This is a genomic window from Nocardia coffeae (assembly GCF_019890715.1).
GTDB lineage: Bacteria > Actinomycetota > Actinomycetes > Mycobacteriales > Mycobacteriaceae > Nocardia > Nocardia jiangxiensis.
Genome location: NZ_JAINZY010000002.1, coordinates 1 through 230686, shown reverse-complemented (window position 1 = coordinate 230686; position 230686 = coordinate 1). Strand labels below are relative to the sequence as shown.

Genomic DNA, 230686 nt, shown 5'->3' with positions numbered 1-230686 from the left:
TCGCGAGCGGATTTCCCGTCGATGTCCGCGATCAGGACGGTGGCGCCACGAGCGGTCAGGTCGGCCGCGATCGCCGCGCCGATCCCGCTGGCGCCCCCGGTGATCAGTGCGCTCTTCCCGGACAGCTCATCCTCGGGAATTGTCATCGGTCCTCCTCGACCACACGGAAATTGGGAATCGGGCCGAACCCGTCGAGTTGTTCGAAACTCACCTCGACCGGCATGCCGATGTATGCCTGCGGGGTCCGCGGCCCCAGCACATTGCCGAAGACCCGGACATCCGGCACACCGTCGAGTGCCACCCATGCGATGACGTACGGCACCCGATCGTCGAAACCCGGTGCGGCAGTGCGATGTACGACGGAGAACGTCTCGATTCGGCCACGCCCGCGCACCCGCTCGAACCGCCGATCCACGCTGCCGCAATGCCTGCAGATGTCCAGCGGCGGATGAGTGAACCGGCGGCATTCGACACAGCGTTGCAGCGCAAGCTCACCACGCCGTGCAGCGGCCCAGTACGGATCCGTCACCGTCGTCGACTCCGGAACAGGTCGTTGTCCAGTCACTGCCACCTCCGACATCACACCCTATGTTAAACCTAGCGCTTGCTCAACTGATTAGGACGTCGAGGCGACGCCGTCATCGTCGACCACTGGCGAGCGCTTCCCACGGGGCGCCACCACGGCCGCCGCCAGGCCGACCACCGTCAACCCGATAGTCAGGACATACGCGGTCACGAAGCCCGAGTTCGCGTAGATGGGCGCGCCCGCAGCCGTGGTCAACGTATGTCCGGCGAGGATGGCGAAGACCACCTGTACCGCAATCGCACTGCCGAGCGATCCGACGACATTGACCGTGCTCGCCGTGACGGCCTGCAGCCGCACCGGCGTGGCGGCGATCACGAGGTTCGGGACGACGGCACTGATCAGTCCGCCACCGAATGCGTAGATCGAGTACCCCAGGAGTACCGAGAGGAAGCTCGCGTGCGAAACCGCAAGTGCCACAGAGCCGATGGCGATCAGCACGAATCCGATGAGGCTCGGCAACCGTGCACCGTAGCGGCGAGTCAGCAGTCCGACGAGCACTCCCATCAGCACCGAGATCACACCGGCCGGCGTGGTGATGCGCGCCATGAATCCCGCGTCGCCGCCGAGGCCGTATTCGATCCCCAGCGACCGCGGCGTCTGAACGATGTAGGCCAGAAGAACGAAGTGCACCGCGATAACGCCCTGCGCGACGAACTGCACCACCGCCGTGGTGAGCACCGCACGCCCACGGATGACCGACAGATCGATCAGCGGCTCGGCGGTTCGGCGAGTGTGCACACCCCACAGCGCGAGCAGGATCACCACACCGGCGACACACCCCGCGGTCGCCCCGGACGTCCAGCCCCACTGACCACCCCGGTCGAGTACGAACAACCCGACCGCGATAGCGGCACCCAGCAAGAGCGCACCGAGATAGTCGATCCGGCACCGCGCCCGAAGCGTGGACTCGGGGACGAACACGGCGATCAGCACACCGAGCACGGCCGGAAAGATCGCCAACGCCGTGAACACACCTCGGTACCCGAAATGGTCGATCAGCGCACCCGCCACGATAGGGCCTGTGATGGTGGTGACCCCGATCCCGGCAGTGGCGATGCTGACACCCATCGCAAGCAGGCGCTCGGGAAAAATATCGCGCATCAACGAATAGACCAGGGGCACGATGGCCAGCCCGACCCCCTCCAACGCCCGCCCGGCCAGCACGAATCCGAACGACGGCGCGACGGCGACGACGAGCGACCCCAGAGCCATGCTGCCCGTCACGATGAGCAGCCATTTCTTCTTACCGTCACGGTCCGCGAACTTGCCGATCAACGGCGCGGTGATCGCCCCGGTGACGGTGAACACCGTGGCAACCCAGGCGATATGCGGCGTCGAGAACGCCTTGGATATGTTCGGCAGCGCGGGCGTCACCAGATTGAAGGCATAGGCGACCTCTTCCGACAGCAGCGCCATCAATACGAGGATGCCGATCCAGGCAGTTCTGCTTCGTTCTCGCGTGGGATCCTCCGCCGACGGGGCGTGATTGTCAGTTGAAAATTTCGGGGCATCAGACGGCACTGTCATCGTGGCGCAACTCTCGCATTTGGAAACCGCGGGCAACATCGACCTCGCGTGTGAGGCAGGACACTAATGTGGATCACTTGATCCTGTCAAGTGATCCACATTAGTAGAGCCAAAAACCGAGATCGCCCACGCGATCGGGTCAGGACGCGGCAGAACCGCGGCCGGGCCGGCGCATCAGCGCATCGAGCCCCCCGGCGACGAAATCCACCAGCGCGTCGGAGATGCCGTCATCCACCGGGACTTCGCTGCTGATGTTGGCATCGGCCCAGCGTGCGGCCATCACGATCAAGGTATTGACCGCCAAGGACCACTTGGCGGAGATGTCGTCGCCGCCGACCTCCGGGTAGGCGCGCTCGAGCAGTTGGTACAGAAGTTTGGTGGTGTTGTCCTCCACCGGGAACAGACGCGGGTCATTCGACAGACTCAGCTGCCCGCAAATACTCAGCCAGCGAGACGCTTTCACCGGATCGCTCGACAGGAACTCGCGATACGGCACCGCCAGCAGATCGACCAATTCGCGCCCGTCGAGGGTCCGATCGGATTCGACCGCTTGCTCGGCCAAGTCGTGAATCCGCGCCAGGACCCCCGCCCCCGCATCCAGCAGCACCGCCTCGAGGATCGCGTCCTTGGACCCGAAGTGGTAGTGGGTCGACGCCGCTCCGAGCTTCGCCTCGGCATTGATCGCGCGCACCGACACCTTCGCGACGCCTTCGGTCGCGAACAACTTGCTCGCCGCATCCAGAAGTGCACGACGGGTAGCCGCACCATCGTGCGGACCAGATCGAGGCATGGACTCCGCCCTTTCGGTCAGCTCACCTAGCGCATCGCCCGGTGCCGACCACATGGCCATCGACCACACCGCGACGACTTCAATTATCCGCCTGATTTAATCATGCGATCCACACAACCCTCCATACAGTGCGAACGACGGTCATCGCGGACACCGCAGTCCGCACCGACATGCGGCCGCAGCGATCGCGCGATCATGCACTATGCCTCCGGCATGATTCCCGGCGGCACGCGGTCGGCGGTGCCACTCACACCGGTGATACGCGCAAAGGACGCCTGAAGGGTTCGGCGGGCGGGTTCGGATTCCAGGAATTCGGGAATGTTGTGGCGCGGTCCATCATGCGATGCGCGCAGTGAAAGGCCCCCGTCGACGACCAGGTTCTGTCCGGTCGTATAACTACCCAGGTCGGAAACGAGGAAGAGCACCATGCTCGCCACCTCCGCGACCTTTCCCCTGCGGCCCAGCGGGATCAGCTCGCGCTCCCGGTGGCCGTCCGAACCGGTTCCCGAATGCGCGCGGGGGCTGTCGATGAGGCCCCACGCAACGGAATTGGCGCAGATGCCGAGCGGACCGAGTTCGACTGCCATCGTGCGGGTCGCGGCTTCGAGTGCGCTTCGCGCGGCTCCGTAGGGCGAGAACCACGGCATGGCGCGGCGTGCATCGGAGACCGAGAGATTCACCAGAGACCCGCCACAACCGACCTCGGCCATGCGGAGAGCGGCGATCCGGGAGGTATGCACGGCGTATTCGAAGTTGAGCGCGATGGAGCTCTGCCATTGTGCCGCAGTCAATTCCAGGAAATGTCCGATCTCTGCGGGCGCGACCCCGCCGACGACGTTGACCAGTGAATGCACCGCGATATCGGAGACGGCTTGCTCGAACGCACGGATCCCGGCCTCGGTGGTGACATCGGCGGGTACTCCCGTCACCGCGTCCGCAAAGCGCCCGGCCAACTGTTCCAGGCGCTCGGCCGCATGGTCGACCACCAATACCTTCGCTCCCGACCAAACCAGCATCGCCACTGTCGCGGTACCGACGCCGCCACCAGCACCACCGACGACGACCGCCGTTTGCCCTGCGAGCCCGGGAAATACGGTGTCCGGCACCGGCGGAATCCGAAGCCGCGCAGTCATAGCGGCATCACGCTACCCCCGTTCACACGAATGACCTGTCCGGTCACGTACGACGCGCCATCCCCCGCCAAGAAGCGAACCACGGACGCCACCTCGCCGGGGTGGCCCGGACGTCCCAGCGGTATGGACGAGGACTGATCATCGATGATGCGCTGACGCTTTTCGTCATCTATGGCCCCGTGTTCATCCTGGAAATTGATGTCGGTCATTCCCGTCAGGATGTAGCCGGGCGAGACGGTGTTGACTCGGATTCCCGCCGGTCCCATCTCTCGTGCCAGGCTCCGAGTCAGCTGCAGCACACCGGCTTTCGGGATGCTGTAGGCGGCAAGCTCGCCGACGGCCGCATCCACGGTGCCCGAACCGACGTTGATGATCGAGCCGCCGGATGTCATCGCCGCGGCCGCTGCCTGACAACCGAATACGAGACTCTTGAGATTCAAAGCCAGCCCGCGGTCGAACTCCTCCTCGGTCACCGCGCTGACCGGACCTCGCGAGGTCACCGCCCCGGCGATATTCGCATAGATGTCGAGTCGGCCGTATCGCTCCAGAACCGAACCGACGAGCCGGTGTACCGCACGCGAATCGGTGACATCGACACACGCAGCACTCGCGCCCACACCTGCGGCCACGGCCGCCGCTTCCGCCGCCGCTGCGTCCAGGTCGGCACAGATCACCCTCGCTCCGGAGGCGGCGAGCGCCAACGCACTGGCTCTGCCGATTCCGCTTCCCGCCCCGGTGATCACCGCGACTCGATCGGTCAGTTCGCCATCGCTCGAATGCGTTGGCAGGTCAGGTATCTCAGCCATCTACCGCACCGAGTCACTCACTCCGGCTCCCGGTGCATTTCCTTCGCTATCGAAGACTGCTTCACCGTCGGCCAGAACCGTCGCTCCGGCCGAACCGACGTCGAACCCCACTGTCCTTCCAGCCGTGCCGGCACGCACCGAAAGCACATCGCCGGGGAACACCGGCGACGAGAACCGCGCCGACAGCGCTGACAGTTCCCACGGCTGCGCATCGACGGCCGCCGCGAGACCACGGGCCACGATTCCCAACGTGCACAGCCCGTGCAGTATCGGCCGTGGAAATCCTGCCGACTGCGCCGCAACGGGATCGACATGGATCAGATGCCGATCCCCGGTCAACCGGTACAGCGCTGCCTGATCGCGCCCCGTGGCAATATCGGCGGTCCACTTCTCCTCCCCTGCGGGCCGTTCAGTTCGCGCGGGCCCTCGCTGCCCGCCGAATCCCCCCTGGCCCGGCAGGAAGATCGAATAGGTTGCCGTGAAGTACTCGGACTCGGCGACGATATCGAGAACCGCCGATCGCCCCTTGTCCCACACCGCGTCCACTCTGCCGCGGACGTCGAACTGTCCTTCCGGCGGCAATCGCCGGTGGACGACCAGCCGTTGCGCCCCGTGCAAAGCACTCTCGGGCTCGAAGGCGCCCGCAGCCGAGGCCGCGTCCGCTGCCCAGAGCCCGAGGGTCATAGCGAAGGTCGGCAGCACATGGAGTCTGTCCTCGAAGATCAGATCCAGGTCGTCGGCGTCAGCCCCCACCGCGAGCGCGTACAGGATCACATCACGGTCGGTATAGCCGACGCGCCTGGTCCCGAGATCGACCCCGGCGAACCGCGTAAGCATCAGGCCCACCTCGTGCCGCGAGCGCGGACCGGCTGTCGAAACATGGCCTGCCCGGACGCTGGATCACGCCGGAGCCCCGCACGCGGGTGCCCCCGATCCATTCGAAAGTTGTTATAAATCAAGAACTTTCCGACCCTTTCCGATCCTTCTCACTTCGAGCTCGTCATCGCTTCCCGCGGTCCATGGCGGCGTGCGGTCACACTCGGCTCGCGGTCCGGCACGCCCGTCACCGACCGAGGTCGGTCATCCACTCGATGCCACGGCGGCGCAGACCGTACGTCGTCACACGCGCGAGCCAGCTCGCTACGACATCATCGGCTCCGATCCGGATCCGCAGCCTCGGTCGCGAACTCTCGAGCACGTCGCACATCCGTTGCGACGCTTTACGACTCGGTCGGCTGTACCGGGCCAAGCCACTCAGGCGTGGGATAGCCCGCCGAGCCAGGTCTGCGTAGGGACTCGCCTCGGGCAATACCGGCACGGCGTGCTCGCCGAACCCGGTGTCGTGGTTGCCGGGCTGGAACACGACCACATCCACTCCGAACGGTCCGAGTTCGATGGCCAGCGCCTCACACCAGCCTTCCAATGCCCACTTGGTCGCGGCGTACACGGAGAACATCGGGTGCGGGACGTTCACCGCATTGCTCGACACCACGGCGATCCGGCCCGAGGCCTCCCGCAGAGCGGGCAACAGCCGCTGGGTGAGGTCCATCGCGCCCAGCAGATTCGTCTCGACGATATGCCGGATCTGTTGGGGAGCAAGGTCTTCGAAGAACCCGGTCGTACTGTATCCGGCGTTGTGCACCACCGCGTCCAGTCTTCCCCCGGTGATCTCCAGCACATTCTTCACCGCGAGGGCACGCGAATCTTCGGAGGCGACGTCCAGCGGTACGACGTGGATCGCCGAGGTGGGAGCTCTCATACTCTCGGCGAGCCCGAGCACTCGATCGGCGTTGCCGGTGTCGCGCATGGAGGCGAAAACACGCCAGCCGCGACCGGCCAGGGTGGCCGCGACCTCACGGCCGAATCCGCTGGAGGTTCCGGTGATCAGTACGGATTTCATTGTGCGGTCTCACTTTCCGACGAGAGGGGTGAGCTCGTCGAGGGTGCGCAGGGTGGCTGTCGCGTCCTGCGTGGGCAGCCAGAAGACCACCCGCTCGATTCCCATGACTCGGTACCGTTCCAGCGCGGCTGGATGCGGACATGCGTTGAACAAAGTCACCGGCAGATGCGGCCGTCCGGCGGCGGAAGCCTTGTCCCGCAATGCGCGGATTCGTGCCGCCAGCCCTGCCTCGAAGTCCTCGATCTCGCCTGAAGGATGATCGGTGATCTGCTGGGTCCCCTCCCGGAACGGCATCCAGCCGTCCGCATAGGCGACGACGCGATCCAGCACGCGCGGTCCGCTCCCACCGAGCAAGATCGGTGGTCGTGGCCGCTGCACCGGTTTCGGCCAGGACCACAACGACCGGAATCGCACGAACTCACCGTGATACGCGGCTTCGGGCTGCGCCCAGATGGCGGTCATCGCTTCGATGCGCTCCCTGAGCACCGCGAAACGACGATCCGGGTCGGTCCCGTGATTGTGCAGTTCCTCCGGATTCGAGCCCGCGCCCACCCCCAGCACCATTCTCCCGTGGGACAACTGGTCCAGCGTCGCGATCTGCTTGGCGAGGATTATCGGATCTCTTTGCGGCACAAGACATACCGCGGAACCGACCCGAATCCGAGTTGTGACGGCCACCGCAGCCGCGAGAACGACGACGAGTTCCAGCAACGTTCGGTAGTACTCGGGAAGATCAGCCCCCGAAGACCATCCCGGCACGCCGCCGCCGACCGGGACATGAGTGTGATCGGGAAAGAAGACCGATTCGAAGCCACGGTCCTCGGCCGCGGCCGCGAACTCCGCCGGTCCGATCGAGTCGGCCGAGGGAAAAAATTGCACCCCCGCGCTGATCACAGACGCTCCCATCGCTGGGGTGCGATGTCGGTACCGGCCGCCATCGGCTCGATCAGATGGTGGCTCAGATTCCCGAACAGGTCGTTGCCGACCCTGCGCTCGATGAACCGCCAGGTGCCATCGCTCTTGGCGAAACGGTCCAGATAGTCACCCGCCGTGATCGGCTGCAGCGGAAATCCGGCGGCGTGTTGCACGACCAGGATGTAGGAATGGGCCCGCGCCCGTTCCGGCCCCTCCTCGTCGACGATGATGTTGGTGGCGATGTGGTGGGTTCGCGGGGTGCCGTTCGAGTGGATCCGCACGTAGCGCCGCCACAGTGCGGCAACGGCGGCCGGGTCCTTACTCGCGGCGAGTTCGCTCCCGATATAAACATCGGCATCGGCGAACAGCTTGCCCATGTCGTCGAACCGGCCGTCGTCCAGGTAGTACGGGTACATCAGGATCAACCGCTCGATCCGGCGGTAGTCGGCCTCGTCCATCATGCGGTGAATTTCGCGGACGCACCGGCATTCACGTCGATGACAGAGCCGGTGATGTGCTGTGAGCCCGGCCCGATCAAGAACAGCACTGCCGAACTGATCTCGACGGGATCGAGCAACGCAACCGGCTGCACGTGGAATTGCTGAAACAACGACTCCACGTCACCCCATGCGGGCGAGTCCAGATCCGGACGGAACAGCCGATACATGGCGTCGTTCTGCACCATCGGTGTCGCGATATTGCCGGGCGCGACCGCGTTGACCGTGATACCGAATGGCGCCAAATCCAGTGCGGCAGCCTTGACCAGGCCTACGACGCCCCACTTCGACGCAACGTAGGGAACCGCGTCGGAGATCGCACTTCGGCCCAGCATCGAAGCCGTGGCGACGATCCGGCCGTATCCACGCTCGACCATGTGCGGAGTCACCGCCCGCAGAGCCTGGAAGACGCCGCCGAGATTGACATCGATCACCTCGTCCCACACCGAGCGATCGACTTCGTGCATCGCGCCGCCACCGTATATCCCGGCGTTGGCCAGCAGGACGTCGATGCGACCGAACCGATCGAGAGCTGCGGCGACAGCCCGATCGACATCCTCCGGGTCGCGGACGTCCCCGACCAGTGTGAGAGCTTCCCGCCCTTGGGCCTGGACCAGCTTCGCGGTGTGTTCGAGATCTGATCTGCTCGCCAGCCCGTAGGAGGTTGCGGGGGAATCACTGCAGCGATCGAAGAGCACGACGTGAGCGCCCTGTTCCGCGACCGCCTCGGCATGTGCCCGCCCTTGTCCGCGGGCACCGCCGGTGATGAAGACGACCTGATCTACGAGTTGTCCAGCCATTTCGAACCCTTCTTAACCGAGCGCTTGTTCAATTTTTTGGATACTCGTCCGCCCGGAAGTGAACAAGCGCTTGCTACAGCATAGGCCGTCGGCGTCGCCCGGAGGAACGATTCGAGATCATCCGCAGCAGTCCACCGCATCCTGTCTCATCGGCAGACTCGCTCCTGTGGGTGGACCGCTCCACCCACAGGGAAGGCCACACGTCGCGACGATCTCGGTCTCCTGGTTGCCGTCGACGAAGGTGCGCTGCACAACCGAGGCCTGTGCCGGATAGCCGCACCGCGGGCACTTCCCGAAATAGTTGAGGATCTCCCGGACGGAGACCGTATGGGCGGCTGTCGATTTCGGCGGGACGGCCATCGTGGAACTCCCCTGTGCCTATCGGATTCGCTCGGCTCCCAGTGCGCGCAACCTCGGGAGGACATCGGCGGCGAACTGAGCGAGGAATCGTTCCTGATCGTGTCCGGGGCCGTGGAACACGAGATGGTTGAGCCCGGCATCGAGGTACGGCTCGAGGCCTGCGATGACCGCATCTGGGTCGGACGCGACGATCCAGCGCTTGGCGATCTGCTCGATGGGCAGCGCATCGGCGAGCCGCTCCATCTCCACCGCGGAGCCGACACTGTGCTTCTGCTCCGCGGTCAGCGACAGCGGCGCCCAGAATCGCGTATTGGCGAGCGCCCGGTCGGGATCACGGTCATAGGACAGCTTGATCTCGATCATCCGGTCGATTTCGGCCGGGTTCCGCTGTGCGGCTTCAGCTCCCGCGGCGACCCCGGGCATCAACTGGTCGTTGTACAGTTCCATACCCTTGCCGGAGGTGCAGATGAACCCGTCCCCCACCCGGCCCGCGTATTTGGCGACCGTCGGGCCGCCCGCAGCGATGTAGATCGGGATGGGTTGTGTCGGGCGATCGTAGATGTTGGCCTTGACCGTGGTGTAGTACTCGCCCTTGAACGACACGTCGCTCTCGGTCCACAATGCCCGGATCAATGTGACCGCCTCGCGCAAACGCGCGAAACGTTCCTTGAATCCGGGCCATTCGCGACCCGAGACCGCAATCTCGTTCAACGCCTCGCCCGTTCCGGCGCCCAGCATGATCCGGCCGTTCGACAGCAGCGACATGGTCGCGAACGCCTGGGCGACGACCGCGGGGTTGTAGCGGAACGTGGGTGTCAGAACGCTGGTTCCGATCTGGACCCGCCGGGTGCGTTCCGCCACGGCGGCCATCCACGCCATCGCGAACGGGGCATGCCCGCCCTGATCACGCCAGGGCAGGAAATGATCGGACACGACGACAGTGTCGAGTCCGTATTCCTCTGCGCGGACGGCGTATTCGACGAGGTCTCGCGGGCCGAACTGCTCCGCGGACGCCTTGTAACCGACTTTCAGTTGCATCAGTGCTCTACTTCCCGGCTCGCGCAGCGGCCTGCCGCGTTTGCCGATATCGACGAATGAGGTGGTTGGTCGAACTGTCGTGGGCGAGAACGTCTTCCGTTGCGAGCTCGGAGACGATCCGGGTGGCGAGGACCTTTCCGAGCTCGACACCCCACTGGTCGAACGAGTTGACACCCCAGATCCAGCCTTGAGTGAAGACCTTGTGCTCGTACAGGGCGATCAGCTGCCCGAGCGAATACGGCGTCAGGCGCGGTACCAGAATGGTGTTACTGGGCCGGTTTCCCGGGAACGTCCGCTGCGCCCGAAGCTCCGACGGTCCGGCGGCGGGCTCGGGCTTACCGAACGCGAGCGCCTCCGATTGCGCGAACAGGTTCGCCATCAGCAGGTCGTGATGTCCGGGCAGATCATGATCGGGTTCGAGTACGCCGATGAAGTCACACGGCACGAAAACCGTTCCCTGGTATAGCAATTGGAAGAAAGCGTGCTGGCCGTTGGTGCCCGGCTCGCCCCAGATCACCGCCGCGGTATCGACCGGGGTGGCGCGGCCGTCGCGCCCGACCGACTTGCCGTTGCTTTCCATATCCAGTTGCTGCAGGTAGGCGGGCAGCCGAGCGAGTCGTTGATCATAAGGCAGAACCGCATGCGTCTGGGCGTCCCAGAAGTTGCGGTACCAGATGCCGAGCAGGCCGAGCAGAACCGGGAGGTTCTGCCGCAACGGCGCCGTGCGGAAGTGCCGATCCATCGAGTGGGCACCGGACAGCATTTCGTGGAACTGGCCGGACCCGATGGCCAGCATGAGCGAGAGCCCGATCGCGGAGTGCAGGGAGTACCTTCCGCCGACCCAATCCCAGAACTCGAACATATTGGCGGGGTCGATACCGAAGTCGGCAACCTCGCCGGTATTCGCGGAGACCGCGACGAAATGCTTTGCGACGGCTGCATGGTCGTCGACCCCGGCCAGCAGCCACCCTCGGGCGGTGCGCGCGTTGGTCAGCGTCTCCACCGTGGTGAAGGTCTTGGAGCAGACCACGAACAAGGTCGTCGCCGGATCCAGATCGTGCAGCGTCCGGGCCAGGTCGTGGCCGTCGACATTGGCGACGAATCGCACGTCCGGACCGTCGGATGCGAACTGCCGCAATGCGAGCGTGGCCATCGCGGGCCCGAGATCCGAGCCGCCGATCCCGATATTGACCACCGTCCGGATCGATTCACCTGTCGCACCTCGCCACTGGCCGGAGCGGACGCGGGTACTGAAATCGGCCATTCGGCCGAGCACGTCGTGGACATCGGGAACGACATCGTGCCCATCGAGTTCGACGACCGTCCCGGCGGGTGCGCGCAGTGCGGTGTGTAATACCGCGCGGTCCTCGGTGACGTTGACGCGCTCACCGGAGAACATGGCCTCGATTCCCACACTCAGCTGCCGTTCCTCGGCCAACTGCGCGAGCAACTCGACCGTGTGGGACGTGAGCAGATTCTTCGAATAGTCCAGCACCACACCGTCGTGCTCGATCGTCAGCTCGGGTCCCCGGTTGGGCTCCGTCCCGAACAGGTCGCCGATCCGGGTGTAGGTCAGATCGTGGCGGTGGGTCTGCAGCCCCGCCCAAGCGGGAGACAGCGTCGAACTCATGCCGGGACCGCCTGTTCGAGGTGACCACCGAACGCACGGCCAGGACTGCGCGGGGCCGCCTCCACCCCGGGCGCCAGCGCACGAAAGATCGGATCCAGCCGCTCGACGACCTCGGCGTCACCGCCGATCATCAGGCTGAACCCACGCTCGATTCCGTACACGCCGCCGCTGGTGCCGACGTCCAAGTAGTGAATTCCGTTCGCCGCCAGTGCATCCGCGCGGGCAATGTCGTCGCGGTAGCAGGAGTTGCCGCCGTCGATGACGACGTCGCCGCGATCCAACAGCCGCCCCAGATCGTCGACGACCGCGCCGGTCGCGGCCGCGGGCACCATCACCCACACGGCCCGCGGCTTCGGCAGCGCCGCAACAAGTTCCGGGAGCGATCCGACCCCGGCGACTCCGTCGGCGGACAGGTGACCGACCGCGTCGGGGTCCGGGTCGTACACCACGCACGTATGCCCGGCCCGGGTCAGCCGCCGCGCGAGTCCGGCGCCCATTCGTCCCGCCCCGACCATTCCCAATTCCATGTGAATTCCTTTGCCGTGCTTCATTGTTCGCCGGTCAGGGCGGATCGGTGGCCGTCCAGGGCGGTCGTGATGTCGGCGAGCAACGCTCGCCAGGAGTCCTGGAACTTCGCCACCCCTTCACGTTCCAGCTTCGCGACGACCTCACCCATATCGATGCCCAGCTCGGTCAGCCGCTCGAATACCGTGCGCGCGGCGGCGTACCCGCCGGTGAGCCGATCGCCGCCGACACGGCCGTGGTCGGCCACTGCCGCAAGCGTTGCCTCCGGCACGGTATTGACCGTCCCGCGCGCCACCAGGTCGATCACGTAGCGGGTGTCCTCGTACGCCGGATCCTTCACTCCCGTCGAGGCCCACAGCGGACGTTGCGGCTGAGCACCCGCCTCGGCGAGTCGCACCCACCGGCTCCCCCGGAGCGTCCGCTCATAGGCTTCGTAGGCGAGCGTCGCGTTGGCGATCGCCGCCCGGCCGCGCAGCTGCTGCGCCGCCGGGGTGCCCAGCTCATCGAGCCGCCGGTCGACCTCGGTGTCCACTCGTGAGACGAAAAACGATGCCACCGAGCTGATTCGGGACAGGTCGTGACCGTTGGTCCGGGCCTGCTCCAGACCACTGAGGAACGCGTCCATCACCTCGTAGTAGCGCTCCACCGAAAAGATCAGCGTGACATTGACACTCAGCCCTCTCGCCAGGCACGCGGTGATGGCCGGCAGTCCGGCGGGCGTCGCCGGAATCTTGATCATCAGGTTGGGTCGATCGACGAGCCACCACAGCAAACCCGCCTCCGCCACGGTCCGGTTGGTGTGGTGCGCCGACGCGGGATCAACCTCGATCGACACGCGTCCGTCCTGCCCGCCGCTGGATTCGTACACCGGGCGCAGCACATCGCAGGCCGCCCGCACGTCACCGCAGGTGATGATTCGCACGGCGTCGGCGGTGGAGATACCCAGGCGCGCGAATGTGCGCATTTCCTCCTCGTAGAGCGAGGTATCCGCCAGGGCGTTGTGGAAGATGGTCGGATTCGTCGTCACCCCGACCACGCTCCCGTCCTGGACACGTCGCTCCAGGTCACCGGATACGAGCCGATGCCTGCTCAGGTCGTCCAGCCAGATCGAGACACCTTCGTCGGCCAGTTGCTTCAACGGATCACTCACGGAAGTTCCTTAGCATCACAACACGATATTGCGCGATTTCGTGCAACTAATGCACGAAATCATGCACATAGATCGGGTTGGCTGTCAATATTTCGCGCAGTCGGCGTACTATCCGATGATTCGTCCAACGACCGATAACACAGAGGTACGGGGGTAGCCGTTGCTCGCCAGCACCCGTCGGCGCGAGATCCTCAGCAGACTGGTCACCGGCGGTTATATCGAGGCCAAGGCGCTCGCCGACGATCTGGGAGTCGACGCCTCGACCATCCGGCGCGACCTCGACGCGCTCGAACGTGAGGGGCAGGTCCAGCGGACCCACGGCGGCGCCCGCTCGATCCCCGGGGTGACAGCGGATCTGCCCTACGCCCTCAAGCAAACCGCGCACCTGGACGAGAAAACGGCGATCGCCAACACCGCGGCATCCCGCGTCCGAGACGGGGACACGATCGTCCTCGACAGCGGATCGACGACCTACGAGGTCGCGGTGGCGCTGCAGAATCGCCGTGAGCTGACCGTCATCACCAATGACCTGCGGATCGGCCGGTACGTCGCCGATCTGCGAGGCTTCCGGCTGCTGGTCACCGGAGGCGAACTCCTGGGCTCGGTATACACGTTGACCGGCGATCGCGCCGTCGACTTCCTGCACGATTACACCGCCGACTGGGCATTCCTCGGCGCCGACGGCGTCGACTCCCGGGCGGGCATCACCAACACCAACACGCTCGAGATACCGGTCAAGCGCGCCATGATCGCCGTCGCGCGAACCTCGATCGTGGTCGCCGACAGCTCGAAGTTCGGCCGCCGCGCCCTGGCCAGGGTCGCCGGTCTCGACGAGGTGGATTCGATCGTCACCGACGCCGCTCTGGCCGAACAGACAGGAAAGCCGTTTGGCGAGAAGCTGATTCGCGCCCGACGCTCGATCGACTGACCACCCGGCCGCGGGAGCTGAGCAACGTAGCGTCTGCCCCGCACGCATCATCGCCTGCTGGTCCGTACATGTTCGCCGTCCGCGACCGATCAAATCTTCTTCAGCGCCATTCGCGCGATGGGTACCTCGACAACCCGCCGCGCGACCCGAGCACGGTGAGCGGGACCTGGCGGCATCCATCGGCGGCGCGTTGAAGGCGCGCAACTCACCATGCGGCGCCCTCTCGACACCCGGTTTTTTCCAGCTCGGGGAGAGATTCACCAAAACCACTTGAACGAGCGCTTGGTCAATTAGCATGGCCGTCATCTTATTGCACGACTCCATCTGGAGGTCCAACGATGGTCCCCAATCCCCCGCCGATCCGGCAGTCAACACACGATCCAGCGTCAGCCGGAGAAGCGGTCTGGACGGCACGTCGTGTGCTCGGCCTGCTGGCCGTGGTCCTCCTCGGCGAGCTGGCCGCGTTCTCCTACAACCTCGTGGCCACCGCACTGCCCAAGATCGCCGAGCACTACAGCACCACCCAGGTCAGCTGGACCATTACGGTCGCCAACCTGTCGGCCGCGGTGGTCACCGCCATCATCGGCAAACTGGCGGACCTCAGGGGCAAGCGACTGCTGCTCTTGCTCACCACGGGCCTGGCGGCCGCGGGTTCGGTGTTGTCGGCGATCGCGCCGAACTACGACATCTTCCTCGTCGGGCGAGCCCTGCAAGGGCTGCTGTACGTCACGCCCGCACTCGCGTATTCCCTGATCCGGGATGTGTTCCCGAAGCGGATCATCGCGTTTGCGGTATCGGTGACGCTGACCGGATCCGGTATCACCTTCATCCTGGCGCCGTTCCTGGCCGGCTGGCTGATCGACTCGTTCGGCGCCTTGTCGGTGTTCTGGTTCGTCGCGATCTACGAGGCCGTCTGTATCGTCACCGTCGCGATCGTCATGCCCGAATCGCCACTACGGATACGGGTGCGCCTGGACTGGCCCGCCGCGATCCTGCTCGGTATCGGCGGCGCCGCAGTGATTTTCGGACTGGGCCAGGGACCGGAATGGGGCTGGACTTCCGGACGCGTGATCGGCCTGCTGGTGGGCGGCGTCGTGTGCTTCGCGGCGTGGCTGATCTGGGACAGCCGGTTCCCGGATCCTCTGATCAGTCTGCCGCTGCTGCGCGGGCGGCCGATGTGGACAACGTTGCTGCTCGGAGCCTTCGTCTACGGGACGACCGCGATCGTGTCCTCGATCGTGCCGAGCATGCTGCAAACACCGCGTTCCATTGGTGGAGGTTACGGATTCGGCAGCAGCGCAACGGAAGTCGCCTACTTCCTGTCGCCCCTGGGCGCCGCGATGGTGATCGCCGGATTCGTCTGCGGTGCACGGGCGCACCGATGGGGTGTTCGTACGCCGATGATCTACGGGTCGGTTCTTCTCATCGTGTCCTCCGCCGGTCTGGCCCTCTGGCACACAGCGCCGTGGCAGGTGGCCGCACTCCTGGTCGTGTTCGGGCTCGGAATGGGCTCGACCTATGGCGGCCTGCCCAACCTCGTCGTCCAGGCATCCCCGCCGGAACAGCAGGGAATCGCCTCGACCATGGCCTTGTCCGGGCAGAACATCGGGAGCGTCATCCTCATCCAGATCGCGTTCGCCGCGCTGACTACCCACGTCACCCGCGCCCAGGGCGGCGTCTTCTACACCGACCACGGCTATCGCCTCGCGTTCGCCGTGGCGGCGATCTCCGCACTGATCTGCACCGTCTTGGCAGTGGTCCTGCCACACGGCCGTCGGCAGCACGTGTTGGACATTCGAACCGACACCGATGCGCCCGTCGGCGCACCGACCCAGTAATCGAGAAAAACCACAGCCCCGCCGACCAGCAGCAGGCAATCGACGCCATCGCTGCTGGTCGGCGGCATCCGTCGAGGAAGTCGGACATGATGAGCAGTCGCATGCAGGACAAGGTCGTTATCGTCACCGGCGGCTCGTCGGGCCTCGGGCGGGCAACTGCGGAGATCATGATTTCCGAGCGGGCCCGAGTCGTTCTGACTGATGTCGATCACGAAGCAGGGCATGCGATTTCAGATGCGATCGGCGCCGACTTCGTGCTCACCGACGTCTCCGATCCCGCAGCGGTGGACCTGCTGGTCTCCAGTACCGAACAGCGCTTCGGCCGCCTGGACGTAATGTGCAACAACGCAGGCGTTTTCACGGGCACGCCGTTTCTCGAGACCTCCGATGCCGACCTTGATCGGTTGATCTCGGTGAACTTCAAAGGCGTGTTCTACGGAACTCGCGCCGCGGGACGAGTCATGACGGCGCAAGGGTTCGGCGCGATCATCAACACGGCGTCCAAATCGGCATCACCTGGCCGCCGATAGCGGCTACATGCTGGTGAATCCACCATCGACGACGATCTCGGTGCCTGTGACGTACTTCGACTCGGCGGCGGCGAGGAACGCGACCGCGGCGGCGATGTCACCTGGCTCGCCGGGGTGAGCGAGGGGCTGGTGCATGGTTTGCGCCGCCGACTCCGTGCCGCTCGTCATCGGTGTGTCGATGATGCCGGGATGGACGGAGTTGACGCGAATTCCATACTCCCCCAGCTCTTGTGCGGCCGCCTTGGTCATCCCCCGAACGGCCCACTTCGACGCGACATAGCTGATCACTCCGGGAAAGGCGATGATGCCGCCGACCGACGAGATATTGATGATGGCGCCGCCGGAGGCTCGTCGCATGCTCGGCACGACCGTCTTCATCCCGAGGAACACGCCAACCTGGTTGACCTCGATCACCTTCCGGTACGACGCTTCGTCCAGCTCCTCGAGCCGCTGGTTGTGGACGATCCCGGCATTGTTGACCAGCACCGTTACCGGCCCGGAGACCGCCTCCGCGTGTGCGACCGCCGACACCCACTGATGTTCGTCGGTGACATCGAGGTGCGTATAGCTGGACGCCTCGCCCAATGACGCTGCCAGAGCCCGTCCTTCGGCGTCGAGCACGTCGGCGATCACGACGAACAGTCCCTCGCGATGGAGCCGCTCGCCGACACTCGCGCCGATTCCCCTGGCTCCGCCCGTGACGATCGCGACGCCCCGATCACCCCGTTTGCTCACCGATGGCCCTTCTACGCTCTGGTTCGAGGAGTGAGTGTTCACAGCACAGATCCCGCCGTGACGCCGCCGTCGACGACGAACTCCGCGCCGGTGGCGAAGGAGGACTCGTCACTGGCGAGATAGACGAGCAGGCCGGTGACTTCCTCGGGCCGTGCGAGGCGGTTCAGAGTACTGCCCTGGAAGTCGGACTCGTCGATGTCGCGAGTGCCTTCCAGCAGCGGGGTGGCGATACCGCCCGGGTGAACGGAATTCACCCGGATACCGCGTTCGGCCAGCTCGAGCGCGGCGGACCGGGTGAGCCCGCGCAGTCCCCACTTCGACGCGCTGTATCCGTGAAAGCCCGGATATCCCTCCAAGCCTGCCGTCGAGGAGATGTTGACCACCGACGCGGGCGCTGCCGCCGCCAGCCGACCCACCGCGGCTTTCAGCCCGAGGAAGGCGCTGGTCAGGTTGACCGCAATGGTCTTGTCCCAGGTTTGCACGGTGTACTCCTCGAGGGAGCCGGTCGTGAAGATCCCGGCGTTGTTGACCAGGACGTTCAGCTTGCCGAAGTGTTCGACACCGTCCGATACCGCAGTGTCCCACTGCGCCGCATCGGTGACATCTAGATGCACGAAATGCGCTGCGTCACCGAGCGATTCAGCAAGTTGCGCACCTTGCTGATCGGCGAGGTCGGCGACAATCACGCGCGCGCCTTCCGCGACGAACGCGCGCGCGTGCGCTGCGCCCATGCCCATCGCGCCCCCGGTGATCAGAGCGACCTTGCCTTCGAGACGGCCGGTCATGCCGACACCTCCTTCGTCGTGGCGCCGGTCGGCGCGCTTGCCCCGGGGCCATTCAGCGCGAACCCGCGGTAGCCCGCGGCGGCGATCTCGTCACATGTCATGCGGTAGTCGTTCAGTCCGTTGGCGTACACCAGGAACTGGGTGGCTTTGCCCTCGATGTTCGTGCCGCGATACCAGGACTTCGCGTGCAGATAAAGGGTCTGCTGCACAGCCGATTCGACCTGATCGGCCCACCACTGCTGCGCCTCCGGCCGCGGCTCGATCGTCACCAGGTCATGGCCGCGGAGGTAGTCGAGGCAGCCCACGATCCATTCGACGTGCTGCTCGATGGCGGCGAACATGTTCACCAGCACCGAAGGGCTCTGCGGCCCGGTGATGGTGAACAGGTTGGGGAACCCGGCCGTGGCCAAGCCGAGATAGGTCCGCGCGCCGTCGGCCCACGAATTCGCGAGGCTCACGCCGTCGCGCCCCCGGAAGTCGATGCGGGTCAGCGATCCGGTCAGGCTGTCGTACCCGGTCGCGTAGACGATGATGTCGACGGGATACGTTTTCGCGCTGGTCTGCACGCCCTCGGGCACGATCCGCTCGATCGGCTCATCGAGAACGCTGACCAGCTCGACGTGCGGCAGGTTGAACGTCGCGTAGAAGTTCGTGTCGGTGATGATGCGCTTGGCGCCGATGGGATAGTCGGTGGGCGTGAGCTTTTCGGCGACCTCAGGGTCGGCCACGATATCCCTGATCTTGCCTCGGACGAAGTCGGCCACGATGTCGTTGGCCTCCAGATTGGAGCCGACATCGGTGAACGCGGTGATGAACAGGTTCCCGCCGAGCTTCCAGTTCTTCTCCAGCATGACCGTGCGTTTGGGCTCGGGGGTGTCGAGGATCGTGTCACCGGTGATGGGGAGATTCACCCCGGCGTAGGACCTGCGCGCGCTCTCGGCCAGCTCGGCGTGATTGCGCCGGGCGCTGATGATCTCGTCCTCGTACAGCGGCCGATTGCGCGCGGGCAGCGTGTACGCGGGGGTGCGCTGGAACACGACGAGCTCGGCGGCCTGCTTGGCCATCTCCGGGATGAGCTGTGCGCCAGAGGAACCGACCCCGATGACCGCGACCCGCTTTCCGCGGAAATCGACGCCCTGCGCGGGCCACTGTCCCGGATGGTATGCCGCGCCGCTGAATTCGGCGACGCCCGGGAAAGGTGCGGCCGCTACCGCCGACAGCGAGCCGGCGGCCGCGACGACGAAACGAGCCGTTCTGCGCGACCCGTCGCTAGCCCGTACTTCCCAGAGGGAGCCGTCCTCGTCGTAGGTCGCGGAATCCACGCGGGTGTCGAAGAGGATGTCACGGCGCAGGTCCAGGCGGTCGGCCACCCAGTTGGCGTAGGCGAGGATCTCGGGCTGGGTGGCGTACCGCTCGGTCCAGGTCCACTCGTCGACGAGTTCCTGACTGAACGAGTACTGGTAGGCCAGGCTCTCCACGTCGCAGCGCGCGCCCGGATACCGGTTCCAGAACCACGTGCCGCCCACATCGGTACCGGCTTCGAAAGCCTGGACGCTGAAACCTTTTTCGCGCAGGGCGTGCAGGGCATAGAGCCCGCCGAAGCCCGCACCGATGACGACGACGTCCACATCGGTGGGAGTGCTCTCAGTCATGATCAGTTCCTCTTGCCGTTGACAGGCGTAGCTGTGGAAAGCGCGCGATAGAGGGCGGCGATGAGATCCGCGTTCTGGCGCTGTGAGACCTGCGCGGTCACGGCGATGCCCGAGGAGCCGTGGAAGGTGCCCGCATAAAGGTGCAGTTCGGTGGGCACATTGGCATGTGCGAGGCGGCGCGCGTATTCGATGCCCTCGTCGCGGAGCGGGTCGAACTGGTTCACCGTCACGAATGCCGGTGGTAGACCGGCCAGTTCCTCCGCGCGCGCCGGGGCGGCGTACGGGGAGATCGGATCGCCCCCGTCTCCCAGGTACGCCTTCCAACTCAGTTCGGCGTTGTTCCTGTGCCACACCAAAGTGTCGGTGTATTCGGCCGCCGACTGGGTCGCGATGCGGTCGTCGGTGACCGGGATGTCCAGCAACTGGAACACGATCCCGGGACCACCCTCGTCACGAACGCGCAAGGCCAGCCCCGCCGCGTACGCCGCACCGGCGCTCTGCCCGCCGACAGCGATCCGGTCGAGGTCGACGCCCAGTTGCTCGGCATGGTCGGTCAGCCAGTTCAGGGCGGCCAGACCCTCGTCGAGAGGAGCCGGGAACGTTGCCTCGGGCGCGAGCCGGTACTGCAGCGAGACACAGACCGCACCGGTCTGCCGCACCGCCGCGTCGAGGAAAGGCAGGGATTCGCGTGCGTCGCCGAGAACGAAGCCGCCGCCGTGAAACCACAGCAGAACGGGAAGCGGCCGTGCCGTACCGCCGGTGGGCCGGAGGATGTAGAGGTCGACCGGCGGGTCCCCTTCGGCGCCGGACCCGCGGAGATGTGTCAGCTCCACTCCCGCCTCGGGACGAAACGGAGGCAGGCCCGCGGCGGCTTCCACCAACAGGGCGCGAGCTGCCGCGATATCGGTCAGATCGAGGGGTGGCGCGTAGGGCACGGCCGCACGAACCTCGGAATCATACGGATAAGACATCAGTGTCCTTCTCTTGAATTTCCGCCGGTGAACCCGGCCGATACCGCGGTTTCGCCGGCTTGACCCCCGGATGTAGACAAGCTAGCGATTTTATAGACACTGTGTCAATAGGGCTGAGCTCGCGCCGCCGCGCAGGCTCGGCCGGTAACCTTCGAGACGGTCAGTAAGGTGGGCTGGTGGAGCAGAAGCAGACGGCACCCGGGCGACGCCGCCGCGTGCAAGCGACTCACCGGGAGATGACGCGGACACTGCTCACCGACGCGGCGATCACGGTCTTCGCCGAGAAGGGCTACGCACAGTCGACCATCGACCAGATCGCTGCCGAGGCAGGAACCAGCCGGGCGACGTTCTATCTGCACTTCCGCACCAAGGCAGATCTACTTCGCGACCTGCTCGAACGTGCGTCGGGCGCGTTCACCGAGCCCTATACGCGGTTGGCCGCATCTCTGCGGGCACGCGATCCCGACGCGGTGCGCGAGTGGATCCTGGAGGCGATGCGCGGCTGGATCGAGGTCGAGGACATCATGCGTCCGGTGTACGAGGCCGCCAACGCCAGCGCGGAGACGTACCGGGACATCTTCCCGGACGACCTTCCCGGCATAGCCGAGATGTCCGAGGCACTGCTCGAGGCGGACATCGTGGCCAATACAGAGCAGGCCGAGATCTACACGATCATCCTGTATTCGCCCCTGCTGCACCTGTTCCGCAAGCACCTGCGCGGCGAGCCGTTCGATCACGAGTTCGCCGCATCCGCGATCGCGAACGCCTGGACCGACACGATCGTCGGCGCACTGCACGCACGCTGAGGGACACGAGTGTCGCTGCCGCGCAATCGATATCGACGCGCAGTCAGCCGCTGACATCACGTCTTCCGGGCTGGCCTGCCGAAGATATTGACTACCAGTCTATTTAATAGATACTGTGTCCATAGTGGGCACGCGGGCCGTAGTCGGCCGCATTCGCCCAGTGCATGGCTCACTGCCGCCGGGACATCGCTTCCTCGCCCGACCGCCAAACGACGACACAAGGGAGCCGCATGGGCACCTCGGAAACCGCGCCATCTTCGACCGGCCGAATCGACCGTCTCCCCGCCTCGGCCCAACGCTTCGCCCCATCGGCCGACTTCGCCGCGAACGCGGTCGCCCATGCCGACCTCTACGCGAAGGCCGAAGCGAACCGCGAGGGGTTCTGGGCCGATCAGGCGCGTGAACTCCACTGGCACAAGCCGTTCACCGAGGTGCTCGACTGGTCCACACCACCATTCGCGCGATGGTTCGCCGACGGCGAGCTCAACGTCGCCTACAACTGCCTGGACCGGCACGTTCTCGCTGGCAATGGCGACCGCGCCGCGCTGCTGTGGGAGGGCGAGCCGGGCGATGAACGCCGCATCACCTACGCCGAACTCACCGACGAGGTCAAGCGGCTGTCGAACGTGCTCGAAGGACTCGGCATCGGGCACGGCGACCGGGTGGTGATCTACCTTCCGATGATTCCCGAGGCGATTTCGGCGATGCTCGCGGTGGCGCGCGTCGGCGCAATCCATTCGGTAGTCTTCGGCGGATTCGCCGCCGACAGTCTGCGGGCGCGCATCGACGACGCCGCCGCGAAGCTCGTCATCACCGCCGACGGCGGCTACCGCAGGGGCAAGGTCTCGCCCCTGAAGCCGGCCGTCGACCAGGCACTGTCCGATAGCGGCTCGGGCGCACAGACTTCGGTCGAACACGTCCTCGTCGTGCGCCGCGGCGGAAACGACGTCGGCTGGGTGGAGGGCCGCGACCTCTGGTGGCACGACACCATCACCCGGGCTTCCCCCGAGCACCGAGCGCAGCCCTTCCCCGCGGAGAACCCGCTGTTCATCCTCTACACGTCCGGCACGACGGGTAAACCGAAAGGGATCCTGCACACCTCCGGCGGCTACCTCACCCAGGTGGCGTTCACGAACCGGGCCGTGCACGATCTGCACCCCGACACCGATGTGTACTGGTGCACCGCCGACATCGGCTGGATCACCGGTCACTCCTACGTCGCCTACGGCCCGCTCGCCAACGGCGCGACGCAGGTCCTCTACGAGGGCGTACCCGACACGCCACATCCGGGCCGCTGGTGGGAGATCGTCGAAAAGTACCGCGTGTCAGTGCTTTACACGGCTCCGACCGCCATCCGCTCGTTCATGAAGCTGGGACGCGCGATCCCGAATCGGTTCGATCTGTCGAGCCTGCGTGTGCTCGGATCGGTGGGCGAGCCCATCAACCCGGAGGCGTGGATCTGGTACCACGAGGTCATCGGGGACACGAAAGCCCCGATCGTCGACACCTGGTGGCAGACCGAAACGGGCGCGATCATGATCTCGCCGCTACCCGGCGTGACCGGGACCAAACCCGGCAGCACCCAGGTATCGCTGCCGGGGATCTCCATCGACGTCGTCGACCAGGGCGGCGCCCCCGTCGGCAACGGCGACAGCGGCCTGCTCGTCATCACAGCGCCGTGGCCGAGCATGCTGCGCGGCATCTGGGGCGATCCGCAACGATTCGTCGAAACGTACTGGGAGAAGTTCCGTACGCAGGGCTACTACTTTGCCGGCGACGGCGCGCGGTTCGATGAGGACGGCGACCTCTGGCTGCTCGGCCGCGTCGACGACGTCATGAACGTATCGGGCCACCGCCTGTCGACGGCGGAGATCGAGTCCGCGCTTGTGGCACACGAGGCCACCGCGGAAGCGGCAGTGGTCGGAGCATCCGACGAGACGACCGGCCAGGCGGTCGCCGCCTTCGTGATCCTCAAACAGAGTTACCTCGCCGAGCACAGCGCCGAAGGGCTCGCCCAACAACTGCGACTGTGGGTCGGCGAGCAGATCGGCCCGATCGCCCGACCACGGGATGTCTATGTCGTCAGCGAGCTGCCCAAGACCCGCTCCGGCAAGATCATGCGCCGCCTGCTGCGTGACGTCGCCGAGGGCCGCGAAGTCGGCGATACCACGACCCTCGCCGACGCATCGGTCATGACCGTGATCGCGACGAACGTGCGCTAGTTGCGGAGGCGGAGCGGCTGCGTCGCGGGGGGCACCGCCACGCTGGCACGCGCGCGGGCCGCCGACTCCAGGTGTAACGCTCACACTGGGCGTCGATACCTACACATTCCCTGTGCTGCAATATAATTCACCCTCAGCTGCTGGATCTTCTCTGCTCGGCGACCCATGCCGCGATCTGGGTACGAGAAGTGAATCCGAGCTTCGCCAGGATGTGTTCGACATGTCCCTGAGCGGTGCGCAGAGAGATGACCAGACGACTCGCGACCGCCTTGTTGGTCAGCCCCTCGGCAACCAGGTCCGCCACCTCACGTTCCCTTTTCGTCAGTTCCCCCGATGACCTCGCGACGGGCGCTGGACTGAGCGGTTGCTCTTCCAACGCAAACGCGATCGCGGCATCGATATCCATGGATTCGCCCGCGTGAAACTCGGTCTGGAACCTTCGCGGACCGAGTGCACGCCGGGCCGAACGTTCAGTGGCGTCATGGTGGACCGCCAGCTGCGGAAGCAGCACGGGCGAGCTGCCCGGCGCGCGGGACAACGTCTGCGCCGCGCCCATCAATACGGCGGCTCGCTGCGCCCCGCCATCGGCGTCCACCAGCCAGGCCAACGCTTCCAGGATCGGAGCGACCATCAGCGGGTCCCGCTGCTGGCGGGACAGCCGCAGCGCCTCGCGCAGCAGGTCCAGCGCATGGTCGCGGTCACCGTGATGCCACCTGGCAACCGCCGTCGCCCACAGCGCGGATTCCCGGTTCACCGAGTCGTCGTGGGATTCGGTTATCGCGAGGGCCTTCTCGTCATACGGGAGAGCCGCCGCACTGTCCTCCTGCAATTCGTAGGCCCACCCCAGTGCGAGAAGCGTGGAGACCTGCCCGTATATGTCACCCTGCGCACTGAAGCCCGCGAGGGCGGCTTCCAATGGGGCGGGTGCACGTTGCGGCTCGGCGCTGAATATCGCGTGCAGGCCGCGGGCGAAATCGGTGAAAGCGTGCACGACAACGTCCTCGGTCCGATCGGCCAGGGTCTGCGCCTCGCTGATCCAGACAGCAGCCGCGGCCGAATCTCCCTGGATGTCTGCTGCCATGGCGGCTCCCTGTAACGCCTTCGCACGCGCCCCTGTAGCAACCGCAGCGCTGCCGACGAGGGCGAGGTCGAGCCAATATCGCGCCTCCGCCACCTGGCTCCGGGCAAACCAGAACAGTCGTAGCGCCGCCACCAATGACAACCCGGCGTCCGATCCAGCTTCGTCATCACTCAGACTGAACTCCAAAGCCTCACGCACATTGGGTTGTTCGCGGTTGAGACGGGCGATCCAGTCGAGCTGACGAGGGCTGCTCCAGTCTGCCTCGGCAGCCTCGGCCAACTCCAGGCACCAGTCCCGGTGCCGACGGCGCAGATCCACCAGCTCCCCGGCATCCTCGAGCTTGTCGCGGCCGTAGTCCCGGAGCGTGCCGAGCATCCGAAACCGCACGACCGATTCCGATTCCTCCCGAATCAGAATGGATTTGTCGACCAGCGCCGAAACGACGTCGAGCAACTCCTCGCCGTCCAGGTCTCGCCTGCAAACCTGTTGTGCGGCATCGAGTTCGAAGCTTCCGGCGAACACCGACAGTCGGGTCCACGCTGCTTGCTCGGCCGCCGTGCACAACGAATAACTCCAGTCGATACACCACCGGAGGGTCTGTTGACGGCTCGGCGCGTTGCGACTGCCACGCGTCAGCAGGGCAAACCGATCGGTCAGCCGCTCCAGGATCTGCTGGGGAGACAGCGCCCGCAATCGCGCCGCTGCCAATTCGATCGCCAACGGGAGCCCCTCGACTCGGCGGCAGATCTCGGTCACCGCGGCGACGTTGTCATCGGTGAGCACGAAGCCCGGAACGGCGACGGCCGCCCGCTCGACGAACAGCGTGACCGCGTCGTAGCGGGGTGCTCCCCGCAGCGAAGGATGCCTGTCCCGCTCGGGAACCGACAGCGGCAACACCCGCAGCACTGCTTCCCCATCGACACCCAAGGTCTCCCGGCTGGTCGCGAGAATTCGCAGCCGCGGGCCCGCCGTCAGCAACGCCGCTGCGACCTGCGCCGCAGCGTCGACGATCTGTTCGCAGTTGTCCAGGACGAGCAGCAGCTGTCGGGGCGCCAGATACTCGATCAGCGCTTCGAGAACCGGCTGCTCACGCAAACCCAACCGCACGGCGGCGGCGATCACCGCCGGCAGCAACGCACCGTCACGCAGTTCCCCGAGCGAGACCAGCCATACCCCGTCCGCGACATCGCGTTGGGCACCGGCCGCGACCCGCAGTGCCAGCCGCGTCTTACCCGCACCGCCGATCCCGGTCAACGTCACCAGCCGGAAGCTCGCCAGCAGATTCTTGACCTCGGTGACTTCGGTGCGACGGTCGACGAAGCTGGTCAGCTCGAGTGGAAGCGTCCCCGATCGCAAGGCCCCGGAGCCGAACGCCGATAGTCGTGGCGCATGATCGCTGTTCGGCGGTTTCAACGGGATGGGGGTTCCGGTTTGCCCGCCGGTATCCGATCCAGGCTGTATCGCCATCTCGTCGACGGGCCACCCGCGCCGGGCCTGCATCCGCTGCAGTTCCGCGCCGAAGGCCGCCATGGTGGGCCGCTCCCCCGGCACACGAGCCATGGCCGTTTCGATGACCCGCGACACGTCCTCGTCCACACCCGACTCACGCAGATTCGGAACCGGCTGCGAGGTGATCCGCAGAAACTGCGCCACGACCTGCTCGCCGCTACGTCGCTCGAATGCCGCATGGCCCGTCAACGCGGCGAACAAAGTCGCACCGAGGCCATACACATCGGCCGCCGGGCTGGGCTCCTCGCCCGACAGCACCTCGGGCGCGGTGAACGCCGGCGAACCCTCGATCACGCCGGTGACCGTACGAAAACCATCCGCGATCCGCGCAATCCCGAAATCGGTCAGCGCCGGCTCACCGTAATCGGTGATCAGGATGTTGCCGGGCTTCACATCCCGATGCAGGATGCCCAGCGAATGGGCCGTTTCCAGCGCCCCAGCCAGCTTCACCCCCACCCGCAGCGTCTCCCGCAACGACAACGGACCGTCGTTTCGAATCCGAGAGTCGAGAGAGCCCTGCGGATAGTAGGGCATGACCAAATACGGCAGGCCCGACGCCGTGGCGCCGACCTGCAGCACGCCGACGACGTTGGGATGCCCGGTCAACCTCCCCATCGCCCGCTGTTCCCGAACAAACCGCTCTTTGCCGTCCTGCTCCAGATCAGCGGTCAGCACCTTGACCGCCACCGTCCGGTCCAACTCGATCTGCGTGCACCGAAACACCACACCGAAACCGCCGGAACCGATTTCGTAGGCATCGGCGAACCCGGCATCTGCCAGCTCCGCCGATACCGCGGACATCGCATCACGTTGCGTTCTATGCGCGTCGATCTCGCCCATTGCCGAGCCCTACTCCGGGATGTTCCCCCAGCGTATCCCCGCCCACGAGGCCGATAGCCCGGCACTCGATACCCGACAATTGCTCCCTCAGCGAACTTTTGCTCGGCCGAGGAGATCAGGGCTGGAAGTGCCGGACCGAGGTGGAACCGCCGCGCACTCCGACACCGCTGCTCGACTCTCTTCAACGGTCGCCGGACTCGCTGCTACCGTGCCCGCGGATAAGGAAAACCCAACGGCAGCATCGAAATCTACACCCTCTGGCCTCGACAATGCTGCCCTCGCCTTGCAAGTCCTCACCGGCGACACACACCCACTGGTTCCCGAAGATCTCACCTAGCCAGGTTGGGCCGAACCCGGTCCGGTGACCGAAACACCGGACCGCAACACAGATACCCGCGGCGAGATCGAGGGCACCTTCCCCGTGGGCGGTACCCCGGTAGGGTACCGCCCACGAAGTAATTTCAGATCTGAGACGGGACAACGATGGGATTTCGGCCGCCTCCTGAGCCAACTTGCCGGTCCTGACCGAAGCAGAACAGCCGGCTTGTTCAGACACACGCAGTCTGTCCAGGCGTAAGCGCCTGGGTCAGAGAGCGCCCCAGCATCGATCAACTGGGTTGTGCCCGTGATGAACTTCGCGTCGTCAGAGACCAGATGCAGGACTGTGCCGGTGATGTCCTCCGGTCCAGAATCGTGACCGGAAGGCGGTTGAGCTTTCGCGCGACTTCTTCGAAGTCGGAACGGCCCGGGCTTGCCAGCTCCGGACGGAACAACCGGTAGGCGGCCTCGTTGAGCATCATGTCCGTGGCCACTGTTGTCGGATGTACCGAATTGACCCGGATATTCTGTGGGGCAAGCTCTTTCGCCATCACCTGCATCAGGCTGACCAGGCCCGCCTTGGCCGCCGCATAGTGCGCGGTGTTCTCGTGGGCGAGTACAGTCGCCAGCGAGCTGGTGATGACCGCCGAACCGCCACGGCCGCCAGCGATGACGTGCGGCACCGACGCCTTCAACGACTTCCACACACCCGTCAGATTGACGTCGATGGTGTCCCGCCACATCGCATCACGCATTTCGAGCGTCGGCGCCGCGCTGAAGATGCCGGCGTTGGCGACGGCGATGTCGAGATGGCCCAGGGTAGCCACTCCGCGTTCGACCACGGCGGCCACGCTCGAATAATCGCGCACACCCGCGTCCCCGGTGACGACGCCGGTCAACGCCTGCCCATGGTGTTCGAAGGCAGCCTGAACGCCCGCCTGTAGTCCCGTCATTAGCCGTTTGCTGTTCGCGTTGGCCCAGTCCAGTGATGCGATCCGATTCCGGTTCGCACCGGTGTAATGCGGGATCACCTGCTCAGCGGACAGTCTCACGGACCGCCGGGATGCCTCCGAGTCCGCCACGTTGAGCGCCAGAATTAAGGAAAGCACCGAAGCCACCGGACTGTTCGGCCAGCGTGTCGATGGTCCTGTTCGCGGTCGTCGTTTCGCGACAGCCGATCATCAGCAAAACACCTCCAGCCCGGGACTCCCCGGTCGCTCGGCTACCAGGTCCTGACTCGTGCGAACACTCCGGTTGTGCCACTGCCGGAATCGCCCCTTATATCGGGCCGGTATCGCCGCGCTCGCGCCAGCGGTGGCCGATCCCGCAGCGTGCACGAGCGCGCTGCGGGCGCGTCCCGTAATAGTTTCAGGCGATACCGTATCGAATGAAGTAGTCTGGTGTCATGGCCGCTGATGTTCCTCGCCACACCGCTGCCTCGCGTGCGACGGACCGTCCCGGGGATCCTTCGCCTTTCGCTCTTGGCCTGTTGTTGCGTCGGGCGCATTGGCGTGCGGCGTCGGTGATGGAGGAGGCACTGCGGCCTCTGGGTGTCGAGTTGCGGCATTTCGCGGTGTTGATCGAGTTGGTCAATCACGGGCCCACGGTCCAGCGTGATCTGTCTGCGGCGACGGGGTCGGACAAGGCTGGGATCATGCGCATCGTGGACGACTTGGAGCGCAAGGGTCTTGCGGTGCGCAAGGCTGTTCCGGGCGACCGCCGAGTCCGGGCGGTGGAGATCACGGATCGGGGGCTGGAGCTTTTCGATGCGGCTCATGTGGCGGCGGCGCCGCTGGCCGAGCGTCTTGTTGCCGAACTGGGTCTCGGGGAGCCCGAGCAGCTGGCCGATCTGCTGACCCGGCTTGCCCATCCCGCAGACCTCGAGGCGTAGGCGCGCGCCCACGCACTCGTTGTCAGCGGAGTCGGCGCTCTGATGCGGTTTGGAGCGGACCGCAATTCGGGTAGGGGGTCAGGCGGCAAGACGTTCTGCGAGTCCTTTGGCTTTGATGCTCGCCTCCTCGAGGGCGCGCCGGCGGGACGTCTCGTAGAGGGGGATCAGTTCGGACATGGCCGGGTTTCTGGGGGCGTGAGTGAGTTCCGGGACGATGAAGTCGAGCTCCAGGCCGAGGGTGCCTTCGAGGACGGCCTGCAGGTAGTTCTGCACGAACTCGTAGCCTTCGCGCGGGGTGCCCGGCGCGTAGGAGCCGCCGCGGCTGGCGACGACGACCACCGGGGTGCCGTGGGCCGACGGGGTATCCCCCGCGGTGCGGCCGAGCAGGAGCACATTGTCCAGCCATGCCTTGAGGGTCGAGGGGATCGAGAAGTTGTACATGGGGGCGCCGATCACGATGGTGTCGGCCCGCTCCAGTTCCTCGATGAGTTCCACGCGCGCGGCGAACGCGGCGAACTGCCCGGGGGTGCGCTCGGACGGGATGGCGTATCCGGCGGACCAGGCGTCGGCGGTGATATGGGGGACCGGGTTGGTGGACAGGTCGCGGTAGATCACCGTGCCCTGCGGGTGTTGCTCCTGCCATGTCGTGCGGAAGGCGGCCGTGACCGTTCGGGACGAGGACGCCGCGCCGGGGAATACGGATGAGTCGATGTGCAGCAGTGTGGCCATGAGCTTTCTCCAAGGTGTGTAGTGCCCGCGGGGAGCCGCGGGGCGATGATGAGGCATTTTCCCAGATAGTATCGCACGATACGATATCGAATGATACTATTGCCTATGACGAGAGTAGATCGGCTGAGCAGATGGAGGCGGATGATCGTGGACCTCTACGAGGCAGTGACCAGTCGGCGAGCGGTGCGTGGGTTCACCGACCGCCCGGTCCCGAGGCGGGTGCTCGAGCGCGTGTTGTCCGCCGCGGCCTGGGCGCCGTCGGGATCGAACATTCAGCCGTGGCACGTCTACGTGGTGACTGGTTCGTCATTGGCCGAGATCAAAAAGCGGACCGGCGAGCGTCTGGCCGAAGGTGACTCCTGGGACGAGCCGGAGTACGAGATGTACCCGCCCGCACTGAATTCCCCTTATTGTGAGCGCCGGTCCGCCTTCGGTGAGCAGCGTTACGGCGCACTCGGAATTGCGCGGGAGGACCTGGAAGCGCGCCAGCGGGCCGCCGCCGCGAACTGGGACTGTTTCGGCGCGCCCGCCGCACTGTTCTGCTACATCGACCGGGACATGGGTCTGCCGCAATGGTCCGACGTCGGGATGTATCTGCAGACCGTCATGCTGCTGCTGCGCGCCGAAGGGCTGCACAGTTGCCCGCAGATGGCCTGGGCGAAATTCCACAGGACCGTCGCGCAGGTCCTCTCACCACCGGACGAGCTCGTCCTGTTCTGCGGCATGTCGATCGGCTTCGAGGACCCCGCCGCAGTGGAGCCTCGCACAGGCCGGGCGCCGCTGAACGAGACGGTCACGTTCGTCGACGACCCGCGATGCGGCGGTTCCCCGGCTGATCGAGCCGCCGTTCATCGCCCCGCGCGGGTAACCATTCGTGTGCCATCTCCGCACACCACCTCTATGAAAGGCACGTCATGAAGGTTGCAGTCATGGGCGGTACCGGACTGATCGGGTCGCAGGTCGTCAAGGACCTGACCGCCGCGGGACATCAGGCGGTACCGTACTCGCTGTCCAGCGGCGTCGACGTCATCAGCGGCCAGGGACTCGGGGAGGCGGTGGCGGGAGCCGACGTCGTGGTCAACCTGACGAACTCCCCGACCTTCGACGAGGCTTCCCTGGCCTTCTTCCAGACCTCGATGGACAACCTTCTGGCCGCAGCCCGCAAGGCCGGTGTCGCCCACGTCGTCATCCTCTCGATCGTTGGCACGGACCAGGTCCCGGAGCTGGACTACTACCGCGCCAAAGCACTCCAGGAGAACCTCCTCGCGGCCGGGCCGATCCCGTACTCGATCGTCCGGGCGACGCAGTTCATGGAGTTCATGGACGCCGTGCTGTCCTGGACCGCCGACGCCGACACCGTCCGGCTCCCTGCCACGCCGATCCAGCCGATCGCCTCCAAAGACGTGGCAGCCGCGGTGGCCCGAGTCGCCGCCGGCGCCCCGCTGAACGGCATTCGCAACATCGCCGGTCCCGAGATCTTCACCCTGGACGAGCTGGGTCGGATCACCCTGTCCCACAAGGGCGACAACCGCACCGTCCTCACCGACCCCACCGCCGGCATGTTCGCCCTCGTCAAGGGAGATGTCCTCACCGACAAGCACGCCCACCTCGCCACCACCCGCTACACCGACTGGCTCGCCTGACATCACCGCCACCCGCGTGTCCTGTCCCAGCCCGGCAGTCTTTTCAGTGCACCAGCCGCGCTGAAACCTACTGAGAGACAACGCCGGAAACACCGTGAGAGAGATAGCCCCGCGGCCGCGGCATCCAGCGGATGAAAGCCTGTCACCGCCAAGCGCGGTGCGTAGCCGACGTCGTGCAAGATCGCCGCATCGGCCAAAAGCTCACCGTCACAGCCCAACCGGGCCGAGAGGCCAGCCGCAGTAGCAGCGACACCCTGCACGTGGGACAACCGTCGCGGCAAGGCTGCGGCTACTCCGACTCAGCAACCCGCCACGCCCACGAGGGCTCACGATCAACCATCGGATCACGCTACCGCGGTTACTTGTCACGGATCAGTCAGCTACAACGCATCGGCACTCTGGTGGAAAGCTGTGACAACGGCACGCCAGTATTCGATCCATTGGTCGCGTGGAGGGTATCGGCTCGGCACCTGTAGCCGGGTTCACCATGTGTCGTAGTCCGGATTCTGGACTACCGGGCAACACAGAGCTCGGCGTGGCCGAGGCGTCGTTGCGGGCGACCGGCCCGTGCTGATCGGGGTGGCGGCTACCGGCGCGTGGTCCGGGATCGGCCTCGCCTCCGGTGCAGGTTCGTGGTCTGCACCGGAGGGTTCGGAGTTTGCGAGAGTCAGTGCACGTACGACAGGACGCTCATCATGCCGGCCTCACCGTGGTAGGCGTTGTGGCAGTGCACCATCCACTGCCCGGGGTTGTCGGCCTGGAGATCGACCTCGACGGTCTGCATGGGCAGCACGATCGAGGTGTCTTTGCGGGGGCCGGTGCCTGCGGGGGTGACGAGCTGGAAAGTGTGCCCGTGCAGGTGCATCGGGTGGAACATCATCGTGTGGTTGACCAAGCGCAGCCGCACCCGTTGTCCCTCAGCGATGTCCAGCGGGGTGTGGTCGGGATAGGCCTCGCCGTTGATCGTCCAGACGTACTTCTTCGAATCCGACCCGAGGGCGAGGTCGAGCGTCTTGTCAGGAGACCGTCGCGGTAGCCGAACCGGTTCCGCGGCATCGAGTTTGTCCGCGGTCAGCGGGATAACCGTCAATTCGGCCGGGCGGACATCGGCCGCAGGCGGGGTGCCGCCGCCGGTACGGATCAGCGCGAACCCCTGCCCTGTCTTGCTTTCCGCGGCAGCGAGCAACGGGAAGACGCCATCACCGAGTTCGACGATCACGTCGTAGCGCTCCCCCATGCCGATCAGCAGGCTGGAGGTGGTGACCGGCTGCACCGGATAGCCATCGGCGTGAGTGACACGCAACTGGTGGCCGCCGACAGCGACACGGAAAGCGGTATCAGCAGCGGCGTTGATGATGCGCAACCGCATCCGCTGGCCCGGCTTGGCGGAGAAGGTGACCGGGTCGGCGCCGATCCGTCCGTTGATCAGGTAGTACGGGTAGTCCTTGATATCGCCCGCGTCGGAGCCGAGCGGTGCGTTCGGGTCGGTCGGCATGGACATGCCGCCCATGTTCATCCCACCCATTCTGCCCATGTCCATTCCGGACATGCCGCCCATACTCATCCCTGCCATGCCCTGAGCCTGCAATCGCCTGAGTTCTTTGTCCGGGTCGCGGCCGTCGACCCCGTCGAGCCAGTCGTCGAGCACGACGACGGCCTCGGTGTCGTAGTCCTTGCCCTCGGCGGGGTCCTCGACGATCAGGGGCGCATAGAGGCCGCGGTCGAGCTGGACGCCGACATGCGGGTGGAAGAAGTAGGTGCCCGCGTCCGGTGCGGTGAACTCGTAGGTGAAATCGCGACCGGGAGCGACGGCGGCTTGGGTGAGGTCGGGCACGCCGTCCATGTCGTTGCGCAGCGCGATACCGTGCCAGTGGATGGTCGTGGGAGCGGGCAGGGCGTTGGTGAGGGTGGTGTGCAGGACGTCACCGCGGTTGACGCGGATCTCCTGGCCCGGGAGTTTCCCGTCGTAGGTCCAGGTCTGCACCTGGACACCGCCGAGATCCACCGTGGCCGGGGCCGCGCGCAGGGCCACCTGCCGCACGGGCGCGCCCGCGGCGCGACGCGCGTCCTCGGCGGCTCGGACGGGGCCGGAGTCAGGCTGGACGAGATTGCGCGAGACCGAGGCGGTCTTCGTGCATGCGGCCAGCACCGCAGCAGTGGCGACACCGGTACCGAGCGCGAGGAATCCCCGCCGGTTCAAGCGCGGGTGGGCAAACTGGTTGGACGACATGGAGTCTCCTGGTGAATTGTGCGAAACGGGTTGGGACAGGCCAGAATCCGCGTCCGGGCATCGCCCGTGGAAGCGCGGGAGGACCTGTCAGACCCGCTGGATCGACAATTCGGCCAGGGACGGCACGGTCCACGGTGGTGGCCGCTCACGGTACGTTCGCCCGAGCCGGGCTTTGAACCGGCTGACAGCCGCCGGTGCGGTATCCGACCAGGCGAGCAGAACGAGACCGATGACCACCGCTGTCGCCGACAGGATGAATTCGCACGCATGCATGGCGCCGGGACAGGACATGTCGTGACCGATGAAAGCGGCCGAGCCGTGCGCCGGCGAGGGGGCGACGATCGAGTGTTCGGGCATGATCCGGTGCGTATCGGCGCAAATCGTGAACGCCCCGGCGTGCATGGCCACGACACCGAACATCAGCAGCAACAATCCGAGCAACCGGGTTCGCCCGGATGCCGCAGACAGCACATGCTGGTCACTCACGACGTCATCGTACCGATGCCCCGACACCCGGCCCATCATTACCCCAGTGGGGTATGTCACCGGCCCCGCGTGATGCCGCCGAACGACTCACATCTCAGCGAAGACCCACTCACGATCGCATGTTCGGTTGCCACGATCGGGAAGGTCGGCGCGTGACCGCCCGGCTCTCGGTGCGGTTGACTCGGCCCACGGCATGGATCGCGTATTCTCGCGTGCACAGCCGGGGAGGCGCGGAAGCTCTTCCGGACCAATCGAATTGGAAGTCAGGAGGTCCCGGCCGATGGGCAGGGCGCACACGGTGGACCAACGGCACAGTTGCCACGGTGATGGCGACCGGAGCGGCTCGGCGCGAACGGTCGCGTCGTGCGGCGAGGCGATCGCCGCAGCGACGTATGCGGCGACAGATGTGGCGCATCCGGAGCGACTCGGCGTCTTCCACGTCGGCGCGGTCGGGACGCGATGACCGTCATCGGTCGGTTGCGGCGCAGCAGCTCGGCCCTGGCTCTGCTGGTGGCGGTTGTCCTGGGCGCACATTCGGCCGTCGGCTGCATGCTGTTCGACGATCGCGCCGATGAACATCCGGCCGTCGAGTCGGGTCCCGTCTCGACGATTTCCGTTGTCGTAAGCGATTTTTCGCACGGCCCACCCGGTGATTCGGGCGGGCCGTGCGCCTCGCACCTGGCCCATTGCCTCCCGAAGTCGATACCCGTCGGCCGTGCGGGCTGGGTTCCGATGCTGTTCTCGTTCGGTCTCCTGCTCACCGTGGCCGTGGTCGCCGCCGCTGCGGTGATGGTGTCGGTCGGTGGTGTGCGCGGGCCGCCGGTGGCCGCTGTTCCTGCGGTGGGGGGCCGGGTCATTCTCACGCGAATCTGTATCGCTCGACGCTGACAGGCCAGCGTCAGGCCGACGGTGTGTTCCTACCTGTCGGCCGGTGTCTGCTGCCCTGCTCACGCACTTCCCGCCGAACGGCGGACTCGATACAGGAAGCGACAGACATGAACAAGGTTGCGCTCGACGATCCACCCGAGATTCCGGCCGCCCTGGTCGCCGCGCCCGTTGCCGCCCGCCGCCCGCACGCGCTGGTCGGCAATACCCCGGTGATGTGGATCGGCGCTCCGATGGCGCCGCGCGGTCGTGGATTCTGGGCCAAGCTGGAGGGATTCAACCCCGGCGGGATGAAAGACCGGCCCGCCCTGCACATGGTGCGTTGCGCCGAACAGCGCGGCCAGCTGGCACCAGGCGCACGCATCGTCGAATCGACCAGCGGCACATTGGGTTTGGGGCTCGCACTGGCGGGGATGATCTCGCATCATCCGGTCACGGTGGTCACCGATCCTGGACTCGAACCCATCGTGGCGCGGATGCTGGCCGTCTACGGGACACGGGTCGAGGTCGTCGGTGAGCCGCACCCGACCGGCGGCTGGCAGCAGGCGCGACGCGAACGTGTCACCGAACTGCTCGGCAGCGAGCCTGGCGCATGGTGCCCGGATCAGTACAGCAACCCCGACAATGTCGACGGCTACGAATCGCTCGCTCTGGAACTCATCGCACAGCTCGGCCGGGTGGATGTGCTGGTATGCGCCGTCGGCACCGGCGGGCACTCCGCCGGCGTGGCCCGCGTGCTGCGCCGGTTCAACCCGGACATGACGCTGATCGGGGTCGACACCATCTCCTCGACCATCTTCGGCCAGCCGGGCGGTCAGCGGCTGATGCGTGGCCTGGGGTCGAGCATCCATCCGGCCAACGTGGACTACGCCGCATTCGACGAAATCCATTGGGTCGCACCCGCGGAGGCGGTATGGGCCTGCCGGACCCTCGCCGCCACCCACCACGCCACCGGCGGATGGAGTGTAGGCGCCGTTGCCCTCGTAGCGGGCTGGGCCGCCGGTGTCCACGACCCGGACACCAGGATCGCGGCAGTGTTCCCGGATGGGCCGCATCGCTACTTCGACACCATCTACAACGACACCTACTGCACCGAACACGAATTACTCGACGCCGACCCGCCGACCGAACCCGACACGATCGCTCATCCGGCGCAGCGGATCGTACGGTCGTGGACGCGGTGCACCAGAGTCGTCGACCCGCGGCAGGCGGCACCGATCGACGGGAGCATGCTGTGACGGCGGTACGTCAGTTCCGTAGCTTCGATCTCGCGGCCCGGCTGCTGATGATCAACCAGTTCGGCATCAATCTCGGGTTCTACATGCTGATGCCGTACCTGGCCGGATATCTGTCCGGCCCGGTGGGCCTGGCGGCGTGGGCGGTCGGATTGGTGCTCGGGGTGCGGAATTTCTCCCAGCAGGGCATGTTCCTGCTCGGCGGCACCCTGGCCGACCGGCTCGGGTACAAACCGCTGATCGTCGCCGGATGCCTGCTCCGCACGGTCGGTTTCGCGCTGCTGGTATTCGCGACCTCGCTGCCGGGACTGATAATCGCTTCGGCAGCAACGGGATTCGCGGGCGCACTGTTCAATCCGGCAGTGCGCGCCTACCTCGCGGCCGAATCCGGTGAACGGCGGGTCGAGGCATTCGCGGTATTCAACATCTTCTACCAGGCCGGTATCCTCGCCGGGCCCTTGGTAGGACTGGCCTTGATAGCAGTGGATTTCCGGGTCACGGCAGGTGCGGCAGCCGCGGTTTTCGGCGCCTTGACCGTGGCACAGTTGTTCGCGCTGCCGACCCGCCGTGCCGACACGGCTTCGGAAAAGACCTCGGTGCTCCACGACTGGCGAAGCGTGGCATCCAACCGGCGGTTCGTCGCCTTCGCCGCAGCGATGATCGGCTCGTATGTGCTCTCATTCCAGGTGTATCTCGCATTGCCACTGCAGGCGCAATACATCGATCGCCCACGGGCACAGGCGATCACGTCGGCAGTGTTCGTGGTCTCCGGGATAGTCGCCGTCGCCGGTCAGCTACGGATCACCGCATGGTTCCGCAATCGCTGGGGCACCGGACGCAGCCTGACCGTCGGCATGACCCTGCTCGCGGTGTCGTTCCTACCGCTGGCGATCGTCCCCAAGCCGAGCATGTTCGGAACAGCCGCTGCCATCACCGCCCTCATACTGTCCGCAGCCGTGCTCGCCATCGGGACCGCGGCGGTATTTCCCTTCGAGATGGACACCGTCGTATCGCTGGCCGGTGACCAGCTGGTGGCCACCCACTACGGGTTCTACAACACCGTCGTCGGGGTGGGGATCCTGATCGGCAACCTGGCCACCGGCGCGGTCGTCGGCGCGGCCCGCACCGCCGGGGTGGAGTGGACAGTATGGATCGGGCTGACCGCCATCGGTGCGACAGCCGCGTTGGCCCTGCACGCACTCGACCAGCGCCGGCCCGGCCGAAGCACCACATCACCCATGACGGCGAATCCGACTGGGCCGCAATCCAGCTCGCCTCAGTCGAGGGTGTAATCCGTCCGACGGCCGTCACACCTCGCGAGCCTTACCGACGATGGCTGGGACACGATCGTCGCGACCGCGCCGGCCACGTCGCCGAGGTTCGCCGCTTGGTCTTCGACCCGACGACCAAGGCTCAGCCGAAACAACTGCGCGAGATCGGTGCCCGCGTACTGCGCGCCGTGGACCCCGACGGCCCGCTCCCCGGCCCCCCTTGCACCGGCGGCCGCAGTGCGCACCGAGTTGGTGAGATAGTGAGCGGTCAGTCCCTCAGCGGTGGAACCGGTCCGGGCGCAGGAAAGGACGCCCGGGTGGTCGAGCATCGACAGGCCTCGGAGTCGCATCTGCCGGAGCCATGGCGGGCCCACAGAACCCCGCCATCGAGTCGCAGTTCCCGAATCACATCGACGCACCGGCGACCGATGTCGGCACTCAGCCCTTCGTCTGGTCGTCGTTCAACATCTCCCCGCGCCGATCCAGCGAGGTGGCTGGGCGCGCGAGGTCACGCAGCAGGACTTCGCGATTTCCGACGAGATCGCCGGCGTGAACATGTACCTGGACCATCGGTGGGGACCGGGTGGTACCGCGGAGCGATCGATCGGTACCAGAACCTGCCCTGCCGCTTCGCTGTGCTGCGAGCCGCGTGGCCCGAAGTCGAGATCGGCGCCTCGGTTACTGCTGTGGTGACCGGGGCGGGGGAATCGAGGCGATCCACGACCGATTCGTGAGCGAGGAGCCACGGTTCGCGGCGCGCTGCGCGTCAGTTCGAGCTCAGATGGCCGAGGGCGTTGCCCGAGTAGGGGCGATTACCGGGACCATTGTTGCCTTCACCAGTACCGTTGTTGTCGCAGCCACTCTTGTCACCGGTGTTGCTGTTGCGGCCGCAGCCGTTGTTGTCCTGGCCGTCGTAGTAGCAGTTGGCAGTGCCACAACCATGCGGCGCCGGGGGTGGCACGTATGGCGGTGCGGCAGCCTGGCCCCCGGACCGGTCGACCTGCACTATGCCCTGCCCCGTGGTCGGCGCGGCAACGGCCGGAACCATCGCCGTCACCGGAATTGCTGTCGCTATTGCCGCCAGCGCGAGCGTGGCGAACCACTGACGTATGTTTGTTCGGTAAATCTCCTTGGTCATCTCGTTGCCTTCCGGAACGGTAGACGAACGCCACTCCCATCGATCGTCACCGCATATATCTTGTTCGCAGGGCGACGACATTGCTCGAAACCTCGGGGAAGCGCGGCCCATGGTGTCTCGGCATCGCGGCCAACGATCCGGAAGGTACAGTTGCATTATCGTTGCAGCGGCTGACGCCTACAGTATGCGCCGATCAGTTCAGCTACGCGAGAGCTAACCCTGCTCACGGTAAATAACTGCCGACCGCCTTCGTTATTCGGGCCGTGCCATCGTCGACGGCTACACCGTGCAACCACAGGTACCCCCCCGATCTGCGCGTCTTCGTCCCGCGAAGTTATACCGCCACTGCGCGCCGCCGGAGCGTTCGACCACCCGATATCCGGAGGCGACGGTGCGGGCGCGCTCGGGTATCGCGGATCCGCTCACCCGAGACGCCACGCCGGACGCGGCGGCCCGGCAACTCGACGACGGCAGTTTCGACCTCACCCGCCGGGCACATGGGATTTCGGTGCGCGCTATCGGCAGCAGCGTTACGGAGACGCTGGTCCCCACGTCAGTGCGGTGGGGTGTGGCGGTGTCGGATCTCGCCGCGTGGTCGGCTGATGTCTTTGGTGAACGCGGCTGTGTCGAAGCCTTCGATCTGGGCCCGGAGCTGACGCAGGTTGGTCTGCTCGAAATATAGGGACCGTAGATTGTATTCGCTCACAGCACGGGAGAAGCGCAAATTCTCCTGGTCCGCCAATCCGAGTTCGGACGCTCGACGCGAACTCCAATTGGCGTCGTTGATCGCTTCTTCGATCTCGGCGATTCGAGTGTCGAGTACCGACAGCATGGTTTCCAAGGGAGCCTTTGCGCCCAGGAAAACTCTCAGGAGAACGGAGTTCTTGACGATCACCGACTCCCCGGTGTCACTGCGGGCCACCCAGCGGGCGAGGGCAGCCTCGCCCGCACTGGTGGTCTGATAGACCTGGCTGCGCCGGACTCTTCCGACGACGGTCGTGTCGCGTTCCTCGACCAGCCCGAGTTCGCACAGTCGGCGCAGTTCCTTGCGGATATGGCTGACCGCGGGTGACCAATAGAAGTGCCGCAGCGTGTAGTGCGAACGCGTCCGGATCTCGCGTGGTGAGAGTTCTTCGTCGTTCACCGAAAGAACGGCCAGCACCGCGTAGGCCGTGGAGGGCAACTCGCCGGTAGACGTGTTGTCCGGCTCGGATGGCTCGGTCATGACCCGACGATAGACGGTGGCAAGATGTCAGTTCTCCTCGGAGACGACGCCCAAGTAGGTTCCGACGACGTCGAGTCGGCGCCCGCCGCGCTCGATAGTGCCGACGAGCACACCGCGGGAGCCCAGAGCACCGCCGGCGTCGATGAGATCGAAGCGCACGTGCACCGGCCGAGACGTCTCGGGATCGGTGATGTCCACGAACACCACGACTTCGTCATCGCTTCCGAGTTCGACCTTCCGGATGAGGTGGCGCGCGGTCAGCTCGAGGAAGGTCTGATCCGACGACAGTGTGAACCGGATCGGCGCACACAATTCGCCTTTGCGAGGAGCAACGCACAGGGTGACTGCCATAGGTTTGTCCACCTTTCCGACGGATGCCGGCGTAGCCGGCTACTCACCACGGTCACAACCCCGCGGGTCTTTCCCCGATCACCCCCGTCTGCGTGAGCGCCCGGAGTTCTTCGGGGGTCAGACCTAGAATCTCGCCGAGTATTTCCGAGTTGTGCTGTCCGAGCAGCGGCGCGGCTGTCCGCATCCACGGCCCGTCGACACTCTGCATGCGGAACGGCATTCCCGTCGTGCGGAACCGGCCCACCACGGGATGTTCGACCTCCTCCCAGAAGCCTCTCGCCACCAGGTGTGGATCGTCGAGCAGGTCCACCGCCCGGGTAACCCGCGCCCCCGCCACTGCGGCGGTGGCGAGCATCTCGACCGCTTCGTCGACGCCGGTCGTGCCCGCCCATGACGCCACCACTCGGTCCAGTTCGTCCGCGGCCGCGCGCCGGCCACGCTCGGTCGCCAGGTCCTCACGACCGGCCAGGTCCGGCCGTCCGATCAACGCGGCGAACCGCTTCCACTGATCGTCGTCGAGTACGGCCAGCGCCAGCCATCGGTCGTCCTCCGCCGTCGCGTACACGCCCTGGGGACTCGCGCCGGGGCCGCGGTTGCCGTCACGCATCGGCTCCTTGCCGTGCGCTCCCGCCTCGAGCAGTGCTTCCGCGGCGACGTTCAGAGCCGCTTCCACCATGGTGGACTCGATCTGCATTCCGCAGCCGGTGCGGTCGCGCACCTCGAGCGCGGCCAGGGCTGCGAATGCCGCGTGCAGACCGGCGACCGGATCGCACACGCCGCGGGGGATGATCGGCGGTCCGTCGGCGGGCCCGGTCATCCATGCCATGCCGCTGGCCTGTTCCATGGTCTGGGCGAATCCCACACGGTCGCGCCAGGGACCGTCGAGCCCGAACGCCGGCATCCGGACCAGCACCGCGCGAGAGTTGGCCGCGCGCACATCGTCCCAGGTGAGACCGAGGTTGTTCATCACTCGCGGGGAGAAGTTCTCGATCACGAGGTCGGCGGTCGCGATCAGCCGCAGAGCCAGTTCACGCGCGTCATCGCGGCTCAATTCCAGTGTGACATCGCGTTTTCCGGAGTTCGAGGCCAGGAACACCGGACCCCATTCCCACCAGCGATCGACCGTCGGCGGCAGCCCGCCGGAGAATCGCATTCCGTCCGGACGTCGCAGTCCTTCCACCTTGATCACGTCAGCGCCGAGTGCGGCGAGCGTGTGCGTCGCGCAGGGGCCGGCCCAGAAAGCGGTGAAGTCGATGATCCGCAGTCCGTGCAGGGGCCGGGACTGCTCGCCCGGGGATCCGGGGTTGGGTCGTGATCGGTTGTCCCACCGTGTGATTCGACCGGAGTCGCCCAGCGGCGGCGGCGGGGCGGGAGGGGCCGTGTCGAACGCGGCGCTACGGTACGGGACCCGGGGTTGCAGGCGGCCGGCACTGTTTTTGACGAATACGCCACGCTCCTGGAAATGGTCGATGTCGGCGACCGAGGTCGGCGTGCCGATAGGCGCAACCGGGATCCGCAGCGCGGAGGCGATTTCCACGATCTCGGCGGTTGTCCGGTCCGCCGCCCATGCGTGAACCATCTCCCGGAATTCGTCCCGCCTGCGGACCCGGCCGGCAAAAGACGCCAAGTCGGCGTCGTCGAGCAGATCGGGCCGCTCGATGAGTACCAGGAAGTCGGCGAACTGCTGGGCGGTAATCGTGCAGAAGCCGACCAGACCGTCGGCTGTCGGCACGATGGACGGCAATTCCAGACTGCGCCCCACGGCCGGCTGACGTGCACCCAGCACGCTCGCCGAGACGGCGCCCAGGCCGCCCATCGTCACCACCATCGACTCGAAGATCGAGACATCGATGACATCACCCTCACCGATGCGACGGCTGCGGCGCACGGCGGCAGCCGCGGCTACCGCACCGTAGACGCCGGCTACCCACTCCCCCGTGCGACCACCGGCCTGCAGCGGCATCTCGCCCGGCCAGCCCCTGCCCTCGATCGAGCCGCACATCGCCTGCAGCACGAACTCGTTGACCGCGCGGTCGGCCTCGGCATAGGGACCGTCCAGCCCGAACGGGGTCACCGTGACCGCCACCGCGGAAGAATCCGGCCCGGCCAGTTCCCGCACGAACGGCAGCGTCCACCCTCCAGAGCCGTCGGTCACGATCAGATCGGCACATTCGAACAGGTGGGCCACGGTGGCAGCCGAGGACGGCTCGGCCACTACCGAATCCTTGCCGGCGTGCAGGAAGTCGAACAGCACGCCGCTGCTCGGGTATTCGGTTCCCGAGACACCCCATCGGCGTAACGGATCACCGGTGGGTGGCTCGATCTTGATGACATCGGCACCGGTGTCGGTGAACAGCTTGCCGCAGTAGGCCGCCGCGATGCCCGCAGAGATCTCGACGACGCGGAGTTCCGCGAACGGCATAGGTTTGTCCATGATCGTCGGCGTTCTCAGCTTCCGGCTTCCACGCCGGTGCGGGCCTGGCCGAATCGCGTCATTCGTGCCCATGCCTCCAGGTCCCGCTCGCTCGCCTCACGCCCGACATGGGTGACCACATCCACATCGTTCGCCTGCGATCGCAGGTAACCGGCCGTCGCGTGTTCCTTCGGAATGTGGGTGAACGGATCGAACGAGTAAGCCTTCATGGCATTTCGGTGAGTGATCTTGTTGATCTCCTCGTCCGGCAGATGGCCCATCGTATCGATGACGTCCTCGGGCGCGAACGGCCAGTTCGAGTCCGAATGCGGGTAGTCCGACTCCCAGCACAGGTTGTCCTCGCCGAACCATTTCAGGATGTCGACGCCGACCTTGTCGGAAATGAAGCAGCAGTAGATGTGCTTGCGGAATACATCCGCCGGGCCCGAGTATCCGGGTGGGAAGCTTGCCTTGGTCCAGCCCGAGTGCCGGTTGAGGACATGTTGCGAGCGCCAGAGGAAATACGGGATCCAGCCCACGTCACCCTCGGTCAATGAGAATTTCAGGTCGGGGAAGTCTCGCCAGAACTCGGCCCAGATGAGCTCGGTCAGCGTGTACATGCTCATCATCGACGAGACGGTCATCGCGACGCTCGGCGGTGCGTCGGTGGAGACCAGCGGCATCCGCGACGAGGAGCCGACATGGGTACAGAGCACGACGTCGTTGTCCGACGCCGCCCGGAATACCGGATACCAATAGTCCGTGTGGATGGTGGGCATGTTCAATGCCTCGGGGTTCTCCGAGAATGTGACAGCGTGGCAGCCTTTGTCGGCCAAGCGCTTGATCTCCTTGGCCGCCTCCTCGGCGTCGAACAGGGGCAGAATCCCGCACGGGATGAACCGCCCGGGATAGGACCCGCACCATTCGTCGACGTGCCAGTCGTTGTACGCCTTGATCATGATCAGATTCAGGTCCCGGTCGGGACCCTGATTGAGGACCTGGCCCGAAAAGCCCGTCCAGTTCGGGAAATTCAGCCCGGCGAGTTGCCCGCCCGCATTCATGTCGCGAACCCGCTCATCGACGTTGAAGCATCCCGGGCGCATCTCGTCATAGCTCGACGCGTCGATGTTGTACATCTCCCGGGGCTTGCCGGCGACGGCGTTGAGGCCCATGTTCCGGCCACGCAAGTCGCCGTAGTACCACTGCTGGGTGCCGTCCGGCTCGTGGATGACGCGGGGGGCTTTATCCTTGTAGCGCAACGGCACGTGCGCCTCGAACATGTCAGCGGGTTCGGCGATGTGATCGTCGACGCTGATCAAGATCAAATCGTCCTTGTTCATGTCAAGCTCCGTGGGTTGGTCGGAATTCGAGTGGTTCGGATGAGCGACGCAGGGTCAGTCGCTCGCCGGCAGTGGTTTGCTCTCCTTGATCACCAGATCCCCGTCCCCGATCGACAGCCCACCGTTCCCGGCGACCGTCACCAGGACCTCGAGTCCAGGGTGATCAGGGTGCGTATACCGTTTGCCGAGCATGGATCCGGTCATCTTCGTTCCGGCGGGTGTGACAGCGCGGTCGTGAGCACTGCCGCGTTCGCGCATCGGCACGCCGCCGCAACTCAGTACCGCGGGACCGGCCCCGGCGCGTACGACGATCACCTCCGTGTCGCACACCTGGCTGCACAATCGCAGCCCGGCCCTCAGGCTCGGCCCGGTTTCTGTACTCATTCGAGGTTTCTCCTTCCTGGACAACGGGTCAGGCCGGTATCTCGGACTCTTCGCCGAGCATCTCCACCAGTCGCCGGCGGTGAACCTTGCCGCTGGGCGTCTGCGGTAGCTCGGATCGGACGATCACCTCGTCCGGCGTGCGGGACCCCCGCAGCAGAGCTCGCGCGTGCTCACGAATGGCTCGCACATCGACCCGGGCACCGACACGGGGAACGACGACGGCGACGAGACGCTGGCCCCACTCCCGGTCCGGCAGTCCGATCACTGCCACGTCGCTCACCGCGGGATGGCGTAGCAACGCGTCCTCGACCTCGGCCGGGGCAATGTTTTCCCCGCCCCGGATGATGACGTCGTCACAGCGGCCCGCGATATACAGATAGCCCTCGGGGTCGAAGGACGCCCGATCCTTGGTCGGGAACCAGCCGGCGGGATCGAGTACCGACGACATGCCCTGGTATTCGCCGGAGATCTGCGGCCCCCGCACCCACAGTTCGCCTTCCTGACCGTGCGGCAATACGGTTCCGTCCTCGTCCCGGACCTCGGCCTCGACGCCGGGCACCAACCGCCCCGCCGACGCAAGCCTGCGCAGCGCCGCAGGGTCGGCGGAGGAGAATGCCACTCGATGCTCGTCCGGCCCCAGCACCGCGATCGTCGAACTGGTTTCGGTGAGCCCATAGGCATTCACGAAGTCCGTGCCCGGGAACGCCCGCAGCGCCGCTTCGAGAACCGGTCGCGGCATCCGGGCGCCGCCATAGGCCAGTGACCGCAACGTAGGACAGTCGGCCGGCGCACCGCCGAGATGGTCGACGATCCGGGCGAGCATGGTGGGAACCACCATTGTGGTGGTAACCCGTTCCATCCGTACCAGTCTCAACCAGTGCGCGGGGTCGAAGTCGGGCAGATGGACGACCCGTCGCCCGGCATACAGATTCGACAGCGCGGACCCGACTCCGGCGATGTGGTACGGCGGCACGCACACCAGCGCGCAATCGGTCTCGTCCGCGGTGGCCAGATCCACGGTGCCGAGTACATAGGACAGCAGATTCGCGTGCCGCAGCACCACGCATTTGGGGTCGGCCGTCGTGCCACTGGTGAACAGCAGAACCGCCGCGGAGTCGGCATCCGCCTCGGGACCGTCCGTCGCGGTGGTGGAGGTGCGGATTTCATCCAGCCAATCGACCGTGGGCACCACCGGATACCCCGCCCCCGCCACCATCGTCAGATATGCGGGCACCGCCATGATCAGCGGCCTGTCGAGGCGTCCGAGCAGACGACCCAGTGCCTGGGCGGGCAAGCGATAGTTCAGCGGGACGAACGGCACACCGGCACCCGCCGCCGAGAACAGCGCGGTGGCGAAGAGGGGCGAATTGGGGCCGAGGTAGACGACGCTCCCCGGGGACCGGCCGCGCAGCCAGGTCGCGCCACGGCGGGTGTCCGCCTCCATCTCGGCCAGGCTGGTACGGGGAAACACGAGGCGCTCCGGAAGGACGGAGGAGGCCATCGACAACAGGGTGCAGATGCTCACGAGCTCTCCGATGTGTGACGTACGTCGCCAGTAAACAACAGACTATTAGTCCCGTCAATCTGTTCGGCGAGCCCGGCCGTGACCAGGCCTGCCGCTCAGGGGCTTTTCGGAAATCGCCACTGCTGTAGCGTTATTGAGGTGTAAGCTCCCGACAGATCGAACCTGGAGATCCGGATCAAACTTGATCTATTAGTCTGATATCGTCGTGGCCTGCATCACACTTGCCGGGTCAGGCGGACGTGAGCTGTCAGCGAGTACGAGGAATTCATGACGAAACGGCGCGCCGCCATCGTGGGCGTCCACAACACGAAACAGGCTCGGCGCCTGGAGAACCGAACCAGCCGCACGCTGGTCGCCGAAGCCGCGCTCGGAGCACTCGACGACGCCGGCCTCACACTCTCGGACGTCGACGGAGTGATCAGCGAACCCGACGCCACGACGGCGCTGGTCTACGACCTCAGGCTCGGCCCCGCCTGGATCGGCGGCCGATTCGGGGTCTCCGCCGTCGCCGAAGCAGCCGCCGCCGTGGAGATGGGCGAGGCCGACGTCGTCCTCATCGTGGCCGGAGCGGCCGGGATCTACACCGAGCACGACTCGACAGCACCCTGGACCCGCCCGGAGAACGAATACGTCGCACCATTCGGCCTGTTCACTGCTGCCGAGTTCGCCCTGATCGCCCGCAGGCACATGATCGAGTACGGCACCACGCCGGAACAGCTGGCCGCTGTCGCCGCGACGATCCGCAACAATGGCCACCGCAATCCCGAGGCCGTCTACTACGGGCGAGGACCGTTCGAGCCCGAGGACATCCTCGCCTCGCGGATGGTGGCCGACCCTTTCCATCTCCTCGACTGTTCGATGACCTCGGAAGGCGGGTGCGCGCTCGTCGTCACCACCGACGATCGCGCTGCCGATTCGGCCGGACGGCCGGTGTACGTCCTCGGCTCGGGTTCCGACCACTTCGGTCCCTCCTATCAGTTCGCCCCCGCCTGGGATCTGACCGGACGCCGAGGCGACGAGGTGAACGGCAGGGTCGGCGCCAGAGCGTGCCGACGCGCGTTCCGTCGGGCCGGAATCTCGAGATCCGACGTGGACGTGCTCGAGCTGTACGACCCGTTCTCGTTCGAGATCATCCGGCAACTCGAGGCCTTCGGCTTTTGCGAACCGGGCGAGGGCGGCCCGTTCGTGGAGGACGGGCACATCTCGATCACCAGCAGCCACCCGGTGACGACCGACGGAGGAACGATGTCATTCAGTCATGCCGGAGCTTCGCCGCAGATGCTGCAGCGCGTCATTCGCGGCGTTCAGCAGGTACGCGGGCAAGCGGGGCCGCTGCAGGTCCCCGGCGCTCGTATCGCGCTGTGCAGCGGCGGAGGCGCCGGGGCGCTGTTCACATCGGTGATCCTGCTCGGAGCGGATCTGTCGTGACCGAAATCCTCCTCCCGCAACGCGGCCCGCTGCCGTGTTCGCGGCCGACCCGGGTCAGCGCGCACTTCTGGGCGGGCATCGCTGCCGGCGAGCTGCGGTACCAGATCTGCGCCGGCTGCGCATCGGTCAACTTTCCTCCCGTCGAGATCTGTCGAGAATGCCAGATCGCTGACCTGACATGGCATGTCAGCGCCGGTCACGGCACCCTGTACAGCTGGACGGTGGTGCATCGTCCGGTCACGCCCGCGTTCGCCGAACTCCCGTACGCGCCCGCCATAGTGCACCTCGACGAGGGTTTCCGAACAGTCACCAACCTGATCGGCACAGCACCGGGCGACATCACCCCCGACATGCGCGTGCAGGTCGCATTCCATCGCGTCCACGGCGAGCTGCACTTGCCGTATTTCCGTCCCGTCACAACGAAACAGACACAGAAATAACGAATCCCTTTCCCACACAGTCGCCTTCATCACCGGCTCCGCTCGCGGGCGAGGCCGCAGTCACCCGATCCGGCTCGCACGCGTCGGCTCCGACCGACGCCGTCTGCGCACCGATTCCCGGCGTTCGATACTCGTGCGCCACGGCCTACTCTGGCGACTCGTAGGTCAAGGACGCGGAAACGGTTCACTGTCCGGGGCCGTGGGGCCATTTGACCATGCAGCCCAGGTCGATCGGGATGCTGGTGCCGGTCATATGTCGGGCGGCGTCGGAGGCCAGGAAGAGCACGAGTTCGGCGACGTCCTCGGGTTCGAGCCAGGGCGCGGGCAGGGCGTGGTATGCGGCGGAGGCGGGCCGGAAGTCGTCCTTGGTGACTTCTCCGTCGATGTCGGGGCGGAAGACCTGGTAGATGCCCTGGGCGTTCATCAGGTGGGTGTTGCAGTTGGTCGGATGCACGATGTTGACCCGGATCCCGCTGGGCGCGAGGTGCTGCGCCATCTCTCGGGTGTAGCCGACGAGTGTCTGTTTGGACCAGCTGTACCCCGCGCCGCCGGGACCCATGATCATGCGAGGGTCGGTCGAGGACGTGGTGTTGGGAATCAGCGCCGCGGTGGATCCGGTGATCACGATCGAGCCGCCGCTGCCTGCTGCGAGCAGGTGCGGGACCGCCACAGCGACGGTGTTCATCACGCCGATGAGGTCGACGTCGACGGCATCGTGGAAATCCATGGGCTGGGGGTCGCCCATGGCCAAGGGCAGGATGCCCGCGTTGGCCATGACGTTCGTCAGCGGGCCCAGTTCGGTGATCCCGTTGTCGAGGGCGTCGGCGAGTTGCTGCCGGTTGCGCACGTCGGCCTTGGCGACAATGCAGCGACGGCCTTCTTGTTCGACGAGTTGCTTTGTCTCGGAAAGGTTTTCCCAGCTCGCCATCGGATACGGATTGGAATCGATGTCCTGGCAGATGTCGATGGCGATGATGTCCGCGCCCTCTCGGGCCTGCAGTACCGCGTGGGCTCGTCCCTGTCCTCGGCCCGCGCCGGTGATGAACGAGACCTTTCCCTGCATACGTCCTGCCATAGTTCCTCCTCGGGTGTCCACGGCGCTGTGGTCGATCGAAGTTGATGTCAGAGCGTCCGGAACAGGCCGCCGTCGACCAGCACCTGGGCACCGTTGATGTACCCCGCGGCCGGACTGGCCAGCAATACGCACAGTCCGGCGATATCCGCCGGTACGCCGATGCGTTTCATCGGATTCATCGCGGCGGCGTGAGCCTGGGCCTCAGGGCCCCAAGCCTTGGAAATGTCGGTGTCGAACGCTCCGGGCAGCACGAGGTTGGCGCGGACCTTGGGCGCCCATGCTCCGGCGAGGGCCAGAGTGAGCGCGTTGAGGCCGGCCTTGGCCATCGCGTACGGGAGATCCTCGACGCCCGGACGCAAGGTCCCGGCCGTGGTCACGTTGATGATCGATCCGCCCTCGCCCTCGGCCATCCGCGCGCCGAACAGAGCTGAAAGGCGAAACGGGCCACGGGCGTTGACCGCGTGGACCTTGTCGTAGAGCTCTTCGGTGACCGAGGGCAGATCGTCGTAGACCGGCGACATTCCGGCGTTGTTGACCAGAACGTCGCAGCGGCCGAAGGTGTCGTAGACGGTGTCGAACAGGACCTGGGCGGCATCCCAGCGGCCGACGTGGCAGCCTACCGGCAACGCGCGACGACCGGTGATGGCCTCGATCTCCGTGGCTACCGCTTCGCAGTTGTCGAGTTTGCGGCTGGCGATGACGACATCGGCTCCGGCCCTGGCGAATTCGGTAGCTACGGCGCGGCCGATGCCGCGGCTGCCGCCGGTGACGACCGCGACCTTGCCGGACATATCCAGCTGTGCGGCGAGTCCGTCGGACGGAACGCTCGGATCGAGATCGGGCACGGTATCTCCACTTCTGAGTTCACGCTGTCGAATGCGCAGCGTGGGTGTGTTGTTCTTCGGGAACCGGTCGAGCGGCGTACGCCGGTCAGCGAGTCTTCGCGGACAAGGATCGGGCCAGTTCGGCGGCGGTGGCGATCGACCGCATCGCCATCGGGCCGAAGGCGTCCAGGACCTTCGGATCGGCGCTACCGCCTTTCACGCCGAGCGCGTCGGACGCGGCGCGGTGGCGCGCAACCACGCCGCGGCCGGGAACATTGTGCCGATCGAGCCGGCCACCGAGCTTTTCGGGAATGATTGCGGTATCGGTCATTTCGATTCCGCTCTCGGGCCGCGCGGCGTCCAGAACGCGAGCCGCCAGCTGCTCATGTCGAGGCTGTCGTGCATCCGGATCTGTCCCGATGCCACCCTGGCCCGTATCTCTGCCATGATCGCTTCGGCCTCGCCCTGCATCTCGTAGATGATGGCGTATCGCTGCTCGGGGGTGGATGCGCCCGGTGCTCGGTAGATTTCGGAATCTCGCAACGTATATCGCTGCGCGGACCGCATGCCGGGAACCGCGAGCAGTTGCGGGACGTGGACGTTGTCGTACCACTCGTTGAACTCGTCTTCCCTGCCTGCCACGGGATTCGAGTAGACGATTTGTATGAACGTGTCGGTCATGTCGATTGTCCTGTTCTTCGCCAACGTCGACAGAGGCGCGGTTTACAGCAACAACATGCCCTCGGCGCTGGTCGCAGCGTCATGAGAGCGTTCCCGGCGTACGGGCCGCTGCCGGACGTAGATGTTTGACCGACTGCACGCTGATATCCCATCCCGCCGCCTGCGCGCGCAGCCCGGTGACCGTCGCCTGATCGCGGGGTATATGAGCGAACGGGTCATACCGGAAGTGCCGCATGGCATTTCGGTGGGTGATCTTGTCGATCTCGTCGTCGGGCATGTCGGTCAGCGAGGGCAGCAGTTTCTCCGGCGCGACCGGCCAGGTGGAATCGGAGTGCGGGTAGTCGCACTCCCAGGTGACGTTGTCGACATTGAGGTGGTGGCGGTTCTCGATGCCCACCAGATCGTCGATGAAGCACAGGATCACGTGTTCGGAGAAGATCTCCGAAGGCAGCCGTCCGGCGAGATCCATCCCGCTCCAGTGCTGGGTGTGTCCGTAGATGTAATCGATCCGTTCCAGGAAGTAGGGCAGCCACCCGATTCCGCCCTCGGACAACGCCACTCGCAGTGTCGGGAACCTGCGGAACACCTGACTCCAGAGCAGGTCGGCGGCGGCGGAGAACAGCCCCACCGGCGAAAGGGTGTACACGAGTTCGATCGGTGCGTCGGGAGATGTCATGGGCGGCTTGGAATTCGAGCCGAGATGCATACACACGACGGTGCCCTCCTCGGCGCAGGCGGCCCACAACGGGTCCCAGTGATCCGAATACAGGCTGGGCAGGCCGAGATCGTAGGGGCTGGAGGAGAATGTCACTGCGTGGCAACCCTTTTCGGCCATCCGGTGAACCTCCGTGGCGGCGGCCTCGGGATCCCACATCATCGGCAGCGCGAGGGGGATGATGCGGCCGGGGTAGGTCCCCGCCCATTCCTCCATATGCCAGTCGTTATAGGCGCGGACCATGGCGGCGGCCTGATCCTTGTCGGCGGTCTCGGCGAACAGTTGCCCGCAGAAACGGGGAAACGAGGGGAAGCACATCGATCCGAGCACCCCGTTGGCGTTCATGTCCTTGATCCGGTCGTGAATGTCGTAGCAGCCGGTCCGGATCTCTTCGATGCGGGTGGGTTCCCTGCCGAACTCCGAGGGTGGGCGTCCGGCGACGGCGTTGAGGGCGGTGTTGAGGATCGTGTGCCCGTCGTAGAGCCAGGCCATGGTCCCGTCCTCGCGACGAACGAAGCGTGGCGCGAGGTCCCGGTACTTCCTCGGAACACGGCCCTGGAACAGGTGCGCCGGTTCGATGACGTGGTCGTCCACACTCACCAGAATCAGGTCGTCGACATTCATCGGTCCTCCTCGTTTCCCTCGATCGCCACGGGGCGCAATATCAACCGATCAGATCCAGCACCAGCCGGGTACCGAGCTCGGATTCCTCGATCCAGGGCGCGAGAGCGCTGAAGCATTCGGCCCACACCCGACTGGCGCGGGCGTCGTCGTGTTCGGCCGCCGCCGCGACGAAGTCCGCGAAGCCGGCCTGAGCCCGACGGTTGGTCGTGGCCACCCACGGGACGCTCTTGGCGTCGGCGGTGACCGCCGGGTCGACCCCGGCCCGCACCCAGTGCAGGATCTCCGCGATAACGGTCAGTGCCGGGTTCTCGACTGCCGACAACGCGGCCCGTTCACCGTCCTGCCAGGCTTCGACGAACCGCGTGGTGTCATCGACGGCGTCAGCCATGTCCAGAGCCACGGCGGCCAGTGTGGCGAGTTGCTCGGGACTGCTGCGCAACGCGACCAGGCCCATGATCGGTGGTTCGATCAGCCGCAGGGCCCGGGAGAAGTCCGCCAGGGTTGTCCCCCGCGCTTCCAGCACGATGCCCGACAGCTGCGCGGCGACCCGTGTCGAGGGCCGCAGGATGGTAGCGCCTCCCCGGTCGCCGGTGCGCAGGTCGAGCAGGTATTCCATCTCCAGGATTCGCAGCGCTTCGCGCAGCGTCGGCCGAGAAACCCCGAACTCCTCGGCCAGATCGGCCTGCGGCGGAAGCCGGTCGCCCTCGCCGAGTCGGCCTTCGGCGATACGCGTGCGGATTTCTGCGGCCACCACCGTGGCGCGCCGCGGCGCGGACTCGGGATCAGACTGCCCGGCCAGGGCACGCCACAGCGGGGCGATATCGATGGGCTGACGACTGATGTTGCGGCCGACCAGGATTCGGCTCGTGGTGTAGAGGTAATCGCTCCACACCTTTCGGGCCAGCGATGCCTCCCGCCTGCGAACGGCATCGAGGAATGCACTGTGCCCGACCACAACCCGCCGGGCAACGCGCTGCGCCACCGCCGGATCGGCGTTCCCGATCACCGAGTAGACCTGCCCGGCATAGATATCGCGGAATACTCCCGCGATCACCTCGATGGTCCGATTGCCGGAAAGCTGGGTGAGGACCTGGTCGAACCTTCCCACGGCGGTGACGAAGGCGAGCGGATCGTCCTCGGCGGCCCGCTCGGCATCGTGCAGCGCAACAAGACGGTCCAGATCCTCGTCCGTTGCCCGAAGGGCGACCAATTCGGCGACCGGCGGCTCGATCACCGATCGGGCTTCTTCCAGATGGGCCAGGCTCGTCCCGCGCAGTTGCAGCAACAGGGTCACATATCGCCCCACAGCTTGCAGACCGGGCCGTCGCACCACCGCACCCCCACCCCGGCCACGCCTGATCTCGATGAGCTGTTGGGACTCGAGAATCCGCAACGCCTCACGCAGCGTCTCGCGGGAGATCCGCAGTCTCGCAGTGAGTTCGGCTTCGGGAGGAAGCTGCTGGTCCGCGACCAACTGCCCGCTGAGGATCTCCCGCCGCAGGTCCGCAGCCAGCAGATGCGAAACCTTCTGAGTGTTACGGCGCGGTAGGGCCCGCCAGTGACTGTCGTCGCTGGGTGGGATCGCGGCGAGGTGGCTCGCCCGCTCGGAGTCGCCAGGGGGGTTCGTCATGATGATGTCAGTACCATTGCCGCGCACTGCGGATATACGCCGCTGGCGACCACCGCCACCCGAGCGTCGGGCACCTGGCGATCCGCACACTGATTCCGCAGCTGAAGCACCGCTTCGTTGAGGAATCCGATTCCGTGTAACCGTCCCTCGGCGAGTTGTCCGCCGGCGGTGTTGAGCGGGAAATCGCCGCCCGGTCCGATGCGGCTGCCGTCACCCAGCCAGTCGCCGAATTCGCCTGTCCCACAGGCTCCCAGCGCCTCGATCCAGGCGGTGGTCACCGGGGTGAACCCGTCGTAGAGCTGCGCGACATCGACATCCGCGATGGTGACCGAGGACCGTTGCCAGAGCCGCTGCGCGCAGTTGATCGCACCCCCGTAGAGGAAGTCGGAATGGAACATCCAGTCCGCGCCTGCGCCGGTGCCGTAGGACATGGCATCGACGAGTACGGGGCGCTGGCGCAGGTCGGCGGCTCGCTCGGCGGTGGTGATCACGGTAGCCACGGCGCCATTGACCGGATAGTCACAGTCGAGGACCCGCAGCGGGTCGGCGACCATGCGCGAGGACAGGTAGTCCGTCATCGTCAGCTCATCGCGCAATACCGCCCGCGGATTGAGCGCGGACCAGCGCCGGGCATTGATGGCAATGCGGCCGAAATCCTCCTCGGTGCGCCCGTATTCGGCCATCCATCGCTGTTTCTTCAGACCGAGCAGGGTCAGGATTCCGCCGAGATAGCCGTAGGGGGTGAGGAATTGATCGCGTCCGCCCACCGATCGGGGTCCGGCAGCCACACCGCCCTGATGTCCCGCCACCCGGGTCAGGCACCGGAATACCAGCGCGGTCTCGCAGGCGCCCGAAGCCACCGCCATCACCCCGGCCAGCGCACCGGCCACACCGGACGGCCCGCTGGGGAAGATATCGGCGAACGCGGCGAGGTCGTGCACTCCCAGTAGGCGCGCCATATCCTGGGCCCCAGGCGATTCCGGGCCGAACTTGTACTCGAAGATGCCATCGACATCTGCATTGGGCACGCCCGCATCAGCCAGTGCATCCTTCGCGGCCGCCAACGCCAGCGCCTTGGGATGTGGCTGACCTACCCGGCTCAGTTCCGAATAACCGACACCCACCAGCGCGACCTCGCGCGCCAAGTGGCTCATGCCACGCCCCCGATCAACCGGAACTGCGGCAGCGTTACCGCTCCCCGCTGTTCGAAGACGACCTCGACCGGCAGTCCGCAGGACAGCGGCGTTCCCTCTGGCACAGCTACGAGATCGGCCAGAATCCGAAGCCCCGGTTGATCTTCCAGCTCGACGAGGACCACGACATACGGCAGCGCGTCGACGAACCCGGCATGTAGCGGCCGATCCATGACGCAATAGGAGTAGATCACGCCGCACCCGGCGATTTCGGTGAGGTCGAAGTGCTCGCCCTGACAGTGCACGCAGCAGATCTCGGGCGGGTACTGCATCCTCCGGCACGAACAGCAACGCTGCAGCACCAGTCGCCCCGCGGCGGCCGCGTCCCAGTAGAAGCGTGTGACGTCATCGGGTTCCGGCACCGGACGAGGGTCGGCGGCGACCCGAATGTGTGTCCGTGTCATGGCACTTCTCCACATCTTCGAGATTCGAACGCCAACTTAACCTCAGACAGGCGACCTAGTCAACTATATTATGGTCTTCACTGAGGGGTGGATACAACACGAAGGCTTGCTGGCCGATGGCGGCTACTGAGCAGCGAAGGAGAACGAGAATGCGCGCCTGGCAGTACATGGGCAACCATGCCCCGATTCAGCTCAATGAGGTCCCGGAGCCGACGCCTGGGCCGAACCAGGTGCTCATCGACGTGAAGGCCGCCGGGCTCTGCCATTCCGACATCATGTACATGGGCGAGGGCGACGCGGCGATGCCGTTCCTCCCGATGACACAAGGGCACGAGAACGCGGGGGTGATCGCCGCGGTCGGCGAGGGTGTCACGGGGTTTCAGGTGGGCGACGTGGTCGGCGTCTGCTGTTCCGGCGTGCAACCGCCCATGGGTATGTTCACACCCGGTGGCTTCGCCGACCAGGTCGTCACCGACTACCGCGACCTCGCGCGCGTACCGGCGGGCCTCGACATGTCACTCGCCGCCTTGGCGACGGATGCAGGTATGACGAGCTACCACGCGATGATCAAGGCCGGCGGGGCGACGGTCGGGATGAAGGTCGGGGTCATCGGATTCGGTGGCCTGGGGCAGATCGGCGCCCGCGCCGCCGTCCTCGCCGGCGCCGAGGTGCACATCGCCGAGACGAAGCAGGACGTCTGGCCGATCGCGAAGGCTGCCGGTGTCGTCTCCTGTGTCGAGGACTCCGCCGAATGGGTGACGAATCCGCTCGCCGGGGGCGACTTCGACCTCGTTGTCGACTACGCGGGCTTCGACACCACCCAGAACGCGGTGAATGCGATCAAGCGTGGCGGCAAGGTGATCCAGGTCGGACTCGGCCGGTCGACGTTCACAATCAGGACACACTCGATCCTCGGCAGGACGATCGAAGGCTCGCTCGGCGGCACGGTCTCCGACATCGAAGAGGTCTACGCCCTGATGCTCCAGGGCGAGATCACGCCGGTCTACACCGAGATCCCGTTCGACGGAATCGGCGACGGCCTGGCAAAACTCGCTGCCAACGAGGTCACTGGCCGACTCGTTGCCCGCTTCGGCGACTGACAGCAACTACCGACGCGGGCACTTCCACTCACGGATTTGACGATATCTCCTTTGGGCAAACCCGGGGCGATTCATCACTCCACCAGACGTCCAGCACGACATCGTGGTAGGCGGCAACCACGAGCAGAAAGGAACAAACACGTGCCTACCATCACTACTCCCGACGGCGTGGAGATCTTCTACAAGGACTGGGGTTCCGGCCGGCCGATCGTCTTCAGCCACGGCTGGCCGTTGTCGGCTGACGACTGGGATGCCCAGATGATGTTTTTCCTTCGCCACGGCTACCGCGTGATCGCCCACGACCGCCGCGGGCACGGGCGATCCGCTCAAGTCGGCACCGGGAACGACATGGTCCACTGGGTCGCGGACTTGGCAGCGCTCACAGAGCATCTGGATCTGCGCGACGCTGTACATATCGGTCACTCGACGGGAGGCGGCGAGGTGGCGCGTTACGTCGCTCGCCATCAGGAGCGTGTCGCCAAGGCGGTATTGGTGGCTTCCCTGACGCCCAACATGGTCAAGACCAACGACAATCCGGACGGCCGGCCGCAGGAGTGGTTCGACGCTATTCAGGCTGGGATCCTGGGCAACCGGTCAGAATTCTTCCGCGACGTGCCGGAAGGCCCGTTCTACGGATACAACCGTCCAGACGCGGAGCCGTCCGAAGCGGTCATCGCGAACTGGTGGCGGCAGGGGATGCTCGGCAGCGCCCAGGCCCACTACGAGACCGTCTTCTCCTGGCTGGAGGACTACACCGAGGACCTACAGAGGATCACGGTCCCGGTCCTGGTGATGCATGGAGACGATGACCAGATCGTCCCATTCGGCAGCTCGGTCCCGCGTGCGGTCGAACTCCTCGAGAACGGATCATTGAAGACCTACCCGGGCTTCCCCCACGGCATGCTGACCACGCACGCAGATGTCCTCAACCCGGATCTGCTCGCGTTCATCCAGTCCTGACAGCACCGAACCGGACTGCCGGCGGCGAATGTGCTCAACCGGACCGTCTGCAAGGCCGGGGCTACAATTGTTCGCGCACTTCGGGTAGAAGTTTCGCGCATCAGGTTCCGGTGCGAAGCAGTTGATCCCGCACGAATACTGCGTATCCGATGCGGCTCGGTCGGCGGATGTGGGTTGGGCATGCCGCGAGGATGTGCAGGGAACACAGTCCGGCATCATGGAACGAGGGGCATCGATATGGTGAATGTTGCTTTCGAGAAGGTCCTGGTCACCGGAGCGGGCACCGGGTTCGGATACGAAGCTGCTATGCGATTGGCGGAGAAGGGGTTCGACGTCATCGCGGCGGTCGAAATCTACGCGCAGGTCCAGACGCTGAAGCGGCAGGCGGCCGAGCGAGGAGTCGATCTGCGTGTCGAGAAGCTCGATGTCACGCACGATGGCGACCGCTCCAAGGCCCTCGACTGGGGTGTGCAGATTCTGGTGAACAATGCGGGAATCGGCGAGGGCGGGGCGACGGTCGATATTCCGGCGTGGAATATCCGAAATCAGTTCGAGGTCAACGTCTTCGGGCCGCTTCTGCTCACTCAGGGAATCGCCAAGCAGATGATCGGTCAGGGTGGCGGACGTATCGTGTGGGTCTCGTCTCGGGAAGGGCTGAACGTCAACCCCTTCACCGGTTTGTACTCCGCCTCCAAGCATGCGATCGAGGCAATCGCGGAAACGATGGCGTACGAGCTACAGGAATATGGCATCGAAGTGGCCACGGTCAACCCGGGGCCCTTTCTGACCGGTTTCAACGACCGAATGTTCCAGACCTGGGAGAGCTGGGAGGACGACCCGGCCGGGCGCTTATTCGACTATTCGGCGCTGGCATTCCCTCGGGCGCAGTTCGATCCGGAACCGGTGTATGCGACCTTGACGGCGGTCGCCGCTGGTGAGATCGACCGTTTCCGCAATCTGGAGCCGGCGTCGATGCGGGAGGAGACGATGCATCTCCAGCAAGTTCCCTGGCAGCGCAAGACCACCGATGGTCTCGGGACCAGGCATGAGGCCGTGCAGCGCTCCTATCAGATGCAGCCCGAGACCCCGGTCGAGCCCTGAATAGTCGGAAACAGGCACATTCGGTCTGGACGATCTTTCGCTCACCGATCGATTTCTGACAGGCGACGACAGGGCGGTCTTCGACAATCTGGAGCATCCGTTCGATGTGAAGTTGAATTCAGAGCTGAGGAAGGGATCCGACTCGAAGAAAGAGGAGTACGGGTTGTTCTTCGGATCAGCGGGTCATGCCGCGCTCTACGATTACCCGAGCGCCAAGGGGCTCCAGGCTGTCGGCGAAGACGTCTGGACACGGGGAGGGATTGTCGCCGCTGTATGTCACGGACCTGGAACTCGGACCGAGAGCGTCTTGTTTTCACTTCATCGAGTGATCGACTGCCTCCAAGACGAGCCGGGCGAACTCGTCCGGCCGCTGTTCCGGGAACGGCACCCCGGCATCGGGCACGACATGCACCTTCGCCGACAGCGCCGCGGCGAGCGGTTCCACGCTGGGCATCGACGGGTCGTCCTGCTGCCCGCAGATCACCGTCGCCGGTGCCGTGATCAGCGGCAGCCGCTGCTCCATCAGGAACGCGCGAATCGCGATGTGCCCGTCCTCCGCGCGCTCCAGCACTCGCAGCGCGTCGGCCACGAACGCGGTGAGTGCCGCGTCCTGGCCGGTCTGGTAGAAGTGCCGCCGCCGGTTCCATAGCTCGACGAGGTGGGAACCGTCGGGTTTCGGCTGTACCCAATCGATCGGACGCTTCCAGGGCGCACGCGCGCGCGTCTCCGGGGTGACGAACGGTGTCGCCGACAGCACCAGGCTGCGTACGCGGTCGCGCAGCCGCGCCGCGACCTCGATCGCGATGACCCCGCCGGTGTGGTGGCCGACGAGATGGACCGACTCCAGCCCCAAACCGTCGATCAGGTCCTCGACACCGTCGGCGAACATCTCGATGCTCTGGTCGTCGGCAGGTTTGGCCGAGGCGCCGTATCCGACGGTGTCCATGGCGATCGCGCGGTGGCGGGCACCGAGCAACGGAAGCACGTGTGCGTATTCGGTCCACGAGCGCGGTGTCTGGTGGAGCAGCAGGATCGGCTCGCCCGAGCCACATTCGACGTAGTGCAGCTGGCCGAACCGGCTGGCGAGGTAATGGGCGGTCAGCATGGGAGTTCTCCTGATTCTGCGGGGACGGTGGACGGCTCGAACCGCGCGCCACCGCGCAGCCCAGCCGCAGTTTGTGACGGTCCTGGAGCACGGTGATGTCGCTGAGCGGATCGCCGCACACGATGAGCAGATCCGCGGACGCTGCGGACACGCATGGGTCAGGACCTCTCCGTCGCGAGCGGCGCCTCGGTCACCCGCGGTTGCGCGGAACTCGGCAGCCGCAGGAAGAACCCGGCCACCAGTGAGGCGAGCGCGCACACCGCCAGGTAGCCGGCGATCGCGACCCAGCCGTGGGTGGCAGCGAACAACGACGTGGCGACAGCAGGTGCGATCGCGTTGCCGGCGATCAGGCCGATGGTGAAGCCGATCGACATGCCGGTGAACCGGATGGGCGGCGGGAAGACCCGGGAGAAGTAGGCGGGCACCACGGCGTAGTTGGCCGCGTACCCGACGAAGATCAGCGCGAAGCCCAGCAGCATCAGGCCGTACTGGCGGGTGCTCAGCAGCGCGAACCACGCGAACGGCAGCACGACCAGCGAAGCCGCGCCGAACAGAAAAACACGCCGCAGCCCGACCCTGTCGGCGAGCCGCCCGAACAGCGGCAGGCACACCAGAATCACGACGGTCGCGGGTAACAGCACGCCGAGCATGGCCCGGTTGCCCAGCCCGAGTCCGATCTTGCCGTAGGTCAGCGAGAAGACCGTGGTAATCGTGAAGGAGCTGCCGGCCGCGAGAATAGCCACCGCCAGCAGCAGCACTGTCCTCCAGTGGTCGCGCAGCACCTCGACGATCGGGATCGCTCGCACATCCCCGCGTTGCTTCACCGCGGCGAAGTCGGGCGTCTCCTCGATCGACAACCGCGCGACGAGCCCGACCACCACCAGCACGACGCTCAGCAGGAACGGCACCCGCCAGCCCCACGACAGCATCTGCTGTTCCGGCAGCGCGAACACCAGCAGGAACGCCACGTTGGCCAGCACGAGCCCGGCCGTGGCGCCGGTGTTGACCAGCGCACCCAGCACACCGCCCTTACGTTCGCCGGAGTGCTCGACCGTCATCAGCACCGCGCCGCCGTACTCACCGCCGACCGAGAACCCCTGCAGCAGGCGAGCCACCACGAGTAGCACGGGGGCCGCGACACCGATCTGGGAGTATCCGGGCAGCAGGCCCATCAGCATCGTCGACGCACCCATCAGGATCAGGCTGGTGACCAATGTGGTCTTACGGCCGATCCGGTCGCCGTAGTGCCCGAAGACCAGTGCGCCGACCGGTCGTGCGACGTAGCCGACGGCGAAAGTGGACAGTGACAACAGCGTGCCCACCACCGAGTCGGTTGTCGGAAAGAAAACCTTGCCGAAGATCAGCGACGCGGCCAGGCCGTAGCCGGAGAAGTCGTAGTACTCGATCGTCGTGCCGATCCAGCTGGCAAACACGGCTTTTCGGCGTCGCAGCTGGTCGGACCCGGTCGGGTTGGTCATGGTCTCCTCCGGAGAATGGGCCCGAACCGCCTCGAGCGTAGTCCGGGAAAGACGGCAGCGCGGATGGGGAACAGGCGCGCCAGCTGGGTTGAACCGCGACCGAGAGGCACTCGGTCGGACAATGTCTCGTACTGTGTACCGTTCAACGCACGAAGTCAAGAGTTCGAACAGTCTCGTTACACGGCGTCAACGAATCAGGGCATACGTCAGCCATCCACGCACGTAGCCGAGCGGACGCGCCGTGGATCAGCGGGCGGGGTGGGTCTCCAGGGTGCGCACGACGCTGTCGATGTAGGACTCCAGGCCGTCTGCGAACCGGGCGTCGGAGGCGAGTTCGGCGACTTCGTCGGCGAGGCTCACCAGCAGGGGGAAGTCCTCGATCGGCAGGCCCGCGTAGAAGTGGCTGCGCTGGCGACGCTGCTCCGTACCGCTCTGACCGGCCTCGTGGCCCCACTGTCGCGGGGTTTGGTAGGTAACGAAGCCGATCGCGTAGGTGATCAGGAAGCCGTAGCAGCGAACCGCGACCGGCCCCGGAATACCGGAGTCGACCAACCGCCGCAGGACCGCCTCCATCGCACCGCGCAGCGCCGTGCGGCTGTCGGTGACACGAGTTGCCAGCAACCGGACCGCACTCGGATGCTCGCGCATCATCTCGAGAAAGGCGTAGCCGACCGCCCGAAGCGCAGCGGCCGGCCCGGCGTCGGTACCGCCGGGCAGTTTCATCCGACCCAGCACGTGGTCGGCCATCCCGTCGAGGATCTCGTCCTTGCTGCGGAAATAGCTGTAGAGCGTCATGGTCCCGATGCCGAGATCGGCTGCCAGCCGTCGCACGGTGAGCCGGTCCAGATCGGCCTCGGCGTCGGCGATACGCAGCGCCGCTTCGATGATCCGCTCCGGGGTGAGCTGGCTGTCCCGCTTGTGCTGCCGAGCCATTGATCTCCTCGAGGTCATGTCGGCGCGATCGTACCGGACAGCGTTCCGTACAACGTCCACGTCCCAGCCTTCCCAAACCTGTGGTCATGACGTACCGTACTTAGTACGACAACAACGGGAGGTCGCGATTGAGCGTCGACACCAGTGGCGTGCTGGAGCTGCAAGTCATTGCCCTGCGCCAGGAATCGGACGGCGTGCTGTCCGTCGAACTCGCCGATCCGGGCCGGCGGTTGCTGCCGGCCTGGGAGCCGGGGGCGCATATCGACCTGGGCCTGCCGGATTCCATGCGCCAGTACTCGCTGATCGGCGACCCCGCGCAGCGGCACATCTATCGCATCGCCGTACTGCGGGAACCGGATTCGTCGGGCGGCTCGCGCTACGTGCACGAGCTGCTGCGACCAGGTGAGCTGGTCGAGGTAGGCGGGCCACGCAACCACTTTCGGCTGGCGGATGCCCGTCGCTACCTGCTCATCGCGGGTGGTATCGGCATCACGCCGCTGCTGCCGATGATCCAGCGCCTGGAGGCCGATGGCCAGGACTGGCGGCTGCTCTACGGCGGCCGGTCCCGCCGCTCGATGGCGTTCCTGCCGACCCTGGCCGCTTACGGCGAGAAGGTGGCGATCCAGCCGTTCGACGAGGTCGGTCACCTCGACCTGGCTGCCGCCTTGGGCGAGCCGGTCGAAGACACGGCGGTCTACTGCTGCGGGCCTGCCGGGCTGATCGACGCGGTCGAGCAACGCTGCGTGGACTGGCCACCAGGCACGCTGCACGTTGAACGGTTCTCGGCCCAGCCCCGGTCGGACGAAGACCTGCAGGACTTCGAACTCGTTCTGGCGCGCCGCGATCGCCGGCTGTCCGTGCCAGCGGAGTCCTCCGCCCTCGACGTCCTCGAAGCAGCCGGCGTGCCGGTCGCGAGCGCGTGCCGGGACGGCGTGTGCGGCAGTTGCGAAACCCGCGTGCTCGGCGGTGTGCCCCTGCACCGCGACTCACTCACCGAACCCGGACGCACCGACGTGATGATGCCGTGCGTGTCCCGGGCCCGAACCCCCGAACTCGTCCTCGACCTATGACTGGAGAATCCGTGAGCGAAACCGCCCACCCGACCGAGGACCTCGCGCCCCGCCGCCCTCCGCGGTCACGCACCCCGGGCCGCTCCGCGCCGCCCGAGCCCGGCCCGCCGGTACAGGACGGGGCGGACTGGTCGGTCTGGCCCACCTACGACAAGGCCGCGCTCGGCTTCCGCGACTACTGGTACCCGACCGTGTGGGCCCACCAGGTCGCTCGCAAACCGGTGCCGGTCACCGTGGCCGGCGAGCGGATCGCACTGGTTCGCGAAGGCGGCCGGGTGTACGGGCTACACGACCGCTGCCCGCACCGGGGAGTGCCGTTGTCGCTGGGGCGGCGACAGTTCCCCGGCACACTCAGCTGCACCTACCACGGCTGGACCTTCGATGTGGAAACCGGACGGCTCAACGCCGTCATCACCGACGGACCGGACAGCCCGATCTGCGGCAAGCTCGCCGTGGCGACCTACCCGGTCGAAGAGCGCCTCGGGCTGCTCTGGGTCTATGTCGGCGATCTCGGCCCGGGCGAGCAACCGCCGCCGGTCGAGCGTGACATCCCAGCCGAACTCACACAGAACGCGCTGGTGCTCGGCGGGCGAACCGACATCCGCAGTGGCAACTGGCGGTTCGCCGCCGAGAACGGCTTCGACGAGGGGCACGCGAAATACCTGCACAACACGGCGCTGTGGCGGCTGTTCAAGGTGATGCCGACGTGGAACGAGACGCGGGTCATCGAGCGGGACGGCTGGCTGATCCGGGTGCAGGACGCGGTGCACTGGGATGCCCAGTTTCCCGGCGTCGGCACGTTCACCAACAAGCGCTGGTGGAAACGCGTCCCGCTACCGGACCATCCGGGTAAGAACGGTGACGCGAATCCGGTGATCGCCGCGCTGGACCTGCCCGGCTTCGTCTCGATCCGGATGCCAGGCCTCCTGCGGGTGGCCTATCCACAGTTCATCCACTACGAGTGGTACGTGCCGGTCGACGCCGACCATGTCCGCTATGTGCAGCTGATGGTGTCGTTCGAGACCGGGGCAGCCGCACTGGCGTTCAAGGCGAAGTACCTGGCCGCGTTCCGCTGGCTCTTCCACGGGCAGTTCACCAGCCAGGACGCCTGGATGGTCGACGTCAGCGACGCACCGCCGGAACGGTTGTACCGGCCCGATCTGTCCATCACGGCCTGGCGTCGGCACATCGAGGCAGCCGCGCCCGTCGTCCAGCCCACCGAACGCCGTGTCGGGCACTGAGCCGGCGCACCGCTGGGTCGGTGCCACGAGCGGACCCGTGACCGTCGTGCTGCACGGCGGTGGACCCGGCTGTCACTCCACCGCGGACTTCGCCGCGGTGCTGGCACTGCGCCCGCAACGCCGGTGGCTGTGTGTGGACCTGCCCGGTTACGGCGACTCCCCCGCCGATCCGGGAACGAGCCGGGCCAACGCCTTGGCTGGTGTGCTGGAGAGGCTCGGGCTCACCCGGGTCGGCATCCTGGCACAGTCACTGGGCGGGACCGTGGCGTTGCGGCTCGCCGCCGAGCAACCCGGGCGAATCGGCCGGATCATGCTGATCGGCAGCCAGCCGACGCCCGGCACCCGACTCGGCGCCCAGGCGCGGGCCGAGTACTACGGCGGTGACGGCCCGAGTCCGGAGAAGATGCGGGCATTGATGGCCTCGCTCGAATGGCACGACCCGGCCGGTATCCCGGACGCCACCGTGGACGCCCGTTACCGGGCGAGCATCACGCCGATGGCGCGCATCCCCGCCGGCGCAGAGGATCTGACCGGCGTTCTATCCACTGTGGATACTCCGACGCTGGTCGTCTGGGGCCGGCACGACCCGTTCGCCGGACCCGAATACGCCGCGACACTCGCCGACACACTGCCGCGCGGAGACCTCGCCGTCATCGGCCGCACCGCGCACCACCCCCAGGCCGAGCGCCCAGAGCTGGTCGCCGCGCTCGCCGACACCTTCCTCACCGACAGGAGCCGCTGACCATGGCTTTCCGCATCGCCGCACCGGCCCTGCTCAGCGTGCTCGGCGCCGTCCTCTGGCGAACGGGCCTGCTCGCCCGGCTGGGCCGCAAGACCACAGTCCGCTCCGTCCGGCCCGGTGCACGATGAACGAGCAGCAACGAGCGTGGGTCGACGCCGCGTGGCAGCTCATCGACGAGGCCCGGCTCACCGAACTCGTGGTGGGGATGGTCGACATCCCGAGCCCGACCGGTGAGGAGGCCCCGCTGGCCCGCTGGCTCAGCGACACCATCGCCAGCAGTGGACTCGAAGCGCACTACCAGGCGATCGACGACCGCCAGGCCAACGCGCTGGGACTGCTGCGCGGCGACGGCACCGGCGAGGACCTGCTGCTGTACGCGCCCATCGACACCCTCACCGTCGGCGATCCGGACGAGGACGTGCCCTGGGTCGGCCCCGAGCTGCGGCCGGACCTGGAGCCTCGCGCCCGCGTCGAGGGGCATCACGTGCTCGGGCTCGGCGCCAGCAACCCCAAAGGACATGCCGCCGCGGTGGTCGTGGCCGCGGAGGCGATCGCGAACGCCGGCATCCCGTTGCGCGGAGACCTACTCGTCGGGCTCGGCGCCGGCGGGATGCCGACCAACGGCCGCCTCACCCGCGGCCTGACTCGACACAACACCGGGCAGGGCGTGGGCTGCTCGTTCATGCTCGAGCAAGGCTGGTGGGCCGACCACGCGCTGATCGCCAAACCCGGCTGGGCGGTGGCGTGGGAGGAGGTCGGACTGTGCTGGTTCGAGGTCCGGGTCCATGGCACCTACACCTACGTCGGCAGCCGGCACCGCATGCCCTACCGCAACGCCATCGCGCACGCGGCCACCGTGATCGAGGCCCTCGAACGCTGGTTCCCTGAATACGCCGCCCGGCACACCGACGGGCTGGTCGCGCCGCAGGGCGTCGTGTCCTCCGTCGAGGGCGGCTGGCCTCGAATGGCAGCGGTGACACCAGCGCTGTGCCGGTTACGGATCGACCTGCGCACCAGCCCGCGCACGACACCCGCCCAGGTGCGCCGCGAGTTCGGGGCGGCGATCGAGGCGATCCTGGCCAACCATCCCGAGTTCGAGCTGGACTGGGACATGGTGCTCGCCATCCCGGGCACCAGCACCCCGGAGGACGTGCCGGTCGTCACCGCCGCCAAGGCGGCCTGGGAGGAGCTCGCCGGCCGTCCCCACGAGCCGATTCTGGCCAACAGCGGCGCCACCGACGCCAACATCCTGCGTAACCGTGGGATCCCGACCGCGCGAATCGGCATGGACCGTATCGGACCCGCCGCTCCCTTACCGCTGGACTTCCCGGCCGGGATGAACGTCGTCGACATCCGCGAAGCCACCCGGCTGACCCGGGCCATCGTGCACGCCGCGATCACGCTGTGCACCCGTGAACGGAGCGCGGTATGAGCGAATTCGTCCTCGGAGTGGGCGCGTCACACAGCACCCTGATGAACACCCACTGGGCCGAAGTGGACCACCTGCCCGCCGCGCACCGCTTCCGCGATGGCCTCGCCGAGGCCCGCGACGCGCTGGCGGCGACCCGGCCCGACGCTGTGATCGTGCTCGGCTCCAACCATTTCCGGGGCATGTTCCTGGACCTGGTGCCCGCCTTCACCATCGGCGTCGCCGAAGTGCTCGGCGCCGGCGAGGCGGGCACCCCGGCAGGCCCGCTGCCGGTGGACACCGCGCTGGCCCGCAAGATCGTGGACGGCCTGGTGACCGACGGATTCGACCCGGCCTTCTCGCTCCGGCTGACCGTCGACCACGGGATCACCCACTCCCTGCAGCACCTGCTGCCCGCGCTCGACGTGCCAGTGGTGCCGATCGTGATCAACATGTTCGCGCCGCCTCTGCCGTCCCTGCGCCGCTGCCACGACCTCGGCACCGCGATCGCCTCAGCCGTGCGCGGTGACGGCGCGGGCAAACGGGTCGCGGTGATCGCCTCCGGCGGTCTGTCACACCGGCTGCCCTGGCCGAAATGGTTCGCCGCGATGTCCGACGACGATCGGTTCCTCGTCCAGGCGTGGCTCAACGGGCGCGAGTCGTGGAGCGAGTACGAGGTACGACGTCGGCAGATCATCCGGGCCGCCGAGCCGGACATCAACAGCGACTTCGACGAATGGTTCCTGCGGCTGCTCGAAACCGGCGACCTGTCCCCGATCCTCGACTGGCCCGCAGCCCGGCTCGAAGACGAAGCCGGCAACGGTGCCCAGGAACTGCGCGCCTGGATCGCGATGGCCGCCGCACTGGGCGTCCCCGCGCGCACTCTCGCCTACGGCGCGGTCCCGGACTGGCTGACCGGAATGGGCGTCAGCCTGCTCACCCCCAACTCAAAGGAGATCATTTCATGACCATCTGGTCCGACCTGACCGGCACATCCTTCGAGGTGTCCTACGCACCGGTCGACGGCACACCGACCCGGGCGCTGCGCGCCGGAGAGGGCGAGGCGGTGGTGATGCTGCACGGCACCAGCGGCCACCTCGAAGCCTTCGTCCGCAACGTCCCCGCGTTCTCCGCACAGTTCGCAGTGCACGCCCTCGACATGCTCGGCCACGGCTACACCGCCAATCCAGGCGGCGATCTGCGGATCCCGCGATACGTCCAGCATGTGCTCGACTACCTCGACAGCCGCGGAATCGAGCAGGCCCACTTCGTCGGCGAATCCCTCGGCGGCTGGGTGGCCGCCCGCCTGGCCGCCGACCATCCCGACCGTGTCGGACGGCTAGTGCTCGTCGCCCCTGGCGGGACCGTGGCCAACCCGAAGGTCATGGACCGGATCCGCACCAGCACCAAGGCCGCGGTCACCAGCACCGACCGCGACCTGACACGCCAACGGCTCGAACTGCTCATGCACGACCCCGCGAACGTGTCCGACGAGCTGGTCGACATCCGGCACGACATCTACCACCGCCCCGAGTTCGTCGCCGGTATCGACCACCTGCTCTGCCTGCAACACATGGACAACCGCAGGGAAGATCTGCTCACCGCCGAGCAGATGGCCCGGATCAGCGCACCCACGCTGATCGTCTGGGGTGCGCAGAACCCCTTCGGTGACGTGCCGGAGGCACACCGAATGCATGAGTCGATTCCCGATTCGGCACTGGAGATCTTCCCGAACTGCGGGCACTGGCCACAGCACGAGCACGCCGCGCAGTTCAACGAACTCGCGCTGAAGTTCCTGGCATGAGGGTCGGGCTGCGCATCCCGCCGTGCGCTCCGACCGGGCAGATCGCAGAACTCGCCCGGCACGCCGAGGACGCCGGTTTCGACGAGGTCTGGTTCCCCGATTCGCAACTGCTGTGGCGCGACGTGTTCGCCGTCGCCGCCGCAGCGGCCGCCGCCACGTCGCGGGTGACACTCGGGACGGCCGTGACCAATTTCGTCACCCGGCACCCGGCCGTCGTCGCGTCGGCGGCACGCACGGTCGCGGAACTCGCCCCCGGCCGGTTCCTGCTCGGAGTCGGTGTCGGTGACAGCGCCGTGGGCCCGGTCGGGTTGCGGCAGTCCACCGGAGCAGAACTGCGCGCAGGCATGGCAGTCGTGCGCGATCTACTGGGCGGCGATCCCGTGGACTTCGGCACGGTCCGGTCCCGGCTGCGGGACCCCAGTCCGGTCGAGATCCACCTCGCCGCCAGCGGCCCACGCAACCTGCGCCTGGCCGGCGAACTCGCCGATGGAGCGATCCTGCTCTCAGGTGTCGCCCCGGCACCACTGGCCGCCGCCATAACCAAGGTGCGGGAGGGCGCGGGCAGTCGCGACGTACGCATCACCGTCTCCGCGTATTGCCGGGTCACCGACGATGTGCCGCGGGCCGCGCGCGAACTCAAGCCGATCTGTGCACGCATCGCGCAGAACGGCGGCGCACCGTTCCTCGCGCTCGCCGGAGTACACGTCGACGTGCCGAGTCACCTGCCCGGCGTCTATCCCGACCTGGTGCACGCCGAAGACTGGAATGCCGCGGTCCAGGCCTGCGACCCATACGTGAGTGACGAGGCGGCAACCACGTTCGCACGCGAGTTCTGCCTCTACGGCACAGCGGAACAGATCGCCGAGCGGCTGGCAACCGTGCGCGAAGCCGGCGCCCACGCGGTGTTCCTTCAGCACGTCGGGTCCTACGACCTGCCACACACGCTGATGACCGACATCGGCACGCAGGTGCTCCCGATATTGCGCACGAGGGCGGACGTCGCATGACGGTCCTCGGTGAGATCGCCGCCCGCGCTCGCGACGTCGCCCAGCACGCTGATCGCGCGACGCTCGTCGCGGCCGGATGGCATGTGCTGGACACGATGGCCTGCGTGTTCTCGGGGGCCACTCATCCGCTGACGGAGCGGTGGCTGCCATTACTGCCGCCCGGTCCCGCCGACGGCTTCGTGGCCGCGGGCGTGCCCGGCCGGTGGAGCCTCGCGACCACGGTGGAGATCGAGTCGACCCTGGCGCACCTCGACGAGTTCGACCCGCTGCACGGCCCCGCCGCGATCGCTCCCGGCGCGGTCGTCGTTCCGGCGGCACTTCAGGTCGGCGCCGCGCAGCAGGCCGATGACACGCAGATCGCTCGTGCTGTCGTCGCCGGCTACGAGGCCGTCATCGAGGCCTCGCTGCGGTTCGGCGGGGCGAACCTCTACCAGGCCGGCTGGTGGCCCACCGCGCTGTTCGGCGCGCTCGGCTCCGCAGCCGCGACGGCCACTCTGCTCGACCTCGATCAGCGCACCACAACGACCGCGCTGGGCATCGCAGCCTCGCCGCTCGGCGGCCTTCTCTCCCACGACGACCTGGGCGACGCCCACTATCTGCTCTGCGGTCGCGCGGCCGCACACGGGATGTGGGCCGCCCATGCTGCCCGCGCCGGGATCACCGCCAGTGCCACTCTCCTCGACCAGCCTGCCGCACTGGGACCAGCCGCGTCGTCCACATCGGACGCGAGCGCACACATCACCGCCACCGGCTTCAAGAAGTGGCCGTGCGCCCGACCCCTGCATGCCGCACTCGCCGCGCTCGCCGCCACCGGGGTATCGCCGAAGGACGGTGACAGCATCGAAATCGCCCTGCCGACGCCCACGCTACGTTTCGTGACCAACCAGCGCGAGCCCGCCAGCCCGGTCGAAGCAGCGGCCAGCGCCACCGTCGTCATGGCAGGCGCCAGCGCCGGCCGCGCCGACGACCCTGGTTGGTACCGCGACATCGCCGCACGACGCGTACCCCTACCCGACATCACCGTCCACCTGCGCTCAGACCCCACCCTCGACACGCATTTCCCCGCACGCTGGGGTGCCGAAGTGACCGTCCACTCAGGCGGCACCACCCGCCGTAACACCATGCTCGTCGCCCCCGGCGACCCAGACCGACCGCTGTCCGACGAGGAACTGATCAGCAAAGCCGCCCACCTCGGCCTACCGGACGCATCCAGCCAAGATCGAATCCGGCTGAGCCTCGATCCACGTATGGCACGAACATTGAAAGAAGTGCGGTAGGCAAGGGTCCGTCGCGGCTGCCGGTCGGCGTAGCGATCGCTGCTTCAATCCGACGGTCGGTGGGTCGAGTTCCGTCATCGTATTCGTCTCTCTCATGTTCGGCCGAATGTTCTTGTCGCGCTTGCGAGTGCCGCAGCCGGGCCGCGTGCACGAGGGTTGCTTCGGTGGATGTCTTTCGTGGAGCCGGAGACCGCGAGTCGCATCGGAGCCGTCGGGAGCGATGAGCCCGTTGACATGGTCCTCGGGCGTGTGGGGTGATCGCGGCAAGCGGCGAAGCTGCTTTCCGGTCCGTTCACGCGGCAGGCTGCGGGCACCAGGTGCCGTCGAGTGCGACACCGGCGGCGGCCGCGATTCGGTCGCGCGAAGCGAGCAGGCGGCCGCGCAGTCCGGGCAGATCCACCCCCACCAGAGCGCCGGCGCGTTTCACCACGCGCCCGGCCACCAGGACGGTGTCGATCAAGCCGGGGTGCCCGGCGGCGACGATGGTGCCGGCGGGGTTGTTGCACGGGAACACGGTCAGGTCGTCGGTCCGCAGCAAGATCACGTCGGCATCCTTGCCGGGCGTGAGACTGCCGGTCCGGGCGGCGAGCCCGCACGCTCGGGCCCCGTCAACGGTGGCGAACTCGAGCAGGTCCCGTGATCGAAGGCCGCCGTCGCGACCGCGCTGCACCACGAAGGCGGTGCGCATGGTGGCGAACATGTCGCCACCAGCGGCCGGAGAGTCGTCGGTGGATAGTGTGTGAGATCAGGAGAATCGGCCTGTGTCGACACTGCTGCGCCGGTACTCCCCGAGTTCGCGTATGTGACGCTGCCGCATCAACAACGCTCGCAACCGGAACTGGTTGCGGGCGTGGCTTTCTCGGCGTCCGGCGGCTAGCTTCGAGCGCCCCTGGTAGCGATGTGACCTTTCGCCCAGGATCAACTCGACCAGGGGCTCGGCGGTGTAAACGAGCCGATCCCCAGTATTTGATGGACATCCCACTCGATGACCTCGATGCGGACCGGATCGGCTCGAGCCAGTGGGTCGGCGTCGGCCAGGGCGACCGCATCCTCCCTCGACGGCACGCGCAGCACGTAGATGCTGGCGGTACGGTCCGAGTCGGGTCCGGAGATCAGCACTGTGCCGCGCCGATGTTGTTCGCGCATCCATGCGAGGTGCTCGGTGATGCGCACCTGGTCATCAATCGGCGAGGCATGGCGGCGGATGACGAGATAGAAGTTCACGATGGCTCCCGCTCGGGTGGTGCGCGCCGACCTACATCCACCCGCCGGAGGCGTCCATGGTGGCACCAGTGACGTATGAGGCTTCCGGTGAAAGCAAAAAGGCTGCAATGCAAGCGATTTCGTCGGGCTCGGCCAGTCGGCCGATGGCGTTCATCGATGCGACGATCGTGTCGCTGGAAACGCCACGCAGCGCTGGCGGGGTGTAGCGGGCACCGACTTCGGCGGCCATGTCGGTGGCTGTGCCTCCGGGCGCGATCGCGTTGACAGCGATGCCGCGTTCGGCCAGTTCCGGTGCCAGGTTGAGCACCATTGCCGAGACCGCCGCCTTGCTGGCGGCATACAAAGTGTGCTGGTAAACGCCGATACGCGCACTGATCGAGGAGGTCAACAAGATCCGGCCGCCGCTGCTCATCGCCGCCGCCGCTGCCTGAGTGACAAACAGCTGCCCGGCCACGTTGATGCGAAACACCCTGTCGAAATCGGCCGCCGTGATCGACTCCAGCGGCCCGAAGTGTTCCACGCCGGCGTTGCTGGCCACGATATCCAGCCCGCCGAACTCGGCGACAACCTGAGACACCAGCATCTTCGTCTGCGCGGGATCGCCGACATCTGCACGAAGGGCTACCGCCTGATGGCCCGTGTCAGTCAGTTCGGCCACCAGCGCGTCAGCCGAGGACGCGTTCGCGACATAATTCACCGCCACTGCCGCGCCCTCGGCGGCCAGTCGCCGCGCGATCGCCGCCCCGATGCCGCGGCTGCCTCCGGTGACCAGTGCCCGCTTACCGGTAAGCGGCGCCTTTTCAGTCATGATCGTCCTGCCTTTCCGCGTCGTTGGAATCGATAAAGTCCCGGAGGCCGGGGGAAACGGGGCTGACGCCGCCACTGCTTTCCTACTCTTTGTTGCCGGACTGAGCAGCAGTTCGGAAGAAGCTTCGGATGACACCAAATCGGGTAATGCCCGGCGGGAACCACAACTATATCCGCGATCCGCTCGGGCTGCGCCAGTCGATCCTCAGTGACCGGCGACGATTATCTGCTGGTGTCCACGATCACGGCCGCGCCACCCACCCCGGAAGCGGGAATAGCACAGACCCGGAACAAGAGCAGTCGCCCCTCGTATGCGTGGAGCCAGCTGTAGAATTTTTATTCTGGTTCAGCTGACAAAACCTGCTGCGACTGGCGGGTATACGTCCCGGGGCATTGTTTGCCGGGAGGATCGACTAACGGAATATGGGAGTCGTATTCCACCGCGACCGGCGATTGCACCGGCGAATCGATCGCAGTGTGTGAACAAGTGTGTTCGCGGGCACTGACACAACCACAACGAAGTCACCGATCACTGCGGGCACGCACCTAGGGGTCGAAGCAACAGGGAGGCGAGCAATGGCGAGTGAATTGTCTGGAGTCTCGGCGTTGGTGACCGGCGGTACAAGTGGGATCGGTCGAGCGGCGGCAGTGGAACTGGCACGGTTGGGGGCGCGTGTGGCCGTGTCAGGCCGTGATCAGCAACGCGGCAAGGGGGTGGTCGAGGAGATTGGCAACGCTGGCGAGAGCGCGGTGTTCATCGCCGCAGACCTGCGCGACGCGGCGTCGGCACGGACACTCGCCGGACGTGCGGTCGAACAGCTCGGCCGGGTCGACGTCCTTATCAACAACGCCGGTATCTTTCCGTACGGCCCGACCGAGCAGATGACGGAGGCAGATTTCGACGGGGTGTTCGGACTCAACGTCAAAGTGCCGTACTTCCTGGTCGCCGAGCTGGCGCCGAAAATGGCCGAACGCGGCGGTGGCGCGATCATCAATATCACCACGATGGTCGCCGAGTTCGGGACGGTCGACGAAGGTCTCTATGGTGCCAGCAAGGCGGCCTTGGCGTTGCTGACCAAGTCGTGGGCAGCCGAATACGGTCCGCGCGGGGTACGGGTCAACGCCGTCAGCCCTGGACCGACGCGCACCGGAGGCACCGCAGCGTGGGGTGAGGCATTGGACCAGCTGGCCGCACAGGGGCCGGCCGGACGGCCCGGAACCCCTGAAGAGATCGCCGCGGCCATCGCTTTTCTGGCCGGTGACCGCGCCGGTTTCATACACGGTGCCGTATTACCGGTCGATGGCGGGCGAACCGCCGTGTGAGCGCCGCAGGATCCCGGCGGTTCTTTCAAGGCCGGGACGGCGTCGAGTTCTTCGAGTTACCGCTCGAACTGTCGGTGCTCTTCCAAAACCGGGCCGGGCGCGCTCGTGGAAGAAGATCGGCCAGTTGATGGTTTGCCATGCTCTCGGTGCGGTGGCTTGGCAGTGTGTCGGTTTTGGCGTCTCGGAGTTGGTAGCTGTTGAGCAGCCATGCCTGTTTTCGAGCGCGTCGATGAGCCGGTGCAGGAGGTCGGCGGTCGGGCGGCCGTCGGGCACCGCGTCCACACGTCGAAAAGCTAACGGGAGTCGCCGCTTCGGGACGCCGGTGACGGTTCGGGGAGTACGGCGTCGACGATCTCGCCGAGTTCTCGCCGCGTCGGCGGCTCCCCGGTGAGTAGCACCTGTTGGATGATCAGCGCCGGTCCGATGCGCGCGTTCAGCGATGGGAGGGCGCTCACGTCGAACTCGCCGCCGGTTTCGACGCCCCGCAGGATGGAGTCGATCATCTGTATCCGTGGGGCGATCAACTTCTCGGCATACATGGCTCGCAGTTCCGGTTCACGCAGGATCTGGCCGAGAATATCGAGCCCCGGAAACGTTGCTCTACCTGCCATGACCTCGCCGATTGCGGTGAGCACGGACAACAGATTCTGCCGGCTCGAGTGCTCGGCACTCGGCTCGGGCAGCGGGGGCAGCACGTGCAGCAAAGCTGCCAGCACCAATGCCTGCTTGGTGGGCCAGCGCCGATACAGTGCCGCCTTGCCCGTCCGGGCACGAGCCGCGATCGCCTCCATGGCGAGTCGGCCATACCCGACGTCGGCCAGCTCAGCCAGCGTCGCGGCATACAGGGCGTGCTCGAGTTGCTCACCCCGTCGGCGACCGCGTGTGACCCCATCCTTGTTCGACACCTGACAATAGTAGCCGCTTGCGTTCCTTATTTTCCAGGCATACGCTGAGAGTGATAGTGAACGGATACGTCTACAAAGTGGTGATGTCATGCAGTTGACGGGCAACACGATCCTGGTGACCGGCGGCGGCAACGGAATCGGCCGCGGTCTGGCCACCGCGCTGCACCGAATGGGTAACCGGGTAGTCATCGCGGGGCGACGCCGAGCGCCGTTGGAGGCAGTCACGGGCGCGAACCCGGGCATGCGGTATCTGCAGTTGGATCAGGGTGACCCCGAGGACGTCCGGCGATTCACCGCGGAGGTCACCGACCGCTTTCCGGGCCTCGATGTCGTGATCAACAACGCGGGTATCTCGCACGTCGAGGATCTGGCCACAGGTGATACCGAAACGGCGCAGGCGATCGTGGAGGTCAATCTCCTGGGGCCGATCCGCCTGACCTCGGAATTGTTGCCCACACTGATGAGCCGGCCGCGCGCTGCGATTCTCAACGTCACCTCCGGGCTGGCGTTCGTGCCGAACGCGAGCATGCCGACATATTGCGCGACCAAGGCCGCGCTGCACTCCTACACCCAGTCGCTGCGTTTCCAGTTGCGCGACACCGCGGTTCAGGTGATCGAAATCATCCCGCCACGGGTGCGAACCGAGCTCGCGGACGGGCTGGACCTCGACCCCGACACGATGATGCCGCTGAATTCCTATGTCGCCGAGACGATGTCGCTGTTGCAGGCGCAGCCGCAGGCGACCGAAATCGTGGTGGAGCGGGTGAAACCGCAATGGCTGGCCACGCGCGGTGAAACCTACGACCGGTTCTACGCCGCCTATAACACCGCGCTCTGAGGCGCACGGCATCGATCGCACTCTGTGAAAGGCACTACGGCAGTGAAGATCTCCGCGCATTTCGCGACATCTCTGAATTCACCGGCACATATCGCCGTCGCCGAGCAACTCGGTTACGACCGCGCCTGGTTGCATGACGCACCCCATCAAGGCCCGGATGTATGGATGATGCTCGCATTGGCGGCCGCACGTACCGAACGCATCGGGCTCGGGCCCGCGGTCCTGGTGCCGGGGCTGCGGCACCCGATGGTCAACGCCGCGGGAGCCGCAACGCTCTCGGCGATGGCTCCGGGGCGGGTCGCGGTAGCGTTCGGCACCGGTCACTCCGGCGCCAGAGCGATCGGGGCCAAGGCCGCAACCTGGACGTACCTGACCGATTACGTGAGAACATTCCGAGCGTTGCTGCGCGGTGAGACCGTCGACTGGAACGGCCACCATATGCGAATGCTGCATCCCGAAGGCCACGCGCCGCGCAGGCCGATCGACGTGCCGGTGCTGATCTCGGCGTACGGCCCCAAAGGGCTCAGCGTCGCAAAGGAATTGGGCGACGGCCTGTTCACCAAGGGCGATACCGGCTCCGCCGCGGACTTCAGCTGGGTCAGCATGCCCGCACACGGGACGGTTCTCGCTCCCGGAGAGTCCCTGGACTCCCCTCGCGTCGCCGCAGCGGCCGGACCGGGAAACGCGCTCGCTTACCATTCGGTCTACGAATTCGGCGGAGATCTCACCGCCTTACCCGCGGGCCGAGTGTGGCTCGACACCATCAACCGAGTGCCCCGAGCCGACCGCCATTTCGCCATCTTCGACCAGCACCTGGTCGGCTTGAGCGAAGCCGACCAGGCAGCATGGGCCGCCGGCAGCTGGGCGGCGATACCCACCACCACACTGACCGGCACCGCCGACGAGCTCGCCCGCCGCCTGGCGGCGATCGAACGAGACGGAGTCACCGAAATCATCTACCAGCCAACAGGTCCCGATATCGCCGCAGAGCTGGCGGAGTTCATCGCCGTTGCCAAGCAGGCGAACCCGGACAACTAGGAGAAACCACCATGCCGACATACGAGTGCTACACCCATCGAGGTCAGGTCGACGCTGCCGCCAAGGCACAACTCGCCGCGGGGATCGCGCAGATCCACCATGAAGTCACCGGAGCTCCGATCATGTTGAGCCAGTGCATATTCCACACTCTCGATCCGGACGACCATTTCATCGGCGGACAGCCCGCCCACGCCCACGGGGTGTGGATCCATGGGCACATTCGCAGCAAACCGACCGGCGACCGCAATAAACGCATCACGGCCGGTATCTCCGATCTCCTCACACGAACGCTGCAGATCCCCTCATCGGCGGTGTGGGTGTATCTGAACGAGCTCTCCCACGGCGACATGCTCGAATTCGGCCATGCTCTGCCCGAACCCGGAGCCGAACAAGGCTGGCTCGACAACCTCCTGCCGAAGGTACGCAATCAGCTGGCCGCCAGGAAGCGCGCGGAGATCTCGCCGACCGCCGATGGCCCCTCCTAACTCCTCACCCGGGCCCAGTCTCGGCTTCTGCCCGTTCAGGTCGAGCGGGAGCGGGGCGCCCGGGGCGGCGGCCGGGCGGTTGAGCAGGCTCCGGCAGGGGGGTCGTTCGTTTCACCGGGCGCGTCTGCGGGTTGCCGCGGGATATCGTCAGCGCCTCCCCGTAGTGTCCGATCTCGAGCGGTTCTCCGTCGGCCAAGGTATACGTGGCCGACGAATCGGTGACCTCCACTCGCAGACATCGCTGCCGCGCGTGGACGGAGAAGGCCAGCCGGCTGAGGTTCTCGGGCAGCCGGGGGGCGAAATGCAGGGTTTCCTCGCGGTAGCGCATGCCCGCGAAGCCCGCGATCAGCGCGATCCATGAGCCCGCGAGCGAGGCGATGTGCAGGCCGTCGCGGGTGTTCTTCTCGAGATCGTCCAGATCCATCAACGCGGCCTCGCCGAGGTAGTCGTAGGCCAGGCTCAGATGTCCGACCTCGGCGGCGATCACCGCCTGAACACATGCCGACAGTGAGGAGTCCCGCACGGTGAGCGCCTCGTAGTAGGCGAAATTCCGGGCCTTGTGCTCCTGTTCGAAGGCCTCGCCGCGCAGGTACATCGCCAGCACCAGGTCCGCCTGTTTGATCACCTGCTTGCGGTACAGGTCTCCGTAGGGGAAGTGCAGCATCAGCGGATAGTCATCGGGGCCGGTGGAGGCGAAATCCCACACTTGGTGGCGGGTGAAGTCCGCTGACTGCTCATGGATTCGCAGCTCGCTGTTGTAGGGCACCGTCATCGACGCGGCGGCATCGCGCCACGCCGCGGTCTCCTCGTCGTCGACCCCCAGGGTGGCGGCCTGCTCGGGGTGTCGCTCGGCGGTATCGGCGGCGGCCCGCAGGTTCTCTTGGGCCATCAGGTTGGTGTAGGTGTTGTCGTCGGCGATCGCGCTGTACTCGTCGGGGCCGGTGACACCGTCGATATGGAAGCGGCCGAGGGAGTCGTGATGTCCTAGGGAGTGCCACATCCGGGCGGTCTCCACCAACAGTTCCACGGCGGTCTCACGTTCGAATTCGACGTCGCCGGTGAGTGAGACGTAGCGAATCACGGCATGGGCGATATCGGCGTTGATGTGCAAGGCGGCGGTGCCGGCCGGCCAATAGCTGGAGCACTCCGCCCCATCGATAGTTCGCCAAGGGAACGCCGCGCCCTTCAGCCCTAGTTGGCGAGCACGGGCGCGGCCAGCGGGCAGGGTGTGCTGCCGCCAGAGCAGTGCCTCGGCGACACAGTTGGGGTGGATGAAGGTGAGCAGTGGCAAGACGAAGATCTCGGTGTCCCAGAAGGCATGCCCGTCGTATCCGGAGCCAGTCAGGCCCTTGGCCGGAATGGCCCGCTGCTCGGCCCTTACGGCGGCCTGGATCACGTGGTAGAGGGCGAAGCGGACGGCCTGTTGGATCTCCACATCGCCGTCGACCTCGACGTCGGCGTGTTCCCAGAAGTCATCCAGGAAGGCTCGCTGCTGGTCGACCAGCCCCTGCCAGCCGGTGCTGCGGGCTCCGGCGAGCGCCGCCTCGACCTGAGCCCGCAGGGCTGGTAGCGAGCGCACTCCGGACCAGCCGTAGGCGACCAGTTTCACCACACGGAGCGGCTCACCTGGCGCGAGATCGGTGATGACGGTGACCCGAGCCACGTCTTCCCCGCTCTCGGCGGAGGTCTGGGTGGATGCCGGGCCGTGCACCATGTGGTCGGCGGCAGCCGCGACCCGCAGGCCACTGGCGGTGGTGCGGTGCATCAGTAGCAGCCGCATGTCCCGGGCATCGTTCTCCTCGGGCCGCAGCGGGGATTCCAGCGCGGCGGAGACCCGCGGATCACCGCTGGGGGTGGGCAGTTGCTCGTTGGCCACGAGTTCGGACTGGAGGACGATTTGTACCTCGTCCTCGAGTGGTTCCACCTCGTAGGCGATCGCGGCGATCGCTCGCTGGGTGAACGAGACCAGGCGTGTGGAACGCACGCGCACGGTCTTGCCGACTGGCGAGGTCCACTCACAGGTCCGGTGCAGGAGCCCGCTGCGCAGATCCAGCACCCGCTCGTGCGACAGCAACCGTCCGTAGCGCAGATCGAACGGCTCGTCGTCGACCAGGAGACGAATGAGTTTGCCGTTGGTGACATTGATGACCGTCTGGCCGGACTCCGGAAAGCCGTAGCCCGCCTCGGCATACGGCAGTGGGTGCTGCTCGTAGACACCGTTGAGATAGCTGCCCGGCAACCCGTGCGGCTCGCCCTCGTCGAGGTTGCCCCGCCAACCGATGTGTCCGTTGGACATGGTGAAGACCGATTCGCTCTGCGCCAGCACGTCCCAGTCCAGCGCGGTCTCGCGCACACACCAGGGATCGACCGCGTAAGCGGAATGGGTAATCACATTCCGACCTCCAGCAACTCGGCGAGGTCACCGACGACGACGTCTGCGCCGTGCTGGTGCAGCGCGTCGGCCTGACCGACCCGGTCGACTCCCACGACGTATCCGAAGTGGCCGGACCGCCCGGCATCCATGCCGGCCAGCGCGTCCTCGAAAACGGCGGCGGCGCCGGGCTCGACACCCAGGTCGTGCGCTGCTCGAAGGTAGGTGTCCGGATGAGGTTTGCCGGGCAGCTTTCGTTCAGCGGCGACGACACCATCAATCCGCACGTCGAACAGCGCCTCGATCCCCGCCGACGCCAGGACGTCACGGGCGTTGGCGCTGGAAGAGACCACGGCGGTGGACAATCCGGACGCCCGGACGGTCTCGACGTAGCGGACCGAACCCGCGTACGCCTCGACGCCTCGTGTGCGGATCTTCGCCAGCAGCAGGGCGTTCTTGCGGTTGCCCAGACCATGCACGGTATCCAGCTCCGGTAGGTCATCGTCCGAGCCCTCGGGCAGCTCGATCCCGCGCGAGGCCAGGAAGACCCTCACACCGTCGGCACGCGGACGCCCGTCGACATACTGGTCGTAGTCCGCGATCGCATCGAAAGGCCGGAAATCCGGGCCCTCCCGGCGACGCAGGAAGTCATCGAAGACCTCCTTCCAGGCAGCGGCATGTACCACCGCAGTCCTGGTCAGCACCCCATCCAGATCGAACAGGCACGCGCGAATGACATTCGGAAGACCCAGTCCCGTCATCACTGCCAATGCTATCCCGACAACTGTTGCACTTCCACGCCCGTCCATCCGGAAATCGCGATGGCATGCAAGGCTGTCGGAGTCGACTGGCTGGAACCCACAGGCTTCGGCACGCCGAGCGACTTCACCGCACTGCACATCCTCGAGGACACCCCGACGCTGCACCACGTCATCGTGTGCACGCTCTGCTCCTGTTACCCGCGGCCGCTTCTGGGCAACTCGCCCGAGTGGTACCGCACGCCCAACTATCGTCGCCGGGTGGTGCGGTACCCGCGTGATGTCCTCGCCGAGTTCGGCACCTACCTGCCCGCCGACAGCTCGGCGATCACATAAGCAGTCGCGGTTTCCACGGTGTCCAACACGCTGTTCTCCACTCACTCGAAGAAAACGGTCGATCACGAACTATCCAACTTCAAGGCTCAACCAACCGTCGCGCAGCTGAAATCTGCTCTCTACCAACCGATTACGGCACATCCACCCGATGTGCGACACAGAAACCCGTTCAGACGCCCGACCTCCGATAAGGCCCGCATGGCAAACCTGCGGCTACGTGTGCAGGGTTACCGGCAGTATCACACCGTCGAGTTCGCTGCCGGTGACGTCGGTGCCCTGCTGCGGGTCGTCGTGGCGCAGACTCCACTGCATGGCCACGTCCAGGTGCTCGCCCACGTGAACGCACGCGTCGGCCAGGACGTACTCGACCAAGGCACCGAGATCGTCGGTGGTGATCTCCTCGGTCATCTGCTCATCGAGCAATCTCCACTCGGCGGTCCAGTCCTTGCCACCGGTCCCACCGCGGTACAGCTCGACATCCACCACCCGCGTCGATGGCCCGCTCACCCCCGTCAGCGGTGACGCGGCCGCACGCGGGATCAAACGCTTGAACCAGGCTCGCGACATACATCGATCCTGCACCGAACGGCACCTTCACAACATGGCAGGAAGTCACCCGCCTGCTCGAGGCGCTGCCACCGAACGCAGCCCGCGCCACCCCGCGGACGCCGGAGCGCGAGCCCGGCGCAGCCTTGGGCAAGCCCACACCGGAGCCGGTGCGGCTATCTACGAAGAGACCAAATTCAGCGACGCCGATGGCGAGCAGAAGACGGTCGTCGCACATACCATTTCGATCCTCGCCGGTTGCTCACCCGAGCGTCCCCGTTGGGCAGTAGCGCCAGGATGTTACGGACCCGAGCTCGATCGTCCTCGGCTCGGTGAGCCGCGTAAACCGTTGTTGTGGAGTCTGTTTCGGTAAGCAGCACGATGGTCGGCGGCGTGGTGAACGTCGCGGTGCGCAGTGCCATGGTGACGCCCATGCCTCGGTTCGGGCGAGGAGTGCCTCGCGGCACTCACCGACGGAGCGGGACGATCCTGCGTCAGTCGCTGCAGAATTGCTGTCCAGATTATCCGGAAGCCGAACAGACGCCACGGTTGCGGAGATGGCCGCCGAGATGTCCCTGCATGGCAGTGGTGACAGGGCGTCTAGCGGTAGAAGTCGGCCGCATCGACGCCGGCGGGCACACCGAGTTCGCTGGCGACCGCAGTGATCGCGCTGCCGGCGATAGCCGGATCGACCTTGCCGTCAGTGGTGTAATACGGCGCGATGAACTTCTCGTAGTGGGCTCGGACCTCGTCGGTGGTCTGGCCGCCGAGGAACGTGTGCATATACCGAACCGTGGTGTCGGGATCCTCGTGGATCACCTGCAGGGCGCGCCGGTGAGCGCGGACGAGCCCCTGCACCGCGGGGTCGTCCGGGTCGGTGTAGGTGGGGTCGACGGCAACACCCACGGTGGGGATCTGGAAGTGGTCACCGACCCAGGCCAGCACCTGCCACCCGTACTCCGCCGCGACGGCCTCCGGTGCCATGGTGCTGCCGACGTAAGCGGCGTCGATGCTGCCCTCGCGCAGTTGGCGCAGGTCCATGCGGTAGTCGCCGGGAGCCCGCACGATGCAGTGCATGTCGCGGTCCGGGTCCAGGCCGGCCCGTCGCAACACGATCCGGGCGAAGCACCCGGGCGGGGTGTCCGGCGCGTGGATCGCGAGCCGTCGACCGGCCAAATCCGACAGCGAGTTCAGGCCGGATCGGGCAAGGAACCAGAACAGCGGACGATGCGTGTTGACGGTGAGCGTGACCCACGGGACGCCGTCGGTCAGCCGCGACAGCAGCCCCCGGCCGAGGCCGATGGTGGCGCCGCGACGCAACCGTTCCTCGTCCCAGGCGATACCGTCGTGCAGCGCGACCTGCACGCCCTCGTCCGCGTAGTATCCCTCCTGGTCGGCGATATGGGCGACCAGCTCCTCGTGCAGGCCGCGGCCGACATAGGCCAGATCAATGGTGTGCATGATCGTGCCTTCTCTCAGTACATCGCCATGCCGCCGTTGATCGCGGCGGTGGTGCCGGTCATGAATGTGTTGTCCTCGCCCGCGTAGAACGCCACCGCCTGGGCGACATCCGCCGGGACCGCGAGGCGGCCCAGTGGGGTGGCGGCCACCTGCCGCTGCTTCACCTCGTCGTCCAGGACGTGCGACATCCTGGTCTCGGCCACCGGGCCCGGCTCGACGACGTTGACCGTGATGCCCGCGGGGCCCAGTTCCTGCGCGAGAAACCGGGCGAACTGCGCCAGCGCCGCCTTGGCCGTACCCAGCGCGATCATTCCTTCCCGCGGCCGTCGGCCCGGCCCCGCGCTCAGATAGATGAGGCGTCCCCAGCCCTGCTCGGTCATGGCCGGTAGCACGGCCTGGGTGACCACATACGCCGCCCGCATCTCGTCGTCGAGCTTGCCGCCCAGCTCCTCCCACGTCATGGAGCGGAACGGCTTGATCACGTACGGGGTGAGCGCGTTGTGCACGAGCACGTCGACGCCGCCGCCCCAAGCCACCCGGACCTGCTCGATCACACCCTCGACCGCCCCCACGTCACGCACGTCGGCCCGCACCGCCATGGCCTGGCCACCCGCGGCCTCGATCTCGGCCACGACATCCTCGGCCGCCTGCTCGCTGCGAAGGTAATTGACCACAACGCGCATGCCGCGCTCGGCCAACAGTCGCGCGGTCGCCGCACCGATTCCGCTGCTGGCCCCGGTCACCAATGCCACCCTGGTCATGATTCAACCTCCTGTCCACGAATTGCCCCATACAGAACCGTGTCGACGGTCATTCGCAACAGATCAGCCGCGCTACGGTCGAACTTGCCCGGCAACGTCGAGTTCAGCAGACGTTCCGCCGCACCGCGGATGATCTCGCTCAGCAGCTCGGGCGGCGCCGACAGCAACCCGAGCCGGTGCCCGTGCCCGAACAGCTCGTCGAGCCGTCGATAGACCACCGCGTCCATCCGCTGTTCCACGTGCCTGCGCAGCACCGCGTCACCCCGCCCGGTGGCCCGCTGAGCCGCGCCGATACGCCCGAGTTCGCTGCACGCCGCGTGCAGGAACCGCTGCACCTGCTCATCGAACGACAGGCCTTCGGACTCCTCGGCCGCGACGACCATGGTGCGCTCGATCTCCCCGAACAGCCGGTCCAGCACCGCGGTCAAAAGGCTGCGCTTGTCCGGGAAGTGTCGGTAGATCGTCTTCTTACTCATCCCGAGCTCACGAGCGAGGTCGTCCATGCTGACCCGCCCGAGGCCCGGCGCGAGGAACAACCGACTCGCCGCGTCGACGATCACCTCGGCACGCCGCTCGCTGGAAACCGAAGAAACTAATTGCGTTTCCATAGTTTCCTATCGTGGCCTGCTGACCCAGTACTGTCAAGGCACGGCTTGCAGGCTCAGCCCGGCCGGTGCGTCGACGGCAACGGCTGCCACCCAGGGACTGCCCAGGCAATCAGCGCAGCAAGGTCCAGTTCGCCACGCACCCGGCCGAAGCCCGCACTGACCTTCGTCCAATTCACCCCAACCGCACCGGTGATGAATAGGCGGTGATGCACATGACCGGTCATGGCGCCGGAATATGATGCGGTGCTCGGCACCGCCGCGTAGCTCGGACTGACATCGAACTCCGGAAAGGCTTCCGCCTCATGACAATCGACGTCTGGATGCAACATCCCACCGTGCGGTTCTCTCAGCACGACATGTTCGACTCGCTGCGCCGCTGGACCGGCCAGCCAGCCCTCACCGACCCCTTGCCGATCGAGTTCACCCTCGCCGCGATGGACCACGCCGACGTCGGATTCGGTCTGCTCAGCGCTTGGCACGCACCCCGCGAGGGCGCGTTGATCTCCAACGACGAAGTCGCAGAATGGGTTTCAGCGCATCCCGATCGGTTCGCCGGCCTAGCCGCTGTAGACCTCACCCAACCGATGCACGCCGTTCGTGAACTACGTCGTGCCATCTCCGAGCTCGGATTCAAAGGACTGCGTGTGGTGCCCTGGCTGTGGGAGGCCGCACCCACCGACCGCCGCTACTACCCCCTCTACGCCACATGCGTCGAGCTCGGGGTCCCGTTCTGCACCCAGGTCGGGCACACCGGCCCACTGCGCCCCTCCGAAACAGGACGTCCCATCCCTTATATCGACCAAGTCGCCCTGGACTTCCCAGAGCTGACCATCGTCGCCGGACACATAGGGTACCCCTGGACCGAGGAAATGATCGCCGTCGCCCGCAAACACGAAAACGTCTACATCGACACCTCCGCCTACACCAGCCGCCGCATCCCCAACGAACTCGTCTCCTACATGAAAACCCGCTCAGGCAGCCGCAAAGTACTCTTCGGCACCAATTACCCCATGATCACGCCCACGGCCGCCCTCAATGAACTCGACGAACTCGGCCTCGACGAAATCGCCTGCGAGCAATACCTCCACAGCAACGCCACCCGCGTCTTCAGCCTCGACTGACGCACCGACACCGCACCACAGATTTTCGACGTGCGGGCAGCGATCTCGAGAGTACGGAGTCGGTCCGGCGCTGCGTGTCGGCTGCCAGAGACAAGCGCGGCAGGCCACAGCTGCGGAACTCGCATCGCGGACCCCGCAACATCGGGACAGTTCGGCCTCAGCTTGTGGCATCGCCTGTCGCGCTGCCCTGCGCACGTATGGGTCAAACCTCACCGGCCGCGCGCCACACGCGTTCGGCATCCAGCAGTGGAGGCACAGCAGGCCCGGGTTAGCCTAAGCAATCTTCTGGCTATTGCCGGGGTGGCCCCACCGGAGCAGTGTGGGTGGCACCGGTGGTGCCATTGGGGCGCTGCCCCAGCTACAGAGGAGGTGGATCGTGTTCGCACGTTCTACCACTGTTCAGGCACACCTGTCCTCTCTCGATGCCGGGATTGCGCACATGCGTGAAGAGGTGATGCCTGAGCTGGACGGCATACCCGGTTGTATAGGACTGTCCCTGCTGGTCGATCGCAGTACCGGCCGGTGCATCGCCACCAGCGCATGGGAAACGCAGCAGGCGATGCGCGACAGCGCGACGAGGGTATCCCCGATTCGCGACCGCGCCGCACGGATGTTCGGCAACAGCGACACCGAGGTCCAGGAGTGGGAGATCGCGGTCCTGCACCGCGATCACCACTCACGTCAGGGTGCCTGCGTCAGCGCGACCTGGGGCAGAACCGCCCCGGAGCACCTCGACTCCGCGACCCAGGTCTACAAGTCCGCGACTCTACCGGCGATGGAAGAGTCCGACGGATTCTGCAGCGCCAGCCTCATGATCAACCGGGCAACAGGGCAAGGCGTCTCCTGCGCCACGTACGACAGCGCCGAAGCGATGGAACGCGATCGCGAGCGAGCGACCGCCCTGCGGAGTGAGTCCACCCGGCAAGCCGGTGTCGAAGTGACCGACATCGGTGAATTCGAGCTGGTAATCGCGCATCTGCGCGTACCCGAACTGGTGTGACCACAGCGCAGCACGCAGGATCTGCTACGTAGCTGATCTCGCCCTGGAACGGTGATCGCGGGGAAGGCGAACACCCCCACAACGACGTCAGGATGATTTTTGACGAATAAATGGCAAATGCCCGCAGGTCACCCGGCACGGTTCGGGTGATGACCTGCGGCAACGCATTTGGAGCGCACATCGGCAACTCGAAGAAACTTGCCAGTTACCGCGAACTGCCTGCCCTCGAACGAGACAGCCTGTAGCAGAGTGAAGAGGAAGCGGGGCCAGCCAGCCGAGCACCCGAGGCTCTCAATTCCCCGCTCAACGCCCTACCCTCGATTCAGGTCGATCAACGGGACCCCTGGGGGCCGAGAGTTGTTCGCGCCCAATACTTCTGCTCGCTCTTCGCCATGAGCATCTGGGATTCCTCCGAACTCATTGCCACTCGGTCCAACTGCGCCACCGCGACCCGATATCGGTCGACGTCTCTGGCGTCCCTGATACATAGTTCCTCGGTGAAGCCCTTGGCGTAAACCACAGGTGCTCCGACTGCGCCGATTCCTGGAAGGGCTGCGAATTCCATCAGGGTGAACCCGCCCCGATGTAACCCGATGTGACTGCCTGCGTCTGACGGAATGATCCGGACGGACACGTTCGGCTGCTGGCTGATCTGTTCGAGGTGCGCCAACTGCTGGGCCATCAGCGCCGGACCACCCACCACATGATGCAGGACCGACCGCAACAGGTACACCTGAACATGAAAGTTGTTGTCGTGCAGTCTTGTCCGACGCTGCTCAGTCAGCTGCTTCCAGCATTCGAGGTCGGGGCCGCCGGACAGATCGAGCCTGCCGCCGCCTTGGGCAATCAGGCCTTGCAAATCGGCGTAGCCACCGGCTCGGGGCGCATCATGGAACGCGTGAACATCCTGGCAGGCATGATCGACCCTGCCAGCAGCCAGACCGCCATCCTGACCGCCGGGCTGGCCGACGAACTACACCTCGCCGTAGCCCCGCTGCTTGTCGGACAAGCCGACGCACCACGATTCGTCAATCCCGCAGAGTTCCCCGGCGGCTCACGGCGGCGGATGCAACTGGTCGAGGTATCCCAGATCGGGGATGTCGCGCTACTACGGTACTTCCCGAAGAACGACTCCGAGGACAACTGAACCTGCACCGCCAACGCCCGGACCAGCGGGATCGGTCCGGGCACTTCTGCCGCAGATGTGCACCGCCCCATGGCATCCCGAATCCGCACAATCAGTCGAGTCAGATTGCGGAGCATAGGTCACTGACACGGCTGGCGGATACACATCTCGATACCAGTGCCAGCACCTTCGCAATTCACAGCAGCGGAGATCGCAATCACCTTGGCCGACAGGCGGTCTCGCTCGGCGCGTCCGCAAGGGGCGACGGACTGTCACCCGCCCGTGAGATGCTGGCCACTGTGAGGCAGGCAGAACTTCAGGTGGGGCACGAGTATGCACTCCCCACGTACGAGCCACATGATGCCGCTCCCACGGCGGCGCGTGTCCGTGTCGTCTCGATCGACGGGGGCGGCAAGGTAACTGTGAAAGTGGAGGACTCAGGTAAGAAGCCACCCGCGAATGCGTGGCGTGCCCGACCGGTCAAGCGAAACGAACAGCGGCAGGTTGCTACGCGTGACATCGTCTGTCCGTGGCACGAGTGGGCGGCTCGTGCTGCATCGCTGGGTGCCGAGCGGGAGAGTCGTATCGCGAAACAGCAGGCCCGGTACGACGACTACGAGCGACGTCGCGCAGACCGCTTGGTTGCTGATCCGGGGCGTGCGTTGCCGGAGCGGTATGACGAGGAGTACTTCGACGAGGAAACCGATGCCCAGGAGCGTGTCGAGCTCCGCAAGGCGTACATCAAGGCGCGTGGGCTCGGCCAGTACGTCACATTCGATGAGCTGGACCCGCTGCTCGTCGATCTTCCAGTCCCGGTCCTGCGTGACATTCTCGCCGCCGATCGGCATGGGCGCTCCGGGGAGGATGGAACTGTCGCGTCCACCTTCCCCCGTGCCGCCGAACTTCTCGAAGTAGCCCGCATCGCCTCGAGGGATCGCTCCGGTCGAGTCCGCGGCGACATTCCACAGCCCGGGCAACTGCTCGGCGAGACTGACGTCGCATTCGTCAGTGCACTCCTCGCCGACGTTGCGGCATCGGGTGGTGAACTTGTGCTGCCTCCAGTGCCAGCGCTGCCGAACTGGGTTGATGAAGAAGAACGAGACATGGCTCCCGCGCTCGGCTGGATTCGCCTGGCCGTCGGGGACACCAGTGGCGAATGCTTGCACTCGCCCGGATGTCGATCAGTGCGATCCCGCCCGATACTGCTGACCGACCACATCCCATGGTGGCAAGTGATGCTGGAGAGCAGGCGACGATTGTGTGGGATATGCGGTGGGCCAGCTGTGCGAGATCTGGTCGCGTTGGCGGGATTTGTTGCCGCCGTGGACGTGTGGCGAGACCGTGAGCGGAGTCGGATCGAGCGATGGCAGCAGGCGGCGTTCTACCGGCTGCTGTCGGCAACGGCCTGTGCACGAGCAGAGGCGTTGGAGCCAGACATCACCCTGACCTGGCGAATAGTCGCGAGCCTCCACGAGAACGCCCCGGCGGAGGACGGCTGGGCCGCCTATGCAGTGGTAGCCGCGACGAAGTGGAATCGCCTGGACGAGGAACTCGAAAGGCTGACACCACCGCAGCGGGAAGCGGCGCGTAGCCTCGCACGCTACCGCCTGACCGAACTCGAGAATGCACTACCGTCGCGGCAACGGCCACTGCCGCTACCGCGCACTGCCGATATATCAGTGCTTCGCCAGCGGTACAGACACCTCGAGAAGCTTCTCGAAGAAACGGTGCCACAGCTGGATCGGCTCTTGTTCACCTTGCCGGGCGCGCGCTAGATGCACTGAAGCCGTAATCCGCCATCACCACCTCGCTGTCGACGGACGCGTCTTGCGCTTGCAAGCACCCGATTTCAGGCCGCGTGGTGCGCAGAGCCTTGCCGGGGTGGTCGCCATGACGGGATCGGTCCGCATAGTGAATGGCACGAAGGACTGACCGGTTCCACTCTGCCCGTCAGGAGTTCGTCATGGACGAGAGCCGTCGCCCGCAGCGCGCCCCAGTTGCAACGTCCGGAACGCCCCAATGGCAGCTGCCGCACCCAGCCGATCGTCATTCAGCCCGCAAATAAAACGGTCCCGCTGCACATCGTCGCGGCCTGGCACGGCCACGCCCCGGCAGTCTCGCTGGGTACCTACTCCGACGCACAGCCCGAGGACCTGAAGACAGCCGCGGCAACACTTTTCGGGTGATCCGAAGCAGCGCTCCGCGCGTTGGCACACTGGTCCCTTCGAACAGCTTTCCTCGCGGCAAAAACCTGTCTGACCTGCCAGTTTCACACACAGCTCTTGCCCCAATTAACTGTATTGGTTACAGTTAACCAGCCAACGGAGGTGAGGGCGGTCACCGTCCACTCGGGACCGCGCCGGAGACGGCGCCGTCGCGCAAGGAGAGCTGATGAGTGACTGCGAAATCCCCGGTCTCACACCCCGATCCGCACAGGCCCTGATCGATGCCGGTGAGACGCTGGCCAACGATGTGCGCACCAGAATTCTGCACAGCCCGCGGCCGGTCTTCCTGTACTACATCGAGCAGACGTTCACCAGCCTGCTGCGCAGACTCGTTGAGGGGGGCGATCCGAATCCCGATACGCCCGCGCAGCAGTTGTGCCTGCATCTGATGATCAGCCGGGCGCAGACGAACGGCCGAGTGGTGGATCCCGATCTGATCCGGCTGCATCGCGCGCTGATCGCCGACGGCGGCCACGAGGCGCTCCTGCGAGCCGGTCGCGGCCCCGGCGGGACGGCGTTCGATTTCGTCGCCCTCGGTGACGCTTTGAGCGCCACCGGGATCAGCGCGTTCTTCGCCCCGTTCGAACCGGACGACATGGTGGCCTGACCGCACCCTCACCCTCGCCCTCGCACCGGACTCCGTTCCGGCCCGCCGCCCGGCGCTCGCGCGCACATACGCGCGACCGTCGGGCTTCTTGCTGTTCACGCGACATCTCAACGGCGGTAATCTATTTCGGCCAATCCACCGATTCCGTTGACGTGATTCAGTGACGTCTGTCAGTATCGATGTCGACGCCGGAGAGCACTCCGCTCCCAGTGGCGAAACCGTAAGCGGGAGAGGATTTCCCGGATCGGTCGAGTCATTGCGCGCATTCGTTCGTTGACGCGTATCAGTAACAGGGGTTAGAAATCGGGCTATGAGCGAAGTTCAGGACAAGCCCACCGGACGCGAGGCCCAGCGCCTGCGCACACGTCAGCGCGTATTGGATGCGGCGATCAGGGAGTTCAAGAGCGTCGGCATGGCCGATGCCGATATCGGCGCGATCGCCGAGGCGGCGGGCGTGGCCCGGGGCACCTTCTACTTCCACTTTCCGGCCAAGGAACACGTACTGCTCGAACTCGAAGCCCGCGAGGAGGCCCGCATCGCCAAGGAACTCGCGCGGTTCCTGGCCACCCCACACGATCTGAAATCCGCACTGCAGAAGGCGATCACGCTGATCCTCGGGCTCGAGCGACGTCTGGGCGGCGTGCTGTTCAAGGAACTGCTGGCGATCCACTTCTCCCCCGCGCGCCCACTGGACGACGAGTGGCGCGATCACCGGATGATCGTGCTGGTCGTGGAGGAGATCGAACGCGCCCGCGACCACGGCGAGGCCCAGATCGCCGTGGATCCCTATCACAGCGCGGTGTTCTTCCTGCTGGGCCTGTACGCGATGCTCACCACCACCTCGACCTCGAAGGCGTTGCGCGCCACCGCCTTGGACAACTATCTGATCACCGTCCTGCGCAGTCTGGAGCCGCGATGAACCACACCGCACCGACCGCGCCGCACTCCCCACACCCCACCACCACACCGATACGGAGCCACCGCCATGTTGCTGGATCTCGCTCGGATCGCCCTCGTCTGGGTGGTCGTCCTGCTGGTCATCGCTTTCTGGTACTGGATCATGAAGAACATCAACACCTTCTGAGCCTCCCGGCCCACGCCGCAGGATCCACCCCGGGGAGCTCACCATGACCGCCTCCGACATCAATCGTGGACTCGGTATCGAACGCACCTGCGCGCTGACGGCCGTCGCCTTCTCCGGCCGCCGCCGCGACGGGGTGCGACTGGTCACCGGCGAACGCCGCGGTTTCGGCCTGAACTCCACCCGCCGCCTGGTCCACGTTCCCTATCCACCCCTCGCACCGGACTGGACGCTGACAACGCTCAGTTGCGGTGTGGCACTGCAATGTTCACCCTCCAAAGACCGCATCGCGCAGTATCCACTGCACGAACTCTCACCCCGCGAGCGCGGAGCGCTGTCCCTCGTGGAGGGCGGGGTGGCCGCGGGCTGGATCGCCGAGCGCCTGCCGGGCCTGCTGCCCGAAGTGCGGCGTCGGCTACCCCGTCTCGAACTCGCCGACCACGATCTGGCGGGCCCGGACATCCTCGAGCACGCCCTGGCGCTGGCGCGCACCCGCGCCGTGCTGCCCGCCCATCCCCTGCTGGGCGCGCTTCCGCTGGCCGCGCCTGCCCGCGGCGCACTCGCGGCGGCCGCGCGCCGGGCCTACGCCCGGATGCCGTGGACCTCGCACCGCAGCGACGCCCAGCGAATCATGTCGATACCGGTCGGCGGTGAGGGCGGCAGCCGCAACGTCAACCTGCCCCCGCCCAGCCGTCCCGAGGACGAGGACCTCGAGATACGCGCGGACCAACGCCCGGGCCTGCCGTACCCGGAATGGAATCTGTGGACCGAAACCTTTCTGCACGACCATGTTTCGGTCCTCGAACGCACTCACCCGTCCCGGTCGCATCCGGTCGCGCCGGTCTCCCCCGAGATCCGTCGCTGGTTCACCGAGCACACCCACCGCGCCCTGCGCAGCGGCCTGGAAGACGGCTCGGACCTGGACGTGGACCGCTATGTGAGCCACTACCTCGACACCCGCTGCGGTCCGGCGCCCGAACCCCGGGTGTTCCGCGACCTGCTGCCGCACTCGCGCGATGTGACCACAGCGGTTCTGCTGGACGGCAGTTCCTCGCTCGGCATCCACGGCGGTCGCACCTTCCGCCTGGAGCTGGCCTGCGCCGATGCCCTCGCGCGAGCGATGACCCTCGCGCGGGAACCGCACGGGCTGTTCGTGTTCACCGGCAACACCCGCCATCGGGTCGACGTGCGCTGCCTGAAGGATTTCCACGAGCGCCGCTTCGTGGATCCCTCCGCGCTGCACCTGACCACCGCCGGCTACACCCGCCTGGGCGCGCCCGTGCGGCATCTGACCCGCCGGTTGCTGGACCGGCCCGCCGGACGGCGACTGCTGATCGTCATCGGGGACGGCCTGATGTCCGACGAGGGGTACGAGGGCCGCTATGCGTGGGCCGATGTGGCGCACGCGGTCACCGAAGCCGAGGAGGCGGGGATCTCCATCTACTACCTGGGCGTAGGGCCGGTCCGGGTCGATCCGCTCCCGGAAGTGTTCGGCCCCAACCGATCCCAGCGGATCCGCCGGGTCGAGGAACTACCCCGCGCCCTGGCCTGCATCCACCGCGAACTGGTCGCCCACTGAACTCGAGGAATGCCGATGACCATCGATCTCTACATCGCCACCGCCGGTGAGGTGCGGCTGTTCGAATGGGCGTATCGGCAGCGCATGCCGGTCATGCTCACCGGGCCGACCGGCTGCGGGAAGACTCGATTCGTCGAGCACATGGGCCGTCTGCTGGACCGTCCGGTGGTCACCATCAGCTGTCACGACGACCTGACCAGCTCGGATCTGGTGGGCCGGTTCCTGGTCTCGGGGGGTGATGTCGTGTGGACCGACGGCCCGCTGACCCGGGCGGTGAAATCCGGGGCGATCTGTTACCTGGACGAGGTCGTCGAGGCCCGGCACGATTCGCTGGCCATCCTGCATTCGCTCACCGACCATCGGCGCACCCTGTTCCTGGACCGCGCCGGTGAGGTGGTGCCCGCGCCGGAGCCGTTCATGCTGGTCTGCTCCTACAATCCGGCCTACCGCAGCTCGCTCAAGGAGCTCAAACCCTCCTTCCGGCAACGTTTCGTCACCCTCGCGATGGATTATCTGCCGCCCGATCGCGAGGCCGAGGTGATCGTCGCCGAGACCGCGGTGGACGCCGCGGTCGCGACCCGACTCGTACACTGCGCCACCACGATTCGCACCGCCGACGAGGTGTTCGGCTTCGAGCCGCCCTCCACCCGGGTCCTGGTGGCCGCCGCGCGCCTGATCGCCGCGGGCGCCGGCGAACTCGAGGCCGCACAGGCATGCATTCTCGCGCCACTCAGCAGTGACGGCGCCATCGTCCAGGGCCTGCGCGAAATCGCGGTGGCCAGTCTGCTCACGCCGGGAGGAACCCTCGAATGAACGACCAGGACCGCCAGCGCCGCCGCGCGCTGATCGTCTTCCAGCTCGCCATCTACGGCTTCCTGCTGGCGATGTTCCTCATCCAAATCCACATGTATCTGACCCGGGACTGGTAGGTGCCACCATGAACATGCCCGCATTCGCCCTGCGCCGCGGCACCGCGAGAGCCCGCGCGCACGACCCGTCCGGATACGACGAACACCACGACGAGAGCCGCCGCGCCCAGCGCCGGGCGGATCGCTGGCTGACCGGCGGTACCGCCCTGATGGGCACGTTCATCTTCGGCTTCGTCGGGCTGCCGCTGTTCCTGCGCGGAATGTGGTTGCAGCGCAAGGCACAACGCGACGGATTGTCGGTTCGGCCGCTGATCGTCACGCTGATCGGCTATCTGGTCATCCTCGACGCCTTCCTCAACAGCATCGGCTGGGTGCTGGACCTGGGCGCCAGCCACACCATCGTGACGCGGGTGTTCTTCACCGCGTGGGGCAATTTCGTCGACGCCGGATACTTCTGGCACTACAACGAGATGTGGATCGGCGGTTCGGCGGCTCCGGGCGAGAAGGGCTGGGAGGTCGCGCTGATCTTCACCGTCTTCCCGATGCGCGTGGCCGCGGCCATCGCCTTCCTGCAGATGAAGCGGTGGGGGCATCAGTGGCTGATCGTCACCTGCTGGTTCGGCGTGGTGATCTGGGTCGGTTACGTGGTCAACATGACGATGTACGCCGACGTGCGATTCCACGGCATCGTGCTGCCGGTGACCGGCTGGTGGTTGTACGACATCTTCTACATCACCCCGTTCCTGGCGATCCCCTATCTGCACACGGTCAACCGCGAGATCTTCTCCGACTGACCTCGCCCCGTGAATCCGGTTACCAGGAGAATGTCATGAGCACCGAAGAACCCACTGCCGCAACACCTCCCGAACGCCCATTACCGCCGGGCACCACCGCGCCGTTCGCCCGGATGCACCGCTGGTTGCAGCGCGGCATCCTGGTCTGCCTGGTCGCGCTGGTCATCGAGGGCTCGCTGACCGTACCGGCGCTGGCGCTGTGGTACGGCTGGCCCACGCTCTCGCTGACTCAGATCTGCGACGAGATGATGAAGGTCCGCTACTCCGACGACAGCCTCACCTGTCGCCAAGGCGCGGTCGACGCCCCTCCGCTGGGCGGGCGACCCGAGGCCGCGGGCCAGACGACCGCGCGGGACCAGTGGGGTGTGCAGCCCAAACCCGAATGGCAGCACATCGGATTCCGTGAGCTGGTCAAGATCCACAACGATCGGGTCGCCCGGGAGAAGGCGGCGCATCGGTGATCGGCCGCGAACTCGTCGGTCATAGAATCCGGTTGTGTCGCAGTATGTTCCAGGCCGTCCGGTGAGACCCATGGCAACGGCGAGCGCGGTCGGTATGGCCGCCGGGGAGGCGATCCGCGCCGCGCTCGATCGCCTCGCTCCCGCCTCCTGCCCGGTTCCGCTGCGGATCGAGCAGGTGAGTGCGTCGTGGCTCGCCGCGGCACTGGGCCTGCCTGCGGACGCCATCACCGATGTCCGTGTGCTCGACGCGAATTCGGGTACCGCGGCCCGCGCCCGCATCGCCGTCGAATCCGATCGGCCCGAGATCCCGACACATCTGTTCGTCAAACTCCCGCCGCGCGACTACCTCCAGCACGTGCTGATGAACGTCTTCCGGTTGGGCGAGCGCGAGATCCTGGCCTATCGTGCGCTCGGCGACGCTCCACCCGTCCGGGTGCCGAGATGCCATGTCGCGCAATCCGATCCGCGATATCGGCGTTCCGCGCTGGTCCTGGAGGATCTCACCGGGACCGCCCGATTCCGCACGGTGACCGACAGCGTCACCCGCGCCGAGGCCGAGTCCGTCATCGACGCCATGGCCGATCTGCACCTCGCGTTCCAGGACAGCGACCGTTTCACCGGCGACCTGCGTCCGCTCGCCGTGCGGACCGCGGCCGATGTGCGCCTGGGCGACCTGATCCGGCGCCGGTTCCTGCACGAGATCACCGGGCACACTGCGGATCTCATTCCCGAACCGATCAAACTCCAGTGCCGGATCTTCTATCGGCGCAGCGCCGATATCGACGCCTTCTGGGCCGCCCAGCCGCAGACCCTGATTCACGCCGATCCGCATCTGGGCAATCTGTACTTCACCGACGACGGGCCCGGATTCCTGGACTGGCAGATCGCCACGATCGGTGCGGGCATCCGCGACCTGGCCTATTTCGCCACCGCCTCGATCGAACCGGATCTGCTGCGCGGCATCGAACGTGACCTGGTCGACCGCTATGCCGCCCGTTTCGACGCCGCCGGTGTCCGCGTGGATCCCGACCGGCTCTGGACCCTCTACCGGGCCGCGATCACCGAATTGTTCCTGGCGATCGTGTGCACCGCCGAGGCCGGAGAACGGATGCAGCCCTTCGAGGTCTCGCGGGTCGGAGTCCAGCGCGCCGTCGCCGCGGTCACCACGCACGACAGCTTCGGCGTGCTGCGCACGCTCATCGACGGCGGCGATGTCCGATAGCGTGGCGGCACACAATTCGAATGCCTCCCGGTATGGTCTACGGTGACAGGTACTACCGTGACGCACCGTCGATTCCGCCTCGCCGGAGCCGCCTGCGTCCAAGCGAGGATCACGGAGGTGGTCGCACAGATGGCCAAGCAGGCAACCGCGGACAAACGCCCGCGGCGCGAGCGCGGATCCCTCAACCCCGAGGACATTCTCGATGCCGCGTTCGAGCTTGCCGAGGAAGTGTCGCTGGACAATATGAGCATGCCGATGCTCGGCAAACACCTCGATGTCGGCGTGACCAGCATCTACTGGTATTTCCGCAAGAAGGACGACCTGCTCAACGCCATGACCGACCGCGCCCTGCGCCGGTACGCGAGCTTCGTCACCCGCTTCGTGGACGCCGAGGACTGGCGCGGTTCGCTGCGCGAGCACGCCCGCACCATGCGCACGACCTTCCTGGCCAACCCCATCCTGTGCGATCTGATCTTGATCCGGTCCCAGCTGAGTCCGCAGGCCGCGCAACTGGGCGCGCAGCAGACCGAGCAGGTCATCGCAACCCTCGTGGAAGCCGGATTCGCCCTCGAGGATGCCGTGGACACCTATTCGGCGATCCAACTGCATGTCCGCGGATGCGTTGTCCTGCAACGACTCTCGGATAAGAACGCGGAGTCCGGATCCGGCGCGAGCGCCTACTACGACAATCTGGCCATCTCCGCGGCCACGACCCCGCTGCTGGCCGAGGCCGCCGAGCGTGGCCTGCACAGCGGCGCACCAGACGACCGCAATTTCGAATACGGTCTCGATTGCATCCTCGACCACGCCGATCGCCTGATCGGATCCGGATCGCCGCGCACCGTGAAGAAGGCCACCGCCCGCAAGACCACCGCACCCAAGACGCGCGCTGCGAAGAAGTCGACGCCACGCCGCGCTGCCGGGGCGAAATAGCCGCGGGCGGAATTCGGGCCGATTCGCCGGAATCATCCAGAGTTCTACTCGATATGAATGTATTTCTTCGAGGCGGCCACGGAACAGACTCGGTCGTGAAAACTGTCCCGCCGCAGCGGAATATGTCACGCATCGGACACTGTTGATCCGGACATGACACTCGGAGTAGCCCTCGCCCATACGCCTGTCACCAATTATGTCGACGAGGTCGTGCAGCAGGCGCGAGCTGTCGCGGACAGCGGCGTGGGTTCGGTGTGGTTCGGGCAGCGAATGGACTACGACTCACCGTCGCTGGCCGCGATAGTGGGCCGGGAGGTGCCCGAATTACAGGTCGGCACCTCGGCGATTCCGGTGATCGGACGCCATCCGCTGCTGATCGCCGCGCAGGCCCAGACCGCGCAGGCCGCCACGAACGGCCGGTACCACCTCGGCCTGGCCCTCGGATCGGCGCTCGCCGCAAGCGCTTTCGGCCTGCCGTTCGACCGGCCGATTGCCCGGCTGCGCGAATTCCTCACCGGCCTACGGGAACTCCTCGACACCGGGACCGCTGATTTCCACGGCGAACTGTTCACCGTCACACCGCCCCTGCCGACCGCCCTGGCCGGGGCGCAACCACGGGTTCCGGTACTGGTGGCCGCCATGGGGCCGCAGGCTCTGCGGGTCAGCGGCGAACTCGCCGACGGCATCCTGCCGTATCTGGCAGGGCCGAAGACGCTCGGCGAGCACATCGTTCCCGCGGTCAGCAAGTCCGCCGGAACCGCACCGCGCATCGTCGCTTTCGTGCCGGGCGTGGTGACCTCGGACATCGAGGGCACGCGCGCCAAGGCTGTCGAACAGCTGGCGTTCTATGAGCAGGTGCCGTCCTACCGCAGGGTCATCGAGCTCGAGGGCGCGACACGAGCCGCCGACCTGGCCGTCATCGGCACCGAAGAAACTGTCGCCGCGGAAATCCAGCGTTACTTCGACGCGGGCGCCACCGAGGTGGTACTCACCTCGACCGACCTGGCAGGCCCCGACGACCAGCGCCGGACCTGGAAGCTGCTCGGCGAACTCGCACACCGGTAGTCGGCTCGCCACGGGCAGATCCACCTGCGACAGTTGCACTTCGCGCCGGAATGTAGTTTCACGGAAAGCCCGGCGACAGAGGCTAATTGCTCTATTTCAGCACCACTCATGGCATGAATTGCTGAATTCGACCATAAATGGCGTACAGGGCATCGCGAAATCGTCATCGGCCGATCCGGCACGTCGTCACGCCAGGGCAGAATCGATCAACCACAATGCTGCTCATGACGGACACGGCCGTAGGCGAATTGCCAACTCCGCAGGCAGACCGAGGTAACGATGCGTCGCAGCCCCGGGCGGGATTTCGGCCCGATATCGAAGGTTTGCGAGCGGTGGCCGTCGTTGCCGTGGTGCTATTCCATGCGGGAATGCCGGGGTGCGGCGGCGGATTTGTCGGCGTGGATGTCTTTTTCGTGATATCCGGCTTTCTGATCACCGGAATTCTGTGCCGGGAGGCCACCGCCACCGGCACCGTCGAGCTGGCCCGGTTCTACGGCGCGCGCGCTCGCCGGCTGCTGCCCGCCGCGGGGCTCGTGGTGGTCAGCACCGCGATCGGCGCGGCCGTGCTGCTGCCGCCGCTGCAGGCTCGCCAGGTCCTCGGCGACGCGATCGCCAGCGCGTTGTACGTCGGGAACAATCGACTCGCCCTGCGCGGCACCGATTACCTCGCCGCGGACGCGCCCCCGTCGCCGTTCGAACACTTCTGGTCGCTCGGCGTGGAAGAACAGTTCTATCTGGTCTGGCCGGTGCTGGTCATCGCGACAGCGTGGCTGGTGCGACGCCGCCGCAGCGGATCGACCACGCCGCGTCCGTATCTGATCGTCCTGACGGTGGTCGCCCCTCTCTCGTTCGCGACCTCACTGATCTGGACCCGCACACTGCCGCCGTGGGCGTTCTTCTCGCTGCCCGCCCGAGCGTGGGAGTTGGCCATCGGCGGCCTGGTGGCGCTCTCGGTCGGCGTGTGGTCGCGGTTGCCGAAATCGGTGGCCGCGCTTGCCGGATGGCTCGGTCTGGTCATGGTCGTCGTGGCCTGCGTCCATTTCGACGGCCGGACACCATATCCCGGCAGCGCGGCTCTGGTGCCCGTCATCGGGACGGCCCTGATGATCGTATCCGGTTGCACCGAAACACGTTTCGGGGTCGACCGCGTGCTGACCCGAGGCGGGGTGCGGGCGATCGGCGGTTTGTCCTACACCTGGTACCTGTGGCACTGGCCGGTGCTGCTGCTGGCGCCGCACGTGCTCGGCCACTCGCTCGGTCGAGTCGGCGCGATCGGCGCGGTCGGGATGGCGGGCGGGCTCGCCATGCTCACCCAGTGGATTGTAGAGAATCCGGTCCGCTTCGCCGCTCCGCTGCGGAACTCGGCCGTGCGCAGCCTCGCCTGCGGCGGCGCGTGCACCGCGGCCGCCACGTGTGTGGCGCTCGTAGCGCTCATGCTCGTTCCCACCCCGGTCGGGCACGGCAAGGCGGCGCCGTCCCTCGTCCTGGCCGCACCCCGGGTGTCGGCCGCGCCCGTCGTCGACCCACGTGACGAGGCGGTCCGGCAGCTGATGACACAAGCGCAGTCCGCGGTCGCCGCCTCGGCCGAAATACATTCCATACCAAGGAATCTCACCCCTTCACTCGGCAACGCGCCCGGCGACAAGGCCGACGTGTTCGGCAATGGTTGTGTGCGTTCGTGGCGTGAAGTGGGCCAGGGCGAGTGCGCCTCGGGCGATCCGGCCTCGCCCACCACGGTGGCCTTGGTGGGCGATTCCCATGCGGCCATGTGGAATCCGGCGCTCGAGCCGATCGCCGCGGCGCGGCACTGGCGGCTGGAAACGATGTCCAAGGTCACCTGCCCACTGCTGGACCTGCCCATCACCAGCCCCTATCTCGGCCGCGAGTACACCGAATGCGAGCAGTGGCGCGGCGAGGTCCTCGGTCGGCTGCGCATCGAACACCCGCGCTTGATCGTGGTGGGCATGTCCCGGCGCTACGGCGGCGACTTCGGCTTCGTCTCCTACGACCGCGCCTGGGTCGATGCCCTGAACCGCCTGGTCGCCCAGCTACGCGCGATCGGCTCGGCCGTCCTCGTGCTCGGCCCCATCCCCGACCCACACGGCACGGTGCCGACGTGCCTGTCCGAACACATCGACGACGCCACAGCATGCGCGCCCACTCGCCCGCTGGGGGTGAACGATCCAGGAATCTCGGCCGAACAGGCAGCTGCCACGCGCGGCGGCGGCCAGTACGCCGACCTCACTCCGATGTTCTGCACCGCGGTCCGCTGCCCCGTCATCGTCGGCAACACCCTGGTCTTCCGCGACGACAATCACCTCACGGTCAGCTACGCCCAGACACTCGAACCCGCGATCGGCGCTCTCATCGACCGCGCCCTCGCCCACAGATGAGTGGGCCGTAGGTCAGGCGTGTATGTCCGTCCGGGCGCGCGAATTGCGGTTGCCGCACAGCATGATCCAGGAATGCCTGGCAGAAGCAGGATCGGATTCAGCTGCGCGCCTGCGTGTTTCCATTCCAGATGCAAGCGCACGGGCACTGTGGATCGACAACCGGTGCCCCGCACCGCAATCGTCGGCTACTCGACCAGCTTCTGGCTCTTCAGCCAGTCGTACGCCACATCGGCGGGGTCCTGCCCCTCGATGTCGACGCGTCCGTTGAGCTCCTGCATCAGATCGTTGGTCAGGCGTTCGGAGATCGTGGCCAGCAGTGGCCGCAGCTGCGGGTAGCGGTCCAGGACGACTCCGCGGACCACCGCGGTGCCGCTGTAGGGCAGGAAGAACTTCTTGTCGTCATCCAGCACAACGAGTTTCAGATTCTTCACCCGGCCGTCGGTGGTGTAGATCATGCCGAAGTTGCAGGGAGCGCTCTTGGCGGTCGCGGTGTAGACGACGCCGGCGTCCATGCGGGTCACATTGCCGGAGGGCACACCGTCGGGGGTGTTGTACGGGATGCCGTACTTCTGCAGCATCGGGATGAAACCGTCGGAGCGGCTGAAGAATTCGTCGTCGACGCAGAAGGTGCGATCCTGGACCGGCAGGGCGGCCACATCCGACAGCGACTTGACCTTCAAGCGTTCCGCGGTCGGGGTGGAGACGCCGAATGCGTAGGTGTCGTTGAAGTTCGCCGGTGACAGCCACTCGAGGTTGTGGTCGCGCTTCTCGATGTCGTGCACCCGCACCCACAGCTCGTGCGGGTCGGAGATGGTCTCGGTTTCGTTGTGGTAGTTCACCCATCCGGTGCCGGTGTACTCCCACAGGATGTCGGCGTCGCCGTTGAGCTGCGCCTGGCGCGAGGACGCCGAACCGGGCGCGCCGGTCAGGTCCGTCACGTGTGCGCCCGCCGCGGCCAGGTAGGTCGCGGTGATCTTGCCCAGCAGCACGCCCTCGGTGAAGCTCTTGGAGGTCACCACGACCTTCGCACCCGCCAGCGGCTGCGCCCCGCCGGGCAGCGTGGTGTGGTGGAACGTCCCCGAGGAACTGACCAGACCACATCCGGTCAGCATCGATATCGTCATGACCAGCGCGGACACCGCGGTCGCCACGCGACCCCACGGCGGCCTCACGACACACCCCGCGGGGTCGCGGCCAGCTCGACCAGACGTCCGAGCCAGTCGATGATCAGCGCCAGCAAGCCGACCAGAATCGCCCCTGAGACGAGCAGTTTGGGCAGGAACAACGTCACCCCGGTCGTGATCAAGGTGCCCAGGCTCGTCGCGCCGATGAACGTACTCAGTGTCGCGGTGCCCACCAGGATCACCAGCGCGGTGCGCACGCCGTTGAGGATCACCGGCACCGCCAGCGGCAGCTCGACCTGGAAAAGCGTTCGCGCGGCGGAGAATCCGATGCCGCGCGACGCCTCGATCGTGCGCTGATCGACCTGACGGAGCCCGACGATCGTGTTCTGCAGGATCGGCAGGATCGCGTAGACGACCAAACCCACGATCGCCGTGCGGAATCCGGTGCCCAGCCAGAACGTGAACAGCACCAGCAGGCCGACCGCGGGCGCGGCCTGGCCGATATTGGCAATATTGACCGCGATCGGCTCGAATCGTTTCACCCCGGGACGGGTCAGCACGATACCCAGCGGAATCGCCACGACCACCACGATCAGCGTGGCGACCACGGTCAGTTTGATGTGCGACAGGATCGTGGTCTGCAGATTGCCCCAGCCCAGCGACGCCTGCTCCGTGGCGGTCAAGGTCGTGGACCGGTACCAGAGGAAATATCCGATCCCGATGACGAGAATCACGACCGGCTCGAACCACACGTCGAGCGGGACGCGGCGCAGCCGGTTCATGACACCTCCGCCGCCGTTCCGGGCTCGTCTTCGGCCGCCGTTCCGGGCTCGTCCTGCGCTACGGTTCCGGGCTCGTCCTCGGCGGCCACGACCGGCGTCGGCGCGGGATCGGTGCCGTCGACGTACGTTTCGTAGGAGGGCTCCTGCTCGTCGGACCGCACGTCGGCGAGCTTGGCCTGGATGGTCTCGGTGACCGACCCGATGCTCAGCGAACCGACCACCGCCCCGCGACCGTCGGTCACCAGCGCGGCGCCCTGACTGGCGGCGAGCATGGCATCGAGCGCATCGTTGAGGGTCGAGGACCGCGCGATCACCGGCAGCCGCCGATCCAGATAGTCCGACACCTCCGGCTTGCTGGCCACCTCCTCGAGCGTGGGCCACGAGCGCGGCCGCCCGGCCTCGTCGACCACGACCACCCAGCTGTGCCCGGCCGCCTTCGCGCGATCGATCACCGGCTGCGAGGGTTCACCGATCCGCGCGGTGACCACTGCGTCGGAGTCGACGTCCCGCACCCGCTGCACGGTCAGATAGGCCAGCTTCGCACCGGATCCGACGAATTCCTGCACGAACGGCGTGGCGGGACTGGTGAGAATCTCCTCCGGGCGCGCGTACTGCTCGATGTGCCCACCCTCGGACAGGATCAGCACCTTGTCACCGAGTTTGGTGGCCTCCTCGAAATCGTGGGTGACGATCACGATGGTCTTGCCGAGTTCGTGCTGAATCGCGATCAGGCTGTCCTGCAAGCGAACTCGCGTGATCGGGTCGACCGCGCCGAACGGCTCGTCCATCAGCAGCACCGGCGGGTCCGCGGCCAGCGCCCGCGCGACACCCACGCGTTGCTGCTGCCCGCCGGACATGTCCTTGGGCAGCCGATCGGCGAACGTCTTCGGGTCCAGCCCGACCAGATCGAGCAGATATTCGGTGCGCTCGGCGATGCGCTTGCGATCCCACCCGAGCACGCGCGGGATCGCCCCGACGTTCTTCGCGACCGTCCAGTGCGGGAACAGCCCCCCGGACTGGATGACGTAGCCGATGGATTGGCGCAACTTGTCCGGAGGTTCCTTGGTCACATCGCGCCCGCCGATCAGGATGCGGCCCTCGGTCGGCTCGATCAGCCGGTTGATCATCTTCAGCGTGGTCGTCTTGCCGCATCCCGATGGGCCGACGAACGCGACGATATGGCCCGCGTCGATCTCGAGGTCCAGGCGTTCGACCGCCGGTGTGTCCTGGCCCCTGTACCGCTTGACGACCGAGTCCAGCGTGATGGACACGCCGGTCACGGTGCGCTCCTGGCCATTCGGAGCGGGCGGTGTGGTCACCTCGTCGGTCATGACGACAATCCCTTTGCGATCGTGAGCCGTCCGAGCAGGACGAGCAACGCGTCGAAGACCAACGCGATCAGGACGATGAGAATGGTTCCGGTCAAAGCCATTTCGAGGGCGTTCGCGCCGCCGAGCCGGGACAGGCCGTTGAAGATCAGCGAGCCCAGACCCGGGCCCAGCACGTAGGCGACGATGGCGGCCACGCCGACGATCATCTGCGTCGAGACCCGGATCCCGGTCAGGATCACCGGCCACGCGATCGGCAACTCCACGGTCAGCAGGATCCGCCATCGCGAAAAGCCGATCCCCTGTGCGGATTCCACCACCGAGGCCGGTACCGAGCGCAGGCCCACGATCGCGTTGCCGATCACCGGGAGCGCGGCGAAGAAGGCCAGCATCAGGAACGAGGGCGTCACCCCGAGCCCGAACGGCACCAGCAGCAGAGCCAGCAGCGCCAGGGACGGAATCGTCAGCGCGACCCGGCTCGAGGTCAGCGACAGCGCCGCCACCAGCGGCAGCCGATAGACCGCGACCGCGATCAGCACCGCGACCACGGTCCCGACCAGAACGGTCTGAAATGCCAGGGAGGCATGCTGATACGTCAGGAATGCCAGAAACTCGCCCCGCCCTCGCACATAGTTCCACAAATTCAACGGAATTCCCCTCGTCGGCCGCGCATCGGCCGGTCGTTACCTGCGCCTGTCACCCGACCCGCAGGTCGTCGAAGACTACTCGATCACGCCCGGGAATGGGTGTACAAGGCATTCCAGGCGATTCGCCGCACTCACGGTAACCACTCAAGCCGCGCGGGTCAGTGGAGCGACCGAGGAGTAATGCCCGGCATCGCCCGCGATCACAGCGCTCGGCACGCCGTCCACACCGACGGGAACCGCGCCGGCGAGCGTGATGCGCGTCAGCCTGCGCTGCTCGCTGCCGTCGTAATCGTCCACGGCGTAGTGCTGAGTGGCACGGTTGTCCCAGATCGCGACATCGCCCAGCGACCAGTCCCAGCGCACGGTGTGCTCCAACCGGGTCACCCGATCCTGGAAAAGCCGCAGCAGCGCAGCGGATTCCGCGCCGGAGACCCCGACGATGCGCTGTGCGAAACCGCCCAGCAGCAGAGCGCGTTCACCGGTCTCCGGATGCACCTCCACCACCGGATGTTCGGCCTCGAAGTAGGTGGATTCGAATTCGCGGCGATACTCGCGCACGGTCTCGTCCGGGTGTTCCTCGGCAGTGGCCGCGTAGTCGTACAGGTTGTTGTGGCGCGCGCGCAGGCTCTCGGCCAGCCGCTGCAGCGGTGCGGGCAGCGACTCGTACGCCGCCACCGTCGAGGCCCAGGTGGTCGAGCCGCCGTAGGAGGGCAGCGAAACCGCCCGCAGCACAGAAGCCTTCGGCACCCGGTCGACGAACGTGACGTCGGTGTGCCAGCTGTTGGACCGGCCGAAACGCGAATCGATGGCCAGGCTCTTGGCGCCGGTGGAGGTGACGGTCGGATGCGGGGTGGTCGGCTCGCCCAGCAACTGCGCGAACTCGTACTGTCCGTCCTCGCTGAGCTGCTGCTGGCCGCGGAAGAAGATCACCTTGTGCTCGTGCAGTGCCGCGCGGATGCGCGCCACGGTGGCCGGGCCGAGCTCGCCGCCCAGCCGCACCCCCTCGATGCGAGCGCCGATGTGCGCACCGAGCTTGACCACCTGCACGCCGGTCCGGCTGCCGGCTGTGTCGTCGACGGGCATGGTGTGGCCTTTCGCTCGAACCTCGGGATCGGATCAGAGGAAACCACCCGCGGCTCGCCCGGACCAGCATTACGGTCACCGGGATCCGAACACTCCCGCCGTCGGGCGGGCGTTCCGGGTTGGCATGCGATTCTCCGGGGGTCCGGAACTGTTGCTGATCGTCGTGTCAGCGCCACTCCGGCGAGGTTTTGCATGGCTCTTTGGGGTGTGTAGCTCTGCGGCTCCGTGTTGCCGATGCGCAGGGCGAGTGCGAGCGTTTCTGGTGCGGATGCCGTCGGGTGGTTGCTATCGGACGGTGCGGGGTATGACGTGGTGCCTGTCGCGCACCGGTTCTCGAGGGAGTTGCGTTTCGGGCGGGCGGCGCGCGATGCCGGCGCCTGCGAAGGGCTGGGTTTTTGCTCGGCGGAACCCGCGAATCGCGTCGACGGGCCGCACCGTGTAGCCACTGTTTCAGCGATCTGATTACCCGCAGTTCATCGCATGTATTTGCCTGTTCCGCCTCAGCTTGGCTAACTATTAGTTAAGAATCGTTGGGTGGGCTGTGTTCGATCCTTGGGTGTGGCGCGCGGAAGCCGGAGTCAGGTAACCGAACTCGGGCGGAACGGGCTCGGATCGCAACCCGGGTCTTTGTGCGCACGTTCGCGTGATTTGTTCGACCGCCTCGCCCGGGTGCCTTTGTCGGCGCCGGCACCACGAATCGACCGCAGTGGCACCATCGTCATCCCGGCCCGACAAGGGAGTTTCGTGTCATGACGCAACTCAGCGGCACCAGTTCGACCGTATCGTCCCGCACGACACCGGCCGCCCGGACGGACCGCGACAGCCTCTTCCAGCAGCCGGCACCACAGGGCGCTCGGGACCTGGGTGGTGTGCCTGTCGATACGGTGATGACGACCGAGTTCGCCAGATTGCTCGCGCGGGACGTCTACGTGTGGGGGTGGCCGGTCGTCAACGCTTTCCACCGTCGTGCGTCTTTCGCGTCCGCACCCGAGCCCGGGCTTGTCGGTGGCATCCTGCCCGCAGCTCCGCTGGGGCATACGGCGATGTTGACCGGGTATATCGACCCGGCTCAACGCTGGGTTGCCCACCCGAATCAGGACGTCGTCTACGGCTTCGGCTATGGCGCGGTCGATGACGACCCGGTCGTGCTGCAGGTGCCCGACTTCGGTGACCGGTTCTGGGTCTACGCCGTCTATGACGCCCGCAGCGAGGAATTCTCCCGATTGGGACGCCAATATGGCACCGAACCCGGTAACTACCTCATCATCGGACCCCAGTGGGACGGCGAGGTGCCCGACGGGATCTCCGGTGTGCTGCGCGCACCCACCGAGCTGGTCGCGATCGGCCCCCGAGTATTCCTCGACGACACCGACACCGACCGCGAGGCCATCCAGAGCACCCTGAACCAGGTCGTCGTCTACCCCCTGAGCACCTATACCGGCCAGGCCAGAACCGTCGACTGGCGCACCATCCCGCACTTCCCCGCCGCGGAGACGACCACAGGTGAGACACACTGGGTCGACCCCGGCACCTTCTTCGATGAGCTCCCCGAGATCCTCGACCGAGTTCCCGCGCTGCCGGGTGAGGAATCCCGATACGCCATGACCCGGGCGTTGCTGGCCGCCGCCGCCGCGGACCCCGACATCGCCACAGCCATCGCACAAGCCGCCGCCGAAACCGAAACCGAGGTCATCGCACCGCTGTTCGAATTTCACACCAATGGGCGGCGCCTGCCCGGCGGCTGGAACACCCCGCCGAACGTGGCGCGCTGGGGCTTGGATTACCTCACCCGGACAGCCACCGCCAAGTCGAACATGTACGTCAATCAGCCCGAGGAAACCCGCTATTTCTTCCTCGAATGCGACGGCACCGGGCAACGACTCGACGGCAACAACGACTACACGATCACCTTCCCCGCCGGGCAGATACCACCCGTCGACGGGTTCTGGTCACTGACCCTCTACAACCCGCAGCACTTCTTCGCCCCCAACGACCTGGGCCGCTACTCCCTGGGAACCAAGAACAAAACCATGCAACTGGACCCCGACGGCTCCCTGACTATCCACATCCAACACCGATCACCCGGCACAGACCGCGAATCCAACTGGCTACCAGCACCATTGGACGAGTTCGAACTCACCGTCCGCACCTACTGGCCCAAACCCGAAGTCAACAACGGCGACTGGACGCCACCACCGGTCCGTCAACAACCATGAACACCTGCAAGCCATGCCCGTTCGCCACCCTGGCCGCTTCGGTGCCGGGGGCCGACCGGGACCGTCCTGGCAGGCAGGCCGTTCGATGACACCGGAGGTGATCCCGGGGTGATTTCCGATGAACTCGCGCGCGATGCGTATCTGTACGGGTACTCGATCGATGAGGCGTACAAGTTCCTCTACGAGACGACAATCCAGCCTGGCGTCGCGCTGAACCGGTTCCAGCTGCTGCGTGATCTGGCCGATGACACCTACACCGCGCACCCGACGATCAACAACGACACTCTGCACCTGCAAGGCTGGTTCGACGTCGGCGCCGAACCGGTCGTGGTCACCATTCCGGACTTCGACCCCGGCCGCTACTGGATCCTGCACACCATGGACCTGGGCCACTACACCAACGCCATGATCGGATCCCGCACCCGCGGCACCCGTGGCGGCCGGTTCCTGTTCGCGGGCAGCGCATGGAACGACACCGTGCCCGACGGTATCGACGAGGTCGTGCGCTCGGAGTCGGACCTGATCAAAGTCATGGGCCGCATCATGACCATCGGCGGCAACGACCTCGCGATCGCCCGCGGGTTGCAGGACCGGTGGACGATCGAAACCCTGTCCGGGTTTCTCGGAGTTCCAGGCCCGGCCCCGATCACCCGCAGCTACCCCGACCCGGCCTCGACGAACTGGCTGCAACGCGTCGACTTCGCCTTGACTCTCGGCGTGATGGCGAGCACCGACGCGAGCTGGCTGTCCCGCTACCGCGATCTCGGACCAGCGCCCGGCACAACCGATTTCACACCCGACCAATACGACGCCGCCGAACGCGGCCAGCGCCTGGGCATAGCCCGCATCCGCGAACTCGCCCCGCAGATGACCAGCAGCGAACAACTCCTGGGCACCCGCGCCGACCTGCAGAACACCCCACGCGACATTTTCGCCGAGGGCACCTTCCTCGGTCAGTGGGGACTACCCCCGGTCGAATCGGTGTATCTGAAAGTCGAGACCGGCTCGGACCGGCTACCCCTCAACGGATCCGGCGGCAAGACCTACCATGCCCGTTTCCTGCCCCCACCGGTCAGCGAATTCTGGTCGTTCACCGTCTACAGCTGCGACAACCGCCTCATGGCCCAGAACGCTCTCAACCGCCATAGCCGCGGCGACCGCACCCTGGTCCCCGACCGGGACGGCTACTACACCCTCGAGCTGGGCTCGAATGCGGAAACCCACGCTGACGACCCGAACTACCTGCCCATCCCAACCAAGGACAGCTACCTGATCCTGCGCATGTACGGCCCCAACCAAGACATCCGCGACGGCAAATATCCGATGCCGACATTCGAGGTGTAGCCGCCGCACAGTTCCCCCGCAGCGGGGATCCGCCTACCTTGCACCATCGACGCCATCGGCGCCAGTTCCTCCACCACACATGTGGCGATCTGCTACAGTTTCCACGAAAGCCACTGAGCTGCAACTATGTTCGCAGAGCCGGGCATCATCTCTCCGAGACCCCAGAGAAGAACGTACCCCATGGGCAGGGAACCGGTGGTGGGCCTGCTGTATCCCACCCCCGACGCGGGCGAGGACGATTTCGCCGATCTCGCCGCCCGGCTCGACCCGGTACTCCGCCTCGAGATCGTCTACATCCCGTGGCCGCACGACGTGGACGATCTGGCCACACTCGACGTCGAGCAGGTCATCGATGCGCTGCGGCGGCTCGGATCGGCGGCGCACCTCGAACAGGTCCTGCCCGGCGCCCTGCACGGCCGCACCCTCGACGCCGTCGCATTCGCGGTCACCAGTTCCAGCTTCCTGGACGGGGCCGAGGCCGTGGACCAGCAGATCCGGACCATCGAGCGCATCGCGCGATGCCCGGCCACCAGCACGACCGATGCGTACCAGCGCGCGATCCGCCGCCTGTCGCTCGACACCGTCTCCCTGGCCTCGGTCTACCACGCCGAGCTGTCCGGCCACTTCGTCGAGCGCGTCCAGGAGGCCGGTGCACAGGTGGTGCGGCGCGTGGACGCTTCGGCCCGCTCGGATCGCGACCTGGCGGCCTGGTCACCGGGGCAGATCACGGATCTCGTGGCGCGGGCCGCGGATCCCCGGGCGCAGGCGATCCTGTTGCCCGAGACCGCACTTCATGCCGAGCGGCTCACCGCAGATCTCGAACGAACCGCCGGATGCCCGGTACTGACCGCCACCCAGGTCACGCTGTGGGCCGCGGCCCAACTCCTGGACCTGCGTCCCGTCGCGCCGGACGCGGGGCCGCTGTTCTCCCCGGGCAGCACCGGCCGTTGATCGCGGATAAGTCCGATGGGGTCGGGAGGCGTCCTAGCGCTCACCCGCACAGTGCGTGGGCGAGCACGCTGCGGACGTCCACAGCCGCGGGTGTGCCGGTGTAGGAGATGGTGACCGCGCGACCGGCCGCGGTGGCGCCGGAGATGGCGGAGAAGCCGCGAATGTCGCCGAGGTGACCGACATACTGTGCGCCGCAGGATAATTGGGTGTATGCGATGCCGAGCCCGTAGGACATGCCGTCACCGTGGCCCATATCGGTCCCGTCGAGCATCTGTCGTAGTTGGGGCCGTGGCACCACCCGTCCGGCCAACACGGCGGTAAAGAACCGGTTCAGGTCGGCGCCCGTGCTGACCAGCGCGCCGGCGGACCACGACAGCGACGGCTCGATGCGCGTCTGGTCGGTGACGATGCCGTCCACGGTGCCGTAGCCGGTCGGATGTGGGTCGCGCAGACCGGTTTCACCGGTGGCCGGCAGGTAGGTGCCGGGCAGGTCCAGCCGATCGAGGATGCGATGGCGGAGTTCATCGGCGTAGCGGTGTCCGGTCACCGCCTCGATCAGCATGCCGGCGACGATGTAGTTGGTGTTCGCGTATTCGAATCGGGCGCCGGGGGCGAACTCTGCGGGATACCGCAGGGCGAATGCGATCAACTGTGCCGGAGTGAAGGTGCGGCCGAGGCGCGCCGCCTCGTAGTCGTTGGTCTGCGCCGAGTCGGGCGGTTGGGGCAGTCCGCTTCGATGACCCAGGATCTCGCGGACGGTGATGACGTGTCCGTCCACGCCGTCACCGGCAAGCAGACCGGGGAGATACGTCTCGATCGGCTTGTCGAGGTCGAGCCGGTGCTCGGCCGCCAGTTGCAGCACGATCGCGGCGGTGAAGGTCTTGGTGATACTGCCGATCCGGACATGCTCGGGACGATCGGTAGGGATCACGGCACCCGTGGCGATATCGGCGCGACCGGACGTCACGACGGTGGACGCGCCGTTTTCGCTGAGCGTGGCAATGGCCCCGACAGCGCCCGAGCGGACGATCGCGTCGAGGTCGCCGCGCACCCTCTCGGCGCGGGCGAGGGCATCCGACGGGACAGCCACCGGCTCGGCCGGGTGCATCGTGCAGGCCGATAGGAGCGCTACGAGTGCGCAGATCGAGAGGGCCAGGGCTCGCATACCCATGATCCGAGTTTAGGAACCTGGGGCCGCGAACACATCGGACCGGAGCACCGGGTGCGAACAACCTTCGGTCGATCAGTACTCGAAGCGATACTGCGGGTCACGTTCGCAGGTCCGGTCGGCGCCGGGGAGGGTGCCGTCAAGCAGATAGGCATCGACGATGTCGTTCACGCACCGGCTCAGGTCGGAGTGCAGGACGCCGTGCACGCGGGTGTCCGCGAGGGTGACCATTCGTGACGCGGTGAGATCGTGGTGCAGTGCGACGGCTTCCGGGTAGGCGGTGCGAGTGTCGCGGGTCGCCTGCAGGATCAGCGCCGGTGTCGAGTTACGCACCACGGTGGGTGGCTCGATCGGGTCCGGCCAGAACGCGCAGGCGGTGATGTTGTTGGCGAACGCGCCGAATACCGGTTGGGTCGCCCGCACACTGTCGATGTTGCGCTGATACCAGCCCAGATCCCGGGGGGCGGCCTTGTCACCGCACTGGACCGCGGCCATACCCGCGGCCTCCAGCGGAACGGGTCCGCTGATCTTCGCCTTCAGCTGTTCCATATCGATCGGCAGCCCGGATACTCCGTCGGATATGGTCCGCACGACCGCGGCGAGGTCGGGGTTCTTGCGCGGATTCGACAACAGCGACAGCAGCATCATCGGCACGGTGTGTTCGTCGATGAGATAGCCGCTGCCGATGACCGGATGTGCGGCGGCACGTCGGATCATGTCCTCGACGAAGGCTCGAACCTGCGGTGCGGTGCGACCGAAGTGGTAGTCGGCGTCGCGCTCGGCCGCCCAGTTCGCCCAGTCGTCGAGCGCGGCCTCGTTGATCGGGCCCATGTCCTGGTACGCGCCGAGCCAGTAGCGGTCCGGGTCCAGGGCGCTGTCCAGCACGATCCGGTCAGTGTGCCGAGGGAACATCTGGGTGTACACCGCGCCCAGGTAGGTGCCGTAGGAGTCGCCGAAATAGTTGATCTTGGGCTCACCCAACGCACCGCGGATGACATCCATGTCCCGGGCGGTGTTGCGGGTGGTGATGAACCGGGCCTTCTCGGGATCGGGCGCGAGACAGGAAGCGGCGAACGCGGCCGCCAGGCTCGCGTCGCGCGCGTAGCCGAAGGCGTCGAAACCCGCCGAGAACAGCATGGTGGGCAGCGGCAGCACACAGTTCATCCGGTCCGATCTGCCGATACCGCGCGGGTCCATGCCGATCATGTCGTAGCGGGCGCGCACATCGGGGCTGAATCGATCCCGGAGATCGGCCATCATGCCCAGGCCCGGACCGCCGGGACCGCCCGGGTTGGACAGCATGACCCCGCGTCGGCGGGCCGGGTCGGTGGCCGGGATCCGCGAGATCGCCACGGTCAGCGTGCGCGCGCCCGGCCGGTTGTAGTCGAGCGGTACGACGACGCCCGCGCACTGCGCCCCCGCACGGTCGAGCGACGCGTCGTTACACGGTTTCCAGTGCAGCTGTTGGTGATAGAACGAGGCCAGCCCGCTCGGAATGTCCTCGACCGGATCGGCGCTCGCCGCTCCGACCGGCACGGTGGTGAATGCGGCGGCCGATATGACGCCCAGTACCAGCCATCGAACCCATCGCATCCGCATCGCATCTCCTGCTCGCAACCTCCGGTGCACATCCCTGATTCCGCACAAGCCATTTCCGAGGTCTCGAAACAGCACCCTACTGACGTTTGCTGAGACCGGCTCCGTCGAGTTGAGATTTATAGTCACATCTTCCACATCTGCCCCATTACGCCATGGTTACGGCTCTGATCATGATGTTTCAACAAGACAGCGAACATGCATGGATCACGGGAGCTTGTAATAGCAAGGTACGCTGGACAATTGCCCACCATGTTCAGGAAAGGCATCTCCGACGCCATCAGCTTAGCGCGGCGAAATTTCTCCCCGCCGGTCCGACCACCCCGATAGCCGCTGAAACTTTTCCGATCAGAATTCGAATTGTTATGCTACCGTGATTTCGCGTCCCAGGATCGGTGCAGGTACACAGAGCCTGCCCGTCGGACAGGCGGACGCGGGAGAAATGATGAAATCCGGGCACAGGTTGCCGACATATCAGGAAAATCCTTCCCACACAGCATGTTCGACTACCGATGCGCTCGGCTCTGCGGCCGACGGCGCACCCTCGCAACCAGCGAAGTGGCGGCGGATCGGCAGGCTGTGGCTCGTGGCCCTCACATTCGCCATGATCACGCTGCCGGCAGCATTGGCGATACCGGCCGCGCAGGCCGCAGTGCTGCCCCCGGCCCAGGATCCCTTCTATGCCGCACCCGCCGATCTCGCGGCACACCCGAACGGCGCGGTGCTCGGAGCGCGGCCGATCTCGCTGCTCGGCCTGCCGGTACCGGTGTCGGCATGGCAATTGCGTTATCGCACAACCGATTCCGAACAGCATCCGCAGCTGGACGTGACCACGGTGCTGGTGCCGCCGATGCCCTCGAACGGGCCGCGGCCGGTGCTGGCCTATCAGGTCCCCGAGAACAGCCTCGACACCCGGTGCGCACCGTCGGCCACACTGCGCGGCGCGGGCGGCGACATCGCGAGCACCATGCAGGATGCGCCGTTCATCGCGGACGCACTGCGTCGCGGATGGGCCGTCGTGGTCAGCGATTACGAAGGACCACAATCCCGGCTCTTCGACGGCGTGACATCCGGGCGGGGAGTCCTGGACGGAATCCGGGCCGCACGGTCCTACCCGGCGACCGGCATCAATGCCGCGAGCCCGATCGGCGCCTGGGGATACTCGGCCGGAGCCTTCGCCACGCTGTGGGCCACGCAGTTGCGTCACGAATACGCACCGGACGTGCGATTCGTCGGCACCAGCGCCGGCGGAATCCCCACCGACATACCGGCCATGGCACAACGCGCCGACGGCGAGGCGGGCGCGATCCTGATCCTGCTCGGGCTGGCCCGCGACGAACCCGGCTCCCGGTTGGCCGACCTGCTGAACAACCGCGGCCAGCATGCGCTGCTCACCGCGGACACCTCCGCCTGCGGCGCGGATCAGGCCAAGCGATACGCCGACGTGCACATCGAGGATCTCGCCAAGGTCCCGAACCTGCTGGCACAGAACGCATTCCGCCTCGCCGCCGCCCCCAATGAACTAGGCCGGACGGCCCCCGACACCCCGATGTACTTGTACCACAGCCTCACCGACGACAAGATCCCCGTCGCAGGCTACAACGCCCTTCTCGGTAGCTACTGCGCACAGGGCGCCAACCTCACCGCGATCCACTCGCTGTTCCCGATGCACCTCGGTGCCGCGGCGGGCGAAGCCATCGGCGCCATGAACTTCCTCGCCGACCGCTTCGCCGGCATCCCACAGGCCCCGGGGTGTGTGGTGCATTGAGCGCCGTGACCGCGAGGTCACCTCAGCAGGCACGCGGCCGAGCGTCGGCATGGACCACGAATTTTCGCGGCGCCGACGCTCGGCCCATCGGCGCCGAGCGGACTTCTCCCCCGCCGCACACCTCGTGCCGGTACAGGGCCAGGAGATTCGCATCGGCCGACAGCGCGGCCACGCTGCCGGTGTGCAGGCGGTCCACGGCCATGTACATCGTGAACGAGGTTTCGTGCTCGATCACACCGAAACCGAAACAGTCCCAATGCAATGCGTCCGGCACCCCGGACCGCACGATCTCGCCGATGGTCGCGCCCTCCGCGGCGTCCTCGCGCACCCGGGCGACCAACTCGACCTCGTCGGGATCGAGCATGTGGCACACGACGCGCTCGTCGGCCTCGACGCTGAGCCAGCTGCGGAACACCTCGTGACGACGGACAAATTCGGTGACCGCCCGGGTCATCGCCGCAACCTGCGGGCGACCGGCGACGTCGAACTCGAGCACGTACAACCGGGCCAACCGGCAGTCGGTCCCGGCCAGCCGGTAGGACGCGCGCATATACCGCTGCTGCCAGCCGGGAACTCGAGCCGAGCAGGCCGGCGTCTCGAGCATCGCCGCACGCGCCGAGGGCAGTACGGCCCAGGTGATCAGGCGCCCGGACCGCGGGCGCCACGCGTCGAACCATCCGAGATCAACCACCGGTACCTCATCTCGCGGACAACCACGGGCCCCGTTGCCCGTGCCTACTCCGTCAAAGTACGACAGCAATCCACTCGCTATCCAGGTGTCGCCGGGAACTCTGTGATCGTGACCAACGATCCGCCGCATCCCCTGAGTCGGATGCCAAACGCGCACGTCACATCCCCGCACGAACGGTGTCAGGCCACCACGCCGTCACGTTCGGCCTCGGCCCACGCGGCGATCATCTCGGCGGTCATCGCGATCGCCTCGCGGCGCTCGGTACTGCTCACCTCGAGTGCCGAGGCGCGCAGCACCGCCGCGAAGCCGGTATTGATCAACACGAACGCCATCACGTCGTAGCGGTGATCGTCGCCCGGTCCGAGCAGCTGGATCACGATCACCTTGGCCAGCAGCCGCAGCCGCGGTTCGAACTCCGGAATACCGCTGCTGTAGAACTGCACCCCGGCCGCCAGTGCGCGCACCAGCGACGCCTTGGCCGCGAGTTCATCGCTCACCGCTTCCAGAACCGACGTGACCTGCTCCAGGATCGGCCTGTCTCCCAGCCCGAAAACCCGCTCGGTCAACCGCTGTTCGACACTTTCCAGCAGCCGCGCGAGCAACTCCTCGACCATGACCGACCGGTCCGCGAAGTACCGGTACACGGTGCCGATGCTGACTCCGGCCTCCGCGGCGATCCGGTTCGTCGAGGTGTTCGCGATCCCCCGCTCCCCGAACAATCGCGCGGCGGTATCGAGCAGGTGCTCCCGCGTCGCCACCGCCCGCTCCTGCGAGGGACGCCGACGCTGCCCCGTCGCCTTCGGCGGCATCGCCCACTCCTACTCGCATCCTGCATCGGCCGACCCGAGCGTCATCGAGTCTAACCCGCCCCTCCCGGACCCCGGTCATCCCCGAAACCGCCTTGCAGCACAGCACCTTCCGCCTCGGCTGCCCTCCTCGGCGTCAGGTGATCCGTTGTTCGGTGAGGTTCGTTCCGTCAGGGCTCGCGGACGTTTGGAACATGCCCGATCTGACATAGCTCAATGCGCATATGCCAATTTCATTGTTTAATACACAGCAACTGCCGATTGGAACGTTCCAGCTAACCCGACGGGAACGTTCGTCAAGCACACGAATCCTCCACTGCCCGTTCAGATTCGACATCGGCACAGCACCCCCTATCCCGACACCACAGCTCGCCCGGCACCCGAACCCCCGAAAGACATCCCGCGCTCACGATCGATCCAACTCCCCCACCGGAGCCGACGGTGACCGAAGTATGACGTCCTCCCACCCCGGGATTTTCCGGCACCGCGCACACGTTGAACAGGTAGTCGACACGAGGAGGTCATGTGGCACAGGAATACAACCGGAACCCGGCTGCGGTCGCGGCGCTCACGCCCGAGCAGTACCACGTCACCCAGGAGAACGGCACCGAGCGAGCCTTCACCGGCGAGTACTGGGATCACCACGAACCGGGCATCTACGTGGACGTCGTCTCCGGTGAGCCGTTGTTCACCTCACTGGACAAGTTCGACAGTGGCTGCGGTTGGCCGAGTTTCACCAAGCCCGTCAGCGCGGATGCCGTGGTCGACACCCGGGATCTGAGCCATCGGATGATCCGCACCGAGATCCGCTCGGTCTTCGGCAACAGTCATCTCGGGCACGTGTTCACCGACGGTCCCCGCGAGGCGGGCGGCCTGCGGTACTGCATCAATTCCGCGGCACTGCGATTCATCCACCTCGACGACCTCGAGGCGGAGGGTTACGGTCCGTACAAGACCCTGTTCACGAAGGAGCAAGTGTGACCGACACGAAGACCGCGATCCTGGCCGGTGGATGCTTCTGGGGCATGCAGGACCTGATCCGCAAGCAGCCCGGAGTGATTTCCACGCGGGTCGGGTACACCGGCGGGCTCAACGACAACGCCACCTACCGCAACCACCCGGGCCACGCCGAGGCGGTGGAGATCGTCTACGACCCGACGCAGACCGATTACCGGGCGCTGCTCGAGTTCTTCTTCCAGATCCACGATCCGAGCACGAAGGACCGGCAGGGCAACGACGTCGGCTCGAGCTACCGGTCGGCGATCTTCTACCTCGACGAGGACCAGCAGCGCGTCGCCCTGGACACGATCGCCGACGTCAACGCTTCGGGTCTGTGGCCGGGCAAGGTCGTCACCCAGGTGACCCCGGCGGTTCCGTTCTGGGAGGCCGAACCCGAACACCAGGACTATCTGGTGCGCTACCCGCAGGGCTACACCTGCCACTTCCCGCGACCGGGCTGGAAACTGCCCAGGCGCCAGGCTGCCGCGCAGTAGCATCTCGATCCGGACGTGCCGTGGGGGCCGGTCCCCCACGGCTTTTCCCGGACAGTGGGGCCGAGTCTTGTTGTGCACAGATGGGCGTAGTACCTTCCAGACAGGTGTCCATCAGCTCATCGAGGAGAAGACCCATGGCGATCGTCCGCACCCTGCCGTCGGCCGACGGTGACCGCCGCCGGTTGGCCCTGGACAGCCCGGTGGATCGCCGGTCCATCGGGGAACTCGAGGTCGAGAACAGCGCCGAGGTGAGCGCCGCGGTCGCCCGCGCCCGCGCCGCACAGCCGGCCTGGGCCGCGCGCAGCATCGCCGAGCGCGCCGACATCCTGCGCGCCGCGGTGGGCGTCATCGTGCGGCGGCGCGCGGAGATCGCCGCGACGGTCCGCGAGGAAACCGGTAAGCCCGAGGCCGAGGCGCTCGGCGTGGAAATCGTCCCGGCCTGCGATTTCCTCAACTACTGGAGCGGGCGCGCCCGCAAGGATCTGCGGGCGCACAAACAGACGCTGCACGGCTATCTGCGCCCGTTCAAGAAGCTGTTCATCCAGTATCAGCCGCTCGGCGTCGTCGGTGTCATCACGCCCTGGAATGCGCCGTTCGTACTGTCGCTCAATCCGGTCGTGCAGGCGCTGCTGGCGGGCAACACCGTCGTGTTCAAACCCTCCGAAGTGACCCCGCGCTCGGGCGAATGGGTGGCCAAGGTGCTGCACGAGGCGGGCGTTCCCGAGGACGTCGTGCAGGTCCTGCGCGGCGACGGCGAAACCGGTGCCGCTCTGGTTGCCGCGGAGATCGACAAGGTCTGCTTCACCGGCAGCGTCGGCACCGGCCGCAAGATCGCCGCGGCCTGCGCCGACCGCCTGCTGCCCTGCACCCTCGAACTCGGCGGCAAGGACGCCATGATCGTGTGCGCCGACGCGGATCTCGAGCGCGCCGCGGCGGGTGCGGTGTACCTGTCGATGTTCAACACCGGTCAGGTCTGCATGAGCGTCGAGCGGATCTACGTGGTCGACAGCGTCGCGGACGAATTCATCCGGCTGGTCACGCAGAAGGCCGCCGAGATCACCTATGGGCCGGGCGATACCGATATGGGCCCGCTGTTCTGGGATCGCCAGATGGACATCGTCACCCGGCATATCGAGGACGCCAAGGAAAAGGGTGCGGAGATCGTCGTGGGCGGTGCGCCCGCAGACGGGGACGGGCTCTACTTCCAGCCGACCCTGGTCGTCGGCGCGCACCACGACATGCAGTTGATGACCGAGGAGACCTTCGGCCCGATCGCGGCCGTCATGCGGGTGCGCGACGAGGACGAGGCCATCCGCCTGGCCAACGAGTGCAAGTACGGGTTGAGCGGGTCGGTCTTCACCAAGGACGCCGCCAAGGCGCGCCGCATCGCCGCCCAGCTGACCACGGGTTCGGTGGTGCACAACGACGCCGCGGTCATCTACGGCGTGCCCGAGGCGCCCTTCGGCGGGCGCAAGGACAGTGGTCTGGGGCACGTCAACGGCACCGACGCGCTGCGGAGTTTCACCCACGCCCAGCCGGTGCTCATCGACCGGTGGCAGCCGAAGCGGGAGAGCATCTGGTATCCCTACTCGGAGAAGACGATTCAGAGTCTGGACGGACTCATCCGGTACGGGTTCGGCAACCGGCTGCTGCGTCGTCTGCTGTCCTGAGCCTGCCGGCAGTGCGATGACGACAACCGATTTCCATCCCGATCTGCGTCTGGCGCGGTTCCTGCCACATTCGGTGGTGGGGCCGCGTCGGCTGTGGTTGATCCGGCGGCTCATCCGTCTGCAACCAGCGGGACGCGCCGCGAACGCGGTGGTCGAGCAGGCCGGGCCCGGGGTCCGCGTCCGGGTGTTCCGGCCCGCCGGTGCCCGCGGCCTGCGGCCCGGAGTGCTGTGGGTGCACGGCGGCGGTCTGATCATGGGGTCCGCGGCCATGGACGACGCCCGTTGCCGAGCCTTCGCCGATCGGCTGGGCGCGATCGTGGTCTCGGTCGAGTACCGCCTCGCCCCGGAATATCCGTTCCCGATCCCGTTGGAGGACTGCTACACCGGATTACGTTGGCTCGCAGCGCATCCCGACGTCGACGCGGACCGCATCGCGATCGGCGGGGACAGTGCGGGCGGCGGTCTGACCGCGGCCCTGGCGATGCTGGCCCGCGATCGCGGACGCATCCATCCGATCATGCAACTGTTGGTCTATCCGATGCTCGACGATCGCAGCAGCGCCCGCACCGACATCGATCGCAGCCGCCTGCGGATGTGGGATCAGGACAGCAACCGGCTGGGGTGGAACTCCTATCTCGGTCCGGCGTCGGTCGGCGCCGTTCCCTCGCTGGCGGTCCCGGCCCGGCACCAGGATCTCACCGGACTTCCACCCGCGTGGATCGGCGTGGGCACCCACGACCTGTTCCACGACGAGGACATCGCCTACGCCGAGCGGCTGCGTGCTGCCGGGGTGCCTTGCGCGCTCGAGGTCGTCCCGGGCGCGTATCACGGCTTCGACCACGTCGAGGCCGGGACCGAGGTCGCCAAGGCGTTCTTCCGGGCGCAGGTCGCCGCGCTCTCGGCCGCGTTCGAGGGTCGGCAGCCGGACCACGACAACCGGTGATCGCGGGACAGCACCTTCGGTAAGCGCCTGGTCGGGTGCTTGCTATGTCGTACACGGCAAGCTCACGGGCTGCTCACAGGAAGCTACCGACTGGGCAGGGCTCAATGGTCACCGTGACGACATCAGTCCTGGACACCTCATCGGTGGTCCCGCCGCGTCCCGCGGCCCCCGCATCGGCCGGCAGGTTCGGCGGCAGAGCCGTCGAACGCGCCGGTCTGGCCGCGCTCTTGATCGCGACGGCGGTGTTGTACCTGTGGAACATCACCATCAACGGGATGGGGAACCAGTTCTACGCCGGGGCCGCGTGGGCCGGTTCCAAGAGCTGGGAGGCCCTGCTGTTCGGGTCGCTGGACCCGGCCAACTTCATCACCGTGGACAAACCGCCGGTCTCGCAGTGGGTGATGGGGCTGTCCGGCCGCATCTTCGGCTTCTCCAGCGCGAGCATGCTGATCCCGCAGGCGCTGATGGCCGTGGCGGCGGTGGCGCTGCTGTACGGCGCGGTCCGGCGGGTGAGCAACAGCCACCACGCCGGGCTGCTCGCAGGTGCGGCACTCGCGCTGACGCCCGTCGCCGCGCTGATGTTCCGCTTCAACAATCCCGACGCGGCCATGGTGCTGCTCATGATGGCCGCCGCCTACGCGACCGTGCGGGCATTGCAGCGCGCCTCGACGCTGTGGATAGCACTTGCCGGTGCGGCACTGGGTTTCGCCTTCCTGGCGAAGATGCTCGAGGGCCTGATGGTGCTGCCCGCGCTGGGTCTGGCCTATCTGATCGCCGCACCCAACCCGATCCGCACTCGCATCCTGCAGTTGTTCGGCGCGCTGGTCGCGCTGCTGGTCGCCAGCGGCTGGTATGTGGTGGTGACGTTGTGGTGGCCCGCGTCGACCCGGCCGTATCTGGCCGGATCGACCGACAACAACTTCATGAATCTGGTGCTGGGCTACAACGGCTTCGCCCGCGTCCTGGGCCGTAACCATGGCGGTGGCGGTGGCGGGCATGCGCAGACTCCCCCGGCGCACGCTGCCGCGCAGCTGCCCGCGGGCCATCCTGGATTCGGCGGCTTCGGCGGCCAGGTTCGCGGGGTGGAACGCCTGTTCAGCGGTGAATTCGGCGTCGAGATCGGCTGGCTGCTGCCCGCCGCGCTACTGGCCTTCGTCCTCGTGCTCATCTCACGGGGCCGCGCACCGCGCACCGACCTGATGCGGGCAGCCGCGATCGTGTTCGGCGGCTGGATGATCATCGACGGCGGTGTGCTCAGCTACATGAACGGGATGGTCCACCCGTACTACTGCCTGTCGATCGCGCCCGCCGTGGCCGGAATGTTCGCGCTCGGCATCCGGGAGATGTGGACCCGGCGCGAGACTCTCCTCGGACGGCTGGGCACGGCCGCGCTGCTCGCGGTGACCGGAGTGTGGAGTTTCGTTCTGCTGCAACGCAACAGCGGCTGGTATCCGGAACTGCGCTGGGCGATCCTGATCGTGACGCTGCTCGCCGCGGTGCTGGTGGCGATCCCGTGGACGTATCGCGCCCACCGCAGGCTGGGCGCGGCGGTACTGACCGTCGGCATCCTGGGCGGACTCTCGGGCGCGGCGGCCTACTCGGTGGCCACGGTCGCCACCGCGCACTCCGGCGGCGGGCCGACCGTGGGCCCGGCGCAGGCCGACGGGCACGGCGGCTGGGGGCAGGCCCAGGCGAACCCGCAGCTGACCGCACTATTGCAGAAGACGAATTCGACCTGGGCCGCGGCGGTCAACGGCTCGTCCAGTGCGGCCGGTCTGGAACTGCAGAGCGGTAAGGCGGTGATGGCCATCGGCGGATTCTCCGGTAGCGATCCGACGCCGACCCTGGCCGAGTTCCAGGCCGACGTGAAGGCGGGCAAGATCGGCTACTACGTGGTGCAGTCCAACGGTCGCGGTCAGGGCGACGGCGGCAGCTTCGATTCCCGCACGGACACCACCGGCACGGCCGAGCGGTCCGCGACCGGCGGCGCCAGGACGCAACGGTCGCAGACCACGGATCCCGCCCGGATGCCCGGTGGCTCAGGTGGTTTCGGCCGCAACCAGCACACCGACATCACCAACTGGGTGACCGCCACGTTCACCCCGCAGCAGGTCGGCAACGCGACGGTCTACAACCTGCGCGGATAGCAGGGCTGCTCATCGGCACGAAAGAGCCCGGCACGCAATCGATCTTGCTGCGCGCCGGGCCTTCGGCATTGCCGCCCAACAGGATCCGCCTCCATCCTCCCGGCGACACCGCACGGTGCGCCGCCTCGTCACCCGCACCCGGCGCAGGGGTCGGTCATCGGCGGCGTGGTTCGGTTCGGCGGCTCGATCGATTCCTGCGCTGTGCCCCAAGGGGTTTCGGGTCAGCGCTTGCGGCCGACCGCGGCGTATCCGGCCGCCGCAGGCCCCTGGCCCGCGGATGCCAGGCGGGTCACCTCCGGCTCGACGCCACCGGGGAACCAGCGTTCGATGGCGACGATACCGGGATCCAGCAGATCCATATCCTGGAAGAAGCGCCCCACGCCGTCGCGGTCGCGCGCTTCCATCTCGATCCCGCTCGCCCGGTACGCCTGCACCGTCCCCGCCACCATCTGTGGATCGAAATCCGTTGTCAGATGGGTCATCACGAGATAGGAGCCCGACGCCAACGGCGCGAGCAGCGTATCGACGATCTCGTAGATCCGCTCACCCGGAACGAAGTGGCACAGTGCGATCAGGCTCAGCGCGACGGGCTCGTCGAAATTCAGCGTCTGCCGGACCTCCGGTGCGGCCAGGATCCGCTCCGGCTCGGTCACATCGGCCGCCACATAGCGCGTGCGGCCCTCGGGCCGCCCGACCAGCAGCGCACGCGCGTGCGCCAACACCAGCGGATCGTTGTCCACGTAGACCACCCGCGCGTCGGGTGTGCTCTCCTGCGCGGCCTGATGCAGATTCGGCACGGTCGGAATGCCGGTCCCGATGTCGAGGAACTGCCGCACACCGAGTTCGGCGGACAGATGCCGCACCGCGCGGACCATGAACTGGCGGTTGCCCCGGGCGACCGCGCGCACCGAGGGTATCGCCTGCTCGATCTTCTCGGCCGCGGCGCGATCGGCGGCGTAATTGTCCTGGCCGCCCAGAAAATAGTCGTAGATCCGAGCACTGTGGGGTTGATCCTGTTGCAGATCCCCCGGTCCGTCGGCGTGGGGCACGGCCCTCCTCTCATCGAACGATTCGCCTTGTCGTCGTTGAGGAGTTAACCATCACGGACCCCGCCACACGCCGCGACCGGGACAAATTCCCCGGCGAATCGGATGCCGATCCGCCGGGGGGCCGTGCACAACTCGGTTACTGCGCGGTGTAGCCGCCGTCGACCAGGTGGTAGCTGCCGGTGATGAAAGTGGCCGCGTCACTGGCCAGGAATGCGACCAAGCCCGCGACCTCCTCGGGCGTGCCCAGACGGCCGAGGGCGTGTTTGCTCGCCAGCAAGGCGTGCGCCTCCTCGTCCATGGTGGCGGACAGCAGCGGCGTCTCGATGAAACCGGGGCCCACGGCGGTGACCCGGACCTTCTGCGGCGCGTACTCCAGCGCGGCGTTCTGGGTCAGCCCCAGCAGACCGTGCTTGGCCGTGACGTATGCCGAGGAATTCGGGAAGCCCACACTGCCCAGCACCGAGGCCATATTGACGATTGCCCCGCCCCCGGCCGACGCGATGACCGGAAGTTGTTCGCGCACACCGTAGAACACGCCGTCGAGATTGACCGACAGCACCTTGCGCCAGCTCTCGGTCGAGTATTCGCCGACCGGTACGGCCTCGCCGCCGACTCCGGCATTGTTGACCGCGATCCGCAGCGGCCCGAGTTCGCCTGCCGCCTCGACGCTGCGGCGCACGGTGTCGGGATCGGAGGCGTCGCCCTCGAACGGGGCCGCGGCGCCGCCCGCGGCGCGGATCTCCTCGACCACGTCGGCGGCGTTGCCCGCGTTCAGATCGAAGACCAGTACCGCCGCGCCGCTGCGGGCCAGTTCCAACGCCACGGCCCGGCCGATACCGGAACCACCGCCGCTCACGATCGCCGAGCGGTCCGCCACATCGTAGACAGCCATGTCCGACTCCTCTCCGAGCCGAACGCCGGTGCGTTCGACTGATGGATTTCCGAAACGCCCTGAACTCGCCAGCGAGTGTAGCTAGAAATTTGCCATCCACCCTGCGGTTCGCCTCGCATGCCGTTGGGCGGCCGTGTGCGCCGAGGTCGAATCAACTGTTCTTTCGGGGCTTCGCCGATACGCGGAACAGCCTTCCGGACAGATATCACCGGACCGTCCGGCACGGCATGGCGGCGCTGTGGAAAAGTCGACGGCATGCTGGTTTCGGGTAATGCTCGCGGGACGGATCGCGGCGGCGTCGCGCCCACGGTCGGACTCGCCGATATCGCCGGGGGCGCAGCCGATCTCGCCGTCGACGAGACGAGCCTGCCCCCGAACCCGCTGATCGTGGTCGATCTGAATCTGGATCAGTGGGAATACGCCGATGCGGCGGTGGCCGCACTCGAACGACGCACCGTCGTCGTGGTCGGCTTCGCCCGAACGGGTTTACCTCCGGCTGCCACACCGATTCTCGAGGCGTTGACCTGCACGCTCGCCCCGGACGGCCCCGGCCGCACCTGGACCCCCGGCACCACCGGCGACCTGGCGCAGATCGCCGCCACCGTCAGCGCCGCCCCCCGCGCGGCACTGACCTTGACCGGACTGCTCGAGCTGACCTCCCGCAGCTGCGTCGCGGACGGGCTCGTGGCCGAATCGCTGGCCTATTCGATGTTGCTGGCCGGTCCGGAATTCGCGGCCTGGCGGGCGGATCGACCCCGACGTGAGGTCCCCGAGGCGGCCGATCCGGTGCTGCTCGACCGCACCGGCGATGTGCTGACGGTGACGTTGAACCGCCCGGATCGGCACAATGCGTTCGGGCGGGCGGTGCGCGACGGCGTACTGACCGGGCTGACGATCGCCGAGCACGACGACTCGGTCCGCGAGATCGTCCTGCGCGGCAACGGCCGATCCTTCTGCAGCGGTGGCGATCTCGACGAATTCGGCACCGCGACGGATGTGTCCGCGGCCCACCTCGTCCGCCTCCAGCAGAGCGCCGCGCTCGCGACGCACCGCCTCGCGCCGCGGGTGCGGGCGCTCCTGCACGGCGCGTGCATCGGCGCGGGCATCGAGGTGCCGTCGTTCGCGGGCCGGGTTCAGGCCGCCGCGGACACTCGGATCCGGCTGCCCGAACTGTCCATGGGCCTGGTGCCCGGAGCCGGCGGCACGGTCGGCATCACTCACCGAATCGGTCGCTGGCGCACCGCATTTCTCGCGCTCACCGGCTGCGACATCGACGTCGACACCGCACTCGCCTGGGGATTGGTCGACGAGCGGGTCTGAGCTGTCGCCGTTGCGGGCCCGAGTGGCCGCAACGAATTGCGTTGTCCCCCTGAGGATTCCTCAGACCTGGGCGGCGACCACCACGGCCAGGGCGATGGCCGTCGCGGATTCGGCCAGGCGCTCACGGGAGATCGTCAGCCGCCCGTCGACCCAGTCCAGATACAGCGCCACCAGCGAACCGCTCAACGCGGTACTGGCCACAGCGAGAGTCTCCGCGTCGCCGGGAACCAGTGCGTCGATATCGGATCCCAGGACCGCTGCCAGAGTCTGCACGAAAACCGGTGCGCGACCGGCACTGTGCGGGCGCAGGACGTCGTTCGCGAGCGGTTCGCGCAGCAGTACGTGCGCTCGCCGGGGATCCTCTTCGAAGTAGGCGGCGCAGATCTCCAGGGCGGCGCGCACCGTGGCGGACGGATCCAGTTCGCGCGGAACGTCTTTCATCCGATCGCGCAGTCCGTCCTCGACCCGGTCGTACACCGCGATCAGCAGATCCTCGCGGTTCGGGAAACTCTCGTAGAAGTAGCGCGGGCTCAGATTCGCCTCCCGCGTCACCGCGCGCATGGTGACCGCCGCGGACCCGGCCGTGCCGAGCAGATCGAATGCGACCGCCAGAATCTGCTCGCGCCGGTCGACGGATCGATCCTGCAACGTCTGCCCTCGCCACAGTTTGGGTGCGCTCACCGGTTCATCGTCCCATCATCGACGCGAGCGCATACAGTCCGCACCGTCGGGGGTTGTTCCATCGCGTCGTGAATCGCGATCGTCGCTGCTCGCAGGGTTGTTCGCACTGTTTGTCCGGTATCGGCGGTTCGACAACCGACTCCGCTCCGGAAAACAGAGCACGTTTCCGGACTGATGTCTGGAATGTGGTCCAGATCATATGGTAGGTTCGCCCGCATGGCTCGGGTACGGCAATGCGGTCGGACAAGGAGGTTCGATGTCGACCATTGATCTGGACGAACGGCCCGAGGTTTCGGATACACCGTCCGTCACGCCGGTTCCGAAAGCCGGTGCGGCCCTGCGCCGTAACTTCTCGGAGACGGTCCTGTCGAGTCTGGCGACGCTGGGCCGGGCCCTGCGCATGGGTGTGGACGCGATCGGCATCGGAGTCACCGACGCGATCCGGATGCGGTTCCAGATCCACGAAACCCTCACCCAGGCATGGTTTCTCATCAAGGTCACCGCCGTCCCGGCCATCCTGATGGCCATCCCCTTCGGCGTCATCGTCTCCACCCAGGTCGGCAACATCGTCTCCCAACTCGGCGCGGACTCGATGATCGGCGCCGCGGGCGGCCTGGGCGTCATCAAACAGGGCGCACCCATGGCCGCGGCCATCATGCTCGGCGGCGCGGGATCGGCCGCCATCGCCTCGGACCTGGGCGCACGCACCGTCCGCGAAGAAGTCGACGCCATGCGCGTCATGGGCATCGACCCGATCCAGCGCCTCGTCGTCCCCCGCATGGCCGCCATGATGCTCGTCGCGCCCATCCTGAACATCCTGATCGTCGTGGTCGGTATCGCATCGGGATTCGCGGTCGCGGTCACCGCCTTGAACGTCACTCCGGGCAGTTACTGGGAATCGTTCGGCTCGTTCACCGCACCGGTCGACATCTGGGTCTCGCTGATCAAGGCACTCATCTTCGGGTTCCTGGTCGTGATCATCGCCTGCCAGCGCGGACTGGAAGCCAAGGGCGGACCCCGCGGCGTCGCCGACGGCGTGAACGCGGCCGTGGTCATGTCCATCGCTGCGGTCACCGTCCTCAATACCGCTGTCACACAGGTGGTTACGATGTTCTTCCCGGTCAGGATGGCTTGATGACCGCTACCCCCTACACACCGGCCGGACTTCGAAACCTCAACCGGCTCCGCCGGCGCATCCGCCCCCTGGCCCCCATCGAATCCATCGGGTTCGTCCTGGGATTCATCTGGCAGGTGTTCTCGTCCATCCCGTACACGCTCATCCACTATCGGCGGCAGACCATCACCGTCATCACCGATATGACCTGGGGACGTGGCTCGGTGATCATCGGCGGCGGCGTGGTCCCGTTGATGCTGCTGATGGGCGCGGCCATGGGAGCCTCCATCGGCATCGAGGCCTACAGCGCCCTGAATCTGCTGTCCCTGGGTCAGCTCAGCGGCCTGATCTCCGCGTTCGGCGTCACCCGCGAACTCGCCCCCATCGCGGCCGGGGTGGGTTTCGCCGCTCAAGCCGGATGCCGTATGACCGCCGAAATCGGCTCGATGCGCATCTCCGAGGAAATCGACGCACTCGAATCCCTCGGTGTGCGTTCGGTTCCCTTCGTCGTCACTACCCGCGTCATCGCCGGAATCATCGCTGTCGCACCCGCATTCGTCGTTGCACTCATCCTCAGCTACTTCTCGTGCGAGCTGATCGTGACCACCATCCACGGCACCCCCGCGGGCACCTACGACCACTACTTCGACCAGTTCGTCCTGGGCTGGGACGTCATCGCGGCAACCATCAAGGTGATGGTGTTCGCCATCGCGGTCGTCCTGATCCACTGCTACCAAGGGTTTTTCGCCACCGGCGGACCCGAAGGCGTCGGCATCGGGTCGGGCCGCGCCATCCGCGCCAGCCTCGTGTCGATCATCGCCCTGGACATGCTCGCCACCATCGTTCTGTGGGGATTCCAATCCCCCATCACATTCACCGGGTGACCTCATGCCTGCCTATGCTCTGCCCGGCACCGAAGTCGGACCTCGTCGTGCGCGAATACTCGGCATCGGCGCGGTCGTCCTGGTGCTGCTGGCCCTCATCGTCTGGCGGGTCGTCCCGGACTCATCGCCCGCAGACGAAATCCATGTCGCTCTCATCACCGACCGTGTCGGCGAAGGCATCGCGCACGGAACCGACGTGCGCCTGGATGGAGTCCGGGTCGGCTCGGTCAACTCCGTCGCCATCGCCGGACAAGGCCGCCAGCGCATCGAACTGAACCTGCTGCGCTCGCAACTGTTCGGCCTGACCAACGCCCTCACCGTCGACTACGCACCCGGCAACCTCTTCGGAATCACCGCGCTACAACTGAATTCCGCGCACGGCGGCACGACGCTGACGAACGGGACGACCGTCGATCTCACCGGTCGCAACGCCGATCGGGTCAGCGACGCGACCCTCGCCGCCCTGCTGGATTCCACCGGAACGCTCACCAGCGATGTGCTCACCCCCAAGCTCGCACAGTTGCTCAACACAATGTCACGTGACATCAGCGCGTTCACCCCGCTCATGCAGGCGATCGGCACCACGGCCCGCTCGTTCACCGAAACTCAGCGGCTCCCACCGTCTTTCCTGCTCACCCAGTTCGGATCGGCGCTGGATGGCGTTCCGCCGATGTTGTCGGGCGCCGCGGTACTGCTGCATTCGGACCTGACCAACACGCAGCTCCGGACATCGGCGGAACTGACCCGGTTCACGCAGATGTTCGGCGGCGTGCAGAACCAGTTGCTGCCGGTCGTCACGCAGACATTCGGGATCTCCGATCAGTACTTCGGCGGATTCATTCCCCTCGGGAGCCTGATTTTCGATCAGGTGTCCGGCTCGGTCAGCACGCCCGCTCGCTCGGGAGAGCAGTTGCGCGAGTTACTCGCCCGGCTCGACGCCGCGTTCCACGACTCCCCCTCGGGCCCGGTGCTCAACACGCGTGTCGAACTGGACACCGTGCCCGGACTCGCCGCACCGCTGGCCGCCGCGCTCAGCCACCGTCCCACCGCAGGAGCGCGCTGATGCCGACCCGTTCCCTGTTCATCCGAGTGGCCGTCGTGGTGCTCGTGATGGTCGTCGCGCTGATCGGAGTGTTCCGGTTGGTCCAGCGACCGGTCAGCGGTGAAACCGACTCGTACACAGCGATGTTCACCGACGCCAACGGATTGCGCCTGGGCGACGACGTCCGCCTGTACGGGGTCCAGGTCGGCAAGGTCGGCGACGTCACGCTGGACGGGACCCTCGCGCGGGTGCGCTTCACCGTCAAACACGGCCACCCGCTGTTCACGAATACCAAGATCGCCGTGCGCTATCAGAACCTCACCGGATTCCGCTACCTGGACATCGAGCAGCCCGATCAGCCTGGCGCACACCGCGATACGAAGACCGTATTCGGCACCACCGATACGATCCCCGCATTCGACATCACGACATTGTTCAACGGACTGCAACCGGTGCTGGCGAAGATGACGGCCGGTGACCTCAACCAATTCGCGAGCAGCATGCTCGCGGTCATCCAGGGCGACGGTACCGGTCTGGGCCCCGCCCTCGGCGCGATCGACAAGTTGAGCCGGTACGCGTCCGATCGTCAGGCGGTGCTGTCGACACTGGTGAACAATTTCGCCCAGGTCTCCCAGCATCTGTCCGGCAAATCCGGCAATGCGATGAAACTGATGACCAATCTGACGGATCTGTTCGTCACCATCACCGATAAGCTGCCCGGCCTGATCCAGTTCGCCATCGACATCCCGCCGGTGCTGCGCCCGTTGATCGACATGCTCAGGGTGCTCGGCGTCACCGGCCAGAGCAACCAGGACCTCGACGCGCTGCTGCGCCGGGCCCTGCCCGATCCGCACCAGGCCACCGCGGTGCTCGGGCGGCTGCCCGGACTCGTCCAGACCATGGCCGCGACCATTCCCCCGACCGGTCCCGGTGCGAAGACGACCTGCTCGCACGGTGTCGCGGTCGCCCCGGCGCCGATCTCGGCGCTCATCGCCGGACAGAGGATCACACTGTGCCACCGATGACCACGAAAGCTCGAATGAACCTGCGCCTCGGCACTGTTCGCACCGCATTGCGCGGCACCGGCCGCGACCTGCGGTGGGGTATCGCGGGACTCTGCGCGGTGATCGTCCTGGTCGTGGCCATCGGCGTGATCGACATCGTCGGCACCACCCCGGCCCGCACCTACACCGCGGAGGTGACCGACGCCCAATCCGTGCGCACCGGTGACGACGTACGCATAGCCGGGATCCCCGTGGGAAAGGTGACGGCAGTGGACCTGCTGCGCGATCGGGTCCGGATGAAGTTCACCGTCCAGAACGGTGTGTTCCTCGGGGATCAGACCACGCTCGGCATCCGCATGCTCACGATCGTCGGCGGATATTACGTCGCGGTGGAACCGGCGGGGACCCAGCCGCTCGGGTCGAAGGTGATTCCCGCGCAGCGAGTCATCCTGCCCTACAACCTGACTCAGGCGTTCCAGGACGCGATCACCCCGATCCAGAACGCGGACGGTGATGTCATCCGCCGGGATCTCGCCGCGCTGAGCTCCTCGGTGAACGCGAGCCCGGACGCGCTGCGCGTCGCCATCCGCGCGGCGGGAGATCTGACCGGGATCATGGACAGGCAGAATGCGGACATCTCGCGCACCCTGTCGCTGGCCGACGAGTACCTCACTGCCCTGAACAAGAATTCCGATGTCCTGGTTCGGCTGCTCACCACCTTCCGCACCCTCGAGATACTCGTGGCGAACAACCGCGACCAGCTCAGCCAGGCGCTGCACTGGCTCGCGGAGGTCGTCCAGGATTTCAGCCCGTTCGGGCGGGCCTGGGACAGATCGCTGAAGGAGCGCGCGCAGCCGCTGGCCGACGCCATACCCAAACTCCAGGAACTCGGCGGCAAGATGAACACCCTGCTGGATTCGCTGCACACTCTCGAGCAACGTCTCGTTCCGTTCACCCAGTCCGGTAACGGTGTGACGGTGGACCAGTCCGCGGCCACGACCACCGACATCTGCGTGCCGGTTCTGGGAGGGGGATGCTGATGCTGGCCAAGATTCTGGGCTCACGCGGGCTGATGTCCGCCGCGGTGATCGTCGTGCTGGTGCTCGTGGCGGGCGTCGGACTGGAACTCACCAAATCCGGTCCGGGCGAACGCAGTTACTGCGCCGACATGCCGGACAGCATCGGCCTGTACAAGGACAGCGCGGTCACCATCATGGGCGTGCAGGTCGGCAAGGTGACCAGCATCGAACCCGACGGGCCCGCGGCCCGCGTGCGTTTCACGGTCCGGTCCGATCGCACGCTGCCCCCGGACGTGGGCGCGGTGACGGTGAGCAACACCCTGATCGCCGATCGGAACCTGGCGCTGATCGGTGCCGAGCCCGCCTCGGGCCCGGGCTGGAGTTCCGGCCGGTGCATCACCAAAACCCTGACGCCCAAGAGCCTTTCGCAGACCTTCGACGCGCTGGCCGCACTGTCCGATCAGCTCGACGCGGCGAAGGATCCCGCGCAACGAAACGCGGTGGGCTCCGGTCTCGACGCGCTCGATCGCGCCACCTCCGGTTCCGGCGAGCAGATCAATTCCCTTGTGCTGCAACTGAGCCGCGCGCTGAACTCACCCGACGCCGCCATCGGCCACATCGGCAAGCTCCTGGACGATCTGACCGACCTCGCGCACCGGGCCCACAACGGTTGGTCGAATGTGCAGGCCACCTTGATACCGCTGGCCCAGACCTTCAGCGATATCAACACCCTGGCCTTCCCGCCGGTGATCCAGATGGTCGCCGGGCTCACCGATGTGCTGCCCCAGCTCAACGATGTCATCATGATGTTCGGCACTCCCGCGCTGCGGGCGCTGGACTCGATTCCGAACCTCGCGCAACTGATCAGCGCCGGAGTCGGGTCACTGGCGGAGATCATCCGCATGGCCCCGGGTATCGCCAGCGGTTTCGCCGGTGCGATCGACCCGGTCAGCGGTCAGTTCACCATCGGCTACGCCCCACCGAAACTGGCTCTGCCGCAGGCGAACACCGCGCAGCTGTGCGCGGCGACGCAGACGATCACCGGGCAGCGGTGTCAGACGGCGGCCAACGGGGCGGTAACCGTCCCCTCGCTGCCCGCACTCCTGGCGGCGGTGAGCGCGAAATGAAACGAACCACCCTGCCCGCGCGGCGGATCGCCGCGAGCGCCCTGCTCGCGGCCACTCTCACGGTCGCGTGCGGCGGATGCGATTTCCAACCGGCCGACATCCCCGTTCCGGGAACGGGTGTCGGCGGTCCGACCTATCATCTGCGCATCGAATTCGCCGATGTGCTCAACCTCCCACAGGGCGCGAAGGTCATCGTCGACGGCGTGCGGGTGGGCCGGTTGACCCGTGTCACCCTCGTCGATCCCGTTGCGGCCGCACCGAATCGGACCGCGCACAAGGGATATGTGATCGCCGACGTCGACATCAGCTCCACGGTGCGGCTGCCGGTCGGCACGACTGCGGAGATGCAGCAGGAGACTCCGCTGGGCGACGTGCACATCGAACTCACCGAACCGGCCGCATCCCGCACCGGATCCACGACCTCCGATGCCACCATCGCGCCGGATGCGACGATTCCGCTGACCGATACCAAACAGTCACCGCCGATCGAGGACATCCTGGCCCGGCTGTCCACCTTCGTCGGCAGCGGCGCGATCACCGACATCCAGGCCATCGTGCACAAGATGAACGGCATTCTGCCCCGGGATCCGAAGGAGACGGCGCGGATCGCGGCGACCCTCGGCTTCGATCTGGGCGATCTGGCCGACCACACCAACTCGATCCACGAGGTCGTCAACGGCATCAGCTCCACCGTCGACGACGGTCTGCTGAAGAACACCCCGACCCTGGATCCGCTGCTCACCCCGGAGGGGGTGGAGCACACCACCGACGTGATGAACGCCGAGATCGGCGTCATCTTCGTGCTCACCGCCCTCGGGCCGATGGCCGGCCAGACGAAATGGCTCGGGCCGGTGGTCGGTTCGCTCGACAACTCCGTGCACGCGCTGGTGCCGATGCTGTTCGGCGCTCATCCGCTCGACGCCGGATCGCCGTCCAACTACGCGAAACTGGTCGATCTGATTCAGAACAAGCTCATCCCCTTCGTCGATCATGGTCCCAAGCTCAACATGGTCGGGGTGAGCGTCGGCCCGGCTCCCGCCGCGGCGATGTCACCGGACGAGCAGACCGGCCGCATCGTCGACACCCTGCGCATGATCGGAGTCGTCCGGTGAATCTCCGTGCGACAGTGTCGCTTTCCGCGATCGCCGCGGTGCTGGTGCTGGGCATCGCCTATATGACGGTCGGCGTGCTGCACCTGGATCCGCGACGCGGCTATTTCACCGCCGATATGCGGCTGGACAATTCCGGTGGGCTCGGCGCGAATTCCCCGGTGCTGTACGACGGGGTCCAGGTCGGCCGCACCCAGGCGGTGAGCACCCGGGCCACCGGAGTACTCGTACGCCTGCGGATCGACGATCGCTATCACATCCCGGCTTCCAGTGCCGTGCGCATCGAGCAGCTCTCCGCGCTCGGCGAGCCGTACATCGAGTTCGCGCCGACAACCGGCGACGGGCCGTACCTGCGCGACGGCCAGGTGATCGCGGCCGACCGGATCCAGATGCCGATGACCATCACCGCGCTGTCGGCGCGACTGGTTCAGCTGATGGATCAGCTTCACCCCGAAGCGGTTTCGCATCTGGTGGGCACCTTCGACACCGCGTTGTCGGGGACCGACGCGGCGATGCAGACCTTGCAGCGATCCACCGATCTGCTCGCTGCCACGCTGCTGAGCCGCACCGAGGCGGTCCGCCGCCTGTTCAGCGATATGCAGGCCATGGGCGGCGATATGGCCTGGGTGGGGCCGTCGCTGGCCGAGGCCGGACCGCAGCTGGGCGATTTCGGCACGTCGCTGACCAAGATCGTCGAATCCGGCTCGATTCTCGCCGGGAGACGTCCCGTACCGGACTATTTCACCGGTACCGGGCTCGTGCCGTTCCTGAAGGATCTGAACACGCTGATGCAGAAGATCGGTCCGGACGTCGCACCGCTGGCGCCCGTGCTGCAACCCGTGGTGAACGGCGCGGTCGCCCATGCGCCCCGGATCGATATCAGCACGCTGATCAGCCAGGCGTTGCAGAACACCGACCCCGACGGGACATTGCATTTCCGGATAAAGCTCAAATAGCCGTCCGGATGTCACCAACGCCGGCCCGGCAGAAGGAGATCACCATGGGCACCGCGACAGACGACAAGACCGACGAGAAGATTGCGGCCGATACCGAAAAGGAGTCCGCGGCAAAGGAGTCCGCGGCCCCGGCCGCCGAGCCTCGGGGTCCTCGCACCCTGGCCATCCGATTGTCGACGGTGCTGACCACGCTGGTGATCGTCGCCCTGCTGGTCGTGGCGATCGTGTTCGGCTGGCTGTACTTCTCCGCGCGCTCGACCATCTCGGACACCAATGCCCGCGCGGCCGACGACAAGCACGCCGAGGACGTCGCCTCGAAGTACGCGGTCGGCGCGTCCACCATCGACTACCACGACGTCAAGGGCTGGATCGCGCGGCTGAAGGACGGCACGAATCCGCAGCTGTCGGCCAAATTCGATGCCACCGCACCACAATTGGAGCAGATCCTGCTGCCGCTCCAGTGGACCTCGAAGGCCACGCCGCTCTCGGCGGCGGTGACCTCGGAATCCGGCGGAATCTACAAGGTGAACGCCTACCTCAACGTCAATTCGACCAGTGCGCAGGCCCCCGACGGCGCACAGACCACGGTGACCTACTCGCTGACGATCGACCGCGATTCCGGCTGGAAGATCACCGATGTGGGCGGCCTGGAGAACGCGCTGCCCACCAAGTGACGGCCGTACCGCGGTGGTGCGCCCAGGGCTGGCGGGCGCGCCACCGCCGTACGGCCGTACGGCTCAGCTCGGTGCGATGACGCCGGGCCGGCCGATCAACGGCAGGTCGAGCGTCGTGCGGATACCCGGCTCGGCCGCCACCACCGCGGGAATCGCGTTGACGATCCGGCCCGCGGCCGCGACGATCGCGGCGTGGTTGTGGTCGCCCTTGCGGCTGGTCGGGCAGATGTCCACGAGATAGTTGGGCTCACCGGCGATTTCGACCCGATAGGACCCGCCCGCCTGTGCCGGTTGCGGCCAGTCGGGGCACAGGTCCTCGCGCAGCCGGGTGATGTGCTCGACGACGATGACCGGTGCGTCGCCGACCATCCCGCGCACCTGGAAACGCAGCGCCGCCAGGCCGCCCTCCGGAATCCGCCCGGCTGCGACGTCGAACGCCTCGGGCGCGGGAATTCGCTCGTATTCCTCTGTGATCGAATCGATTTCGACGCCCAGGCCCGCGGCCAGCTGCCGGATCGCCGGGCCCCACGCGATGCTCAGGACGCCGGGCTGCAACAGCATCGGCACCTCGTCCAGCGGTTTGCCGAAGCCCATCACCTCGAACATGACGATCGCCCCGTCGTAGGTGGCGTAGTCGGCGATCTCCGAACAGCGCACCTGTTCCACGGTCTGGCAGGTGCCCGCCAGGGCCAGCGGCAGCAGATCGTTCGCGAATCCCGGATCGACGCCCGTGACGAACAGACTGACGTTCCCCTCCTTGGCCGCTGCCTGCACCGGGTCGATGTACTTGTTCGGCAGCACCTGCCACGGATACATCAGCAGTCCGGGCGAGGAACCGACGATGTTCACGCCCGCGGACAGGATCTTGCGGCAGTCCGCGATCGCCTCCTGGATGCGGGTGTCGCCCATCGCGCAGTACACGACGCAGTCGGGTTGGCCGGCCAGCAGGGCGTCGATCGAGTCGACCGCGTTGATTCCGGTCGAAACATCCAGTCCGGCAAGGGTTCCGGCATCCTTGCCCACCTTCTCCGGGGTGGACACCCACACTCCGGTCAGCTCGTAGTGCGGACTCTCGATCAGTCCGGCCAGGGCGAGCCGGCCGACATTGCCGGTACCGATGTGAGCGACGCGGATGGGCATGAATATCTCCTCAGGGGCAGGTGGCCGCGGGTCGCATACACCGCAGGCCAGAGTCCGATCAGTTTTCCGGACAGTAGTCTGGAACAGGTTCCAATTTGTATGTTAGCGTGACCGCCATGGGACGTGTAGACGGCAAAGTTGCACTCATCAGTGGCGGCGCTCGCGGAATGGGCGCGGCGCACGCGCAGTTGTTGGTGGCCGAGGGAGCGCGCGTCGTCATCGGCGACGTCCTCGACGACGAGGGGAAGGCGCTGGCCGAATCACTCGGCGCCGCAGCGCGTTACGTCCACCTCGACGTGTCCGAACCCGAGGCGTGGGACGCCGCGGTGTCGCTCGCGCAGCAGGAGTTCGGCCTGCTGAACGTCCTGGTGAACAATGCCGGCATCGTCAACGGCGGTCCGCTGCAGAAGTTCGACATCGATAAGTGGCGGCGCATCCTGGATGTGAACCTGACCGGCACGTTCCTCGGCATGCGCGCCGTGGTCGAGCCGATGATCGCCGCGGGCGGCGGATCCATCGTCAACGTCTCCTCCATCGAGGGGCTGCGCGGCGCGCCCTGGGCGCACGGCTACGTCGCCTCGAAGTGGGGTGTGCGCGGTCTGGCCAAATCCGCGGCGCTCGAGCTGGCGCCGCACAAGATCCGGGTGAACTCCCTGCACCCGGGCCTGATCCGGACGCCGATGACCGAGAACATCCCCGACGATCTGGTGACCATCCCGCTGGGCCGCCCCGCACAGCCCGAGGAGGTCGCCACCTTCGTGCTGTTCCTGGCCAGCGACGAATCCTCCTATGCCACCGGCTCGGAATTCATCGTGGACGGCGGCCTGGTCACCGCGGTTCCGCACAAGTCCTGAGCGCGTCGTCCCGGAGGCTACGATGACTCCGCGGTACCCGAATCCTCATCTCACGTCATGGGAAAGGTGGTGACGATGACCGAAACCGTGCGCGGTGTCATCGCTCGTGCAACCGGAGCGCCAGTCGAACTGGTCGACATCGTCATACCCGATCCAGGACCGCACGAGGTCGTTGTGCGGGTTCAGGCGTGCGGCGTGTGCCACACCGATCTGACCTATCGGGAGGGCGGCATCAACGACGAGTTCCCGTTCCTGCTCGGCCACGAAGCCGCGGGAATCGTCGAGCGCGTCGGCAATTCGGTCACGCACGTCGAGATCGGCGATTTCGTCGTCCTGAACTGGCGCGCGGTGTGCGGTCGCTGCCGCGCGTGCCGCCGCGGCCGTCCCTGGTACTGCTTCGACACGTTCAACGCCGAGCAGAAGATGACCCTCACCGACGGCACCGAACTCACTCCGGCCCTGGGCATCGGCGCGTTCGCCGACAAGACCCTGGTGCACGAAGGCCAGTGCACCGTCGTGGATTCCGCGACCGATCCGGCCGTCGCGGGTCTGCTCGGCTGCGGCGTGATGGCGGGTCTGGGCGCGGCGATGAACACCGGGAACGTCGGGCGCGGCGACAGCGTGGCGGTCATCGGCTGCGGCGGCGTCGGCGCGGCGGCCATCGCGGGCGCGCGCCTGGCGGGCGCGACGACGATCATCGCGGTCGACCGCGACGAGGCCAAGCTGACCACCGCGGTCCAGCTCGGCGCGACGCACACCGTGGCCGCGGCCACCGAGGACGCGGTGGAGCGAATTCAGGAGCTCACCAACAGTTTCGGCGCGGACGTGGTGATCGACGCGGTCGGGCGGCCGGAGACCTGGAAGCAGGCGTTCTACGCCCGCGACCTGGCCGGGACCGTGGTGCTGGTGGGCGTGCCGACCCCCGATATGCGACTCGAGATGCCGCTGCTGGACTTCTTCTCGCACGGCGGATCGCTGAAATCCTCCTGGTACGGCGACTGCCTGCCCGAACGGGATTTCCCGATGCTGATCGAGCTGTACCGGCAGGGCCGCCTGCCGCTGGAGGCGTTCGTCTCCGAGCGGGTCGGCCTGGACGCGGTGGAGGCGGCCTTCACCACCATGAAATCCGGCAAGGTGCTGCGCTCGGTGGTCACGCTGTGAGTTCCGGCGCTCGTATCGAGAAGGTCGTCACCGCAGGCACTTTCGAGCTCGACGGCGGCAGCTGCGCGGTCGAGAACAACATCTGGATCGCCGGGGACGACAGCGAGGTCGTCATCGTCGACGCCGCGCACGATCCGGCCCCGATCCTCGAGGCGGTCGGCGATCGCACGGTGCGCGCGATCGTGTGCACGCACGGGCACAACGACCACATCGGCGCGGCACAGCAGCTCTCGGCCGAAACCGGGGCGCAGATCCTGCTGCATCCCGGCGACGAGATGCTGTGGCGGGTCGTGTATCCCGAACTGGACTTCGGCCCGCTGTCGGACGACATGCGAATTCCGGTGGCGGGCACCGACATCCAGGTCGTGCACACCCCCGGGCACTCCCCCGGTTCGATCTGCCTGTGGGCGCCCGAACTCGAGACGTTGTTCAGCGGTGACACCCTGTTCTCCGGTGGCCCCGGCGCCACCGGACGCTCCTTCTCGGACTTCCCCACCATCATCGGCTCCATCCGCGACAAACTGTTCGCGCTGCCCGCGGCCACGACCGTCCGCACCGGTCACGGAGACAGCACCGAATTGGGCGCCGAGAGCCCGCATCTGGAGGAATGGATCGCCCGCGGGCACTGATTTCCCCCGCAGCACAACCTATCTCGAAGACGAGCACGGGGCCCGAGCGAGAATCTCGCTCGGGCCCCGGCCGTTTCGCCGCTCAGGCGTACTTGACCTCCCAGTGCTTGATGCCGTTGATCCAGCCCGAACGCAGCCGCTCGGGCTCGGCGAGCTGACTCAGGTCCGGCATGGCATCGGCCAGGGCGTTGAACATCAGATCGATCTCGAGCCGGGCGAGGTTCGCCCCGACGCAGTAGTGCGCGCCGGTGCCGCCGAAGGCCAGGTGCGGGTTGGGGTCGCGCATGATGTCGAAGCGGAACGGCTCGTCGAACGCGTCCTCGTCGAAATTCGCTGAGCTGTAGAACAATCCGACGCGCTGTCCCGCGCGGATCTGCTGGCCGCCGAGTTCGGTGTCCTCGGTCGCGGTGCGCTGGAATACCGTCACCGGCGTGGCCCAGCGGACGATCTCGTCCGGCGCCGTGCGCGGGCGCTCCCGCTTGTACAGCTCCCACTGGTCCGGATTGTCCACGAACGCCTTCATTCCGTGTGTGATGGCGTTGCGGGTGGTCTCGTTGCCGGCCACGGCGAGCAGGATGACGAAGAAGCCGAATTCGTCCGAGGCCAACCCCTCACCGTCGAGGTCGGCGTGTACGAGCTGGCTCACGATGTCGTCCAGGGCGTTCGCCCGGCGCTGCTCGGCCATGTTCCAGGCGTAGCCGAGGATTTCCATCGAGGCGTTCGACGCGGAATCGGTGTTGCTGGTGTCGCCGTATTCCGGATCGTCGTAGTTGAGCATCTGGTTCGACCACTCGAACACCTTGCGGCGGTCTTCCTGTGGCACACCGAGCAATTCGGCGATGGCCTGCAGTGGCAGCTCACAGGCGACCTGCTCGACGAAATCGCCGCGGCCCTCCTTCTTGGCGGCGTGCACGATCGCCGCGGCCCGCTCGGTCAGCGCCTCGCGCAGGCTCTCCACCGCGCGCGGGGTGAATCCCTTGGAGACGATCCGGCGGATCTTGGTGTGCTTGGGCGGATCCATGTTGACCAGCAGCGCACCGGTCAGCTCGATCTGGTCGACGGTGATCTCGCCGGGCAGCCGGATGATCGCGCCCTTCTGCTGCGAGGAGAACAGCTCGGATTTGCGCGAGATCTCCTTGATGTCCTCGTGTTTGCTCACCACCCAGTAGCCACCGTCGTGGAAGCCGCCGGACTGCGCGTCGGCCTGGGCGTTCCACCAGACCGGCGCGGTGCGGCGGAGCTGGGCGAACTCCTGGACCGGATTTCTGGTCTCCCACAGCGCGGGATCGGTGAAATCGAATCCTGCGGGTAGCGAGGGCGCGGACACTGCTGCCTCCTGGAAGGTCGACGTCGTCGTGGACCGAATATCGGCCGCGTCGGGGCTGGCCACCGCGGCACTGATCTGCACCGCCCGAAGCGGTAGGAATGCATGTCCAGACACATGGTGGACATGTGTCTGGACGCTACTACGGAAACCCCTCCGCGACAAGGTCGGATCCGGACGGATTTCGTGCGCACAAACGAAACGCGGCGCCCGCCGACCGGACGGGCGCCGCGCAGACGAACTCGTCGCCGGATCAGCCGAGCAGCCGGCGCGCACACGCCTCGAGCAGGTCGGCCACTTCCTCGTAGGACAGGTGCCCCATACCGCCGTGCAGCAGCGCACCCGAATACAGCACCTCGAGAATGGCGATGGTCTCGTCTTCGTCCGAACCGAGCGCCTCGCCCAGCCGCCTACGGATCTCGATTCCGATGCACACCCGCAGATGCTTCACATCGGGATCAGCACCCAGCAGCGCACTGCTGACCGCACCGGCCAGCGCGGGTTCGTCGGCGACCAGCATCGAGACCTGCCGCAACACCGCGACCACGTGCGCCACCCGATCCGCCCCCTCCACCCGCACCGGCGGCGCGGCGACCAGACGCCGCCAGAACACCTCCGAGATCAGATGCTCCTTGGAGGAGAAGTAGGTGTAGGCAGTCGCCGTGCCGACCCCGGCCGCCGCGGCGACCAGCCGGATGGTCGTCCCCGGATATCCCTCCCGGGACAACACCTCGACAGCCGCCGCGGTCAGGCGATCGACGGTGTCGGCTTGTTTCTCGGTCAGACGCCGACGTGTGGCTTCCATATTGGTGGACACTTGTTCGGACATGCGTCTTGACTATACGCGCTCACCACAGCGGAACGGGCGCTTCGCCGATCTTGTACCAGCCCGGCAGCGGACCCGCGCCGGTGCGCTCGATGCGCCCCCGCATACCGTCGGACAGCGCGTCGTTGGTGATCATCTCCACGAACAGCGAGCTGACGTTGCCGAAATCGAAGAAGTCACGCTGCCAGGACCACTGGAAGTTGCCGCCGTAGCGGAACCAGCTGCCGCCGATACCCTCCGGCGAATAGTTCCGGCCGTCGGGCCGGGTCGCATCGCTGACCTGCTTCCACAGGCCGATCACGGTGCCGCTGCGATCGTCGACGACGAATTCCTGATACGGGTAGCTCCACCCCTCCAGGCCGTCCATCTCGAGGCCGACGGCGATATCGCGAATCTCCTTGCGGCCCACCGCCATGAATTCCTGTTTGGGGCCGTAGTTCCAGCCGTAGGTGGCGTCCTCGGTGTAGAAGTCGGCCAGTGGATGCCAGTCGCCGGTGGCTTCGCAGTCCTTGTTGGCCTGCTCCCAGCGGGTGACCATCTCGTCGAGTTCGGCGCGATCGAATTTCGGCACGGCAGTGGACCTTTCGTCGGGGGAGATCATGAATGTGTATACGAACGTGTCGGCGTGGCGCGCCGGATTGCGCGGATCATCCTGCGCTGCTTGCTGATTCGGCGGCGCGCAGCGGCGCTTCGGGTTGCACCTCGACCAGGATCAGATGACTGCCCCGGGGCGTGCCGACGACCGAGCTGATCGCCGCGGCCATATCCGAGGGGCGCAGCAGATACGGGTGCCGGGCGAAGCCCCAGGCCACCCAGTCCTCGATCAGCGGCCCGACCACCTCGGCCTCGGCGTTCATCCCCATCCCGGTGCGGGTCGGTCCGGGACGCACCAGGCTCACCCGGACGCCGGTGCCCTCGAGCTCCATCCGCATCTGCTCGGCCATGCCCTCGAGACCGGCCTTGGCCGCGTTGTAGGCGCCCATGCGCGGGCGCGGCGCATGCGCGCAGTCCGAGCTGATCAGCACGAAATCCCCACGGCCCCTGGCGATCATATCGGGAACCACCCGGCGCGCGAGCCGATGCGGGCCGACCAGATGCACATCGACCTGCCGGGCGAAGTCCGCGGTGCTCATCTCGTGCACGAGGGCGAATTCCACATCACCCGCGCCGGAGACGACGACCTCCGCAGGCCCCAATGCCGCCTCGGCGGCGGTGACGAACGCGTCGACCGACTCGTCGTCGGTGACATCCAGCCGATGCGCGATGGCCTCGCCGCCCGCGGCGCGGATCTTCTCGGCCAACTGCTCGCAGTCGTCCAGTCGGCGCGCCCCCAGCGCCACCGGATACCCCTGCTGCGCAAGGGATTCCGCAGTCGCCGCACCGATCCCCGAGGATGCTCCCGCGATCAGTACGGGCCGACGATCCGGATTGGGTTCGAAACGTGGCATCTCAGGAAACCTCCACCTGGATCGGCAGGTGCGCGAAACCGCGCACATTGGTGGAGTGCACCCGCTCGATCCCGGTCTCGGCCAGACCGTACCGGCGCACCCGCGCGCCGAATTCGCGCAGTGCGATGGTCGCCTCCAGCCGGGCCAGATGCGCGCCGAGGCAGAAGTGCACGCCCGCGCCGAAACTCGCGAGATTGCCCTTGTCCGCGCGATCGATGCGGAAGGTGTCGCCGTCGTCGAACACCTCGGAGTCGCGGTTGGCCGAGCCGATCAGCAGCAGCACCTTCGCGCCCTCGGGAATCCTCTGCCCGTACATCTCGATATCGGTCGCGGCACTGCGCGCGACGAGCTGACTCGAGGTGTCGTAACGCAACGTCTCCTCGACCCAGTCCGGCACCAGATCGGGCTCGGCCTGGACCTTCGCGTACTCGGCCGGATTGCGTCCGGCCCAGTACAGCGCATTGCCGAGCAGTTTGGTCGTGGTCTCGTTCCCGGCGACGACCATCAGGAACATGAACCCGATGATCTCCTCGGCCGACAGGCGGTCACCATCGAGCTCGGCATCGAGCAGTGCGGAGGTCAGATCCTCGGACGGATTCGACCGCCGCGCCTCGACCATCTCGCTGTAGTAGGTGATCAACGACAGCGCCGCCTCGATCGCGGGCACGGGGACATCGAGCACGCCCTCGTCGCGGTGCACCACCAGATCCGCGAGCCGGCGAACCTCGGCGCGATCGGATTCGGGGACTCCCATGAGTTCGGAGATCACGTCCATCGGCAGTTTCCCGGCGAAATCCTCGATCCAGTCGAAGCTTCCGCGCTCGAGCGCCGGTTCCAGATGCTCCAGGGTCAGCTCGTGGATGCGGGCGTCCATCTCGGTGACGCGCCGCGGCGTGAACCCCTTGTAGACCAGTCGGCGCATGCGCACGTGCCGCGGATCGTCCATGGCCAGGAACGACATCGTCTTGTGCGCGTGCGGTCCCCACGCGGCCGGATCCAGCGACACTCCCATCGCACTCGACAGCCGCACATTGTCCCGGAATCCGGTGATGACGTCCGCATGCCGGGACAGCGCCCAGAATCCCAGATCCGGGTTGTGATACAACGGCGCATCGGCGCGCAGGCGCTCGTAGGTCGGGTACGGGTCGTCGTGGAACCGGTAGTCGTACGGATCGAACGTGAACGGCTCCAGAGAGGCCGAGGTCATCACGTACACCTCGAATTCGTGAACGCGCGCCTTCGGAACCGGACCGAGGCCCGAATTCCGAGAGACACATAGCTGGACATGTGTCTGGACGGTATCACTGACACCAGCTCGCCACAACGGACACCCCGCGCCACAACTTCCCCTCGACTGCGGCGGCCGAATTCGAAATGCCCGAGCACATGGAGTTTTCCGCGCGCTCCTTGCATCCGGCCGGTAAACCGAATTATATTCCGAACACCTGTCCAGACATGCATCGGAGATGACAGATGAACGGTCTCGTCCCCGCGGACGGCACTCCCCTGCTGATCGGCGGCAAACTGGTCCCCGGCGGCTCGGGCGTCTTCGCGACGATCAACCCCGCCACCGAAGAGGTGCTCGGCCACGCCGCCGACGCCTCGCCCGAGGATATGGACGCGGCCATCGCCGCGGCTCGGGCAGCGTTCGACGATACCGACTGGTCCCGCGATCACGCGTTCCGCGCCCACTGCGTCCGCCAGCTGCGCGACGCCATGCAGGCCCATATCGAAGAACTGCGCGAGATCACCATCGCCGAGGTCGGCGCGCCGGTGATGCTCACCAGCGGACCCCAGCTCGAGGGGCCGGTCGCCGATCTGTCCTTCGCGGCCGATCTGGCCGAAAGTTACAGCTGGCAGACCGATCTCGGTCTCGGCGAGACCATGGGCATCTCGAGCCGCCGCGTCATCCGCCGCGAGGCGGTGGGCGTCGTCGGGGCGATCACGCCGTGGAACTTCCCGCACCAGATCAATCTCGCCAAGATCGGCCCGGCCCTGGCCGCGGGCAACACCGTCGTGCTCAAGCCCGCACCCGATACCCCGTGGTGCGCCGCGGTGCTCGGCAAGCTGGTCGTCGAGCACACCGACATTCCGGCCGGTGTGCTCAATATCGTCACCTCGCAGGATCATTCGCTCGGCGCACGCCTGGTGGAGGATCCGCGGGTGGACATGATCACCTTCACCGGATCCACCAATACCGGTCGCGCGGTGATGTCCGGAGCGGCGGCGACGCTCAAGCGCACCTTCCTCGAACTCGGCGGCAAATCCGCCTCGATCGTCCTGGACGATGCCGATATCGCGGGCGCGGCGAGCTTCACCGCCTTCTCGGTCGCGGTGCACGCGGGCCAGGGCTGCGCCCTGACCACGCGGCTGGTGGTGCCGCGGGCGTCCTACGACGATGCGGTCGCCGCCGCGGCCAAGGCCATGGCCGGGCTCGGCGCGGGTGATCCGACCAACCCCGGAACCATCTGCGGCCCACTGATTTCCGCACGTCAGCGCGAGCGGGTACAGGGCTATCTGGACAGTGCGCTACGCGAGGGCGGGCGCTTCGCGACCGGTGGTGGCCGGCCGGCGGATCGCGACCGCGGCTTCTTCATCGAGCCGACCGTCATCGCCGGACTCGACAACACCGCGACCGTCGCGCAGGAGGAGATCTTCGGCCCGGTGCTGGTCGTGATCCCGCACGACGGCGACGAAGACGCGGTGCGCATCGCGAACGAATCCCCGTACGGCCTGTCGGGGGCGATCTGGGGCACCGACCAGGAGCGCATCGAGCGGGCGATCGCGGGTGTGCGGACCGGTACGCTCGGCATCAACGGCGGCCAGTGGTACAACGCCGACGCTCCGTTCGGCGGCTACAAGCAGTCCGGTATCGGCCGGGAGATGGGTGTGGCCGGTTTCGAGGAGTATCTCGAGACCAAACTCGTCGCCACTCCCGCCTGAGAAATTTCCGTTCGATGCCGGAATCGGTCCGCCGATTCCGGCATCCGTCGCTCGTGGGCCGCGCGGGAGGCCCCGGCGGTCGCCCGTATCTTGCTGTCCCGCACAGAGATTCGCCCGGACGCCCAGGCGCGGCCGGGACGGTGAGGAGCAGGACATGACCGAAGCACCCTTGCTAGCAGGCCGCGGCGCGGTCGTCGTGGGCGGCGGCAGCGGCGTCGGGCGGGCCGTCGCCGAACTGCTCGCCGCGCACGGCGCGGGCGTCGTGGTGAACTCGCGCACCGAGGAGTCGGTGCGCAAGGTCACCGAGACCATCGTCGGTGCGGGCGGGCGAGCGGTCGGCATCGCGGGTTCGGCGGCCGACGAGCAGATCGCCGGAAATCTGATCACCGCCTGCGCCGAGACCTACGGCGGCATCGACATCCTGATCAACTGCGCCGGAATCGCCGAACCGCGCCGATCCTCGATTCTCGATGTGAGCGGCGAGGATTGGCGCACGCTGCTCGATTCGCACCTGTCGACGGTGTTCCACACCTGCCGCGCCGCGGCACCGCTGATGGCCGAGCGCGGCGCAGGGGCGATCGTCAACACCGGCTCGTTCGCGTACCTCGGCGACTACGGCGGCACCGGATATCCGGCGGGCAAGGGTGCGGTCACCAGTCTCAGTCAGGCCATGGCCGCGGAGCTGAAACAGTCCGGCGTCCGGGTGAACGTCGTCTGTCCCGGGGCGAAGACCCGGCTGTCGACGGGACCGGACTACGAGGAGCACATCCGCGATCTGCACCGGCGCGGTCTGCTCGACGAGGTCACCATGCAGGGCTCGCTCGACGCGCCGCCACCGGAGTACGCCGCGGCGCTGTACCTGTTCCTCGCCTCGGACGCCGCCCGCGCGGTCACCGGCGAGATCTTCATCGCCGCAGGCGGATTCGTCGGCACCTTCGCGCGCCCGGCGATGACCGCGATCGGTTACCGCGATCACGCCCAGCAACCGCCCTGGTCTGTCGCGGAACTGGGCTCGCTGTTCGAGAAGCGGTGACGGGCCGCGCGGCCCGTCACCGCTGCCACTAGGTCCGGCGGGCCACGGCCAGCAGCTGCGCGGCGCGGGTGAATTTCACTCGCGGGCGGCCCGATTGCGCGCCGTTGGCCCGCTCGGCGGAGTCGATCAGATTCCAGCCGTCCCGGTCGACCAGGTCCGGACAACGCTGTTCGAGCAGGGTGAGCAGTTCCTCGCGGTCGCCTGCCGGAGTTGCCAGCCGTCCGGCGCGGAAATCGTCCACCAGGGCCGAGACCGTCTCACCCGCATCACCGCGGTTGGTGCCGATGACACCGCGCGGACCGCGCTTGATCCAGCCTGTCACGTAGACGCCCGGCTGCTCGGCTCCGGTCGAATCCACCACTCGCCCAGCATCGTTCGGGATGACTCCGGTCGCGGGATCGAACGGGACGTCCGGCATCGGTGCGCCCCGGTAGCCGACCGCGCGCAGCACTAGACCGCTTTCCAGATCCGAGGTGTCCGAGGTCGGCACGGCGACCGAGCCGTCCGGCGTGTCGCGGATCTCGTTGCGGCACAGCCGGATCGCCTCCGCGCGATCCTCACCCAGGACCTCCTGGGGCGAGCTGCGGAACCGGAAGACGATCCGCTTGTTCGCTCCCCTATTGGGTCGTTGCGAATATTCCTGCGCCAGCGTCAGTTTCAGCCGCACTGCCGGATCGGTGGCCGGGTCGGCGAGTATCGCGTCGATGCCGTCCAGATCCGCGGGATCGATGACCACATCGACGTCCGGGAGCCGGCCCAGGGCCAGGAACTCCGGACCGGTGTAGGCCGCGTGAGTCAGGCCGCGACGCCCTACGAGTACGACTTCGCGAATCGCGCTCTCGCGCAGGGCATCCAGGGCGTGATCGGCGATGTCGGTGCCCGCGAGGGCATCCGGGTCCGCGGTGAGCACTCGGGCGATGTCCAGTGCGACATTCCCGTTGCCGACGATCACCGCCCGCTCCCCGGACAGGTCGAATCGCCTGTCCGCGTAGTCGGGATGGCCGTTGTACCAGGCGACGAATTCGGTGGCCGAATGACTTCCGGGCAGATCCTCACCGGGGATGTTCAGCCGCCGATCCCCCGACGCGCCGACCGCGTAGATCACCGCATGCGCGTGCCCGAGCAGCTCCTGGTGCGAGATATCCCGTCCGACTTCGACATTCAGATGGAATCGCACGGCATCGCGTTTGAAGGCCGAGGCGAACATCGTCGTCACGCCGCGGGTCTCGGAGTGGTCGGGCGCCACGCCGTACCGCGCCAGCCCCCAGGGTGCGGGCAGCCGGTCGAACATCTCGATCTCCACCTCGCCGCGTCCGAGCAGATGTTCGGCGGCGTAGCACGCGGCGGGGCCGGTTCCGACGACGGCAACCCGCAGCGGACCCTGTTCCCGCGACACCCGGACCGGACTCGTCACCGGCGTGATTCCCAGATCCAGCGGGTGCTGCCGGAAGTACGCGGCGTTGATGTCCGCGTACCGCTCGAGACCGGGCGGCAGATCCTCCTCGGCGTGGATCGCCTCGACCGGGCATGCCTCGACGCAGGCGCCGCAGTCGATACAGGTGTCGGGGTCGATGTGCAGCAGTTCTGCCGAGGCGAACCCGGGCTCGTCGGGCCGCGGGCGAATGCAGTCGACCGGGCATTCGGCGACGCAGCTGGCATCGTTGCAGCAGCGCTGAGTGATCACGTAGGCCATGGCGCGTCCTGATGAGTTTGTTCGGACATGTGTCTGGATAGTATTTCGGACAGCAATCCGAATCAACACACCCGCACTCCCGGCGCCTGCGCCCCGGCGCAGCACCGCAGGTCTGAGGCATCTCGAACCGCGCGGACGAGCCGTACGAGTGACGAGGCCGACACTCGCTCGCGTTGTCTATGAATGATGTCCGGACTAGTATTCAGACACATGTACGGTCCCGTGTACGAGGCAGGCCATCCCACCCGCTCCGAGGCCGAGCGAACCGACGTCCCGGGGCTCAGCTCACACAACGAAGCGCAGATCCACCTGCGCATCCGGGCAGCGCTCGGACCCGAGGCGGATCCGGCTGCCGCCGAGCACCTCGAAGCCCTCTACACGGGCGCAGTGCTCAGTGCCGCACAGGGATACGCAACCCTCACCGATGGGGCCCGGTCGATCGACCATGTGGCACATCGCATACTGAATCGGCACTGAGATCGACGGCGCCGTCCCTCGCGGGCGGCACCGCATCGCGAAAGGAAGCGATTCCATGAAGACACGACTCAACTGCCCGTGCGGGGAGTACATCCGCGGCACGGACGAAGACGACCTGATCGAGAAGACGCAATCCCATCTCGCCGAGAAGCACCCGGACCACAACTACAGTCGCGACGAGATCCTCTTCATCGCCTACTGATCCGGCGCCACACGGTGTCCGGACCCTGCCGGGCCGCCCCAGGGACGACCCGGCAGGCGCGACACCGCCGAACGGCCGGTCAGCCGAACAGGAACGCGCTGCCGGTATTCGCGCTACCGGTGACCGCCGCACTGCCGGTCCCCAATATCACGTGCACGATGTCCAGGAGCACACTGATCATCTGGATGTCCTTCCCAAATCGAACTTTCCGATACCGGAATCTCCGGCATGAATTCCATCGGACGCCGTTTCCCGTCGTTATCCCGACGGATGTCATTCGTACCGATACCGAGGCGATCACCGGATTCCCCTGGGCATTGCCACAATGGTGATGTCATTTCGACTTCCAGCCGTTAATGTCGGGAATGTGCTCGACCACCCGGATACGCGACACCGGCGGGTTGCCCCACCATTCCCGAAACCCGCACGGCGTCGCGAAATGCCACCTATCCGGCGTTTGCAGCGCTCACCGATGTCGGGTCGGCGATGAGCGCGCGCTGATATGTGGCGCCCGGCCCACCGGACGGACCAACCCCGTCCGGTGGGCACGGCCGAGCGCCACGACCGTTCGCGATCTTCCGCACGGCCGATGCGTCGCACACAGCGGTGACTCCCCCGGACCGCTGCGGTTCGCCGATATCGTCCGCGCGGATCGATGACTCCGCGCTACCTCATCCGCGGAGTCCGGTCCGTGCCCGGCGGTGGCCCACCGCCGGGCACTGGGCCCGGCGGACGAACCAACACCGCCGCGCACCGTACGGTGCACCGAGGAGATCCCATGCACTCTGGCACGACGAATCCCGTTGTCCGGCTTGATCTTCCCGACGACCGACGAGCACCGTTCGCGGAGCACTGCCTGGTACGGCCCGAGCACATCCGTCGCTTCGCCCAGCTGATCGGCGACGACCATCCGGCCCATACCGATCCGGCGGCCGCGGTGGCACTGGGATTCGCGGGACTGGCCGCACCGCCCACCTTCGCCTCGATGCTGTTGCTGCGCGCCGAGCGCCGGATCCTGCCCACGCTGCTGGACGGCGCGGGGCCGGTGCGGCTGTTGCACACCGATCAGACGCTGCAGATCGGCCGGTTGCTCGTCGCCGGGGACGTGATCGCCACGGATGTGTACATCGAATCGGCGGAACAATTCAGCGATTACGAGAAGTTCTGCGTCACAACAGTTCTCACCGACAAATCGGGAGTCGTGGTGCAGCTCGGCACGAGCACACTGCTGTCCTGCGGGCACCGCTTCCGGCACCGCATCGCCACCTCCCCGGCGCTGGAGACCGCGCGGGCCCGGCTGCACCCGGCGACCCACACGCCGCACGACCGACAAGGATCTCTCGAACTCCATCGACTCGGACCGGGAGACGAGTTGCCGCACAGCATCATTCGGCCACGGCACAGCGACGTCGCCGGATTCCGCCGGCTCGTGCACGACGGGCTCCCGTATCGGATCTCGGCGGCCGGGGCGGCCCCGGGTCTGCTCCGATTCGGCTGGATGGCGCGATACCTCGGCTCCCGGTTCGGACATCCCGCCGCGGTCACCTCCTACCGGGCGGAATTCAGCCATTATTGTGTGCGCGGCCCGGCGAGCGTCGCCGATATCGAATTCCGGGGCCGAATCACCGATATCGATGTTTCGGCCGGAATGGCGGAGGTCGCGGTGAATGCCGTATCCGCGGGTCGCCGATTGTTCGTGCGCGCGAGCGCTTCGGTGCCGGTGACGGCGATACCGTCGACCCGGCCGGATAGTCCCGTCAGATAATCTGCGAGGCGCCGGAATTCGGCATGATCAACAGACGCTTGAGTATCTTTCCGGTCTCACCGCGCGGTAATGCCGGAATAAACGACACATCGCGCGGCACCGCGAAACGGCCCAGCCGGTTGCGAATGTAATCGCGCACCATCTGCGCATCCAGTCCGCTGCCCTCGGTCTTGACCACGAATGCCGCCATTCGCTGACCGAAATCGGCGTCCGGCACGCCGACCACCGCCGCCTCCCGCACCTGCGGCAGATATTCCAGCGCCTCTTCGACCGGGCGCGGGAAGAACTTCTCCCCGCCCGAGATGACCATCTCATCGCCCCGCCCGGCCACGAACAACCGGTGTGCGACGTCCAGATAGCCCAGATCGCCGGTGTCCAGCAGACCACCGACCTCGTCGGGCGGCGCGGCGTTGACGTATCCGTCGAACAGCATCGGATTGCCCACGAAGATCCGGCCGACCACACCGACCGGGACCGGCAGCATGTTCTGGCCCAGCACGGCCACGGTCGTCCCGGCCGGTGGGCGGCCGACGGTCTCGGGCGATTCGCGCAGATCGCGCGGCGTGGCGATGGTCGCCCAGGAGACCTCGGTGGATCCGTAGACGTTGTAGAGAACCTCGCCGAACACGTCCATGAAATGCAGTGCCATCCCCCCGGGCAGCGGCGCGCCGCCGCAGGCGACGATCTCCAGCGAGGAGGTGTCGTATCGGGCCCGCGCATGCGGCGGAAGTTCCAGAATCCGTTGCAGCAGAGTCGGAACCAGGACCAGCGTGCGCACCCGATGCTCGGCCACCGCGCGCAGGCACGCCTCGGCGTCGAAGCGCCGCTGCAGCACGACCGTGGCTCGCAACGCCGTGCTCAGTTGCAGGATGCCCAGCCCCCAGGTGTGGAACAGCGGCGAGGCGATCAGCATCGTCTCCTGCATCCGCAGCGGAATCCGGGACAGCACGGCCGCCACGGGATCCAGCCCGGCCGGGTGCGGTCGGCGGGCGCCCTTCGGCGTCCCGCTCGTCCCCGAGGTCAGCACGATGAGCCGGCCCGGTCGGGCGGGGCGGCGGCAGCCGCCGGGCGAGTGCGCCGCCAGTTCCTCCAGTGTGGTGCGTTCCGGAGTTGGCGGATCGCCGTCGATGGTGAACCGCTGGATTCCCGGGTGCAGGTATTGCACGAGGTGCTCCAGCTCCGCGTCCAGCAGCAGCACCGAGATCCGGTCGCGCTGGGCGATCTCGTCGAGCTGGCGTCCGGACAGTCCGGCATTCAGCAGGATCAGATCCACGCCCGCCTTGCCCGCGGCGACCATCGCCTCCACGGTCGCGATGTGGTTGCGGCTCAACAGTCCCACGGTGTGGTGCTGGTCGATCCCCAGCGCGAGCAGTGCGCGGGCCTGCGCATTGGTGCGCCGGTGCACCTCGGCGAAGGTGCGGTGGGTCCGATCGTCGATCAGGCAGTTCTGCCCCGGGGTGCAGCCCGCGGCCGTGGCATAGCCTCCCGCCAGGCTCAGCCCCCATTTGGCCAGACCGGCCAGCTGCCGCAGCCCGTGATCGAGCCGATGAGCGCGCACCACTCCGGAGGCCAGCATCTGCCGTGCCACGACCACCTGCCGACGCACCGGCGCACCGGTTCCGTCCTGCACCACGGCGGTGCGCGCACCCGCGCAACACTCGCCCACCCTACGCAACCCTGCCAGAATCCATTCCGACACAGCCGAATTCGGCAGGCCCGGCACCGCGGGATGCACACGTCCGGGAGCGAAGACGGTCACCACCACATGGGTGTGATCCGGCCGCGCGCCCAGGCGCACCGAGGCCAGGCTGCCCAGCGTGGGACAGTACAGCTCGAAATCCCGGTAGGGCCGACCGAGGATCAACCGCACGTCCACCCGGCGCACACCGGCGTCCAGCGTGCCGACACGGAATTCCAATTCCCGCAGCTCATTCGCGCTGACGACCGGTCGACAGTCCCCGATCCCCCGGAACATCCGCGCATAGGTGGCCGGATCGGTCAGGGCTGCCCAGATCCGATCGAGCGGAACCGGCATATCCACGGTGGTCTCGACAACTTCGGTAACCATCTGCGCGCACTCCCATCGGCCCGGCGCCACTGCCCGGCGATAATCCGAACGTAACGCCGCCACCAGCGAATTTCCGCCGCCCACAGCCTTACTGGAGAGCTCACCAGTACCGCGTCGCACACCGTCGTGCACTGTCACTACATCGCCCGGATCGCCCGTTTCGCCACACCGAGTCGACCACTCGGCGGGTGATCGGACATACGGTCGACGTCCCGCTGGATCCGGTCGCGATCCTCGAGCCGGGTGTGCGGCACGGTGAAGATCCCGACGAGTTCCCCGCCGTATCCGGTGACGTCATCGACCGGATCGCAGCCGAGTTTCCGGGCCGCGTCGCGGATCGCTTCTGCCGGAAGGACACATCCGGGCGACATTCCCGTGACGTCGCTATCCGCTGCGTGGCAGCAGATTCCGCCGAGTCGGCGTCGCGGCTCGCACAACCGGTGGCGGAGTGGTCGAAGGACCGCGTTATGAATGCGTCTCAGCGGGAACGGATTCCGTGGACACCGCGGGTAGCGGGGGCAGGCCGGAATGGTGTGCTCGGGTGCGTTCGAAGCGTTCGGTGACCGTGTCGCGGGCCTCGAGGGCGATCGCCTCGAGGGCTGTTCGGGGATCGTCGGCGTGGCGCAGGGCCCGCGCTGCGAGCAGGAGTTTGCGGGGCGGGTCGATCATGTGACGGGGTGCGCGCACGCGCGAGATCGTTTCCATCACCGCGACGGCCAGTGCCGGATCGGCTGCGGCCTCGCGATACAGCTCGATTTCCAGCGGGTTCATCTCGGTGCCACGAGCGAGGCGGTTGGTGTACTGGTAGATCTCCAGGCAGTCGGCCTCGCGGCGCAGCTCCCACTCGGCCAGACGCCGGTCCAGGGCGACCGGATCGTCGAGCACGGTGGCGGTGGATTCGCCGAGCAGTCTGCCGTAGCGCAGGGCGTCGCGAATTCCCTGCGCGGTCACCGGATCCTTGAAGTGCCCGGCGTCGCCGGGCAGCGCCCAGCCGGGCCCGGTGGAGCGGCGGAAATAGGAGGCGATGTCCACCGCCGAGCGAATCCGCCCGCGCAGGGTGGCTCCGGTCAATCTCGTTGCCAGTCCGGGGATTTCGGCGATCATGTCGCGGTAGGACTGCTCGGCGCGGCCGACGCCACGCGGCGCCATCTGCGCCGGCGGCTGGATCAGGCACAGCACCAGCCCGTCGTCGCACGGGAACGCGGTGCCCAGCAACTGCCCGGCTCGCCACTGCGCGGCGATCGAGCGGTCCTGATCGGCGGTGTCCTCCCAGTAGCCGTAGCAGCAGGCCCGCCCACTGGGCGATCGCCGGTACGGCGCGGCCGTGCCGACCTGTTTCGCGACGGTGCTGCGCCGCCCGTCCGCGCCCACGACGAGGCGGGCGCGGATCTCGTGCGAGGTTCCGTCGCGATCGTGGTACCGCACACCGCACGCGCGCCCGTTCTCCCAGAGGAGTTCATCGACCCGGACCTGCTCGCGCAGTTCGGCGCCGGCCGCGCGGGCCGTATCCACCAGTGCCGCATCCAATCCCACCCGGCGCACGCACATCGAGTAGTCGATGCCGCCGTACGGGGTGAACGGTGCGGCCACGGTATGTCCGGCGCCGACCGCCATGCCCGTGGTCAACGGCGGCGCACCCAGGGCGCGGACCCGCTCGAGCGCGCCGAGCTGCCGCAGTTCGAACACCCCGGAGGACCACAGCAGATGCGTCGACAACGTCTCGGAGGGGAACGAGGAACTGTCCAGGCCGATCACCCGGCGCCCGGCTCGCGCGAACGCGATCGCGGTAGCCGTTCCGGCACAACGGGTTCCGACGATCACAACATCGGCGTGTTCTGCGCCCACGACGCCTCCCAGGATGACGGGACACTATGTTCGGACACTATGTCCTACATTAAGGAGGATGAGAGGTCGGCGCAATGATGTCAAGCGCCCCGGAATCGACACCGCCGCCGATCTCTACGGCACAATGGCCGCATGCCCGCACCACTCGGAACACACCGCTCATGCCCTCGCTGACCCGGACCTCCCGGGCGCGCGGGCAGCGCGACGGACATCGGGAGGCCATCGAACGCCGGGTCCTGGCCGCGGTCGATCGACTGCTGGCCGACGGGACCGCCTTCACCGAGATCGCCGTGCAGCGCATCGCCGCCGAGGCCGATATGGCGCGGTCCACCTTCTACCGATACTTCCCGGACAAGAGCCGCCTGCTGATCCGGATGGCCGAGCTCGCCACCGCCGATCTGTTCGGCACCGCCGAACGCTGGTGGTCCGAGGACCATTCCGAGGGCGAGCCCGGCGTGCGCGCGGCCATGCACGCGATGATCGCCGGCGCCCGCGCCCACGGACATCTGCTGCAGGCGCTCATCGAGGTCGCCGCCTACGACCGCGAGGTCGGGGCGTACTGGCAGGGCCGGATCGCCCGCTTCGTCACCGTGGTGTGCGAGCGGCTGATCCGGGAACAGGAGCAGGGCCGCATCGATGCCTCGATCGACCCCGTCACGACCGCGATCGTGCTGACGGCCATGGTCGAACGCTCCATCCAGTACGCATTTCTCGCCGATCCCGCACCCGACGACGACCTGCTCGCCCGCACCCTGGGCCGCACGATCTGGATCACCGTCTACGGCGAGCGGACCACGCCTTCGGGCTGAACCCCCTCGGGCTCGCCCGGACAGCGAGTAGCACCGCCGAAAAGCATGCGTCGTCCCGACCTCACCCACAGTGCGCCCGAACGAGCCCGCCCTACCGTTCGGCAAGATGCAATCCCCTTGCCACACAAAGCGATAGCCGAGCCCGACCGATGGTTGCCCCGGTGACCGATGCACAGGCAGTAGGAACACGCTGCGCCGTACGTCGACGCGGCGGTCAGGTTCCCATGCGAGGCCGGGCATTCTAAGGCCCGATGCGCCGCTTGTGATGTCCGCGTGCACTAAGTCGACGTAGGGGACGCTGTGACCTGCCAAAACAGAGTCCTGAAACCTGTTCACCACGGGCCGGCGAATTTACCGTGGAATGCGTCGCCGTCGCTTCGATGATCCGTCGTCCGGATCGTTCGGAGCGCGATGCAAAGGAGCATTCATATGACGGGCACGACGCATCACGCATACGGCAACTGCACGTGCAGTGACCGGCCGACCCGCCGGGTCATCGTGTATTTCGAAAACCCCGGCGCTACCGGCGGTCTCGTTCTCGAATACGCGGCAACATACACCGAGGCATGCGAATTCGCCTCCGCGGCGGTGCGCAGCGGACTGGCCATCACGGTGGATCGCAAGATCCGGCCCGATCTGCGTCCCCTGCCCTGCCGCCGTCTCTGGCGCTGATCGGCCACAGCCCTTGCCGCGCTGCGGTACGTTCGCGTACCGTACCCCTGGTACAGAGACGTACCACGGTGGGAGGGGTCACGCATGACCACAGTGAGACTGCCCGACGGCCCGACCTCGCCGGGCTTCGTGCAGAACCTGGAGATTCTGGCCGGGCGCACCCGCGCTTGGCGTCGCCTGCACGATCGTTACGGCTCGGCGTTCACCGTCGCCACCCCACGCCTGGGGCGCACGGTCGTACTGTCCGATCCGGCCGAGGTGAAGGCGCTGTTCACCGCAGGCCCGGAGGTGGCCGACAACATCGACGTGAATCTCGGCCAGGTCCTCGGGCCGGGCTCACTGTTCTCGATCACCGGCGACGAACACCGCAAGCAGCGCAAACTGCTCACCCCACCGTTCCACGGGCGCCGGTTGAAGGCGTACGAGGAGATGATCGAGCAGGAGACGGTCCGGGAGATGGCCTCCTGGCCCTCGGGCCGGGAATTCGCCACGATGGACTCGATGATGCGGATCACCCTCAACGCGATCCTGCGCGCGGTCTTCGGGGCGGACGGCGCGGAATTCGACGAACTGCGCGCGGTACTACCCAAGATCGTCCTGCTCGGCTCCGCACTGGTCGCACTCCCGATACCGCGAGAGTTCCTGGGCCGCTTCGGTCCCTGGGCACGATTCGCCGCTCATCGCCGCCGCTACGACCGGATCGTGGACCGCCTGATCGATCGGGCCGAGGCCACTGGACTCGACGGCCGCGACGACGTGCTGGCGATGATGCTGCAGTCCCGTTACGACGACGGCACGGCCATGACCCGCAGCGAGATCGCCGACGAGCTGCTGACCCTGCTCACCGCCGGTCACGAGACCACCGCGACCACCCTCGCCTGGACCGTCGAGCGACTGCGCCGCCACCCGGATGTGCTGCGCCGCTTGGTATCCGAGGTGGACGCGGGCGGTTCGGAACTGCGCGAGGCGGCCCTGCTCGAGGTGCAGCGGGTGCGGCCGGTGATCGATGTGACCCCGCGTCAGATCCGCGCCGAGGCGCTGCAACTGGGCAGGTGGACGCTGCCGAGGGGGCAGAACGTGCTGATCAGCATTCGGCTGATGCACGACAACGAGGAGTTGTTCCCGCGGGCTCGTGCCTTCGATCCGGATCGGTTCCTCGGGGCGCGGCCGGGCACGTTCAGCTGGATCCCGTTCGGCGGCGGCGCGCGCCGCTGCATCGGAGCCGCATTCGCCACGTTGGAGATGAACGTCGTATTGCGCACGCTGCTAAGGGATTTCACGCTCGAGCCCACCGACGCACCGGACGAACGCGCGCACTTCCGCGGTGTGGCACTGGCTCCCACCCGCAGGGGCCGCGCGGTGGTCCACCGCCGCGCCGCCCGGCCCGCGGCCGGCGCGGTCGCACAGGCCGAGGCCAACGCCTGAGCACCGGGCCGGCGGGAACGGGATGCGGGCGGCGAATGTGGTCGCCCGCGGGCGCGGACACTACCCTCGGTACGGTGACCCGCGCCGATCCCGCTTCCCACCCCGCCGCGGCCGAGTCGGGATTCCGGCGCCGTCTGCTCGACGGTATGGCCGAGGCGGTGCGCAGGCAGGGCTACCGGGAGACCACCGTCGCCGACGTGGTCCGGGAGGCCCGCACCTCACGCCGGACCTTCTACGAACATTTCAGCGGTAAGCAGGACTGTTTCATCGAACTGCTGGCCGAACGCAACAGCGATACGATCCGGCAGATCTATCAGGCCGTCGACCCGTCGGCTCCGTGGCGCACGCAGGTCCGGCAGGCGATCGAGGCGTGGATCGCCGCCTCCCAGCACGACCCGTCCATCACCCTGGCCTGGATTCGCGACATCCCCGCCCTCGGCGACGACGCCCGCGAACTGCACCGGACGACCGGTGAGGCGTTCGTGGCGCTGATCCGAAACCTCACCGCCACACCGCAATTCCAGTCGGCCGAACTGCACCCGCCCTCGCGCGCGATGGCCACCATCCTCTACGGCGGCTACCGCGAACTCATCGCCTCCACCGTCGAGGCGGGCGGCGACATCTCCGAAATCGTCGACGTCGCAGTGGAAACCGCGATCGCGCTCATCGGGCCGCGCTGAGTCCGGCTCTGCCCCAACTCACCGGGGTCGCAGGATCAGGACCGGGATCTCGCGTTCGGTCCAGGCCTGGTAGGTGTCGAAGTCGGCGTAGGCGTCCACCAGCAGCGGCCACAGGCGGGCGCGCTGGTCGGCATCCGCGACGACGGTGTGCACGGCGCGACGCTCACGGCCGATCTGGACGTGCGTGTCCGGATTCGCGCGCAGATTGTGGTACCACTGCGGATTCGTCGCGCGACCGCCCTGCGAGGCGACGATGATCGTGTCCGCGCCGTCGGCGATGTAGAGCAGCGGCGTGGTGTAGGTGGCGCCGGATTTGCGGCCGCGATGTTCGAGCAGCAGGGTCGGCACCGGTTTGCGGAAACCGGCTCCCACGCGCCACTTTCCGCCGATCCGCCCGCCGGTGCGGCGATAGACCCAGACCTGGGCTCGCCCCATGATCTTGAAGATCTTCGGCAGGATCGGGGAGTCGAGTTGTTTCGGGCGCGGCGGGGCTGCGGTCATGGCGTTCCTTCGTACTGTCGAACCTACTCTCGCGACCATACACAATCGAATCACGTGCATGGTCGAGGGATGATCACTCCGTCGATCGATATCCGCACCGGCACCCCTACCTGACGATCGAATCCTGCGAACTCCAATTCCTTTGCACTCCAGACAGTTTCACCGAACTTTCGACCCCGTGATCACGCCTGGAAAAAGGAGCTGGCGACCTGCGGATCGTCCGGGTAACATTCGCGCCCAGCTTCTTTCGGTTCAATTTCTTTCGGATCGATCACGGCGACCTCGCCGTGATCGGGGGTAGGGGTATACTTATGACCAATCCTGGTGCGCTGCAAGGCTTTCCACAGCAGAGCCAGCAGCCGATGATGGCGCAGCAGCAGCCCATGCTGTACTGCGCGCATTGCGGCGCCACTCCGGCGGCGGTGGTCGATGTGCGCGGGCATCGCGGCTTCCTGGTCTTCATGCAGTTCCTCCGGATGCCGGGACCGTTCTGCCGCGACTGCGGCCTGGCCACTTATCGGCGGATGACCCTGGAAAGCGTGTGGCTGGGCTGGTGGGGCCCGATGTCGATGTTCATCAACCCGCTGACGATGCTGTTCAATCTGTTCGCCTACAACAACATCGCCAAGCTCGCGCCGCCGGTTCCGGGGATGCCGGGCCGCCCGATGGACCCGGGCAAACCGCTGTTCCAGCGGCCCGCGGCACTCGGGTTCCTGATCCCGATCGTCCTGGCGACCGTGATCCTGACCGCCATCGTGATCAGCTCGACCGGGCCGGCGTAGCCCTTGCACCCGATCACCTCGGCCCGGCCCGGAATCTCCGGTTCGCCGGATCCGGAAACGGTCGCAGCCCGCACCCCGCGCTGCTAGCTTGCGGCCGTGGACCTCTTCTCACGCTCGTGGTCGGCGCTGCGCGCCACGATCGCCGAACTGCACGACGAGGATTTCGCACTGCCCTCCGGGTGTACCGGATGGCTGGTGCGAGATCTGGTGTGTCACTTGCTGATCGGTGCCCAGGACATCCTGATCACCCTGGTCACCCCCGCCGATGCCGAACCGACGCGCACCGCGCTGTCGTACTGGGAAATCGACACCACGACGCCCACCGGCGACGATCCGCTCGATGCGCTGATCGTCCGGCTGGCCGCGGCCTATCAGGAACCGCAACTGCTCAAACTGCACTTCGACGACGTCGGATCGGCTGCCGGTCGCGCGGCCGAACTCGCCGATCCGGACCGGCGCATCGCCACCCGCGGCGAGGTGCTCACCGCCGCCGACTATCTCGACGCCTATGTGCTGGAGTGGACCCTGCACCACCTCGACCTGATCGCACAGCTGCCCGGCGAACCCGAGCCGCCGGCCGAGAGCCTGGCCCACGCGCGCCACATGCTCGAGCAGGTCACCGGCGCCACGTTCCCGCCCGCGCTCTCGGACCGGGACGCCCTGTTGATCGGCACCGGCCGCCGCGCGCCCAGCGACAGCGAACGCGTCGAGCTGGGCGATCTGGCCGGGAAGCTGCCCTTCGTCCTGGGCTGAGTGAACAGCCGACGAACCGGCGGGACAGCTAGTGCTGCTTGGTGTATCTATTGAATGTTCCCGTCCCTGAACACCCGGATCGCTCGGCGCCGAGCCCCGCGCGTCGAACCGATCCCGGAGGCCGAGCATGACCAGGTCGAGTCCCTCTCGAACACCACAGTTCACCCGCTACGTCGCGCTCGGCGATTCGCAGACCGAAGGGGTCGGCGACCCCGACGGCAGCGGCGGGCTACTCGGCTGGGCGGACCGCCTCGCACAGGTGCTCGACCGGCTGCATTCCGGCCTGAACTACGCCAACCTGGCCGTTCGCGGCCGGTGCGCGAACCAGATCCGCGCGGAACAGCTGGCTCCGGCGTTGGCGATGAAGCCCGATCTGGTGTCCGTGGTGGCCGGGATGAACGACCTGCTGCGGCCGCGATACGACCGTGACGCCGTACTGGCCGATATCGAGAGCATGTTCGCGGCGTTCGCCGCCATCGGCGCGCAAGTGGTCACCTTCACCTTTCCCGATATCGGCGCGGTCGCTCCGCTGGTTCGGCCGTTGTCCGGACGCGTCCGGGAGATGAACATCGCCTTGCGTACCGTCGCCGCCCGGCATCGGGTGACCGTGATCGACTTCGAACCCGTGCCCGCCACCACCGATCGACGGGTGTGGACCGACGACCGGCTGCACCTGAATTCGCTGGGCCACGAACTGGTCAGCCGGGCGGTCGCCGACGGTCTCGGGCTCCCGGGCGCGGACGCCACCTGGCGCACCGCGCTGCCGCCCGATCCGAATCACCCGCGCCCCGCCGTGCTCAGCGACGAACTGCGCTGGGCCACACGCCATCTCATCCCCTGGGTGGGCCGCCGCATCCGCGGTGTCTCCTCGGGAAACCGGCTCGGCGCCAAACGCCCCGAGCTGCTTCCGGTCACCTAGACACGAGCGACGACTTTCGCGAAACGGCGGTGTGCGCATGAGAATTCGACGATGGCGGCGGGTGTATCTGGCCGCCGAGTACGCGGCGTTGTTCTTCGGCGGCACCACCGCCTACAACGCGGTGTTGCGCGGTAAGCCGCCGATTCCGGCACTGCTCGCGCTGGCCACCGGGGCGACGATCTACCTGCGGCGCTCCCCCGGCTTCGACCGGACCTCCCTGTGGCGCAGCGACGCGTTCGGCGAACAGGCGCGTTCGATGGCGGTGTCGGCGGGCGCGAACGCCCTGGCGCTCACCGCGGCGACCACCGTGCTGCGGCGGGAGGATCTGTTCGATCTGCCGCGCCGCAATCCCTGGCTGTGGCTCGCGGTGATGGTGCTGTATCCGGCGCTGAGCGTGTATCCGCAGGAACTGGTGTTCCGGTCGTTCCTGTTCCACCGGTACGCACCGGTTTTCGGTGAGGGGCCGGGGATGGTCGCCGCGAGTGCCGCGGCGTTCGGATACGTGCACATCATCTTCGGCAACTGGTTCTCCGTCGCCGCCAGCGGTGTGGGTGGCTGGCTGTTCGCCTCGCGCTACCTGCGGAGCCGGTCGCTGTTCACCGCCTCGGTGGAACATTCGCTGTACGGGATCCTGATCTTCACCATCGGCCTGGGCAGATACTTCTATCACGGCGCGGTGCCGCGGGCCGGTGCCCGGCGCGCGCTCGGGCCCGCCTGATCGGATCGGAAAGCCCTTGCGGGCGTGATGAATTCAGGACACGAACTGCGCGCGAGTGACCGTTACGTCGGCGGGGCTGAGGTACCACCCGTTCCAGGTGTCGGCGACCTCGAGCTGGATGGCATGTCCGCTCGCGGGGCCCGCGGTGATGCGCCACGTCCCGTTGCCGTATCCGGTCGCGGTGCTCACGCTGCCGTCCGACCAGCTCAACCGGGCCGTGGTGGGCGCCGTGGTGACGTTCCACGGAATGCTCACCCCGAACACCCCGGCGTGAATTCCGGGCAGCAGCGGGCTGGCGCAATCGCTCAGGGTGACCTCGCGCTGAATGTTCTGTCCGGCGCTGCCGGTACCGGGAATCAGCCGGCCGGTCATCACGCCGCCCTGCGAGCAGCCGCCGTTCGCCCCGGCCGCGGGGGCACCGTGGGCCTGTGCCGCACCAACTATCGGTACGGCGCATGTGAGCGCCGCGAGCAGCACGGTTCCTCGAACGGACAAGACATCACCTCACTGTGACGGGGGCAGTACATCGGTCGAGCCGCCGACCGCGCACCGGATTCCGGGGTGATCTGCCGCCGACTCGCCCAGCAGTGTAGCCATCCCGGGGCCGATCCAGACCGTGTTCGGCGCAGCCTGTCGCCGCGCTCTGCTCAGCCCCACGCGCGCCGGGTGGCGGGCATCCCCGAACCGCCCGCACTGCCGGGTACGACGCCCAGCACCTGATGCAGCCCCAGGCTGCCGTCCTCGAAGCCCAATGCCGAAGCCGCCATGTACAACCGCCAGATCCGGGCACGCCCCGCACCGGCGAGTTCGACCGCCCGATCCCATTCCTGTTCCAGATTGGCGACCCAGCCGCGCAGGGTCAGCGCGTAGTGCTCGCGCAGCCCTTCCACATCACGAACCTCGAATCCGGCGCGTTCCATGGCCAGCACGACCTGGCCGACATCGATCAGTTCACCGTCCGGGAACACGTACCGCCCGACGAAGGAGCGGCCGGACATCACCGAACCGCCGATCGAGGAGATGGCGTGGTTGAGCAGACGGCCCTGCGGCTGCAGCAGCGCGTGCATCGTGGTGAAGTACTCCGCGGCGCGCTTGGAGCCGACGTGTTCGAACATGCCGATCGAGGAGATCGCGTCGAACCGTTCGCCGCGCAGATCCCGGTAGTCCGCCAGCCTGATCTCGACCAGATCGGAAAGTCCTTCGGCGGCAACGCGTTTGCGTGCGAGCTCGGCCTGCTCGTGGCTCAGCGTCACCCCGACCACCTGCGCGTCGTAGGTCGCGGCCGCGTGGATGGCCATCGAGCCCCAGCCGCATCCCACGTCCAGCAGGCGCATCCCGGACCTCGCATCCAGACCCAGCTTGCGGCAGACCAGATCGTGTTTGGCGCGTTGCGCGTCGGCCAGGGACATCGTGTCGTCGGGCTGCTCCCCCGCACCGGCGAATCGCGCGCAGGAGTAGGTCATGCTCGGCCCGAGCACCAGGCGGTAGAAGTCGTTGCCCACGTCGTAGTGATGGCTGATCGCGGCCGCATCACGCCGGCGGGTGTGCAATCCACCGCTGCGGGAACGCATCTCCTCCGGGGGCGGCTCGGGCGGACGCCCCAGTGCGCCGAGCCGCCGCGCCGCGCCGATCGCCTGGTAGATCGCCGCGGGACCCATGCCGATCCCCGCGCCCGGGGTGCGCGGGGACGAGGACCGCAGCGCGCGCATCATCTCGAAGATATCGCCGTCGAGATCCGCTGTGCCGGAGACGAACGCGCGTCCCAGGCCCAATTGGCCAGGCGCCCAGACCAGATGACTGATCGCCTCCTTGGAACGCACCCGCAGCGTGCCGTACGAGGCGCCGGCCGCGCCGATCGCACTGCCGTCCCAGAATTCGAACGCCACCCCCGGATCCGGCCCGAAGGCGGCGCGAAGCAGCGGGCGAAGTGTGTCGGCGACGGATTCCTGATTGGCCATCTGGTCACTGTTGCCCATACGATCACTATGGCGCGCGATTCCAGGGGGGAATGACAACGACTCGGTGTCAATCCGCTGTGTTCATCCTGCTTTGTGCAGTGCGGTCCCGGTCACGATGCGCGCGACCAAACTCGAGCGCAGCTGCCACGAATCCGTCGCGGTCTCCGGATCCAGGCCGGTCAGCGCCTCGATGCGCACGAGCCGCCGCCGCAGTGTGCCGACCGATATCCCGAGCTGCCGGGCGACCGCTTCCTGGGTTCCGGGCGAGCCCAGGTAAGCGCGCAGGGTGTCGAGCAGAGTCGGCTCACCGCGCAGCGGATCCAGCACCGACCGGATCCGCAGGTTGGCCCGGCCCGGTCGGGACAACTGGTACTCGCAGGCCAGATCTCGAAATCGGTGCAGACCCGGACCGCGGCCCAGATGCACCGCGAGATCCAGTAATTCGTGTGCCAGATCCGCGGCCTTCGGGATCGCGGACTGTTCGGCCTCGATGAACGTCGCCCGCACCGGCGCACCGGCGACGTGTGCGAGCCGATCGATCCACTCACTCACCCGCTGTTCGACCGCGGCAGGGTCGGCGTCACCGGCCGGAGCCTCGGCGGGGATCAGGATGGTGCCGCCGTCGACGCTCAGCAGGGACAGGGGACGCGGGCGGCAGCCGGTCGCGAGTTCGGCCTGGATACGGCGCAGTTTGCGGCGGGCGACCACGCGGGCGTCCAGCCGCGGATCGCTCTCCTGCGGATGCGCGCCGATCGCGACGGCGACGACCAGATACGAATTCGACAGTCCCGCAGCATATCCGGCGGTTCGCGTGCCGTCGGCGCATCCGGCCAGCAGACCCGAGGCCAGCGTCGCCGCCGCGACGCGGCCCTCGGCGGTCATCGCGCGGACCTCCGCGGCGTAACCGCGGGCGACCGCGGCCGAGAGGGTGCGCAGCACATCGATCAGACCGGCCCCCTCGGTACGCACGATTCGCCCGTCCGACCAGACGACGCCGCGAGCCCACCACTGCAGGCACGACGATACCGCCGCGTGGACGGCTCGATGCAGGATCTCGACCGGCAGGTCCCGCTGGGCCCAGCCGCGGGCGATCGATTCGATCCGATCGGTGACCGGCTCCGGGTCCGCGCCCGCAGACGTCTCGGTCAGTTCGTGCACGCTGCATCGCACGAGTTCGACCAGATCCGCCCGGAGCCGGCCATCCATCCGGCCCGCGACGGCCGTCAGGTCCAGGCCGTCCACCACGGACCGCACCAGCGTGGTCGGGTGCACCGGCTGCGTCGCGGTCCGCACGGGCGCTCGGCCCGAATACATCGCGCTCGTCCTCATGCGGGTCATGACAATTCCTCATCGGCTAGGGAGCGAAAAGGGCGGCAGAATCCATTTCCGGTGCCGATTGCCGACTCTACCGAGATCACCGGACATCACGAATGTTCGAAGTACACAATGCGAGCCGCGCCCGTTGTGCACTTCCACCGAAGTGCGGCAAGCCGCTTCGGACTCGGTAAATCTGCTGGTAGATGCCGGGGACAGCAATTCCCGGCGAATCGGAGGATCGTCCGTGCCTGTTCACGCCACCGACCCTGGCCGCCTACCGCTACGCGAATTGTGAACATCACCCCGTTTCGACAGAAGGATCAGGTGATATTTCCCAACAGAATCGTCCGAATTCTCCCGCGCAGTGATTTCGGCGAGCGGTAAGAATCAGGCTATCCCCAACCGGGAATCCAACGAGGCCCATTCGGGCGAACCGGTGGCAGGGGGATCGATCGCCAGATTCATCGGCGGACGATCGGCGAAACTGGGCTCGGTGACCGTGCGCCGCCAGCCGGTGCCGTGCGGGATGAACTGCGGCAGACCGCTGCCGGAGTCCTCGAGGCCGAGACGGTCCAGCAATGTCGCGATGACCTGGCGGCTCATGGCGGCCAGTTCGTCGTTCGGGCGGTTGCGGTGCAGGCGGGTGCCCAGATCCACCTGTCCGATCGTCCCGATGCCGTACCGCGCGAAACAGTCCAGCAGGATGCCGATCTCGACGCCGTAACCGGGTGCGAACGGGATGCCGGTGAGCAGTTCGCGGGTGGCGGCGTACTCCCCGCCGAGCGGTTGCACGACCTCCGCGAGTTCGGGCGCCAGCGCCGCCAGCAGCGGCCGGGCGACCAGTTGGGTGACCCGGCCGCCGCCGTCGGCGTCGGAGCGACCCTCGGTGCGCAGCGGCCGCCGGTAGAACCCCTTCACCAGGTGCAGCGCGTCATCGAACAGCAGTGGTGCGAGCAGGGACGGCACGAACATCGGGCTGGGCGAGATGAGATCGGAGTCGACGAACACGATCAGATCGCCCTTCGCCACCGCCAGCGAACGCCACAGCACCTCCCCCTTGCCGGGGCGCGGCGGCAACTGCGGGAACGCCTGCTCGCGCGTGTACACGTCCGCACCGGCCCGGCGGGCGGCCGAGATGGTGCCGTCGGTGGAACCGGAGTCCACCACGAGCAATTCGTCCACCAGCCCACCCACGAGCGGGCGGATCGAGGCGATCACCCCGGCGACGGTGGCCTCCTCGTCGAGCGCGGGCAGGACCACCGATACCCGGCGGCCCTGTTTGCGCTCGACCAGTTGCGGAATGGACCAGCGGCGATCGAACCAGGCGGGACCGGTGTGGGAGACAGGCATGAGGCAGCTTCTTTCTGGTGGCGCACGGGCGGCGGTCAGAGTCCGGGATCCAGGACGAGGGTGGTCAGGCGCGGCCACAGCGCGGGCCAGGGCTGGCGGGGCCGCTGACAACGCCACACCGTGACCCCGCGATCGATGCCCGGAAAGCCGAGCGGATCGTCGATCCGCGCGACCGGCTCGGCGACTTCGAAGGCGTTGTGCGGCAAGGAATCCGAGGACCCGGTGCCGAGGTACAGCACGGTGGGCGTGGCGTCCGGTGGCCTGCCGAAATATGCGTATCCGCGATCCGCGCTGTACACCGGAGGATGACCGGGTGGGCCGAGTACATCCAGAGCTGCTGCCTGCCAATAGGTTCGGGTGAGGATCACGACACCGGCACGGTCGCCCGACGGCAGGGCGCGGTAGGCCGCGTCCACGCCCGCGACGAGCCGTTCCCAACCTGTCGTGCCGAATGTCCGCATGCGGGTGGATAATTCGGCCTGCGAGTGGACCGGTCGGTCGATTCGGGCGAGTAGTAGCGGTAGGACCGTTACCTCCGTAAGCGAAATCGCGACGGACACCGCGACCACCGCGATCCCGACGATTCGTACCGCTCGACGCCGAATACTCAGGGGCACAACGGCACCGGCAAGCCCGGCCGCGCGATGCCGAACGTTCAGCAATGCCATGACACCAGCCATCCGCTCGGCGGGATCCCCGGTGTCCGTGGACATCACGAAACCGGTGAGCCGCGCGGCATGATGCCGAACGTTCGGGAACGCCGTGACACCAGCCGTCGGTGCGGCGGGATGCCGAACCTTCGAGGACACCATGCGGCCGGTGAGCTGCGCGGCGCGATGCGGGACGTCCAGAATCGCCACGGCACCGGCGGCGAACAGTGCGGGGAACAACCCCGCGACGTAGTAGGGTCGTCCACCGCTGAGGATCACGAACATCACCTCCACGATCGCGGCGATGCCGATCCAGCGGTGGTCACGGAAAGTACTGTGGCGCAGCAGGACCCACCAGCCGAGCAGAGCCAGTAGGCCACCCAGTAGCCCGGTCAGCACGGCCCATTGCACCGGCAGCCCCAGTACACCGCCGGTCGCGGCATGTTGTTCGGTGCGGATGACCGCGCCCATCGCCAGTTGCGGCCGGCCGTGCCGTTGTTGCCAGAGCATCCCGGGCAGTGCCGTGAGCGTCACCACCGGTACGCACCACCACAGCGCCGGGCGGCGCAGCAATTCCCGTGGACCGGCCACCGCAACACCGGCGACGATTCCGGCCAGTAGGACCACGACCAGCAGTTTCACCTCGAGATCCACTGCGATCACGGCGGCGGCGGCCGGCAGCAGCCGGTCCCGGCGCAGGCGGATCCAGCGAGCAAGCAGCCACAGTGCCGCCGCGCTCAGGGCGCTGTCGAGCGCGAAGGTCGACAGGGTCGCGGCCTGGGTGATCAGGTACGGGCACGTCGCGTAGGCCGCGGCAGCCAGTATCTGCGCGCGGCGGCGGCCGCCCATCTCCCGGGCGAACGCCCCGGCCAGCAGCACTCCGGCGACGGCAGCCAGAATCGACGGGATACGTAGCGCCACAACCGATCCCGGCATGAGCGTCCAGGCGGTCCTGGCCAGCAGCGGAATCAACGGCCCCTGATCGGCGTAGCCCGGGGCGGGATGATTCCCGGCCGCGACGAAGTACAGTTCGTCGCCGAAGTAGCCGTAGCGTCCCGAACGCATCAGCAGGATCACCCCGGTCAGGACTGCGACCGCGGCGAGCCCCAACCCCGCGAGCCGCACTTCGGTAGTGTCCGGATCCTGTTCCGCAGCAAGCTGATCCCCTTGATCAGCGCGGTCGGAGATCGCGGTCACGGCTGGGCTCCCGGACGCCGCGGCAGCGCCAGCGTGAGGACCGTGAGTACGCTCGCGACCGCCGCGACGAGCCACAGCACCGTCACACACGCCTGCAAGTACGTCGGCGCGGTGGCCGCCGTCGCCACGGTCGCGTCGAGACCGCCGCCGGCACAGCCGTGTACCGGCAGCACGTGCGACGGGGAAGCGAGGGCGGCATGCGCACAATCACCGAAACGCCGAATCGTCTCGGCCCGGTCGCCGGGCATCACGCCCCGCGCGGACAGATGCTGTGCGAGAAGCGATTTCGCGTCATCGACACCGGAGCCCGCGGCGATGCGAGCGAAGAACACACTCCCGAGCACGGCCGCGCCGATCGCGCTGCCGAGTTGTTGGACGGTCGGCGCGAGCCCCGAGGCACTCCCGGTCGGCCCCTCCCCCAGCCCGGCCACCATCACCGCCGGGAGCGGCGCGGCGAACCAGCCCATCCCGGCACCGGCCAGCAGCACCGGTTCGCTCAGCGCGCGAGTGTCCACGCCGCCGGACGCGGGATGCACGGTCAACGCCATCTGCGCCACGCCCAGCGCGAACAGGCCGATGCCCGCGGTCAATGCCCGAGAACCCAAGCGCGCCATGAGAATCGGCGAGGTCAATGCCGCCAGCAGCGCACCCAGCGCGAACGGCAACAGCAGCCGCGCGGTCTGCCACGCCGACCAGCCCATCCCGGTCTGCGCGGTCATCGACACGGTGAACAGCAATGCGGCGAACAGCCCGTAGAACACCAGCAGCAGAACCGATCCCACGCCGAAGCCGCGATCGCGGAACACCTCCGCGGAGATCAGCGGCGTCCCGCCGCGCATCCTCACCCACCGCTGCCGCCGGCCGAATCCGATCAGCACGAACACACCCGCTACCAGCAGGCCCACCGCACCGGGCGGCCAACCCGAATCACGGCCGGTGGACAGCGGATACAGCACCGCGGCAACACCCACCGTCGACAGCACCGCGCCCAACACATCCACCCGCACCGCCCGCTGTGCCCGCCCGACGTCCAGATAGCGCGCGGCCAGTACCAGGGCGATCAGACCCAGCGGCAGATTCAGCAGGAAGATCGACCGCCAGCCCAGTCCGCCCGGATTCAGCCCGACGATCAGCCCGCCCAGCAGCGGCCCGGACAGGCCCGCCAGACCCGCGACCGCACCGTACACACCGAAGACCAGCGGACGCCGATGAGCCGGAAACACCGCGGCCACAATGGCGATCGTCTGCGCCGAGACCGCCGCCGCACCCAATCCCTGAGCCACCCGCCCGGCGATCAGCTCGATCGGGAGCCGGGCCAGGCCGCAGCCCAGCGACGCCGCGGTGAAGATCGTCATGCCGATCAGGAACAGCCGTCGCCGACCGAACCGGTCACCCAGCCGGGACGCGGTCAGCAGCGTGCACGCGAACGCCACCCCGTAGACGGTCACGACCAGCAGTTGCACCGAGCCGGTGGCGGACAGGTCGCGCGCCAGGACCGGAAGTGCGGTGTTGACGATGGTCAGGTCCAGCATCTGCATGAACACCGCGAGCAGGCAGGCCGCCAGGGCCGCCCACGCGTACCGCCCCGCGACGGGCTGGTCCGCGCTGTCCTGGCCCGTCCGAACCGGTATGCCCCGAATTGCCATGGTCAGGCGTCGACCCGCAGGGCATAGTCGCCCGCGTCGGCCACCGCAGCGGTGATCTCGGTCAGCGTCTTCACATATCGCCCGACCGATTCATTCGCATCCTCGGTATCGGGGAAGACCAGGCTCAACGTGGTCACATCCGGGAACCGGTTGATCCAGACGTAGACCTCGCTGGCCGCGGCGCGGTTGGCGAACAGCCCGCCGTTGATCCGGTCGAACATCTCCACCCCGGCGATCTTGCGAACGTCGACGTAGGACAGCATCATCGCGGACCAGCCCGGCCGCACCCGGATGCCCAGCTCCGGCGCGGCCAGTTCCAGCACCCGGTGCGCGGAGACGTCGGTGAGTTCCTTGGCGCGATCCGCGGCGTCCTGCGCGGCGGCGACCAGGGAGCTGAACCGTGCCTCGGGCGGCACGTCGAAGGCGATCGGCAGCAGATTCGTGTAGTAGCCCACCGCACCGGCCTCCCCCGGAGCGCTGCGGGTATTGGCCGGGCTGAGGATGAAATGCCAGTCGTTGCCGGTCAATTCGGCCTCGGTGAGCGCGAGCGCGGCGAACAGTCCGCCGAGGAACCGGCCGCCGCCGTCCTCGCACGCCTGCTCGAAGCGCAGTGCGTCGGTCTCGGTGAACAACGGCAGCGTCAGCACCGCGCCGCGCACGTAGCCCGGGGCGTTCTCGGTGCCCAGGTACAGCGGGAAGGTCGGCATCTCGCCGCCGTTGCGCTGCAACAACTTCAGCCAGGTGGTGACCGGCGGAGACTGCTCGGTGAGTTCGGTGTTGTAGGCGCGTTCGCGGGCGCAGTAGGCCAGGTGTCCGTCCACCGGCGCGAGCGCGGGTTCGGTGCCGGACAGTTCCGCGCCGTACAGCATCAACAGATCGACGCAGGTCAACGCCTGCGCGACGCCGTCGGTGTGCAGGTGGTCGACCGCCGCGTACACGGTGAACGCCTGCTCCTGTTCGACGATCCCGAAGCTGAAGCAATTCCAGTGCAGCGCATCGGGTGTGGTGTCCTGGACATGCTGACGGATCGCGTCGCTGTCGGCGAACTCGCCGTGCTCGGTGGGCACGAGCTCGAGCACCTGCGCGTCCACGACGTGCCGCACCACTCGCTCGTCGGATTCCACGGTGAACCAGCTGGAGAACGATTCGTGCCGCCGCACGAAGGCGGTGACCGCGCGGGTCATCGCGTCGATGTCGGGGTTGCCCGGAATGTCGTAGGAGATCATGCACAGCCGCGAGGCGCGGTGGCCCGCGGCGGCGGTGCGCTGGGTCGTGCGCAGATACTCGCGTTGCTGGTACGTGGGCGGGATCGGATGCTCCGGTGCGTCGCGCATGACGGCCTGCGCCGTCGCCGAGACACTCCAGCTGGTGACCCGGCCCGGCTGCGGGTGCCAGTCGTCGAAGAAACCGAAATTGACCACGAGTGCCCTCGATTCACAGCGTCGGGAGAGGTACCGCCGCCCGATCTCACGGCGGCGCCAGGCCAGTCAACGACAGCCGTATGAACCCCGACCATAGGTTCGGAGCAATGTTGTGATCATTGACAGCAACCCGCGCCGGATGCGGCATCCGATTCCAATCTTCGCCGACAGTGCTTGCCGCTCTTCATGATTCGTCCCTACCGTTGCCGTCGACAAGGCCAACGGAATCTCCGGGGAGGAGCAGGTGGGCAAACACTCCGCACCACGCAGGTCACGGTTGCGCGGCCGACAGGCGACGGTGCTCGCACCGGTGGTGGCGTTGGCCGCGGGCTGGGCGGGCACGGCCGGCGCCGATCCGGTCGCACCGGCCTCGATCCCGGCGCTGACCACCGCCGCCCGGCCCGCCGTGGACGGCTCGCATCTGGTGAACGTCACCCCGGATGCGGGCCGGATGGTGAACATGCGGGTGTACTCGGCGGCGATGAATTCCGTGATCGACGTGAAAGTGCTTCGCGCCCCGGATCATTCGAAACCCGCGCCGGTGTTGTATCTGCTGAACGGCGCGAACGGGGGCGTCGACGATTCGAGCTGGACCCAGCAGACCGATATCGCCGATTTCTTCGCCGACAAACAGGTCACCGTCGCGATTCCGCTGGGCGGACGCGGAAGCTACTTCACCGATTGGCGCACCGACGATCCGGTCCTGGGGAAGCAGCGTTGGAGCACCTTCCTCACCCGGGAGTTGCCGCCGATCATGGATTCCACGTTCCACGGGACCGGCAAGAACGCGCTGGCCGGGATCTCGATGGCCGGAACGTCGGTGTTCCAGCTCGCCCTGGATCAACCGGGTCTGTATCAGGCCATCGGCGCGTACAGCGGCTGCGCGCAGACCAGCAATCCGCTTGGCGAGGCGTATGTCACCGCCGTCGTCGGCCGCTGGGCCGGTAACGCGGCGAATATGTGGGGCCCGCCGGGCGATCCCGCCTGGGCCGCCAACGACCCCTACATTCACGCGGATCGCCTGCGCGGCACGGCAATCTACGTTTCTTCGGGGACGGGGCTTCCGGGCCCGCTGGACACTCTCGACGGACCCGGCATCGACGGGAAACCGTCCAAACTCGCCGCCCAGCTCACCAGCGGCGCCATCCTCGAGGCCGCCACCAACCAGTGCACCCACCGCATGCACGACCGCCTCGCCCAGCTCCACATCCCGGCGACCTTCAACTTCCGCCAGGTGGGCACGCACTCCTGGGGCTATTGGCAAGAAGACCTGCACAAGTCCTGGTCCCTGTTCAGCCGGGCCCTGCAAGCAGAACAGTCCTGACCGGAACGCGATCAGCGAACCGCCGCCGGATGCTGTGAGGCCGCGGCTGCCGGGCTGAGATCGGCGCGCGTGAGCTGGTGTTGCGGAGGCTCCGGCAGCACCAACCGCTCGGTGACCGTCAGGTCGGCATCGACGTGCACCAACGTTCCCGGATCCAGGAGTCGCCATGCCGGGTCGGCGTTCATCGGCTCACTGGCGAATACGACCGCACGCTGTGTCCCAAGGGTTTTCGATCGTGCGTGGATGCGCGAGGTTCGCAGATCGAAGCCCGGCTGCGCGTGGTCGAGGATGTACAGCTCGTGGGGCTCGGGATACCGCAGCGCCCACATATCGGTCGCCGTGCTCAACAACAGGTTGACGGAGTAGATCGGCACGTTCGCCGCCAGCCACGTCATCGCCTCGAGCAGGCCCGCCTCGACATCTCCCCCTGTCGCCCGGATCGACGCGGTGATCAGAGCGAAAACTCGCTCGCTGTCCGTTTGCCCCAGTACGAGGCCCGCGGCGCCGAGTTCCGACAACCGGGCGTCCAGCACGTCCAGTCCGCCGACCACGCCGTTGTGCGCGAAGATCCGATCGTCCTGCAGGAACGGGTGAGTATTGAGCACATCGAGCGCACCGGTCGACGCATACCGGACGTGAGCGATGAATGTCGTCCCCTCCATGTCGTGCGCTTCATGAGCGAACGCCGTGTCCTGCCACGCCGCGATCGGCTGCTTGTCCACCACCGCCTCACCGGCACTGCCGAACACTCCCAGGCCGGTGCCGTCCGGGTTGCGCGTGCTCTGCGCGGACAGGTTGTCGGGTGCGTCCAGCAGCCAGAACGTCGCGTGCACGACACGACGCCCCGCATGCAAGCCGAACAGACGGCACATACCCCCATCTTCGCACCACAAGGGTTCATCAACACAGACGCGTGACCTACCGCCGAGCAGCGCCGCCCAGCGGCTCGGCCACCGATCGGATTCTCGAGGCGAGACGCACACAGTCGACCGGACCGGAGGTCTCGACCACCAGCGCGGCAGTGAGTCCGAGCGGTTCGGCACCCGCAACCCAGCGGTCCCAGTCCGCCAGCAAATGTTCCTCGTCCCGATACAGGTCCGCGCGAGTACGGCTCACATAGCGCGCCCGCGCCACCTCGGCAGGAACATCACACCAGACCTCTACGGCGCGAGCGGCTCCCACCCGGTCGAGCCCGGCCCGAGCGAAGGACGAATCGCGAGGTGCGAACCACCACGAATCGATGACGACGTCGCCCGGAATCGCCTGTGCCAGCGCCCATACCGTGTCCATCGCGATACCGCCCAGCGCGTCCAGCGCACCGGCCCCGTCGACGCACGCCGCCAATGCTTCCTTCACCGCGTCCTTCGACAGGAACCGCGCGTCGAGCTCGCGGGCCAGCGACCGCCCCAGCGTCGACTTCCCCGCGCCGGGAAGCCCGTTCACCATGACCAGCAGTTTGTCCATTCGCTCATCCTGGCCGGTCCTCGTCGCTGGAAACTGTCAGCCCGCGTAGCGTTGTGCCCCAATATCTTCGACATTGAGAACTCGGGGCGCACAGTGTTGAGTCGGCGGGGTGATGCGTGTGCGAACAATGACCGAGGCGGACTCCGGTCATGCCGAATTCACCGCGACCGTGCGCGGCGAGGTGCCGGAGATCTCTTTGGTGTTCTCCGTTCTGCGCCAATTACGAGACATGGTGCTCGCCGGACAGTGGATCGAGCCGAGGTCGGCGTACCAGATCGGATGTCGGACGCTTCGTGTCATCGCGCGCGACGATGGCACCCTCGGGCTCGAGGAGACGGTCGCGCCGGGTGTCTGGCAGGAGCAGGTCGACGAGACGATCACCGATCTGCACAACCAGATCCTCGTGGGTAAGCAGCTCGGGCTGGCGCAATCCTGGGGCGAGATGACCGAACTGCACCGCGTGGTCATGCACCGCTGCGCGGCGACGGCGGACACCATCGCCCTCAGCCGCCATGCGCCCGAGGACGAAGGGGCGTCCGGTTGGCACGTGATCTGCATGGACAAGCACGAGGACGACGAGGTCGTCGGAGTCCAACTCGGCCAGGTGATGGCGGATTTCCCCTACCTGCGCCAGTTCCTGGCGTTGCCGGCCGAGACCACGGTCGTGATGGCCCGGCCGCAGCGGCCGGACGGCGTCGTAAGGGCGACCGTCCGGCACAACGGAAACGAGCTGACCGCGGGGCGCACCCGATTCGGACCGGAGCCGACGCCGCGCACGCCGGTGCGTGCCCGGAACGCTTTGCTGACCGACGGCAAGGGACTGACCTGGACGACCGTGGGCAAGCGATCGGGCCTGCCCGAGATCGCGGCTCGGACCGTCCTGCCGGCACCGGACGACGCGCCCAGGTCCGGGTGGGCCGCGCTGGTGCTGGACGAACTGCAGGACGCGATCGCCGAAGACACTCGGTTCGAAGCCGGTCAGACCGTCCGATCTGGTTGGCGCACACTGCGATTCATCAGCCGTTCCGATGGGATGCTGGGCCTCGAGGAGCGGACCGTGGGAGACAACTGGGCCGAGCAGATCGATCTCACACTGCGTGAGCGGTGGGCCCAGCAGCAGGTGGTCGCCGGGCTGGGGCCGCAGGAATGGACCACGTTTCCCCTCGACACTCAGCACTCGACCGTCACCGACTGCGTCGAGGAATCCGACTCGTCGGTGCTGCTTTTCCGCGAGGCCACCGATAATCCGACGCATTCCGGCTGGACGCTGACCTGCACCCGCTCGCACGAACACGGCGCCGGACGCCTGCGCACACTGTGGGATCTGACCGAATCCCTGCCCTTCGTGACCCGATTCCTGGCCCTGCCACGCGCGGCCGAGGTGCTGATCGACACCCCGCGCGGCCTTCGCGGCGCCGAAATTCGCGCCAGCGTCCGGATATTCGGCAATGAGCTCGTCCCCGAGCCCGGTTCGTACACCGCCGAACTCCTCGGCCTCACCGACTGACATTGCCCGATCGACAAGAGTGAGTGTACGATCACTCACTATGCCGACCCGCTCGACGCTCTCCACATCCGACGCTCGCCGTGAGGCGGTTGTCGATGCGGCGATCGCGGAATTCGCGACGTCCGGTTATCACGGGACGCCGATCAGTACGGTGGCTGCTCATGCGGGGATCTCGCCGGCGTATGTGTTCAAGCTCTTTCCGAGCAAGGTCGAGTTGTTCGTGGCCGCGCTGGACCGGTGTTTCGAACTCGTCGAGCAGTCGCTCGCCACGGGAGCGCGCCGGGCCGCAGCCGAGGATCCGGATGCGATCCTCTACGAAATGGGCGGCGCCTACGCCGAACTCATCGCCGACAAGCGACTGCTGATGCTGCAGGTGCACGCGCTGTCCGCCGCCGACGTCCCGGAGATCGCCACGGGGATGCGGCGCGGGCTGGCCCGGGTCACCGAGTTCGCGAAGTCCCGCTCGAACGCAGCCGACGAGCAGGTGCAACGATTCATCGCCTTCGGCCAGCTGTGCCATCTGATCACCACCCTCGGCCTGGACTCCCCGGACGATCAGTGGGCATCGCTTCTCTCTCGAGGCATCCGGCACTCGACCGCGCCGACCCGTTCACCGCGGGAGTGATCATGCCCCGATCCTGACCCACACCTCGCAGCCACAACGTTTTCGAGCAGGCCCCGACCGGGGCCTATCTTCGACCCGTCGAGTGATTGACCAATCACTCACCGCTTTTACCGAAAGGAATCATCATGTCCACCAACACGATCACCGCCGTCGAGGTCGTCCTGCCGGGACGCGTCGAACCCGACGGATTGCAGATCACGCACCGCGAACTGGCCGGACCGGGACACGGGCAGGCGCTCGTGCGGGTCGAGGCGAGCGGGGTGTCGTTCGCCGAGCAGCAGATGCGGCGCGGGAAGTATTTCGACCAGCCGCCGTTCCCGTTCGTGCCGGGGTACGACATGGTCGGCGTCGTCGAGGCCGTCGGGCCCGGAGTCGGCGCGCAGCTTGTCGGAACGCGCGTGGCCGCACTGACCAAGATCGGCGGTTGGAGCAGCCACCTACTGCTCGAGGCCGCCGATCTGGTTCCGGTGCCCACGGGCCTGGATCCCGCGGCCGCGGAAACGTTCGTGGTCAACGGGATCACCGCCTGGCAGATGTTGCATCGCATCGCCGGGGTGCGCAGCGGTGGGACCGTGCTCGTGCACGGGGCCAACGGCGGAGTCGGCTCGACGCTCGGGCAGCTGGCCCGGCTCGCGGGTATCCGGGTGATCGGCACGGCGTCGGCGCGCAATGCCGAGGCGGTGCGTGCACTGGGCGCGGAGCCGGTCGACTACCGCGGCGATATCACCGCGCAGGTCCGGGCACTGGCTCCCGAAGGGGTCGATGCGGTGTTCGACCACGTCGGCGGTCCCGGGATCGTCGATTCCTTCCGGCTGCTCGCACCCGGCGGCACCCTCGTCGCCTACGGCAGCGCGGCGACCAAGGACGAGGCGGGTAATTCGCGACTTCCGGTGCTGCGGTTGATCGCTCGCCTGCTGTGGTGGAAGATCCTGCCCAATCGCCGTCGCACGCACTTCTACAACATCTGGGCCGGGCGACGACGCGCGGACCGGTTCCGCGCCCGCCTGGCCGAGGATCTGGGCGCGGTCCTGGACCTGGCAGCGGCCGGCGACCTCGAGGCCCGCATCGCCGCGCGATTCCCGCTGCGGGAGGCCGCCCTCGCCCTCGCCGCCGCCGAATCCGGTTCCGTCACAGGAAAAGTCGTCCTCGTCGCCGACTGACAGCGAACCGAGCGTTACGGCCCGGGTCCGGCCCCGTCAGGTGACGGGAGCCGGATCCGCACCGGATGCACCGCGACGGTCCCGCGAAACATGCTGCGCCACTACCGCATTACTGTCCCGTACATCAGGGCACGGTGAGTACGAGCTTGCCGACGGTGCGGCCGGTGTCGCCGAGCGCGTGCGCGGCCGCGGCCTCGGCGAGCGGGAAGGTTCCCGCGATCATCGGACGCAGTGTCCCCTCGTCCACCATCCGGGCCAGTTCGGACATACCGCCGTGATCGGCCTCGACCAGCATGCCCACCGCTCGCACGCCGGCTTCGGCCGCCACTGCCCGCACATGTTCGGTATCCCCGCTCACCAGCGAGATCACGAGCCCGCCCGGCCGCAGGACGCGGATCGAGGTGAGCGCATTCTCGGCGCCGAGCGGGTCGATCGCCACATCGACGTCCCGCACCGCTTCGGCGACATCGGTTGTGCGGTAATCGATCACCTCGTCCGCACCGAGTCCGCGCAGGAATTCGTGATTGGCCGCGCTCGCGGTCCCGATGACGTACGCCCCGCGAGCCTTGGCGATCTGCACCGCGAAGTGGCCGACCCCGCCGGCGGCGGCGTGCACCAGAACACGCTGTCCCGCTTGCACATTCGCGGTGTCCACCAGAGCCTGCCAGGCGGTCAGCGCGGCGAGTGGCACCGCGGCGGCCTGCACGTGATCCAGTGCACGCGGCTTGCGGGCGAAGGCGCGGGCCGGACCGGTGACGTATTCGGCTGCCGCACCGTGGCCGTGCGGATAGGGCAGCATGCCGAAGACTTCGTCACCGGGCTCGAACAGCGTGACGCCGCGCGCGACCGCCGCCACCACACCCGAGACATCCCAGCCCAGAACGAACGGCGGCTCGGGCAGAAAGAGCCCCGCCCGAGCACGATGCTTCCAGTCCGTCGGATTCAGGGCAGTCGCATGGACCCGCACCAGGATCTCGCTCGGCCCCGGCTGCGGTACGGGACGTTCGATCTCGTGCAGCACCTCGGGGCCACCCAGAGCGTCCTGGCCGATCGCTCGCATGGTGGCGGGGATATCCGTTGTCGTCATGACGTTCAGCCTGCCGCCGCTCGACCCGGGAGAAAATGGCACGATTGCCAATATTCGATATGATCGCGCCATGACGAGTTCGGCACCACATCGCGTGGTCGTCCTGGCATTGGACGGCGTGTACCCGTTCGAGCTGGGCATCGCGAACCGGGTTTTCGGCTCCGCCGACGGCCGTTACGAGGTGCTGACCTGCTCGGTGGACGGACATCCGGTCCGCACCGAGGGCGATTTCTCGATCGCCGTGACACACGACGCCAGCGTCCTGCGCACCGCTGACACCGTGGTGATCCCGCCCTGTCACATCGGCCTGGCAAGCTGCCCGGACGAGCCCGGCGAGGTCTCGATACTCGCACTGCCGCAACAGGTCTCGGATGCCCTCGGGCTGATCCGCCCGAGCGCCCGGACCGTGTCCATCTGCACGGCGGCCTTCGTCCTGGCCGCCGCGGGACGACTCGACGACCGCCCCGCCACGACGCACTGGAATCTGGCCGACATCTTCCGCCGCGCCTTCCCCCGGGTCCGCCTGGACCCGGACGTGCTCTACGTCGACGACGGCGACATCCTCACCTCGGCGGGCGCCAGTGCGGGAATCGACCTGTGCCTGCACCTGATTCGCAAGGACCACGGCAGCGAGGTGGCGAATGCGGTCGCGCGCCGCTGTGTGGTGCCGCCGTGGCGGGAAGGCGGTCAGGCGCAGTACATCGAACAACCGGTGCCCACGCAGACCTCCGCTGGCACCGCCGCGGCCCGGCACTGGGCCCTGGAGAATCTGCACCTGCCCCTGACCATGTCGGATCTGGCCGAACGGTCGCGCATGAGCGGTCGCACCTTCGCCCGCAAGTTCCGCGACGAGGTCGGCACGAGTCCCGGCCGCTGGCTCATCCAGCAGCGCGTCTTCCGCGCTCGGGAACTGTTGGAGAGCACCGATCTGCCCGTCGACCGCATCGCCACCGAGGTCGGCTTCGCCACGGGAACCTCACTGCGCCAACACCTGCACGAGGCGATCGGCGTCGCACCACTGACCTACCGCCGCACCTTCCGCACCCGAGCCGATCAGCTCTCCAGATAGGCCGCGATGGCGTTCACCAGGCCGCGACGAGCCTCGTCCAGATCCGAATAGCTGCCCAGCTGCTGTTCGGAGACGATTCCGCGCACCGCGCCGGGAATGAGCGTCGCGATCTCGCGGATGCGCGCGGGTTCGATGTTCAGATCGGCGAAGGCGTTCTGACAAGCGTTCTGCCACAACGGTTGCCAGGATGCCAGCTCGGCCGCCGTGCGCGGATAGAGACGCTCCAGTTCGGCGTGATCCCTGGGCAGCGCCGCGCGCAACGTCTCGATCGCGCGGGCATCGGTCGTACTCAGACCCGCGTACATCCCCTCCACGATCTCGGTGACCCGCTCGCGCAAACCGGCTCCGGTCCCGATCCGCACCGGCAGATCCCCCCGGCGCTCGGCCGTGCGATGCAGCACCGCGGCCCACAGCCCATCGATATCACCGAACTGGTACTTGACCACACCCCAGGTCGCGCCGATCTCCTTGGCGATCCGATTCCCCGAGGCCGCGCCCGGATCACCGGAGGCCAGTGCCCGCAGCGCGGCCTCGAGCATGCTCTCCCGGGTCGCCAGCCCCCGTTTGTTGCTGCGCCTGCCCGTCGCGCCCGCCTCGGTCATTGCACAAATCTTAACCACCGCCCTTCCCCGCCGGCCGCGACATCCCGCACGGCCTGCCGAAACTGTTGAGCCGAACGATCATTCATGTTTGACAGACCCCTCTTGCATAGTTTCACAGAGGGTTCTACTATAAACCTCCGTACAGCCCCGGACGAGAGGATTTTCGTCATGGCCAGACCACCCCTATCGATGAAGCCGACGGGATGGTTCCAGGTTGCGTGGTCCGCGGAGGTGGACGTCGGCGACGTGCACCGGATGAAGTACTTCGACACCGAGATGATCGCGTGGCGCTCGGCCGACGGCCGGGTCGCGGTGATGGACGCCTACTGCGAACACCTCGGCGCGCACCTGGGTTTCGGCGGGCACGTCGAAGGCGACCGGATCGTGTGCCCGTTCCACGGCTGGGAGTGGAATCACGAGGGCCGCAACGTCTGCGTCCCCTACGAGAATCATCCGAACAAGGGCCGCCGGATCCGCAGCTACCCGGTCGTCGAGCGCAACGAATCGATCTGGATCTGGCACGATATCCATGGTCGCGCACCGCATTTCGAGGTTCCGGACGTATTCACCGGCTTCGACGACGGCAGCAGCGCCGCGGACTACTATCCGGCGTATCCGCAGTCCACGCTGTTCCGGCAGAGCCTGGAACTGCACCCGCAGTACATCATGGAGAACGGCGTCGACTTCGCCCACTTCAAATATGTGCACAAGGTGCCGATCACCCCGACCTTCACCCGTCAGGACTTCGACCTGCCGGTCTCCTATGTGGACTTCACCATCGCCTTCGACGACACCGCCGCCGCGGACATCCGCAGTGGCGTCCAGGCGATCAACGCCGGACTCGGTGCCGCGGTGACCAAGAGCTGGGGCATGATCGACAATCGCACCCTCTCGGCGGTCACCCCGGTCGACGAGAACACCTGCGACGTGCGGTTCTCGGTGTGGATCGGCCGCCCCGAAGGCCAGGAGCACCCCAAGGCCGCCGAACGCGCCCAACGCCTCGCGCAGGGCGTCATCGACCAGTTCGAGGCCGATATCCACATCTGGTCGCATCAGCGCTATTCCGATCCACCCGCCCTGTCGCAGAAGGAATTCGACGGATTCCGCGCGCTGCGGCACTGGGCCGAACAGTTCTACCCGACGAGCACGGAAGGTCGTGTCCCCCTTGAGCACTGACGAGAAGATCCGCGTATTCCAGGTTGCCACGGGCAATGTCGGCACGGAGATGATCAAGCGCATCACCGACCGCCCCGACCTGGAATTGATCGGATTGCACTGTTACACACCAGAGAAGATCGGCCGCGACGCCGGTGAGATCGCCGGACTCGAGCCGATCGGCGTGACGGCCACCGGCACCGTCGAGGAGATCATCGCCGCCCGGCCCGATGTGATGACCTTCCACGGCGTCTTTCCGGACGAGGCCCTCTACGAGCAGGTGCTCGAGGCGGGCATCGATATCGTGACCACAGCCGACTGGATCACCGGGCACCACCGCGATCAGAACCACCCGCATCCCTCGGGGCGCAAGGTCAGCGAGGTGCTGCAATCGGCTTGTGAGCGTGGCGGTTCCACGTTCTACGGGACGGGTATGAATCCGGGCCTGTGCCAGATCCTCGGAGTGACGCACTCCTGCGACGTCGCGGATATCGAGAACGTGACCGTCATCGAATCGGTGGACGTGTCCTGCCATCATTCGGCGGCGACCTGGATCGAGGTGGGCTACGGCAAGCCGGTCGATGACCCCTCGCTCCCGGCCTCGCTGGAGAAGTTCACCCGGGTGTTCGCCGATTCGGTCTACCTGATGGCCGACTGCTTCGGACTCGAGCTGGACGAGGTCACCTTCGACTACGAGCTCGGCGCGTGCACCCGGGACGTGGATCTGGGCTGGTACCAGCTGCCGAAGGGCTCGCTCGGCGGGAACTACATCAAATATCAGGGCATCGTGGACGGGCAGCCCCGGATCGAATCGCACCTCGAATGGCAGATGACCCCGCACACCGATCCGAAGTGGGATGTGAAGGGCTGCTACATCACTCACATCACCGGCGATCCGAGCATCTACAGCAAACACATGATCTTCCCGAAGGCGGGCGTCGATCTGTCCGATCCGGCCGCGTTCGCCTCCATCGGCATGACCGTCACCGGACTGCCCGCGCTCAACGCCATCCGCTCGGTGGTCGCCGCCCGGCCTGGCATCCTGACCAGCGCCGATCTGCCGCTGCGCGGATTCGCGGGGCGCTTCAAGCAGTGAGCGGCGCCTGATCCGGACGAGCGGGCGTGCGCGATCGCTGGTTACATGGAGTGCGCGTGCCGGGGCGGGCGTTCCGCCTCGGCATCACTCCTGATCAGCACCACCACCACTGAAAGGTGCACCGATGCGGTATCGCAAGCTCGGCAGTTCCGATCTCCAGGTCTCGGAGATCTCGCTCGGGTCCTGGCTCACCTATTCCGGCGGCGTCGCCGCCGATGCCACCCGCGCCTGCACCGAGGCGGCCTTCGACGCGGGCATCAACTTCTTCGACACCGCCAACGTCTACGGCCGCGGCGCGGCCGAAACCGCCTGGGGCGAAATCCTTTCCGAGCATCCCCGCGACTCCTACATCCTCGCCACCAAGGTGTGGGGACAGATGTCCGACGATCCCGCCGACGCGGGCCTGTCCCCCGCCCAGATCGCCAAGCAGATCGACGCCTCGCTGACCCGGCTGCGGACCGACTACGTCGATCTGTACCAGGCGCACCGCTTCGATCCCGTCGTGCCGATCGAGGACACCGTCGAAGCGCTGCAACGGGTGGTCGAACAGGGCAAGGCGCGCTATCTCGGCTTCAGCGAATGGACCAACGAGCAGATCAGTGCGGCGATCGAGATCGGCGGACCCGATCTGTTCGTGTCCTCCCAGCCGCAGTACTCGATGCTCTGGCAGGCGCCCGAGGTCGAGCTGTTCGATCTGACCTCGAAGAGCGGCATCTCCAACATCGTCTGGTCGCCCCTGGCCCAGGGCCTGCTCACCGGCAAGTATCTCCCGGGACAGCCCGCCCCGGCCGGAACCCGGTTCGCCAGTGAGACAATGGGATTCGCGCAGGGCCTGGTCAACAGCGAGGCCGCCGCCGAAGCGGTGCAGCGACTGGTCCCGCTCGCCGAGGGCGCGGGCATCAGCATGCCGACCCTCGCTCTGGCCTGGGTTCTGCGACGCGGCGAGGTCGCCTCGGCGATCATCGGCGCGTCCCGCCCCGAACAGGTCCACGCCAACAGCATCGCGTCGGGCGTGGAACTCTCGGACGAGCTGCTCGCCGCCGCCGACGAAGCGCTCGGCGACGTTGCGGTGACCGAGGTGACCGCGGGCCCGAACGCCCAGACCGGAATCACGCGCCGCTCCTGAGTTCCTGCCCGGCCGCAAGCAGTTGCTGATCGGCGGCGAGTGGGTCGACGCGGTGTCGAGCAGAACGCTCCCGACCCACAATCCCGCCGACGGCGAGGTACTCGCCGAGGTGGCGCACAGGGAGGCCGCCGGGATCGCCACGGCGGTCGACGTCGCGTCCATTCAGCCGAGGGACGTTGTGGGGGTCTGCTGGCCCGATGGCGTCCAGTACTCGCCTGCGATCTGGGCCAGTTCGCGCAGTGCGCGTGTGGGTCGGCGGTCTTTGTGGCGTACAAGGAAAATGTGCAGGGTAAGTTCTCGGGTCCATGACAGGACCTCCAACTCGCCGCGGCTGACTTCGTCGGCGACCGATGTCGCGGGGAGCATGGCGATTCCCAGTCCTGCGGCGGCGCAGCGTTTGAGAGCTTCGATGCTGATGAACTCCATGGTTGCCGGGCGAATTCCGGCACTGCGTAACTCCTGGTCCATGACGCTGCGTTGAGCGCAGCCTTGCTCGATCAGCAGCAACGTTTCCGCGGCAAGGTCCGAGGTGGTGACGGACTCGGATGCGCACAGCCGGTGCGAGGGGGGAGCCACCAGCTGCAGGGGCTCGCCTGCCATGCGCTGGGTGTGCAGCATCGGCCCGTCGACCGATTCCTCGAGCAGAAACCCCGCATCGAGCGTGCCGTCAGCGAGAGAGGTAACCAGCGGCACGCGGCCTGCGGGACCGAACACCACCTGCAGCAGCGGGAACCGATCCTGCAAGGTACGCAAGACTCGCGGCAAGCGGTACGCACACAGGCTCTCGGGAGCCGCAATCCGTAGCGTGCCCTTGATTTTGCCGGGCTCCTCAGCTGCTCCCTGCACGGCCTCACGCGCCTGCTGGGCACGGCTCAGTATCGGTTGGGCATGTACGCACAGTTCCCTGCCCGCATCGGTAAGCGTGACCCGGCGTCCGAGGCGTTCGAAGAGTCTGACCTCCAGATCCGACTCCAGGGCCTTGATCTGGGCGGTGACACTGGATTGCGCATAGTCCAACTCACGGGCAGCACGGGTGAAGTTCAAGTGCCGCGCAACGGACAGAAATGTCGTCAGGTGCTTGAGCTCCATAGCTACGAGCTTAAAGCGATCAATCGCCACTGCCGATTGATATGATCGAAAACTTTCGTTGGACGCGATCGAATCGGTAGCCGTACAACTCGACTATGGCCTCTTCTCCTCCGCGGCGTCGCAGCATCCTGGCCGGACTCCGACCACCCGGCGGGAGAAATTTCCTGCTGCTGCTGGCGGCGACGCTGGGTACTTTCGCCAACTACGCGCCGATGCTGTCGGTAGTGCCGCTGTGGTGCGCGGAGGGCGGCGCGGCCTACGGGGGCGTGGGAGCCACGACCGGGGTGACCATGGCCGCCACGGTCGCCATCCAACTGTGCATGAAGTGGCTGCTGCGGCGTTTCACACTGCGCTCGATACTCATTACCGGGGCACTCGTCCTCGGCGCGCCGACCTTCGGCTACCTGCTGTCTTCCGGCCTGGCCTGGGTGCTGACGGTCTCGGCCCTGCGTGGTGTCGGCTTCGGGATGGTGGCCGTGGCCGGTAGTGCCCTGGTCGCCGAACTGGTCCCGGCTCAGCAGCGAGGCAGAGCAGTCGGGTGGTACGGAATCGCAGTGGGGTTGCCCCAAATGGTGTTTCTCCCTTTGGGAGTGTGGGGAGCGCAGCGGCTCGGCTTCGTCGCCGTCTTCGTGGTAGCGGGAGTTCTCAGCCTCGCCGCGGTACCGCTGACCGCAGCAATCTCGGGGCACCAGGGAGAACCCGCTCAGCGGGGCCGGCCTGGTGCACCGACGGGTACTGCTGCGGACGGCCCCGACCTGTCCAGTACTTCACCCACCGGCGGCTACCGACCGCTGGCTGCCCCATGGCTGCTGCTGATCACGACGGCTGGTGCGTTGGGTGGGGTAACCTCGTTCCTTCCCCTGGCCCTGAGAAGCCCAACCGGGGCATCGACAGCGCTGTTCACACTGACCGCCACTGTCATCGTCGGACGATGGCTGGCTGGGGTACGCAGTGACCGAAAAGGAGCGGGCGGACTGCTGATGCCCGGTGTCACCTCCTGCGCGGCGGGAATGGCGACGATGGCGTGGGCAGCCGGAACCAATTCCGGCACAACAGCTTTGGCGGCGGCGGCAGCGGCGGTCTACGGACTGGGTTTCGGGGCCGTACAGAACGACACACTGGTGCTGATGTTCCACCGCGCCGGCCCCACCGGACACGGCGTCGCCAGTACCGTCTGGAATATGGCCTACGACGGCGGCACCGGCATCGGTTCCCTGGCCGTCGGCCTGCTCTCCCAAGCCACCGCACTCTCGACCGCGCTGCTGGCAACCGCCCTTCCGATCCTGGCCGCCCTGCCCTGGGCCTGGCTGACCAGCTATCCACGAAAAGCTGCACGCACAGAACGCAAGCGCAACAAGTCTGATCCCACCGAACGTCAACAACTGCAACAGAAGCTCTAAAAGACGAACAGGAGCGCACCCATTATGGACAACTCGTCCGCGCCACAATTCACGTCGCCGTCCGACGTCGATGGACTTGCAAGGACATTCGTTGATCTCAGTCATGAGATCGTGTCAGGGTCGACAGCCTACCCCGGACTCCCGCAGCCGGCTCTCACCGATCACATCACGCGCGATCAGTCCCGTGAACTCTATGCCGAGGGCACCGAATTCCATACCGGACGGTTGTGCCTGGTGGGCCAGACGGGGACATATCTCGATGTCCCCTTCCACCGATATGCAGGTGGCTACGACCTCACACGCCTACCTCTGGATCAGGTCGCGAATGTTCCGGCCGTGGTGATCAGCACCGACGAGCGGGAGGTGCCCGAGGACTGTTTCACGGAGTTCGAACTGCGTGGCCGGGCCGTACTCATTCACACTGGCTGGTCACGCTTCTGGGGAATGGAGACCTATTCGTGCGGTCGGCATCCACATCTGTCTGCCCGGGCTGCCGAATTTCTGGCCAATGCTGAACCCAGGGTCGTAGGCATCGACTCCCTCAACATTGATGGCACACATACACACGAGCGGCCCGCGCACACCAAACTGCTCGGTGCAGGCATTCCAGTGGTGGAGCATCTGACCAACCTCGATCAAGTACCAGGCGAAGGCGCACACTTCACTGCGGTTCCTGTGAAAGTGGCCGGTCTGGGGACTTTCCCTGTCCGCGCATTCGCAACCTGGCCGAAGCAGAGATGATGCCAGAGACGCCCTCGAGGACGGACGTCACGTCTGACGACTCGAACGCGAGCACTGACACCGCACTTCGAATCCGCTGGAGCTAAAATAGTCGGCGTATCCGACAATTGGATAAACTGGCAAGGAATAGATTACATCGTTCTGCAACACGCAATGCTCAGCCTGTAGAGGCCGGCAGTCTGCATGCCGCAATCTCCATCGAAATGCCAGGCGAGGACCGTGACGCGCGCTTCGTGACGGTGCCGCTGTGGCATGACCCCTTCGTCCTGGTCGGACCGAAGAGACTGCTCTCGTCGGTGCTCGGCGCGGACGCACGCCGCGCGATGTCCGCAATGCCCTGGGTGCTGCCCAGAGTGGGTTCGGACTGCGACCGGTTGATCACCACGCACTTGGCGCTACATGGGATCCGAGCCTCTCCGGTCGGCCGGACCGATGATTGGAGACTCGTCCAAGAGATGGCGGTGACACTTCAGTCCATCGCTTATGTGCCGTCCTGGGCACCCCGCAGGACTCGGAATTCTTCGGGTTCGATACCCGCAAGCCACTCACCTGGGGACTGCTATTACGCAGCATGCTGGACTACCGGCGCGTGGCCACTGTATTGACAGAGATCGTCAGAAGCTGGTCTGGCAGATGGAGCTACGACATAGGACAGATTTCCCAGCGTCGAAAGCGCGAGGTGATCACCGAGTACCGGTTACTTGGTGTGGCCATAGCCGCAGCGGTGATAGTGAGTGCGAGCGTACCGGGAGCTGGGGCGTAATACTGCGACTGTGGGTGTTACCCCTGCTGTTCGCTGTCCCCCCGGCACTTCTTGGTGGAACTGCCCGAACACATCCTGTGCGAGACACGAACAACGGACGTACTGCGCAACACTCGCTCCATCCGCGGCAGTCGAATTTCCACTTGGTTCACCAACGGAAACAACCTCCACATCGAGCACCACGCCGCCATGGCAGTGCCGATCAACCGATTGCGGGAACGGCATGCGGAGGCAGCGGCATACGGCACGTATGTGCAGCGAAGCTACCTCAGCTTCTACCGCGACGTCGCAGTCGCTGTCCGCCACTCGTCCCGCCCCGAAGGGAAAACTCTGAGCATCGGAGGGAGTCGGTGAGGGCGTCTGTCACAACAGCAACCGCAGTAGGACACACACCGATCCCCGCTTTCGTCAAAGGGCCGGCAATCCACTACCTGGCAGCGCTCACCCAAGGAATCCCTGACATGGTGCGACTGTCGTGTCTCGAGAACATCATCCGAATCGATGTCCCCGAAGGGGAATTCCGGATCCAGCTCAGCCCGTTGCCGACAGGCAGGACCCGCCTGACCTTCCGTGCGGCCTTCCGGGCACAGCAGCCCTCGAACGGTACCTGGTGGTCGAGCTGGGATTGCGACGTCAGCACCACCTCCGTAAGCGACGTGCTGGTGAGCGACGTCAGGGAACAACGCAGCAAGTTCGCTCGCACCCTGGCCGATGCTTGCCTCACCGAGAAGTAAGCCTTCCGAGGGTTCACGAAAGCGATGCTGAACCGCCGGAACGGGCGGTAGGCGGTAGGCGGTAGGCGGTAGGCGGTAGGCGGTAGGCGGTAGGCGGTAGAGAAAGTTCTACACATCGCAGGCTTCACGAGGTTTCTGGAGATCACCACCGCCTCAACCGATCATGGCTCGCTTGATCCCGCCGATGGATTCTTCCCCGCGGCTCCCAGCGTCATCTGCTGGGAGCCGCCTTCCCTGCCGAATTGCCCGCCTACGGACCGAGGGCGGGCAACAAGTGTTCGCAGTTGTCCACGACCAGGACGGTCTGCTGTGAGCGCCCGGCGAAGCCGGAGCGATCAAGCGTATCCACGAGGGCCTGCCACGGCGACCCACCTGAAAGATCGGTATCGACCACCGAGCACACGGCATTCGCTGATTGTCGATGCAAACCTACAGCGGCGCAGCACATTTTCCCCGCAGCGCTCGGATTCGATCGGGGCGGTTTCGGTCCGTGATCGCAGCGAGTTCTCAGTCGAACAAGTCGGTGATCGTCTCGATGGTGATCGCTCGCCCGAGCCAGGTGGTGAGTTGGACGTGGTCCGTGCAGGCAGTGATCCGGTCGCGGGCTTCGGCGGGCACAGCGATACGGCGCTGGGCCAGAACGTCGAGAATTGCTTCGGCCTTGCCCTCTGCCTTGCCCTCTGCCTTGCCCTCTGCTTTGCCCTGGGCTGCGCCCTCGGCACGCAGTCGCTGCGAGGTCTCCGAGCGAAAGAACGACAGGTCCACGGCCATCAGCTGCCTCCAGATGTTTGCGGCCGGGCTGTCGCCCAGACCGAGTTCGGTGAGTTCGGCGAAGATGCGGCGGTCTTCTTCGTCGAGTGTCCGCAATGCGGCGGCCAGCGGCTCCATTATGGCACCGATGGCGGAGTCGTTGACGTGGGTGATTGCCGAGAGGGTTGCCAGTGGGACGTCTTTGGTGGCGGTGTCGAGGTCTGTCACGGCAGGCACATTGTGCGGGCCGAAGACCAGTGGGTGCACCGTGAGGCTTGTCCATAGCGGTGGCCCGATGGTGAACGGACCGGTCGCCCAAGCGGCGGTATCGGCGTCCTCGCAGATGATCAGCAGGACGGGTTCGATGTTGTACTTGGCGTAGAGGTGTGCCAGGTAGTAGGCCCACGAGCCGCGCTTGGACTTGTCGTGTCGGCGTTGCGCCTCGACGAGCAAGAGAATGACATCTTCCTGGGTTTCGATGCGCAGTAGCGTGTCGACGCGGCGTTCCAGGGGACCGATCTCCGTGAGGTCGGTGGGTAGCAGGGACACGTCGACGGGGTCGGGGAACGGTAGGCCCAGGTCGCGGATTGTGCGTGCGAAGACCCCGGGATCCTTCCGCAGCAGATGATGCATCGCTTCGTGCTGGGAGCTGACCATGAGCACGAAGGTAGGTGCGGCAATCGAAGCCGTGTTCGAATTGTCGCCAATGCGTCGGGACTCGCCGAGGCGAGCGCACGACACGCTGCTGATCCCGGGCGATCTGGATCGCCGTCCAGGAACCGAGTGTCTCACTCGAGACGAAAGTCATTCTACCACAATGGATTTGACCAGATTGGAATTGCCCATTCGATCGGCCGACGACTGGAACGGTATCTCATGATGCGATAGTTTCGGGCACTGCACGCGCCGGTTATAAACCGCCGTCCGGCAGGCCGTCGGCGAAAACGGGTGAGCCGGGTAGGTAGTCCCCCGAGAGCAGACGTTTGATGATCTTGCCGGTCTCGCCGCGTGGGAGGGACTCGAGGAAGGTGACGTCTCGGGGGACCGAGAATCTGCTGAGGCGGTTGCGGATGTAGGTGCGGATCATTTCCGAATCCAGGCCCGAGTCTTCGCGTTTGACGACGTAGGCGGCCAGGCGCTGGCCGAATTCTCGATCGGGCACGCCGACCACGGCTACGTCGGTGATCTGCGGCAGGTAGGACAGCGCCTCCTCGACCGGGCGTGGGAAGACGTTCTCGCCGCCGGAGATGATCATCTCGTCGCCGCGCCCGGCGATGAACAACCGGCCCGCGGCATCGAGGTAGCCGAGATCGCCGGTGTCCAGGAGACCGTCGGCCTCCTCGGGCGGCGCGTAGTTCACGTATCCGTCGAACAGCATGCGGTTGCCGACGAAGATGCGGCCGGTCGCGCCGATCGGCACCGGACGCCGTTCACCGTCCAGCACAGCGATTCTCGTACCCAACGGCGGGCGGCCCGCGCTGGTCGGCGAGATGCGCAGATCCTCGGGAGTGGCGATCGTCGCCCAGGAGACCTCGGTGGATCCGTAGACGTTGTAGAGGATCTCACCGAACACCTCGGCGAAGTGCAGCACCGTCGCCGCGGTCAGCGGCGCACCGCAACTGGCGACCACCCGCAGGCTCGACGTGTCGTACCGGGCGCGTTCGGCCGGCGGCAGATCCAGGATGCGCTGCACCATTGTCGGCACGAGAATCAGTGTGCTGGCACGGTTCTCGGCGACCAGGCGCAGGCATTCGCGGGCGTCGAACTCCTGCTGCAGCACCACCGTCGCACGCAGTGCGGTACTCAGCTGCAGTGCGGCCAGACCCCAGGTGTGGAACAGCGGCGCGGGAATCACCATGGATTCGTTCATCTGCCACGGAATCCGGGACAGCAGTGCGGCCACGGTGCCGAAGCCCTTCGGATGCGGCCGCCGCGCCCCTTTGGGCGCACCGCTCGTGCCGGAGGTCAGCACGATCAACCGCCCGGGACTCTGCGGACGACGGAATTCGTTGTGCCCGAGCGCGATCAGCTCCTCGATCGTGGTGCGCGACGGATCGGCCGGTGCCCGATCCGGTTCGGCCGCACCGTAATCGGTGCGATAACGGTGCACGTCGGAGTTCAGGTAGCGGATCAGCGGATCCAGGCAGTCGTCCACGAACAGCGTGGTCAGCCGGTGCCGCTGCACGGTCTCCTCCAGCTGCCTGGGCGACAGGCCCGCATTGAGCAGCACCACGTCGACGCCGAGTTTCCCTGCGGCGACCATGGTTTCGACCGCACCGGCGTGATTGCGGGCCAGCAGTCCCACCGCGTCGCGGGAGGTCAGCCCGAGCTTGGCGGACATCGCACCCGCCAGCGCCTGGGTTCGTTCGTGGATCTCGGTGAAGCTGCGTACACCGTCGCGATCCACGATCGCCGCGCCGTCCGGCTCGCGGGCCGCCGCGGCGGCGTACCCGCCGCCCAGGGTGAACCCCCAGGTCGCCAGCGAACCGATCTGCCGCGCACCGTGATCGAGCCGATACGTGCGCACCACACCGGAGGAGACCATCTGCCGGATCACCGCCGCGCGGAACGACAGCGCCGAATCCTGGCCGTTGACCACGATCGAGGTCGAGGACCCGTGCGCCAGCTGCACCAGCCGGCCCAGCCCGTCGTGGGTCCAGGCTTCGAGCTGTTCGTTGTCCAGCGCGGCGACCGCGGGATGAATGCGGCCGGGCGCGAAATAGGTCACCGTCACCCGCACGTCGTCCTCGCGCTGACGCAGCCGCACCGCGACGAAGCTGCCCACGGCCGCGCAGCGCAGCTCGAACCGCCGACCGCGGCCGCCGTCGAGCAGTCCGATCGTCAGGGTGCGCACCTCGGTGCGCGGGCCACCGACGCGCACCCGCCACTGCGGCAGACCCCCGATCGCCTCCACGGGATCGCAGGCGCCGATTCCGGCGAACAGTCGTGCATAGGTGGCGGGTTCGGTGAGCAGCTGCCAGACTGTGTCCCTGGCGACCGGCATATCCGCGGTCACCTCCACGATATCGGTGACCAAGGTCGTACTCCTCGTTCCAGGCGTGCAGACCCATGTTGCCGAATATTCACCTCCGCATCGAGGTATCGCCGCCGCCTTCGGAGATTTCACAGCACTCGCCGGGCACTGTCCGAGTCGTTCACAGTGGCGAAGATGCGGACATCTCCACCGCGCGTGGCCGATTGTGGTCCGGGACAATCGGTTCGGTCCCGGATTGGCGGAAACCCCAAGGGGTGCACGGAAACCTTGTTCCGTCGCGGACGGGCTCCTAGCGTCGCTGCCATCGTGTCCGGCAATGGGAGGCGTCGCGTGCATCATCCGACCGGGTTTCGCCGCGCGCACCGAGTTCGCCTCGTTGCGGTGTGCGCGGCGGCGGTGTTGGCGGGTGGCCACGGGGTGGCGGTGGCCCCCGCCGACGCCGCCCCCGCGACGGCCGCCTCGGCGCATGCCCGGCCCGGACCCGACGGATCACATCTGCTCACCGCCGTGGCCGGACGCGGACGAGTGGTGGAGCTGACCGTCCACTCCGCCGCCATGCGCCGTCCGATCTCGGTGGAAGTGCTTCCCCCACCGGACATCTCCCGTCGCGCGCCGGTGCTGTACCTGCTCAACGGCATCGACGGGGGCGGCAGTCCGAGCGGCTGGAGCGGGGGCGGCAACTGGCTCACCCGCACCGATGCGGCGCGGTTCTTCGCGGACAAACAAGTCACGGTCGTGATGCCGGTCGGCGGGGCGGGCAGTTTCTTCGCCGATTGGCGCGCCGACGATCCCGTGCACGGTCGTCAGCGCTGGACCACCTTCCTCACCCGCGAACTGCCGCCGATCATCGATTCGGCGTTCGGCGGGACGGGGGCGAATGCGATCGCGGGCCTGTCGATGGCGGGCGTGTCGGTGTTCCAGCTGGCCCTGGCCGATCCGGAACTGTATCGCGGCGTGGGGTCGTTCAGCGGCTGTGTGCGCACCAGCGATCCGCTCGGGCAGCTCATGGTCGACACGATCGTCACCGCGACCGGGGGCGACAGCCGGAACATGTGGGGCCCGCCCACCGATCCGGCCTGGCGGGCCAACGATCCGTATCTGCACGCCGAGCGGCTGCGCGGACTGGCGCTGTACGTCGCGTCCGGGAACGGGCTGCCCGGACCGCTGGACACCCTGGACGGTCCGGGAATCGGGCACGATCCGATGAAGCTCGGCGATCAACTCCTGGTCGGCGGCATCCTGGACGCACTGGCCGGACGATGCACGCAGGAGTTGCGAGATCGGTTACGGCAGTTGAACATTCCCGCGAAGGTCGTGCTCCGCCCGGACGGCACCCACTCGTGGGGCTACTGGCAGCAGGATCTGCACAACGCGTGGGCGACGCTCAGCGCGGCGCTGGATCGGTGAGACCGGCCTCGGTCCCGTCGTGCCGCGGCGGTTCGGGCAGCAGCAGCGTCACCCCGGCCAGCCCGGCGGCGACCACAGCGATCGCGGCGAACATCGCGATACTCCCGCCGAGCGTGTGCGCGCGGAAGAACACCGTGCTCAGCACCGCCAGACCGACCGCGTTGCCGATCTGTTCGAGGGTGGGCAGCAGACCCGAGGTCTCCCCCATCTGCCCCTGATCCAGACCCGCGAGCATCACCGGCTGCAACTGCAGTCCGAACACCCCGACGCCCAAGCCCGAGACGAAAACCGGAACCACCGTCAGCGCCACGCTGATCGCACCGTCGGTCAGCACCAGGTACACCGCGGCCACCGCCATACATCCGGCGTACAGGGCGATGCCGGCGGCCAGTGAACGAACGCCGAAGCGCCGCACCAGCAGTGGCGCCGCGAGGGCGCCCGCGCCCGCACCCAGCGCGAACACGGTCATCGCGATCCCGGTACGCAGCGCCGAGAAGTGCAGTTCGTCCTGCAACGTGATGGAGGCGGCGAAGACGAATGCGGTGAACATACCGAAGAATCCGGTCACCAGGATCGAGCCGACGGCGAAGCCACGGTTGGCGAACAGGTCCGGGCGCATCAGCGGCCCGCGCCCGCGGCGGATCAGAACACGTTGGTACACAAGGAATCCCGCACCCAGCGCGATGGCCGCCAGCACGATGCCCACCGACAGCGCCCGCCACCCGTGCGCCTGGACGTCGGCCAGCGCGTACAGCAGCGCGAGCAGACTCGCGGCGGACAACACCACACCGCCCAGATCCAAACGCGCACCGTCGGATTCGGCTCCGACGTGCAGAAAACGCGCCGCGAGCACGAAGGCCACGATACCCAGCGGCAGATTGATCAGGAACACCCAGTGCCAGCCCAGGCCCCACAGATTCAGCGTCAGCAGAATCCCGCCCAGAATGGGTCCGACCATGCCCGCCCCGCCCGCGGCCAGCCCGTACAGCGCGAACACCTGCGGATGCCGGCTGCGCGGAAAACTCGCCGCCAGGATCGCCAGGGTCTGCGCGGCCATCGCGCCTCCGGCGATCCCCTGCACGATCCGGGCGATCACCAATTCGGTTGCTCCGGTGGACATTCCGCACCAGATCGAGGCCGCCGTGAACGCCACCACGGCCACCAGGAACACCCTGCGACGCCCCCACAGCGCGCCCAGGCGCGCCGCGGTCAGCAATGTGCAGGCGAATGCGAGCGAATATCCCGAGATCACCAGCAGCTGAGCCGAGGACGAGGCGGCCAGATCCCGGGTGATGTCCGGCAGCGCGGTGTTCACGATGGTCACATCGATCATCTGCATGAACACCGAGATCAGGCAGGCGCCGAAGGTCAGCCAGGCGGCCAGTTCCCCGCGCGCGGCTGCTGTGGAATTGCGAACACCGATTCCGGCCACTTCTGCGCACCTCGATCACTGGTTGCCCCGACGAATCCGCTGGAGCGTATCGACGTCGCCACCACCGTCGCGCCCACACCGGGGAAGACCTTGGCACCCCACAAAAGAGCGGGCCCGCTACTGTGAACCCGCATCGAATCCACCCGTCCACCGGCCGCGATGCGCGGTCGTCTTCGCTAGTGTGTTCCTGGTCGAGTGGTTCCCCGTTTCGGACGAATGACGAGCATTGTGAAACCCCTGCGCACGATTGTGATCATCGCGTTGGCCGGATGTCTGCTGACGACACCGAATCTCGGCGTCGCTTCGGCCGCGCCCGCCGACGCGGGCCCCAGCGGTCCGCAGCAGTGGATCGACAACACCGTTCCCGCACCGAATCTTCCGGCCGCGCCGTCGCCGCCCGAGGCCCGGCTGTCGCCGCAGCAGGCGGCGCTGTGGCGGGCCATCCAGTCCCCGCCGGCCGGTGATCCGATCTTCGATTCCTGGCCCGCCGACCTGACCGGGCTACGTCCGGGCGACATCATCTCCGCACGCGATGTGACCGCGACCTCGGCCCTGCTCGCGGCGGTGCCCATCCAGCGTGCGTTGCTGCTGAAGTTCCGTACCACCGACGGCAACGGCAAGCCCTCGTTCGGCACCGCCACCCTGGTGGTCCCGGCTGCGGCCTGGACCGGTTCCGGTGGCCGTCCGGTGGTGGTGAACGCGCTGCCGATCAACTCCCTCGGACTGCGCTGCACGCCGAGTTATGCGATGGCGCACGGCCTGCACTCGAAATTCAGTGTCGGAGACCTGATTCCGCCGACGACGTGGTGGGGCCTGTCCCACGGTTACGCGGTGCTGATCCCCGATCACGAGGGACCGCGGATGGCGTACGCGGATCCGAACGTGGCCGGGCACATCGTGCTGGACGCCATTCGCGCCGTGCGCGCGAAGGACCCGAATCAGTTCTCCCGCAGTCGATTCGCGATCGGCGGCTACTCCGGTGGGGCGATCGCCTCGTATGCCGCGGCGATGTTGCAGCACGAGTACGCGCCGGATCTGGACGGGGTGCTGGCGGGCGCCACCACCGGTGGTCTGGTCACCGACTACCGGAACATCGCGCACAAGTTCAACGGCAATATGGCCTCCGGAATCCTCATGGTGGTGGCGTTGGCCGCCGCGCGGGAACATCCAGAATTGCTGCAATATCTCAACAAGCTGGGCCAGTGGGTCGCGACCTCGCCGGTGAAGGACACCTGCGGGGACAGCAACGGGCCGCTCGGGGTGACCGGCGTCCCGATCCAGATCGCCACCACCATCGCCGATCCGCTGAGCAGTCCACTGGCGCAACAGATCTTCGCCACATGGGATCTGCGCGAACACACCTCCGGCGCACCGCTGTACATCTATCACGCGATGTGGGACATCTGGATTCCGGAGCAGGATTCGAAGAATCTGTTCGCGAACCAGTGCGCGCGCGGTGTGCGGACGGTGACCCGCACGGTGCCCGGTGAACATGCGATCGGCATGTTCGCCGGATTCATCGGCGCGACCCAGTGGCTCGACGAGCGGCTGCAGGGCCGTCCGGCCCCGAGCGACTGCCCGGCCACTCCGACGACCCACGCCCCGTCGACGACACCGGCTAGGTAGCCAACTCCAGCACGGCCTGCGGATCCCACGGCATCGGCCCGACCGGGAAGCCGAGCCGCACCAGCCGGTGCGGCTCGGCCGCCTCGAAGTGCGCCACCGCCGGGGGCAGGAATCCGCCGATCACCTTGTCCGCCAGCATGTTCAGATGCGTCAGGCGCGGACGCAGCCGCACCTGACGACAGCGGATGCGCCCGGCCGGAACGTCGATACTCGCGCACTGTTCGATCCGCGCGGACAACGGCAGGTGGACCGAGTAGGCCAGCCACAGATCCACCGATTCCTCCACGCCCTCGGTGAAGTCCAGGCCGCGCAACAGGACCAGCCCGCCCAGCAGCGGCATCACATTCGCCGGGAACGGTGTGATCATCCCGCCGAACTGGAGATGCTCCACACCCAGGAACCGGCCTTCCTCACGGGAGACCACGACTCCGCCGGATCGCGATTCGGCACGGTAACTTTCGGCGTGCAGACCCTCCTGCACCCGGCGGAATCGCTGATGCACCGTCATCTCGAAGTCGCCGACGCTCGCACGGGCCTCGACCAGGGAGGCGTAGCCGTCCGGTTCGCGGGTGATCACGCCGGTCAGATCGAGTCGGCCGGGCCGTCCCTCGACCAGGACGGTGTAGACGGTCCGCTCGCCGTCGGGTATGCCGGGGTCACGAAAGACCGTGTGCACCTTGAACTCCTGTCGGATGAACGGTCGACGAGTCACACTCGGGCGACATCTCCGGCGACCTCGGCGAATACCGCGGCCATCGCGGTGATGTAGCGGTCCACCGACTCGTGCGCGACGGGCGTATCCGGATAGATGACGCTCAACGTGGTGTGCTCGGGAAAACGGTTGATCCACATCAGCACCTCCTCCGAGGCCGCCCGGTTCGCGTACACCCCGCAGTCGGCCATGTCGAAGTACTCACTGCCGGACAACTCGCGGGTGTCGACGTAGGAGATCATCGGATGTCCCGAGCCGGGTCCGGCCTTGATCTCCGGATCGGACTGCAGCAGGTGCAGCACCCGGTGCAGCGCGGTGGGCGCGAGCAGCAGCCCGTCGTCGTAGGCGCGCTGCGCCATCGGCACCATGCGGGTGAACGGGGTCTTCGCGCCGATCGGGAAGGCCACCGGCACCAGGTTCACGTACCAGCCCACCGACGCGCGTTCGGCCGCCGAGACGCGAGTGCTGATCGGCGTCATGCCGAAGTAGTAATCGCTGCCGGTCAATTCGCGTTCGGCCAGCGCCGCCGCCGCGAAGATGCCACCGGCGAATTCGGCCCCCTGCTCGCCGCAGACGCGGTCGAACCGTTCGGCCGCGGCCGCGTCCAGCAGCGTGACGGTGCGGTGCGCGCTGCGGTTGTAGCCGTCCAGGCGTTTGCCCAGATCCAGTGGGAAGGAAGGCAATCGACCGTCGTTGCCGCGCAACAGCTGTGCCCACCGACGCACGCCCGGCGAAGTAAGGGTCAGCTGTTCGGTGTAGGCACGCTCGCGGGCGCAGTAGTCCAGATGGCTGGCCGGTTCGGTGAGCATGCCGGTGTCCTGCCACACCTGCGCGACGTACAGCATCGCCAGTTCGAATCCGGCGATGTACTGGCCGAATCCGTCGGTGTGCAGATGGTCCGCGGCCAGGTACACGGTGGTGGATTCGGTACGTTCGATGGCGCCGAAGGTGAAGCAGTCCCAGTTGAACGGTCCCGGGGTGGTCTTCTCGACGTGGTCGCGGATACTTTCCGCGTCGTACATCTCGCCGTGGTCGACCGGGACGAATTCGATCGCCTCGGCGGGCACCAGATGCCGCCGGACCGTCCCGCCCGGCCCGAGAGCGAACCAGGTGCGAAAACTGTCGTGCCGCAACAGGAATGCGTTCACCACCCGGGTCATCGCCTCGCGATCGAGGTCCCCGGCGGGGATCTCGGCGGTCACCACGCACAGGCCCGAATACCGGAAACCCGCCTCGCGGTGCCGGTCCGCCAGGCGCAGATACTCCTCCTGCTGATGTGCGGGCGGGACGGGATGTTCCGGGGCGCGGGCGGCCCGCTCGAGTGCCTGCGACGAGGCCACCCAGCTGGTGAGGCGGCCGGGGGCCGGTTCCCACTCATCGATCAGACCGAAACCGACCACGACATGTCCTCACTTCCCGGTGCGCGCCGACGCACGGCCCACCTCGCGGATGCTCGGTCGGGCCGTGCGCGGCACGCGGTCTGGTTGGGTTGATCCACTCGCCGGAGCCGTTACGCCCCGGCCTCGGAATTCGCCAGGACCAGCGGCGAATCCACGGCTGCGCCACCGTTCGCGGCGCCGTTGGCCACCGCCTGCTCGGAGGCAGCGACGACCGGAACGGGTTGCGGCGCTTCGGTTTCCGATGTCGAGGTCGCCGAGGCCAGAATCAGCTCGGCCACCTTGGGCCCGGCCTGTTCCAGGCTGAACGAGCGGCCCATCTGCAGGGACATCAGATCGATGCCGAGCGTCTTGGTCACCCGCGCGCCCAGTTCCACCGCCATCAGCGAATCCAGGCCCAGTTCCGGCACCGGGACGGTCATATCGATCGACTCCACCGGAACGCCCATCACCACCGCGAGTTCCTCGGCCATCTTGCGGGCGATGAACGGTCCGCGTTTGACCTCCTCCATCTCCGCCAGTTCATCGCGCAGCTGGGCCAGCTCCGAGGTGTCCTTGGCCGAGGCCTGCGCCAGCGCGGTGGTGCGCCCGGTCCGGGCCAGCTGCGGGAACGTGCCGGTGAGCTTGGCCCAGTCGGTCGGGATGATGGCCGCCCGCGTCGCGCCCAGGCGCAGGGTCTGCTCCAGATAGGCGGTGGCGTCGGCCATATCGATGGCGCCGAAGCCGACCAGATCGAGATATTTCACCGCGGTCTCGTCGGCGGCCATACCGCCGGTCGCGCCGGACAGGTGGCCCCAGCCCACGCACAGCGCCCGCTCGCCCGCGCGGGACCACTGCTCGGCCAGCGATTCCACCGCGACATTGGCCGCGCAGTAGTTGTACTGACCGTAGATCCCGTACATCGAACCGCCGGAGGAGCACAGCACGAACATGTCCAGGGTGATGCCGGCGTCCGCGATCGCCTGGTGCAACACCCGCGCGCCGTGCACCTTGGGCCGGTACACCCGGTCGAGCTGATCGTGTTCCATCAGCGCGATGCGGTTGTCGGCCACCGCGCCTGCCGCGTGGAACGCCCCGCGCAGCGGATGTTCGGCGGTATGCGCGCGGGTCACCATCGCCGCGACGGCCTCGCTGTCGGTGACGTCGAGCTTTTCCTCGAGCACCTCCACCCCGATGGTGCGCCAGGCTGCGAGCTGCCGTCGCGCGTCCTCGGTGCTCGCACCGCTGCGTCCGGCCAGCACCAGCCGCCGCGCACCGCGCATGACCAGCCAGCGGCCGATGGCCATCCCGAATCCGCCGAAGCCTCCGGTGACCAGATAGGTCGCGGCACTGTCGATGTCGAGTTCGGGCAGATACGAGCGGACCGGCGGTTCGGGATCGTCGATGCGCAGAGCGATCCGGGTGGTGCGGGTCGAGCGGATGGTCTCCTCGAATGCCTTGGCCACATCGCGGGTGTCGAACATGGTGTACTCCAGCGGCTGGTACACCCCTTCCAGCACCCGCTGGTAGACCCGTTGCAGCAGGGCGGTCAGACGTTCGGGACGCACCGCGACCAGCCGGTCCAGATCCATCGAGAAGTAGGCGACGTTCTTGTCGAAGTTGCTCATCTCGAGCAGTCCGCCGGTGTAGATGTCCGCCTTGCCGACCTCGACGATCCGCCCGAATTCGGCCACGGCGTTGAAGTTCTGCCGCAGGATCTCCCCGGGAGCGCTGCTGAGCACCACGTCCGCACCGGCGCCGCCGGTAATGGCGAGGACGTCGTCGACGAAGTTCAGCGAGCGTGAATTCACCGCGTAGTCCGCGCCCAGGGTCAGGATGTGCGCGCGCCGCTCATCGGTGCCGGCAGTGCCGATGATGCGGGCCCCACGCGCCTTGGCGACCTGGATGGCGGCGGTGCCGACGCCGCCGGCCGCACCGTGGATCAGCACCGTCTCCCCCGGCTCGAGCCGCGCGAGATCGTGCAATGCGTATTCGGCGGTGCCGAAAGCGATTGTGCTGGTGCAATATCCGGGATCGGTGTCCGCGGGCAGCGGGATGGTCAGCGACCGGTCGGCGAGGGCGAAGCGGCGCATCATGCCCTTGGCCGCGATCGCGACCAGATCGCCGACGGCCAGATCGGTGACGCCCTCGCCGAGCCGGGTGATCTCCCCGACGCCCTCCATCCCCGGCACGGTGCCGAAGTAGGTCGGCGCGAGTTCGCGTTCGCCGAGCAGACCGATGACCTTCAGCGGATCCTTGTAGTTCAGGCCGATCACCTGCATGCGGACCTCGACCTGATCCGGACCCGGTGCCGGGCGCGGACATTCGCGCCAGGCCAGTGCGGACAGCACCCGGGTGCGTGGCAGCTCCAGGGTGAAGTTGGCCTCCGGATCGGTCAGCGGACGATCGGTGTCCAGCTCCTCGAGTCGCTCGGGCAGCGGTTTGGTCACCACCGGCGCCCAGCGCACCCCCTCGCGCAACAGCACCTCGTCGGTGTTGTCCAGCGAGAACGCCCCGGGCACAGCCAGTTCCGCGACCAGATCGGCGATCGGGCCGCCGGGTTCGGTGTCGATCAGCCGCCAGCGCAGCGCGGTCTGCTCGTTCAGCAGCACCCGTCGCGCACCGGCGAGGGCGGCCTGCGTGGAGTCCGGTGTGGCCGGGGTGTCCGGCAGGGCGAAGGCGCGTTCGGTCACCAGGGTGACGTGGCAGGCGCCGTCGCCGAAGACCGACTGCGGTGTGCCGTCCGCGGACTCCGGATTCGCGAATTCGTGTACGGCCACGGTGATTCGCTTGAGGGTCCACAGCTGTGCGACATCGTCCTGCGGGTCGGGTCCGGCGACCAGGACCACGTGCAGCCGCCGGGTGCCCTCGTCCCGTCCGGCCTGCAGGAGTTCGGTGAGTTCGGGCTCCAGCTCGGTGCCGGGCGAATCCACCTGGTACAGCCGCGATCCCGGGATCGCCTCGGCCAGTTCGGTTGCCCGGGCGCTCTTTCCGAGCGCGATGATCAGGGTTGTGGCGGATCCGGCGTCGGCCAGTGCGGCCGGGTCGATCGGATCACGCTGTTCCATGGTGTCGGCATAGTAGAAATCGACCATCCTGTGCAGCGGGTCGTCCCCGGGACGCAGTGCGCCGATCTGCAGACCGGTCAGGCGCATCACCAGATTCTGGTCGGCGTCCAGCAGATCCACGTCGGCGCGCAGCCGCGCCTTCGGGTCGCGGCGGGCCACCACGGTGATCCGCTCGGGCAGCGGCGCGAGCAGCCGCACCGCGTTCACCCCGACCGGGACCATCGTGCCCTCGTTGATCCGCTCGTCGGCGAACAGCAGCGCCGCGCTCTGCATGGCCGCGTCCACCACCGCGGGATGGGCCAGATGCCCCGAGCCCTCGGCGATCGAGCCGTCCACGGTCGCCACCACGACGTCCTCGCCGACCCGCACGTCGATCACGCGCCGGAAGGCCGGGCCGTACTGCAGACCCGCGGCATCCAGGGCGGAGTAGAACATCTCCGGATCGACGTCGACCCCGACCTCGATGCCGGGCACGCGGGTGAAGGTCTGTTCGTGGCTGCCGGTCAGCAGGCGACCGTGCGCGTGCACGGTCCACGCCTGTCCGGTCGCGCCGCGCGAGCGGATCAGGAACCGCCCGCTGGCCTCCTCCACGCTCAACGCCACCAGCGGAACGTCCGGTGCGCCCATGATCAGCGTTGCGACGAACCGGACCTGTTCCAGGCCGACGCGTTTCACGCCCAGTCGGCTGGCCGCGGCACTGAGCGCGGCGTCCAGGTAGGCCGCGCCGGGCATGATCTTCACCCCGTTGACGACGTGATCGGCCAGCCACGGCAGCAGTTCGCCGCCGACCTGCAGCAGCCAGTCCGGGCGGCCCTCCAGATCCGGATCGCCGAGCATGGCGTACCCGTCGGGGGTGCCCAGGCGCGCCTGTTCGAAAAGCGGTAGCGCCGAATGCAATCGGGTGCGCTGCCAGGGGTAGCGCGGCAGCGGCAGATGGGGTGTGGCCGGTCGGTCCGCGGGGAACAGCGTGTCCAGCGCGAGCACCCCGGCGGCGTACAGGCCGATCAGAGTTCGCCGGATGCTCTCCGAATCCGGTTGCGTGCGATCGAGTGTCGGCACGGTGGTGCCGTTGACGTCCGCGCCCAGCAGCGTCTCGCGAATGTTGCCCGAGAGCACCGGATGCGGGCCGACCTCGAGGAATACCCGGCTGTCCGCGGTGATCAGCGCCGCGATCGCGTCCCGGAACAGCACCGGTCGGCGCACGTTGGCGCACCAGTACTCCGCATCCCAGTCGTCCTCGGTGACGCGTGCGCCGGTGACGGTGGAGTACAGCGGCACGATCGGCGACCGCGGTGCCAGAGCGGCCAGTTCGGTGCGCAACTCGTCCAGGATCGGATCCATCAGCTGGCTGTGGTACGGCACCTCCACTCGCAGGCGACGCGCGAAAACGCCTTCCTCGGTGAGCTTCTCGGCGATCTCGTCGAGCCGTTCCACATCACCGGACAGGGTCAGCGAACTCGCGCTGTTGATCGCCGCGATGTCCACTCGCGCGTCGTCGCCGACCAGTTCGCGAGCCTGCTCGGGGTTCAGGCCCACCGCGAGCATGCCGCCCGTTCCCGCGGTGGTCGCCTGCAACCGGGCGCGGTGATACGCCACCCGGACGGCCTCGGGCAGGGTCAGCATCCCGGTGATGTACGCCGCGGACACCTCGCCGACGCTGTGGCCCACCACCGCGGCGGGCGTGATGCCGTACTCGGCGAGTTCGCGCACCAGCGCCACCTGGATCAGGAAGTTCGCGGGCTGGGCCACCTCGGTGCGGGTGACCCGCGATTCCTCCTCGGGCCGCTGCAGTTCCTCGATGATCGACCAGCCGGACAACGCCCGGAACTCCTCGTCGATCCGCTGTGCGGTCTCGGCGAAAACTCCACCGGCGGCGAGCAGTTCGCGACCCATCCGCCAATGCTGCGGGCCCATGCCGGAGAACACGAAGACCGGTTCGGCCACCCGCGACAGGATCGTGCGCGCCGCGTCGCGGCCCTCGCCCCCGGCGAACTGGCGCAGCTGGGAGATCAGCTCGGTGGTGTCGCCGTCGACCAGCACACCGGTGCGATAAGGGTGATGGGCCAGCCGGGTCCAGGCCGCCTCGGCCAGATGAGCCGAATCCGCGCCCGCGGCAAGCAGATCCGCGAATCGGCCCGCCTGCGCGCGGGCCGCTGCGGTGCCGCGCGCGGAGATGGGCAGGATACCGAAGTGCTCGTGCGCTCGGGCCGTGCTCGCGACCGGTTCGCGGTACTCCTGCAGGATCGCGTGCGCGTTGGTGCCGCCGTAGCCGAATCCGTTGACCGCGATGGTCATCGGCGCACCGCCGGGTGCGAGCGGCTCGGGCTCGAGCTGGACGCTCAGGCCCAGTTCCTCGAAGGGGATGTCCGGATTGGGCTTGTCCAGCCAGCCCTGCGGCGGAATCGTGCGGTGCGCGATCGCCAGCGCCGCCTTGATCACACTCGCCACGCCGGCCGCGGCCTCGGTATGCCCGATCGTCGATTTCACCGAACCCACGCCGAGCGTTCCGCTGCGTCCGGCAGGTGCGCCGAAAACCCTTCCCAGCGCCCGCAATTCGACCGGATCGCCGACCAGGGTGCCGGTGCCGTGCGCCTCGACGTAGGTGATCTCGTCCGGGCGCAGACCCGCGCGCGTGCACACCTGGCGCGCCAGGGACTCCTGGGATTCGGCGCTGGGCACGGTGATCGCGGTGGTGCGACCGTCCTGGTTCGCACCGGTGGCCTTGACCACCGAATAGATCCGGTCGCCGTCGCGGACCGCGTCCTCGAGCCGTTTGAGCACCACCATGCCGGCGCCCTCGCCGCGGCCGTACCCGTCGGCGGAGGCATCGAAGGATTTGCAGCGGCCGTCGGTGGCCAGGAATCCGCCCTTGCACATCAGCACGAACGTCTCGGGCTGCAGCATGACGTTGACGCCACCGGCCAGCGCGACTTCGCAGTCGCCGTTGTCCAGCGCCTGGCAGGCCAGATGGAAGGCCACCAGCGAGGACGAGCAGGCGGTGTCGACCGTCAGCGCGGGCCCGGTCAGGTTGAGCGCGTAGGCGATTCGGTTGGACAGCATCGTGTAGGAGGCGCTGGCGGGAGTGTGCATATCGGTGTGGAACAGCGCCGGGCCGACCACGCCGATGACCGACTGGTCCACCACGAATCCGCCGACGTAGACCCCGACCGGTGCACCGGTCGCGCGCCCGGCCACGCCCGCGTCGTCCAGGGCCTCCCAGCTCACCTCGAGCAGCAGCCGCTGCTGCGGGTCGAGCACCGTCGCCTCGCGCGGGGAGATGCCGAAGAAATCCGGATCGAATTCCCACGGATCGATCGTCATGAACGCGCCGCGTTTGGTGTAGGCGCGACCCGGCGTGCGCGGTTCGGGATCGTAGTATCGTCGGTAATCCCAGCGGTCGGCCGGAATCTCCACCACTCCGTCCCGTTTGTCGACCACGAAATCCCAGAACGTGTCGGGCGAGTCGATGCCGCCCGCGAATCGACAACCGATACCGACAATTGCAATATCAGACACGCAGTTTTCCTCCCGAGCTCGGGATATGTCATCGCCGTCCGATTCGGCGATCCGTGTAATTCAGCACCCCGCACAGTTGACAGGCCCGGCTCAGTGTATCGACGCATAACGAGACGAACAGTCCCGCGGAAACATTTTGTGCCGTCCTCGGACGCACCCTGCCCGCGACTGTGACATCGCCCAGGACTCGCTGGTGAACGGCATGGCGATCCAACCAAAGGCGTATCGCGCGATTGGAGTAGGCCACAATACGACACTCGGTATCGTTCACAATATCGACCGCGTGTCATTGTGTCGTCTCAGAATACCCGACCTATCACCGATGAATTCACACATGCGTGGATAGGATCCCCTCGGCGTTCGGCGTGCATACCGGCCGCCACGTATATACCGATATTCGACGCGGCAGGGAGGCGGCCATTGTTCGCCGATTTCACACGCTGGGCGGACATGGTCGTTCGGCGGCGGTTCACGGTGATCGTGGTACTGCTGGCCGGACTGATGGCACTGGGCGTCTACGGAATGGATCTGCACGATCGGCTCAGCGCCGACGGCTGGGACGATCCCGGTTCGCAGTCCATCCGCGAGGCTCGCATCAAGGATGAGACGTTCGGGCGCAACCACATTGCCGACGTGCTCGTGCTCTACCACGCACCGCCCGGACGCACCATCGACGATCCGGCGTTCTCGCGGACCGTGGTGAACAGCCTGAACGAACTGCCGCAACGCTTTCCGGAACAGATCGCCAAGGTCAACGGAACCTATTGGCGCACTTCGACGGGGCTGTCGCTGCCGGATGTCTTCGGCTCCGCGGATCGCCGACATGCCTTCGCCTCCATCGCGATCCGTGGCAACGACAACACCGAGGTGATGCGCAATTATCGGCGCGTCGCGGGGGCTTTCACCATTGCGGGCATCGATATGGAGGTCGCGGGCGGGCAACCGGTCGCCGGAGCGCTCAACGACACCATGGCGCACGATCAGATGCGGATGGAACTGTTCGCCATCCCCGCGGTCGCGGTGCTGCTGTTCTTCGTCTTCGGCGGCATCGTCGCAGCCGCCCTGCCGCTGATCGCCGGCGGGCTCACGGTGATCGGGGCATGGGGGGTGATCCGGGCGATCACCACCGTCACGGACGTGAATTCCTTCGTCTCCCCGGTGGTTTCGATGATCGGGCTGGGACTGGCGATCGATTACGGACTGTTCGTCGTGAGCCGGTTCCGCGAGGAACTCGCCGACGGGCACGAGGTTCCGGCGGCGGTGCGGCGCACGGTGGCCAACGCCGGGCGCACGGTGGTGTCCTCGGCGATGATCGTGGTGGCCGCGTCGGCGGCGATTCTGCTGTTCCCGCAAGGCTTCCTGCGTTCGTTCGCCTACGGCGCGATGATCACCGTCACACTGGCCGCGCTCACCGCGGTCACCCTGCTGCCCGCGATGCTCGCGGTGTTGGGCCGCCGGATCGATCGGTTCGGGTTCCGCCGGTTCCAGCGCACCCGCGGCACCGCCGAGGATCCGGAGAACCGCTGGGGACGGCTGGCCGGCTGGGTGATGAAACGACCACTGGCCGTGGGGATTCCGATCGTCGCCATCCTGGTGCTGCTGATCGCCCCGGTGCGCGACATCGCGTTCGGCGGTATCACCGAACGATTCCTGCCGCCGGACAACCAGACCCGCCTCGCCCAGCAGCATTTCGACCGGATATTCCCGCTGCGGCAGACCGGGCCGATCTCGCTGATCCTGATCACCAACGACACCGCGGCCGTCCCGGGCGTACTCGAAACCGCCAATCGTGCACCGGGTCTGGTCGCGTCGTTCCCGAACCCGGTGCAGGGCCCGTCGAATCCGAGCATCTTCACCACCGACACCGTCCTGGTGGATTGGCACAACCCCGACCCGACCATCGACTACCTGCGCTCGATGCCGTTGCCCAGGGGCACAACGATTCTGGTGGGCGGCACACCCGCCGAACAACGCGACAGCGTCGACGCGCTGCTACATCGCCTGCCCTGGATGATCGCTCTGGTCTTCCTCCTGACCACCGCGCTGATGTTCGCCGCCTTCGGCTCGATCGTGCTGCCGCTGCAGGCCGGGGCGCTCAATCTGCTCGGCCTCGGATCCACCCTGGGCATCCTGACCTGGATCTTCGTCGACGGACACGGCTCGCGCGCAATGAATTTCACGCCGCAGCCGATCATGGCGCTGGTCCTGGTGCTGATCGTCTCGGTGATCTACGGGCTGTCCACCGATTACGAGATATTCCTGCTCGCCCGCATCGTCGAGGCGCGCCGGGCGGGTGCGTCCACCACCGACGCGGTCCGCTCCGGCATCGCGCACACCGGCCGGATCATCACCGCCGCGGCGCTGATCCTGCTGGTCGTCACCGGCGCGTTCGCACTCTCGGATCTGGTCATGATGCAGTACATCGCGTACGGTATGGTGGCGGCATTGTTCATCGACGCGACCATCCTGCGCATGTTGCTGGTCCCGGCGACGATGCGGCTGTTCGGCGAGATCTCCTGGTGGGCCCCGCGTCTGCGGGCTCGCGAGCGCCGCCGATCTGCCACCGAACCCGCACCGGCCGAACCGAACACCGAGACCGCCCCCGAGGTCGTACCCTCCACCGCACCCTGATCGGTCGCGACCCGCCCCCGGAGATCACCAGCGGGGCACGCGATGCCCGTACTCTGCTGGGACGATCACCGGGAGGATGGGATGTCCGAGGAGAGCGCACCGGCCGGACGCCGGCGCGATTCGGCCGCGACGCGCGCGGCACTGCTGAGCGCGGCGCAGGAGTTGTTCGCCGAGCGTGGATTCGAGCGTGCCACGGTGCGCGATATCGCCGCGCGCGCCGGGGTGAACCAGGCGCTGCTGTTCCGCTACTTCGGCACCAAGGACGAACTGTTCCGCGCCTCGATCACCGATCGCGGCCGCCGGGTGCTCGCCGAAGGACCCGACGACGCGCTGCTGGGCCGCATGCTCGAGCGCATGCTGCAACCGGGCGGTACTGCCACGCAAGGTTATTGGCTGCAGGCCGCACTGCGTTCGAGCGGACACGACGAGGGCACCGCCGCGATCCGCGCGCAGCTGGGCCAGGAGTACGTGCGCGCGTTGTCCACTCTCACCGACGAACCCGATGCGGACCTGCGCGCGGATCTGCTGCTGGCATGGTTGCTGGGCATCGGGTTGATGCGGTCGGTGCACCAGCGCGATCCGCTGGCCGGGGCCGATCCGGACGCGGTTGCCGGTCATGTGCTGCGGGCCGCGCGCGTGCTGCTGGAGCGCATGGATGTGAATTTCCCACCGCGCTAACGACATTCATCCGTTGACGTGCTCCGGGGACCACCCTACGATGCTTTTGTAAGCAACCGCTTACATCGCTTGCACGCCGTGAGCGGCGTGGGGGAAGGGAGTTCACATGAGCGTCGACTCGCCGGTACGCGACTACCCCTTCGGTGATCCGGTCCGACTCGAGATCCATCCACTCTTCGAGCAGTTGCGCCGTGACGAGCCGATCAGCCGTGTCCACCTGCCCTACGGCGGTGACGGCTGGCTGGTCACCCGATACGAGGACGTCAAATTCGTGCTGGCCGACCCGCGGTTCAGCCGCGCGGTGACCGTGGACCGCGAGGACGTCCCGCGCGCGGTTCCTCAACCGACCCGCGGCAATTCGCTGCTGAGCATGGACCCGCCCCAGCACAGCCGCCTGCGCAAACTCGTCGCCAAGGCGTTCACCAGCCGCCGGGTGGATCTGCTGCGCCCGCGCGCCCAGCAGATCGTCGATCAGCGCCTGGACGAGATCGAGCGACTCGGCGCACCCGCGGATCTGGTGGCGAATCTCGCTCTGCCGCTTCCGGTTACGGTCATCTGCGAGATGCTCGGCGTGCCGCCGGAAGATCAGCACCGGTTCCGCGACTTCTCCGACGCGATCCTGTCCACCACCGCCTACACCGCCGACCAGATCACCGCGGCCCGCGCCGAACTCGAGGGATACCTGGCCGAGGTGGTCGCCGCCCGCCGGGCCACACCGGACACCGGCGACGATCTGCTGGGCGCGCTGGTCGCCGCCCGCGACAACGACGACCGGCTCACCGAGGCGGAACTGGTCCAGCTCGGCATCACCCTGCTGATCGCCGGTCACGAGACCACCGCCAACCAGATCGCCAACTTCGCCTATCTGCTGCTGTCCACGCCCGGCCAGTGGGAGGCGCTGCGCGCGGATCCGGATCTGGTACCCGACGCGGTCGAGGAACTGCTGCGGTATGTGCAGCTCGGTTCCGGCGGCGCGTTCGCCCGGGTGGCCACCGAGGACGTCGAGGTGGGCGGCACCACCGTGCGCGCCGGCGAGGCGGTCTTCGTCAACACTCAGTCCGCCAATCGCGACGAGTCGGTCTTCCACGACCCGGCCGAGCTCGATCTGACCCGTCAGCACAATCCGCACATCGCCTTCGGCCACGGCGTGCACCACTGCCTCGGCGCCCAGCTGGCGCGGGTCGAGCTGCAGGTCGCGCTCGGCTCGCTGCTGAACCGGTTCCCGCGGCTGCGGCTGGCCGTCCCGGCCGAGGAGGTCCCGTGGAAGACCGGTCTGCTGGTGCGCGGACCCGTCGCACTGCCGGTGATCTGGTAGGGGCGCGCCGATGAGTGATCAGTGGCGGATCTCCGTCGAGCGCGAGACCTGCATCGGGTCGGGTATGTGCACCGGCACGGCCGCGGCGCACTTCACCCTCGTCGACGGATATTCGAGTCCGGTGGCCGAATTGGCGGATCCGGACGAGAGCATCATCGACGCCGCGGAATCCTGTCCGGTCGAGGCGATTCTGGTGCGCGCGGCCGATTCCGGGGAGATCCTCGCACCCGAACAGTGAGCCGTCGCCGGGTCGCCCGCCTGAGTGGTCGGGTGACCCGGCGCACATCGGCGAGGTCTCGCTCCGCTGTGCGAATCCTGTGAGGGAGCGTGCTTTTCGCGATCGTGCGGCAAGATCGAATCATGGAGGAATGTCGTAACGATCGTGCCCCGGACCCGTCGACCGGAGACGTGCGGGCGCAGGGGCGCGGGGGTGGACGTGGAATACTGGCCCGGGCGGGGGCACGATGAGCCAGACCGGCGATCCCGACCACACCGGCGGGTCGCACCCCGCCCAAGAGCCGAACACCAGCGACATACCGGTCGCCGCTAACACGGGGATCGGTGAGGACGAACAGAACACCGTGACCGAATCCACCCCCGGCGAACCCACCGACGCCACCCCGCCCACCGGTAAGGACAGCCGCCCCGGAACACCACCGGCCGCATCCGACGCATCCGAGAACACCTCCGCCGCATCCGGCGCTGCTTCCGAAGACGCTGCCGCACAAGACGATACGGACAAAACGTCCGATACCGGCACGGGTCGTCCCGCTGCCGACGCCGACTCGGAGGCCGCCACAGCCGCGATCCCGAACACCGCCGAGGCCGCCACGACCGCGATCCCGGCCGCCACACCCGGACCCACCACCGATGCGCCGACCACGGTCCTGCCGTCGTCCACGCCCATCCCGCCGCCCACCAAGGTCGGCGCGGCGGCGCCCGGCACCTCGGTACCCGGTCCCGGACGCGCGACGTGGCTCCTGATCGGCGCAGCGGTCGCGATCGTCGTGATCGCCGTCGGCGCGGTGTTCCTCGGCCGCTCCGCCACCGACCACGGCGGAAGTGGTGGCAGCGGCAGCGAGAAGACCACGCCCGCGGTCCCGGCCGCGGCGATCAGCGTTCCGGACACCGCGAATCCGATCAATCCGAGCGTCCCGATCACCGTTTCGGCGTCCGGCGGGCGCCTGACCTCGGTCAGCGCCACCACCCCGGACGGCAAACCGCTCGCCGGCACCCTGTCCCCCGACGGGCTGACCTGGACCAACACCGATTCGCTGGCCTTCTCCAGCGCCTACGCCATCACCGCCGACGCGGTGAACTCCGCTGGTGCGCACACCAAGCAGAACTTCACCGTCAACACGATCTCCACCGACAACGTCAGCACGGCCTACGCGAACGTCGTGCCCGCGCCGGATGTGGTCGCCGACACCGGAATCGGCGTGGGACAGCCGATGGTGTTCCAGTTCACCAAGCCGGTGACCAACAAGGCCGAGGTGCAGAAGCATCTGCACGTCAGCGTCACCCCGGCACAGCCCGGCGCGTGGTACTGGGTCGACGACAAGGACGTGCACTACCGCGGCCCGAACTACTGGCTGCCGGGCACCAAGATCCACATCGAGGCCGATGTGGTGGGCCTGGACCTCGGCAACGGCGTACTGGGCGCGGAGAACAACAGCGCGGACTACACCGTGCACGACTCCTGGGTCGCCAAGGCCGACGGCAGCACCGATCAGCTGACCATCTTCCAGAACGGCAAGCAGGTCAACCAGATGCCGATGAGCCTGGGCTCGCCCGGCTTCCCCTCGCACGAGGGCCCGCACGTCATCTCCGACAAGCAGCCCTCGATCGTGATGGACTCGTGCACCTACGGCACCTGCGCCGGTCAGCCCGGGTATTACAAGGAGACCGTGGCGCTGGACGAGCGGATATCCAATGACGGTGAATTCGTGCACTCCGCGCCGTGGTCGGTCGGGCAGCAGGGCAGCAGCAATGTCTCGCATGGCTGTGTGAACCTCGCCCCCGACAACGCCCAGTGGTTCTACAACCACTTCGGCATCGGCGATGTCGTGGAGATCACCAATTCGGGTGGTCCCACCCTGCCGGTGTGGGACACCTACGGCGACTGGGAGGTCCCGTGGCAGACCTGGCAGGCCGGTAACGCCAACAGTTAGCGGGGCCGACCCCGCCGACGCGACCGCAGGCAGCGGCCGCGTCGGCGGGGTCTGTTCGGTATGTCCTGATTGGACCCCAATTCGCGGACATGATAAGAGAATTCATGTGCCGGTTTCCTCGTTGACGCAGCCCGTTTCACCGCCCTGCCCGCCGTCCGACGCGAATTGCACACTCGCACAACAGTGTTGCGCGCGATGATGGGGAGGACGAAACAGCCGGTGGAATCCGGCGCACAGCAGAGCCCGGTCACCGCCCGCCCCTCGGCCGCGAGCGCGTATCGCCTGGACCTGGACGGCTTGCGCGGTGTGGCCATCGTCCTGGTGGTGATGTTCCACATCTGGTTCGGGCGGGTGTCCGGCGGCGTGGACATCTTCCTGGTCTTGTCCGGTTTCTTCTTCACCGGCCTGTTGCTGCGGCAGATCGAATCCGGCGGCGCGGTGCGGGTGCTGTTCACCGTGTGCCGCACGCTGCGCCGCCTGCTCCCGGCACTGGTGGTGGTGCTCGCGGCCGTGGTGCTCGCGGTGGTGACGCTGCGACCGGTCACCCAGTGGGCGGATCTGGCCGATCAGACGCTGGCCTCGGCGTTCTACTACCAGAACTGGCATCTGGCGCTCGCGTCGTCGGATTATCTGGCGGCCGATCCGTCGGTGAGCCCGTTGCAGCATCTGTGGTCGATGTCGGTGCAGGGGCAGTTCTATCTGGCCATCACCCTGCTGCTGGCGGCGGTGGCCTGGTCGCTGCGCAAAATGCGACGTTCCGAACATCTGCGCCCCACGCTGCTGGTGCTGCTGGGCGCCTTCACGGTGGCGTCGTTTCTCTACGCGATGGTCGGCGAGAGCGCCCATCAGAGCTGGAACTACTACGACTCGTTCGCCCGAGCCTGGGAGCTGCTGGCCGGTGGGCTGCTCGCGATCGCCGCGCCGTGGCTGACCATGCCCCGGATCGTGCGCATCGTCCTGGCGATCGCCGGGATGGTCATCGTGGCGATCTGCGGCGAGCTGGTCTTCGGCGCCGCCGTCTTCCCCGGACCCGCGGCGCTGATCCCGGTCGGCGCGGCCGTCGCGCTCATCCTCGCGGGCAACAATCTCGAACCCGCGGCCCGGCCGCTGCCGCTGCGCTGGCTGGCCACGCGCCCGGCCGTGGAACTGGGCGGGATGGCCTATTCGCTGTACCTGTGGCACTGGCCGTTCCTGATCTTCTATCTCTCCGAGCGCGGCAGGCCGATGGCCGGACCCGTGGGCGGGCTCGGCGTGATCGCGGCGTCGCTGGTGCTCGCGTACGCGACGCGGCATCTGGTCGAGGAGCCGTTGCGGATGCGTTCGGCCCGCGCGATCGCGGCCGAGCAGAGCCGGCAAGCCGAACGATCCCGGACGTTCTCCATCGCCCCGATCCTGCTGCGTTTCCGGCGGCCGATCGGCGCACTCGTCACGATCGTCGGTGTCGTGGGCATCGGGGCGAGCGTGTCCTGGCACGTGGCGATGGGCGCGAACGGGCCCAGGCCACCGGCGTCGCTGGATGCGGTCCAGTACCCCGGCGCGGAGGCGCTGGCCGCGGGCGCGCCGGTCCCGCAGGCGCGGATGCGGCCCACCGTCCTGGAAGCTCCCGCGGATCTGCCCTATCCGACCACCGACGGCTGTATCGCGGACTGGTCCACCACCGATCTGGTCACCTGCGACTACGGTGACCGCACCGCGCAGCGCACCCTCGCGGTGGTCGGCAGTTCGCACGCCGAGCACTGGATTCCGGCCCTGCACCTTCTCGGGCAGCAGCACGGTTTCCGGGTGCGGGTCATGCTGAAGATGGGTTGCCCGCTGACCGTCTCGGACGACATCTCGTACAAGGGTGAGACGATTCCGGACTGCCACGACTGGTCCCGCCAGGTGATCGACCGGCTCGGCCAGGAACGTCCGGAGTGGGTGTTCACCACCGGCACCCGCCCGCTCGACGGCCCCGGGGACGAAACCCCGCAGGACTACCTGGACGTGTGGTCCCAGCTGGCCGATCGCGGCCTGAACGTGGTGGCCATCCGCGACACGCCGTGGCTGCGGCACGACGGGATCCGCTATCGCGCGTCGGACTGCCTGGCCGAGGGCGGCGACAGCACCAGTTGCGGCCTGCCCCGTGACTACGCGCTGAATCCGGTCAACCCCGAAGCCGAGCCCGCCTCGCGGTTCCCCAACGTCTTTCCGCTCGATATGACCGATGCGGTCTGCGCGGCGGACGTCTGCCCGGTGTCGGCAGGCAATATCCTGATCTATCACGACGAACATCACCTGACCGCGAACTACTCGCGATCCCTGGCGCCCGCGCTGGGCCGGGCGATGCGGCCGATTCTGAAGTGGTGGTGAACGCAACTATTCGGAGAAGGTGGTGACCGCGTATGACCGAGAACAGCAAGCGGACGATCGGACTGATCTGGTCGCAGACCCGCGACCGCGTCATCGGCGCCAACGGCGGCATCCCGTGGCAGATCCCCGAGGACGTGCAGCACTTCCAGGACGTCACGAGCGGTCGCACCATCATCATGGGCCGCCGGACCTGGGATGCGCTGCCCGACCAGGCGCGCGTCGCGCCCGATCGCCGCACGATCGTCATCACCCGCAATCCCGAATGGTTCGCCCCGGGCGCCGAGAGCGCGGATTCGATGTCCGAGGCCCTGGCACTGACCGACCCGGACGAGGTGTGGGTGCTCGGCGGCGCCGAGATCTTCGCCGCGGCAGTCGAATTCGCGACCGTCATCGTGATCACCGAGGTCGACGCCAAGGTTTCCGGCGACGCCTACGCACCCCGGATCCCGCCGGAGTTCGTGCTGGCCTTCACCACGGGGATCACCCGTTCGACCAACGGCAAGGACAGTTTCCAATTCCGCAGTTACGCCCGTAAATGAGCCCGCGCGAGCCGGTCGCTCAGCCCGCGGCGGCCGGTTCCGTGGTCGCCGAGGGCACTCCCCCGGAGTCGATCTCCACGCGGCGGTAGGCATCGGGTTCGACGATCACGATCGTGGCCGCGCAGCCGCGTCCCGGCGGCAGGACCCGGACCGTCACCCGTCCGTGCATCACCGAATCCAGGTACGCGACAGCGATTTCCACGATCGTCGCACGCAATTCGCCATGCTCGGAACCCGGTCCGGCATCGTCGAGCAGGGTCAGTCGCACACCTCGGATCCGGGCCGCTCGGGCGGCGCGGACCAGTGCCGGAGCGGCCAGGCCCGGGGCACGCAGCCGATCGCGCAGTTCGGCCTCGAGCAACCGGCATTCGCCCACCTGCTGCGGGCTCAGCGAGCGGCCCGCGGCGAGGAATTCGAGCATCGGGCGTGCGGTGCGCGACAGATAGGCCATCTGATCGCGACGTTCCCGGCTCTGCGCCGCCGCGCGAGCCTCGGCTCCGGCGTGCCGGGCGATATCCGCGCGGGCACCGTGATATGAGCGCAGCAGCGGGCGCATGTACAGGGTGAACGCGACCGCGGCCAGGACGGTCGCCCCGGCGACGGCGGTGCCGTTCAGTGCGGCCCCCGGCGATCCGCCCGCGAGGGAGTAGGCGGCGCCGGCCGCGAACAGAGCTACGCAGGTCGCCGCGACCCGCCCCCGAATCGCCAGCAGCGCAAGCACATACGAGTAGGCGACGAGCACCCAGACCGCGTGGTGCGCCTCGGGCGGGCCCAGGTTGACGATGACCGCGGCGAGCGGACCCATCACGGCCACCGCCCAGGTCGCAGGCGCGGGCAGTGGATCGTCACGCGGTATCAGCACCACGGCGCCGGCCGCGGCGACCAGGCCGAACCCGGTGTAGGCCACGACGGGATCGCCGCTGCGTACGTATCCCAGCAGCAGCATGCCCACCGCCCAGCACAGCAGCGCCATCATCACGATTCCGGACCACCCCCGCACGCCGATCAGCGCGGGCGGGCGCGGTTCCTGCGGGTCGGTATGGGTCCACCGCAACGTCACCGTGGTTCCCCTGCCGGGCGCGGAGTCGACCTCCGCGTGGCCGCCGCGCAGACACCGCATCCGCCACAGGATGCTCTGCCGCACGCCCAGCCGCTCCGCCCCCACCCGGTCGATATCGAATCCGGCCCCGTCGTCGACGACGCGCACGACGACCCCGCCCTCGTCGACCTCGATCCACACCCCCCGGGTGACCGTGCGCCCGTCGGACGCGGCATGCCGCAGGCTGTTGCGCGCCGCCTCGCCCAGCGCTCCGGCCAGCGAGGTCGTCACCTCACGCGGTATGCGCAGTTCGCGAGCCCGGTTCGCGAGCTCGACGGTGACGGCGAGGCCGTGCTCGGCGGCCTCGGCGCGCAGTACCTCGATCGTCTCGCGCACCTCGCCGGTGTCCTCGACGCGGTATTCGTGCGGACTGGTGTCGAGCTGGCGCAGGGTGCGCCCGGCCGAACGTCGCAGCCGGTCGGCCGCGCCGCCGCGGGCGGCGTCGAGCAGGGTGGCCAGGACGTTGTCGTGGATCAGTCCGGCGAAACGGGTGCGTTCGCGGTCGGTGGCCTCCGCGCCCGCGGCAACGGTCGCCTGGCGCACCACGATCGCGGTCACCGTGTCCAGTTCGATCGCCGCGGCCAGCAGCCGGGCCGCGGTCCAGGTCAGGAACCCCTGCACGCCCCAGGTCCGCACGAGATCCTCGGCGATGGTGTGGATTCCGGTGCCGCCGGAGACGTACGCGTCGATCACCGCGGCGACCACGCCCGAGACCAGCAGATACACCGGCCACCATCGCCGCCACGCCAGCACCGCGGCCACCGCGGTCGCCGCGACCAGCGGTGGAATCCAGGTGCCGGCCGGACCGAAGCAGTTGTAGTGCCCCGCGATCGGCAACGTGATCAGCGCTGCCAGCATCACCAGCGCCAACCAGGTCGCCAGCACGTCGACCGTCCGCCCGCCGACGGTCAACGCGGCCACGACCAGCCCGGCCCCGGTGATCATCAGCCCGGCCACCACCGTCGGTGTCCACCACGCCTGCACCATCCGAGCCTGCGACAGAATCACCTGCACATGGCTGAGCACCCACAACACCGCGCCCAGGCCCGCGGCGAACCCGAGCGCCCGCCGAGCCCGCGCCTCGGCGCGCCCCCCACGAGTCGTCCCCCGAACCAGAAGTCCTCGGGCAGCGACCCACTGCCTCGGATTCCAGCCCACACCCCTATCATCGCCCATCGGTCCCCACCGACGCACCGGTCACCCACCCGAACCCGGCCGCACGCCCCGAGGCCCGGGGCGTCGACGTCGCTCCGAGAGGGCAACGTGCGACCCCACCAGCCATTGACATTCGCGATGCCGGTTCGCCTTTCGCTCGACGGCGCCAGGCACGCGCATCCCCACAGGGGAATCCGTTGTGCGCGTGTACCGATTCCGGTGGCCGGATCGGAATCGGTGGGTAGTCGGCGGATTTCACGCCCGGATGGGACGCGTCGGACTCCCGCACGAGTGGTGTCGAAATATATTGCGATGCAATCGGTTCGCTACATCAAAGACTGGACCGGTCCGCGTCCCGATCAAATGCCTTGCGGCCGTTGCGGCCCCGGACTCAGTGCTGGTGATCTTCGGCCGGTGTGGTCGCATAACGCGCCATCACCTCGATGACGCTCGAAGGGGTCATCGGCTCGCCCGCTTCGATCATGGCGCGCAGATCGCGGAAGTACTGCACGTACAGATCGGGGGTGAAGGTGTTCAACATGACCGCGGGTTCGTCGAAGGGATTGGCGAACGTGTGCGGTGCGCCCGGCGGGACCATGACCAGGGTGCGCGCGGGGACGTCGTGGTCGGTGGTCCCGACGGTGAAGCGGACGGTGCCCGAGACGACGTAGAACCCTTCGTCGTGCCGGGCGTGCCGATGCTGCGGCGGTCCCTGGGTGTGCGGGGCGACCTCGATCTCGGCGACGCCGAGCCGATGGTCGGTGGCGCTGCCGTCCTCCAGGATTCGCAGTACGACCGGGCCGGTCAGTGCGACCTCGGCGTTGTCCTGTCCGGTGATCAGTACTTCTGTCATGTTCTCTGCCTACTTTCCGGCGACGAAGGCCGCGATGGCCGTCACGAGCTGATCGGGGGTTTCCAGCTGCGGCAGGTGCCCGGTCTCGCGCAGCAGTTCGTATCGCGCGCCGGGGATGGCGGCGGCGAAGGCCCGGCCGACCTCCGGCGGCGCGATCCGGTCGCTCTCACCGCTGATCACCAGGACCGGCGCCTTCACCCCGGACAGTCGTTCGGTCAGCGACGGATCGGTCATCCGCTCGCCGCCGTAGACCTGCAGCGTGACACGGTTCGCCGCCATCGCCTCGAGCTGCTGCGGGCTGAAGGTGGATGGATCGATCCGGAAGGCGTCGGGGCGGTAGTAGCTGTAATCGGCGATCTCGTCGAGTTGCAGGCCGAAGAAGTCGACGGGCGTCACCCCGGGGACCTCGACACCGACCGCGCAGACCAGGACCGCGGCGGCGATCCGGTCGCTGCCCTGTGCGGCCATCTCCGCGGTGATCCAGCCGCCGATCGAATTGCCGATCACGGTCACCTGGTCGAGCTCGAGTTCGTCGAGCAGCGCGCGGTAGACCCTGGCCAGGTCGGCGATCGACGCGACGGCCTCGGGCCGGGGCGTACCGCCGAAGCCGGGGTGCACCGGAGTCAGCACCCGCACCGACCGCGCCTGTGCGTAGCGCTCGGCGAACTCCTGCACCGACTGCGGACCTGCCCCGCCGTGCAGCAGCAGATGGACTGGGCCCGAACCGGTTTCGGTCACAGTGACAGGTACCGATCCGATACCGGGAACCTGAATGTCATACGCGGCCATGATGACTCCTTGTTCGTGAGAGTGAACTCTCATCAAAGTAGACCCACCCCGGCCATCATGCAAGTCCACTCTCACGAAGAGAGTAAGCTCTTGATATCGATCGACTACGGAGGTGAGCGACGTGGCCCGACAGGCCGAATCCGCATCGACCGCGACCCGCGGCGGACGCACGAACCAGAAGGAGCGCACCCGACGCGCGATCCTGGACTCGGCGCGCACCCTCATCGACGCGGGCGACGAGGTGACCATGCCCGAGGTCGCCCGGACCGCGCGCGTCTCCGAGGCCACCGCCTACCGCTACTTCCCCGACCTGCCCACCCTGCTGCGCGAGGCGATGCACGAATCATGGCCGGGCGCAGCGCAGATCATGGCCCCGGTCGCACACCTCACCGATCCGATCGAGCGGGTCGCCCACGCGACGGATTACCTCCTGCGGCACGTGCACACCCATGCACCGGCGGTGCGCGCGACCATGGCCGCGGCCATCGTGCGTCCGGCCGAAATCCTGCGGCCCGCCTACCGTCTCGGACTCATCGAGGCCGCCTTGGAACCCCTGACGGACCTCACTCCTGAGACGCTGACACAAATGCGTCAGGACCTCGCCGTGGTGATGAGTGCAGAGGCATTCTTCACACTCACCGATCTATACGGAATGTCTTCCGAAGAGGCGATCGCTAGCGTAGTATCTACTGCTCGCAGCGTGATGGCGACTCGATTATCTTGAGGCGCAGTCGATTCGAGGACCAAAGACCCTGTTCACGGGGGTTTACACGCGAGTAGCTTGCGCGGGCGGACGACTGTTCACCCGCGGATGTCCACACCTCTGGACATCGGATACACATTCCGGCGCACCGACACCCGAATGCGCTTGCTGGCAGGATGCCAATCCCTCGACCGACCCTGCAGACCGTTCACGAGATCGCCGCTCCACTATGCGATTCGAACGACCCCACTCCGCCGCTGCCGATAGCCCCCTGATAGCCGATGTCCGGAATGCGGTAAGGCTCGCCTTCGGATATCTTGTCGGCCAACACAACTCAACTCGGCGGCCTACAGTCGTATCGGATGCCGCATGGCATTCGCAAAGATGCGTCCGGGCCCTCACTTGGCTAGTTTCGGACTGAACCAACACCCGGTCGTGGTGCGGTTCCCGAGACATTCCCGATGGAGGAGCACCGTGCGCATCCTGCTGGTCGCCAGCGCATTCAACAGTCTTACCCAGCGCGTTCACACCGAGCTGCGGGAGAGACATCACATCGGGGTCGAGCTGGCCCTCGGCGACGATCTGCTGCGAGCGCGCGTTGAGGCCTTCCGGCCCGACCTGATCCTGGCCCCGATGCTCACCACCGCGATCCCGAAGGACGTCTGGACCCGGTACCCGGTCTTGATCGTGCACCCTGGACCGATGGGCGACCGCGGCCCGTCCTCGCTGGACTGGGCGATCTCCGAGGGCGCCGACGAGTGGGGTGTGACCGTCCTGCAGGCCGTCGCCGAGATGGACGCGGGCCCGATCTGGGCCAGCGTTTCGTTCCCCGTCGCGGACTGCGGCAAGAGTGAGCTGTACCGGAACGAGGCCGCCGATGCCGCGGTGCGCGCGGTGCTGCTGGCGGTGGAGCGTTTCGCCGGTGACCACGAACCCGAGCCGCTGGACTATTCGCGCCCCGACGTGCGAGGACAGTTGCGCCCGTACCACACTCAGGAGTTCCGCCGGATCGACTGGTCCACCGAGAGCACCGCGGCGATCCTGCGCAAGCTGCGCGCCGCCGACTCCCAGCCCGGAGTGGTGGACGTGCTGTTCGGCCGCGAGTACTTCATCCACGGCGGCCACAACGAGGACCGGCTGCGCGGCGTGCCCGGCACGATCATCGCCACCCGCGACGGGGCGATCTGCCGCGCGACCGTGGACGGCGCGATCTGGATTCCGCAGCTGCGCCCGCGCCGCGTCCCCGGCGGCCCGGCCACCTTCAAACGCCCCGCCGCCGATGTGCTGGCCGCCGAACTGACCGACGTCCCCGAGGCGCCCGTCACCCCGGCCGAGGCCGCCGAACGCGACACCTGGTCCGAACTGCGGTACCGCGAGGAGGCCGGTGTCGGCTACCTCGAATTCGCTTACGCCGGTGGCGCGATGGACACCCGGCAGTGCCGCCGGTTGCTCGACGCCTACCGGCAGGCCTGCCACCGCCCAGTGGACGTGCTGGTGCTCGGCGCGGCCCGGGATTTCTTCTCCAACGGCATCCACCTCAACGTCATCGAGGCCGCCGCCGATCCGGCGCAGGAGTCCTGGCGCAACATCACCGCCATGGACGATCTGGTCGAGGCCATCCTGACCACGACCGACAAGCTGGTCATCTCCGCGATGACCGGCAACGCCGCGGCCGGCGGGGTGATGCTGGCCCTGGCCGCCGACGAGGTGTGGTGCCGCGAAGCGGTGGTGCTGAACCCGCACTACCGGCTGATGGGGCTGTACGGCTCGGAGTACTGGACCTATTCGCTGCCGCGGCGGGTCGGTGCGGCCGAGGCCGCCCGGCTCACCAGCACTCCCCTGCCGGTCGGCGCACGCGAGGCGGTGACCCTGGGCCTGGCCGACTACGCGGTCCCCGGCAGCACCGACGACTTCTGGACCTGGGCCCGGCAGGAGGCCGCCGCCCTGGCCGCCGCGCCGGAACTGGCCGAACGCCTGCTGGCCAAGAAGCAGCGTCGCGCGTCCGACGAGGCCGTCAAACCTCTTGCCGCATACCGGGAAGAGGAGTTGACACAGATGCACCGCAATTTCTTCGCCCCCGACGAGTCCTACCACGAGTTGCGGCAGAACTTCGTGTACAACGTCCGCCCGATGGTCACACCGGCGTACCTACTCGGGTAAACGATCAGCTTCACATACCCGACCAGTTGAACTAGGGTCCTCGAGATCGCTTGTTCAGGAAGTTTGGAAGTGTCACGTGCTAGAACTCGACTACTTCAGCTACGGCTGGGTGACCCCGGTCTTGGCGTACGTCATGTCCGTCATCGGCTCGGTGCTCGGACTGCGGTGCGCCTTCCACGCCCGTGAATCGAAACGCCCCGGCGGCTGGCTGGTGGCCGCGGCGATCTCGCTCGGCGGCGCCGGGATCTGGGTCATGCATTTCACCGCCATGCTCGGCTTCGCCATCCACGGCGCGAGCATCCGCTACAACCTGCCGCTGACGCTGCTCAGCGCGGTCGTCGCGATCGTGGTGGTTTGGGTCGGGCTGTCGCTGGTCGTGCGTTGGCGGCGTGAGGTGTTCGCGCTGCCGATCGGCGGGGCCGTCACCGGTCTCGGTGTGGCGGGCATGCACTACATGGGCATGTTCGCGATGCAGTCGGACGTCGAGATGCACTACAGCCTCTCGGTCGTGGCGTTGTCGGTGGTCATCGCCGTCGTCGCGGCGACCGCGGCGCTGTGGTTCATGCTGCACGTGCAGGGTCTGGCGGCCACGTTCGGCGCGGCCATGATCATGGGTCTGGCGGTGTGCGGAATGCACTACACCGGAATGGCTTCGATGTCCGCGGACCACCCCACCGGTCACGACATGGTGATGAACGGCGGCGGCGTGGACCCGGTGCAGTTGCTCACTCCGCTGATCATGACCGTCACCCTGGTGACCATGATGCTGATCGTGCTGGTCGGCGTCGCCGAACTGGACGAGCGCGGCACCGCCGAGGCCGAGGCGGCCGTCGCCTCGATGTCGTCCTCGGCCAATCCCCGAGTGCTGACCACGGATCCGGCCGCCCTGCCCAGCAGCGGCCGGTCCTGGCCGCGGGCCGCACCGAGCGACGACTGACCGGGTGTCCCGGTCCGGCCGCATCGCCTGCGTCGGACCGGGGACCGGCCGGAGAAGTTGCCGACCCGGCATCGACCCACGACAGTGGACTGCGGTGCTGCGGCGCGACCCGCCGCGGCCGGGGCCCATCCCGGGCCCCACGGACGCGAAGGAGTAAACCGTGCGCTTCGGCATCTTCATCCCCCAGGGCTGGCGGCTCGATCTGGTAGGCATCGATCCCGCGGCACAGTGGACGGTGATGCGTGATCTGGCCCGCCGGGCCGACGCCAACGACGACTGGGAGTCGCTGTGGGTGTTCGACCACTTCCACACCGTGCCGGTGCCGACCAGCGAGGCGACCCATGAGGCGTGGACGCTGATGTCCGCGTTCGCGGCGAGCACCGAGCGCATCCGCCTCGGTCAGATGTGTACCGCGATGAGCTACCGCAATCCGGCATATCTGGCGAAGGTCGCGGCGACGGTGGACATCATCTCCGGCGGCCGGGTCGAGATGGGCATCGGCGCGGGATGGTACGAACAGGAATGGCGCGCATACGGATACGGCTTCCCCACCGCCGGTGAGCGGCTGGCCCGCCTGGACGAGGGCGTGCAGATCTTCCGGCAGGCGTGGAGCACCGGCGAGGCCACGCTGGATGGTAAGCACTATCAGGTCGATGGCGCGATCGTGCAGCCGCAGCCGTTGCAGGAGGGCGGAATTCCGCTCTGGATCGCCGGTGGCGGCGAGAAGGTGACGCTGCGGATCGCCGCGAAGTACGCGCAGTACACCAACTTCAGCGGTGAGGATTTCGCCCGCAAATCCGAACTGCTGCGCGGCCATTGCGCCGAGGTCGGCACCGATTTCGACGCGATCGTGCGCAGCGCCAACACCACCGTGGTGACCGGCGCGACCGAAGCCGAGATCGAAGATCGTCTCACCGCGCTGCGCACGCGCCTGGCGCCGGTCCTGGGCGAGGAGGCGGCCACCAAGTGGATCGACAACGTCGTCACCCACGGCACGCCCGATGAGATCACCGAGAAGCTCAGCGCCCTGCGCGATCTGGGCCTGGGTTACGCGATCCTGAACTTCCCCGAGGCCGCGTACGACACCTCCGGCATCGAGCTGTTCGAGCGCGAGGTCATCCCGGCGCTGCGCTGATCCGGCCGGAATATCCTGCGTCGGAAGGTGATTGCTCGTCGCGGGCAATCACCTTCCGATGCACGGAAAGGCCGCGCCGACAACCGGATTCAGCGGCTGTAGACCAAACCGTATGCGGTCGTGAGCAGTTCGGCCAGTTCCACGACCTGAGCTTCGTCCAGGACCGCGAACGCCGGGGCGATCAACTCGTCGGTCGTCGCCTCGGCCGCGTCCCACCGCTGCCGCAACTCGGGGGTGATCTCCTCGTACGGCTCGGGCCAGCCGAACGAGCGCGCTTGATCGACGCCGCTCTTGGCCGGCGACCCGCCGATCAGCACCGCCTGCTTCGGGGTCAGCCCGTGGGCCCGCACGGCCAGCAGGTGCAGCCCGCCGCGCAGCTCGCGCAGCACCTGGATCAGCTGCATCGCCCGCGCCGGGTCGTCGGCCGCGAGCGGCAGTGCCCGCCAGCCCGCGAACAGTGCCACACCGGCCGGATCGGCGGCCGCGGCCACCGGAGCCAGCAGTTCGGCCAGCCGCCCGGCGCCGTCGAACCCGCCGAGCTTGCGCCGCCCGAAGTCCTGGCACACGCCCAGATAACCGGCCGCGGCCTTCTCGGCGGGCAGATCCAGTGACTCCCAGGCCGGGCGGATCGCCTCGGCCGGGAAGAAGCCGAAGGCGGAGATCACCACGTCGGCGTCGACATCGCCGAGCACCCCGCCGCGCCCGCGGGTGTAGGGCCCGAGAAATGTCGTGGCCCCGACCGCGGCGCCGAACGCCTTGGACTCACGGGAGAACATGAATCCCGCTCCGATCGCCTGAATCTGCACCTTGACCGCGGCGGCTGTGGACACAGCTCGTCCCCTTCTGTCGTCGAACATCGTGTCCTGGAGCGTATCTCACTATCGTTTACTAATGCCAGACCGGTGGCCGGAAACCCCGATTCCCGGTAACGGTGTCACCCAACCTCCGATAAGCAACGCGAGGGATCGAATATCCTCGGGGCCGGGCCCGGGTAAAACACCATTCGAAGCGAGCGACGTTGGAATATCACCTCGGCGCGACCGCACCCGACCCCGGTGCCGACCGCGCAGCCGCGACGCAGACCGCGTTGACGACCCTCGTGGCGCATTTCTCGGCCCAGTGGCGCGGCGCGGATTCCCCGCCCGATCTGTCCGCCCACCTCCCCGCGGATCCCGGACTGCGCCGCTCGGCGCTCATCGAACTGATCAAGGTGGATCTGCACGAACGTTGGCGGCGTACCGACGACGCCCTGCGCCTGGCCGACTACCGCAAGCGTTTCCCCGAATTGTCTTCCGCGCCACTGCCTCCCGACCTCATCTACGAGGAGATCACCGCGCGCAGCCGCCGGCACGAGGTCGATCTGGCCGAGTACGAGCAGGACTACCCCACCCAGATGGCCCGCATCACAGCCGATTCCGGCGTCGGGACCCTGCCCGGGGACGCACCCGATCGAGGCAATCCGCGCAGTACGGTCCTGGCCGACCCCACCGCCCTGGACGCGCTGGACACCATCAATCCGGGCGCCACCGTCGACGATTTCGATCTGCTGCTGCCCCTGGGCCAGGGTGCGTTCGCCCGCGTTTTCCTTGCCCGCCAACGCTCTTTGGGTCGCATGGTCGCGGTGAAGATCTCACACGATCGCGGCGCCGAACCGCAGACCCTCGCCCAACTCGACCACGACCACATCGTGCGCGTATTCGACCAGCGCCAGATCACCGACCAGCACCTCAAACTGATGTACATGCAGTACGTGCCCGGCGGCACCCTGCTGGGTGTGCTGCGCATGCTGCGTCGTACCCCACCCGATCGGCGCGGCGGCGCACTCCTACTGGAGGCCGTCGACGCCGCGACCACCACCGGCGGCATCCTCGAACCGCAGAACTCCCCCGCCCGTGCCGAACTCGAACAGCTCAGCTGGCCCGAGACCGTCGCGCGGATCGGCTCGCGCCTGGCCACCGCCCTGGACTACGCCAATCGGCGCGGCGTTCTGCACCGCGACATCAAACCCGCCAACGTCCTGCTCACCGCCGACGGTCAGCCCAAACTCGCGGACTTCAACATCAGCTTCAGCCGCCACCTGCCCGGCGCGAGCCCGGTCGCCTACTTCGGCGGCTCCCTTCCCTATATGTCCCCCGAGCAGCTCTCGGCGATCCATCCGGGTCTGGCCGCCTCGGCCGCGGAGCTGGACACCCGCAGCGACCTGTATGCGCTGGGCGTCGTGCTGTGGGAATTGCTCACCGGCACAATCCCTTTCGACGACGAACTCGGTTGCGGGGAATCCGCGCAGTCGTTGCAGGCGATGATCGACCGACGCAACATCCGGATCGATCCGCGATACCGGGATCAGCTGCCGCCGGACACCCCCGCGGTCCTGCGGCACGCGCTGCTGACCTGCCTGGCGCCCGATCCCGCGGACCGCTACGCCACCGGTGCGGAACTGGCGCATCAGCTCGAACTGAGCCAGGACCGCACCGCCCGCGATCTGGTCGACCCGCCCACCAACAGCCTGCGGGCGCGGTTGCGCATGCGGCCGATGCCGGTGGTCACCCTCTCCAGCATCTTCGGCCAGTTGCTCGCCGGACTGTATATGGGCGCGCACAACATTCGCCTCGTCGAAGGACAATTCGGCGCCGCTGCCGCCGACACCATGACCCGGCTCGGAACGATCGTCGCGGTTATCGCCTATCCGCTGGGTATCGCCGGGCTGCTGTATTGGTGTCGTCAGGTGTTCCTGGTGCCCGACGGTTTGCGCCGCGGCCGCCGGTTCGACGAGGCCACCCTCGCCAAGGCACGCGCGGACACGCTGGCCTGCGGCGACCGGATCGCGGTGGTGGCCTTCATCGGGTGGCTCGCCGCAGGAGTGGTGCTCCTGATCAGGCTGTACGGCTTCGGACCGATACCGCTCGGCCTGCTCACCGACCTGATCGCCTCACACACCGTGGCGGCCGCGGTTGCGGTGGTGTACACGTACTTTCCGGTCACCTTCTTCGTATTGCGCTGGTACTACCCGGGACTCGTGGCCGCCGGGCACACCAGCCCCGCCGAGGCCGAACGGCTGCGCCGCCTGGTGCGACGCAGCCGCATCTACCTCGGCGTCGCGGCCTCGGTGCCACTGATCGGCGTGCCCGCCGGACTGGTCTTCCTGAACCCCGAACAGCAACAGTCCGTGATCGGGCCGATCGTAGGATTGTGCGTCGGTGGGCTTTTCGCCTTCGCTATCGCCCTGCGCACGTTCTACGCACTCGACGCCGATCTCAACGCACTGCACCGCATCGTGGATCCGCACCTCCATCAGCGCGCCTGACCTGGCCTGGGCCGCTGTCGATTCGGTGGCACCCGGCCTCGAAACCGCGCTCGCCCACGGTCGTTGGCAACCCGATGATCAAGATCGGCTACTCTCGAGGCGGTGCTAGGACATTCACATGCGACCAGCGGCGCTCTCGCGTGGGCCGGAGCCGCTGCCGCGCTGCCGCTTTCGATTCTGACCTTCCCGGCTGTCCAGGCCGGACATATCGGCACCGTCGATCTGGTGATGGGCACGTTCCTCACCGCGGGCGCGGCACTGCTGCCCGACGCCGATCATCCCAGCGGCACCATTTCCCATGTGCTCGGCCCGGTCTCGCATGCGGCGTGCAAGGTGATCTCCGAGGTCTCCGGCGGACACCGGCACGCCACCCACTCGTTCGCCTTCGTCATCGCCGTCACCGCCGGAACCTGGGCCGGTGAGCACTGGCTGCACCGCTGGTTCACCCTCGCCCTGGTGTTCTTCCTGCTCGCCCTCGCGGTCCGCGCGCTGAACCTGTGCCCGCCCGGCGACGGAGTCCGCTCCTACGGCACGATCGTCATCCTGGCCGCGGCCGGGACGTTCGCGATGGACCAGTGGATCTCGGACAAACCGAGCTGGCTCCCGTTCGCGGTCGGCCTGGGCTCCCTGGCCCACCTCGCCGGAGACTGCCTGACCGACCGAGGCTGCCGCCTGTTCTGGCCGTTCAAACTCCGCACCCGCGTCCCCCTCGTCGAACGCACCGGCAACAAGGTCGAAACCTGGATTCTGTCACCGCTTTTCGTCGTCGGCACCTGCGCGCTGCTGTGGTACACCATCGTCCATCATCCCTAGCAGCGTCATCGCATCGTGGTCCGGGCTGCCCGGCGCGGCCTGGAACACCACGAGAGCTGCCATCGAAGCCACTCTCCTGCACCAATTCCATAACCCGGCGTCTGCCACGACACCCGCTGATACGATGGATGAGCATTAGCTCTCACTCTCGCGCGGACGTTACCGAACATCCTGCAATACAACATAATTCAGCGCATCTGGAACGAATCGCAGCCGTGCGGGACACGGTTGAGGAGGGTTACCTTGAACAAGAAGTATCTGATCGCTGGAGCCGCGAAGCCGGGCATCGGCGAAGCTACCGCCACACGTCTTCTCGATGCGGGCGCAACCGTTTTGGCTACCGTTGACCCGGGCGATATCGAGAATGCCAAAAAACTGGCGGCCGTATATCCCGGATCGCTTGACATATTCGAGATCGACCATTCAGATATGAGTCAGATCGAAGATTTCACCTCCTCAGTTTCCGAAAATATCGACGGAATCATCTATGCTGAAATGTACTTCAATATGGAAAGTCCGGATGAGTTCGATTCCAAACTCTGGGAGAAGAGTCTTCGGGTAAATCTCACAGCTCCCCACCTTCTCATCGGCAGGCTTCGCAGGAAGCTGAATCGAGAGTCATCCATAGTCATCATCACAAGCACCGAAGCTTTTACCGGCTCGTTCGGAGCATCCGCATATGCGGCCAGCAAAGCGGCTGTTCATAATTTGGTGAAAACCCTCGCCAACAACTTCGGCCCGGATTCTGTTCGGGTAAATGCGGTTGCTCCAGGCTGGATAGGAGGGGTAATGGATACCGACGAGGTATTCGAACGTTCCCGCCAGATTACACCGCTGGGACGTTTGGGCAGGCCGGAGGAGGTGGCAAGTGTCGTCGCTTTCTTGCTCGGCGAGGACGCCTCGTTCGTCAGTGGATCCGTGATCACAGTGGATGGCGGCTACACCGGTGTCGACACAGTCTCGAAGTTCGAATTCGAAGAGACACGCAAAGTTCAACCGTAGTGAGTAGCAGAGTATGGCCGCCCTGAGATCCAGAAACCCTGAGATTAAATTACAGTATCTAGAGGGTCTAATCGGCGCATTTATCGCCCTTGTGACCGAAGGTGCCAATTACCTCTTCTTCGAGCACAGCAGGGCTGGCACACAACTCGCCCTGACCGTTGCAATTCTCGGCCTTCTCCTGACGATTCTCCGGCGCTCCATACAGTCGTTCATCGAGTCCTCGTTGACTCCGGTCAGGAAGATGTCCGAGATAATCGACCTGCAAACGAACGCCAATGTTCAGGAAATACAGGCGTTGATGCAAATATATATCAGCATAACTGAAGAAGAATTTCGATTCGTCAATGAACAGATCATCAGCGATGCCGAACAACAGTTGCGGCGACTTGCGGTCGAAAAGCGCTCCAGCACCCTACAGTCCTCAGACTACTACGACTGGATTTTCAAGCAGTTCGACAACCTCAAAGAGGGCGATTGGGTTCGTGCGGCATCCCTGTCATCCGAGATCGAATGGAACGACTCACAGCTCGAGCGAAACTTCCTTGCAAAGAATATCGAGGCGGGCGCCAGAGGCGTCAAGATCGACCGAATATTCGTGATTGATCCAGCCACGCTCCCGAAGTTCACTCAACTGTACCCGATACAGCAGCATCTGGCTGGAAGGAATCCAGGAGTGAACGGATATATCGTGAATCGCACTACACTGGAGAAAGAAGATCCCGCCCTGCTTCGGGATATCCGAGAGGGCATTCTGGACTTCAACGGGAGAGTCGGTCTCGAGGACATATTCTCCAGCGGCGGCGGCACTCGCGGAGAAGTTACAATGCATGAGCCCGACCTCCTGAGAATGCGGCGAGTATTCGACAGACTCATGTACATGGCGGCACCCATGCCGGAATAGATCGGAATAGATTTGCTCCGGCCCACCAGTCGGGAGTAGTTCGTGTGCTTCCGTGCTCATATCCCCAACAGCGTCATCGCATCGTGGTCCGGGCTGCCCGGCGCGGCCTGGAACACCACGAAGCGCTGCCCGTCCGGCGCGGTGACGATCTCCGAGGTCAAGGCGAATCGCCCCACCCCGCGATGCCGGAACGTCCGCGTCGCACCGCGTTTGGTGCGCACGTCGTAGTGCGCCCACAGGTCCGCGAATTCCGCACTCTCGGAACATAATCCGTGCACCACCGCGTGCAGTGCCGGGGAATCCGGTTCGCGCCCCTGCACTGTGCGCAGATGTGCCACGCAGTCGCGCGTCATCGCGTCCCAGTCCTCGAAGACCCACCGCGCCGCGGGATGGGTGAACACGTACCGCACCAGATTCCGTTCCGCCGCAGCGAAATCCGTCAACCCGTCGAGCAATCGCAACGCCTCCGGATTCGCCGCGAGCACGTTGCTCGGCTGATCCAGAATCAACCCCGGCGTCGGCCGCACCGACTCGAGCAGTTGCACCAACCCCGGCCGCGGCGCCTGCCGCGCCGGCTCAGGAGCCGCCCGCCGCACCGCCACCGCGCGAGCCAGGTCGTCCAGATGCATCCGCTCGTCCTCGTCGAGCCGCAACGCCCCAGCCAACGCATCCAATACGGCCGGACTCGGATTCGTATCC

General features: G+C 67.0%; 208 protein-coding genes and 4 pseudogenes (1 of these 212 cut by a window edge). 110 read left to right on the top strand and 102 right to left on the bottom strand.

The window, feature by feature from the left end; translation table 11 throughout:
• The 15 genes and pseudogenes from K7711_RS10180 to tal form a co-directional block, all read right to left on the bottom strand.
• Positions 1 to 146, bottom strand: the 5' portion of a protein-coding gene (locus K7711_RS10180; RefSeq protein ID WP_222967446.1) for an SDR family NAD(P)-dependent oxidoreductase. 610 nt of this gene lie to the left of the window's left edge; only the first 146 of its 756 coding nucleotides appear in the window; its start codon is at positions 144 to 146; its stop codon lies beyond the left edge, outside the window.
• Positions 143 to 580 carry a Zn-ribbon domain-containing OB-fold protein gene (locus K7711_RS10175; protein WP_222967444.1) on the bottom strand — a complete coding sequence of 146 codons (438 nt, stop codon included), beginning with the start codon at positions 578 to 580 and terminating at the stop codon, positions 143 to 145. Before K7711_RS10175 ends, K7711_RS10180 begins: the two co-directional genes overlap by 4 nt.
• A gap of 36 nt (positions 581 to 616) precedes the next feature.
• Entirely contained in the window at positions 617 to 2002 is a 1386-nt protein-coding gene (locus tag K7711_RS10170; protein ID WP_372460120.1) for an MFS transporter, read from the bottom strand.
• A gap of 250 nt (positions 2003 to 2252) precedes the next feature.
• A complete protein-coding gene (locus K7711_RS10165; RefSeq protein WP_222967439.1) occupies positions 2253 to 2903 on the bottom strand; it encodes a TetR/AcrR family transcriptional regulator in 651 nt (216 codons plus the stop codon).
• Between the two features lie 200 nt (positions 2904 to 3103).
• Positions 3104 to 4036 carry an SDR family NAD(P)-dependent oxidoreductase gene (locus K7711_RS10160; protein ID WP_222967436.1) on the bottom strand — a complete coding sequence of 311 codons (933 nt, stop codon included), beginning with the start codon at positions 4034 to 4036 and terminating at the stop codon, positions 3104 to 3106.
• Positions 4033 to 4842, bottom strand: a complete 810-nt coding sequence (locus K7711_RS10155; RefSeq protein ID WP_222967427.1) for an SDR family NAD(P)-dependent oxidoreductase — start codon at positions 4840 to 4842, stop codon at positions 4033 to 4035. Before K7711_RS10155 ends, K7711_RS10160 begins: the two co-directional genes overlap by 4 nt.
• Positions 4843 to 5679 carry a MaoC/PaaZ C-terminal domain-containing protein gene (locus tag K7711_RS10150; RefSeq protein WP_222967425.1) on the bottom strand — a complete coding sequence of 279 codons (837 nt, stop codon included), beginning with the start codon at positions 5677 to 5679 and terminating at the stop codon, positions 4843 to 4845.
• Positions 5680 to 5905: 226 nt separating this feature from the next.
• Positions 5906 to 6742: an SDR family oxidoreductase gene (locus K7711_RS10145; RefSeq protein ID WP_222967424.1), complete on the bottom strand. Its 837-nt coding sequence runs from the start codon at positions 6740 to 6742 to the stop codon at positions 5906 to 5908.
• A 9-nt stretch (positions 6743 to 6751) separates the two neighbouring features.
• Positions 6752 to 7636, bottom strand: coding sequence for an LLM class F420-dependent oxidoreductase (locus K7711_RS10140; protein ID WP_222967422.1), 885 nt, complete (start codon positions 7634 to 7636; stop codon positions 6752 to 6754).
• Positions 7633 to 8118: a nuclear transport factor 2 family protein gene (locus K7711_RS10135; RefSeq protein WP_222967414.1), complete on the bottom strand. Its 486-nt coding sequence runs from the start codon at positions 8116 to 8118 to the stop codon at positions 7633 to 7635. The genes K7711_RS10140 and K7711_RS10135 overlap by 4 nt, the downstream gene beginning before the upstream one ends.
• The gene (locus tag K7711_RS10130; protein WP_222967412.1) at positions 8115 to 8954 is read right to left on the bottom strand and encodes a mycofactocin-coupled SDR family oxidoreductase; all 840 of its coding nucleotides are present in this window, start codon (positions 8952 to 8954) and stop codon (positions 8115 to 8117) included. The genes K7711_RS10135 and K7711_RS10130 overlap by 4 nt, the downstream gene beginning before the upstream one ends.
• A 378-nt stretch (positions 8955 to 9332) precedes the next feature.
• Positions 9333 to 10352 (bottom strand): glucose-6-phosphate dehydrogenase (coenzyme-F420), encoded by a 1020-nt coding sequence (gene fgd / locus K7711_RS10125; protein ID WP_222967410.1) that lies wholly within the window; start codon positions 10350 to 10352, stop codon positions 9333 to 9335.
• A gap of 7 nt (positions 10353 to 10359) precedes the next feature.
• A complete protein-coding gene (gene pgi / locus K7711_RS10120) occupies positions 10360 to 11982 on the bottom strand; it encodes a glucose-6-phosphate isomerase (RefSeq protein WP_222967408.1) in 1623 nt (540 codons plus the stop codon).
• A 35-nt stretch (positions 11983 to 12017) separates the two neighbouring features.
• A pseudogene (locus K7711_RS10115) lies at positions 12018 to 12509 on the bottom strand (NAD(P)-binding domain-containing protein); the annotation flags it as partial.
• A 20-nt stretch (positions 12510 to 12529) separates the two neighbouring features.
• Positions 12530 to 13657, bottom strand: coding sequence for a transaldolase (gene tal, locus K7711_RS10110; protein WP_222967404.1), 1128 nt, complete (start codon positions 13655 to 13657; stop codon positions 12530 to 12532).
• Positions 13658 to 13817: 160 nt separating this feature from the next.
• Between tal and K7711_RS10105 the strand changes: the two genes are divergently transcribed.
• The 3 genes from K7711_RS10105 to K7711_RS10095 all read left to right on the top strand — a co-directional run bounded on the left by K7711_RS10105 (position 13818) and on the right by K7711_RS10095 (position 16953).
• Positions 13818 to 14585 carry a DeoR/GlpR family DNA-binding transcription regulator gene (locus K7711_RS10105; RefSeq protein ID WP_222967395.1) on the top strand — a complete coding sequence of 256 codons (768 nt, stop codon included), beginning with the start codon at positions 13818 to 13820 and terminating at the stop codon, positions 14583 to 14585.
• A gap of 338 nt (positions 14586 to 14923) precedes the next feature.
• Positions 14924 to 16423 (top strand): MFS transporter, encoded by a 1500-nt coding sequence (locus K7711_RS10100; protein ID WP_222967393.1) that lies wholly within the window; start codon positions 14924 to 14926, stop codon positions 16421 to 16423.
• 101 nt (positions 16424 to 16524) lie between these two features.
• The gene (locus K7711_RS10095) at positions 16525 to 16953 is read left to right on the top strand and encodes an SDR family NAD(P)-dependent oxidoreductase (protein WP_222967385.1); all 429 of its coding nucleotides are present in this window, start codon (positions 16525 to 16527) and stop codon (positions 16951 to 16953) included.
• Between the two features lie 3 nt (positions 16954 to 16956).
• Here the strand turns inward: K7711_RS10095 and K7711_RS10090 are convergent, their stop codons facing one another.
• Genes K7711_RS10090 through K7711_RS10075 form a run of 4 tightly spaced genes read right to left on the bottom strand, consistent with a single transcriptional unit; the run spans position 16957 to position 21096 of the window.
• Positions 16957 to 17688, bottom strand: a complete 732-nt coding sequence (locus K7711_RS10090) for an SDR family oxidoreductase (RefSeq protein WP_222967383.1) — start codon at positions 17686 to 17688, stop codon at positions 16957 to 16959.
• A gap of 38 nt (positions 17689 to 17726) precedes the next feature.
• Positions 17727 to 18473: a glucose 1-dehydrogenase gene (locus K7711_RS10085; protein ID WP_222967381.1), complete on the bottom strand. Its 747-nt coding sequence runs from the start codon at positions 18471 to 18473 to the stop codon at positions 17727 to 17729.
• Complete coding sequence (locus tag K7711_RS10080) at positions 18470 to 20125, bottom strand: flavin-containing monooxygenase (protein ID WP_222967378.1); 1656 nt, start codon at positions 20123 to 20125, stop codon at positions 18470 to 18472. Before K7711_RS10080 ends, K7711_RS10085 begins: the two co-directional genes overlap by 4 nt.
• Positions 20126 to 20127: 2 nt before the next feature.
• Positions 20128 to 21096, bottom strand: coding sequence for an alpha/beta hydrolase (locus tag K7711_RS10075; RefSeq protein ID WP_222967376.1), 969 nt, complete (start codon positions 21094 to 21096; stop codon positions 20128 to 20130).
• Positions 21097 to 21272: 176 nt separating this feature from the next.
• On the opposite strand from K7711_RS10075, the gene K7711_RS10070 reads away from it, so the two are divergent.
• Together K7711_RS10070 and acs are read left to right on the top strand one after the other, a co-directional pair.
• Complete coding sequence (locus tag K7711_RS10070; RefSeq protein ID WP_222967374.1) at positions 21273 to 21902, top strand: TetR/AcrR family transcriptional regulator; 630 nt, start codon at positions 21273 to 21275, stop codon at positions 21900 to 21902.
• A 230-nt stretch (positions 21903 to 22132) separates the two neighbouring features.
• Complete coding sequence (gene acs / locus K7711_RS10065; RefSeq protein ID WP_222967372.1) at positions 22133 to 24124, top strand: acetate--CoA ligase; 1992 nt, start codon at positions 22133 to 22135, stop codon at positions 24122 to 24124.
• A 133-nt stretch (positions 24125 to 24257) separates the two neighbouring features.
• Here acs and K7711_RS10060 read toward each other — a convergent pair whose 3' ends face one another.
• A complete protein-coding gene (locus K7711_RS10060) occupies positions 24258 to 27554 on the bottom strand; it encodes a protein kinase domain-containing protein (RefSeq protein WP_222967364.1) in 3297 nt (1098 codons plus the stop codon).
• Positions 27555 to 28162: 608 nt separating this feature from the next.
• Positions 28163 to 28771, bottom strand: a complete 609-nt coding sequence (locus tag K7711_RS47455) for an SDR family NAD(P)-dependent oxidoreductase (RefSeq protein ID WP_235746987.1) — start codon at positions 28769 to 28771, stop codon at positions 28163 to 28165.
• 506 nt (positions 28772 to 29277) lie between these two features.
• On the opposite strand from K7711_RS47455, the gene K7711_RS10050 reads away from it, so the two are divergent.
• A complete protein-coding gene (locus tag K7711_RS10050) occupies positions 29278 to 29763 on the top strand; it encodes a MarR family winged helix-turn-helix transcriptional regulator (RefSeq protein ID WP_222967361.1) in 486 nt (161 codons plus the stop codon).
• A 78-nt stretch (positions 29764 to 29841) separates the two neighbouring features.
• Here K7711_RS10050 and K7711_RS10045 read toward each other — a convergent pair whose 3' ends face one another.
• Complete coding sequence (locus K7711_RS10045) at positions 29842 to 30492, bottom strand: FMN-dependent NADH-azoreductase (RefSeq protein ID WP_222967359.1); 651 nt, start codon at positions 30490 to 30492, stop codon at positions 29842 to 29844.
• Between the two features lie 147 nt (positions 30493 to 30639).
• On the opposite strand from K7711_RS10045, the pseudogene K7711_RS10040 reads away from it, so the two are divergent.
• Positions 30640 to 31299, top strand: a pseudogene (locus K7711_RS10040) (nitroreductase); the annotation flags it as partial.
• A gap of 107 nt (positions 31300 to 31406) precedes the next feature.
• Complete coding sequence (locus K7711_RS10035; RefSeq protein ID WP_222967357.1) at positions 31407 to 32135, top strand: SDR family oxidoreductase; 729 nt, start codon at positions 31407 to 31409, stop codon at positions 32133 to 32135.
• A 2-nt stretch (positions 32136 to 32137) separates the two neighbouring features.
• On the opposite strand, the gene K7711_RS10030 is transcribed toward K7711_RS10035, so the two are convergent.
• The 3 genes from K7711_RS10030 to K7711_RS10020 form a co-directional block, all read right to left on the bottom strand.
• Complete coding sequence (locus K7711_RS10030; protein ID WP_308014616.1) at positions 32138 to 32395, bottom strand: HD domain-containing protein; 258 nt, start codon at positions 32393 to 32395, stop codon at positions 32138 to 32140.
• 407 nt (positions 32396 to 32802) lie between these two features.
• Complete coding sequence (locus K7711_RS10025) at positions 32803 to 34365, bottom strand: multicopper oxidase family protein (protein WP_222967353.1); 1563 nt, start codon at positions 34363 to 34365, stop codon at positions 32803 to 32805.
• 87 nt (positions 34366 to 34452) lie between these two features.
• Entirely contained in the window at positions 34453 to 34851 is a 399-nt protein-coding gene (locus K7711_RS10020) for a DUF6153 family protein (RefSeq protein WP_222967351.1), read from the bottom strand.
• 280 nt (positions 34852 to 35131) lie between these two features.
• On the opposite strand from K7711_RS10020, the gene K7711_RS10015 reads away from it, so the two are divergent.
• The 4 genes from K7711_RS10015 to K7711_RS10000 all read left to right on the top strand — a co-directional run bounded on the left by K7711_RS10015 (position 35132) and on the right by K7711_RS10000 (position 38263).
• Complete coding sequence (locus tag K7711_RS10015; protein WP_222967342.1) at positions 35132 to 35314, top strand: hypothetical protein; 183 nt, start codon at positions 35132 to 35134, stop codon at positions 35312 to 35314.
• Positions 35311 to 35739, top strand: coding sequence for a putative copper homeostasis (lipo)protein LpqS (gene lpqS / locus K7711_RS10010; protein ID WP_222967334.1), 429 nt, complete (start codon positions 35311 to 35313; stop codon positions 35737 to 35739). The genes K7711_RS10015 and lpqS overlap by 4 nt, the downstream gene beginning before the upstream one ends.
• A 107-nt stretch (positions 35740 to 35846) precedes the next feature.
• The gene (locus tag K7711_RS10005) at positions 35847 to 36974 is read left to right on the top strand and encodes a PLP-dependent cysteine synthase family protein (RefSeq protein WP_222967333.1); all 1128 of its coding nucleotides are present in this window, start codon (positions 35847 to 35849) and stop codon (positions 36972 to 36974) included.
• Positions 36971 to 38263, top strand: a complete 1293-nt coding sequence (locus tag K7711_RS10000) for an MDR family MFS transporter (protein ID WP_308014615.1) — start codon at positions 36971 to 36973, stop codon at positions 38261 to 38263. The genes K7711_RS10005 and K7711_RS10000 overlap by 4 nt, the downstream gene beginning before the upstream one ends.
• Here the strand turns inward: K7711_RS10000 and K7711_RS09995 are convergent.
• The 8 genes from K7711_RS09995 to K7711_RS09960 all read right to left on the bottom strand — a co-directional run bounded on the left by K7711_RS09995 (position 38248) and on the right by K7711_RS09960 (position 46618).
• Entirely contained in the window at positions 38248 to 38571 is a 324-nt protein-coding gene (locus tag K7711_RS09995) for a hypothetical protein (RefSeq protein WP_222967331.1), read from the bottom strand. The two genes, K7711_RS10000 and K7711_RS09995, sit on opposite strands and share 16 nt — an antisense overlap.
• Positions 38572 to 39008: 437 nt before the next feature.
• Positions 39009 to 39380 (bottom strand): hypothetical protein, encoded by a 372-nt coding sequence (locus K7711_RS09990; RefSeq protein WP_222967329.1) that lies wholly within the window; start codon positions 39378 to 39380, stop codon positions 39009 to 39011.
• A gap of 553 nt (positions 39381 to 39933) precedes the next feature.
• Positions 39934 to 40605, bottom strand: a complete 672-nt coding sequence (locus K7711_RS09985; protein WP_222967327.1) for a PadR family transcriptional regulator — start codon at positions 40603 to 40605, stop codon at positions 39934 to 39936.
• A gap of 27 nt (positions 40606 to 40632) precedes the next feature.
• Positions 40633 to 40956: a hypothetical protein gene (locus K7711_RS09980; protein ID WP_222967325.1), complete on the bottom strand. Its 324-nt coding sequence runs from the start codon at positions 40954 to 40956 to the stop codon at positions 40633 to 40635.
• 52 nt (positions 40957 to 41008) lie between these two features.
• Positions 41009 to 43390: a CaiB/BaiF CoA-transferase family protein gene (locus K7711_RS09975; RefSeq protein ID WP_222967323.1), complete on the bottom strand. Its 2382-nt coding sequence runs from the start codon at positions 43388 to 43390 to the stop codon at positions 41009 to 41011.
• Positions 43391 to 43404: 14 nt separating this feature from the next.
• The gene (locus K7711_RS09970) at positions 43405 to 44709 is read right to left on the bottom strand and encodes an amidohydrolase family protein (protein WP_222967321.1); all 1305 of its coding nucleotides are present in this window, start codon (positions 44707 to 44709) and stop codon (positions 43405 to 43407) included.
• A 54-nt stretch (positions 44710 to 44763) separates the two neighbouring features.
• Positions 44764 to 45093, bottom strand: coding sequence for a hypothetical protein (locus K7711_RS09965; RefSeq protein WP_222967318.1), 330 nt, complete (start codon positions 45091 to 45093; stop codon positions 44764 to 44766).
• A 28-nt stretch (positions 45094 to 45121) separates the two neighbouring features.
• Positions 45122 to 46618 carry a class I adenylate-forming enzyme family protein gene (locus tag K7711_RS09960; protein ID WP_222967316.1) on the bottom strand — a complete coding sequence of 499 codons (1497 nt, stop codon included), beginning with the start codon at positions 46616 to 46618 and terminating at the stop codon, positions 45122 to 45124.
• 267 nt (positions 46619 to 46885) lie between these two features.
• Between K7711_RS09960 and K7711_RS09955 the strand changes: the two genes are divergently transcribed.
• Together K7711_RS09955 and K7711_RS09950 are read left to right on the top strand one after the other, a co-directional pair.
• Positions 46886 to 48046, top strand: coding sequence for a thiolase family protein (locus K7711_RS09955; RefSeq protein ID WP_222967308.1), 1161 nt, complete (start codon positions 46886 to 46888; stop codon positions 48044 to 48046).
• Entirely contained in the window at positions 48043 to 48486 is a 444-nt protein-coding gene (locus K7711_RS09950; RefSeq protein WP_308014614.1) for a Zn-ribbon domain-containing OB-fold protein, read from the top strand. The genes K7711_RS09955 and K7711_RS09950 overlap by 4 nt, the downstream gene beginning before the upstream one ends.
• A 184-nt stretch (positions 48487 to 48670) precedes the next feature.
• Here the strand turns inward: K7711_RS09950 and K7711_RS09945 are convergent, their stop codons facing one another.
• The 8 genes from K7711_RS09945 to K7711_RS09910 form a co-directional block, all read right to left on the bottom strand.
• Entirely contained in the window at positions 48671 to 49561 is an 891-nt protein-coding gene (locus tag K7711_RS09945) for a mycofactocin-coupled SDR family oxidoreductase (RefSeq protein ID WP_222967306.1), read from the bottom strand.
• 47 nt (positions 49562 to 49608) lie between these two features.
• Entirely contained in the window at positions 49609 to 50352 is a 744-nt protein-coding gene (locus tag K7711_RS09940; protein ID WP_222969209.1) for an SDR family NAD(P)-dependent oxidoreductase, read from the bottom strand.
• Positions 50353 to 50491: 139 nt separating this feature from the next.
• Positions 50492 to 50716, bottom strand: a complete 225-nt coding sequence (locus K7711_RS09935) for a hypothetical protein (RefSeq protein ID WP_222967304.1) — start codon at positions 50714 to 50716, stop codon at positions 50492 to 50494.
• The gene (locus K7711_RS09930; protein ID WP_222967302.1) at positions 50713 to 51066 is read right to left on the bottom strand and encodes an EthD domain-containing protein; all 354 of its coding nucleotides are present in this window, start codon (positions 51064 to 51066) and stop codon (positions 50713 to 50715) included. The genes K7711_RS09935 and K7711_RS09930 overlap by 4 nt, the downstream gene beginning before the upstream one ends.
• Positions 51067 to 51145: 79 nt before the next feature.
• Complete coding sequence (locus K7711_RS09925) at positions 51146 to 52405, bottom strand: amidohydrolase family protein (protein WP_222967294.1); 1260 nt, start codon at positions 52403 to 52405, stop codon at positions 51146 to 51148.
• A gap of 40 nt (positions 52406 to 52445) precedes the next feature.
• Positions 52446 to 54035: a FadR/GntR family transcriptional regulator gene (locus K7711_RS09920; protein WP_222967292.1), complete on the bottom strand. Its 1590-nt coding sequence runs from the start codon at positions 54033 to 54035 to the stop codon at positions 52446 to 52448.
• Positions 54032 to 55189: a thiolase C-terminal domain-containing protein gene (locus tag K7711_RS09915; RefSeq protein WP_222967290.1), complete on the bottom strand. Its 1158-nt coding sequence runs from the start codon at positions 55187 to 55189 to the stop codon at positions 54032 to 54034. The genes K7711_RS09920 and K7711_RS09915 overlap by 4 nt, the downstream gene beginning before the upstream one ends.
• A complete protein-coding gene (locus K7711_RS09910; RefSeq protein WP_222967288.1) occupies positions 55186 to 55632 on the bottom strand; it encodes a Zn-ribbon domain-containing OB-fold protein in 447 nt (148 codons plus the stop codon). The genes K7711_RS09915 and K7711_RS09910 overlap by 4 nt, the downstream gene beginning before the upstream one ends.
• A gap of 149 nt (positions 55633 to 55781) precedes the next feature.
• Here K7711_RS09910 and K7711_RS09905 point away from each other — a divergent pair, with 149 nt between their 5' ends.
• The 3 genes from K7711_RS09905 to K7711_RS09895 all read left to right on the top strand — a co-directional run bounded on the left by K7711_RS09905 (position 55782) and on the right by K7711_RS09895 (position 58793).
• Positions 55782 to 56732 (top strand): zinc-binding dehydrogenase, encoded by a 951-nt coding sequence (locus K7711_RS09905; RefSeq protein WP_222967276.1) that lies wholly within the window; start codon positions 55782 to 55784, stop codon positions 56730 to 56732.
• A gap of 141 nt (positions 56733 to 56873) precedes the next feature.
• The gene (locus tag K7711_RS09900; protein WP_222967275.1) at positions 56874 to 57692 is read left to right on the top strand and encodes an alpha/beta fold hydrolase; all 819 of its coding nucleotides are present in this window, start codon (positions 56874 to 56876) and stop codon (positions 57690 to 57692) included.
• A 30-nt stretch (positions 57693 to 57722) separates the two neighbouring features.
• Complete coding sequence (locus K7711_RS09895) at positions 57723 to 58793, top strand: SDR family oxidoreductase (RefSeq protein WP_308014613.1); 1071 nt, start codon at positions 57723 to 57725, stop codon at positions 58791 to 58793.
• A 313-nt stretch (positions 58794 to 59106) separates the two neighbouring features.
• On the opposite strand, the gene K7711_RS09890 is transcribed toward K7711_RS09895, so the two are convergent.
• The 3 genes from K7711_RS09890 to K7711_RS09880 all read right to left on the bottom strand — a co-directional run bounded on the left by K7711_RS09890 (position 59107) and on the right by K7711_RS09880 (position 62309).
• Entirely contained in the window at positions 59107 to 59898 is a 792-nt protein-coding gene (locus K7711_RS09890) for an alpha/beta fold hydrolase (protein ID WP_222967273.1), read from the bottom strand.
• 158 nt (positions 59899 to 60056) lie between these two features.
• On the bottom strand, positions 60057 to 61376 hold the full coding sequence (locus tag K7711_RS09885; RefSeq protein WP_222967271.1) for an MFS transporter: 1320 nt from the start codon (positions 61374 to 61376) through the stop codon (positions 60057 to 60059).
• 246 nt (positions 61377 to 61622) lie between these two features.
• On the bottom strand, positions 61623 to 62309 hold the full coding sequence (locus K7711_RS09880) for a TetR/AcrR family transcriptional regulator (RefSeq protein WP_222967269.1): 687 nt from the start codon (positions 62307 to 62309) through the stop codon (positions 61623 to 61625).
• Between the two features lie 128 nt (positions 62310 to 62437).
• Between K7711_RS09880 and K7711_RS09875 the strand changes: the two genes are divergently transcribed.
• From K7711_RS09875 to K7711_RS09840, 9 genes are read left to right on the top strand one after another with little or no spacing between them, the layout of a single operon-like run.
• A complete protein-coding gene (locus tag K7711_RS09875) occupies positions 62438 to 63379 on the top strand; it encodes a PDR/VanB family oxidoreductase (protein WP_222967267.1) in 942 nt (313 codons plus the stop codon).
• A gap of 11 nt (positions 63380 to 63390) precedes the next feature.
• Complete coding sequence (locus tag K7711_RS09870; RefSeq protein ID WP_308014611.1) at positions 63391 to 64620, top strand: Rieske 2Fe-2S domain-containing protein; 1230 nt, start codon at positions 63391 to 63393, stop codon at positions 64618 to 64620.
• A gap of 37 nt (positions 64621 to 64657) precedes the next feature.
• A complete protein-coding gene (locus K7711_RS09865; protein ID WP_222967262.1) occupies positions 64658 to 65362 on the top strand; it encodes an alpha/beta fold hydrolase in 705 nt (234 codons plus the stop codon).
• Positions 65363 to 65364: 2 nt separating this feature from the next.
• Positions 65365 to 65490, top strand: coding sequence for a hypothetical protein (locus tag K7711_RS48375; protein WP_268929204.1), 126 nt, complete (start codon positions 65365 to 65367; stop codon positions 65488 to 65490).
• The gene (locus K7711_RS09860) at positions 65487 to 66794 is read left to right on the top strand and encodes a M20 family metallopeptidase (RefSeq protein ID WP_222967260.1); all 1308 of its coding nucleotides are present in this window, start codon (positions 65487 to 65489) and stop codon (positions 66792 to 66794) included. Before K7711_RS48375 ends, K7711_RS09860 begins: the two co-directional genes overlap by 4 nt.
• On the top strand, positions 66791 to 67738 hold the full coding sequence (locus K7711_RS09855; protein ID WP_222967258.1) for a DODA-type extradiol aromatic ring-opening family dioxygenase: 948 nt from the start codon (positions 66791 to 66793) through the stop codon (positions 67736 to 67738). The genes K7711_RS09860 and K7711_RS09855 overlap by 4 nt, the downstream gene beginning before the upstream one ends.
• The gene (locus tag K7711_RS09850; protein ID WP_222967249.1) at positions 67735 to 68574 is read left to right on the top strand and encodes an alpha/beta fold hydrolase; all 840 of its coding nucleotides are present in this window, start codon (positions 67735 to 67737) and stop codon (positions 68572 to 68574) included. The genes K7711_RS09855 and K7711_RS09850 overlap by 4 nt, the downstream gene beginning before the upstream one ends.
• Complete coding sequence (locus K7711_RS09845) at positions 68571 to 69581, top strand: LLM class flavin-dependent oxidoreductase (RefSeq protein WP_222967248.1); 1011 nt, start codon at positions 68571 to 68573, stop codon at positions 69579 to 69581. Before K7711_RS09850 ends, K7711_RS09845 begins: the two co-directional genes overlap by 4 nt.
• Positions 69578 to 70858: an MmgE/PrpD family protein gene (locus K7711_RS09840; RefSeq protein ID WP_222967246.1), complete on the top strand. Its 1281-nt coding sequence runs from the start codon at positions 69578 to 69580 to the stop codon at positions 70856 to 70858. The genes K7711_RS09845 and K7711_RS09840 overlap by 4 nt, the downstream gene beginning before the upstream one ends.
• 292 nt (positions 70859 to 71150) lie before the next feature.
• On the opposite strand, the pseudogene K7711_RS09835 reads toward K7711_RS09840, so the two are convergent.
• The 3 genes and pseudogenes from K7711_RS09835 to K7711_RS09825 form a co-directional block, all read right to left on the bottom strand.
• A pseudogene (locus tag K7711_RS09835) lies at positions 71151 to 71582 on the bottom strand (amidohydrolase family protein); the annotation flags it as partial.
• A gap of 194 nt (positions 71583 to 71776) precedes the next feature.
• Positions 71777 to 72082 (bottom strand): YciI family protein, encoded by a 306-nt coding sequence (locus tag K7711_RS48370; protein ID WP_222967242.1) that lies wholly within the window; start codon positions 72080 to 72082, stop codon positions 71777 to 71779.
• A 31-nt stretch (positions 72083 to 72113) separates the two neighbouring features.
• Positions 72114 to 72890: an SDR family NAD(P)-dependent oxidoreductase gene (locus tag K7711_RS09825; RefSeq protein ID WP_222967240.1), complete on the bottom strand. Its 777-nt coding sequence runs from the start codon at positions 72888 to 72890 to the stop codon at positions 72114 to 72116.
• Between the two features lie 575 nt (positions 72891 to 73465).
• On the opposite strand from K7711_RS09825, the gene K7711_RS09820 reads away from it, so the two are divergent.
• Entirely contained in the window at positions 73466 to 74212 is a 747-nt protein-coding gene (locus K7711_RS09820) for an SDR family NAD(P)-dependent oxidoreductase (protein WP_222969205.1), read from the top strand.
• Positions 74213 to 74505: 293 nt separating this feature from the next.
• On the opposite strand, the gene K7711_RS09815 is transcribed toward K7711_RS09820, so the two are convergent.
• On the bottom strand, positions 74506 to 75117 hold the full coding sequence (locus K7711_RS09815) for a TetR/AcrR family transcriptional regulator (RefSeq protein ID WP_308014609.1): 612 nt from the start codon (positions 75115 to 75117) through the stop codon (positions 74506 to 74508).
• Positions 75118 to 75205: 88 nt separating this feature from the next.
• On the opposite strand from K7711_RS09815, the gene K7711_RS09810 reads away from it, so the two are divergent.
• From K7711_RS09810 to K7711_RS09800, 3 genes are read left to right on the top strand one after another with little or no spacing between them, the layout of a single operon-like run.
• Positions 75206 to 75955 (top strand): SDR family oxidoreductase, encoded by a 750-nt coding sequence (locus K7711_RS09810; protein ID WP_222967236.1) that lies wholly within the window; start codon positions 75206 to 75208, stop codon positions 75953 to 75955.
• A 42-nt stretch (positions 75956 to 75997) separates the two neighbouring features.
• Positions 75998 to 76993: an LLM class flavin-dependent oxidoreductase gene (locus K7711_RS09805; RefSeq protein ID WP_222967234.1), complete on the top strand. Its 996-nt coding sequence runs from the start codon at positions 75998 to 76000 to the stop codon at positions 76991 to 76993.
• Between the two features lie 11 nt (positions 76994 to 77004).
• Entirely contained in the window at positions 77005 to 77478 is a 474-nt protein-coding gene (locus tag K7711_RS09800; RefSeq protein ID WP_222967226.1) for a tautomerase family protein, read from the top strand.
• A gap of 4 nt (positions 77479 to 77482) precedes the next feature.
• On the opposite strand, the gene K7711_RS09795 is transcribed toward K7711_RS09800, so the two are convergent.
• Complete coding sequence (locus K7711_RS09795; protein ID WP_222967224.1) at positions 77483 to 79870, bottom strand: glycoside hydrolase family 65 protein; 2388 nt, start codon at positions 79868 to 79870, stop codon at positions 77483 to 77485.
• Entirely contained in the window at positions 79867 to 80610 is a 744-nt protein-coding gene (locus tag K7711_RS09790; protein WP_222967222.1) for an HAD family hydrolase, read from the bottom strand. Before K7711_RS09790 ends, K7711_RS09795 begins: the two co-directional genes overlap by 4 nt.
• 63 nt (positions 80611 to 80673) lie before the next feature.
• Between K7711_RS09790 and K7711_RS09785 the strand changes: the two are divergent.
• Positions 80674 to 80925 (top strand): annotated as a pseudogene (locus K7711_RS09785) (nitrile hydratase subunit alpha); the annotation flags it as partial.
• Positions 80926 to 81156: 231 nt separating this feature from the next.
• Here the strand turns inward: K7711_RS09785 and K7711_RS09780 are convergent.
• The 4 genes from K7711_RS09780 to K7711_RS09765 all read right to left on the bottom strand — a co-directional run bounded on the left by K7711_RS09780 (position 81157) and on the right by K7711_RS09765 (position 84319).
• Positions 81157 to 81510, bottom strand: a complete 354-nt coding sequence (locus K7711_RS09780; RefSeq protein WP_222967220.1) for a hypothetical protein — start codon at positions 81508 to 81510, stop codon at positions 81157 to 81159.
• Between the two features lie 579 nt (positions 81511 to 82089).
• On the bottom strand, positions 82090 to 82950 hold the full coding sequence (locus K7711_RS09775; RefSeq protein WP_222967217.1) for an ABC transporter substrate-binding protein: 861 nt from the start codon (positions 82948 to 82950) through the stop codon (positions 82090 to 82092).
• Positions 82951 to 82964: 14 nt separating this feature from the next.
• Positions 82965 to 83711 carry an SDR family NAD(P)-dependent oxidoreductase gene (locus tag K7711_RS09770; RefSeq protein WP_222967215.1) on the bottom strand — a complete coding sequence of 249 codons (747 nt, stop codon included), beginning with the start codon at positions 83709 to 83711 and terminating at the stop codon, positions 82965 to 82967.
• Entirely contained in the window at positions 83708 to 84319 is a 612-nt protein-coding gene (locus K7711_RS09765; RefSeq protein WP_222967213.1) for a TetR/AcrR family transcriptional regulator, read from the bottom strand. Before K7711_RS09765 ends, K7711_RS09770 begins: the two co-directional genes overlap by 4 nt.
• A 302-nt stretch (positions 84320 to 84621) precedes the next feature.
• Here K7711_RS09765 and K7711_RS09760 point away from each other — a divergent pair, with 302 nt between their 5' ends.
• The gene (locus K7711_RS09760) at positions 84622 to 85440 is read left to right on the top strand and encodes an amidohydrolase family protein (RefSeq protein ID WP_222967211.1); all 819 of its coding nucleotides are present in this window, start codon (positions 84622 to 84624) and stop codon (positions 85438 to 85440) included.
• A gap of 376 nt (positions 85441 to 85816) precedes the next feature.
• Complete coding sequence (locus K7711_RS09755; RefSeq protein WP_222967202.1) at positions 85817 to 86440, top strand: hypothetical protein; 624 nt, start codon at positions 85817 to 85819, stop codon at positions 86438 to 86440.
• Between the two features lie 331 nt (positions 86441 to 86771).
• Here the strand turns inward: K7711_RS09755 and K7711_RS09750 are convergent, their stop codons facing one another.
• Complete coding sequence (locus K7711_RS09750; protein ID WP_222969395.1) at positions 86772 to 87173, bottom strand: DUF5753 domain-containing protein; 402 nt, start codon at positions 87171 to 87173, stop codon at positions 86772 to 86774.
• A 6-nt stretch (positions 87174 to 87179) separates the two neighbouring features.
• On the opposite strand from K7711_RS09750, the gene K7711_RS09745 reads away from it, so the two are divergent.
• Complete coding sequence (locus K7711_RS09745; protein ID WP_235746986.1) at positions 87180 to 87587, top strand: dihydrofolate reductase family protein; 408 nt, start codon at positions 87180 to 87182, stop codon at positions 87585 to 87587.
• A gap of 416 nt (positions 87588 to 88003) precedes the next feature.
• On the opposite strand, the gene K7711_RS09740 is transcribed toward K7711_RS09745, so the two are convergent.
• Positions 88004 to 88732, bottom strand: a complete 729-nt coding sequence (locus K7711_RS09740) for a hypothetical protein (protein ID WP_222967198.1) — start codon at positions 88730 to 88732, stop codon at positions 88004 to 88006.
• Positions 88733 to 88849: 117 nt separating this feature from the next.
• Between K7711_RS09740 and K7711_RS09735 the strand changes: the two genes are divergently transcribed.
• From K7711_RS09735 to K7711_RS09685, 11 genes are all read left to right on the top strand, one after another.
• Positions 88850 to 89341 carry a hypothetical protein gene (locus tag K7711_RS09735; RefSeq protein WP_222967190.1) on the top strand — a complete coding sequence of 164 codons (492 nt, stop codon included), beginning with the start codon at positions 88850 to 88852 and terminating at the stop codon, positions 89339 to 89341.
• 616 nt (positions 89342 to 89957) lie between these two features.
• Positions 89958 to 90398: a hypothetical protein gene (locus K7711_RS09730; RefSeq protein WP_222967183.1), complete on the top strand. Its 441-nt coding sequence runs from the start codon at positions 89958 to 89960 to the stop codon at positions 90396 to 90398.
• Between the two features lie 310 nt (positions 90399 to 90708).
• Entirely contained in the window at positions 90709 to 91317 is a 609-nt protein-coding gene (locus K7711_RS09725; protein ID WP_222967181.1) for a TetR family transcriptional regulator, read from the top strand.
• 208 nt (positions 91318 to 91525) lie between these two features.
• Complete coding sequence (locus tag K7711_RS09720; RefSeq protein WP_222967179.1) at positions 91526 to 93058, top strand: nitric oxide reductase activation protein NorD; 1533 nt, start codon at positions 91526 to 91528, stop codon at positions 93056 to 93058.
• Positions 93059 to 93073: 15 nt separating this feature from the next.
• Positions 93074 to 93871, top strand: coding sequence for an AAA family ATPase (locus K7711_RS09715; RefSeq protein WP_222967172.1), 798 nt, complete (start codon positions 93074 to 93076; stop codon positions 93869 to 93871).
• Between the two features lie 124 nt (positions 93872 to 93995).
• Positions 93996 to 94721, top strand: coding sequence for a hypothetical protein (locus tag K7711_RS09710; protein ID WP_235746985.1), 726 nt, complete (start codon positions 93996 to 93998; stop codon positions 94719 to 94721).
• Between the two features lie 35 nt (positions 94722 to 94756).
• Positions 94757 to 95182 (top strand): hypothetical protein, encoded by a 426-nt coding sequence (locus tag K7711_RS09705; protein WP_222967169.1) that lies wholly within the window; start codon positions 94757 to 94759, stop codon positions 95180 to 95182.
• A 70-nt stretch (positions 95183 to 95252) separates the two neighbouring features.
• Positions 95253 to 96404 carry a phosphotransferase family protein gene (locus K7711_RS09700; protein ID WP_222967167.1) on the top strand — a complete coding sequence of 384 codons (1152 nt, stop codon included), beginning with the start codon at positions 95253 to 95255 and terminating at the stop codon, positions 96402 to 96404.
• Between the two features lie 129 nt (positions 96405 to 96533).
• Positions 96534 to 97337, top strand: a complete 804-nt coding sequence (locus tag K7711_RS09695; protein ID WP_222967165.1) for a TetR/AcrR family transcriptional regulator — start codon at positions 96534 to 96536, stop codon at positions 97335 to 97337.
• 153 nt (positions 97338 to 97490) lie between these two features.
• Positions 97491 to 98402: a TIGR03564 family F420-dependent LLM class oxidoreductase gene (locus K7711_RS09690; RefSeq protein WP_222967155.1), complete on the top strand. Its 912-nt coding sequence runs from the start codon at positions 97491 to 97493 to the stop codon at positions 98400 to 98402.
• 224 nt (positions 98403 to 98626) lie between these two features.
• On the top strand, positions 98627 to 100795 hold the full coding sequence (locus K7711_RS09685; RefSeq protein ID WP_222967153.1) for an acyltransferase family protein: 2169 nt from the start codon (positions 98627 to 98629) through the stop codon (positions 100793 to 100795).
• 185 nt (positions 100796 to 100980) lie between these two features.
• On the opposite strand, the gene K7711_RS09680 is transcribed toward K7711_RS09685, so the two are convergent.
• From K7711_RS09680 to K7711_RS09660, 5 genes are all read right to left on the bottom strand, one after another.
• Complete coding sequence (locus K7711_RS09680) at positions 100981 to 101919, bottom strand: glycine betaine ABC transporter substrate-binding protein (RefSeq protein ID WP_222969200.1); 939 nt, start codon at positions 101917 to 101919, stop codon at positions 100981 to 100983.
• Between the two features lie 44 nt (positions 101920 to 101963).
• On the bottom strand, positions 101964 to 102701 hold the full coding sequence (locus tag K7711_RS09675) for an ABC transporter permease (RefSeq protein ID WP_222967151.1): 738 nt from the start codon (positions 102699 to 102701) through the stop codon (positions 101964 to 101966).
• The gene (locus tag K7711_RS09670) at positions 102698 to 104032 is read right to left on the bottom strand and encodes an ABC transporter ATP-binding protein (protein ID WP_222967149.1); all 1335 of its coding nucleotides are present in this window, start codon (positions 104030 to 104032) and stop codon (positions 102698 to 102700) included. The genes K7711_RS09675 and K7711_RS09670 overlap by 4 nt, the downstream gene beginning before the upstream one ends.
• Positions 104029 to 104676, bottom strand: a complete 648-nt coding sequence (locus K7711_RS09665; protein ID WP_222967140.1) for an ABC transporter permease — start codon at positions 104674 to 104676, stop codon at positions 104029 to 104031. Before K7711_RS09665 ends, K7711_RS09670 begins: the two co-directional genes overlap by 4 nt.
• Positions 104677 to 104820: 144 nt before the next feature.
• On the bottom strand, positions 104821 to 105759 hold the full coding sequence (locus K7711_RS09660) for a TauD/TfdA dioxygenase family protein (protein WP_222967132.1): 939 nt from the start codon (positions 105757 to 105759) through the stop codon (positions 104821 to 104823).
• A 749-nt stretch (positions 105760 to 106508) separates the two neighbouring features.
• Here K7711_RS09660 and K7711_RS09655 point away from each other — a divergent pair.
• The 3 genes from K7711_RS09655 to K7711_RS09645 all read left to right on the top strand — a co-directional run bounded on the left by K7711_RS09655 (position 106509) and on the right by K7711_RS09645 (position 110270).
• Positions 106509 to 107975: a DUF1254 domain-containing protein gene (locus K7711_RS09655; protein WP_235746984.1), complete on the top strand. Its 1467-nt coding sequence runs from the start codon at positions 106509 to 106511 to the stop codon at positions 107973 to 107975.
• A 108-nt stretch (positions 107976 to 108083) separates the two neighbouring features.
• Entirely contained in the window at positions 108084 to 109319 is a 1236-nt protein-coding gene (locus K7711_RS09650; RefSeq protein WP_222967130.1) for a DUF1254 domain-containing protein, read from the top strand.
• A 180-nt stretch (positions 109320 to 109499) separates the two neighbouring features.
• Positions 109500 to 110270, top strand: coding sequence for an aspartate racemase/maleate isomerase family protein (locus K7711_RS09645; RefSeq protein ID WP_222967128.1), 771 nt, complete (start codon positions 109500 to 109502; stop codon positions 110268 to 110270).
• Positions 110271 to 110310: 40 nt separating this feature from the next.
• Here K7711_RS09645 and K7711_RS09640 read toward each other — a convergent pair whose 3' ends face one another.
• Both K7711_RS09640 and K7711_RS09635 read right to left on the bottom strand, forming a co-directional pair.
• Complete coding sequence (locus tag K7711_RS09640) at positions 110311 to 111441, bottom strand: serine hydrolase domain-containing protein (RefSeq protein WP_235746983.1); 1131 nt, start codon at positions 111439 to 111441, stop codon at positions 110311 to 110313.
• A 72-nt stretch (positions 111442 to 111513) separates the two neighbouring features.
• Positions 111514 to 113031 (bottom strand): alpha/beta hydrolase, encoded by a 1518-nt coding sequence (locus tag K7711_RS09635; RefSeq protein ID WP_222967126.1) that lies wholly within the window; start codon positions 113029 to 113031, stop codon positions 111514 to 111516.
• A 589-nt stretch (positions 113032 to 113620) separates the two neighbouring features.
• Here K7711_RS09635 and K7711_RS09630 point away from each other — a divergent pair.
• Positions 113621 to 114802, top strand: a complete 1182-nt coding sequence (locus tag K7711_RS09630; RefSeq protein WP_222967124.1) for a lipase family protein — start codon at positions 113621 to 113623, stop codon at positions 114800 to 114802.
• A gap of 22 nt (positions 114803 to 114824) precedes the next feature.
• On the opposite strand, the gene K7711_RS09625 is transcribed toward K7711_RS09630, so the two are convergent.
• On the bottom strand, positions 114825 to 115493 hold the full coding sequence (locus K7711_RS09625; RefSeq protein ID WP_222967122.1) for a hypothetical protein: 669 nt from the start codon (positions 115491 to 115493) through the stop codon (positions 114825 to 114827).
• A 179-nt stretch (positions 115494 to 115672) separates the two neighbouring features.
• Positions 115673 to 116302 (bottom strand): TetR/AcrR family transcriptional regulator, encoded by a 630-nt coding sequence (locus tag K7711_RS09620; protein WP_222967114.1) that lies wholly within the window; start codon positions 116300 to 116302, stop codon positions 115673 to 115675.
• Between the two features lie 522 nt (positions 116303 to 116824).
• Here K7711_RS09620 and msrB point away from each other — a divergent pair.
• The 5 genes from msrB (at position 116825) to K7711_RS09595 (ending at position 122552) form a co-directional block, all read left to right on the top strand.
• Positions 116825 to 117280: a peptide-methionine (R)-S-oxide reductase MsrB gene (gene msrB / locus K7711_RS09615; RefSeq protein WP_222967112.1), complete on the top strand. Its 456-nt coding sequence runs from the start codon at positions 116825 to 116827 to the stop codon at positions 117278 to 117280.
• On the top strand, positions 117277 to 117792 hold the full coding sequence (gene msrA, locus K7711_RS09610) for a peptide-methionine (S)-S-oxide reductase MsrA (RefSeq protein WP_222967094.1): 516 nt from the start codon (positions 117277 to 117279) through the stop codon (positions 117790 to 117792). Before msrB ends, msrA begins: the two co-directional genes overlap by 4 nt.
• A gap of 134 nt (positions 117793 to 117926) precedes the next feature.
• Entirely contained in the window at positions 117927 to 119462 is a 1536-nt protein-coding gene (locus K7711_RS09605; protein ID WP_222967085.1) for an aldehyde dehydrogenase family protein, read from the top strand.
• Between the two features lie 16 nt (positions 119463 to 119478).
• Positions 119479 to 120405 carry an alpha/beta hydrolase gene (locus tag K7711_RS09600; RefSeq protein WP_222967083.1) on the top strand — a complete coding sequence of 309 codons (927 nt, stop codon included), beginning with the start codon at positions 119479 to 119481 and terminating at the stop codon, positions 120403 to 120405.
• Between the two features lie 104 nt (positions 120406 to 120509).
• The gene (locus K7711_RS09595; protein ID WP_222967081.1) at positions 120510 to 122552 is read left to right on the top strand and encodes an ArnT family glycosyltransferase; all 2043 of its coding nucleotides are present in this window, start codon (positions 120510 to 120512) and stop codon (positions 122550 to 122552) included.
• A gap of 221 nt (positions 122553 to 122773) precedes the next feature.
• On the opposite strand, the gene K7711_RS09590 is transcribed toward K7711_RS09595, so the two are convergent.
• Together K7711_RS09590 and K7711_RS09585 are read right to left on the bottom strand one after the other, a co-directional pair.
• Positions 122774 to 123601, bottom strand: coding sequence for an SAM-dependent methyltransferase (locus K7711_RS09590; RefSeq protein WP_308014605.1), 828 nt, complete (start codon positions 123599 to 123601; stop codon positions 122774 to 122776).
• 136 nt (positions 123602 to 123737) lie between these two features.
• On the bottom strand, positions 123738 to 124493 hold the full coding sequence (locus K7711_RS09585) for an SDR family NAD(P)-dependent oxidoreductase (protein WP_222967079.1): 756 nt from the start codon (positions 124491 to 124493) through the stop codon (positions 123738 to 123740).
• A 255-nt stretch (positions 124494 to 124748) separates the two neighbouring features.
• On the opposite strand from K7711_RS09585, the gene K7711_RS09580 reads away from it, so the two are divergent.
• Positions 124749 to 125813, top strand: coding sequence for an enoyl-CoA hydratase/isomerase family protein (locus K7711_RS09580; RefSeq protein WP_222967077.1), 1065 nt, complete (start codon positions 124749 to 124751; stop codon positions 125811 to 125813).
• Positions 125814 to 125873: 60 nt separating this feature from the next.
• Here K7711_RS09580 and K7711_RS09575 read toward each other — a convergent pair whose 3' ends face one another.
• Positions 125874 to 126494 (bottom strand): TetR/AcrR family transcriptional regulator, encoded by a 621-nt coding sequence (locus tag K7711_RS09575; protein ID WP_222967075.1) that lies wholly within the window; start codon positions 126492 to 126494, stop codon positions 125874 to 125876.
• A 256-nt stretch (positions 126495 to 126750) separates the two neighbouring features.
• On the opposite strand from K7711_RS09575, the gene K7711_RS09570 reads away from it, so the two are divergent.
• From K7711_RS09570 to K7711_RS09530, 9 genes are read left to right on the top strand one after another with little or no spacing between them, the layout of a single operon-like run.
• Positions 126751 to 127629, top strand: a complete 879-nt coding sequence (locus tag K7711_RS09570; RefSeq protein ID WP_222967073.1) for an MlaE family ABC transporter permease — start codon at positions 126751 to 126753, stop codon at positions 127627 to 127629.
• Positions 127629 to 128492 (top strand): ABC transporter permease, encoded by an 864-nt coding sequence (locus tag K7711_RS09565; protein ID WP_222967071.1) that lies wholly within the window; start codon positions 127629 to 127631, stop codon positions 128490 to 128492. Before K7711_RS09570 ends, K7711_RS09565 begins: the two co-directional genes overlap by 1 nt.
• A gap of 4 nt (positions 128493 to 128496) precedes the next feature.
• On the top strand, positions 128497 to 129555 hold the full coding sequence (locus tag K7711_RS09560) for an MlaD family protein (protein WP_222967069.1): 1059 nt from the start codon (positions 128497 to 128499) through the stop codon (positions 129553 to 129555).
• A complete protein-coding gene (locus tag K7711_RS09555; RefSeq protein WP_222967067.1) occupies positions 129555 to 130559 on the top strand; it encodes an MlaD family protein in 1005 nt (334 codons plus the stop codon). The genes K7711_RS09560 and K7711_RS09555 overlap by 1 nt, the downstream gene beginning before the upstream one ends.
• A complete protein-coding gene (locus K7711_RS09550; protein ID WP_235746982.1) occupies positions 130556 to 131578 on the top strand; it encodes an MlaD family protein in 1023 nt (340 codons plus the stop codon). Before K7711_RS09555 ends, K7711_RS09550 begins: the two co-directional genes overlap by 4 nt.
• Positions 131578 to 132684: an MlaD family protein gene (locus tag K7711_RS09545; protein WP_222967065.1), complete on the top strand. Its 1107-nt coding sequence runs from the start codon at positions 131578 to 131580 to the stop codon at positions 132682 to 132684. The genes K7711_RS09550 and K7711_RS09545 overlap by 1 nt, the downstream gene beginning before the upstream one ends.
• Positions 132681 to 133796, top strand: a complete 1116-nt coding sequence (locus K7711_RS09540) for an MlaD family protein (protein ID WP_222967063.1) — start codon at positions 132681 to 132683, stop codon at positions 133794 to 133796. Before K7711_RS09545 ends, K7711_RS09540 begins: the two co-directional genes overlap by 4 nt.
• Positions 133797 to 133810: 14 nt before the next feature.
• On the top strand, positions 133811 to 134749 hold the full coding sequence (locus K7711_RS09535; RefSeq protein WP_308014604.1) for an MlaD family protein: 939 nt from the start codon (positions 133811 to 133813) through the stop codon (positions 134747 to 134749).
• A gap of 44 nt (positions 134750 to 134793) precedes the next feature.
• On the top strand, positions 134794 to 135423 hold the full coding sequence (locus tag K7711_RS09530) for a hypothetical protein (protein ID WP_235746981.1): 630 nt from the start codon (positions 134794 to 134796) through the stop codon (positions 135421 to 135423).
• Positions 135424 to 135486: 63 nt separating this feature from the next.
• Here the strand turns inward: K7711_RS09530 and K7711_RS09525 are convergent, their stop codons facing one another.
• Positions 135487 to 136563 (bottom strand): NAD(P)H-dependent amine dehydrogenase family protein, encoded by a 1077-nt coding sequence (locus tag K7711_RS09525; RefSeq protein WP_222967061.1) that lies wholly within the window; start codon positions 136561 to 136563, stop codon positions 135487 to 135489.
• Positions 136564 to 136679: 116 nt separating this feature from the next.
• On the opposite strand from K7711_RS09525, the gene K7711_RS09520 reads away from it, so the two are divergent.
• The 3 genes from K7711_RS09520 to K7711_RS09510 all read left to right on the top strand — a co-directional run bounded on the left by K7711_RS09520 (position 136680) and on the right by K7711_RS09510 (position 139207).
• The gene (locus K7711_RS09520; RefSeq protein ID WP_222967059.1) at positions 136680 to 137417 is read left to right on the top strand and encodes a glucose 1-dehydrogenase; all 738 of its coding nucleotides are present in this window, start codon (positions 136680 to 136682) and stop codon (positions 137415 to 137417) included.
• A 75-nt stretch (positions 137418 to 137492) separates the two neighbouring features.
• Positions 137493 to 138578 (top strand): S-(hydroxymethyl)mycothiol dehydrogenase, encoded by a 1086-nt coding sequence (locus K7711_RS09515; RefSeq protein WP_222967057.1) that lies wholly within the window; start codon positions 137493 to 137495, stop codon positions 138576 to 138578.
• Positions 138575 to 139207: an MBL fold metallo-hydrolase gene (locus tag K7711_RS09510; RefSeq protein ID WP_222967055.1), complete on the top strand. Its 633-nt coding sequence runs from the start codon at positions 138575 to 138577 to the stop codon at positions 139205 to 139207. The genes K7711_RS09515 and K7711_RS09510 overlap by 4 nt, the downstream gene beginning before the upstream one ends.
• An 82-nt stretch (positions 139208 to 139289) precedes the next feature.
• Here K7711_RS09510 and K7711_RS09505 read toward each other — a convergent pair whose 3' ends face one another.
• The 5 genes from K7711_RS09505 to K7711_RS09485 all read right to left on the bottom strand — a co-directional run bounded on the left by K7711_RS09505 (position 139290) and on the right by K7711_RS09485 (position 144012).
• The gene (locus tag K7711_RS09505) at positions 139290 to 140534 is read right to left on the bottom strand and encodes a cytochrome P450 (protein ID WP_222969184.1); all 1245 of its coding nucleotides are present in this window, start codon (positions 140532 to 140534) and stop codon (positions 139290 to 139292) included.
• Between the two features lie 250 nt (positions 140535 to 140784).
• Positions 140785 to 141360 (bottom strand): TetR/AcrR family transcriptional regulator, encoded by a 576-nt coding sequence (locus tag K7711_RS09500; protein WP_222967054.1) that lies wholly within the window; start codon positions 141358 to 141360, stop codon positions 140785 to 140787.
• A 19-nt stretch (positions 141361 to 141379) separates the two neighbouring features.
• The gene (locus K7711_RS09495) at positions 141380 to 141928 is read right to left on the bottom strand and encodes a Cif family virulence factor (protein WP_222967052.1); all 549 of its coding nucleotides are present in this window, start codon (positions 141926 to 141928) and stop codon (positions 141380 to 141382) included.
• A 76-nt stretch (positions 141929 to 142004) separates the two neighbouring features.
• Complete coding sequence (locus K7711_RS09490; RefSeq protein ID WP_222967050.1) at positions 142005 to 142805, bottom strand: SDR family oxidoreductase; 801 nt, start codon at positions 142803 to 142805, stop codon at positions 142005 to 142007.
• Between the two features lies 1 nt (position 142806).
• On the bottom strand, positions 142807 to 144012 hold the full coding sequence (locus tag K7711_RS09485) for a cytochrome P450 (RefSeq protein WP_222967048.1): 1206 nt from the start codon (positions 144010 to 144012) through the stop codon (positions 142807 to 142809).
• A 266-nt stretch (positions 144013 to 144278) separates the two neighbouring features.
• On the opposite strand from K7711_RS09485, the gene K7711_RS09480 reads away from it, so the two are divergent.
• A complete protein-coding gene (locus tag K7711_RS09480) occupies positions 144279 to 145748 on the top strand; it encodes an aldehyde dehydrogenase (protein ID WP_222967046.1) in 1470 nt (489 codons plus the stop codon).
• Between the two features lie 154 nt (positions 145749 to 145902).
• Positions 145903 to 146781 carry an SDR family NAD(P)-dependent oxidoreductase gene (locus tag K7711_RS09475; protein ID WP_222967044.1) on the top strand — a complete coding sequence of 293 codons (879 nt, stop codon included), beginning with the start codon at positions 145903 to 145905 and terminating at the stop codon, positions 146779 to 146781.
• A 28-nt stretch (positions 146782 to 146809) separates the two neighbouring features.
• On the opposite strand, the gene K7711_RS09470 is transcribed toward K7711_RS09475, so the two are convergent.
• Positions 146810 to 148474, bottom strand: coding sequence for a 4Fe-4S binding protein (locus tag K7711_RS09470; RefSeq protein ID WP_222967042.1), 1665 nt, complete (start codon positions 148472 to 148474; stop codon positions 146810 to 146812).
• Between the two features lie 210 nt (positions 148475 to 148684).
• Between K7711_RS09470 and K7711_RS09465 the strand changes: the two genes are divergently transcribed.
• The 3 genes from K7711_RS09465 to K7711_RS09455 all read left to right on the top strand — a co-directional run bounded on the left by K7711_RS09465 (position 148685) and on the right by K7711_RS09455 (position 150918).
• Positions 148685 to 148951 carry a hypothetical protein gene (locus K7711_RS09465; protein ID WP_222967040.1) on the top strand — a complete coding sequence of 89 codons (267 nt, stop codon included), beginning with the start codon at positions 148685 to 148687 and terminating at the stop codon, positions 148949 to 148951.
• 55 nt (positions 148952 to 149006) lie between these two features.
• On the top strand, positions 149007 to 149153 hold the full coding sequence (locus K7711_RS09460) for a hypothetical protein (protein WP_063713008.1): 147 nt from the start codon (positions 149007 to 149009) through the stop codon (positions 149151 to 149153).
• 778 nt (positions 149154 to 149931) lie between these two features.
• The gene (locus K7711_RS09455) at positions 149932 to 150918 is read left to right on the top strand and encodes an FAS1-like dehydratase domain-containing protein (protein WP_222967038.1); all 987 of its coding nucleotides are present in this window, start codon (positions 149932 to 149934) and stop codon (positions 150916 to 150918) included.
• On the opposite strand, the gene K7711_RS09450 is transcribed toward K7711_RS09455, so the two are convergent.
• The 3 genes from K7711_RS09450 to K7711_RS09440 all read right to left on the bottom strand — a co-directional run bounded on the left by K7711_RS09450 (position 150911) and on the right by K7711_RS09440 (position 154831).
• Positions 150911 to 152986 carry an AMP-binding protein gene (locus tag K7711_RS09450; protein WP_222967020.1) on the bottom strand — a complete coding sequence of 692 codons (2076 nt, stop codon included), beginning with the start codon at positions 152984 to 152986 and terminating at the stop codon, positions 150911 to 150913. The genes K7711_RS09455 and K7711_RS09450 overlap by 8 nt on opposite strands.
• Positions 152987 to 153123: 137 nt before the next feature.
• The gene (locus K7711_RS09445; protein WP_222967018.1) at positions 153124 to 153357 is read right to left on the bottom strand and encodes a hypothetical protein; all 234 of its coding nucleotides are present in this window, start codon (positions 153355 to 153357) and stop codon (positions 153124 to 153126) included.
• 94 nt (positions 153358 to 153451) lie between these two features.
• Positions 153452 to 154831, bottom strand: a complete 1380-nt coding sequence (locus K7711_RS09440; RefSeq protein ID WP_308014602.1) for an NAD(P)/FAD-dependent oxidoreductase — start codon at positions 154829 to 154831, stop codon at positions 153452 to 153454.
• A gap of 161 nt (positions 154832 to 154992) precedes the next feature.
• Here K7711_RS09440 and K7711_RS09435 point away from each other — a divergent pair, with 161 nt between their 5' ends.
• The 4 genes from K7711_RS09435 to K7711_RS09420 all read left to right on the top strand — a co-directional run bounded on the left by K7711_RS09435 (position 154993) and on the right by K7711_RS09420 (position 158417).
• A complete protein-coding gene (locus tag K7711_RS09435; RefSeq protein WP_222967016.1) occupies positions 154993 to 155640 on the top strand; it encodes a TetR/AcrR family transcriptional regulator in 648 nt (215 codons plus the stop codon).
• 429 nt (positions 155641 to 156069) lie between these two features.
• Positions 156070 to 156312 carry a hypothetical protein gene (locus K7711_RS09430; protein ID WP_222967014.1) on the top strand — a complete coding sequence of 81 codons (243 nt, stop codon included), beginning with the start codon at positions 156070 to 156072 and terminating at the stop codon, positions 156310 to 156312.
• Between the two features lie 84 nt (positions 156313 to 156396).
• Positions 156397 to 157737, top strand: coding sequence for a cytochrome P450 (locus K7711_RS09425; protein WP_222967012.1), 1341 nt, complete (start codon positions 156397 to 156399; stop codon positions 157735 to 157737).
• Positions 157738 to 157811: 74 nt separating this feature from the next.
• The gene (locus tag K7711_RS09420; protein ID WP_308014601.1) at positions 157812 to 158417 is read left to right on the top strand and encodes a TetR/AcrR family transcriptional regulator; all 606 of its coding nucleotides are present in this window, start codon (positions 157812 to 157814) and stop codon (positions 158415 to 158417) included.
• A gap of 18 nt (positions 158418 to 158435) precedes the next feature.
• On the opposite strand, the gene K7711_RS09415 is transcribed toward K7711_RS09420, so the two are convergent.
• Complete coding sequence (locus K7711_RS09415) at positions 158436 to 158918, bottom strand: nitroreductase family deazaflavin-dependent oxidoreductase (RefSeq protein WP_222967008.1); 483 nt, start codon at positions 158916 to 158918, stop codon at positions 158436 to 158438.
• Between the two features lie 311 nt (positions 158919 to 159229).
• Here K7711_RS09415 and K7711_RS09410 point away from each other — a divergent pair, with 311 nt between their 5' ends.
• The 4 genes from K7711_RS09410 (at position 159230) to K7711_RS09395 (ending at position 162090) form a co-directional block, all read left to right on the top strand.
• Positions 159230 to 159700: a hypothetical protein gene (locus K7711_RS09410; RefSeq protein ID WP_222967006.1), complete on the top strand. Its 471-nt coding sequence runs from the start codon at positions 159230 to 159232 to the stop codon at positions 159698 to 159700.
• A 96-nt stretch (positions 159701 to 159796) separates the two neighbouring features.
• Positions 159797 to 160453 carry a maleylpyruvate isomerase N-terminal domain-containing protein gene (locus K7711_RS09405; protein WP_040822939.1) on the top strand — a complete coding sequence of 219 codons (657 nt, stop codon included), beginning with the start codon at positions 159797 to 159799 and terminating at the stop codon, positions 160451 to 160453.
• 127 nt (positions 160454 to 160580) lie between these two features.
• On the top strand, positions 160581 to 161372 hold the full coding sequence (locus K7711_RS09400; RefSeq protein WP_222967004.1) for an SGNH/GDSL hydrolase family protein: 792 nt from the start codon (positions 160581 to 160583) through the stop codon (positions 161370 to 161372).
• Positions 161373 to 161409: 37 nt separating this feature from the next.
• Positions 161410 to 162090 (top strand): CPBP family intramembrane glutamic endopeptidase, encoded by a 681-nt coding sequence (locus tag K7711_RS09395; protein ID WP_222967002.1) that lies wholly within the window; start codon positions 161410 to 161412, stop codon positions 162088 to 162090.
• A gap of 33 nt (positions 162091 to 162123) precedes the next feature.
• Here the strand turns inward: K7711_RS09395 and K7711_RS09390 are convergent, their stop codons facing one another.
• From K7711_RS09390 to K7711_RS09360, 7 genes are all read right to left on the bottom strand, one after another.
• Positions 162124 to 162585, bottom strand: a complete 462-nt coding sequence (locus K7711_RS09390) for a hypothetical protein (protein WP_222967000.1) — start codon at positions 162583 to 162585, stop codon at positions 162124 to 162126.
• Between the two features lie 152 nt (positions 162586 to 162737).
• Complete coding sequence (locus K7711_RS09385; RefSeq protein WP_235746979.1) at positions 162738 to 164066, bottom strand: SAM-dependent methyltransferase; 1329 nt, start codon at positions 164064 to 164066, stop codon at positions 162738 to 162740.
• A gap of 63 nt (positions 164067 to 164129) precedes the next feature.
• A complete protein-coding gene (locus K7711_RS09380) occupies positions 164130 to 165386 on the bottom strand; it encodes a PucR family transcriptional regulator (RefSeq protein WP_222966998.1) in 1257 nt (418 codons plus the stop codon).
• Between the two features lie 366 nt (positions 165387 to 165752).
• Complete coding sequence (locus K7711_RS09375; RefSeq protein ID WP_222966996.1) at positions 165753 to 166715, bottom strand: glucosyl-3-phosphoglycerate synthase; 963 nt, start codon at positions 166713 to 166715, stop codon at positions 165753 to 165755.
• A gap of 35 nt (positions 166716 to 166750) precedes the next feature.
• A complete protein-coding gene (locus K7711_RS09370) occupies positions 166751 to 168562 on the bottom strand; it encodes a glycosyltransferase family 39 protein (RefSeq protein WP_222966994.1) in 1812 nt (603 codons plus the stop codon).
• Positions 168559 to 170208 carry an MFS transporter gene (locus K7711_RS09365; RefSeq protein WP_222966992.1) on the bottom strand — a complete coding sequence of 550 codons (1650 nt, stop codon included), beginning with the start codon at positions 170206 to 170208 and terminating at the stop codon, positions 168559 to 168561. Before K7711_RS09365 ends, K7711_RS09370 begins: the two co-directional genes overlap by 4 nt.
• A 2-nt stretch (positions 170209 to 170210) precedes the next feature.
• The gene (locus tag K7711_RS09360; RefSeq protein ID WP_222966990.1) at positions 170211 to 171629 is read right to left on the bottom strand and encodes a condensation domain-containing protein; all 1419 of its coding nucleotides are present in this window, start codon (positions 171627 to 171629) and stop codon (positions 170211 to 170213) included.
• A gap of 244 nt (positions 171630 to 171873) precedes the next feature.
• Here K7711_RS09360 and K7711_RS09355 point away from each other — a divergent pair, with 244 nt between their 5' ends.
• Complete coding sequence (locus K7711_RS09355) at positions 171874 to 172953, top strand: alpha/beta hydrolase (RefSeq protein ID WP_308014600.1); 1080 nt, start codon at positions 171874 to 171876, stop codon at positions 172951 to 172953.
• An 11-nt stretch (positions 172954 to 172964) separates the two neighbouring features.
• Here K7711_RS09355 and K7711_RS09350 read toward each other — a convergent pair whose 3' ends face one another.
• Positions 172965 to 173825 carry a class II glutamine amidotransferase gene (locus K7711_RS09350; RefSeq protein WP_222966988.1) on the bottom strand — a complete coding sequence of 287 codons (861 nt, stop codon included), beginning with the start codon at positions 173823 to 173825 and terminating at the stop codon, positions 172965 to 172967.
• Positions 173826 to 173871: 46 nt separating this feature from the next.
• The gene (locus K7711_RS09345; RefSeq protein WP_222966986.1) at positions 173872 to 174417 is read right to left on the bottom strand and encodes a P-loop nucleotide/nucleoside kinase family protein; all 546 of its coding nucleotides are present in this window, start codon (positions 174415 to 174417) and stop codon (positions 173872 to 173874) included.
• A 127-nt stretch (positions 174418 to 174544) separates the two neighbouring features.
• Here K7711_RS09345 and K7711_RS09340 point away from each other — a divergent pair, with 127 nt between their 5' ends.
• From K7711_RS09340 to K7711_RS09330, 3 genes are all read left to right on the top strand, one after another.
• The gene (locus tag K7711_RS09340; protein WP_222966984.1) at positions 174545 to 175924 is read left to right on the top strand and encodes an immunity protein Imm33 domain-containing protein; all 1380 of its coding nucleotides are present in this window, start codon (positions 174545 to 174547) and stop codon (positions 175922 to 175924) included.
• Positions 175925 to 175964: 40 nt separating this feature from the next.
• Positions 175965 to 176549 (top strand): TetR/AcrR family transcriptional regulator, encoded by a 585-nt coding sequence (locus tag K7711_RS09335; RefSeq protein WP_222966982.1) that lies wholly within the window; start codon positions 175965 to 175967, stop codon positions 176547 to 176549.
• Positions 176550 to 176674: 125 nt separating this feature from the next.
• A complete protein-coding gene (locus K7711_RS09330) occupies positions 176675 to 177709 on the top strand; it encodes a medium chain dehydrogenase/reductase family protein (protein ID WP_222966980.1) in 1035 nt (344 codons plus the stop codon).
• 124 nt (positions 177710 to 177833) lie between these two features.
• Here K7711_RS09330 and K7711_RS09325 read toward each other — a convergent pair whose 3' ends face one another.
• The gene (locus K7711_RS09325; RefSeq protein ID WP_222966978.1) at positions 177834 to 178796 is read right to left on the bottom strand and encodes an NADP-dependent oxidoreductase; all 963 of its coding nucleotides are present in this window, start codon (positions 178794 to 178796) and stop codon (positions 177834 to 177836) included.
• Positions 178797 to 178866: 70 nt separating this feature from the next.
• Between K7711_RS09325 and K7711_RS09320 the strand changes: the two genes are divergently transcribed.
• Positions 178867 to 179865, top strand: a complete 999-nt coding sequence (locus K7711_RS09320; RefSeq protein WP_222966976.1) for a GlxA family transcriptional regulator — start codon at positions 178867 to 178869, stop codon at positions 179863 to 179865.
• Here the strand turns inward: K7711_RS09320 and K7711_RS09315 are convergent.
• Positions 179850 to 180467 (bottom strand): TetR/AcrR family transcriptional regulator, encoded by a 618-nt coding sequence (locus K7711_RS09315; RefSeq protein ID WP_222966974.1) that lies wholly within the window; start codon positions 180465 to 180467, stop codon positions 179850 to 179852. The two genes, K7711_RS09320 and K7711_RS09315, sit on opposite strands and share 16 nt — an antisense overlap.
• A 168-nt stretch (positions 180468 to 180635) precedes the next feature.
• Between K7711_RS09315 and K7711_RS09310 the strand changes: the two genes are divergently transcribed.
• The 3 genes from K7711_RS09310 to K7711_RS09300 all read left to right on the top strand — a co-directional run bounded on the left by K7711_RS09310 (position 180636) and on the right by K7711_RS09300 (position 183844).
• Positions 180636 to 181643 carry an aromatic ring-hydroxylating dioxygenase subunit alpha gene (locus tag K7711_RS09310; protein ID WP_222966972.1) on the top strand — a complete coding sequence of 336 codons (1008 nt, stop codon included), beginning with the start codon at positions 180636 to 180638 and terminating at the stop codon, positions 181641 to 181643.
• Positions 181644 to 181692: 49 nt separating this feature from the next.
• Positions 181693 to 182718 (top strand): NAD(P)H-dependent amine dehydrogenase family protein, encoded by a 1026-nt coding sequence (locus K7711_RS09305; protein ID WP_235747045.1) that lies wholly within the window; start codon positions 181693 to 181695, stop codon positions 182716 to 182718.
• A 124-nt stretch (positions 182719 to 182842) separates the two neighbouring features.
• Positions 182843 to 183844 carry an aldo/keto reductase gene (locus K7711_RS09300; protein ID WP_222966968.1) on the top strand — a complete coding sequence of 334 codons (1002 nt, stop codon included), beginning with the start codon at positions 182843 to 182845 and terminating at the stop codon, positions 183842 to 183844.
• Between the two features lie 162 nt (positions 183845 to 184006).
• On the opposite strand, the gene K7711_RS09295 is transcribed toward K7711_RS09300, so the two are convergent.
• The gene (locus tag K7711_RS09295; RefSeq protein WP_222966966.1) at positions 184007 to 184933 is read right to left on the bottom strand and encodes a LysR family transcriptional regulator; all 927 of its coding nucleotides are present in this window, start codon (positions 184931 to 184933) and stop codon (positions 184007 to 184009) included.
• Between the two features lie 95 nt (positions 184934 to 185028).
• On the opposite strand from K7711_RS09295, the gene K7711_RS09290 reads away from it, so the two are divergent.
• The 5 genes from K7711_RS09290 (at position 185029) to K7711_RS09270 (ending at position 188571) form a co-directional block, all read left to right on the top strand.
• Positions 185029 to 186333 carry an MFS transporter gene (locus tag K7711_RS09290; protein ID WP_222966964.1) on the top strand — a complete coding sequence of 435 codons (1305 nt, stop codon included), beginning with the start codon at positions 185029 to 185031 and terminating at the stop codon, positions 186331 to 186333.
• Positions 186334 to 186357: 24 nt separating this feature from the next.
• Positions 186358 to 187074: a cyclase family protein gene (locus tag K7711_RS09285; protein ID WP_222966962.1), complete on the top strand. Its 717-nt coding sequence runs from the start codon at positions 186358 to 186360 to the stop codon at positions 187072 to 187074.
• A 107-nt stretch (positions 187075 to 187181) separates the two neighbouring features.
• Positions 187182 to 187679 (top strand): LysR family transcriptional regulator substrate-binding protein, encoded by a 498-nt coding sequence (locus K7711_RS49260; RefSeq protein ID WP_222966960.1) that lies wholly within the window; start codon positions 187182 to 187184, stop codon positions 187677 to 187679.
• A gap of 212 nt (positions 187680 to 187891) precedes the next feature.
• Positions 187892 to 188191 (top strand): fatty acid desaturase, encoded by a 300-nt coding sequence (locus K7711_RS49255; protein WP_222966958.1) that lies wholly within the window; start codon positions 187892 to 187894, stop codon positions 188189 to 188191.
• A 107-nt stretch (positions 188192 to 188298) separates the two neighbouring features.
• Positions 188299 to 188571, top strand: coding sequence for a hypothetical protein (locus K7711_RS09270; protein ID WP_222966956.1), 273 nt, complete (start codon positions 188299 to 188301; stop codon positions 188569 to 188571).
• A gap of 507 nt (positions 188572 to 189078) precedes the next feature.
• Here K7711_RS09270 and K7711_RS09265 read toward each other — a convergent pair.
• Both K7711_RS09265 and K7711_RS09260 read right to left on the bottom strand, forming a co-directional pair.
• Positions 189079 to 189978 (bottom strand): RpnC/YadD family protein, encoded by a 900-nt coding sequence (locus K7711_RS09265; RefSeq protein WP_235746978.1) that lies wholly within the window; start codon positions 189976 to 189978, stop codon positions 189079 to 189081.
• A 253-nt stretch (positions 189979 to 190231) separates the two neighbouring features.
• The gene (locus K7711_RS09260; protein WP_222969173.1) at positions 190232 to 192325 is read right to left on the bottom strand and encodes an AMP-binding protein; all 2094 of its coding nucleotides are present in this window, start codon (positions 192323 to 192325) and stop codon (positions 190232 to 190234) included.
• A gap of 321 nt (positions 192326 to 192646) precedes the next feature.
• On the opposite strand from K7711_RS09260, the gene K7711_RS09255 reads away from it, so the two are divergent.
• On the top strand, positions 192647 to 193723 hold the full coding sequence (locus tag K7711_RS09255; protein ID WP_308014598.1) for an alpha/beta hydrolase: 1077 nt from the start codon (positions 192647 to 192649) through the stop codon (positions 193721 to 193723).
• On the opposite strand, the gene K7711_RS09250 is transcribed toward K7711_RS09255, so the two are convergent.
• Positions 193701 to 195155, bottom strand: coding sequence for an MFS transporter (locus K7711_RS09250; RefSeq protein WP_308014597.1), 1455 nt, complete (start codon positions 195153 to 195155; stop codon positions 193701 to 193703). The two genes, K7711_RS09255 and K7711_RS09250, sit on opposite strands and share 23 nt — an antisense overlap.
• 216 nt (positions 195156 to 195371) lie before the next feature.
• Here K7711_RS09250 and K7711_RS09245 point away from each other — a divergent pair, with 216 nt between their 5' ends.
• A complete protein-coding gene (locus K7711_RS09245; protein WP_222966952.1) occupies positions 195372 to 196781 on the top strand; it encodes a lipase family protein in 1410 nt (469 codons plus the stop codon).
• Here the strand turns inward: K7711_RS09245 and K7711_RS09240 are convergent.
• The 3 genes from K7711_RS09240 to K7711_RS09230 all read right to left on the bottom strand — a co-directional run bounded on the left by K7711_RS09240 (position 196774) and on the right by K7711_RS09230 (position 205453).
• Positions 196774 to 197457 carry a hypothetical protein gene (locus K7711_RS09240; RefSeq protein ID WP_222966950.1) on the bottom strand — a complete coding sequence of 228 codons (684 nt, stop codon included), beginning with the start codon at positions 197455 to 197457 and terminating at the stop codon, positions 196774 to 196776. The two genes, K7711_RS09245 and K7711_RS09240, sit on opposite strands and share 8 nt — an antisense overlap.
• A gap of 32 nt (positions 197458 to 197489) precedes the next feature.
• The gene (locus tag K7711_RS09235) at positions 197490 to 198893 is read right to left on the bottom strand and encodes a condensation domain-containing protein (protein WP_222966948.1); all 1404 of its coding nucleotides are present in this window, start codon (positions 198891 to 198893) and stop codon (positions 197490 to 197492) included.
• A 110-nt stretch (positions 198894 to 199003) separates the two neighbouring features.
• Positions 199004 to 205453, bottom strand: coding sequence for a type I polyketide synthase (locus K7711_RS09230; protein ID WP_222966946.1), 6450 nt, complete (start codon positions 205451 to 205453; stop codon positions 199004 to 199006).
• A gap of 450 nt (positions 205454 to 205903) precedes the next feature.
• On the opposite strand from K7711_RS09230, the gene K7711_RS09225 reads away from it, so the two are divergent.
• From K7711_RS09225 to K7711_RS09195, 7 genes are all read left to right on the top strand, one after another.
• Positions 205904 to 208084, top strand: a complete 2181-nt coding sequence (locus tag K7711_RS09225) for an MMPL family transporter (protein ID WP_235746977.1) — start codon at positions 205904 to 205906, stop codon at positions 208082 to 208084.
• Between the two features lie 81 nt (positions 208085 to 208165).
• On the top strand, positions 208166 to 208762 hold the full coding sequence (locus K7711_RS09220; protein ID WP_222966942.1) for a TetR/AcrR family transcriptional regulator: 597 nt from the start codon (positions 208166 to 208168) through the stop codon (positions 208760 to 208762).
• 106 nt (positions 208763 to 208868) lie between these two features.
• Positions 208869 to 210077, top strand: coding sequence for a cytochrome P450 (locus K7711_RS09215; protein WP_222966940.1), 1209 nt, complete (start codon positions 208869 to 208871; stop codon positions 210075 to 210077).
• A gap of 10 nt (positions 210078 to 210087) precedes the next feature.
• On the top strand, positions 210088 to 210315 hold the full coding sequence (locus K7711_RS09210; protein WP_222966938.1) for a ferredoxin: 228 nt from the start codon (positions 210088 to 210090) through the stop codon (positions 210313 to 210315).
• A 742-nt stretch (positions 210316 to 211057) separates the two neighbouring features.
• The gene (locus K7711_RS47445; RefSeq protein WP_372460127.1) at positions 211058 to 212248 is read left to right on the top strand and encodes a L,D-transpeptidase; all 1191 of its coding nucleotides are present in this window, start codon (positions 211058 to 211060) and stop codon (positions 212246 to 212248) included.
• 198 nt (positions 212249 to 212446) lie between these two features.
• On the top strand, positions 212447 to 214597 hold the full coding sequence (locus K7711_RS09200) for an acyltransferase family protein (protein ID WP_222969169.1): 2151 nt from the start codon (positions 212447 to 212449) through the stop codon (positions 214595 to 214597).
• Positions 214598 to 214629: 32 nt separating this feature from the next.
• Positions 214630 to 215136, top strand: coding sequence for a dihydrofolate reductase (locus K7711_RS09195; protein ID WP_222966934.1), 507 nt, complete (start codon positions 214630 to 214632; stop codon positions 215134 to 215136).
• Between the two features lie 19 nt (positions 215137 to 215155).
• Here K7711_RS09195 and K7711_RS09190 read toward each other — a convergent pair whose 3' ends face one another.
• From K7711_RS09190 to K7711_RS09180, 3 genes are all read right to left on the bottom strand, one after another.
• Positions 215156 to 217411 (bottom strand): DUF8320 family protein, encoded by a 2256-nt coding sequence (locus K7711_RS09190; RefSeq protein ID WP_222966932.1) that lies wholly within the window; start codon positions 217409 to 217411, stop codon positions 215156 to 215158.
• 370 nt (positions 217412 to 217781) lie between these two features.
• A complete protein-coding gene (locus K7711_RS09185; RefSeq protein WP_222966930.1) occupies positions 217782 to 218243 on the bottom strand; it encodes a cupin domain-containing protein in 462 nt (153 codons plus the stop codon).
• A 9-nt stretch (positions 218244 to 218252) separates the two neighbouring features.
• Complete coding sequence (locus K7711_RS09180) at positions 218253 to 219032, bottom strand: alpha/beta fold hydrolase (protein ID WP_222966929.1); 780 nt, start codon at positions 219030 to 219032, stop codon at positions 218253 to 218255.
• 112 nt (positions 219033 to 219144) lie between these two features.
• Between K7711_RS09180 and K7711_RS09175 the strand changes: the two genes are divergently transcribed.
• The 4 genes from K7711_RS09175 (at position 219145) to K7711_RS09160 (ending at position 223967) form a co-directional block, all read left to right on the top strand.
• Positions 219145 to 219756, top strand: a complete 612-nt coding sequence (locus tag K7711_RS09175) for a TetR/AcrR family transcriptional regulator (RefSeq protein ID WP_222966927.1) — start codon at positions 219145 to 219147, stop codon at positions 219754 to 219756.
• Positions 219757 to 220209: 453 nt separating this feature from the next.
• Positions 220210 to 221895, top strand: a complete 1686-nt coding sequence (locus tag K7711_RS09170) for a hydrogenase maturation protein (protein WP_308014596.1) — start codon at positions 220210 to 220212, stop codon at positions 221893 to 221895.
• A gap of 76 nt (positions 221896 to 221971) precedes the next feature.
• A complete protein-coding gene (locus tag K7711_RS09165) occupies positions 221972 to 222832 on the top strand; it encodes an MHYT domain-containing protein (RefSeq protein ID WP_308014595.1) in 861 nt (286 codons plus the stop codon).
• A 160-nt stretch (positions 222833 to 222992) separates the two neighbouring features.
• Entirely contained in the window at positions 222993 to 223967 is a 975-nt protein-coding gene (locus K7711_RS09160) for an LLM class F420-dependent oxidoreductase (RefSeq protein ID WP_222966925.1), read from the top strand.
• 89 nt (positions 223968 to 224056) lie between these two features.
• Here the strand turns inward: K7711_RS09160 and K7711_RS09155 are convergent, their stop codons facing one another.
• Complete coding sequence (locus K7711_RS09155) at positions 224057 to 224797, bottom strand: SCO6745 family protein (protein ID WP_222966923.1); 741 nt, start codon at positions 224795 to 224797, stop codon at positions 224057 to 224059.
• A gap of 188 nt (positions 224798 to 224985) precedes the next feature.
• On the opposite strand from K7711_RS09155, the gene K7711_RS09150 reads away from it, so the two are divergent.
• The 4 genes from K7711_RS09150 to K7711_RS09135 all read left to right on the top strand — a co-directional run bounded on the left by K7711_RS09150 (position 224986) and on the right by K7711_RS09135 (position 229987).
• Complete coding sequence (locus K7711_RS09150) at positions 224986 to 227271, top strand: serine/threonine-protein kinase (RefSeq protein ID WP_222966921.1); 2286 nt, start codon at positions 224986 to 224988, stop codon at positions 227269 to 227271.
• Between the two features lie 102 nt (positions 227272 to 227373).
• Positions 227374 to 228084, top strand: a complete 711-nt coding sequence (locus K7711_RS09145) for a metal-dependent hydrolase (RefSeq protein WP_222966920.1) — start codon at positions 227374 to 227376, stop codon at positions 228082 to 228084.
• Between the two features lie 243 nt (positions 228085 to 228327).
• Positions 228328 to 229086, top strand: coding sequence for an SDR family NAD(P)-dependent oxidoreductase (locus K7711_RS09140; protein ID WP_222966918.1), 759 nt, complete (start codon positions 228328 to 228330; stop codon positions 229084 to 229086).
• Positions 229087 to 229099: 13 nt separating this feature from the next.
• Complete coding sequence (locus K7711_RS09135; protein WP_222966917.1) at positions 229100 to 229987, top strand: hypothetical protein; 888 nt, start codon at positions 229100 to 229102, stop codon at positions 229985 to 229987.
• Positions 229988 to 230043: 56 nt separating this feature from the next.
• Here the strand turns inward: K7711_RS09135 and K7711_RS09130 are convergent.
• On the bottom strand, positions 230044 to 230686 hold a 643-nt coding region (locus tag K7711_RS09130), incomplete at its 5' end, for an MmyB family transcriptional regulator (protein ID WP_222966916.1).

What these genes read in the sequence shown, in the direction of transcription:
- K7711_RS09765 (WP_222967213.1), bottom strand. Translation starts at nt 84,319, where the DNA reads ATGGAAACGCAATTAGTTTCTTCGGTTTCCAGCGAGCGGCGTGCCGAG.
- K7711_RS09185 (WP_222966930.1), bottom strand. Translation starts at nt 218,243, where the DNA reads ATGACAGAAGTACTGATCACCGGACAGGACAACGCCGAGGTCGCACTG.
- K7711_RS09920 (WP_222967292.1), bottom strand. Translation starts at nt 54,035, where the DNA reads ATGACGAACCCCCCTGGCGACTCCGAGCGGGCGAGCCACCTCGCCGCG.
- K7711_RS10025 (WP_222967353.1), bottom strand. Translation starts at nt 34,365, where the DNA reads ATGTCGTCCAACCAGTTTGCCCACCCGCGCTTGAACCGGCGGGGATTC.
- K7711_RS09320 (WP_222966976.1), top strand. Translation starts at nt 178,867, where the DNA reads ATGACGAGTTCGGCACCACATCGCGTGGTCGTCCTGGCATTGGACGGC.
- K7711_RS09915 (WP_222967290.1), bottom strand. Translation starts at nt 55,189, where the DNA reads ATGAGCCACTTGGCGCGCGAGGTCGCGCTGGTGGGTGTCGGTTATTCG.
- K7711_RS09565 (WP_222967071.1), top strand. Translation starts at nt 127,629, where the DNA reads ATGACCGCTACCCCCTACACACCGGCCGGACTTCGAAACCTCAACCGG.
- K7711_RS09485 (WP_222967048.1), bottom strand. Translation starts at nt 144,012, where the DNA reads ATGACCTCGGCCTCTCTGGAGCCGTTCACGTTCGATCCGTACGACTAC.
- K7711_RS09285 (WP_222966962.1), top strand. Translation starts at nt 186,358, where the DNA reads ATGGACAACTCGTCCGCGCCACAATTCACGTCGCCGTCCGACGTCGAT.
- K7711_RS09945 (WP_222967306.1), bottom strand. Translation starts at nt 49,561, where the DNA reads ATGGCAGGACGTATGCAGGGAAAGGTCTCGTTCATCACCGGCGCGGGC.
- K7711_RS09325 (WP_222966978.1), bottom strand. Translation starts at nt 178,796, where the DNA reads ATGACGACAACGGATATCCCCGCCACCATGCGAGCGATCGGCCAGGAC.
- K7711_RS10145 (WP_222967424.1), bottom strand. Translation starts at nt 6,742, where the DNA reads ATGAAATCCGTACTGATCACCGGAACCTCCAGCGGATTCGGCCGTGAG.
- K7711_RS10085 (WP_222967381.1), bottom strand. Translation starts at nt 18,473, where the DNA reads ATGACCGGCCGTCTCGAAGGCAAGGTCGCTCTGATCACCGGGGGCGCG.
- K7711_RS09885 (WP_222967271.1), bottom strand. Translation starts at nt 61,376, where the DNA reads ATGACCAACCCGACCGGGTCCGACCAGCTGCGACGCCGAAAAGCCGTG.
- K7711_RS10170 (WP_372460120.1), bottom strand. Translation starts at nt 2,002, where the DNA reads ATGGCGCTGCTGTCGGAAGAGGTCGCCTATGCCTTCAATCTGGTGACG.
- K7711_RS09345 (WP_222966986.1), bottom strand. Translation starts at nt 174,417, where the DNA reads ATGGACAAACTGCTGGTCATGGTGAACGGGCTTCCCGGCGCGGGGAAG.
- K7711_RS09880 (WP_222967269.1), bottom strand. Translation starts at nt 62,309, where the DNA reads ATGGCTCGGCAGCACAAGCGGGACAGCCAGCTCACCCCGGAGCGGATC.
- acs (WP_222967372.1), top strand. Translation starts at nt 22,133, where the DNA reads ATGGGCACCTCGGAAACCGCGCCATCTTCGACCGGCCGAATCGACCGT.
- K7711_RS09905 (WP_222967276.1), top strand. Translation starts at nt 55,782, where the DNA reads ATGCGCGCCTGGCAGTACATGGGCAACCATGCCCCGATTCAGCTCAAT.
- K7711_RS09180 (WP_222966929.1), bottom strand. Translation starts at nt 219,032, where the DNA reads ATGGCCGCGTATGACATTCAGGTTCCCGGTATCGGATCGGTACCTGTC.
- K7711_RS09315 (WP_222966974.1), bottom strand. Translation starts at nt 180,467, where the DNA reads ATGACCGAGGCGGGCGCGACGGGCAGGCGCAGCAACAAACGGGGGCTG.
- K7711_RS09810 (WP_222967236.1), top strand. Translation starts at nt 75,206, where the DNA reads ATGCAGTTGACGGGCAACACGATCCTGGTGACCGGCGGCGGCAACGGA.
- K7711_RS09425 (WP_222967012.1), top strand. Translation starts at nt 156,397, where the DNA reads ATGACCACAGTGAGACTGCCCGACGGCCCGACCTCGCCGGGCTTCGTG.
- K7711_RS09790 (WP_222967222.1), bottom strand. Translation starts at nt 80,610, where the DNA reads ATGACGGGACTGGGTCTTCCGAATGTCATTCGCGCGTGCCTGTTCGAT.
- K7711_RS09980 (WP_222967325.1), bottom strand. Translation starts at nt 40,956, where the DNA reads ATGGCAGTCACCCTGTGCGTTGCTCCTCGCAAAGGCGAATTGTGTGCG.
- K7711_RS10100 (WP_222967393.1), top strand. Translation starts at nt 14,924, where the DNA reads ATGGTCCCCAATCCCCCGCCGATCCGGCAGTCAACACACGATCCAGCG.
- K7711_RS09245 (WP_222966952.1), top strand. Translation starts at nt 195,372, where the DNA reads ATGACGAGCATTGTGAAACCCCTGCGCACGATTGTGATCATCGCGTTG.
- K7711_RS09445 (WP_222967018.1), bottom strand. Translation starts at nt 153,357, where the DNA reads ATGTCGCCCGGATGTGTCCTTCCGGCAGAAGCGATCCGCGACGCGGCC.
- K7711_RS09560 (WP_222967069.1), top strand. Translation starts at nt 128,497, where the DNA reads ATGCCTGCCTATGCTCTGCCCGGCACCGAAGTCGGACCTCGTCGTGCG.
- K7711_RS09520 (WP_222967059.1), top strand. Translation starts at nt 136,680, where the DNA reads ATGGGACGTGTAGACGGCAAAGTTGCACTCATCAGTGGCGGCGCTCGC.
- K7711_RS10060 (WP_222967364.1), bottom strand. Translation starts at nt 27,554, where the DNA reads ATGGGCGAGATCGACGCGCATAGAACGCAACGTGATGCGATGTCCGCG.
- K7711_RS10005 (WP_222967333.1), top strand. Translation starts at nt 35,847, where the DNA reads ATGAACAAGGTTGCGCTCGACGATCCACCCGAGATTCCGGCCGCCCTG.
- K7711_RS09555 (WP_222967067.1), top strand. Translation starts at nt 129,555, where the DNA reads ATGCCGACCCGTTCCCTGTTCATCCGAGTGGCCGTCGTGGTGCTCGTG.
- K7711_RS09335 (WP_222966982.1), top strand. Translation starts at nt 175,965, where the DNA reads ATGCCGACCCGCTCGACGCTCTCCACATCCGACGCTCGCCGTGAGGCG.
- K7711_RS09890 (WP_222967273.1), bottom strand. Translation starts at nt 59,898, where the DNA reads ATGCTGACCGCCCATTACCTCGCCAGCCGGTTCGGCCAGCTGCACTAC.
- K7711_RS09925 (WP_222967294.1), bottom strand. Translation starts at nt 52,405, where the DNA reads ATGAATGTCGACGACCTGATTCTGGTGAGTGTGGACGACCACGTCATC.
- K7711_RS09645 (WP_222967128.1), top strand. Translation starts at nt 109,500, where the DNA reads ATGGGCAGGGAACCGGTGGTGGGCCTGCTGTATCCCACCCCCGACGCG.
- K7711_RS09470 (WP_222967042.1), bottom strand. Translation starts at nt 148,474, where the DNA reads ATGGCCTACGTGATCACTCAGCGCTGCTGCAACGATGCCAGCTGCGTC.
- K7711_RS09745 (WP_235746986.1), top strand. Translation starts at nt 87,180, where the DNA reads ATGAAAGTTGTTGTCGTGCAGTCTTGTCCGACGCTGCTCAGTCAGCTG.
- K7711_RS09970 (WP_222967321.1), bottom strand. Translation starts at nt 44,709, where the DNA reads ATGAACAAGGACGATTTGATCTTGATCAGCGTCGACGATCACATCGCC.
- K7711_RS09210 (WP_222966938.1), top strand. Translation starts at nt 210,088, where the DNA reads ATGAGTGATCAGTGGCGGATCTCCGTCGAGCGCGAGACCTGCATCGGG.
- K7711_RS09930 (WP_222967302.1), bottom strand. Translation starts at nt 51,066, where the DNA reads ATGACCGACACGTTCATACAAATCGTCTACTCGAATCCCGTGGCAGGC.
- K7711_RS09215 (WP_222966940.1), top strand. Translation starts at nt 208,869, where the DNA reads ATGAGCGTCGACTCGCCGGTACGCGACTACCCCTTCGGTGATCCGGTC.
- K7711_RS09270 (WP_222966956.1), top strand. Translation starts at nt 188,299, where the DNA reads ATGGTGCGACTGTCGTGTCTCGAGAACATCATCCGAATCGATGTCCCC.
- K7711_RS09655 (WP_235746984.1), top strand. Translation starts at nt 106,509, where the DNA reads ATGACGCAACTCAGCGGCACCAGTTCGACCGTATCGTCCCGCACGACA.
- K7711_RS09260 (WP_222969173.1), bottom strand. Translation starts at nt 192,325, where the DNA reads ATGCCGGTCGCCAGGGACACAGTCTGGCAGCTGCTCACCGAACCCGCC.
- K7711_RS09710 (WP_235746985.1), top strand. Translation starts at nt 93,996, where the DNA reads ATGAACATGCCCGCATTCGCCCTGCGCCGCGGCACCGCGAGAGCCCGC.
- K7711_RS09675 (WP_222967151.1), bottom strand. Translation starts at nt 102,701, where the DNA reads ATGAACCGGCTGCGCCGCGTCCCGCTCGACGTGTGGTTCGAGCCGGTC.
- K7711_RS10150 (WP_222967425.1), bottom strand. Translation starts at nt 5,679, where the DNA reads ATGCTTACGCGGTTCGCCGGGGTCGATCTCGGGACCAGGCGCGTCGGC.
- K7711_RS09990 (WP_222967329.1), bottom strand. Translation starts at nt 39,380, where the DNA reads ATGACCAAGGAGATTTACCGAACAAACATACGTCAGTGGTTCGCCACG.
- K7711_RS09500 (WP_222967054.1), bottom strand. Translation starts at nt 141,360, where the DNA reads ATGTCCGAACAAGTGTCCACCAATATGGAAGCCACACGTCGGCGTCTG.
- K7711_RS09515 (WP_222967057.1), top strand. Translation starts at nt 137,493, where the DNA reads ATGACCGAAACCGTGCGCGGTGTCATCGCTCGTGCAACCGGAGCGCCA.
- K7711_RS09415 (WP_222967008.1), bottom strand. Translation starts at nt 158,918, where the DNA reads ATGACCGCAGCCCCGCCGCGCCCGAAACAACTCGACTCCCCGATCCTG.
- K7711_RS10160 (WP_222967436.1), bottom strand. Translation starts at nt 4,036, where the DNA reads ATGACTGCGCGGCTTCGGATTCCGCCGGTGCCGGACACCGTATTTCCC.
- K7711_RS09410 (WP_222967006.1), top strand. Translation starts at nt 159,230, where the DNA reads ATGACCAATCCTGGTGCGCTGCAAGGCTTTCCACAGCAGAGCCAGCAG.
- K7711_RS09660 (WP_222967132.1), bottom strand. Translation starts at nt 105,759, where the DNA reads ATGCCCGTCGACGACACAGCCGGCAGCCGGACCGGCGTGCAGGTGGTC.
- K7711_RS10130 (WP_222967412.1), bottom strand. Translation starts at nt 8,954, where the DNA reads ATGGCTGGACAACTCGTAGATCAGGTCGTCTTCATCACCGGCGGTGCC.
- K7711_RS09190 (WP_222966932.1), bottom strand. Translation starts at nt 217,411, where the DNA reads ATGGGCGATGATAGGGGTGTGGGCTGGAATCCGAGGCAGTGGGTCGCT.
- K7711_RS09995 (WP_222967331.1), bottom strand. Translation starts at nt 38,571, where the DNA reads ATGCTCGACCACCCGGGCGTCCTTTCCTGCGCCCGGACCGGTTCCACC.
- K7711_RS09640 (WP_235746983.1), bottom strand. Translation starts at nt 111,441, where the DNA reads ATGGGTATGCGAGCCCTGGCCCTCTCGATCTGCGCACTCGTAGCGCTC.
- K7711_RS09840 (WP_222967246.1), top strand. Translation starts at nt 69,578, where the DNA reads ATGACGGTCCTCGGTGAGATCGCCGCCCGCGCTCGCGACGTCGCCCAG.
- K7711_RS10015 (WP_222967342.1), top strand. Translation starts at nt 35,132, where the DNA reads ATGGGCAGGGCGCACACGGTGGACCAACGGCACAGTTGCCACGGTGAT.
- K7711_RS09680 (WP_222969200.1), bottom strand. Translation starts at nt 101,919, where the DNA reads ATGACGATATCGATGCTGACCGGATGTGGTCTGGTCAGTTCCTCGGGG.
- K7711_RS09310 (WP_222966972.1), top strand. Translation starts at nt 180,636, where the DNA reads ATGGCCAGACCACCCCTATCGATGAAGCCGACGGGATGGTTCCAGGTT.
- K7711_RS09400 (WP_222967004.1), top strand. Translation starts at nt 160,581, where the DNA reads ATGACCAGGTCGAGTCCCTCTCGAACACCACAGTTCACCCGCTACGTC.
- K7711_RS09340 (WP_222966984.1), top strand. Translation starts at nt 174,545, where the DNA reads ATGACCGAGGCGGACTCCGGTCATGCCGAATTCACCGCGACCGTGCGC.
- K7711_RS09690 (WP_222967155.1), top strand. Translation starts at nt 97,491, where the DNA reads ATGACACTCGGAGTAGCCCTCGCCCATACGCCTGTCACCAATTATGTC.
- K7711_RS10075 (WP_222967376.1), bottom strand. Translation starts at nt 21,096, where the DNA reads ATGTCTTATCCGTATGATTCCGAGGTTCGTGCGGCCGTGCCCTACGCG.
- K7711_RS09350 (WP_222966988.1), bottom strand. Translation starts at nt 173,825, where the DNA reads ATGTGCCGTCTGTTCGGCTTGCATGCGGGGCGTCGTGTCGTGCACGCG.
- pgi (WP_222967408.1), bottom strand. Translation starts at nt 11,982, where the DNA reads ATGAGTTCGACGCTGTCTCCCGCTTGGGCGGGGCTGCAGACCCACCGC.
- K7711_RS09265 (WP_235746978.1), bottom strand. Translation starts at nt 189,978, where the DNA reads ATGGTCAGCTCCCAGCACGAAGCGATGCATCATCTGCTGCGGAAGGAT.
- K7711_RS09605 (WP_222967085.1), top strand. Translation starts at nt 117,927, where the DNA reads ATGGCGATCGTCCGCACCCTGCCGTCGGCCGACGGTGACCGCCGCCGG.
- K7711_RS09800 (WP_222967226.1), top strand. Translation starts at nt 77,005, where the DNA reads ATGCCGACATACGAGTGCTACACCCATCGAGGTCAGGTCGACGCTGCC.
- K7711_RS10095 (WP_222967385.1), top strand. Translation starts at nt 16,525, where the DNA reads ATGCAGGACAAGGTCGTTATCGTCACCGGCGGCTCGTCGGGCCTCGGG.
- K7711_RS09825 (WP_222967240.1), bottom strand. Translation starts at nt 72,890, where the DNA reads ATGACTGAAAAGGCGCCGCTTACCGGTAAGCGGGCACTGGTCACCGGA.
- K7711_RS09200 (WP_222969169.1), top strand. Translation starts at nt 212,447, where the DNA reads ATGGGGAGGACGAAACAGCCGGTGGAATCCGGCGCACAGCAGAGCCCG.
- K7711_RS09220 (WP_222966942.1), top strand. Translation starts at nt 208,166, where the DNA reads ATGTCCGAGGAGAGCGCACCGGCCGGACGCCGGCGCGATTCGGCCGCG.
- K7711_RS09725 (WP_222967181.1), top strand. Translation starts at nt 90,709, where the DNA reads ATGAGCGAAGTTCAGGACAAGCCCACCGGACGCGAGGCCCAGCGCCTG.
- K7711_RS10135 (WP_222967414.1), bottom strand. Translation starts at nt 8,118, where the DNA reads ATGATGGACGAGGCCGACTACCGCCGGATCGAGCGGTTGATCCTGATG.
- K7711_RS09585 (WP_222967079.1), bottom strand. Translation starts at nt 124,493, where the DNA reads ATGGCTGTCTACGATGTGGCGGACCGCTCGGCGATCGTGAGCGGCGGT.
- K7711_RS09375 (WP_222966996.1), bottom strand. Translation starts at nt 166,715, where the DNA reads ATGCCTGTCTCCCACACCGGTCCCGCCTGGTTCGATCGCCGCTGGTCC.
- K7711_RS09965 (WP_222967318.1), bottom strand. Translation starts at nt 45,093, where the DNA reads ATGAGTACAGAAACCGGGCCGAGCCTGAGGGCCGGGCTGCGATTGTGC.
- K7711_RS10175 (WP_222967444.1), bottom strand. Translation starts at nt 580, where the DNA reads ATGTCGGAGGTGGCAGTGACTGGACAACGACCTGTTCCGGAGTCGACG.
- K7711_RS10035 (WP_222967357.1), top strand. Translation starts at nt 31,407, where the DNA reads ATGAAGGTTGCAGTCATGGGCGGTACCGGACTGATCGGGTCGCAGGTC.
- K7711_RS09475 (WP_222967044.1), top strand. Translation starts at nt 145,903, where the DNA reads ATGACCGAAGCACCCTTGCTAGCAGGCCGCGGCGCGGTCGTCGTGGGC.
- K7711_RS09195 (WP_222966934.1), top strand. Translation starts at nt 214,630, where the DNA reads ATGACCGAGAACAGCAAGCGGACGATCGGACTGATCTGGTCGCAGACC.
- K7711_RS09295 (WP_222966966.1), bottom strand. Translation starts at nt 184,933, where the DNA reads ATGGAGCTCAAGCACCTGACGACATTTCTGTCCGTTGCGCGGCACTTG.
- K7711_RS09225 (WP_235746977.1), top strand. Translation starts at nt 205,904, where the DNA reads ATGGTCGTTCGGCGGCGGTTCACGGTGATCGTGGTACTGCTGGCCGGA.
- K7711_RS48375 (WP_268929204.1), top strand. Translation starts at nt 65,365, where the DNA reads ATGGCTTTCCGCATCGCCGCACCGGCCCTGCTCAGCGTGCTCGGCGCC.
- K7711_RS09435 (WP_222967016.1), top strand. Translation starts at nt 154,993, where the DNA reads ATGCCCTCGCTGACCCGGACCTCCCGGGCGCGCGGGCAGCGCGACGGA.
- K7711_RS09715 (WP_222967172.1), top strand. Translation starts at nt 93,074, where the DNA reads ATGACCATCGATCTCTACATCGCCACCGCCGGTGAGGTGCGGCTGTTC.
- K7711_RS09855 (WP_222967258.1), top strand. Translation starts at nt 66,791, where the DNA reads ATGAGCGAATTCGTCCTCGGAGTGGGCGCGTCACACAGCACCCTGATG.
- K7711_RS10155 (WP_222967427.1), bottom strand. Translation starts at nt 4,842, where the DNA reads ATGGCTGAGATACCTGACCTGCCAACGCATTCGAGCGATGGCGAACTG.
- K7711_RS09670 (WP_222967149.1), bottom strand. Translation starts at nt 104,032, where the DNA reads ATGACCGACGAGGTGACCACACCGCCCGCTCCGAATGGCCAGGAGCGC.
- K7711_RS09845 (WP_222967248.1), top strand. Translation starts at nt 68,571, where the DNA reads ATGAGGGTCGGGCTGCGCATCCCGCCGTGCGCTCCGACCGGGCAGATC.
- K7711_RS09600 (WP_222967083.1), top strand. Translation starts at nt 119,479, where the DNA reads ATGACGACAACCGATTTCCATCCCGATCTGCGTCTGGCGCGGTTCCTG.
- K7711_RS09910 (WP_222967288.1), bottom strand. Translation starts at nt 55,632, where the DNA reads ATGACACGGACACACATTCGGGTCGCCGCCGACCCTCGTCCGGTGCCG.
- K7711_RS09700 (WP_222967167.1), top strand. Translation starts at nt 95,253, where the DNA reads ATGGCAACGGCGAGCGCGGTCGGTATGGCCGCCGGGGAGGCGATCCGC.
- K7711_RS09330 (WP_222966980.1), top strand. Translation starts at nt 176,675, where the DNA reads ATGTCCACCAACACGATCACCGCCGTCGAGGTCGTCCTGCCGGGACGC.
- K7711_RS10080 (WP_222967378.1), bottom strand. Translation starts at nt 20,125, where the DNA reads ATGACTGAGAGCACTCCCACCGATGTGGACGTCGTCGTCATCGGTGCG.
- K7711_RS09620 (WP_222967114.1), bottom strand. Translation starts at nt 116,302, where the DNA reads ATGCCGCCGAAGGCGACGGGGCAGCGTCGGCGTCCCTCGCAGGAGCGG.
- K7711_RS09955 (WP_222967308.1), top strand. Translation starts at nt 46,886, where the DNA reads ATGACGAAACGGCGCGCCGCCATCGTGGGCGTCCACAACACGAAACAG.
- K7711_RS09580 (WP_222967077.1), top strand. Translation starts at nt 124,749, where the DNA reads ATGCTGGTTTCGGGTAATGCTCGCGGGACGGATCGCGGCGGCGTCGCG.
- K7711_RS09940 (WP_222969209.1), bottom strand. Translation starts at nt 50,352, where the DNA reads ATGTCCGGCAAGGTCGCGGTCGTCACCGGCGGCAGCCGCGGCATCGGC.
- K7711_RS09460 (WP_063713008.1), top strand. Translation starts at nt 149,007, where the DNA reads ATGAAGACACGACTCAACTGCCCGTGCGGGGAGTACATCCGCGGCACG.
- K7711_RS09305 (WP_235747045.1), top strand. Translation starts at nt 181,693, where the DNA reads ATGATCAAGCGCATCACCGACCGCCCCGACCTGGAATTGATCGGATTG.
- K7711_RS09935 (WP_222967304.1), bottom strand. Translation starts at nt 50,716, where the DNA reads ATGACCGATACCGCAATCATTCCCGAAAAGCTCGGTGGCCGGCTCGAT.
- K7711_RS09465 (WP_222967040.1), top strand. Translation starts at nt 148,685, where the DNA reads ATGTACGGTCCCGTGTACGAGGCAGGCCATCCCACCCGCTCCGAGGCC.
- K7711_RS09450 (WP_222967020.1), bottom strand. Translation starts at nt 152,986, where the DNA reads ATGGTTACCGAAGTTGTCGAGACCACCGTGGATATGCCGGTTCCGCTC.
- K7711_RS09455 (WP_222967038.1), top strand. Translation starts at nt 149,932, where the DNA reads ATGCACTCTGGCACGACGAATCCCGTTGTCCGGCTTGATCTTCCCGAC.
- K7711_RS09380 (WP_222966998.1), bottom strand. Translation starts at nt 165,386, where the DNA reads ATGACCCGCATGAGGACGAGCGCGATGTATTCGGGCCGAGCGCCCGTG.
- K7711_RS09685 (WP_222967153.1), top strand. Translation starts at nt 98,627, where the DNA reads ATGACGGACACGGCCGTAGGCGAATTGCCAACTCCGCAGGCAGACCGA.
- K7711_RS09820 (WP_222969205.1), top strand. Translation starts at nt 73,466, where the DNA reads ATGGCGAGTGAATTGTCTGGAGTCTCGGCGTTGGTGACCGGCGGTACA.
- K7711_RS09540 (WP_222967063.1), top strand. Translation starts at nt 132,681, where the DNA reads ATGAAACGAACCACCCTGCCCGCGCGGCGGATCGCCGCGAGCGCCCTG.
- K7711_RS09480 (WP_222967046.1), top strand. Translation starts at nt 144,279, where the DNA reads ATGAACGGTCTCGTCCCCGCGGACGGCACTCCCCTGCTGATCGGCGGC.
- K7711_RS09975 (WP_222967323.1), bottom strand. Translation starts at nt 43,390, where the DNA reads ATGGACAAACCTATGCCGTTCGCGGAACTCCGCGTCGTCGAGATCTCT.
- K7711_RS09525 (WP_222967061.1), bottom strand. Translation starts at nt 136,563, where the DNA reads ATGCCCATCCGCGTCGCTCACATCGGTACCGGCAATGTCGGCCGGCTC.
- K7711_RS10045 (WP_222967359.1), bottom strand. Translation starts at nt 30,492, where the DNA reads ATGGCCACACTGCTGCACATCGACTCATCCGTATTCCCCGGCGCGGCG.
- K7711_RS09730 (WP_222967183.1), top strand. Translation starts at nt 89,958, where the DNA reads ATGAGTGACTGCGAAATCCCCGGTCTCACACCCCGATCCGCACAGGCC.
- K7711_RS09775 (WP_222967217.1), bottom strand. Translation starts at nt 82,950, where the DNA reads ATGCACACCATTGATCTGGCCTATGTCGGCCGCGGCCTGCACGAGGAG.
- K7711_RS09545 (WP_222967065.1), top strand. Translation starts at nt 131,578, where the DNA reads ATGCTGGCCAAGATTCTGGGCTCACGCGGGCTGATGTCCGCCGCGGTG.
- K7711_RS09780 (WP_222967220.1), bottom strand. Translation starts at nt 81,510, where the DNA reads ATGTCGCGAGCCTGGTTCAAGCGTTTGATCCCGCGTGCGGCCGCGTCA.
- K7711_RS09530 (WP_235746981.1), top strand. Translation starts at nt 134,794, where the DNA reads ATGGGCACCGCGACAGACGACAAGACCGACGAGAAGATTGCGGCCGAT.
- K7711_RS09430 (WP_222967014.1), top strand. Translation starts at nt 156,070, where the DNA reads ATGACGGGCACGACGCATCACGCATACGGCAACTGCACGTGCAGTGAC.
- K7711_RS09770 (WP_222967215.1), bottom strand. Translation starts at nt 83,711, where the DNA reads ATGACCAGGGTGGCATTGGTGACCGGGGCCAGCAGCGGAATCGGTGCG.
- K7711_RS10050 (WP_222967361.1), top strand. Translation starts at nt 29,278, where the DNA reads ATGGCCGCTGATGTTCCTCGCCACACCGCTGCCTCGCGTGCGACGGAC.
- K7711_RS09490 (WP_222967050.1), bottom strand. Translation starts at nt 142,805, where the DNA reads ATGCCACGTTTCGAACCCAATCCGGATCGTCGGCCCGTACTGATCGCG.
- K7711_RS09760 (WP_222967211.1), top strand. Translation starts at nt 84,622, where the DNA reads ATGACAATCGACGTCTGGATGCAACATCCCACCGTGCGGTTCTCTCAG.
- K7711_RS09395 (WP_222967002.1), top strand. Translation starts at nt 161,410, where the DNA reads ATGAGAATTCGACGATGGCGGCGGGTGTATCTGGCCGCCGAGTACGCG.
- lpqS (WP_222967334.1), top strand. Translation starts at nt 35,311, where the DNA reads ATGACCGTCATCGGTCGGTTGCGGCGCAGCAGCTCGGCCCTGGCTCTG.
- K7711_RS10165 (WP_222967439.1), bottom strand. Translation starts at nt 2,903, where the DNA reads ATGCCTCGATCTGGTCCGCACGATGGTGCGGCTACCCGTCGTGCACTT.
- K7711_RS09635 (WP_222967126.1), bottom strand. Translation starts at nt 113,031, where the DNA reads ATGCGATGGGTTCGATGGCTGGTACTGGGCGTCATATCGGCCGCCGCA.
- K7711_RS09570 (WP_222967073.1), top strand. Translation starts at nt 126,751, where the DNA reads ATGTCGACCATTGATCTGGACGAACGGCCCGAGGTTTCGGATACACCG.
- K7711_RS09300 (WP_222966968.1), top strand. Translation starts at nt 182,843, where the DNA reads ATGCGGTATCGCAAGCTCGGCAGTTCCGATCTCCAGGTCTCGGAGATC.
- K7711_RS09705 (WP_222967169.1), top strand. Translation starts at nt 94,757, where the DNA reads ATGAGCACCGAAGAACCCACTGCCGCAACACCTCCCGAACGCCCATTA.
- K7711_RS09695 (WP_222967165.1), top strand. Translation starts at nt 96,534, where the DNA reads ATGGCCAAGCAGGCAACCGCGGACAAACGCCCGCGGCGCGAGCGCGGA.
- K7711_RS09595 (WP_222967081.1), top strand. Translation starts at nt 120,510, where the DNA reads ATGGTCACCGTGACGACATCAGTCCTGGACACCTCATCGGTGGTCCCG.
- K7711_RS09365 (WP_222966992.1), bottom strand. Translation starts at nt 170,208, where the DNA reads ATGGCAATTCGGGGCATACCGGTTCGGACGGGCCAGGACAGCGCGGAC.
- K7711_RS09860 (WP_222967260.1), top strand. Translation starts at nt 65,487, where the DNA reads ATGAACGAGCAGCAACGAGCGTGGGTCGACGCCGCGTGGCAGCTCATC.
- K7711_RS09985 (WP_222967327.1), bottom strand. Translation starts at nt 40,605, where the DNA reads ATGACCGAGCCATCCGAGCCGGACAACACGTCTACCGGCGAGTTGCCC.
- K7711_RS09550 (WP_235746982.1), top strand. Translation starts at nt 130,556, where the DNA reads ATGACCACGAAAGCTCGAATGAACCTGCGCCTCGGCACTGTTCGCACC.
- K7711_RS09720 (WP_222967179.1), top strand. Translation starts at nt 91,526, where the DNA reads ATGACCGCCTCCGACATCAATCGTGGACTCGGTATCGAACGCACCTGC.
- K7711_RS09135 (WP_222966917.1), top strand. Translation starts at nt 229,100, where the DNA reads ATGGCCGCCCTGAGATCCAGAAACCCTGAGATTAAATTACAGTATCTA.
- K7711_RS09850 (WP_222967249.1), top strand. Translation starts at nt 67,735, where the DNA reads ATGACCATCTGGTCCGACCTGACCGGCACATCCTTCGAGGTGTCCTAC.
- K7711_RS09385 (WP_235746979.1), bottom strand. Translation starts at nt 164,066, where the DNA reads ATGGGCAACAGTGACCAGATGGCCAATCAGGAATCCGTCGCCGACACA.
- K7711_RS09290 (WP_222966964.1), top strand. Translation starts at nt 185,029, where the DNA reads ATGGCCTCTTCTCCTCCGCGGCGTCGCAGCATCCTGGCCGGACTCCGA.
- fgd (WP_222967410.1), bottom strand. Translation starts at nt 10,352, where the DNA reads ATGCAACTGAAAGTCGGTTACAAGGCGTCCGCGGAGCAGTTCGGCCCG.